Here is a 173,188-nt window from a genome sequence, read left to right as displayed (position 1 = left end):
AGCTGTTAGCCAAAACATGGCGGTGTAGCTCAGTTGGCTAGAGCATACGGTTCATACCCGTAGAGTCGGGGGTTCAAATCCCTCCGCCGCTACCAAACTTGAATTTAATAAACGTATATATAGATTAAAGACACTATCTTTTTAGATGGTGTCTTTTTTAGTATATTCACCTATATAAGTATATAAAGTAACAAATTAAGCTAGAAGAATATATTTAAATCTCTATTTACAGGATAAATATGGAAATAAATAAGTTTTACTGTCTTAATTTTTTGAACGATTATCTCTGTTTATCGACAAAATCTCCTCCTTGAAAGATGTATAATAAGGATAAAATTTACAATTAATGTAATAAAGAGGAGGAATTATTTTGGGAAGTTTAGAATTGCCTATTTATCAAAGAAAGAGTGATTTCACAAATAAAGAGTCCAAGAAGAGTTCTTTTTTTATAACTTTAAATAGTATACCTTATATGAACTTGACTCTATCTTTAATCGCCTTTTTATTTGGACGAGCTACTATTTTAGATGGATTGACACCTTTTGGATTTGTTTATTTTGCTCTGTTTTTATATCAGGTTAAGAAGAAAATAACAGGGGTTTCAAGATTATTATTTATATTTAGTGGAGTGGCAATAGGATATATGGTTCAATTAGAATTTTTGGCTGTTAAATATATTATTAGTATGGTTATACTAGTAATAGCTAGTAATTATTTAGATGACTGCAAGCCATTAAAGTATTCTTTATTAGCAGGTTTGAGTGTTTTTCTATGTCAGATTCCTGAGATAGTACTCAGTTCTTCTACTGCTAATATAATTTTAGTTACCTCTGAAGTTCTTATTATATTTTTAATTACTCTATTATCTTTGAGAATATTACCAGATTTTTTAATTTATTTAGAGAATAAAAGTCAAAAAAATATAATGATTTTGATTTTTGCTATTATAGTAAGTGCTTTATCGATTGGTGGGTTGCCTGTTGAAGAGATTGCTTCTATCAACTTAGTACGGGTAGCTAGTATCTATTTAATTATGATTATAGCTTTAACTGCTGGCACAAGTTTAGCTACTGTAGTTGGGGTATTATTAGGGTTCTTTTATAGTATTTCTCATTTAGATAGTACCCCATTGATAGGTAATTACGCTTTAGCTGCATTAATTGCTGGTAGTTTTAAGAAGCAGAAGAAATTAGGGATAATCTTAGGTTTTATCTTAAGTAATATTATTTATCTTATCTTTATTAATGAAGCAATTTCTATTATGGTCTTATTAAAAGAGGTTTTAATTGCTTCTGGGCTATTGCTAGTAACTCCTAATAGTTTATTACCTGCCTTAAACCTTCTGATTGATGATAAGTATAGAGGCTTGAGATTGGAGGAGAGAAAATTACAGTCCTTTATTTCAAATAGAATGGAAGAGTTTTCAGATATATTTACAGAGTTATCGAGTTCTTTTGTTGAGTTAGGTGTGACTGAACAAGAGGAAGTGAAGAATATAGGCTCTTTTCTAGACTTATTAACTGATAAAGTATGTTCTAAATGCGATTTGTATAACTCTTGCTGGAATAACTCTTTTTATAAGACTTATAATTCTTTATTTGATCTGTTATTAATAGCTGAAAATAGGGGTAAAGTAACAGTAGATGATTTAACAAATATCATGACCATCAGCTGCTCAAGAAAGATAAAATTAGCAACTGCAATTAATGAATTTGTTAAGATGTATGAGCTTAATAATTACTGGAGGTCTAGATTAGAGAGTAGTGAAAGAATCTTATTAGATCAGTTAGTCGGTATGTCTCAAGTAATAGATAAATTATCTAAAGAATTTAAAGTTGAAATTAGAACAGAAGATGAGATAGAGAATAAGATATACTCTATTTTAGAGAATAATGGATTTATGATTAAAGAGGTTCTAGCTACCAACTATAATAATGAGGAGCTAGAGTTTACCATTAGAAAGAATAGCTGTAACGGAGAGAGTACTTGTGCTAAGAAGATGATTCCTTTGCTTAATAGTAAACTTGATTTGAATTTAGAGATGATTTGGAATGAATGTGGTGCAGAGCTTGGTAAAAGAAGCTGTATCTGCCAATTAGCTCCTGGGGCCAATTATCAGTTCAAGTATGGAGTAGCTACTTTAAGTTCTAATCCAGATGTTTCAGGGGACAACTATACCTTCTTTAAACAAAGAAATGGTAAGTTTATCTCTATTTTAAGTGATGGAATGGGGGTTGGAGCTAAGGCGTCTCAAGAAAGCGGAACTGCTGTTAACTTATTGCAGAAGATGTTACAGGCTGGTCTTGATTATGAATCATCATTACATATAGTTAACTCGGCTTTAGGTCTTAGATCTTATGAAGATTCCTTTGCAACTGTTGATCTATTCAACGTTGACCAAGCAACTGGGCAAGCTGAATTTGTAAAGGTAGGGTCAGCTTCTAGTTTTATTAAAAGAGGTTCAGATATTAGTATGATTAAGTCTACTTCCTTACCAATCGGTATTTTGAATAAAGTTGATATAGAACCTAATTCATTACAGTTACAAGATAAGGATTTAATTATTATGATGACCGATGGGGTCTTAGATAGTAACCAGCATCTAACTATTAAAGAAGAATGGGTGCTTAGAATTCTTAAGAATAATCTGATTAATGATCCTCAATCTTTGGCACAATATATTCTTGATAAAGCCCAATCAGAGAATGATAGGCTTAAAGATGATATGACTGTACTTGTAATTAGGGTTGATAAGTGTTAAGATAGAATAAATAATTAAATTAAGCAGGAAATTATATATTTTTGTAGAAATTAAAGGTGTATGGAAGCTTTATTTTGGGATTTGTTTTTTTATAAACAACTTTGGTATCAAATAGCTTTTAGAGGGGATATAGAAGAGATGTCTTTGCTAACTAAAGTAGAATCTACGATAGAGAAATATAAATTAATTAATAATGGGGATAGAATTTTAATAGGGGTATCAGGGGGGCCTGATTCCCTTGCTTTATTACATAGCTTAAAGAGATTAAAGGAAGAATATAATCTATATTTACATATTGCTCACCTAGACCATATGATTAGAGGAGAAGCATCACTAGAGGATGCTAAGTTTATAGAAAATGTAGCAAGAAAATGGGGTATTGCTATTACTAGGAAAGCTTGCGATGTTAAGGCTTATCAAGAAGAAAAGGGATTATCTCTAGAAGATGCAGCCCGTCAAATCAGGTACAGATTCTTTTTTGGGTTAATGGAAGAGCTGGATATTGACAGAATTGCCGTTGGACATAATGCTAATGATCAGGCTGAAACTGTATTAATGAAGTTTCTGCGTGGAGCTGGATTAAAGGGGTTAAGTGGTATCTATCCTAAACACGGAAAGATAATCAGACCATTGATTGAAATTTCTAGAGAAGAGATAGAGGCTTATTGTGAAGAGTATAACTTAAACCCAAGAATTGATAAGAGTAATCTAGAAACTATATATCTTAGAAATAAACTTAGATTAAATTTAATACCTTTATTAATAGAGGAATATAATAATAATCTAGTCTCTACATTAAACAAAACTGCAGATATCTTAAGAGAAGAGGAGAACTTCTTAGGGCAGTATACAATGGGGAAGTTAGCTGAATTAACTATAAATAAGAGTAGTGGTAAATTAACCTTAAATTGCGAAAAATTATTAGAATTAAATTTAGCTATACAAAGAAGAATTATTAGAGAGGGTATTAAATTTTTAAAAGGAAGCTATCAGGATATTTATTATGAACATATCGATTTAGTTCTGGATTTGATTAAAAATTCTGAAACTGGAAGTCGGCTTGATTTGCCCCAAGGAATAATAGTTAGATTGAATTATCATGAGATAATTTTTACGACAGAAGCTATTAATAGCATTAATTATTTTAAGCAGAGGTTATTATTAGGGAGCAAAAGAATTCCCCAAATAGATTTAGAGGTTAAAGCAGAGATTGTTGATAAAATATTCCCTTGGAAGAAGACTCTTAATAATCCCAATATTGCTTGTTTAGATTTTTCTAAAATAGGTGAAGAGTTTTATTTAAGGCAGCGTAAAGATGGAGATCGCTTTTATCCTTTAGGAATGACAGGGAGTAAGAAGGTCAAAGACTTTTTAATTGATGAGAAGGTTCCAATGAATCAAAGGGATAAAGTGCCGGTTTTTACGACCTTGGATGATGAGATTTTCTGGGTAGGTGGACTCAGGGTAGATGATAGATTTAAAATCACAGATAAAACAGAGAAGATTCTAATAATTGAAATTATAAATTAAGGAGGAGTTATAGTGCTAGATGGAATTATTGAAGAGATATTAATTAAAGAAGAAGAGTTAGAAGAGAGGATTGCTCAATTAGGAGAAAAGATAACTAATTATTATAATCAAGATGATGAGATAGTTATGGTCTGTATTTTAAGAGGCGGAGTAATGTTTATGGCTGATTTGGCTCGCCAAATTAAATTACCAGTAATTCTTGATTTTATGGATGTTACCAGTTATGAAGGTGGAACTACTACTACAGGAAATGTTAGAATTATCAAAGATTTAGAAGAGAGTATTGGAGATAAGCATGTCTTAATTGTAGAGGATATTATTGATACTGGTTTAACTTTAAAGCATGTAATTAATATGCTAAAAACTCGTAATCCTAAGAGTATCAAGGTTTGTACTTTATTGGATAAGCCAGAACGTAGAACAGAAAAGCATGTAGAGATAGATTGGAATGGATTTGAGATTCCAAATAAATTTGTAGTAGGTTATGGGTTGGATTATGAAGAAATGTATAGAAATGTACCTTTTATCTTTGTTCCTAAGCCTGAAGTGTATGAAGGTTAGTATATTTTGAAAGGTTTTATAATTAAATTAAGTTATTTAAATTAAAAGAATTTTGAGATTGCTTAGTTTGCTATAACTTCTTTAATATGGTATAATAAATAATTGTGAAATTATATGATTTTATTTTTGTGTGTTTGGGGGAAGGAGGATTAATAGTTGAAGAAATTTTCAAAGAGTATAGGTTTTTATTTGATAATCATAGCAATCGGTGTTTTAATAGCTCAATATATTATTGCGCCTAATCAACCTAGTGAAGAGATTACTTATAGCGAATTTATAAATAAAGTCGAAGCAGGTAAAATTAAGCAGGTTACAATCATAGGTGAAAATGTAATTCAGGGAAGATTAGAAGGTAAAACATTTAAGATAAATATCCCTGGAACTATTGAAAAGGTTGAAGAGATATTAAGGGTTAATGAAGTTGATATTCAGACAAGGCCTGAGCCAGAACCACCTTGGTGGACAGGTGTCTTTGCTTACTTATTACCAACAGTAATTCTAATTGCAGCTTGGATCTTTATCATGAATAAGATGCAAGGTGGGGGCAACAAGATGATGTCCTTTGGTAAGAGTAAGGCAAGGCTACATGACAATGAAAAGAAGAAAGTTACCTTTGATGATGTAGCTAACTATGAAGAGGTTAAAGAAGAGTTAGTTGAGGTTGTAGAATTTTTAAAGAGTCCTGAAAAGTTTAATAAATTAGGTGCTACGATACCAAAGGGGGTATTATTAGTAGGTCCTCCAGGAACAGGTAAGACTTTAATGGCTAGAGCTGTTGCAGGAGAAGCTGGAGTACCTTTCTTTATTATCAGTGGTTCTGATTTTGTGGAGATGTTTGTAGGTGTTGGTGCCTCACGTGTTAGAGATTTATTTGAGCAAGGTAAGAAGAGTGCACCATGTATTATCTTTATTGATGAGTTAGATGCTGTAGGTCGTCAACGTGGAGCAGGTGTAGGTGGAGGTCATGATGAACGTGAACAGACTTTAAACCAATTATTAGTTGAGATGGATGGGTTTGAAGCTAATGAAGGAATTATCTTGATGGCTGCAACCAATAGACCTGATGTGTTAGACCCTGCGTTGTTAAGACCAGGTCGTTTTGACCGTCAAGTCACTGTTGACCGACCAGATTATAAAGGTAGAAGAGGAGTTTTAGAGATACATGTTAAGAATAAGCCCTTAGCTGATGATGTAGATTTAGGTGTATTGGCTCGTAGAACTCCAGGTTTTACTGGTGCTGATATGGAGAATCTAGCTAATGAAGCAGCTATTTTGGCTGCTCGCCGTAATAAAGATAGAATTGGTATGTTAGAGTTTGATGATGCTATTGACCGTGTTATTGCTGGTCCTCAGAAGAAGAGTAAGATTATCAATGATAAGGAAAGAGATATCGTGTCATATCATGAGACTGGTCATGCTTTATTAGGAGAATTATTAGAGCATGCTGATCCAACTCATAAAGTTACTATTATTCCTCGTGGTAGAGCAGGTGGATTTACTATCAACTTGCCAACAGAGGATAAAAGCTTTATCACCAAATCTGAGTTATTAGACAAGGTTACTATGTTATTAGGAGGAAGAGTATCTGAAGAGGTATTTCTTGATGATATTAGTACTGGTGCTCAAAATGATTTAGAACGTTCTACTAAGATTATTAGAAATATGATTACCGATTATGGAATGAGTGAAAAGCTTGGTCCTTTAACTTTAGGGCAAAAGCATAATGAGCAGGTATTCTTAGGTAGAGATATTTCACGTAGCCGAAATTACAGTGAAGAGGTTGCTTCACAGATTGATAAAGAGGCTAGAGAGTTGGTAGAAAAGTGTTATGAGATGGCTAAAACTATCTTAACAGAGAATAGAGACATGGTTGAAGATATGGTAGCTGAGTTAAAAGAGCAAGAAACATTAAATAGAAGAGAGATTAAAGCGATTATTAGTAAATATAAGCCTGGTTTTTATGATGATCTTAAAGAAGATTATTGGGATTTAGAAGATAAAGATAATAATGAAGAAGAATAAATTTTAGCCGCTAGCAATTAATTGCTAGCGGTTTTTTTAAGGAAATTATAGTCTGAAGTCTATTGGTAAGTTAGTTTGAGCTTAAGTTTGAGTAAAATATTAAAACTTAAGCTAAGTTGCTATTAGGCGATTATGTGTTTTTTAATTATTCTTGACTAATAAAAAAGGTATGTGTTATAATCAATTCAAAAGAGAGTCATAAGACTGGCGGATAATTATGGATATAACCATAGTGGATTATGACATATATATGGATTAGCCGACCGCCTGGGCAGATAGTAAGAAAAGACTATTTGCTCGGGCGGTCTTTTTGTGTTTGCTAAGTGTAGATTCAAGTATAAATCTATTAAAAGTGGTTTTAAAGGATAAATAGCCAAAAATAATGAAATATTAAAAGTAATGATAATTTAAAAGGAGGAGATAAAAATGAGTTATAAGTCTGATATTGAAATTGCGCAAGAGGCTAAGATGTTACATATTAAAGAGATAGCTGCCAAGCTGGGGTTAAGTGAAGAGGATATTGAATTATATGGTGATTATAAAGCAAAGATTAAGTTAGAGACTTATCAGAGGTTGATGGAGCAAGAAAAGACAGCTAAGTTAATCTTGACTACGGCAATTAATCCAACTCCAGCAGGAGAAGGGAAATCAACTACTACTGTAGGGTTAGGTCAGGCTTTAAATAAGATAGGAAAGAATACTGCTATCGCATTACGTGAACCCTCTTTAGGACCATGTATGGGAATCAAAGGCGGGGCAGCGGGTGGAGGTTATGCACAAGTTGTACCTATGGAGGATATCAATCTACACTTTACAGGTGATATTCATGCTATTGGAATAGCTCATAATCTACTGTCAGCAGCGATTGACAATCATATTAAACAAGGAAATGAATTGAATTTAGACCCAACTAAAATTAACTTTAAGCGGGTAGTAGATATGAATGATCGTGCCTTAAGAGAGGTAGTAGTAGGTCTTGGAGGAACAGTCAATGGTCAACCACGTCAAGATGGCTATATGATTACAGTAGCGTCTGAGGTAATGGCTATCTTATGTTTAGCTGAGGGAATATTAGATTTAAAAGAGAGATTGGGCAAGATGGTTGTAGCTTATAGTTATGATGGAGAAGCTATTACAGCTAAGGATTTAAAGGTAGCTGGTGCAATGGCGGCTTTATTAAAAGATGCAATTAAGCCTAATTTAGTTCAGACTCTAGAGAATACTCCTGCCTTTATTCATGGTGGTCCTTTTGCAAATATAGCACATGGTTGTAATAGTGTTATGGCTACTAAGTTAGCCCTTAAAACTGCTGATTATGTAGTTACAGAGGCTGGATTTGGAGCAGATTTAGGAGCAGAGAAGTTCTTTAATATAAAATGCCGTTTTGCAGATTTAGCTCCTGATGCAGTTGTAGTGGTAGCTACCGCTCGTGCTTTAAAGCTACATGGTGGCGTTAGTAAAGATGAATTAAATGAAGAGAATTTAAGTGCACTAGCAGCAGGATTGGAGAATTTAGAGAAGCACATTGAGAATGTACAGAAGTTTGGAGTGCCTTTAGTTGTAGCTATCAATGAATTCCCAACAGATACAGAGCCGGAATTGAGTTTAATTAAAGAACGTTGTGAAGAACTAGGTGTAGAAGTAGCCTTATCACAAGTTTGGGCTAAAGGTGGAGAAGGTGGAATTAAGTTGGCTGAGAAGGTATTGGAGTTAATTGAGCAGCCAAGTGATTTCAAAGTATTGTATGATGTTGAAGATTCTATCGAAGAGAAGATAGCTAAGATTGCTACTGAAATCTATGGAGCAGCTAAGGTTAACTTTGCAGCTCAAGCTAAGAAGGATATCAAGCAATTAGTTAAGGATGGCTTTGATAAGATGCCAATCTGTATGGCTAAGACTCCTGTTTCACTATCAGATAATCCTGCCTTAAAAGGAAGACCGATGGGCTTTGAAGTAACAGTAAGAAAGATCAATGTATCTGCAGGAGCAGGATTTTTGGTAGCATTAACTGGAAATGTAATGACGATGCCAGGATTGCCTAAGCGACCTGCTGCTGAGAATATAGATATTGACGAGAATGGAAAGATTACAGGGTTATTCTAAAGCAGTGATAGGTGACGAGTAAGTAGTTAAGAGTTAAAAATATTGGTAATTAAATGATATTTTGGGTTGAAAGTGTTAGAGTTAACTAGTATAATAATAACGAGTTTAATTATTATAAGCTCAAAGAACAGTTGAATATTTCGCTTGGATCCCAAGGGACTGAGACGGTTAAGTGGAAATTAGGATAATTATACCTAGTTGTATCTAGTTATGTTTATAAATAGCCCTCTTATCCCCCTTGTGGATACGGGGGCTTCTTCTATTTAGGGGGTAAATTTTTTTGAATAAGAAAAGAATACTTATTATTGGAGCTGGTCTTATTGGAAAGAGTATAGGTTATCTACTAAAAGAGAAGGGGTATAGAATTTTAGTAACCGATCTTTATCTTCTACCCAAGCAGGGGCTAATTTGGTAGGCGAGTATACCCCTAAAATTGTTCAAAGAAGAGAAGAACTTAATTTTTAAAGATAAGCGAGCTAAAAAAGATATTAAATGGGGTGAGAGAATGAGAAGGGATTGTACAACAGTTACAACCTTACAACAGAAGAAAGAATCAGGAGAGAAGATTACAATGTTGACAGCCTATGATTATCCAACAGCCAAGCTGGTTGACAAAGCAGGGGTTGACATTGTCTTGGTTGGTGATTCTTTGGGGATGGTTGTTTTAGGATATGAAAATACCCTAGCGGTTACTCTTGAAGATATGATTCATCATAGTAAAGCCGTAACTAGAGCAACTGAAAGGATCATGGTCGTTACTGATTTACCTTTTATGGCTTATAAGATAGGTGATATCAATCAGACTGTTCAGAATGCTGGTCGTATTATTAAAGAGAGTGGAGCAATGGCGGTGAAGATGGAAGGAGGAAAGGAGATAGTAGAGGAGATTAGAGTGACTATAAATGCTGGTATTCCAGTAATGGGACACTTGGGTCTTACTCCGCAATCTGTCAATCGATTTGGTGGATTTAAAGTGCAGGGTAGAGAAGAAGTAGCTGCCAAGAAATTACTAGAAGATGCCTTAGCTTTAGAAGAAGCTGGTGTTTTTGCTGTAGTGTTAGAGTGTATACCAGCAGAATTAGCAAGAGAAATTACTGAACAATTATCTATACCTACTATTGGTATCGGGGCAGGAAAAGATTGTGATGGTCAGGTATTGGTTAGTCAAGATATGTTAGGAATCTTGTCAGATTTTACCCCTAAATTTGTTAGAAAATATGCTGACTTAAATCAGCAGATGAGTGTCGCTTTTAGAAATTATAAAGAGGAAGTTGAGAGTGGGAGTTTTCCTAATCAGGAGGAGAGCTTTAATTGATGTAGGTTTTTAAGTCTGAAATGAGATTTGAATGTAGTCTTTATATATAGATATTACGACACTTCGGTCGAGTTGACAGTGGTTTACACGAAGAGTTTCGTTCTTTAAACTTGTGGAGACGGTGTACAGTTTACAGTTAAGGTCTTTAAAACCGAAGAAAATTATTGTTTGAACGAAGCAAAAATTGAATTAAAACTTAAAGACAATCAAAATCTTAACTAGAAAGTCTAATATTAATAATAATTAAGACTTTGATTGCTGAGAGAGTGGGCTGCTTTTGCCACGGAGAGTCTTGGTCTATAGACTCGTAGGTATATTTTCTTCTAGACCTTTTGGTGACTTTTAGGGCAATGCTAAAAGTCACTCGGGAAAAAGCTGATAAGCTTTCCCGAAAAATATTTTAATAATATTGCTTACTTTTAAAAAAGTAAAAAGTGTTGCAATATCACCATAAAGTTTCATTTAAAATTACATATTTTTAAGAAGAGTATTTAAGATGGAGTGAGAAGTTGAGTTGTATAACCGCAAAGGAGGATCTATATGGAAATCTTCAAGACTATTTCTGAGATTAGAAAGTATGTTAAGCAAGAGAGAAGAGCAGGCAAGACTATTGGGTTTGTTCCCACGATGGGATACTTACATCAGGGACATTTAACCTTAATGAAAGAAGCCAAAAAGGACAATGATATTGTAATCGTCAGTATCTTTGTTAATCCAACCCAGTTTGGTCCAACAGAAGATTATGAACAGTATCCTCGTAATTTAGAATATGATGCTACTTTGGCTAAAGAAGTAGGGGTAGATATTATCCTTGCTCCAGAGGTTGAAGAAGTTTATTTGAAGGGTGCTGTTACTACAGTTAGAGTAGATGGATTAACTGATAGGCTCTGTGGAGCTTCTAGGGCTGGTCATTTTGATGGGGTTTGTACTATAGTAAGTAAGTTGTTTAACATTGTTAATCCTGATAAGGCTTATTTTGGTCAGAAGGATGCTCAACAGGTTTTGGTTATTAAGAAGATGGTAGCGGATTTAAATTTTGATTTAGAGATAATAACTGTATCTATTGTTAGAGAAGCAGATGGTTTGGCTATGAGTTCAAGAAATAAATATTTAAATCAAAAAGAAAGAGAAGCTGCTCTGGTATTGTATAGGTCTTTGCAACTGGCTGAGCAATTAGTTGCTGCTGGAGAAACTGATGCTAAGCTGATTAAAGAAGAGATAATAAAGTTGATTAATCAAGAACCTTTGGCTAAGATTGATTATGTGGAGATAGTAAATCAGGACAACTTAGAGGATATCAACAAGATTCAGGGTGAAATTTTAATTGCTTTAGCTGTGTATATAGGAGAAACAAGGTTGATCGATAATCTGATGTTAGAGCTCAAGTGCTGATTTGTTTAATTAATGATTTTATGGAGGTATAACTTATGTTGAGAATGATGCATAAATCAAAGATTCATCGGGCAACAGTAACTGATGCCAATTTAAATTATGTAGGGAGTATTACTATCGATGAAGAGTTGATGGAAGCAGCTAATATTTTTCCTAATGAGAGAGTACAGGTTGTAAATAATAATAATGGTGAACGATTAGAGACCTATGTTATTGCGGGCAAGAGAGGTTCAGGAGTTATCTGCCTGAATGGAGCAGCAGCTAGAAAGGCTCAAAGAGGGGATGCTGTAATTATAATCTCCTATGCTCTAATGGATGAGAGTGAAGCTAGAGAATTAAGCCCTAAGGTTGTGTTAGTAAATGAAGATAATCAGATTGTTTCTTAGTCTGATTAGGGATTGATACAAAAGATAGATATTATGACGCTTTTTTATTAGCTACTTCTTCAGGGCTAAAAACCAGCCCTTTGTGATAAATCCGCTGCTGGCTTCTAGCCTTTAGCTTTTAAGGTCTTAGCTAATAACCAGTAGCTATAAGCTAGTAGCAAAACTGTCGCAATATACCCATTGTGCGATAAGTATCAATTTACAATGAGTGGAATTATCAGATATTAATCATTAAAAATTAAGGAGGAATACTAATGAAGTTTACAGTAAGACAATTAACGATAACTGGAATACTAGGAGGAATATCCTTATTACTAGGCTCAACGCCATTAGGCTTTATCCCAGTCCCTACTCCAGCAGGAGCAGCGACTATTATGCATATTCCAGTTATTATTGGAGCGATTATGGAAGGACCTTTAGTAGGAGGATCTGTGGGCTTAATATTTGGCTTATTCAGTTTTTTACGTGGTGGTGCAGCATTATTTTCAGACCCGATAATAGCTATTCTTCCAAGAGTATTGATTGGTGTATTTGCTGCATATGGTTATAGGGCTGTTAAGAATAATCTAATGGGAACAAGTATAGCGGCTATAGTTGGTACTTTAACCAATACTATTGGTGTATTATCCTTAGGAGTAGTCAGAGGTTATTTACCTAACTGGGAGACAGCAGCTACTATTGCTGTTACTCATGGGATTCCAGAGGTTATAATTGCAGTGTTGATTACTGTAGCTATTGCCAAGGGAATACAAAAATCTCGTTTAGTGGCTTAAGACTAACAATTTAATAGTGGATATCAAGAGGAGGAAGATAGTTCCTTCTCTTTTTCTATTTAAAGTGAAAAATTATTAATCAAAATAATTGTTTTATGGTATTCTAATAAAAAGGAGGTAGGAGAATGAGCAAGTTTTATACCAGTAAAAACAATAATTATGGCAAAGAGATTAATTATGAAGAAGTTACTAATTTATTCAATAGTTTAATTTCTGCTAAAGGATATGGAGTTTTATTAGATTGTGTTGTTCCTCAAATCCGTAATGCTACCTATCCCCATGGGATTTCTAAGCCGATACCTTTCTTAAAAGCAGTAAACTTAGAGCATAAATTAATGTTGGTGATGGTAGAATATAAACTTTATGTACCAGGGGCTGAAAATGACCAAGAGTTGGCTCTGGAAATAAATAAAGCTGATTTTCGGGTTTTCAAAAAAGAAGATGAGATTAATTTTTTATATCATGATGATAAGGTAATTGAAATTAAATTACATAATTCCTTTGATTTTTCTTATGATTTAGATGATGAAGAGGTTCTTCCTACATTATTATTTATTGATTGGGTTAGTAGTCCATTTATTTGATATTATCAATGATTTATGGAGTGTGATTTAGGAAGGATTAAGTTGAGTTTAAGGTTGAGTAGATTTAAGAGCATAAAGTAGATAGTAGATTAAACTTAACCTTAAACTTAGATCAAACTGATATAAATATAATTATTCTCAGAAAAGCTGTTAAATAGCCATTATTAGTAGATTATTGACTATAAATTTATAGTTTAACTTTTGAAAATTATTCTATCTGTGTTATAATTAATTAAATAAGAGTACGGTTACAATATAATAGTTATTTATAGGTTTGGAGGAGAAAAAATGTTAGAAAAAGATTATAATTTAATTATTGAGCAGTTGGTAGAATGGATTAGAGATAGGGTAACAGAGGCAGGATGTAGTGGAGCTGTAGTTGGCTTAAGTGGTGGTATTGACTCAGCAGTAACGGCTACCTTATGTAAGAAGGCTTTTCCAGATAATACTTTAGGTCTGATTATGCCTTGTTATAGTAATCCACAAGATGCTTTGGATGCTAAGGCGGTAGCTGAAAAATTTGATATTCCTTATAAGGTAGTTGAGCTAGGCTCTACCTTCGATCAGTTACTAGAATCAATTGAAGGTAAGGCTGATGTAGAGAAGAGCATGGCTGTTGCTAATATTAAACCTAGACTGAGAATGACTACCCTCTATTATCATGCTAGTATCAATAATAGTTTGGTAGTAGGTACTGATAATAGAAGTGAGTTGAAGGTTGGTTACTTTACCAAGTTTGGTGATGGTGGTATTGATATCGCACCTTTAGGTAATTTAGTTAAATTAGAGGTTAGAGAAGTAGCTAGACTTTTAGGAATTCCAGAGCAGATTATTAGCAAAGCTCCATCGGCTGGACTATGGGGTGGACAGACTGATGAATCTGAAATGGGGATTAGTTATGAAGAATTGGATAAGTATATCTTAACAGGGGAAGCAGAACCTAGAGTTAAAGAAGTTGTTGATGATTTGGCTGCTAAGAATGCCCATAAGCTAAAGAGTATACCTATTCCTTCATTTTAAATAATACATATTGATTTTTATAGGAGTGAACAAAATGTTCACTCCTATTTTCTTTTCATATTATGATAAATATGTTATAATATTTTCATATTATAAAAATGGAGGTTTAAAGATGGCCCAGGCATTAGTTCAATCAGTGGATAGAGCATTAAGGATCTTAGAATTGTTAATTGAAGAGAATCAATCGATGAATTTAAGTGAGATTAGTGAAGAGGTAGATTTGAATATTAGTACTGTACATAGGCTGTTAAATACATTAATATATAGGGGTTTTGTTGCAAAAGAAGAGACTGGTAGGTATAAGTTGGGGGTGCGTATCTTTGAGATTGTGAGTTTATTAGAGGATTCTTTAGATTTGAAGGCTATAGTTCGTCCTTATCTAAATGAGATTGTAGATGAATGTAATGAAACTGCTAACCTCGTTATTTTAGACCGAGGTGAGGTTGTGTATATTGATCAAGTTGAATCAACTAATTTGGTCAGAATGTTTGCTAATATTGGAAGCAAGGGGCCTGCTCATTCTTTGGGAGCAGGAAAGGTCTTATTGGCCCATTTAGATGAAAGGGAGTTAGATAAGATGTTAAAGGGGATGGAATTGACCCAGTTTACCTCTGAGACCCTCACCGAGGTTGAAGAGTTGAAAGAGAATTTAAAGCAGATTAAAGTACAGGGTTATGCCATTGATTTTGAGGAGATGGAAGAAGGGGTTAGGTGTGTAGCAGCACCTATTAAGAATGGTGATGGAGAAGTAATAGCAGCTATCAGTGTCTCTGGTCCAAACATTAGAATTACTGATAAGTTTCTATATAATAAATTAATTCCATTAGTAACAAGTAAGGCTATAGAGATTTCCAAAAATATCGGCAGCATAAGAGTTAAAGGCTAATTGTATAATACTTTGTATATGGAGGAAAATTAAATGGTAAGAAAAGAAATATTGATTTTTGAACATGAAAAGGGATTGCATGCTAGAGTGGCGGCTTTAATAGTTCGTGAATCTATTCAACTTCAGAATAAATACAAAGATAAATTATTTATAGGTAGAAATGAAGATGATCTTCTTCCAGCAACGAGCTTGATTTCGGTTATTTCTAGTAATATAAAGTATGGAGATAAGATGGTATTAGTCAGCAAAGGTGATAATGCTGATAAGTCTATAGTTAAATTTGCAGATTTTTTAAAAGGTAAGTTCGATTTGGAGGATAAACAGACAAGGGATGAGATTGATCAGGTTCTTCAAGAGACTACTTTAACTATGGATAAGGTCTTTAATAATATTGCTAATGGTGTAATTGTTGTCGACCAAGAAGGGATAATCACTAGTTTCAACCCTGCTGCTGAAAAAATTATAGGATTATCGGCCAATAGGGTAATTGGTGAAGATATAAATTCTGTTATCTATAACTCTAAGCTCAAAGAGATAATTAAATCTGGTCAAGCTGAGCTAGGTAAGAGGCAAGAGATTAATAATGCTACTATTGTTACCAATAGAAATCCGATATTCTCCAATGGCAATATTATAGGAGCAATTGCTGTCTTTCAGGATATTTCCACTTTAGAAAGGTTATCAGGAGAATTAAAAGAGGTAAGGGCATTAAAAGAGAGGCTTCATTTAATTTTAGAATCGGTACAGGATGGGATTTGTGTTGTAAATAAGGAAGGAGCTATCGAATATCTAAATTCAACCTATGCTAAGATGTTAGATATAGATATAGATAGTGTAGTTGGTCAGAAGTTAGAAGAGATTAATCAGGACAAGGCTTATCAGCAGGTCTTAGAGACTGGTGAGAGTATAACAGGTGTTGTAACAGAGAAGGATAAGGATCTAGTTATTATCTTTAACATTTATCCAATACAGGTTGATGGAGAGATTGAAGGGGCTGTTTTAGTAGCAAAGAAGAAGATAGAGATAGAGAAGTTGGCTGATCGTTTAAAAGAACTATCTGCTAAAGCAGAATATTTGGAGCAGGAATTGAAGAGAGAAAGGGAGCTAGATTCTTCTTTTGAAAGGATCATTGGAAGAAGTGGAGTTTTAAAGGATTCTTTAGTTAGAGCATCTAAAGCGGCTGAGACGACATCGACAGTTTTAATTAGAGGTGAAAGTGGCACTGGCAAGGAGTTGGTTGCTGAAGCGATTCACTATGCTAGCAATAGAAAGGAGAAACCTTTTATCAGAGTTAATTGTGCAGCTATTCCTTCTAATCTGATAGAGAGTGAACTTTTTGGACATGAAAAGGGATCCTTTACTGGTGCTATTAATAAAAAGATTGGTAAATTCGAACTTGCTGATGGTGGTACTATCTTTTTAGATGAGATTGGGGAATTATCTGTTGGATTACAGGTTAAATTATTAAGAGTATTACAGGAGAGAGAATTTGAAAGGGTTGGAGGAATAGAGAGAGTCTCTGTTGATATCAGGGTGATTACAGCTACCAATCGAAATTTAGAAGAGATGATTCAAGAAAATAATTTCAGAGAAGATTTATATTACCGTTTAAATGTCATACCTATTATCCTACCGCCATTAAGGGAGAGAAAGGATGACATTCCTCTGCTGGTTAATCATTTTTTAGATAAACTATCGGAAAGGCTAAATAAGAGAGTTGATACTATTTCCCAAGAGTCTTTAGAAATATTAACTAACTATTCCTGGCCTGGTAATGTTAGGGAGTTGCAGAATATAGTTGAAAGGGGAATTAATTTTACCGATAGTCAGGAGATTACTATTGATGATTTACCTGATTATATAAGAAATAATTATAATAATCAAAGGTCTTTAATCAATCTTACTTCTGCCGGTGAAATAGCTAGTATAGAAGAATATGAACGAGAAATTATTAAGAGAGCTTTGGATAAATATAAGAGTTTTAATGCTACTGGTAAAGTTTTAGGAGTTACTCATAAAACGGTAGCTGCTAAAGCTAGAAAGTATGGGTTGGTCAAGGATTAGTTGGTAAAAAAGAACGGAAGGTTGGTAAAAAGTATCAACTAAATCATTTTATTAGATCGAGAAAAATTATATACTTTGATTTTAGAACATTTTTAAGATGTTATTTGCTTATTTATGATCTTTGGTATTTATTATTTATAAATATATAGCTTTCTCTAATCAATTCTCAAATATACTCTTTTTTATATCTTTTTTCAAACAAATAGATCTATTTTTAGTACTTTGGCATGAAACTTGCATTAAATAATTAGTGTATGACCATAAATATAATTTTGTTAAAATTTTTAAATTTAAAATATAAATTATTTGGAGGTATTGAAATGGTAGAGAAAAAAGTTGTAATTAAAAATGAGACAGGTATTCATGCACGTCCAGCATCTATGATTGTTCAATTAGCTAATAAGTATGGTGCTGAGGTTACTCTTGGAAAAGATGGAAATGAAGTTAATGCTAAAAGTATCATGGGAATTATGAGTTTAGGTGTTAGTAAGAGTACTGAGGTTACTGTCAAAGCAGAAGGCGAAGATGCTCAAGACGCAGTTAATGCATTGGTTGAGTTATTAGAAAGTGGTTTTGGAGAATAAGAAAGGGGCTGACAGTAATGAGTAAAGAGCTAATGGGGACAGCAGCTTCTCCAGGAATAGCAATTGGTAAGGTTTTAATCTTAGAAGAGGAGAACCTTGATTATCAAAAGAAGACAATTGAAGATGTAGAAGGTGAAAAAGCAAGGTTACATGATGCCTTGGAAAGTTCTAAAGAACAATTACAGGTTATTAAAGATAAAGTTGAAAGAGAGATGGGAAATGATAAAGCTGAGATCTTCCAAGCCCATTTATTGGTATTAGCAGATCCAGAATTGATTTCGGCTGTTGAAAATAAAATTGAGAATGAAAAGATAAATGCAGAGGCAGCTTTAGATGCTACTGTAGAGCAGTTTGCTACTTTATTTGCAAACATGGATAATGATTATATGAAGGAAAGAGCAAGTGATATCCGTGATGTAGGAAGTAGAATTTTAAAGAATTTATTAGGGATAGATAGTGTAAATTTAGCTGCTTTAGATGATGAGGTAGTATTAATTGCTGATGATTTGACTCCTTCTGATACGGCTCAAGTTAATAAAGATAAGGTTTTAGGTTTTGCTACAAAAATTGGAGGTAGAACTTCTCATACTGCAATTATGGCACGCTCTTTAGAGTTACCTGCTGTGGTTGGAGTAAGTGAGATTTTAGATATAGTAGAAAATGGAGACCAAATTATCGTTGATGGGGTAGATGGTAATATTATCATTAATCCTAGCGATGATCAATTGGCTTCATATAATAATAAAGCTAAAGAGTATGAGCAGAGAAAGGCTAGATTGGCTGAGCTTAAAGATTTAGCTGGAGAGACTAAAGATGGACATAGAGTCGAGTTAGTAGCTAACATAGGGACTCCTAAAGATGTTAAAGGTGCTCTAACTAATGGTGCTGAAGGTATTGGACTATTCCGTAGTGAGTTCTTATATATGGACAGAGACTCTTTTCCTACTGAGGAAGAGCAATTTGAGGCTTATAAAGAGGTAGCTGAGAAGATGGAAGGTCCAGTTGTAATCAGAACTTTGGATATCGGTGGGGATAAGGAGTTATCATACTTAGACTTACCTGAAGAGATGAATCCATTCCTTGGTTATAGAGCTATTAGAATCTGCTTAGATAGAACAGATATCTTCAAAACTCAATTAAGAGCTATTTTAAGAGCTAGTGCCTATGGAGAAGTGAAGATTATGTATCCAATGATTTCGGCATTAGAGCAATTAAGAGCATCTAACGAGATTTTGGAAGAAGTTAAAGTAGAGTTGAAGTCTGAAAATATCGATTTTAATGAAAATCTTGAGGTTGGAATGATGATTGAGATTCCAGCAGCAGCAATGATAGCTGATATCTTAGCTAAAGAGACAGATTTCTTTAGTATTGGTACTAATGATTTAATTCAATATACAACTGCTACTGATAGAATGAATGAGAATATTTCCCATCTATATCAACCATTCCATCCAGCATTACTACGTTTAATCAAACGTGTTGTAGAAGCAGCTCATGCTGAAGGTAATTGGGCAGGAATGTGTGGAGAGATGGCAGGAGATAAGAGATTAGCACCTTACCTTCTAGGAGTAGGATTAGATGAATTTAGTATGAGTGCAGTTTCTATTCCAGAGGTTAAAGATCAGATTAGAAATATGACTTTAGAAGAAGCTAAAGAGATTGCTCAAAAAGCATTGACCTTCTCAACTGCTGAGGAAGTTGAAGCTTTTTTAAGTAATATATAAACATACAATTTTAGAATTACTCCTCAAAAAGCAACTGTGCAGGCAGTTGCTTTTTTATAATTATTTTGTATATTCTATTTAATCACGATATAATGATAGGTAATAACTTATAATAAGAAGGTGACCATTATGTTTTTAAGGTTATTATTACTATTTACTATAGTTCCTATGGTTGAATTATCAATATTGATTAATTTAGGTGGGTATATAGGTCCCTTGCCTACATTAGCTTTAGTGGCTTTAACTGGAGTAATAGGTGTCAGTTTAGCTCGTCAGCAAGGATTTATGATAATAACTAAGATTAAAAGTTCACTAGATAGGGGAAAATTGCCTGCTGATAGTTTAATTGAAGGGCTGTTAATCCTAATTGGAGGAGTAATGCTATTAACTCCAGGGCTATTGACTGATATCAGTGGTTTTATGCTGATTATACCCATTACTAGAAACATGATTAGTGATATAGTGAAGAGTAAATTTAAGGTGCATATTAATCAGCGTCATAGCTCTTTTAGTCAGCAGCATAAGGGGAGTAATTACTCTGAGGTTAAACATCAAGAAGATGATGAATGGGAAGATTTATCTGATTCAATAGATGTAGATTATGAAGAGGTAGATTAGAAGAAGCTGGTATAATACCAGCTTCTTTAAATTTCAAATTGTTCCATTAATTCTGTTAAATGTTGAGCCATATCAGCTAATTCATGGGAAGAATTATTGATATTTTGAGACATAGATTGAATTTCCATAATAGAATTACTAACATTAGTGCTCTTTTTAGTCAGCTCTTCAGTAGAGCTGGAAGAACTCTGTATAGAAGAAGAGGTCTGTTTAATAGAGTCTTGAATCTCCTTAAAGGATTCTCCTGCTTTTTCAATAAGTTGATTACCTAGCTCTACTTTTTTAGAAATATTAATAATTGAGTCTAAACTTTTTTGAGAATTCTGCTGTGTCTCCTTAATTAGTTTAGAGATTTTATCTGTAGCTTCACTAGTATTTTCAGCTAAATCCCTAATTTCATCGGCTACAACTGAAAAGCCTTGTCCAGCCTCTCCAGCGCGAGCAGCCTCAATTGCGGCATTTAAAGCTAATAAATTAGTCTGTTCGGCTATGTTTGTGATAAAATCAATTATCTTACCAATCTCTTTAGAGTTTTTATCTAAATTTTGGATAAGCTCTACACTATAGTTGATAGAATGATTAATTTCATTAATTTGTTTAATAGCATCTTTTAAATTATCATTTCCTGTTTCAGTTTGAGAGGTAGCAAGCTCTGATAATGAGGAAATTTCCTGACTATTTATTGAAATTGATTCAATATTATTGATTATATTGGTAATTGTATCTACAGATTTATCGGTGATATAATTCTCTTCTGCAGTGGCTGATGATAACTCTTCACTATAAGCCGATAACTCTTCAATTAATTCTGAAACCTTTTTAATTAGATGTCTGATCTTCTTATTACTTTCATTAAAGGTTACACTTAATTCCTCTAACTCATCATGGCTATTAATATTTAACTTGTGATTAAAGTTACCTTTAGCCATCTCATTCAATCCATTTAGTATTTTTTTAACAAATTTAGATAAATAATTGGAGAACCTAGCAGAGATAAAGGTAGATACTACTATTACCAAGATTAATGATATTATTAATATTTTTATAATATTTGATTTAAATTGATCTATTTTTCCATTCTGTTTATCTAGATATTTACTAATGATTGATTCATAATCTCCACTTCCAATCCAATAATCTGTACCTTCAATTGGAGAGACATAGAAGAATTTCTTTTCCAATTCTCCTGTTTTTGGATGTTCCCAGAGTGAAACAACATAGTTACCGCCTTCTTTAGCGGCTTCAACCAAATCTTTGATAACATATTGATCTGTTCCATCAGCTCTTTTTCTAGTTAAATTCAACAAATTTTTTCCTACTAAGGACTGATTAGCGCCATGACCTACAACTTTTCCCTTATAATCATACATATAGAAGTATCCTGCTTCTCCAAATTGGACTGCTTCTGAGATTTTTCTCATTTCTTTTAATAATTCTTCTTCAGACATCTTATTCTTATTCTCATTATAAAACTTACTTAGACTTTGAGCGATGGTTTCAACTGCAAATTTGCTCCCTTGTTTTTCCTTTTCTAAAACTACATTTTTGAATAAGTCTTTATCGTTTTGAGTCAACTGACTAATTTGATAATAAACTATTCCCCCTACAAAGCCGATTGTTAGCAGAAAGGTTAGTACCATAGTGAGTAAAATTTTAGTTTTTAAATTTAGCTTTTGATAGATCATCATATATTAAGTCCCCCCCTATTCTTAAATTATAGAAATTTTTATTATTGTATGTAATATTTTCACCATTATTATAAAAAAACCTTTTATTTCAAAGGATAAATTTAAATAAAATACAAAAAAATAAAAATGAATAGCTGAGATATATTTCAGCTATTCGGTGGGTTTAGATAAAAGAGTCTTAGATCTTATTGTTTAGATTTTTTAGTATCAGATTTGTTTATTACTAACTCCTCTGATACTTCCCAATTAGTGGCTGGTTTTAAAGATTTTATGGACATATTTCTTTGCCTTGTATTCTCTTTTTTATTCAGCTTTTCAATTCCTAATAGCTTTATAAGAGATATCTCTTCATTGGATTTGATTAAAGAATATACTTTTATAAATATATAAGATAGGCTATAGAAAGCTACAAGTAACAATCCTGCTATAAGTCCTGAGCCTTGTCCTGGAACTAAAGGCATGCTAACTATAATTGCTATTAAGAAAAATAGTGCAAATAGAGAGGTAGTAGGATATCCTCTAAGTTGACAATTTCCTGATGGTGGGCATCCCTTATTCTTTCTAAATTTATAATGGGTAGCCATTATAATGACATAGACAAAGAGTAAAGAAAAGCCTCCTGAGCTTACTAAAAATACATAAATTTCACTAGGGAGTATATAAGCTAAGCCTACACCTGCAAGCATACTTATTCCAGAGAATATTATCCCGCGAAAAGGGATATCGCCTTTATCCTTAAGCCATGAAGGAGCAGAACCCTCCTTAGCAAGAGATCTGACCATTCTCCCTAGCCCAAACATAGCTGCCAGCATTGTCGATAAAATTGCTATAATTAAGATGATATTTATAATATTTGCAACCCAATTAATCCCTACTCTATTTAAAGCAGCAACAAAAGGTCCAACTTCCTCTGTTAGTCCAGCCGTTGGAATCAAAGGAAGCAGTACAACAATAGCCAAAGAGTATAGTCCTACTAACCCTAATACTGTATAGTTAATGGCACGGGGAATGGTAGAGCGAGCATCTTCTGCTTCAGAGGCAGCTAGTCCAATCATTTCAAAACCTGCATAGGTGAACATAACTATTAGCATACTGCCTGCAATCCCTGATATCCCAGTAGGGAGTAATGGTTCAGTGGTTAAAGCACCTAATCCAATAGCTGTTTTATTTGGGACTAATCCCAAGATAAGTGCTATACCTATTAATATAAAGGCTACAATAGCTGATAGTTTGATTAAGGCTAATCCACTTTCTAAAGTTGTTAATATTTTAGCCCCTAAGAGGTTTAAGAATGTTACTCCAATAATGATTAATATAGATGTTAATGATAAGGAGCTTGTTGGTAGCCAAGATTTAATTAATAATGACGCTGCTGTAGCTTCACTGGACATAGCTAGAATCAGACCAGTCCAATAAACCCAGCCTACAACAAATCCCACTAAAGGACCAAACATTTGTTCAGCATATGTTCTAAAAGAGCCAGGTAGTTGTTCTGCAACAGTCATCTCAGAAAGGGCAGTTAGTATAATATAAACTAATACTCCTACCAAAAGATATGAGATTATTATACCAGGTCCAGCTGTTCTAATAGCAATAGCTGATCCTAAAAAGAAGGAACCGCCTACTACAGTTCCAAGGGCCAGCATAGTAAGATGCCAAACTGATAACTCACCTTCTTTAGACATATTAATACCTCCTGTATAAAAATTAGATTATATCCTATAGTATATCCTACTAAGCCTTGATTATTAAAAGGTGATAGAAAGCTATTGATTTATAAAGATAACTATTAATTACTCTTGAATATAAAATGATTGAATAATTAGTTATTTAGATAAAGGTGAAAAAGTGTTTGTATATAAGGCTAATTAATGAGATATAATATTTATTGATAGGTTTCAAGCAAAATAAAATAGCAGTAGATCTTTGATTTTTAAACCCAATTATCTAAGTTTCATTTGCTAATAACTAGAAGATTATTTATTTTAGCCTTAATAGCTAAAAATGTATTAGTTTAGATGATTAAAGTATGAATTTTAAAATGATAATAAAAATTTTTAAAAACATTGACATCAACTTGACATATATTCTCTTGTCTGTTAAGATAGAAAAAAATAAAACAGAATCTAAGGAGGAAGTAGCGATGAGTAACTTTACTAAGGAAGATATTTTGAAAAAAGCTGAGGAGTTAGAAGTTAAGTTTATCAGATTACAGTTTACTGATATTCTAGGAGTAATTAAAAACGTAGCGATTACAGTTAATCAATTAGAAGATGCATTAGATGGTAAAATTATGTTCGATGGTTCATCTATTGATGGTTTTACTAGAATTAATGAATCTGATATGTATTTAAAACCGGATTATGATACATTTACGGTATTTCCATGGAGACCAAAGGATGGTGCAGTAGCAAGATTAATCTGTGATGTATATATGCCAGATGGAACTCCATTTGAAGGAGGACCAAGAAACGTATTAAGAAGAGCTTTAAAAGAGGCTGACGAGATGGGTTATCAAATGTATGTTGGACCAGAACCGGAATTCTTCTTATTTGAAAGAGATGAAGAAGGAGAAGCAACTACTATTACTCATGATCAAGGTGGATACTTTGATTTAGGTCCTATCGATAAAGGTGAAAATACTAGACGTGATATCGTATTGGCTTTGGAACAAATGGGCTTTGAAATGGAAGCTTCTCACCATGAGGTTGCTCCAGGACAACATGAGGTTGACTTCAAATATGAAGATGCCTTAAAGACTGCTGATAATATTGCTACTTTTAAATTTGTAGTTAAGGCTATTGCAAATGAGCATAATTTACATGCTACATTTATGCCAAAGCCAATCTTTGGAGAGAATGGTTCTGGAATGCATATGAATCAATCTTTATTCAAAGATGGAAAGAACGCATTCTATGATGAAAATGATAAGTTAGGTTTAAGTCAAGTGGCTTATTATTACATAGGTGGATTATTAAAGCATGCTAAGGCTATTGCAGCTATTACTAATCCAACTGTTAACTCTTATAAGAGATTGGTACCAGGATATGAAGCTCCAGTTTATTTGGCTTGGTCTGCTTCTAATAGAAGTGCTTTAGTTAGAATTCCAGCTGCTCGTGGAGCAGGAACTAGAGTAGAGATGAGAAACCCTGATCCAGCTGCTAACCCATATCTAGCTACTGCTGTTATGTTAAAAGCAGGATTAGACGGAATTAAGAATCAAATTGAACCACCTAAAGAGGTTCTTGAAGATATCTTTGAAATGACTTCAGCTGAAAGAGAAGCAGCGGATATTGATAATCTTCCAGGTAGTCTTTTTGATGCTATTCAAGAATTATTAGCTGATGATTTAGTTAAAGATGCTTTAGGAGAGCATGTTGTAGAGCATTTTGTAGAGGCTAAAATGATTGAATGGGATGTATATAGAACTCAAGTACATCAATGGGAATTAGATCAATACTTAAACGTATTTTAATCAAATTGATTAAAATAACTAAGATTAAAGCAGATTGCCTAGGCAATCTGCTTTTTCTATTTGAATATATTCACAATTATATCATAAAAATCTTTGATTTTTTATGAGTGTAATGGTGACTACTTTGTAAGTAATCAATAATAAGTACTAATTAACCCTTAAATAATCATTAAATACCTGTTATAATAGATGCAGTAATTAACGAACCGAAAGGGGTTTAAATAATGCAAATTAATTTAGTATTAATAGTAATAACTGTTTTGGGGCTGATTGCTAAGAACAATTCTCTGATTATCTCTGGAATAGTATTATTAGCTGTCAGGTTCCTTAAAGCAGAGCAAGTTTTGAGTATTATTGATAACTATAGTGTTAAAATAGGCATTATTCTAATTATGTTGGGGGTCTTAACTCCTTTGGCAACAGGAGATTTAAAATTGGAAGGGATAACAGAAAATCTATTAAATCCTCTTGCGATTTTAGCTCTAGTTATGGGAGTATTAGTAACTCAATTTACTAGAGAAGGGCTATGGTTGATGGAGAATCAGCCAACTGTAACGGTTAGTTTGGTTTCTGGTGTTATTTTAGGTGTTGCTTTCTTTAAAGGTGTTCCAAGTGGGCCTTTAATTGCTAGTGGGATTACAGCAGTTGTTTATAAGTTGATTTCTTTATTCTTATAAAGGTAGATTGGGGAGTAAATTTATAATAGGGAGTGGAGTTTGATGAAGAAGGTCTTGATTGCTTACTCTAAAGATGAGAAGATGCTTGATATAGTAGACGGCTTGAAGGTAGGTTTTGAAGAGCAAGGGGTTAAAGTAGATAGAGAAGTTATTTCAAAGAATTCAGCTAAAATTTATTTTGGTAGATATGATCTGGTAATGGTCGGTAGTTTTAATTTAGGGCTATTTGGAGGAAAGATAGATTCTAAGATAGATTTATTTTTACAGAATGCTAAGATGACTACTGGACAGGATGTTGTTGCTTTTGTACAAGAAAGATTTTGGGGAAAATCTAAAGCTCTCAAAATTTTAATGAATAAATTAGAATCTTTAGGGTGTGTTGTAAAGGATTTTAGAGAGTTATCAGATAAAGAAGCTGGTCAACGTTATGCAAAAGGATTTAAATTATAGTCTTGAAAAAATTAGGGCTAGAAGGTATAATTAATTATTGTTGTATTATAATATTTTGATAAATGATTGTTATTTATTAAATCTTAATAAATATAGAAAGAGGTTGGTATCTTGCCGCAAGAGGTAAAGATTAGAATTAATAGTTCACAGCTTGAAGGTTTAGATAAGAATGAGATTGCTTTTAAGACAAAAGGTTTACTTTATAATAAAAAGGGGATTTATTACTTAAAATATAAAGAAGATTTGGAAGGCTTAAAGGGTGTCGAAACTACTTTAAAGATTAAAGAAGATGAATTAACTTTAATTAGACAAGGGCAAGTAAGAATGATACAGGAGTTTGTTCTTGATAAGCAGAATAACTTTGATTATCATACACCTTATGGAACTTTAAGTTTTCAGGTTGAGGTAGAGGAATTGAATATAGATGTAGATTTTTTTCAAGGTGTAATTGATCTAAGCTATCAATTATATAATGGAGAAGAGCTGATAAGCAAGAATCAGTTAAATATAATTTATAAGGAGGATTAATATGGCTCTGGTGCAAAAGTTAGAGGAGAGATTGATAACAGAGATAGAGCAGGCGATTAATAATGCAAAAGAGCTGAATATCGAGAAGCTACCTAAGATTAAACTAGAAGTACCACGTGACTCAGCTCATGGTGATTTTGCAACAAACATTGCTATGGTTCTAGCTGGACAAGCTAAGATGGCTCCGCGTCAAATAGCTGAGATAATTAAAGAGAACCTAGCTGATGTAAAATTGATTGAGAAGGTTGAAGTAGCGGGACCAGGTTTTATCAATTTCTTTTTGAGTAATCAATGGTTATATGATGTATTAATAGAGGTTGAGAAACAGGGTGCAGATTATGGTAAGGTTAATGTAGGTCAAGATAAGAGGGTACAAGTAGAGTTTGTAAGTGCTAATCCAACAGGACCCCTTCATGTAGGTCATAGTAGAGGAGCAGTTGTTGGAGATGTAATGGCTAACTTGCTAACTGCTGCTGGCTTTGATGTTATTAAGGAGTACTATATCAATGATGCTGGAAATCAAATGAATCTTTTAGGGAAGTCTGTTGCAATTAGATATCAACAGCTATTGGGAGAAGAGGTTGGATTTCCTGAGGATGCTTATCAAGGTGATTACATAAAGGAGATCGCTCAAACGATTATTGATGAAGAGAATGATAAATACTTAAAAGATGCTCAAGCAGAGAATTATGATTATTTTGGAGAGCGTGCTTATCAGATATTATTAGCTAATATTGAAGATGATTTAGCTAGCTTTGGAATAGAGTTTGATAAGTGGTTCAGTGAGCGGACTTTACATCCAGATGCTATTAATGAAGTTGTTGCAGATTTTAAAGAATCTGGGTTTATTTATGATAAAGATGGGGCATTATGGTTTAACTCTAGTAAATTTGGTGATGATAAGGATAGAGTAGTAATCAAAGAAGATGGTGCTCCTACCTACTTAGCTGCTGATATTGCTTATCATAAGAATAAATATGACCGTGGTTTTGAAGAGGTTATCAATGTTTGGGGTGCAGATCACCACGGATATATTGAGAGAATGAAAGCAGTAGTTGAGGCTTTAGGCTATGATAGAGAGGCTTTACAGGTTATCTTAGTCCAACTTGTAACCCTATTACGTGATGGTGAGCAGGTACCTATGTCAAAGCGTGCTGGTAATTTTGTTACTATGCGTGATGTAATTAAGGAAGTTGGAAAGGATGCTGCTAGGTACTTCTATGTAATGCGTAGTACCGATAGCCATCTAGACTTTGATTTAGAGTTGGCTAAAAAAGAGTCTAGTGATAATCCTGTTTACTATATTCAATATGCTCATGCTAGAATCTGTAGTATCCTAGAGCAACTCAATAATGAGGAGATAGTTTTACCTCAAGCAACTAGCTTAGATTTAAGCCCGTTAACTGATGAGGCTGAGATTGATTTGATTAAGAAGTTAGCAGATTACCCAAATGAGATAGCAAAAAGTGCAGAGAGTAGAGCACCACATCATATAGCCCGTTATGCTTATGATTTGGCTGCTACTTTCCACAAATTCTATAATAAATGTCATGTCTTAATTGAAGACAAAGCTTTGCTGGAAGCAAGGATAGTTCTAGTTTTAGCTACTAAACAGGTATTGCTTAATGTATTAAACTTATTAGGAGTATCAGCTCCAGAAAGCATGTAATATAAAGGCAGTGATGAGTTAGAAGTAACGAGTAATGAGTAAAGGTTAAGAAGGAATAATTTGAATTAAAGTCAATTGATAAAATGATAATTAATGGGTCAAATATCTTTAAAGGCTTTACTCGTCACTGCTCACTTGTTACTTGCTTCTATTTACGAATTTGGTGGAGTTTAGAAGGACAGAATAATATCTAAGGAGGAATAGTTATGAATCAAATGTTAATGGCAACTATAAGTGGATTGATTGTGGGAGCTTTGTTTGGCTTTTTGAACCTACCTATTCCTGCTCCACCAAATTTAGCGGGAGTTTTGGGAATTATAGGAATATATCTAGGGTTTATACTCATTAAGTCTTTTACGTGAAGAAAAAAGGCTAGAAAATTAGGGGTAACTGTCTCTAAATTTTCTAGTCTTTTTATATGGTAGAAGCCAAGATAGACGTCTGACAAATAAGTTGGGTTGCTTGTAAGTGTGAGAAGTAGTGACCTCTTTTATTACTTATTGTTCAGTTTTAGATTAATTGCTCACACTAATATAAAGGAGGAGAATGTATGACAAAGTATATTTTTGTAACTGGAGGAGTTGTATCGTCTTTAGGTAAGGGAATTACTGCAGCATCATTGGGAAGGTTATTAAAAGAGAGAGGTTTAAAGGTTGCTGTACAGAAGCTAGACCCATATATAAATGTTGATCCAGGTACTATGAGTCCTTATCAGCACGGTGAGGTATTTGTTACTGATGATGGAGCAGAAACTGATTTGGATTTAGGCCATTATGAAAGATTTATTGATATAGATGTAAGTCAAAATTCTAATGTTACTACTGGTCAGATCTATTCTACAGTACTTGCAAAAGAGCGTAGAGGGGATTATTTAGGTGGAACAGTTCAGGTTATACCTCATATTACTGATGAGATGAAATCTAGAATCAAGCGTTTAGGTGATGATAAGGAGATTGACGTTGCTTTAGTAGAGATTGGTGGTACTGTAGGAGATATCGAAGGATTACCTTTCTTAGAGGCTATTCGTCAGTGTAAGAGTGATTTTGGTGCTGATAATGTAATGTATGTACATTGTACTTTAGTTCCTTACTTAGCAGCAGCAGGGGAACTTAAGACAAAACCAACTCAACATAGTGTTAAAGAGCTAAGAAGTCTAGGGATTCAGCCTGATGTAATTGTCTGTCGTACAGAACATGAATTACCTAAAGAGGTTAAAGAGAAGATTGCACTGTTTTGTGATATTGATAAAGATGCTGTTATCCAAGCTAAAGATGCTAGTTGTATTTATGAGTTACCATTAATTATGGAAGAAGAAGGATTGGCTAGAATTGCTCTAAAGAAATTAGGACTTCGTTCTAAGGTATCTGAGCCTAATCTATCAGAATGGAAGAAGATTGTTAGTACAATGAAGAATTTTGATAAGAAGACTACTATTGCAATTGTAGGTAAGTATGTAGAGCTACAGGATGCCTATATAAGTATCTCTGAATCATTACAGCATGCAGGTATTAGTAATGATGCAGAGATTGAAATTAAGTGGGTTCATTCAGAGGATATTGAAGAGGGTAATGCCGATAGTCATTTAGCTGATGTAGATGGTATCTTAGTTCCAGGTGGATTTGGAGATAGAGGTGTAGAAGGAAAGATAGAGGCTATTCGTTATGCTCGTGAGAACAAGGTTCCTTTCCTAGGAATCTGTTTAGGTATGCAATGTGCAGTAATTGAATTTGCTCGTAATGTCTGTGGATTAGATAATGCTCATAGTGCTGAGTTTATCGATACAGAGTATCCAGTAATTGATTTGATGCCAGAGCAGAAGGATATTGAAGATATGGGTGGAACAATGAGATTAGGTTTATACCCTTGTAAATTATCCAAGGATTCTATTAGTCGTGACTTATATCAAGAAGAGGTGATTTATGAACGCCATCGCCACAGATATGAGTTTAATAATCAGTTCCGTAAGCAGTTAACTGAAGCGGGATTATTATTATCTGGAGTATCTCCTGATGATAGATTAGTAGAAATCATAGAGGTCCCAGAACATCCTTGGTTTGTAGCAAGCCAGTTCCATCCAGAATTCAAATCTAGACCAAATAGACCCCATCCGTTATTCAAAGGATTTGTAGAAGCTACAATTAAATAATTTTGATTATTAAAAGCGAGAATCTTCTCGCTTTTTTTATTTGAATGCATATTTTTATTATTGCTAATTACTTTTTACTCTTTACTCGTCATTGTCTTATAAATAAATTTATTTTCTTGCGTATATCCATGGAATAATATGTCAATAATATTACTAACAAAAGATATATGGAGGAGATAATTATGAAAAGAGCTATATTAATTTTAATGATATTATTAAATGTTCTTATTTTGAATAATAATGTTGAGGCTAAGGAGATAACTGGAGAGATAATTGCAGTAAATGCAAAGCAAGATACTATATTACTAAAGTGTACTGACAATAGCATCAAAGAGTATAAAGTTAAGTTAAATGCAGAGCTTTCTTTAAACAATAGGAAGGTTTCCTTATTGGCTTTAAGGCCAATTACTCCTGATACATTTCAGTATGCCAAGGTTGATTTAGACAACTCTAAAGAGATAGTAGCAATAGCAAGTTTTTATAGTGTAGTTGATATCAAGGTTAAGGAGATTAATAAAAATTCGATTATTTTGCAGAATTTAAATACTGATGAAGAGGTGACATATACATTAGATTCAGAGGTAGAATTGATACGTAATAATTTTAAGGCTGATTTATCTGAATTAAGAGTTGGTGATAAAGGGATAGCCATCTTTGGTGTTGAGAATAGGCTAAATAAATTGGTTTTATATCATTATGAAGTCAGTGGAATGCTAACAGATATAGACTATCAAAGTCGCAGCATCACTATTAATATAGGTACTAGATTAAAGCCTTCTTTCAAGACTTATACCTTAAATAAAGCTACTAAAATAATCACTACAGCAGGAGAGATTGATTTAGATTCATTAATGGAATATAGCTGGATTAAGTTAGAGATTGGTCAAGATGTAAGGACTGTAGTGGCAAGGAGTATATAAGGAATCTATGAAAGATATTTTAGCATTATTGAATAATATTTTTATTTATATAAAAGGATTTCACTATCTGTGTAGAGAATAATTATCAAGGAAGGAGTGGAAAGGAGGGGGAGCCAATAATGTTACTTCAATGTAATGCTACTCTGGCCTGGAGATGTCCTCTTTGCGGAGAATTAGAATTAAATCAAATCAGTATCTTTGATTTTTCTGGAAAAAATAGATTAGAAATAAAATGCGGTTGTGGATATACTAAACTAGTATTTGGAAAGAGTAGTTCTAAAAAATATTGGTTAGAATATATTTGTGTTGTTTGTGAATCTACCCACAGGGTTTCACTTACCCAGGGGGAATTTTGGGCAAACAGGGTTAAAAAGATTAAATGTTTAGATAATGGAGCCGAACTAGGGTATTTAGGACCTTATGATGATGTCAAGCGATTGGCAGACCAAGAGGAAGAATATTTAAAGTTAATGATAGATAAGCTGGAATTTGAGGATTATTTTAATAATCCTGAAATTATGTTATCTGTCTTAAATGAACTACATGATATTGCAGAAGCTAATGGATTGGTCTGCCAATGTGGAAGTTCAGATATTGATATAGATATGTTACCTCGTGAAATAAGATTAACTTGCAATAGGTGCCATGGTGTAACTAGAATAAGTGCAGAGACTAAAGAGGATTTAGCATTTTTAAGGAAGATAAAGCAGATTAAAATTTTAGAAGGTGTAGTAAGTGCCTTAGAAGGAATAAATTTGTAATAGATTAGAGATGGATTTTAGAAAGAGATATAATTAAGAACAGAAGAAATTGTATTAGTTGGTAGTTAAGGGTGGGTAGTCTGTTGTTAATGGCATTGAGTGATTATTTATTGCTCACAGATTTTATTTCATAGATTACTCACCAAATAATATATTTTGCTATTATTGCGATTTTAATTCTTTAACAGTTTACATACTATTTTATTTAGAAATAGTTTTTTATAAAAGATATTTAATTTGATATATTTTTAATTATTGTTTGACTCTATACTTATTATAAGTCATAATATAAGAGGAGTGTATAATTATAATCAGTATATTAAAAAACTTTACATAAGGCATTTGTTTAGAAGGGCTTGTGATTAATATTACTTAGTAAGGGTAGTGTTCCAAATATTATAGTCATATCGTATCTATAAAATTTATTTTTATACGGGTTACTTCTTCAAAAAATGTCGAAAAAACTGAAACTAAAGAAGGATTTTTGTTCTTCTTTATGGAATAATAAGTATTGAAAATTTTAAGGAGGTTATAAGATTATGGCATTAGTATCAATGACTGACATGTTGAACAAAGCAAAAGAAGAGAAGTATGCAGTAGGACAGTTTAATATCAATAATTTAGAGTGGACTCAAGCTATCTTAGAGGCTTGTGAAGCTAAGAAATCACCTGTTATCTTAGGAGTATCTGAAGGTGCTGGGCGTTACATGGGTGGATTCAAAACCATAGTAAATATGGTAGCAGGTTTATTAGAAGATATGGACATTACTATCCCTGTTGCACTTCACTTAGACCATGGAACAAGCTTTGAAAGCTGTAAAGCAGCAATTGACGCTGGATTTACATCTGTTATGATTGATGCATCTCATCATCCACTTGAAGAGAACATTGCTACTACTAAGAAAGTAGTTGACTATGCACATGCAAATGGTGCATCTGTTGAAGCAGAATTAGGTACTGTAGGTGGAGAAGAAGATGGTATAATTGGAGGCATTAAATATGCTGACCCTCAAGAATGTAAAGAGCTAGTTGAAAAGACTGGTATCGATGCATTAGCGCCAGCATTAGGTTCTGTGCATGGTCCTTATGAGGGAGAACCTGATTTAGGTTTTGATGAAATGGCAGAAATCAGAAGTCTTGCTGATATTCCTCAAGTATTACATGGAGGAACTGGTATTCCAACTGCTGATATTGAAAAAGCAATCAGCTGTGGAACTTGTAAAATTAATGTAAATACTGAATTCCAACAAGCTTGGACAAAGATTGTACGTGAGGTAATCGCAAATGATACAAAAGTATATGACCCACGTAAAATCATTGGACCAGGTAAAGCTGGAATTATTGAAGCTGCTAAAGAGAAAATCGATACTTTTGGTAGTGCTAATAAAGCTTAATTTACAAAAATATATACTATTTTTTCAAAAAGGTGCAGAATTTGTTCTGCCCCTTTTTTCTGTTTAAAAATAATAAAAGTTATACGTCTAATGTATATAATTTTATATTATTTCAATTAGATGGAATTTTATAAATTAATTAATAATTTATCAATAATAAGGGGGATAATAGATAATGCAAAGAGAATTGGCAATTGAATTTGTTAGAGTAACAGAGGCAGCAGCCCTTGCTTCAGCAAGATGGATGGGCAGAGGAGATAAAGACTCTGCAGACCAAGCAGCAGTAGATGCTATGCGAGGAATGTTTGATACTATAGATATAGATGGAGAGGTAGTTATTGGAGAAGGAGAGATTGATGAGGCTCCTATGCTATACATTGGTGAGAAGATTGGAACTAGAGCGGGGGAGGTTCCTAAAGTTGATATAGCAGTAGATCCTTTAGAAGGAACAACTATTATTGCAGAAGGGCGACCTAATGCCTTGTCAGTTTTAGCAGTAGCTTCACATGGATCTCTTTTACATGCTCCAGATATGTATATGGATAAGATTGCTGTAGGTCCAGATGCTAAAGGAGCAATTGATATCGATGCTTCTGTAGAAGAAAATATTAAAGCTGTTGCTAAGGCAAAGGGTAAGGCTATTGAAGATATTACAGTAGTAATTTTAGATAAGCCTCGTCACCGTGTAGAGGATGGATTGATAGAGCAGGTAAGGAGGGTTGGAGCTAGAATTAAGTTAATTAAAGATGGAGATGTAGCTGGTGCTTTAGCTACTGCATTACCTGATACAGGGGTAGATATAATGATGGGGATTGGTGGTGCTCCTGAGGGGGTATTAGCAGCTGCTGGATTAAAATGTATAGGTGGAGATATGCAGGCTAGATTGATTCCTAGAAATGATGAAGAGATAGAGCGGGCTAAGGAGATGGGAATTGATAATGTGAATGAGGCTTTGAGGTTAGAAGACTTGGCTGCTGGTGATGAGATTATCTTTTCAGCTACTGGAGTTACTGATGGTGAGATGCTAAAAGGGGTTAGATTCCAAGAAAATAATGCTATTACTCACTCTTTAGTTATGCGTTCTAAGACAGGAACTATGAGATTGGTTGAAGCAATTCACTGTTTAGACCAAAAGCCTTTACCCTTTGATCAGGAATTTTAATTGACTGATTGATAGATAAAATGATATAATTAATGGTGAATTTCTTAGATAATGAAAAACAGTAACTTATTGACAAATAGGAGGAGTAGAGTTGTTAGAATTATGGATTATCTTTTTAATATCAGCAACAGTCATAATAATTGCTGGAACTAAATTATCAGATTATGGTGATGTTATTGCTGATAAAACAGGATTAGGGCAAGCTTTAGTAGGAAGTATTTTAGTAGCAGGTGCCACATCTTTGCCTGAGGTGGTTAGTAGTGGTACGGCATCTTTTATAGGTGCTCCTGATATTGCAATAGGAAATGTTTTTGGAAGTAATACCTTTAATCTAATGATTCTGGCTTTAGTAGATTTAATACATGGGGCAGGCCCATTTATGCTTAGGGTTCATTCTAAACATATCTTATCTGCATTATTAGGAATGTTATTAGCTGGATTTGCTACTTTGTTTATCTTAGTTAATAAATTAAGTGATTTTCATGTAGAGTTATTTGGAGTAGGTTTAGGTGCTATTGTAATTTTTTTGACTTATATAATTGGAGCACGTTTAATATTCCGTTATGAGAAGAAGAATAGGTTAGAGGATGAGCTTGAAGAAGAGTTAATAGAAGATGGTACATCATTGAAGAAGGCGATAATAGGTTTTGCTGTTGCCGCTATATTTATAATAATTTCTGGTATATATCTATCATCCTCAGCAGATAAAATTGCTAAGATAAGTGGACTTGATGCAACCTTTATGGGTAGTATTTTAGTTGCAGCAGCAACTTCATTGCCTGAAGTAGTTGCTTCTATATCAGCAATTAGAATCAATGCTTATGATATTGCTGTAGGAAATGTTTTTGGAAGTAATATATTTAATATGGTAATCATTTTAGTAGCAGATATATTTTATAAGGAAGGCTCTATATTGTCTGTGGTATCTTTAAACCATACTATAACAGCTACTTTAGGGCTAATATTGAGTGGAATTGCAGTAATTGGTCTCTTTTATCGTTCCAAAAAGACTTTCTTAACGGTAGGTTGGGACTCTATTGCAATAACAGGAGTTTATCTTTTTGGAGTATATTTGCTTTTTAAATTGGGAATTAATTTTTAGAGAGGGAGTTATTCTTAATGAATATTACTGAGTTGGAAGGGAAGACTATAACAGAATTATATGAAATTGCAAAAACTTTAGGAATCACAGGTTACACTAGATTAAAGAAAAAAGAATTAATTTTTGAAATATTGAAGTCTGAAACTGAGAAGGGAGGTTTAATCTTTGCTGAAGGGGTATTAGAGATACTTCCTGATGGATATGGATTTTTAAGACCATCTAAGTATGTTCCTAGTACCGATGATATCTACATATCAGCTTCTCAAATACGGCGTTTTGATTTAAGAAATGGAGACGTAGTCTCTGGACAAGTGCGACAGCCTAAAGAGAATGAGCGTTATTTTGCTTTACTTAGAATAGAGGCTGTTAATTATCAAAATCCTGAATTAGCTCAACAACGACCCCATTTTGAAGATTTAACCCCTTTATATCCACAAAAGAGAATAACTCTAGAGCATGATTCTAGTGAGATTTCTAGTCGTTTAATAGATTTAATAGCTCCAATTGGAATGGGACAACGGGGATTGATTGTTGCTCCACCAAAAGCAGGTAAGACTGTATTATTAAAAAAGATAGCTAATAGTATTACTACTAACTTTCCAGAATCGAAACTGATGATTCTATTAATCGATGAACGACCTGAAGAGGTCACTGATATGCGCCGTTCTGTTGATGCAGAGGTAATCTGCTCTACTTTTGATGAACCACCGCAAAATCATATTAATGTATCAGAACTTGTCTTAGAGAAAGCTAAAAGATTAGTAGAACAGAAGCAGAATGTTATTATTTTATTAGATAGTATAACTAGGCTGGCTAGAGCTTACAATGTAACTATTCCATCAAGTGGTCGTACTTTATCAGGAGGATTAGACCCAACAGCACTTCATAAACCCAAAAGGTTCTTTGGAGCAGCTAGAAATATTGAAGAGGGTGGAAGTTTAACTATCTTGGCTACTGCCTTAGTAGAGACAGGAAGTAGAATGGATGATGTGATTTATGAAGAATTTAAAGGTACAGGAAATATGGAGCTACATTTAAGTCGTAATTTAGCACAGAAGAGGTTATTTCCTGCAATCGATGTTAATCTTTCGGGTACTAGAAAGGAAGAGCTATTATTATCAGAGGCAGAACTTGATACAATGTGGAAGATAAGACGGAATATGAATAATAATCCGACTGAGATTATTGATTCCTTCATCAAACAATTAAAAGCAAGTAAAAATAATAAGGCAATGTTAAAGTCTCTACAGAAGATATTTTAAATCTTAGATTTGTGATAACTTGTAGTTCTAAATTATAGCTACTTGAGATAATTTTAGAGGTGAAAAAATGAAGAAAATTTTAATTGTTATCAGCCTATTTTTGCTGATAGCACCACTACCAGATGTTGAAGCAAGGACGAACTTAGACTTAAATTCTGACAGGGTCAATAAGCAATTAACTTTTTTTAGATACAAGGTAAAGGTAGGAGATACGCTTTGGAAGATAAGTAAGAAGTTTAATGTTGATTTATCTCTTCTTCTAAATCTTAATCCTGATCTTGCTAATAAAAATATGATTGTAGTTGGACAGAAATTAAAAGTCCCCCGTGGTAACGTTATCATTCATAGGATAAAAGCAGGAGAGACAATTTGGAGTATTGCCCAGGCACATAATACTAGTAGCTATGAGTTGGTTAAAGCCAATAATCTCAAACATCCTAATTTGATTAAAGTTGGCGATTTATTAATTGTCCCAATTGACAAGTCTAGAGATAAGGGTTATTCTGCTAAAGGGGCCTATTACTCAAAGGAAAGTAGTACCAATAAGAGATTAGGATTTATCTGGCCAACAAAATATAGAAGAATTACTTCTCCCTTTGGTAGACGGTGGGGAAGAATGCATAAGGGTATAGACATTGCTGCTCCAAGGGGGTCTTTAGTTAGAGCTGCTAAAAGTGGAGTGGTCACACAAAGTAGATATCTTTCAGGATATGGTAAAGCAATCTATATTGACCATGGTAATGGAATTTCCACCCGTTATGCTCATAATTCTAGATTATTAGTAAGAGCAGGAGAGAAAGTTTATCAAGGGCAGATAATTGCTTATTCTGGTAGTACTGGTCGTAGTACAGGACCTCATTTACACTTTGAAATTAGAATCAAAGATAAAGCTATAAATCCATTGACTTATTTAGATTAGGTTGCAATAGTTTTTTAACTATGTTATAATGTAAAAGTTGAAATATTGACCGAGTACTTATTAAGATGGCAAAGGAAAGAGGTGAGCAAAATGAAAAAAGAAATCCATCCAGAATATACAGATGCAACTATAACATGTGCTTGTGGGGAAGTTTTTGAAACTAAAACTACAACAGGTGACATGAAGGTGGAGATTTGTTCCAACTGTCATCCATTCTATACAGGTAAGCAGAAGACATCTGCTAAAGGTGGAAGAATCGCAAGATTCAAAGAGAAATATGGAATTGGCGAATAATAAAGGTAGCAGGGCTAAATGCTCTGCTATTTTTTATATTCAATGTAATTAGTTTATATGGAGTGATAAATGTAAAGTGAGTTCTTAGTTCATATTTACTGTACCCTTTGTTGAGAATCTGCTAATTAGCCATAAGCATAGTTTATATAGTTGACTAATAATTATAATCCCTTATTTATTCTAACTTTTAAATCATGTAATAAAGTGATAGAATTATATTTAGAAGATAAAAAATTCAGTATAGGGGGGAAATAGATGTCTAAAACTCAATATGGTGGTCAGGCTGTTATTGAAGGTGTTATGATGAGAGGTAAAAGCCATGTAGCTATAGCAGTCCGTAAAGAAGATGGACAGATAGTCTTAGATAGAAGAAAGCTGAAAGTACTAAGTGATAAATTTAAATTTTTAAAATGGCCTATCATTAGAGGGGTAGTAGCCTTATTCCAATCATTAATTTTAGGTCTACAGGCTTTAACCTTTTCTGCAAATCAGTTCAGTGAAGAGGAAGAAGAGTTAACATTTTGGGAATTAATAAGTTCTATGGGGGTTTCTTTTGGTCTGGCAATAGGACTTTTTGTGGCATTACCGGCACTATTGGTATCTTTTTTAGAGAATAATATTACTTCGGTTTTATTATTGAATTTAAGTGAAGGTATTATTAAGATTTCTTTCTTTTTGATATATATAGTAGCTATATCTAGGTTAGAGGATATTAAGAGGGTCTTTCAATATCATGGAGCAGAGCATAAAGTCATCCATAATTATGAATCCAAGTTGCCTTTAACACCAGAGAATGCCCAAAAATTCTCTACTCTTCATCCAAGATGTGGAACTAACTTCTTACTAATTGTAATGATGATGAGTGTACTATTGTTCTCATTTTTTGGAAAACCGACTTTAGTCAATAGAATTTTAATTCATATTGCTTTATTACCAGTTGTGGCTGGTCTCTCTTATGAATTGATTAAACAGGCAGGAAAGAAGAAGGTAAATAGATTATTTAAATTAGTAGCTCTACCTGGTCTATATCTACAAAAATTAACTACTAAGGAACCATCTTTAGAGCAGTTAGAAGTAGCTATTAAATCTTTAGAGACAGTATTAGAGGAAGAACGGGAAGTGGTTTAGACTTAAGTTTTGCGATAAAAGAAGATATTTTAGGAAGTATTAGAATAGGGGAATATTAAGACAGTAATGAGTGATGAGTAACAAGTGACGAGAGGAGATTTTTACTCGTTACCCGTCACTCGTCACTCATTACTAAAGTGTCTTAATATCTATCTATTGTTCTACTTCACTTCGATAAGATTTGTGGTATAATAAGATAGAATTATTGTGGAAATGTATTGAGGAGGTTTATTAATGAAGAATTGGATTGACAAATTAGAAGGTGTTGTGAAGCGTTATAAAGAGATAGAAAAGTTATTAAGCGATCCAGAGGTTATTAATGACCAAGAAAAGTTCCAGAAGTTATCTATGGAATATGCTGATTTAAGAGATATAGTTGGAAAATATAAGGAATATAAAGAGTTAGAGGAAAATGTAGAAGAGGCAGAAGAGGTTTTAGAGATTGCTGATGATGAAGAGATGATTGAATTGGCTAAGATGCAGTTAGATGAAGCACAGCCAAAGATGGAAAAATTAGAAGAAAAATTACCATTAATGTTAATTCCTAAAGATCCTAATGATGATAAGAACGTTATTGTTGAGATACGTGGTGGTGCTGGTGGTGATGAGGCAAATATCTTTGCTGGTGACTTATACAGAATGTATAGCCGTTATGCTGAGAGGGCAGGCTGGAAGACTGAAGTAATGAGCTCTAGTCCCTCTGAAATGGGAGGCTATAAAGAGATTGTATTTATGATTGAAGGTAAGGGAGCTTATAGCCGTTTAAAGTATGAGAGTGGAGTTCACAGAGTACAAAGAGTACCTAATACAGAGTCTAGTGGTCGTATCCATACATCAACTTCTACAGTTGCGGTATTGCCTGAAGCAGAAGAAGTTGATATTGAGATCAATGCCAATGACCTAAAGATTGATACTTATCGCTCTAGTGGTCCAGGTGGTCAGAGTGTTAATACTACCGACTCTGCTGTTAGAATTACCCATTTACCTACGGGGTTAGTAGTATCCTGTCAAGATGAAAAATCTCAACATAAGAATAGAGATAAGGCAATGAGAATTCTTAGAGCAAGGTTGCAGGAAAAGATAGAAGCAGAGCAACAAGCTGAAGTTGCTGAAGCAAGAAAGAGCCAAGTCGGTACTGGTGATAGAAGTGAAAGAATTAGAACATACAACTTCCCACAAGGAAGGGTGACTGATCATCGAATTAATCTAACAATGCATCAATTAGATGCTATCCTAGATGGTGATTTAAATGAGGTAATTGAAGCCTTAACTACAGCAGACCAAATAGAGAAATTGAAGCTGGTGGACTAAGTTGGAACTTCTAACGGTTAAGGAGATACTTGATAGAACTGTTAAACATTTTCAAAATTATGAAATTGCTAGTGCTCGTTTAGATGCTGAGATTTTATTATCAGAGGTATTGGATATGGAGAGAATAAATCTCTATGTCAATTTTGATAAGCCTTTGACTAAAGGGGAAGTAGATAAATATCGTCAGTTTGTAATTGCGCGTAGTAAAGGTACCCCTGTTGCTTATATTATTGCTAAGCAAGAGTTTATGTCTTTAAATTTTAAGGTTACTGAGGCTACCTTGATTCCACGACCAGAGACAGAGCATTTGGTGGAGGTTATTTTAGATAAGATTAAAGCTGTAGGCTTAGATAGAGTTAAGGTTGTTGATGTAGGAACAGGAAGTGGAGCAATTATAGTTAGTTTGACTAAGCTAGCAGAAAAAGAGATAGAAGCGATAGCGGTTGATATATCTGCTGATGCTTTAGATGTGGCTAAAGAGAATGCTGATAATTATGAACTCTTAGATAAGATAGATTTTAGATTAGGTAGTTTATTAGAACCTGTTAGTGAAATGGTAGATATTATAGTCTCTAACCCACCCTATATCCCTACGTCTGATATAAAGGATTTACAGAGGGAAGTCAAAAATGAACCAATAACAGCTCTAGATGGTGGGCAGGATGGATTAGATTTTTATCGAGAGATTATTAATCAATCATTAACTAAGTTGAATACAGGTGGATTGATTGCTTTTGAAATAGGGATTAATCAAGCTGATGATGTAGCATCTTTATTAGAGAATAATAACTTTGATAATATAAAGATAATTAAAGATTATGCTGGAATCGAGAGAGTGGTTTTAGCTACTAAGGAGTAGATCTCAATTTTGAGGTCTACTTTTTTTATCCTTAAGACTACAAATTTTAAATTAATTTAATCTATTCAATATAAAAAGAAGGATAATATTCAGGCGTGAAGAAATAAAATACTTAGATAACAAAAAAAGTAATAAAAGAAAATAAAATCAATTTATAGTAATATAGTCAATAATTATTCTGTTATTTATAGTAAAGATTGAAGTAAACTTTTGATTTATACTGTCTTGCTTAATATATGGAATATAATATCTATATTTTAAACTATAAACTTTCAAATTTATCCTTATTCAAGGGTATTTTTTCGAAAAAACCACCGGAAATACCTAATAGTGACCTATTATTCTAATATAATAATTGAGTATATTAGTTTTTTATTTAATGTTATATCTATTAGAGACTTAGGAAAACGATTTCCAAAGTAGTTCGGTTCAATAATTATAATTTTCACAAAAGTCAAATATTTACATGTGTTATAAGAGATATAAATTTTTATAAGGAGGTGATTAAATTGATTGTTGATAATTAAATTAGAGGCTCTAGGTAAAGCGAAAGACATAGTGGAATAAGGCTTATAAATATATTAAGGAGGAAATTATTTTGAAGAATAATTTAGGGGAAAAATTAAAATCAGTTGGTACTATTTTCTTGTTGGTTTTTTGTATAACCAGTTTTTTTGGAGGATGGACTTCATCAAAAGTTTTGGCTGCAGAAAGTACTTTAGAGATTCAAGAAAATGAAACTGGTTTTGTAGAAGTCGATGGTTCTATTGAATCAGAACATTCTAGTTATACAGGTAATGGTTATGCCAATACTCTAAATTACCTTGGAAGTTATATAGAATGGGTGATTAATGTACCTTCTGCTGGTAGTTATGAACTTCAGTGGAGATTTGCTAATGGTGGTTCAGCTAACCGTGCAGCTGAAGTCTTAGTTAATGATAGTAAGCAGATTTCTGATATTGATTTTTCAGCAACAGGGGGTTGGTCTAGTTGGTCAACAACTTCTTTGGTAAGTGTAAATCTCCAGGCTGGGGATAATAGTATTCGATTAGTTGCTAAAACTGATGATGGTTTAGCTAATATTGATTGGATTGAGATTACTGGAAATCAACCATCAGCAGGTAACGGTGACCAAGCTTCTATTGAACTAGAAGAAGGGGACATATTACTTGCGCCCAATGATTCTATGACATTACAGGAAGCAATTGAATCAATTCAAGCAGGCAATACTATCTATTTAGAGGATGGTACTTACGCTCTTTCACAGACAGTTATTATAGCAGAGGGCAATGATGGAGCCTCTGGTGCTAGAAAGAAGATAGTTGCTTATAACAATGCAACGCCTGTTCTAGATTTTTCAGCTATGGCAGAAGATTCATCTAATCGTGGTATTGTTCTTTCTGGTGATTACTGGCACATTAAAGGTGTTATTATCCAAAATGCCGGTGATAACGGGATGTTACTTGCTGGTAATAATAATATAATAGAAGAGTGTGTTTTTAGATATAATAGAGATTCAGGTCTTCAAGTTAGCAGAATTAATAGTAATTATGATGATATTAGTGAATGGCCATCGAATAATTTGATTCTTAACTCTGAATCCCATGATAATGCTGATAGTGATCATGAAGATGCTGATGGATTTGCACCTAAATTAACAGTTGGAGAAGGTAATATATTCCGAGGATGCGTATCACATCATAATATTGATGATGGTTGGGATTTATATGCTAAGTCGGCAACAGGTCCAATTGGGGTAGTAACAATAGAAGATTGTATTGCTCATGATAATGGATTGTTGAGTGATGGTAATACATCAGGAAATGGAGATAAGAATGGCTTTAAACTCGGTAGTTCTGGTATCTATGTGAACCACATTGTTCGTCGTAGCATTGCTTTTAATAATGGGAAGCATGGTTTTACAGATAATGGGAACACCGGTAGTATTAAGTTTATAAATAATACTGCTTATAATAATGGTGATCATAATTTCCATACGCGTGATGGTGCTAGCCATGTATTTATCAATAATATTTCTTTTGCTGGAGGGCATAATGATAGAATAGTAGGAGATATCTCTGCTCCAAATGCGCTTACAGAAGACGATATTTATTGGTATTATACAGCAGATGAATCGGACTTTATCACATTAACACCTGGTATAGATTCTGATCCTACTAGTAATGGATTTCTACATCTTAAGTCTGGTAGTGATTTGATTGATGTAGGTGTTTTAGCAGATGGTATTGAATATAATGGTTCAGCTCCAGATTTAGGTGCAATTGAATCAGATTAATTATTCATTGTAGCATATTATTAATGAATTTAGCTGAGGAATTCTAGCCTATATCAATAGGCAAGGATTTCTCAGCTTTTTTATTTAAGATGATAGGTATAAAGAGCTTTTTTGAGATTAGTAGGAGCAATGGTGAAGTTGTATTAAGAGTTTACTTTTGAACTTATAGCCAACAACAGGAGGTCAGCAAATCAAAATTATATTCTCCTTATATAAGATTAGTCAAAGCAGTTTCCTTAATTCTTAAGAAGAGAGCTAGAATAAATATAGTTGGGATTATACTTCCTTTGAATAAAATTAAATTTAGTAGGTAATAGTAACTATAATCTAATCCCTCTTAACAAATCTTTAGAAATATTATATACTATAATAAAAACTGAGCTCCAGTTTTTATACTATTAGCAATTAGTGTTGAGTGTAGATTGATCCAAAAAGATTCGGTCTTTGCTTCACTTATACTGACAATTGTAGTATTAATAGAAGTATGAAAGAGGGTATATTATAATGAGAAGCATTAAAGGAACTAAGGTGTTCTCAGAAAAAGAGATTAAAGATGCAACAGAATTATTAAGAGCAGGAGAGTTAGTGGCGTTTCCTACTGAAACAGTATATGGTTTAGGGGCTAATGCTCTTGATGAAAGAGCAGTAAAATCGATTTTTACTGCTAAAGGAAGGCCATCGGATAATCCTTTGATTATACATATTGGAGAAGAGAAGGATATAGAGAATTTAATAAGTGAAGGAGTACCTCAACTTGCTAAAAAATTAATGGATAAGTTTTGGCCAGGTCCTTTAACTCTTATTCTACCAAAATCACAGAAAGTGCCAGAGGTTACTACAGGAGGCTTGAATACAGTAGCGGTTAGAATGCCAGATCACCCGATAGCGCTGAAGTTAATCAAGGAGACAGGATTACCTTTAGCAGCACCGAGTGCTAATTTATCGGGAAAACCCAGTCCTACTTTGGCTGAACATGTGATTGAGGATTTGGCTGGTAGAGTTGCTGGGATTATAGATGGTGGTCAGACTGGTCTTGGGGTAGAATCGACAGTAGTTGATTTATCTAGAGAAGTACCTATCCTGCTAAGACCTGGTGGAGTAACTTATGAAGAACTATTAGCAGAGTTAGGTCAAGTGCAGATAGATCCTGTAGTTAAGAGTAAATTTGCAAATGAATCTAAAGCAGCAATCTCTCCAGGAATGAAGTATAGACATTATGCCCCCCAAGCAGAGGTCATATTAATTGAAGGCAAAGAGGATAAAATTAAGGATAAGATTAAAAAATTAATCAATGCAAATGAAGATAAGAAGATTGGAGTAATGGTAAGTAAAGAACTAGAAGATTATTACTCAGGTGTTAATGTCAAAATCATGGGGAGTAAAGATAACCTAATAGAGATTAGTCAGAGTATCTTCAAGTTATTAAGAGAGTTTGATGAAGAGGGAATTGAGAGAATTTTGATAGAGGGTCTAGAGTTGAAAGGTTTAGGTTTAGCGATTATGAATAGATTGAGAAAGTCGGCTGCCTATCAGATTATTGAAGTCTGATTATTGATAGGTCATTATAGCTTATAGTATTTAGTACTATTAAAATTTAGATATAACTTCTTTCCTATTAGAATATATATATAATGTTTTAAATTATATATCGTCTGCTTAATGGGGAGGGTTATAGTGAATATTATAGAGGTAGTTGCTTTGGGAGTGGCTTTAGGAACAGATGCTTTTTCTGTTTCTGTAGCTATTGGTACCAAAAGATTGAGATTACTATTATTATTAAAATTTAGTCTGATTATAGGTATATTTCATGTTATTATGCCTTTAGTAGGGGTAGAATTAGGGCTCTTTTTACATAATCTTTTTGGTAATTATTATTTTGAGGGTACAATAGATAAGATTACTACAACTATCGGTTCTGGGGTATTGATGATTTTAGGTATGATAATGATTTATGAGAATTTTAAAAGTGATCAAGTCGATAGCAACTTTGATCTATATGGCTGGTCTTTAATTATCGTGGCTTTAAGTGTCAGTATTGATGCCTTATCTGTTGGATTTAGTTTAGGTATGTTGGATGCCAATATAGTTTTTAGTTGTATGATTTTAGGTTTTATTGCTACTGTGATGGTTATCTGTGGTTTGACTTTAGGAGATAAGATAGGTAGTTTAGTCAGTGGTAATGCTGAAGTCTTAGGAGGAGTTGCCTTGATTTTATTAGGAATCCACTTTTTATTATCTTAGGTTAAATTTATTAATTAACAGGGAGGTGATCTTTTGAAGAAGACTATTTTATTGGTATGTACTGGAAATACCTGTAGAAGCAGTATGGCAGAAGCACTACTTAGGGACTTATTAACTAGGTATGGCAAGGGCAATTATAAGATTAAATCAGCAGGTATCTCTGCCTTTGAAGGTGGAGATGCAGCTTATCAGGCAATTAGGGTTATGAAAGAGGAAGGAATAGATTTAAGTAATCACCAAACTACACTATTGTCACAGCAATTAATAGAAGAATCCGATTTAATCTTAACAATGACTCAAAGGCATAAACTGGTTATTTTAGATGATTATCCTGATTCTAGAGAGAAGGTCTATACATTAAAGGAATATGCAGCTAGGGTTGAGGATATTGAGAATGAGACCAAACAGATAGAAGAGCTACACCAGATAATAGATAAGAAGAGAGAAGAATTTATCTTAGAGTATCAAGATGAGATCGAAGAGCTAGAAGATAAAAGAGAAGAGTTGCTTAGTGAACTTGAGGGGATAGAAGGAAGGATTGCTGAATTAGAGGATGAGTTAAACCAGAGGGTTTTAGCTGAAAAGAGGGAGTTGGCTAGATTAAAAGAGAGGATAGGGAATTTAGATATCTCTGACCCTTTTGGACAACCTATCTCAATTTATAGAGATTGTGCTCAGGAGATTAAGGCTGAATTGGAGAAGATTGTCGAAAATCTAGAATAATAAGCAGGATAATACTATGAATTAGAGAATAGTTATTAGAGAGTTAACAGCTAAGAGTTCATAACTGGAGGTATAGAAATGAAGATTGCATTAGGTAGTGATCACGGAGGAATAAATTTAAAGAGTAAGATTAAAGAGTTATTAGATGAAAAGGGAATAGAGTACCATGATTTTGGCCCAGATAGTACTGATTCTGTAGATTATCCTGATTTTGCTAAAGAAGTAGCTTATAGTGTAACTAATGGAGAATATGATAGAGGTATTTTAATCTGTGGTACTGGAATTGGTATGTCAATTGCAGCAAACAAGGTAAAAGGAATTAGAGCTGCTTTATGCCATGATGTATTCTCGGCTAAGGCAACTAGATTACATAATAATTCTAATATCTTAACTATGGGAGAGAGAGTTGTTGGTAGTGAGTTAGCTTTAGAGATTGCTAGAACTTGGTTAGATACTGGGTTTGAAGGTGAGAGGCACCAAAGAAGGATTGATAAGATTAGTCAATTAGAGGATTAGAGGAGAGTGATCTAATGAAGAATTTAATGAAGATTGACCCTGAATTATTTGAAGTAATCAAAAAAGAAGAGAGTAGGCAGAAGGGGAATTTGGAGTTAATTGCTTCAGAGAACTTCGTTAGTGAAGCAGTTTTAGAAGCTATGGGGACGGTATTGACTAACAAGTATGCTGAAGGATATCCAGATAAGAGATATTATGGTGGATGTGAGTATGTTGATATCGCTGAAAAGCTAGCTATTGAGCGAGCAAAAGAATTATTTGGAGCAGAACATGCTAATGTACAACCCCATTCAGGTTCTCAAGCCAATGCAGCTGTCTATTTTGCTCTGTTAGAACCGGGAGATACTGTACTGGGAATGGACTTAACTCATGGTGGTCATCTAACCCATGGTAGTCCTGTTAATATGTCAGGTAATTACTATAACTTTGTGCCATATGGAGTAAACCAAGATAATGAAAGAATCGATTATGATTTATTAAGAGAATTGGCACTAGAAAATAAGCCTAAGATGATTGTAACTGGTGCAAGTGCTTACTCAAGGGAGATAGATTTTAAGAAGTTTAGAGAGATAGCTGATGAGGTAGGGGCTTATTTGATGGTCGATATGGCTCATATTGCAGGATTGATAGCAGCAGGATTACACCAAAATCCAGTAGAGCATGCCCAGATAGTAACTACTACTACCCATAAGACTTTACGTGGACCTCGTGGTGGGATGATCTTATGTAAAGAGGAGTTTGCCAAGCAGATTGATAAAGCAATCTTTCCTGGGATTCAAGGTGGTCCTTTGATGCATATTATTGCAGCTAAAGCTGTCTGCTTTAAAGAGGCATTAAGTGATGAGTTTAAAGAGTATCAAAAGCAGGTTGTAAAGAATGCTAAGGTTTTAGCTAAAGCCTTAAGCCAAGAGTTTAGGATAGTCTCTGATGGTACAGATAACCATTTAATGTTAGTAGACTTAACAGAGCATGATATTACTGGAAAGAAAGCAGAGCATACATTAGATGAGGTAAATATCACTGTGAATAAGAATACTATTCCTTTTGAAACCAGAAGCCCTTTTGTGACAAGTGGAATTCGTATAGGAACTCCATCTTTAACAACTAGAGGGATGAAGGAAGAAGAGATGAAGAAAGTAGCTAAGATGATAACTAAATTATTATTAAATATTGATAATGAAGAGATTAAAGCCGAAGTAAGAAGAGAAGTCGAGGAGTTGGTTGAAGAATATCCATTATTACATCAAAAATAGGAGGAAATTTTAATGAGTAAAGTACATATTATTGATCACCCATTAATTCAACACAAATTGACACACTTAAGGAAAGAAGAGACTGGACCAAAGGAGTTTAGAGAGTTAGCTAATGAGATTGCAACTTTAATGGCTTATGAAGTAACTAGAGATTTACCTTTGGAAGATGTTAAAATTAAAACTCCAGTTATGGAGACAACAGCCAAGGTGATAGCTGGAAAGAAATTGGCTGTTGTACCTATCTTAAGAGCAGGCTTAGGAATGGTAGATGGTATGTTCAATCTAATCCCAGCAGCTAAAGTTGGGCATATTGGGTTGTATCGTGATCCTGAGACTTTAGAGCCAGTTGAATACTACTGCAAGATGCCAACTGATATTGAATCAAGGGAGTTGATTGTAGTTGACCCAATGTTAGCAACAGGAGGATCAGCAGCTGCAGCAATTCAATTTGTTAAGGATAGAGGTGCTGAAAGTATTAAGTTTATGTGTTTAGTAGCGGCTCCAGAGGGTGTTAAAAAGCTACAGGAAGCACATCCAGATGTAGAGATTTATACTGCTGCTTTAGATGATAGATTAAATGATCATGCTTATATTGAGCCTGGTTTAGGAGATGCAGGAGATAGATTATTTGGAACTAAGTAATAAAAACAGGGCTTTTGCCCTGTTTTTATTAGTTTAAGCTTAAGTATTAGCATTAGGGATAAAAGTTTATAATTATTTTGATTTGTTTAAATTTAGACTTAATAAAGAAAGGGGTTATTTTTATGCGTCCATCATGGGATAATTATTTTATGGAGATGACTGAAGTTGTAGCAAAGCGGTCTACTTGTTTAAGACGAAAGGTAGGAGCATTAATTGTTAAAGATAAGCGTGTGCTCGCTACAGGGTATAATGGAGCCCCTAGTGGTTTAAAGCATTGTGCAGAGACAGGATGTTTACGTGAGCAGAATAATGTACCATCAGGAGAGCGTCATGAGCTATGTCGAGGCTTGCATGCAGAACAGAATGCGATCATTCAGGCTGCCTTACATGGAAGCTCGATTAATGAGGCAACTTTATACTGTACCCACCAGCCTTGTATCCTCTGTACAAAAATGATTATTAATGCAGGAATCAAGCAAGTGGTATTTAAGGGAGCCTATCCAGATAAATTGGCTTTAGAGATGATGAAGGAAGCAGGAATTAAAATAGAAGAGATTAAATAGTTTTCCATAAATTTATAATTGAAAATTAGGTTAAAATTTCATAAAATAAGGTTAGACTTGATTAATAGCAAAAGTTTTAGGCTTAATTTTAGAGGGGCATAATTTATTATGCTCCTCTATTAATGTTAATTATTTTCATTAAAAAATAAATTTAAATTAGAGAGGGGTGGATAATATGTTCATTTATCCATTACTAGTAGCATTATTAATTAGCTATTTAATGGTTCCTCAAGTAAAGCGTTTAGCCTTTAGCTTAGGAGCAGTAGATAAGCCTAACAAGCGTAGAATCAATGTTAAGCCTATTCCTAGTTTGGGAGGGATTGCTATCTATTTGGGCGTATTATTCGCCTTAATCTTGACAGGATTCAGCTCTGAATTTTTAGGGATTATCGCTGGAGGAACTTTAATTGTTATTTTAGGTATTTTAGATGACTTGTATGAGTTATCTGCATTTGTTAAATTATTGGGTCAGATTGTAGCAGGATTAGTACTAATTGGATTTGGAACTAGAATTGAATTTATCAGCAATCCTTTTGGTGGTATCTATTATTTGGGATTGTTAGGAGTACCAATGACATTAATCTGGATTGTAGGTGTGATGAATACTATCAATTTAATTGATGGGATGGATGGTTTAGCAGGAGGAGTGACAGTGATTGCTACAGCAACATTAGCTATCTTTGCATATCAGCAAGGGCAAGTATTGACTGTTATCCTGGCTCTATCAGTTATTGGAGCTACTTTAGGATTTCTAAAGTATAATTTCAATCCTGCTGAAATCTTTATGGGTGATACAGGAAGTATGTTCTTAGGTTTTATGTTAGGAGCGATCTCAATAGTAGGTACCTTAAAGAGTGTAACTGCTATAACATTATTGATTCCTATATTAGTTTTAGGTGTTCCTATCTTGGATACTTTATTTGCTATTTTACGCCGTAAATTAAGTGGACAGCCTATCTTTAAAGCCGATAAAGGGCACTTACACCATAAATTATTAGAATTGGGATTAAGCCAAATTCAAGCTGTTACAATAATTTATTTAATCAGTATCTTTTTAGCTATGATTGCGATTGGTGTTAGTGAGGCAGATTTAAATCAATTGATATTCTTAACTGCTAGCTCTGTAGGATTTATTTTACTAGGAGCTATTAAATTAGGGATATTTAATGTAAAATCTAACTATATAAATGACATCAATTTAAGCAATTAAGCAAAATTAAAGCATAGGATTAATAATTTAATATAATTTCTAGTCAAAAATCTAGGTATTTAGATAAATACCTAGATTTTTTTGTGATTCATTCTCTATAATACCCATAGATGAAATATTTTATTGAATAAGTATCTTATTATAAAAAAACTTGACATTTATGATATAATTTTTTATAATAAGATAATAAAACTGACTAGTCAGTTTTATTATCTTATAGTTTATTTTTGTATTAGTTATAAGTGAATAATAGAGATTCAACTAGTTAATATAAGGATACTCATGTCAAGTAATTGTTAAAGTAGTGCTAAGTCTTAGTTGCTAATATTTATTAAAGTAGGTTCGTTTTATATGACAATTTTAAGTAAAGTTTACTTACTTAAAGAAACTTTACAATATTATATTTTTGTAGTATAATGAGAAATGAATTAAAAAGTGCCTAATCTATAAAGAGCGGGGGAACCATTTTTGGGGTGAATCTAACGATAAATTTAAGTGTGAGGTTAAGTAAATGTTAAGTGTTTGTAACTTATCTTTGTCCTTAATCTTAAATTTTTTATTTAGTAGGGTATCCTCTACCCGAATCCGACAGCTAACCTCGTAGGCATATGAAAAGAGGGGCATACTTCTCCACAGGTATTACTATATGTTCCTGTGGTTTTATGTATATTTAGAGATATATTGTGTAAACTAGAAAGGGATAATTTTGATTTTTACATACTCATTATTAAGTACATAGGAGAATTGTAATGAAAGAAAATATAGGTATTCTTAAAGCTTTAGCCTTATTATCTCAAGTAGGTATCAGTATTATAATACCTATAATTATTTGTGTTTGGTTTGGTAATAAATTAGATCAATGGCTAGGTACTAATGCTATTTTTTTAATCATCTTTACTATTTTAGGTGTTATAACTGGATTTAGAAGTGCTTATAGATTACTTATGTCTACTGAGAAGGATAGGAAGGGATAAGTTGTGAAGGAATTAAGAAAAACTGAGTTTTTTGTGATAAAATACACTATTATATTGAATCTGTTTTTAGCGGTAATATCATTGATTTTTTTTGACAAAAGAACTGCTTTTGGATTATTAGTAGGATCGGTAATGGGGATTGTTAACTTTCATTTATTAGCTATTTCTCTACAAAAATCAGTAAGCTTTACACCTACTAAAGCCCAAGCATATATGGTGGTACAATACATATTTAGATATATACTCTGGTTTACTGTTTTTTATATAGCTTTAAAAAGACCAGATGTCAATTTGTTGACAACAATTATTGGTATGTTAACTATCAAGTTTGTTATTTTAGTAAGTAATATCTTTAAGGTTTTTCCACAGAATCAAGAGTTAACTAGAAAGGAGGGGAGTTAATTAGATGGGATTTATCAATAATTTGATTGATAAGATGTTTCTTGAAGACGTAAACCCTGAGGCTTTTGCTCCTAAAGTATATGAAGTTGCTGGTCTTCCAATTAAATCTACTGTTATAACCACTTGGGTAATCATGGCTATTTTAGCTATATTCGCTTGGTTATCAACTAGAAACTTAAAAGAGAAGCCAAAAGCTTTGAGTTTACAGAATTTTGCTGAATTTATAGTTGATTCAATTCAAGGTTTAGTAGATAGTGCAATGGGCTCTGGAAAACAGAAGTATGTCCCTTATATAGGTACATTAATATTGTTTCTAGCCTTTGCTAATCTAATAGGCATTGTTCCAGGTAGAGACTTATTCAATTTATACACACCAACAGCAGATTTAAATACTACTTTTGCTTTAGCATTAATTACATTCATTGCTGTTCATGTCTCTGGAATTAGAGCCAAAGGTATTGGTGGTTACATAAAAGATTATTTTGAACCAATGCCCTTTTTAGTCCCATTAAACATAATTGGAGCAATAGCAGACCCAGTATCTTTATCCTTCCGTCTATTTGGTAATATGTTAGGTGGAGTAGTAATTATGGGATTGCTATATAGTGTAGTTGGTATACTTATTCCAGGTATAGCAAGCCTTTACTTCGATGTTTTTGCTGGTGTATTGCAGGCTTTTATCTTTACAATGTTGACAATGACTTATATTGCAACAGAAGTTGACTAATCTCTCCATAGTTTAAGAAAGGAGGGTTTCATTTGGAAGAGATATCTAATCTAGTAGTCTTTTTATTAGAATGGTTAGATCAGTTTGATGCTAAGACTTTAGTATCTGCAGCAGCAGTATTGGCAGCTGGTTTTGCTATGATAGCAGGAATTGGTCCAGGTGTAGGTCAAGGATATGCTGCAGGAAAGGGTGCTGAGGCAGTAGGTAAGAATCAAAAGAACACTAGTAATATTACATTAGTAATGTTATTAGGAGCAGCTGTTGCAGAGACTTCTGGTATCTTCTCTTTGGTAGTAGCTTTGATTTTACTTTATGCCAATCCATTAGTAGGAATGGAAGGAGTTGCTATTGTTATAGCGGCATCTGTATTGGGAGCTGGTTTATCTATGATAGCAGGAATTGGTCCAGGTATAGGTCAAGGATATGCTGCAGGAAAAGGTGCTGAACGTGTTGGTCAAAGACCTAAATATCAAAGTGTTATTGTTAGAACAATGTTATTAGGTCAAGCAGTTGGTCAAACAACTGGTATTTATGCATTGGTAGTTGCTTTAATATTGTTATTTGCCAATCCATTAATTGGTTAATTATAAAATAAATATTATAAAGGAGGATATTAATTATGGATGGATTATCTTTAATTAAAGCTGCATCTGCTATTGGAGCAGGATTAGCTATGATAGCAGGAATTGGAGCAGGAATTGGACAGGGATATGCTGCAGGAAAGGGTGCTGAAGCAGTAGGTAAGCAACCTGAAGCTCAAGGTGATATTGTTAGAACTATGTTATTAGGTGCTGCAGTTGCAGAGACAACTGGTATTTATGGCTTGGTAATTGCTTTAATCTTATTATTTGCTAACCCACTATTTGGATAAGAATATTTGAAGATGAATAAATATTTATTCATCTTCCTTTAATTATTTTGGAGATTTATTTTTTGTTACATAGTGGTCGTGAAAGGGGGTAACAATAATTGATTTCTTTAGATTTAACTACATTTGTTCTTCAACTAATTAACTTTATGGTATTATATTTTGTGTTAAAACGCTTCTTATTCGGACCAATAACTAATCTTATGAATGATCGTTCTGAAAAAATTTCAGACCAGATAGATCAGGCTATTGAGCGTGAAAATGAAGCAGAACAGTTAAAAGCTGAATATCAACAAAGGTTACAAGATGCTAAGGCTGAAGCTCAAGATATAATTGAAGATAGTCGTCGTAGAGCTCAGAGAAATAAAGAAGATCTTATTAATGAAGCAAAATCTGAAGCTAACCAGAAGATTGAAAGAGCAGAGCAAGAGATTTCTCGTGCTAAACAACAAGCTGTTGAAAGCTTAAAGGATGAAGTGACAAATATTTCAATCCAAATGACTAAGCAATTATTAGAGAAATCTATTAATACAGAATTACAAGAGAAGACAATTGAAAGCTATATTGAAGGAATAGATAAAGATAAGTTGGGTGAGCTAGGATGTTAAGAAACCAAATTGCTGAAAGATATGCTCAAGCTTTATTTGATTTGGCAATGGAAGAGAAAGCTTTAGAAGAGACTCAAACTCAATTTCATGGAATTGTTGGTGCCATTGATAGCAATGATGAACTTAAGCAATTACTTAGCCATCCTAAGCTTAGTAATGGTCAAAAGAAAGAAACATTAACAAAGGTATTTGAAAAAAACTTATCAAATTATCTAATGAACTTTATCAAAATATTGGTAGATAAGGGTAGAGTAGATTATCTACAAGCAATCTATCAACAATTTAAGAAATTAGTTGATATTCAAGAAGGTCGATTAGAAGTTCAAGTTATTTCACCAATTGAATTATCAGCAAAATATCAAGATAAATTAAAGTTAAAATTAGAAGATACCACTAAAAAAGAGGTTGCCTTAAAATTAAAGGTTCAACCAGAGTTATTAGGTGGATTGGTTTTAAAGATTGGTGATAAGATAATTGATGGAAGTTTATTAAATCATCTTAAAAAGCTTGAAAATAAATTAAAAGGTTTAGAAGTAAGCAAGTTAGGGGTGAAAATAGATGAATCTTAGACCTGAAGAGATTAGTTCTATAATTAAAGAACAGATAAAAAATTATAATGTAGAACTAGAAGTAAAAGGTGTAGGAACTGTACTTAATGTTGGTGACGGAATTGCCAGAATCCATGGTTTAGAAGATGCTATGGCTGGTGAATTATTAGAATTTGATAGTGGTGTTTATGGAATGGCACTTAACTTAGAAGAGGATAGTATAGGTTGCGTTATCTTAGGTGATGAGTCTAAGATTGAAGAGGGCGATACTGTTAATAGAACTAATAAAATTGTTGAGGTTCCTATTGGTCAAGAGTTAAAGGGGCGTGTTGTTAATGCCTTAGGTGAACCTATTGATGGTAAAGGACCAATTAATAGTAATGAAACTAGACCAATTGAGTCTGAAGCACCTGGAATAGTAGATCGTCAACCAGTAAAACAGCCATTACAAACAGGTATTAAGGCAATTGACTCTATGGTACCTATTGGTAAGGGACAACGTGAATTGATTATCGGTGACCGTCAGACTGGTAAGACAGCTATCGGAATTGATACAATTATTAACCAAAAAGGTAAAGATGTAGCGTGTATCTATGTAGCAATTGGACAGAAATCTTCTACAGTTGCTCAAATTGTAAACAAATTAGAGGAAGCAGGTGCCATGGAATATACAACAGTAGTGTCAGCTTCTGCTAGTGAGCCTGCTTCATTACAATACTTAGCTCCTTATGCTGGTTGTACTATTGGAGAAGGGTTTATGTATGAAGGAGAAGACGTACTAGTTGTTTATGATGATTTATCTAAGCATGCTGTTGCTTATCGTGAGATGTCATTACTTTTAAGAAGACCACCAGGACGCGAAGCTTATCCAGGGGATGTATTCTACTTACATTCTAGATTATTAGAGCGTGCTGCTAAGTTAAATGATGAGTTAGGTGCTGGTTCTTTAACAGCTCTACCTATCATTGAAACACAAGCAGGAGATATTTCGGCATATATCCCTACAAATGTAATCTCTATTACAGATGGGCAGATATTCTTAGAAAGTGAATTGTTCTTCTCTGGTGTTAGACCAGCGGTTAATGTAGGATTATCTGTATCTCGTGTAGGTGGTAATGCACAGATTAAAGCGATGAAATCTGTTGCAGGAACATTAAAATTAGATATGTCTCAATATCGTGAATTAGAAGCCTTTGCTCAATTTGGTTCTGATTTAGATGAATCTACTCAGAAGAAATTATCTCGTGGAGAGAGAATAGTAGAGGTATTAAAACAGGATGAAACTAGTCCATTAGAAGTAGAAGATCAAGTTATTATTATTTATGCTGTAACTAAAGGATATTTAGATGATATTCCTGTTGAAGATATCACAAGATTTGAGAGAGAGTTTATTAAGTTTATGCAGGCTACTCACCCAGAAGTTGGAGAAGCTATTGTAGAAAGTGGTAAACTAGAAGAGGATACAGAAGAGAATTTAAAAGCTGCAATTAAAGAATTTAAAGATACTTTTGCTACTAGCAAAGATAGAGCTACTGCTTAATTAATCTTCTTTTGCTAGGAAAGTGAGGTGATTTAACGATGGCAAGTATGCGGGATATTAAGCGGCAGATTACTAGTGTTGAGAGTACTAAAAAGATAACTAGAGCTATGAAGATGGTTGCTGCTGCTAAGTTGAGAAAATCCCAAGAAAGAGCAGAAAATGCTAAGCCTTTTTTTGATAAAACTAAGGAAACTTTAGCTGATATTACAGCTAGAATAGATGATGATTTACATCCTCTCCTTGAGAAGCGTGATGTGAAGAAGGTAGGGTATGTATTTATTACTGGTGACCGCGGATTATGTGGTGCGTACAATAGTCGTGTGATTAAAGAGGTTGAAAAAGGTTTAAAAGAGACTGAAAAAGAGACTGAAAAAGAGACTGCTTTAATAACTATTGGTAAAAAAGGAAGGGATTACTTTAAGAATAAAGCAGAGATTATCTCTGAATATATTGAAATTGAAGATAGTCCTGGTTTCTCTACAGCCACCAACATATCTAATGAACTGGTAGAGCTATATACAGAAGGTATTTTAGATGAAGTTCATTTAGTTTATACTGAATTTAATTCTGTAGTTAGTCAGAAAGTAGAGAGATTACAACTATTACCGATTGAGCCACCAGAATCAGCAGAGGTCAATGACTCGGAAGAAAGCTATCTTTATGACCCATCAGCAGAAGAGGTTCTATCTGCTGTATTGCCACAGTATTTAAAGAATGTTATCTTTGGTGCATTAATACAGTCAAAAGCTAGTGAGTTTGCTTCTCGAATGACAGCAATGGACTCAGCTACTGATAATGCTGAAGATATGATTGATAAACTCAAGTTATCTTATAACCGTGCTCGTCAAGCGGCGATTACTCAAGAATTATCAGAGATTGTTGGAGGGGCAGAAGCACTAGAATAGTGGGTCAGGACTGAAGTTAAAGGAGGTATTAGAATGAGTGGAGAAAATAACTCACCTCAAAATATTGGTCGAGTGGTAGAAGTTATCGGTCCAGTAGTTGAGGTTGAATTTAGTAATGAACAGTTACCTGAAATCAATGGTGCGATAAAGATTGTAGATAAAGAACATGATAGAGAAGTAGTTATTGAGGTTATGCACCAAGTTGGTGATAACCGTGTAAAAGGTGTATCTATGAGCTCTACTGATGGATTAAAAAGGGGGATGGAGGCTATCGATTTAGGTGGTCCTATCTCTGTACCAGTTGGGGAAGAGTGTCTAGGTCGTATCTTTAATGTATTAGGTGAAGCAGTTGATAAAGCTGGAGAGGTAAAGACTGAGAAGCGTCTTCCAATACATAGAGAAGCACCAAGTTATGAAGAACAAGATACATCAACTGAGATTTTTGAAACAGGAATTAAGGTTATTGACCTGTTAGCACCTTATTCTAGAGGTGGTAAGGTAGGTCTGTTTGGTGGTGCAGGTGTAGGTAAAACAGTATTAATTCAGGAGTTGATTAATAATATCGCTACTGAGCATGGTGGTTTCTCTGTATTTACCGGTGTAGGTGAGCGTACTCGTGAAGGTAATGACTTATGGTTAGAATTCCAAGAAGCAGATATATTAGACAAGGTAGCCTTAGTTTATGGACAGATGAATGAGCCACCTGGAGCAAGAATGAGAGTTGGACTAACTGGATTAACGATGGCTGAATACTTCCGTGATGAAGCTGGTAAGGATGTATTATTATTTATAGATAATATCTTCCGTTTTGTGCAAGCTGGTTCTGAGGTATCGGCATTATTAGGAAGAATGCCATCAGCGGTAGGTTATCAACCAACTCTAGCGACAGATGTTGGAGAGTTACAAGAGAGAATTACATCTACTAAGAAAGGGTCTATCACTTCGGTACAGGCAGTGTATGTACCTGCTGATGACTTAACAGACCCTGCTCCAGCAACTACTTTTGCTCACTTGGATGCAACTACAGTACTATCAAGACAGATTGCTGAAAAAGGTATCTATCCAGCAGTGGATCCATTGGATTCTACTTCTACCATCCTAAGTCCAAGTACTGTAGGAGAAGACCATTACAATGTTGCACGTCGAGTTCAGGAGACTTTACAGAAATATAAAGACTTACAAGATATCATTGCAATCTTGGGTATGGATGAATTATCTGAAGATGATAAATTGGTTGTATCCCGTGCTCGTAAGATTGAACGTTTCTTATCACAGCCATTCTCTGTAGCAGAGCAGTTTACTGGTATGCCAGGTAAGTATGTACCAGTAAATGAAACTGTACGTGGTTTCAAAGAGATTTTAGAAGGTAAGCATGATGACTTACCAGAAGAAGCTTTTCTTTTTGTCGGTACAATAGATGAAGCTATAGAAAAGGCTGAAAAAGCAAAAGGTCGTGATTAATCATGTCCACAGTGAAACTTAGTATCATTACACCAGAAAAGGTGGTCTATGATGGAGAAGCATCTATGGTAACTGTAAGGACTATAGATGGTGATAGAGGATTTTTAGCAGAACATCAACCTCTAGTTACAGGTCTAGATATCGGTCAGATTAAAATTAAGAATAATGACCAGGAAAGGATACTAGCATCTAGTACAGGTTATATTGAGGTAAGACCTGAAGAGATTAGTATCTTGGTTGATACTGCTGAATATTCTGATGAGATTGATGTGGACCGAGCCAAATCTGCTAAAGAAAGAGCGGAAAAGCGATTGTCTAAAGATAATAGCTCAATTAATTCTAAAAGGGCTGAAATCGCTTTAAAGAAGGCTATGAATAGATTAAAAGTCAGTAAGGGCAAAAACTTTGAGTAAGAGAGTAAAATCTCTTGCTCTTTTTTTATTTAAGTGGTAAATTATACTGTAAGAGATTTGATAAAACTTTATAATTAAATTTGAATATATTGTTATAGATATTGTGATACTTTGAGACTAAGTCTAAGATTAAATTTAAGTTTGATTAAATAATAGAACATTAGAATAATTTCTTACTTATACTTAGATTTAATCTTAATATTTAATAAGTGTCACTCATACAGTGTTATATTTAAGTTTTATTCCAAAGTTGTATGATTATAATATCAATACTTACGGAATAATGATAAATGAAAAAAAGAAATTCAACGGGGTGAAGTCATGAGTGAAGATAAAGATATTCAGCAAGAGGCTATAATGGAAAATCAGGGTAAAAGTGACTTAGAACAGAGGGTTAGTGCCGGAATTAATGGTGGCTTTGAGCTAAAAAAAGGTGAGAAGAATAGATTTTTAGGTGAGTTTAGAGAAAGGGTTTTAAAGGCGTTAACCTTTGAACAGGTCGAAGAACCAGGAACATATCCAGAAGTTTTAGAAGCTATTAAGAATAATGAAGCAAAGAAGCTGATAATTAATCGAAAGGTAGATATGGATAGAGCCAAGGATTATATTAGATTAGCTAGAGAACATGATTTATCCTTTAAAAAAGTAGATTCACCTGATTTCAAAGGTGATATAGGTCTAGTTGTGGTAAGTGACCATGCTGTTAATCAGAGTGATATTATTATTAAGGATAGAGTAACTAGTTTGAAAGAACAAGGGCTACCAATAGAACTTATTAATGCTACAGGGGAGAAGGTATGTGAAGAGTGCTACCAGATGATTAAGGAAAAAGCACCAGAAGAATTGGAAAATTATCGAAAAATGAACTGGTTAGATAAGATTATAGGAAAAAAATGTCCTGCTAATCATTAATTACTTAATCAAATTTTATTATTAAAGAAGGAACTTAAGTAAAGAACCAAGAAGATAATTATTGATTTGTGATAAATTTAATTAGGAGGAATAGGATGAGTTTTCTAATAGTAGATAGAGTAAATAGACTAGAAGGTAGGCTCAGTATTAGTGGTGCCAAAAATGCTGCCTTACCAATCGTTATGGCGGCATTAATAGGAGAAGGAGAAAGTATTTTAGAGAATATTCCTAATTTAAGAGATATAAATAACTTAATTAAGATATTAAATTCTTTGGGAGCTAAGACTGAGTATAGTAATAATAGACTAAAGATTAATACAGATACTATTAATCGTCTAGATATTCCTTATGATTTGGCAAGGAAGATGCGTGCTTCTTATTATGTTCTTGGTGCATTATTGGCGCGTTGTGGACAGGCTGCTACTTCATTGCCAGGTGGTTGCGAGATAGGAAGTAGACCTATTGATTTACATCTTAAGGGTTTTAAAGCATTAGGTGCTAAGGTAAATATAGAGCATGGTGTAGTAGAAGTTAAGGCAGATAAATTAATTGGAGCTAAGATTTATTTGGATTATCCTAGTGTAGGTGCTACATCAAATATTATGATGGCAGCGGTTAAGGCAGAAGGGCAGACTATCATTGAAAATGCTGCTAGAGAACCAGAGATTATAGATTTAGCCAATTATTTAAATGTAATGGGAGCTAAAATTAAAGGTGCTGGGACAGATATTATCAAGATTGAGGGTGCTGATAAATTAGAAGGAAGGGAATATACTATTATTCCTGATCGAATTGAAGCAGGAACTTATATGATGGCGGCTGCTATCATAGAAAGTGATTTGTATATAGACAATGTACTGGTAGAGCATGTCAAGCCATTGATTGCTAAATTAAGAGAGATGGGAGTTATAGTAAAGGAAGATGTCAATAGTGTTAGAATAATATCAGAAGGTAAATTAAAGGCTGTTGATATGAAGACTTTACCTTATCCTGGATTTCCTACAGATATGCAAGCACAGTTTATGGCTTTGTTGACCCAAGCTGAGGGAGCTAGTATGGTAATAGAGACCGTCTTTGAGAATAGGTTTGGTCATGTTGATGAATTAAAGAGGATGGGAGCAGATATCAAGATAGATGGTAGGTCTGCTATTGTTAAAAAATCGAATTTGACAGGAGCTAAAGTTAAGGCAACTGACTTAAGAGCGGGAGCTGCTTTAATTATAGCAGGATTGGTAGCAGAAGGGGAGACTGAGATTGGAGATATATACCATATTGAGCGTGGATATGAAAATATATTAGGTAAGCTAAGTAGTATTGGTGTAAATATTAGAAAAGTTGATTGTTGAAGTTTAACTTAATAGTATTAAAAAAGCAACCATAAATTTATGGTTGCTTTTTTAGATGGAAGATATGAGTTGGTATTCTCTAAAGCTATTAAGCAAAGTATAATTAGTTAACTGTAAATTAATTCTATAATATCCTAATACTCTTCTTACATAAATATTAGTAATTAGCTTATTAGGAGGAGGGGGATTGAAAAGAGTAATAGTGTTTATTGTGATTTTAAATTTAATATCTATAATTATTATACCAAGTGGTATTATGATATCTTTGAATATATTCAAGTCTAATCAATATAAAATAGATATCTATAATATTAATACAGAAGAGTATATGAACTTAGATTTAGATGAGTATCTTAAAGGGGTAGTTGCTGCTGAGATGCCAGCCGGATTTGAGATAGAGGCCTTAAAGGCTCAAGCTGTAGCAGCTAGAACTTATACTTTAAAAAAATTAAAGTCCAATAATTTAACTACCAATAGTAATCGTGACCAGGCTTGGCTGTCTAAAGAGGAGTTAAAGAAGAGGTGGGGGAATAGATATATCTTCTATTGGGCAAAAATATCAGCAGCAGTTGAAGAGACTAAAGGTTTGGTATTAATGTATGACAATAAATTGATTAGTGCAGTATATCATTCAAGTAGTGGGGATTATACAGAAGATGCAGTAGCTGTCTGGGGTAATTCTGTACCTTATTTGAAGAGTGTACCTAGTAATTATGAGCAGTTATCACCTTATTATAGTAAAGATAAGTTTTATTCTATTAAGGATGTTTGCCGCGTCTTAGATGTTCAAAGAAGTGATATAAATAATATTGAGATAATAGAGAGGAGTTCTAGCAAGAGGGTTTTAAAATTAAAGATAGGAAGCAGGGTATTTACTGGAAGAGAATTAAGGCAAAAATTAGGATTACCATCAACCAACTTTATTATTAAAAAAGAAGGTGAATTTCTAAAGTTTAAAACCTCTGGATATGGTCATGGGGTAGGTATGAGCCAGTATGGTGCTAATGGCATGGCTAAGAATCGATATAATTTTAAAGAGATATTATCACATTACTATCCACACACACAACTAAAAATATTCTGGTAATTTATTAATCATATGTATAAAGAACTCACTTCTGGATACCATAACTTTGGAGGTGAGTTTAATGAGTAAAAAATTTGAAAAATGGCCCTTTTCTGTTATTTTGGACAAAAAGAAGAGTAAATTGAAGGATCAGATTAAAGGCTTAAAGTCCTGGAAGTGGGTTTATCTATTTGTAATTATCTTTTTTATGGTCTTAGGAGGTATTTATGCTTTCTATCAGCAAAATTATTTCTCCTTAACAGAGGAGCCCCACTTTGAAAGAACAAGTAGTAGTGAGAAGGAAAAGAGTGTAGAGATAATAAATACTGAAGATGACTTAGATAATTATAAGTTAAATAGGCAAGAGATTGTTATCCCTTCAACTCTAAATCAGACTAAAAAAAGTAGTGTTCAAAGCGAAGAAGATGTTCCTGCTATCAAGGTTACAGCTAAAGCAGCAAATGTTAAAGCTTTTGGTAATTTAATTAGACCTATTGATAGTGAGATTAGCTTATCTTGGAATGAACCCTATAAAGATAGAGTTCTAGATGCTTGGAAATTTAATGGTGGGGTAGATTTTAAAGCAGAAATAGGTACTAAAATTAAAGCAGTCCAAGCTGGGATAGTAGAGGATGTTATTAAAGATGATTATCAAGGAACAACTGTTATCATTAAACACAATGATACTTTCAAAACCCTATATGGAAATCTACAGAGTTCTTACTTAGAAGAAGGGGAGAAAATCAATACAGGCCAAGCACTAGGGGAAGTAGGAGATAGTGGATTAACTGATGAGAGTAAGCTTCACTTTGAAGTAATCAAAGTAGAGGGTGGGGAAGAAAATAGAATCTCTCCGTTACAATATTTAAAATAATTTACTTTTTTTAGAATATTTGTCCTCCTTAATATCATATGTATATATTAAGATTTGAACTTTTAAGGAGGACAAGTTAATGAAAGATTATATTTATCGTCGAGTAATGGAAGTTAGTGAGTATATAATTGAAACTAAAGCAACAGTAAGACAGGCTGCAAAAGTATTTGGAGTCAGTAAAAGTACAATTCATAAGGATATTACTGAGAGATTGGATAAGATTAATCCTCAATTGGCTAATGAAATCAAAGAAATTTTAGAGTATAATAAATCGGAAAGACATTTTAGAGGTGGAGAGGCCACTAGAAAAAAATACTTAAAAGAGAAAATTTCTAACTAATACAGAGAGGTTGGTAATCATACCAATCTCTTTTTTTTTAAAATTAAATTAATATAAAGGATTTTTGCTTTAAATGTATAATTCATTAAATAAGGTTAATCGAGAAAGGGGGGCTTTATGTGATTAGAGGTCTATACACAGCTACAGCAGGTATGGAGAATGCTTTAATAAAGAACAACACTATTTCTAACAATCTAGCTAATATCAACACAACGGGATATAAGAAGCAGACAACAATTGAAAAATCTTTTTCTAATAAACTATTAAATAAAATTTATAATAATGTCACTACTATAGGAAAAGTCGGTACTGGAGTAGGAGTAGATAGAATATCTAATGATTTTGATGAAGGTGCTTTTACAGAGACTGAAAATACTTTTGATTGGGCAATAAAAGGTGATGGTTTCTTTGCAGTTCAGACTCCACAAGGAATTAGATATACCCGTAATGGTAACTTCACAGTAAATAATCAAGGACAAGTTGTTACTCAAAATGGACATTTAGTTATGGGAGAAGGTGGTATATTACAGATTCCTAGTGGTACTAAAGTCAATATAGATGCCAATAACTTAGTAGTTGATGGAAGAGTCTTAGGTAGAATTCAAATTGTAAGCTTTGCAAATAAATCAGGCTTAATTAAAGAAGGCGATACCTTATTTAGGAGAGGACCAGAAGTTGGTGGTACCTTTAGAGCTACAGGAGAGGTAGTACAGGGGTATTTAGAAGATTCTAATGTCAATGCTATTCAAGAGATGGTTAGAATGATCGACAATAGTAGATTATATGAGGCTGATCAGAAGGTAATTCAAGCTCATAATGATACTTTAGGTAAAGCTGTCAATGATGTAGGTAAGGTATAATAACTATTAGTCGAGATATTAAAAATTATTTTTGAATTAAGGTTAAAAAAAATATATTAAATTATTATTAAGGAGTGGGTAAGAAGATGCTTAGATCATTATGGAGTGCCTCATCAGGAATGAGAGCTCAACAGCTCAATATGGATACAATTTCTAACAATTTAGCAAATGTTAATACTAGTGGATTTAAAAAATCTAGAGTAAGTTTTCAAGATTTAATGTATCAAACTTTACGCCAAGCGGGAACACCAAATAGTCAGGGTTCACAAGTACCTACATCTATAGAGATTGGTCATGGTGTCCGTCCAGCAGCTACTCAAAAGTTATTTGGACAAGGACCATTACAATCTACAGAAAATCCCTTAGATTTAGCTATAGAAGGAAATGGCTTTTTTCAGGTGAGTTTGCCAGATGGAAGTACTGGCTATACCAGAGATGGTTCTTTTAAATTAGATAGTAATGGTCAAGTAGTAACTTCTGATGGTTATCTATTACAGCCTGTAATTACTATTCCAGCCAATGCTAAAGAGATTATGATCAATGAAGAGGGGATGGTTTCATTTCTAGAACCAGGGAATGATGAACCTCAGGATGCTGGACAGATCGAATTGGTTAATTTTTCAAATCCAGCTGGACTAACAAGTATGGGACAGAATATCTTTAAACCAACTGCTGCTTCAGGTCAGGCTATGCTTGGGATACCAGCTCAAGATGGTTATGGTTCTATTGCTCAAAGATTTTTAGAGGGTTCAAATGTTAAGGTTGTAGAAGAGATGGTAGATATGATTGCTGCGCAACGGGCTTATGAAATTAATTCTAAAGCCATTAAAGCATCTGATGAGATGCTTCAACAAGCTAACTCACTAAGAAGATAGGGGTTAAATAATGAGAAATAGGATAAGGATTTTAAGCTTGTGCTTATTACTTTTGATAATGACTACAGGTGCTTTAGCTGCTAATAATGGGATAGTTATCCCTAATAGTGTTAGGGTCAGGGGAGTAGATATTAAATTAAGTGATATTGCCTCTATAGATGGAGATGCTACCTTTAAAAATAAGGTAAAGAATATTATTTTAGGACAAGCACCTCTACCTGGATATCAGAGAATTGTTTATCGAGATGAGGTAATTTATGCTCTAAAGGCCTTAAAGATTAATTTAACTCAGTTAAACTTAAATATTCCCTATCAGTTTACTGTTATATCTGATTATAGACAGCTATCTATTGATAAGCTAATTGATTTAGGCAAGGATTATATCTATGATTCTTTACCCTATAATCAAAAAGAACTTGAGGTGGATGTAATAAATCCTCCTCAAGACGTAATGGTTCCTTATGGGGATTTGAGATTAGAGATAGGTGAATTTTATCAGAGGAATTTAGTAGGTACTAGTACTATTCCTGTTGAAATAATAATCGATGATAGGGTTTATAGAAGGGTCTATATACAGTATAAAGTAGGTATTTTACAGAAGGTCTTTGTTGCAAAAGAACAGATTCAAAAAGGTCAATTTGTTAGTAAAGATTTATTTGAAATAAAGAAGAGACTGATTAATACATTAAATCACCAATTTGTTGATGTTAATGCCGATTTAAAGGGCAAGAAAATGAAGATATCTTTAGATATTGGAAGACCTTTATTAAAGAGTATGGTGGAGATGCCACCATTGGTAGAGAGATGGAAAGAGATAACTATTGTTGCTAGAGTTGGTGGTGTCGAGGTGACTACTGTAGGTAAGTCCCTACAAGAGGGGAATATTGGAGATATGATTAAAGTTCAGAACATAAATAGTAGAAAGACAATCAAGGCTAAGGTTATTGCTAAGAATACAGTAGAGGTTTTGATTAATTAAAGAGGAGTGAAATGATGTTTAAACGGGGATGGTTAGTTAAAGGTATATTAGTTATGTTATTAAGTTCTTTGCTCCTACTAAATAATAATGTTCAAGCTAACTCTTTATGGAATGATAATTCTGAATCATTATTTACAGATGATAAAGCAAATGAAGTTGGAGATCTATTAACTATAATTATTCAAGAAAGTACTACTGCCAGTCAACAAGCAAGTACTGATGCTTCTCAGAGTAGTCAGGCTAATGTAGGTGCTGGAACTGGTATCTTAAACTTTATCAGAGCTTTTGGTGTCAATCAAAGTGATACTAATAGTGCTACTGGTACAACAAGTCGTAGTGGTAGTTTAGATACTAAGATAACGGTACAGATTGTAGAAGTCTTACCTAATGGTAACTTCAAGATTAGTGGTAAAAAACATATTACTATAAATAATGAAAAGCAAGAAGTAGAGATGACAGGGATTGTTAGACCAACTGATATTACAGCTGATAATACAATTGATTCAACTTATGTTGCTGATGTTACTATTAACTACCAAGGTAAAGGAGCAATTGGTGACAAGCAAAAACCAGGTATTATCAATCGGATTTTAGATTGGTTCTTCTAGGGAGAGGGGATAAGATGGAGAAGATAAAAAGCTTTTTTTATATAATATTAATTATATGTTTTCTTAGTGGTTCTGTTTTAGCCCTAACTCCTGACCAGGAAAGTCTTAATGACCCACTAGTAAGGATTAAGGATATTACTAGAATTAAAGGGGTTAGGGATAATCAATTACTAGGTTATGGTTTAGTAGTTGGGCTAAATGGAACTGGTGATGGTAATAATAGTCAATTCACAGTACAGTCAGTAGCCAATATGTTAAGGAATTTTGGAGTAATAGTAGATCCTGAAGAATTAGGTATGGATAACGTTGCAGCAGTTATGGTAACAGCTAAATTACCTCCTTTTGTTCATGAAGGAAGTGAGATTGATGTTACCTTATCTTCTATTGGGGATGCTGATAGTTTACAAGGTGGAACCTTATTAATGACTCCATTATATGGACCAGCAGGTAATGAAGTCTATGCAGTAGCACAAGGTTCTGTCTCTATTGGTGGTTTTAATGAAGGTGGAGGCGGAAATCAAGTAAGGCAGAATCATACAACAGTAGGTAGAGTTCCTAATGGTGCTTTGATTGAAAAGGAAGTTCCTATGAGCTTTACAAGCAATGAGCATGTTACTTTGGTTTTAGCTAACCCTAATTTTGCTACTGCACAAAGAATTTCTGATGTAATTAATGGAACCTTTGGCTACACACCACAAGGTGGCTATTATGCTCAAGCTATTGATGCTGGTCAAGTTGAGATCAAGGTGCCTAATTATTATGAGAATAAAGTCGTTAACTTCATCTCTAGACTTGAGCAATTGGAGGTTAGACCAGATACAGAGGCCAAAGTCGTTATTAATGAGAGAACAGGAACAATTGTTATGGGTCATAATGTCCGCTTATCAAAGGTGTCAGTAGCCCATGGTAATTTAACAGTAACGATTGCAACTCAAGAGAATGTAAGTCAGCCTGATCCATTTACAGATGGTCAAACTGAGGTTACTGAAGAGACTGATATTGATGTATCAGAAGAAAATAGTAGGTTGATGGTCTTACCAAAGGGATCAAGTATTGCTGATGTAGTTAAGGGGTTGAATGCTGTAGGTGCAAGCCCTAGAGATATTATTGCTATTTTGCAAGCAATTAAACAATCTGGTGCATTACATGCAGAATTAGAAATTATGTAAGGTTGTGATTATCTATGAAAATAAATTCTGATTTCTCTATCAATCAATTGCAGATAAAGCAGAATAACCTAACTGATGCAGAGAATAAATTTAAGAATCTATTAGCTAAAAAAACAAATGAGTCTGAGAAAGAAAATAAAGAAACAGAAGAAGACAAAGAGCTAAAAAAGGTCAGCCAAGAATTTGAGGCTATCTTTGTAAATATGATGTTTAAGCAGATGAGAAGCTCTGTCTTTAAATCAGGTTTATTAGATGGTGGAATGAGTAGAGAGATTTTTGAAGATATGTACTATAATGAAGTCTCCAAATCTGCTGCGGAAAGTAATGAATTAGGAATAGCAGAGGTGATTTATCAGCAACTAAGTAATAAATCATGACTAATAGCTATATTTATATAAATATAGGTGAAACTAGATAGTAAGGTACTGGTCTTATAAGAAGGGATGGGATTTTATTGCGAATAACCTTAAAGGTAATTGCTATATTGCTACTATGTATTGCTTTATCAAATATAGCTATAGCTAAAACAGAGATCATGTCGTTATCAGAGGTTAGATCTGGGATGAAGGGTACAGGAAGAACAGTATTAAAAGGTAACAAAATTGAAGAATTTGATGTAGAGGTTGTTAGTGTACTAACAGATCAGCCTGGTCAGGATTTAATTTTAGTCAAGACAAGTGGGGATGTAATCGATAGGACTGGTGGGATTGCTTCGGGAATGAGCGGAAGTCCAGTTTATATCGATGGGAAATTAATTGGGGCAGTAGGTTATGGATGGCAATTAGCTGACCATAAGATTGGTATGGTAACCCCAATAGAAAGTATGTTAGATATTTTTGAGTTGGATAAAAAGATAGAGAGTGAAGACGTTATAAATTTAAAAGAGCCAATTAAAATAGGTGACAGAGAATATAAGAGAATATACTTTAGTGAAGATTCTCAAGAAGTAGTCGATAAGGATACTATGTTAGCTACTGCTGTGTCTACTCCCTTGATGGTTAGTGGAATTAAAGGAAGAGCTAAAGATAGATTAGCTGAAAGTTTAGATGATTATAAGCTAGTCCCTGTTAATGGAGGAGGACTATCACCATCAGTAGAAGACACTGATTTAGAGCCAGGAAGTGCTGTGGCTGTACAATTGGTTAGGGGAGATATTAATGTATCGGCTATTGGAACGGTCACTTATCGCGAAGGGAATAAGATTTTGGCCTTTGGACATCCTTTTTTGTCTAAAGGTAGTGTGAACTATCTATTATCTTCAGCTTATATCCATCAGATGGTAACTAGTATCAAGATGCCTTTTAAGCTTGGTTCACCAGGAGAGCTTAAGGGAATTATTACTCAAGATAGAACTGCTGGTATAGCAGGTAAGGTGAATGAATTTCCTAATGTTGTTCCTTTGGAAGTTAATGTTTTTGATCATAATTTGAATAAAAAAGAGAAATATAATTTACAAATAGTACAGAACGAAGATTTAATAGAGGGCTTGGCTTCTTCGGCAGTATTACAAGCAATTGATAGTACCATAGATCGAACAGGTGAAGGAACGGCCAAAGTAAGTATAGAAATTTTGGGTAATAAATTACCTGATAATATTATTAATTTAGAGAATTTATACTATAGTCCTAATGATATTGCGGCGACATCTTTAAGTGATTTTCTACAATCTCTAAGTCTAATTCTTCATAATCCTTTCACAAAGGTCAATTTAGCCAATATTAAATTTAATGTTGATATCGAGAAAAGGGCTAAGGTTGCTTTGATAGAAGAGATTAAATTAGATAAAGAGAAGGTAGCGCCTGGTGAAGAGGTAGAAGCTGAGATAACATTAAGACCTTACCGTGATAATTTAATAACTAAAAAGGTTAAATTAGAGATACCAGATGATATTAAAGCAGGAAAATTTGAGGTACATGTCTTCAGTGGGCAAGAAGCTAATTTGAATCGCTTTACACCACAAGAAGAAGAAAAGAGCTCAAAATCTAATCTTGTTAAAAGTTTAGATGAACTGATAGAGGTTTATCAAAAGCATAATAAGAATAATCAATTTGTAATTGAGTTAAGACCTTCATACACACCACCAAGCAATAGCCATTTAGAGAACTCTGAAGAGAAGGCTAAAGATGAAGAGGTTCAAGAAGCAGAAGACGTTAAAGAAAAATCCTTCGAGTTTGTAGAGAAAGCTGTTGAGACAGATTATGTGTTAGAAGGGACATTAATGGAAAAAATAGAAGTTATAACTAAAGAAGAAACTGAATAATTGCTAAAAAAGCTCCTCGATTAGAGGAGTTTTTTTAATATGGTAAGATGTTTTAGCTATATCAATAAATAACTGGCAGATTCTATTGCAAGAGTTATTAAAATGTAATATTATTAAATTAGTTTGGATTAGACTGGAGGAAGATAATAATGAAGTTGAAGATTTTGCAGTCTAACAAGGTAAAGGTTATAATGTTGGCGATCTTATTCTTTGTATTGTCAACTTCATTATATCTGTTATATACCAATAGTAATCTGTTATCTGATAAGGTGAAGCTTAAAGTTATAAATCTTTTAGATAAGAAATTAGAACTGGATACAAAAATTGAAGATATAAAAATTAAAGGAATAAATAAGATTGTAATTGAGGGGGTTATTATTAAGGGCGATGATGCTAGTAAGTTATTAGAGGTTGAAGAGATAGAGATTAGTTATAGTATTAAAGACCTTATCTTTAAACCCTTCAATCCTTTAAAGAGTATTACAGCCCTGAGAATTATTCATCCTGATATTATGATTGCAAAGAAAGAAGAGTGGAATTTCAGTTCTTTAACTGATCAATTTGCTTCTGCAGATAATACAGAGAAGAATAGCAGCTTAGGACTTGATTTTCCTATTTATATTGAGCAAGGGGAGCTTGAATATAATACTCCTCAATTGCAGGATAGCTTGACCAGGATTTCTGGACAAGTATATTTAGCTGAAGAGATTAAATTTAACTTAAAAGCTAGATTAAATTCCATATCAGAAGAAGATTTAGAGCTACAAGGGAGATTAGCAGGTGATAATTATCAAGGAGAGCTTACTTTTGATAGGGTCAAGCTATCTAGGATAAAAGATAAACTGGATATTTCACAATTAGCAGATACCAGCTTAAGTGGTGATATAACAGGTAAGGCCGAGATTAAAGGGGTGTTAGGTAATGTCCCTAATTATTTTGTTACTTTATATTTAAATAATGGAGCTATCTCTAAGGATAAAATTGATCTAACAGAGATAGAAGGTTATTTTGGAATTAATAAGTATGGGATTAAGGTCAATAGATTAGCTGCTAAGTATAAAGATTTTCCAATTGAAGTGGCTGGTGAAGTCTTTAATTGGAAGAATTCTCAGCTAAACTTAGAATATGATTTAACTGATATCCCATTAGAAGAGTTGGCAGAATTATTACCCTATAATAATGATCTAGAAGTAGAGGGTAATGCGAAGGTTTCAGGTATTGTTAAAGGAGAGCTGATAAATCCTAGTATAACTGCTAAGGTTACGATGGATAAATTATCAATTAATGGTTCTGCTTTGACTGAATTTAATAGTGAATTTTATTACAAGGATAAGGTAATTAATTTAGAGCAATTAAGCTTTAAATATGGAAAGGGTAGTATTGATGGGAGAGGAACCATAGCTGTAGATGAAGGGCTAAACTATATTTTATCTACTGATATTAATGATATAGAGTTATCTGATTTGGAGAAGCTTTTTGATTATCAATTAGATGGGTCAGGTATTATTAATGCTAATGCTATGGTCTCAGGTGCAGGCTTTGATAAGGAGCAATTAAATATTCTAGGTAATATCACTTTAAGAGACGGCTCTGTTAAAGAATATCTCATAAATAGCTTAGAAAGTAATTTCTGGTTGACTGAGGGTAAATTATTCTTAAACCATACAGAGTTGATCTCAAATGATACTAAAGTTAACCTAGAAGGACTGGTTACTTTGGATGGGAAGCTAAATTTATCTTTAAGAGGGAATAATATCAACTTAAAGGAATTAAATAAGTTTCATCAGGTAAAAGAGTTAGCTGGAATTATTGATTTAAGTGGTGAGGTAAGAGGAACAGTTACAAAACCTGATTTTAAAGGTAAGTTTATGATTAATAGCCTAAGCTATGATAGCTATAATATAGGTAGTGTCTTTGGTGATTTAGGTTTTAATGATGATAAATTGAGGTTAGAAGATGTTCGATTGCTCACCTTAGCAAGTGAGATATCAGGAAGTATAGACTTTACAGACAATACCTCTAATATCATTTTAGATACAAAAGAGGTTGGAGTAGAGAGGATATTAGATATTTTAAACCTTGACGTACCTTTTTCAGGTACTGCTAAAGGTAGGACTATAATTGAATCTATTTATCCACACTTTGCTTTAAAGGGAGAAGTATCATTAAGTGATGGTAGGATTTATGGTCAGAACTTTGATACTGCTACTTTAGATTATGCTTATAGTGATGGTAAGTTTATTATTGATAAGCTAGAGACTAAATATAATGACTCTATTTTAGTGACTGATGGAAATTATATAAATAATCATTTGGAAATCAATTTTATCAGTGATAAACTTAACTTAGAGGATATAAATTATTATGATTTAAAAGAGATTGGTATAACAGGAGATGGTGAAATAAGAGGTAGGGTATATGGAGATCTTTCTGATTTAAAGGTAATAGCTAAGGTTGAGAGTAGCAATATTAAGGTTAGTGATGCTAATTTAGGTGACGTTTCAGCAAAGATTAGTTATAAAGATCAACATCTATATCTAACAGATTTATTATTAGAGAGTTTAGATAATGTGTATAAGATGAGTGGAAGCTTGGATATGGAAGAGAAAAAGATTGATAGTATATTGCTAAGTGTTGAACAAGGGGATATTAGTTATTTAAATAAATTTATACCTTATGATTTAAACTTGCCTTATAAGTTTGTAGGTCAAGTTAGAGCATCAGGCTCTATTAAAGAGCCAGTATTTAATTTAGATTTATCTGTATCTGATAACAATAATGTAGGTTATTTAGATATAAAAGGAGATTATATAGTTAATAATGATGTTGATATTGAATTATTAGCTAAAGAGTTTGACTTTTCTCCAATTAATAGTTTAGGATTAATCCCTTACCAACTAGAAGGTAAGATTAACTTGACAGGTCAGCTTACTGGAACTTTAGATAAATTGAGTCTTAACTCTAATATTAAGGTAACTGATGGTAAGGTCAATCAATTTTCTTATGAACAACTTCTTGGTCAAGTTAATTTAATAGATGGTAACAGGATTAGTCTAAATCAGACTTTACAGATTAAAGGAAATAATGTAGTAAGGGCTGAAGGTGAGATTCCATTGAATTCAACTGAGCAGATCAATTTTGATTTAAGTCTAAAAGAAGGAAATCTAAGTCTATTACCCTTAGCATTATCTGATATTAAATCAGCAACTGGCAAGGGAAGGGCTGATATACACTTATCAGGTAATTGGAAAGCACCTAAATTCACTGGTAGTGCAGAGGTTGTTTCTGGTAATATCTCTTATCCAGAGGTATTAGATAGAGATATAAGTAACCTATCTGGAAAGGTTGATTTGACTGGTGATAAGATTATCATTAAGGGGGTTAAAGGTGATTATGGCGAAGGAAGCTTTGATATTAAAGGTGATATAGCTCTAGATGGTATTAAACCATCAGATTATAATATTAAGTTCTCTGGAAATAATATAGCCTTTGAACATGGATTTGTAAAAGCAGTGGGTAATGGAGATATATCAATTACAAGTTCTTTTGCTAAGCCTTTAATCAAAGGATCATTATTAGTTCATGATAGTCATATTGATTTAGGCTTTGATTGGCCAACTTCTAAGAAGGAGAATCAAGAACCATTAGTTCAACCAAGCTTTGATTTAGAGCTTATTCCAGGAAAGAATGTAAGGGTAGGTAATGACAATATAGATATTTTAATCCAATCTGGGAATTTGAATTTAAGAAATGGAGAGCAAGGATTAGAGCTAATTGGTAGATTGGAATCTACCAATGGTCAAGTCAGTTATTATAATACAGATTTTGAACTAGAGAAAGGTACTGCTAGTTTTAATAAATATGACTTGATTCCTAATCTCCAAGTAAGAGCTACTACAGAGGTTGAAGCTACTCCAGAGATAAAGGCTAGAACTGGATTTAATAATGTTAAAATCTATCTAGATTTAAATGGAATGGCTACTCAGATGGAGCCTGATCTTTACTCTAAGCCAGATTTGGCACAGGAAGAAATAATTCTTTTATTGACTAGCCAAGGAGGAATTGGGAGTTTCTTAGAGAAAGACTATGAGGGAGCGTTAAAAACTGAAATGTGGAGACTTATTGATGAGAATCTCCAGCTAGAATTAATCTCCAAATTAGAAAAATCTTTTGAGAAGTCTTTAGATTTAGATCAATTTAGAATTAAATCGGTTTTAAGTGGTGATGTGAGAATCCAATTATCTAAGTTTCTTACAGATAATTTAATGTTAAAATATGAACATGTTTTTGGCATAGAAGAAGAGCACACTTATGGTTTTGAATATCATTTTCCTTTAGGATTCGATACTTTAAGAATTAATGGTCAGTATGATAGTGAAGAAGAATATCAATTAGGATTAGAAGCAAGTTTTAATTTCTAAAGATTTTAGTGGGTTTCATTTATTAAAGAGATTATTGTATTATAACTCTTATAGCTATGAAACTCGCTGATTTTCTGATTAATTAATTATTTATGATAAAATTAAAGCAAGGGGGAGTTTCTTATGTATAAAAAGATAGGAGTAATAACCTTATCTTTAATCATGATAATATTAAACAGTGGTTTATTGATGGCAGAAACTATAGATAATAAGAATGTTATTACTGCCATTAAAGTAGTAGGTAATAAAGAGATTAAAGATGAAGAGATTTTGGAGAAGGTGACTACAAAGGTTGGTGATGAGATATCTAATCAACAATTACAAGAAGATATGAAGGCTATCTTTGATTTGGGATATTTCTTTGATATACAGGTTTCTTTTAAAAATCATGAAGGTGGAGTAATGTTAATCTTTGAGGTGATTGAAAATCCAAAGTTATCTCAGATAAAGATTGATGGAAACACTAAAATTTCTACTGAGAAGTTAAAAGAGATCATTGGAATTAGATCAGGTCAACTGTTAAATTTAAATGAATTAGAAAATGCTAAGCAAGAGATTGAAAAGTACTATCGAGAAGAAGGATATATTTTGGCTAAAGTTGTAGATTTAACAATTAAAGAAAAAGACCAATTATATATTACTATAAATGAAGGTAGACTTAATAATATAGTTATTAATACTGATGGTCAAACTAAGGAGTATATTATTAGAAGAGAGCTCTCTATTGAAGAGGGGCAAGTCTTTAATATTGATCAGGTTTGGAAGGATTTAAGAAGTATTTATAATTTGGGCTTCTTTGAGGAAGTAAAGCCTGATTATCAAGCAGTTGAGGGTGATCATCAAGCTGTTGATTTAGTAATCAACCTTAAAGAAGGAAAGACTGGTACCTTTAGTATTGGTGGTGGATATAGCTCAGCATCTGGATTGACAGGTCTGATTGATTTAAAGAAGGATAATCTTTTTGGTCGTGGACAGAGTGTTAAGTTAAATTGGGAATTTGGTGGTAGTACAAATACCTATGAGGTAGGTTTTTATCAACCTTGGGTATTTGGGACAGAAAACAGCCTTAACTTTAACTTATATAATACTGTTAGAGAAGATAAAAATGATAATGATGTTAAAGAAAAGGGTGGTAGTATCACAATAGGAAGAACTATTGCTCTAGATACAAAGGCATACTTGAAGTATAATTATGAGGATAGTGAATATTTAGAAGAAATTGATGATACTGGAGAGTTCTATGAGGTTGATGAAAATATCCGAAGTTTAACTTTAAAGACAATTCGTGATACTAGAGATAACTTCTTAACTCCTAAAAATGGAGGGCGCCAAGAGTTATCTATTGAGGGTGCTGGGAATATTTTAGGAGGAGATGCAGATTTCGCTAAGTATTATACTGATATTCGTAAGTATATTCCTTCTGGAGAGGATAATAACTGGGCTTTCCGTCTAAAGCTAGGAGGAAGTAATGGCGATTTACCTGAAACTAGAGAATTTTATTTAAGAGAGAGCTTATTAGATGGGGTAAGAGGTTATTCTTATGACCATTATAAAGATCAAGACGGATTTGAAGGAGATTCTATCTTCTTGACTAATTTAGAATATAGAATCGGTATTGCAGAGAGTATAACTGGAGTAGTCTTTGCTGATGCAGGAAGAACCTTTGATGACAATCAATTTAGTCTAAATGATATTAAATATTCTACTGGAGTTGGAGTTAGATTTAATACTCCAATCGGTCAATTAGGCTTAGATTATGGTTATGCTCCAGAAGGGGATGACGGTGATAAGAGTAGCTTTAGTTTTAGAATAGGTAGTATATTCTAGAAAGGGGATATGTTTATGAAGAAGAATTTAATTTTTGGTCTATTAATATTTGCTATATTAGGTGTTATAATTATGATCGATAATCCAGTAGGTGCTCAAAATGATAAAGCCACACAGATTGCCTATGTGGATATGCAACAGCTCTTTGCTAATCATCCAGATAAAGCTGCTTCAGAAGAGAAGTTGAATGAAGAAGCAAAGCGATTACAGAAGGAATTAGAAGAAGAAGCTAAGAATATGACCAAAGAAGAGAGACAAGAAGTATTAGAGAAGTACCAACAACAGCTTAATACTTTGGAAAGAGATTTAGTGGCTGAAGTAATGAAGGATATCAATGACAGAATAATAAAGATAGCTAAAGATAAGGGTATTACTGTAGTGGTTGAAAAGCCAGTAGTTATTTATGGTGGTTATGATTTGACTGATGAGGTCTTAGCAAGCTTAACAGCTACTGAAAAGACTGAAGATAATACAGAAGAATAATAGAGTAAACAAGAAACTATAATATATATTATAGTTTCTTGTTTACTCGTTAACTTTAAATATAATATTTAGAAAGTAGGTGTTTTAGGTGTCTCGACAGAACTTGAGAAATGCTGGACTAACTTTTTTAATGGTTTTAGTATGCTTAGCTGTTTTGGCTGGTCAGGCTGTTGAAGGCGAGAGACCTAAAGGCTCAGCTCAATCTGATATAGGATTGGTGAATATGGATAAATTAACTCAAGGACATCCATTAACTGAGCAGATTAATCAATTAACAAAGCAAATTGCTAACTATCAAGCAACTTTGAATAATGAGAATGAAAATCTAGAAAATTTAAAAACAGATACAGAAGATTATTTAGGAGATTTCAACTCTCAATTGAATAAGAGACTAGAATTAATTAAAGATAATTCCATGAAAGAAATAGCCAATAAAAGGGAAGAACTAAATAATAAGTTAAAGAGTTACCATCAACAACTTAATACTGATCTTTCTAATAAATTAATGGCTAAAAAGGAATCTTTAGAGAAGAAATTACAAGGCGAAATTTCTTCTCTAAATGATAGTTATCAGAAAGAATTGGATAAGCATAAGGAAGCTTTAAACCAAGAATATAATGATAGAATCATTAATTTAAGATTAAAGTTAAAGTTCAATAGCTTATCTGAAGCAGAGCACAATCAATATTCAGCAGAATTAGAAGAGCTAATGGCAGAGAAGAATAATAAATTAGCAGAGAAAGAAAATTATTATAATGAAAGGTTAAAGAAGGTTGTGCAAGAGAAAGAGTTGGAGTTTGCAAATGAGATTAAAGAATATCAAAAGAAGCTAAAAGAAGAGGCTGAAAAGAAGTATAAGCAAAGAGAAGAAGCGATAAGAGCAGAGTTAGCTGATTATTTAAGTACTATCGAAGATAATTTGGAGAATGACTTAAAAGAAAGAGAAGAGCTATTAAGAGAAGATATGGAGCAAAATTTAGTCTCAGCTGAGAATAGATTAATCTCTAAAGTACAGAATAAGATTAATCATTTAAAAGATGAACTAGATAGTTTGGAAGAAAATAAAGAAGAATTGATGGAAAAGCGTTCTAAGGATATTGATAAAATTATTAAAGAGGTTGCTAAAAGCAATAAGGTTAGATTGGTTATAGCAGATTCTTTACAAAATGTAGATGGAACTGACATAACAGATAAAGTATTAGAAGAGATAAAACTGGGGAGGTGAAGTGATTGAAGAAGATAGTTCTAGCTTCTAGCCTTCTATTGATGGTTATGCTTTTAATAACAGCTTGTGCTCAAGAGCCTGAGGTAAAGATAGAAAAGGAATTGGTAAAATTAAAGGTTGGGATCATTGACCAAGATAGAGTTTGGACTGAAAGTGCAAAGGCTAAGCAATATCAACAAGAGCTAAATGCTAAGATTGAAGAGGTTCAACAGAGATATCAAAAGGAGATAGAGGGTTTAAGCCAGGAAGAACAGGTAAATAAATATCAAGAAACTTATCAAGAGATCAATGATTTAAGGGATGAATTAAAAGAGAAGTTTCAAAATGAAGTTAAAGTTGTAATAGAAGAAATTATTAAAGAGCAAGAAATAGATGTCGTCTTGAATAAACAAGATGTTAAGCATGGTGGGATTGATCTCACTGATAAGGTAATTAAAAATTTAGAATAAAACTATAATATCAGTCCTTTTTCTCTTAGGGCTGATATTATTTTTACATAAATATTTTTGTAGTCTAGCAGAAATCGAGTTATAATAAACTTATATCAACAAAGATATAAATTGAGCCAAAAATCATAGTAAAGATTATTTTTATAGATGCTTTGTTTAGGAGGGGCATATGATGAAGAGAACTTTAAGAGAGATTGCAAAATTAGTTAAAGGAAGAGTTATTGGAGATGAAGATATAGAGATAGATGGGGTTGGAGGGGCAGAGAATGCCAATTCTACTGATATAACCTTTGCTTTAAATGAAGAGTTTCTCCAATTAGCTCAACAGAAGGCGGGGGCAATTTTTGTAGTAGAGAGCTTGGCTGTTCAGAGGAGTTCTAAGCCTTTAATTATTGTTGATAACCCCAGATTGGCTTTTGCAAAAGTTGCTAAGTTATTTGCTTTTAAGCCTTACTATCACCCTGGGATAAGTAAAAATGCTTATATCGACGATAATGCTGATATAGGAGAGAATGTATCTATTCATGCAGGTGTGACAGTGGAGTCAGGGGCAAAGGTTGGTGATAATGTAGTTTTAGCTCATGGTGTATATATAGGCCATAATGTTATTATTGGTCAAGATAGTATCATCCATCCCAATGTGGTGGTAGAGTATGATTCCCAAATAGGAAAGGGGGTTGAGATTCACCCTAATACTGTAATTGGTTCTGAAGGTTATGGATTTGAACCAGCTAATGATGGTTATGTGAAGATTCCTCAATTTGGTAATGTGGTTATAGAGGATGATGTAGAGATTGGTTCCAATGTTACTATAGATAGGGCAGCAACAGCATCTACGATTGTGGGAAAAGGGACTAAGATAGATAATTTAGTTCATATAGCCCATAATGTAGAGATTGGTTCTGATTGCTTAATAGTAGCCCAAGTTGGCATTGCAGGAAGTGCTAAGATTGGAAATAGGGTAACTTTAGCAGGTAAGAGTGGTGTAGTAGGGCACTTGACTGTAGGTGATAATACTACATTAATCTCCAATAGTGTTATTACCAATGATGTCCCGCCAAACTCTGTTATTTCAGGATATCCAGCCCATGACCATCGCTTGGAGAGAAGGATTAAGGTGGCGCGGAAGAAATTACCTGATTTACTTAAAAAGGTTAGAAAATTGGAAGAAGATATTAAGAGTTTAGAAGAAAAATTAGAAGAGGAGAGATAAGGTTGAAAAGAATAGGATTATTAACTTTAGTAGTAATGGTTTCTTTGATGGCGACTCCTATAGCTAATGCTAGCACCTTTGGTGTTAATGGATTGGTGACTGTTCCAACAGCTAATATGCTTGATTCTACTGAATTAAATCTGACTTACCAGCATATTGGAGATGGTGATTTAATATTAGGTAGCTATGGGCTGAAAGATGGTTTAGAGATAGGTGGAGCAGCTCAGTGGCCTAATGGACTTGATGATGATGGTGAAAATTATCTGTTAGTTAAGGTGAATGTGCTAAAAGAAGATGCTAATTATATGCCAGAGATGTCTTTAGGAATAGTTGACCGAAATCTCTATTTAGTTGCTAGTAAATCAACTGATTTTTACGGGATTAGGGCTCACTTAGGGGTAGCTGATAAGGATATGATTAAAGATAGGGTCTTTGTAGGGATAAATAAGGTCTTAAATCCAGTCACTATTTCTAGTGGAGATGGCTCCTTTAATGTACCTACAACTACAGTAGCACTTGAATATAATGATGGGTTTAATTTAGGTGCAAATTTTGATTTTGGTTCAGGAATCTCTGCTAATTTAGGGGTATTGGACTTTGATGACTTTATTTTTGGAATCAATTTTAAAAATAAATTTTAGTCTTGAAAGCCTTTAACCTTTGGTTGAAGGCTTTTTGTCTTTCCCTAATTTGCTAAAAGGGGATATAGGTATTTGTCGGGAATAATATATTATATGATTGCCTTTAGATATAATTGGAGATGGATTTAATAGGGATATTGCGACAGCTCGATATTAGGTGGATAGATGGTTTGGTAGGTGGGTTAAACCTAACTACTTAACCCCTAACTACCCAATTACCAAAGAACAAAGTGTCGCACTGTCTCTATATAACCTTATATTTAAATTTGATTCTAAAGATGACAGAATATTGAGCTTTTACAACTGACTTATGAAATTTACTGCTGAGAATAGGAGAGAAGATATTGATGAGATCATATTGCAGAGAGATAATCTTATTAATCTTGTTATTGTTATCATTAGTTATTGCTGGGTGTAGTGATTCTACAGATTTAGGTGATGATTATGGTTATATTAGAGGGCATATCACTCTAGCCAATACCCCAATAGAGTCTGTAGCTACTCAATCTTCAGTTGAAAAGTCTAAGAATAATATCAAAGGATTAAGAGGGAGCACTCAAAAGAATAATTATGTTGCAGATGAGATTATAGTCTCTTTTAGTAAGTCAGCAGACATTAAGAAGATATTAAAGAAATATAGATTGAGTGTAAAGAAGAGTATCAAGAGGTTAGGTACTAAGACCTTAATTGGAGTGGGAGAAAGGGATATTAATGCCTTAATAAAAGAGCTTAATAATGAGCCAGAAGTTGCTTATGCAGAGTTGAATAGAATAGTTAGCATTATGGGAATAGGAGTTAATGACCCCGATTATAGTAATCAACAATGGAATTACTCAGCAATTAGTCTCCCTAAAGCTTGGGAGATTAGTACTGGTAGTACAGAGGTGACAGTAGCGGTAATCGACACAGGGATTGATTTAGACCATCCTGATTTACAGGGACAGTTAGATTTAGAGAATAGTATCAATATTCTTAATTCAGATCCTGAAAAGGGTATAATTGATACTAATAGCGATGATGATAATGGTCATGGGACTCATGTAGCTGGAATTATTGGAGCTACCACCAATAATCAAGAGGGGATAGCAGGAATCAATTGGAAAGTAAGTATTATACCTATAAAGGTTTTAGATTATTATGGAAACGGAAGTATTGATAATATAGCAGCTGGTATTGAATGGGCAGTAGACCATGGGGTTGATATGATTAATTTAAGTGTTGGTGGAGATTTTGATTCTCAGATATTGAAAGACGCTATAGATTATGCTCATGACAAAGAGGTAACTGTTATTGCTGCTTCAGGTAATGACGGGGAGGAGGATTACTTACGTTATCCTGCCGCTTATGAAAATACAATTGCTGTAGGTTCAATAGACTCTTCCTTAGACTTATCCAAGTTTTCTAATTATGGATTAGAACTGGATTTTGTGGCTCCAGGAGGAGGGATTTATTCAACTGTTCCAAATGGAAATTATTACGATAAGTATACTGATACAAGTTCTTCGGGCTATTATGCAATTTTTAGTGGTACTTCTATGGCTACTCCCCATGTAACAGGTGTAGCTGCTCTGCTTTTGGCTCAGGCTAGAGCAGAAGGGAATAATTTGACCCCAGAGCAATTAAAAGAAGAGCTGAGGTTAACTGCACAGGATCTAGGGGATAAAGGCAGAGATGATCAGTTTGGCTATGGTTTAATCAATGCCCATGCTGCTCTAGCCGATGCTAGGATTACTAAAGCTAAGGTCTTCACAGGTGAAGAAATTGATTATCTCAATTATCAAATCAAATTAAAGAGTGATATAATAAATGTAAGTGAAAATGGTACCTATGAATTAAAGAATAATGATGAAGGAAATTACTATGTATACTGTTGGATAGATTTAGATCAAGAAGGAGAAGAGGGTTATAATAAGATAGATAAAGGAGATTATTTTGCTAAAACTTCAAGCCTACTAGGTTCAGGAAATAATACTAATTTAGAGCTTAACTTAATTACTGAAGCTGATTTTAAAGAATTAAAGGTTATTGATTAGTTTGGGATTAAGAAAATTTATTGGGTAGGGTTATTTCTCTTTATTGGACTTTAGAGAGAGTAGCCTTATTTTTATTAAAGATATAGTGTCTTAAAAGGATTCTTTTAAATAAATTAGTACTTGTTGATTTTTACCTATTAACAAGAGAAGGTAAAAGTCGAAGTCATATCTAATATATATAATAAGTTTTCATTTTTTTCTTTAATAAAGTTAAAATTTTGAAAAAATTATGAATAATTAAAGGTATAAGGAGAATCAATGTATGAGTAGGTTTAGAATTACTTTAGTAGATAGATATCTGATCAGTGAATTTTTAAAGCCTTTTATCTTCTTTATCTTTGCTTTAACTATTATTATGATTAGTAGTTTCTTATTTGAATTAACAGATTTGATAATCATTAAGAAGGTTCCAATAGATGTAGTATTAAAGCTATTGCTATATAAATTACCTGATGTGATGGTACAGAGTTTTTCTATCTCTGTCTTATTCTCTACACTATTATCTATGAGCCAATTTGTAAAGAATAACGAATTTACGGCTTTAAGAATGGGAGGAATCTCTTTACACCGTTTAATCTTTCCTGTGTTGATAATTGGTCTGTTAGTCAGTGGCTTAACCTTCTTTATCAACGAAAAGGTCGTTCCTTGGACCAATCATGAGGCTGAGAATATAGTTAGAAGAACTATTTTACAAAAAGGTTTACCTAACCTACAGGAAGGTGTATTCTTTAAGATAGATGATAGGTATTTTTATATCGATGATATCGAGGAGAGTACTGGTAATTTAAATAATATTATACTCTATGAGCTCGATAAAGAGGATAAGTTTCCTTTAATTATTACTGCTAATAAAGGTATATTTAGGGATAAAATCTGGAACTTAAAGCAAGGGGTTATGCATGAATTTGATGAGGAAGGAAATCTAGTGGGGCAATCTGATTTTAACGAACTTAAATTGAATATAAATGAAAAAATCAAGGACTTTTATGGTGAGCAAAGGACTACTTCAGAGATGAGCCGAGAGCAGTTGAAGAAGGATATTAGAATCTTTCAGGATAGTGGTATCAGTGTTAATTCATTACTGGTAGACTATCATCTTAAGTTATCAAAGGTATTTGCCAGTGTGATCTTCATCTTAATTGGAATACCATTAAGTATTAAATCAAGTAAAGGGAAGGCCTTTGGATTAATAATAAGTATAGTCATTATCTTTAGCTATTATATTTCTATATCCTTCTGCCGTTCTTTAGGGAGAAATCAGATATTAACTCCTTTAATCGCTGCTTGGTTGCCCAACCTCGTCTTTGGAATAGTGGGAACATATTTAATATTAAAGGAAGAGTATTTTAAACTAAAAGGATAGATATTAAGACAGTAATTAGTAATGAGTAAGAAGTGATGAGAAAAAATTAATTGTTAGCAATAACTTATCATTCGTCACTAAAAGGCTTTAGCTCTAAGATAGAGGTGGATAGATATGAAGATAATAAAGATAGTTGATAAATATTTAATTGCAGAATTTGTTAAACCTTTTCTCTTTATGGTCTTTGCTCTGACTGTAATTATGATCAGTAGCTTTTTATTTGAGTTAACTGACTTTATAATAATTAAAAAGATACCTAGTAGTGTGGTAGCAAATCTATTATTATATAGAGTACCCCAAGTAATGGTAGATAGTCTATCGATGGCGGTTTTATTCTCTACTATCTTATCTTTAAGTCGTTTGGTTAAAGATAGTGAGTTTACGGCATTGAGAATGGCTGGAATCAACTTTTGGAGATTACTTATTCCACTATTAATTTTAGGACTTTTAATTAGTGGGCTGACATATATAATGAATGAAGAGCTAGTCCCATGGTCTAATACTAAATATCATAATATTATCAAGTATTCTATCCATAAAAAAGATGACCCTAGACTCCATAAGAATGTATTCTTTAAGTGGGAGAATAGATATTTCTATCTTGGAGAGGTCAATGACCAGAATAAGCAGATAAATAAAGTGGTGGTCTATGAACAACTAGAAGAAAGCAATAAATTAACTACCTCAATAGAAGGATATGTTGATGGAAGCCGTTTATACTTAAAGGATGCTATTGTTTATAGTCTAGGAGAAGATAATTATAGTCAAGAGATGAATAAATTTGCTCATCTTGAATTTAATATCGGTAAGGATGTAAAAGAGTTCTATGGTGAAGAGAAGAAGAGTAATGAGATGAATAGAGCTGAGTTAGAAGAAAGAATTGAATTATTTAAGGCTAGTGGTAAGGATATAAGTAAATTATTAGTAGAATATCACTTAAACCTATCAGAGGCTCTAGTATCTCTAATCTTTGTTCTAATTGGAGCACCATTGAGTATTAAATCTAATAAGGGGCGTATCTTTGGTATTATAGCCAGTTTAATTATTATTTTTGTCTATTATGTGATTCAATCAATTAGCCGTTCTTTGGGGTTAAATGGTATATTACCTCCCTTTTTGGCAGCATGGTTACCAAACATCATTTTTGCGGTAATAGGACTTATACTAATCTTAAAAGAAGATTATATCAATATTAGATAAGAGGGAGTGAGGAGAATCAAACTAAATATCCTAAAAGTTGTATTAATAGTTATAGTTGTCGTTTTGTTTACTCCTCATTCTTTTGCAGAAAGTAATAAGGGTAAGCTTACAGCTGATAGAGTCCAGTATTATCGTGAACAAGAACTAATAATAGCTACAGGGCATGCCAAGCTAGTAGTTGATGATGTAGAGATCAGTTCTAGTAGTATGGAGATAGATTTAAAGTCTAATATGTTAAATGCAGAGGGAAAAGTGCATCTTAAGAATGAGGATGGGGAATTTGATAGCAAAGAGCTAGAGTATAACATTAAGACTAAGGAAGGAATATTTATTGAATCTGAGGGAATTATTGTAACTGAAGAGTCTCAAGACCCAATCTATGTAAAAAGTGCTAAGACAGAGTATAGTAATGACCAGACAAAGATTGTAGACAGTGAATTTACGACTTGTGATCTGGAAGAACCCCATTATCATATGAGTTCAACAAGTACTGTTATCTATCCCGGGGACAAGCTGATAGCTTACAATGTTGTACTATGGGAGTTCAATGGAAAAGTACCTATTCTTTATTTTCCAATTGTAGTATATTCCTTTAAAGATAAAAAACCAATGGAGGTTGAGGTTGGTAATAATAAGGATAGAGGATGGTTTATTAAGACTACTCATCATTACTATCTCAACTCCCATTATGATAACCCTGTATTAAATATGTTAGCTGGAGATTTTGGACAGTATTATATTGATGGCTATAGTAAGTCAGGTTTTGCTGGAGGTTTTAAGCATGCTTATCGTACCTTAGAAGATGACCATGCTTATCTCTATTTTTATCTAGACCAAGATAAACAAAGATCTGAGCAGAGCCCTTGGATTACTATGGAGCTTAATCGTGAACAGAAATTTAATGGTGGTAGGGATAAGAGAGAACAGAACTTAGAGTACAGAAATTATTATAATAGTTCTTGGACAAGAAGAGAACAGGGTCTTTATTTAGATTATGATTTTGACCAAGATTTAGCTTTAGAAAATTGGGATACTAGGGTTGGATTGGATTATAATAAAGATAAGACCCATGATAATAGAATCATCTTAAACTCATATTTTGATAAATTAAGAAATAAGAGTACTGATGATTATATAGGTCTTGATGTATATTATGACCTAGATGATAAAGAGAGTGGTAGGTTTGATTCTGAAGCTGATATTAACTTTGACTATCAGCATAAATTTTTATCAGAAGAGAAGTCAGATGATACTTTAAAGATAGATTTAGATTATAATCGAGAAAAGGATAGGTATCAGGGAGAAGATGAAATTAAGAATGAATATGGCTCTAATTTCAATTATAGAGGATACATTAAGCGTAAAGAGAATATAAGGGATGATTATTATAATATAGACTTGAGTTATGATAGAATTGATAGAAGCAATTGGACTAGCTATTATGCCTACAATGATAGATTACAAAAATATCAAATTGACCTTAAACAATATAAGAGATACTTTACTAATACTTTATATTTAGATTATGATCTTGATTATAAATATTATCAATATGTGGATTATGATGATAGTCAAAGAGATGGAGATGCTTTTGAGTATCTCACTACCTTGAAGCTTGCTGAAAATAAAAGGATTTATGAGTGGTTTATTGAAACAGAATTGAAAGAAGGAGATATTAGAGAGCCTTCAAGGAGTAATAATATAAATGATAGCTTAACCGAGACAGAACACTATAACCTCCCTAAGGCTGAATTCACACTTAAGCCTGGTCGAATTTGGGATGCTAAGATACTAGATCCTTTGGAAGTCAGTGCTGGAGGCGTAAGGAGATATTATTACAAATGGAAGGATGACCCATATCCTATTAAAGAGCATGGATATTATAAGCTGGATTATAGTGATTATTGGAGGATTAATAATAGTAATAGATTGAGATATAAAGAGCAATTACAGCAAGATATTTATAGTACTAACCAACAACGCTTTAGTTATGATAGCCAGTTGGTATTACAGACAAATTTCTTAAAAAATTGGGAGAATAGGCTAGAGCATAATTATCGGATGACTCAAGGCGAGGTAATGGAAGGTTTTGAAGAGGCAGAAGAGGATGAACATAATATAGAGTGGGAGTTGGATTGGAGAAAGAATCAAAGTAGATTTAAAGTTGAGACAGGATATGATTTGTTGGCTGAAGCAGGAGAAGAGTATGATCCTTTAAAGGTTACCTTCGATTATCTATTGAATGATAATTATACAATTAAGAACAATATCAGATATGATTTAAATGAGATGCGTTTTGATAAGATTGATACATCTATAATTGTAGATTATCTTAATTTTGATTATCAATTGGATTTATATTATTATTATGATAAAGTTGATGACAAGTTAAATGGAAAATGGGATACTGAGTTAGATTGGACATTTGGTGAGAAAGATTGGGAATGGACAATTAAGCTAGAAGGCAGTTATGATTTTGAAGATGGAGAGTATGATAAAGCCAACTTCAGTGTTGAAAAGATGTTACATTGTAGAAGGGTAATATTCAGTTATGATTATATGGAAGAGGAGATTGCTTTTAAATATCAAATCTTATCATTTCCAAACCATGCTTTTGGAATTAAATCTGAAAAAGGGCAGGTATCAGTTGGTGATGGTAATTTAGGAGGGGTTTTAGATGAAGAAAATTAAAATAATATTAGCTATATTATTTATAAGTTTAACCTTTGCTAGTCTATCTTTCTTTTATTCTAATGAGAGTCAAGAGGAAGATGATACTTCCCCTAATTATCAATATCAAATAGATAGTCCCCGGGTTATTACCTATAATAATGGGGATAAGCGCTGGGATATTACTGCTAATCAAATCCTGATTCCAAAAGATGAAGATAAAAAGAAGGAGACTGAAGTTATTTTAAAGGATATTCAAAAAGGAGAATTATTTAATAAGGGAGAGGTTGAATATACCTTAGATGCTGAGGAGATAGTCTATTTTAAAGGAAGTAAGGATATAAAGCTAAAGGGGAATATTAGATTAGATAAGGTAGATGGTGAAGAGATTAGAACTGAAAAGTTAGACTGGCTTGATAAGAGAAAGGAATTTGTTACTGATAATGATGTCAAGGTTACCCTTGATGATGGAGAGCTATTTGCTAAAAAGATGAGAATGGATGTAGAGAATGATATCATAGACTTTTCTGGTAATGTAGAGATGGAGTTTGAGCTTAAAGGGGTTGGCTCTGATGAGGATTAAACTGGTTATATTGCTTTCTCTGATGCTCCTTTTTTCTGTTACAATAAATGCTGAAGAAGCAAAAGAAGGGGTAGAAAAGAGCGAAAGAGCCAAGCTAAAAGCTGATAGATTGAGATATAAGAAGGATGAGAATCTATATATAGGTAATGGTAATATCAGATTGGACTATGATGGAAATCTGATTACATCCAATAAATTGAGATTAGAGCGTGATGATAATATAGCTTATTTTAGCGAAGATGTTTATTTACAGCGAGAATCAGGTGATAAAATTAAAAGTGATAAGTTAGAATTTGATATAGATAATGATATTTTAGTAGCAGAAGATGATGTAAAGCTTGATTCTAAAAAGGATAATAAGCCTTTAAAGCTAAGTAGTGAGTATTTGAAGGTCTGGACTGAAAATGATAACATGGAGGCAAAACAGAACGTGTTTGTTCTCTATGATGGTCAAGAGATTCAAGGAGAGAGTCTAAATTATGATGGGCAGAAAGATGAGATGTTAGTTAAAGAAGATGTGGAGCTAAAGGAGGACGGACAGTGGCTTAAGAGTGATAAAATTATTATCTATATTAAAAAGGGAGATTTTGATGCTACTGGAAATGTTCAAATGGAATTTGACATATAATAACAAGCAAAGATATAGTAGGGAGCATACTCTACTATATTTTTTTAGATTTATACAAAATTTTTGAGTTTATCTTCTTTTTTTGCTATAATATTTAAGGATGTAGTTATACAATAGAGAGAGATTATGACACTTTTTTATTAGCTACTCCTTCAGGGCTAAAAACAAGCCCTTTGTGATAAATCCGTTGCTGGCTTCTAGCCTTTAGCTTTTAAGGTCTTAGCTAATAACCAGTAGCTATAAGCTAGTAGCAAAACTGTCGCAATATACCCATAAAGAGATACTATTTATGCCTAAATTTAATTAATAAAACATGTCATTTCAATAATTTTAATAATATAGAGTTATTAGGAGAAACTAATATGATAGTAGATAGATGCAAACTTGTCTTTTTAGTAAAGACAAAATGATAGAATAGGAGTGAATATAATGTTTCTCCTAAACTCTGATTTTAGAAAGGATATTTTGCTTCTTTTGGTCGTGACAATCTTTTTGGTCTCTTTAACCTCGATTATAATCGGATATTTAGCAGATTACTATTTTGGTGATACTATCAGTGGTCTATTAGGAGAATATGGTGAATATGACCTTGCTTTAATTTTGGACAAAGAGGCTAAAGAGAGGGCTAGTGAAGAGATAGAGGATATTATTGAGAATAATTTTCCTGGTTCAGAGCTTATTTTAGGTGTTGAGGTAGTAGGAAAGACAAACTTTTTTATTAAGTTGGCTTCTAAATATAGAAATAGAGATATTTACATAAAAATTGGTGATTATTTTGAGAATGTTTCAGGACTTAATAGTGTATCTATTATGACAGAACCTCGAATAACTATTAGAGGTTTAAATAGAGAGGTTAGAGATTTAATTGAGGATCAGGTTGATGGTTTAGCAGGGGTTGACTTTAGCTTTCCAGATGGCGATAAATTGGAGATTATTATCAAGAAAGCAGAGTTAATAGAGTCTGTGACTAAAAAGGTTCAAAATGTATTAAATCAGTATCAAGTGCTTTCAATTCGATTTCCAATCACTCAAAATGAGGATGAGATTCTAGAATTGAGTGATGAACTGGTCAGAGAGCTTAATAAGAGCCATCCTAATTTGATTGAAAATATTACTACAACAGGTGTAAGTGACTTAGATGCCTTGGTCAAGACTATGACTGAGATGAAGAGATTCTTAGAAGGATATGCTACTAAGGTCACGATTGCTCTTCAAGAAGGGATAGAGGCTGAAGAGGGTCAGAGGTTTATAGTTCCAGCCAAGGGAGATAGGCAGGTGATCTTAAGGGTTACAGCAGCAAAGAATCAAGTAGCTAGGGCTGTTGTTGAAAAAGGTGATAGTAGAGAGATACTGACTAATGAAGCTTATTTCTTTAAGGATGATCAATTAGGAGATTTGGTAGGAGAGATTCAAGTTGACAATCCTAGACAAGAGTTGGCCTATGCAGTCAGCGAAACTACTAAATTATTGCCTAGATTGGACTCTATCTTCCAAACAGCTACTGGCACAGTCACCAATTTAATTAATACCCTAGCAGTCTTTAAAGATTTAGAAGACTCTATCTTTGAGCTTCAGGGGTTGAACCAGCAGTTAAAGGTCTACAAAAAGGATATAGATAAGATAGAACTTGATAGTTTACGAGATGCTGTTAGTCGATTAGATAAGGTTTTAACCCGTTTGGTTAAAATAGTTAGAGAGCTAAACTTTTTTAAGGAGATACTTCAAGATATTAATTTTAAATTAAAAGCAGTGGCTGAGAGTGTCAGTCAGAGAACTGATGATATTTCAGCAAGCAATCTATATCGAGCAGATATAATTGAACTAGAAAAGACTATTCTTGATTTTTCAAATAGATTAGATACTAATACTACTAAGATTATACGTTATATTAATCAATATAATCCTATCTTAGAAGAGTTAGTTAAATGGCAAGAGGATGTGAGAGGGTTCAATAATTTTATTAATAAGGTTGCCGAAATTGATAGAGAAAGCTTAAAGGATACTTTGGGTAATATTACTGATAGAGATCTGGTCTATAAGGTTGGTGAGCTAAATAGCCAGAGCTTGCAGCAGGATATTGTCGGTTTAAGAGAAGACCTTGCTGAATTAAAAAAAATAGATTTAGCAAGTATTATTAAAGAAATAGAATATATAGACAACTCTTTACCAAAACTAAAGGATGAGGAGATCACAGATAGCATCGATTTAATTGATAAACATATTCAGGGGCAGGTTATTCCAGGAACTCAAATAACACTATTATTACCTAGTCAAGGAGTTAAATTGAATCAGCTTAAGAATGAGATTAAGAACTATATCTCTAATCAGATTACTATTTATAGCTCTCAAGCAGGTTTGATTAGCCCTGATTTGCGGGGTCAAATCTCTCAAATATTAGGAGAAGTTAAGGGTTTATTGACTGCCTTTACAGCAATCATTTTAACTTTAACCTCCTTGATTTTTGACCATACCTTAATCATTAATTCCATTAAAATACATGGGGGAAGCTTTGATAGGAAATGGTATTCTGATGAGGCTAATTATTATGGTTTTATAGTTGGTGCTTTGACTTTAGGTACTGTCTTTTATTTAAGTCAAGCAAGGATTCCCTATGTACCAAGCTATACTAGCTTCTTATTTGGAGGGGTTTTAGGGATCTTTACTGTCAATAAAGCTGAGGTTATGAATAAGATATCTGATGAAGAATTTAGAGCAGGGCAGGCTTTGGGGTTTACTTATGGTGAGATTATGAGAGAGATTATAGTTCCTTCAGGTAAGCCTGGTATATTGAAGTTTTTAAACAGGAAGAAGACTTATTTTTAATTAGTGTTGGTGTCAGCTTGAGTTTACTTATAGTCAGTAAACTTTAGAATCAAATTCAAACGGGTCTTTATGGATATTATGACATTTTAAGTCTAAGATTAAGTAAGCTATAAAGTTATTATTTTAATCATTTACTTAAACTCAGACTAATCAATCGGGAGGTAGAATGTTAGAAGTTAAAGGTTTGATTAAAAGATATGGTCATAAAGAGGTTTTAAAAGGGGTTAATTTTAAAATCAATCAAGGAGAGACTGTAGCTATTATGGGACCTAGTGGATGTGGTAAGTCAACTACCATCCGCTGTTTAAACCGTCTGACAGAGCCTGATGATGGAAAGGTTATTTTTAAAGGATTATCCATTATGGAGCTGCCTGAGGATAGATTGTTAAATTGGCGTAAAGAGGTTGGTTTTGTCTTTCAGAAATTTAATTTAATTGATAGGTTAACGGTTTTAGAGAATGTAATGTTACCTTTGATTAAGAGTGGTCTTAAAGCAGAAGACTTAAAAGAGAGGGCCATCTTATCTTTAAAGAAGGTTAGAATGGAAGATGAGATAGATAGCTACCCAAATGAATTGAGTGGGGGACAAAAACAGAGAATTGGTATTGCTAGAGCTTTAATAGTTGAACCAAGTCTGATGCTATTAGATGAGCCTACAGCTTCTTTAGATCCGATTTTAGTTAAAGAGGTACTAGAAGTGATTGAGGATTTAACAAGAAAGAAGGATAAGATAGTTATTATTGTAACCCATGAGGTATCCTTTGCATTAAAGGTTGCCGATATAATCTTATTGATGAATAATGGAGTAGTAGTAGAGCGGGGTACTCCTGAGGATATATTTGAAAATCCAATTTCAGAGGTTGGGAGAAGATATAAAGAATTGTTAGATTATTATTAGGTTTTAGTCTAGGTTTAAGATTTAATGGTTAAATTTTGTTCTTAGAGTTAAACTTAATTTAGATTTGATTTATTGCTATGCAGGATGTTTTTGTTGTTTGTTGAACTAATATAAGGTTAAAGGAGGTAAGAGTTTGGATAGGAAGCAACATACAATAAAGAAAGAGTTTACTTATACAGGTATTGGACTCCATACTGGCAAGAATGTTACTATTAATTGTAAATCTTTAGGTGTTAACCAGGGTATCAGATTTAGACGGATAGATTTGGAAGGTTGTCCAGAGATAAAGGCTGGTATTGACAATGTAGTATCAACACAGCGTTGTACAACTATTGGTAAAAGCAGTTGGGATGTTAATACTATTGAGCATTTGATGTCGGCATTAAATGCATTAAAGATAGACAATTTATTAATTGAAATTGATGCAAATGAGCTTCCAGTTACTGATGGGAGTGCCAAAATTTTTTATGAGCTAATAAAAGAAGCAGGAGTTCAAAAGCAGAAGGAAGATAAAGAGGTTTATAAAATTGATCAAGCAATCTATGTCAAAGAAGGAGATCAGGCTTTGATAGTGTTACCTGATGATAATTTAAAGATAAGTTATACCTTTGTCAGTAACCATCCTTCTTTGCAAGACCAATTTGCCGAATTCACTATTGATGAGAATACTTATTATAATGAAATAGCTGCTGCTAGAACCTTTGGCTTTTCCCATGAGATTGAGAGATTACAGGAGTCTGGTTTAGCATTAGGAGGCAGTTTAGACAATGCTATTTTAGTTGGGGAAGATGGTCCAATTAATGAATTGAGATTTAATAATGAATTTGCAAGGCATAAGATTCTAGATATTTTGGGAGATATCAAATTAGCACCAGAATTTAAAGGTCATATTATTGGAATTAGATCTGGTCATAGGTTAAATTCTATCTTGTCTAGAAAGCTTAAAGAGAGATTATTGAAATAGGAGGAATGAAAATGTTAGATATCAATGAAATTCAGAAAATTTTACCACATCGGTATCCATTCTTATTGGTGGATAGAATCTTAGAGGTTCAGCCAGGAAAGAAGGTTGTAGGCTTAAAGAATGTAACTGCAAATGAACAATTTTTTAATGGGCATTTTCCAGGCCATCCAATTATGCCAGGAGTACTGATAATAGAAGCAATGGCTCAAGTTGCAGGGGTAGGCTTATTAACTACAGTAGATAACCCTGAGGAGAAAGTACCATATTTTGCACGTATTGAAGATGCACGGTTTAAGCACCCAGTTAAGCCAGGAGATCAATTGATCTTTGAAGTTGAAGTAGTTAAATTAAGACGAGGAATTGGTAAGGTCGCGGCTAAGGCTTTAGTAGATGGAGAAATAGTAACAGAGGCAACTTTAACTTGTGCGATACAAGACAAATAAAAGGACAAAGGGGGGGACCAGATGGAAAAGACAAAGGATAATAAGGTGGTACATTTGAATAAGAAAATTCATAAGACAGCAGTCGTTCATCCAGGTGCTAAAATAGGAGAAGGTGTGGAAATCGGTCCCTATGCTATCATTGGGGAAAATGTTGAGATTGGTGATAAGACTAAAATTGAGCCCCATGTAGTCATTCAAGGGTGGACTAAAATAGGTAAGAATAATAAGATTTTTAATGGTGCATCTATTGGTCAAGAACCACAGGATTTAAAGTTCCATGGTGAGAAGAGTTTTCTAGAGATTGGAGATAATAATACAATTCGTGAATTTGCTACTATACACCGTGGTACTGAAGAGGGTGGAGGTTTGACTAAGATTGGTGATAATAATTTAATCATGGCATATTGCCATGTTGCCCATGATTGCCAATTAGGTGATAGAATTATCATGTCCAATGCTGTTACTTTAGCAGGACATGTTATTGTAGAAGATTCAGCAGTGCTTGGTGGTTTGGCTGGAGTACATCAATTTGCTAGAGTTGGAAAGATGTCTATGATAGGGGCAGCCTCTAAAGTGGTTAAAGATGTTCCGCCATATGTATTGGTAGATGGACATCCTGCTTGTGCTAAGGGGATTAATATTGTAGGATTAAGAAGAAATGGTATCAGTCCTGAGTTGAGAACACAGATTAAGGATGCTTATAAGTTGTTATATAGATCAAATTTAAATATCTCTCAAGCAATTGAGAAGATGGATCAAGAACTAGATAGTAATCCTTTAATCGAACATTTCTTAAGGTTCTTAAGAAATGCTCAACGAGGAATTTGTAAATAATATAATGATAAGTTATGAGTGATAGGTAATAATTATTTAAGAGTTTACTTATCACTCATACTTGTTAATAGTTACTGTCATTCAACTTAATTTTATATTCTATTCTAAAGTTGGGTGATTATATTGGGAGGTTGATTATGGCTAGAATAGGTTTACTAGCAGGCAATGGCAATTTACCTGTTAAATTTGCTTATGCTGCAGTGGCAGCAGGAAATGAAGTTATTGCTATTACTCTCACTCCAGAAGCAGAGGTTGATGAACTAAAGAATGTAGCAACTAAGGTCTATCAGATTAGTGCTGGGCAATTGGATAAAATCATAAATATTCTCAAAGAAGAAGGAATTTGTGAGGTTATAATGTTAGGTAAAGTAACTAAAGAGCTACTTTATCAAGGGATAGAACTAGATCAGAGATTTATGCTCTTACTTAGTAATCTAAAAGAGAAGAATGATGATTCAATTATGCTAGCAATTGTTAAGGAGCTAGAGTCTGCTGGAATTAAAATCAGTGATCAGACTAAGTATATAACAGAACTATTACCAAATAAAGGTCTCTTAACAGCACTTAAGCCTGATGCTACAACATTAGCTGATATGGAGTATGGATTTAAGATGGCAAAGGAGATAGGTCGTTTAGATATTGGACAGACTGTTGTTGTCAAGGATAATGCCATTATGGCTGTAGAGGCTATCGAAGGAACTGATCAAGCTATTTTAAGAGGTGGTAAGCTAGGGCGAGGTGAAGTGGTCGTAGCAAAGGTAAGTAAACCTCAGCAAGACTTTAGATTTGATATTCCTGCTGTTGGCTTAGATACTCTGGAGAAGCTGATTGAAGTTAAGGCTAAAGGGTTAGTGATTGAAGCCAAAAAGACCTTTATTGTCGATCAAGAAGAGTTTATTAAGAGGGCAAATCAAGCAGGAATTACAATTATGGCAATGAGTAAAGAATAAATTTTTATTTTTAATTATTAACTATCAATTGTTAATTGATTTATAAGGTGGGTGATTAAATGCCAAAGATAATGGTAATAGCTGGTGAAGTATCTGGTGATATGCACGCAGCTAAGGTAATCAAAGAGATGAAGAAGCTTCATTCTAACCTTGAGTTTATTGGAATTGGCGGTCGACGTATGGAGTCAGAAGGTGTAGAATTAATTTATGATCCTACCAAATTAAGTACTATTGGTTTTATTGAGGCAATTAAGCATTTAAAGTTAGCCTATAAAATTTTGAATAAATTAGATAAAGCTATGAAAGAAGAGAAGCCAGATGTGATCTTATTAGTAGATTACTCTGGCTTTAATATGAAAGTGGCTAAAATAGCCCATAAACACAGAATTCCTGCTGTTAATTATTTTGCACCTTCTGCTTGGGTTTGGGGCAAAGGAAGAGCCAAAACGATGGCTAAACGCCAAGTAAAGATTGCGTCGGTCTTTCCTATGGAAGAGAAGGTGTACCGTCAAGCTGGTGCAGATGTTGAGTTTGTGGGTCACCCTATTTTAGACTTGGTGGAGCCTGAACTGTCTAAAGATAAATTTCAAGAGTCTTATGATATCAATTCTGATAATAGGATTATAGGGTTATTACCAGGAAGTCGTCAACAGGAAATAGAAGGATTATTAACTCCTATGTTAGAAGCAGCTCAAGAGATTAAGAAGAGTTATGAAAATATTCAATTTCTACTTCCCTTAGCAGATAGTATATCTAGAGAAGATATTAAAGAGAGAATAGAAAGCTATAATCTTGATATTAATTTAATTGCTGGTCATTCTTATGAGGTAATGGAGATAGCGGATTTATTATTAGTAGCTTCTGGAACAGCAACTTTGGAGGCAACCTGTTTTCAAACTCCAATGGTGATTGTCTATAAAACATCTAAGACCACATATTGGTTAGGAAAGCTGTTGGTTAAGTTGCCTTATATAGGTCTGCCTAATATCATTGCTGAGGATGAGATAGTACCAGAGCTGTTACAAGATGAAGTAACTGGTCAGCGAATAGCTAAAGAAGCAATTGCTATACTAAATTCACCAAAAAGAGTAGAGAGAATTAAAGCAGAGTTAAGAGATGTTGTAGTAAAACTAGGAGAAAGCGGAGCAACCAAACGAGTGGCTAGTTTGGTGCTAAGCACAGGGGGTATTATTTAAATGGAATTAGCTAAACGTGTACTTAGATATTTAAAGCCCTATAAAGGTAGAATAGTTTTAGCTGTTATTTCTATGATTTTAAATGCTGGTTTAAGTATTCTGTTTTTTGACAGATTTCAGGATTTAATCGATACAATGATTCAAGGACTAACTACTGGAGAAACAACCTTAGTGCAGTTGAATTGGATTATTATTGGTATATTCTTTATATTTCTTTTTAGAGGTATCTTCCAATATGGAGAGAAGTATTTTACTGCTTATGTCTCTCAAAATGCTGTCAAAGATTTAAGAAATAATCTATATCAACATTTACAAAGTCTTTCTTTAGATTTTTACACTAAAAATAAGACTGGAGAGATTATGTCCCGTACAACTAATGATGTTGGCAAGCTAGAAGGAGCTATAGCTTCAGGAGCTATTGGGATATTTAGCCAAATGTTCACTTTGCTTGGAGGTATAGGAAAGCTATTATATGATAATTGGAGCTTAACTTTAATATCCTTCTTTTTGTTTCCAGTGATTGGCTATGTAATTGATGTTTTTAATAAAAGAATTAGAAAGGTAAGTAAGAGAGCCCAAGTTAAAATAGGTAATCTCTCTGATGTTTTACAAGAGACTATTAGTGGAATTAGAGTAGTAAAATCTTTTGGAAGAGAAGAATATGAGTATGACCGTTTTGAAGAAGAGAACTATGCTAATTTTAGAGCTAATTTGAAAAACTCTCAATTAAAAGCTACATTAACACCAGTTACAGAGTTTTTGGCTGCAATGTCCTTTATTGTTGTATTATGGTATGGAGGGCGTCAGGTAATAGCAGCAAAGATGACACCTGGAGAATTGGTTGGTTTCTTCTCACTATTAATGTACATTACAAATCCTTTAAAGAGTATTACTAGGTTATCAGGAACTATTCAAGGTGCTTTAGCAGCTGCTGAAAGAATCTTTGAAATTATTGATATTCAACCAACGATTAAGGATAAAGTAGGAGCTAGAGAATTAACTGAAGTTGACGGGTATATCCACTTTAAAGACTTAGTCTTTAGTTATAATAATGATGAATTGGCTTTGGATAAAATCAATTTAAAGGCAAAGCCTGGACAAGTAATTGCCCTAGTAGGCTCTAGTGGAGCAGGAAAATCTACTTTAGTCAATATGATACCACGTTTTTATGATCCAGATAGTGGAGAGATAACTATTGACGGGGTAGATATAAGGGATATTACTATTAAATCATTAAGGGATAAGATAGGAATTGTTCCTCAGGAGACTGTTCTGTTTAGTGGAACAATTGCTGATAATATCCTCTATGGTCGCTTAGATGCCAGTGAGGAAGAGATTATTAAGGCTGCTAAGGCTGCCAATGCCCATGATTTTATTGAAGCATTTCCTGAGGGTTATGAGTCAGAGATAGGTGAGCGTGGTGCAGGGCTATCTGGAGGTCAAAAGCAGAGAATTGCTATAGCAAGGGCTATTTTAAAGGATCCAAGTATTTTGATTTTAGATGAGGCTACTTCAGCCTTGGATACAGAATCAGAGGCTCTAGTCCAAGATGCTTTAGATAGACTGATGAAGAACAGAACAACCTTTGTTATTGCTCATAGGCTATCTACTATTTTAGATGCTGATAAGATTGTTGTAATGGAGAGAGGAAAAGTAGTAGAGATGGGAAGCCATGAGGAATTGTTAGCAAAAGATGGACTTTATAAGAAGCTATACGAAATACAGTTCAATAAGTAGGTGATGCTATGAAAGAGGGATTGAAGTATGAATTAATTCCTCAATTTGCTTATCTTTTAGAGAGAATTACTAGTGGTACTTTAAAGGTAGAAGTAAAGAATGAAGATAGACTTTTAAAAGCAAAGAAATCGGGCAAGTCTGTTATTTTAGCCTTTTGGCATGGACAGTTATGGTTTCCTGCTTACTATCTTAAGAATCGTGGTTATGTAGGTTTAGCCAGTCAAAGTAGAGATGGAGAGTATATTAGTAGAGTATTCAAGAAGATGGGTTGGGAGATGGTAAGAGGCTCAACTTCTAAGGGTGGAGCACGTTCTCTTTTAAGGTTAATAAAGAAACTAAAATCAGGAAAGAATATAGCCATTACACCTGATGGACCTAGAGGTCCAAGGCATCAAGCTCAAGCAGGGATTGTTTATTTGGCGCAGAAGAGTAACAGTGTTATAATTCCAGGTGGGGTTGCTTTTTCTAAGGAGAAGGTCTTTGATAGCTGGGATAGATTTCAACTGCCTCTACCTTTCTCCAAGGCATCTTTGGTTTTTGGAGATAATATTGAGGTTAAAGAGGATTTGGTTGAGAATGGGCTAGAAGAGTATAGAAAATCTGTTGAAGATGGCTTAAATAGTGCAGTAGAGACTGCAAAGAATATGTTAGGTGAAATGATATGAAAATAGAAGAGTACTTGTTAGATGTGATTAATGGTAAAGAAACTGGACTTATAGCTAAAATAATCTTAATAATATTAACTTTATTATCATTTTTATACAAGGTAATAATAACTTTAAGAAAGTTAATGTATAGTTGGGGAATAAAAAAACAAAAGAGTTTATCAGCTAAGGTCATTAGTGTGGGCAATATAACTGTGGGCGGTACTGGGAAGACACCAGTAGTTCAACTGTTGGCTAAGACTTTAACGGAGAAAGGTCATAAAGTTGTTGTTTTAAATCGAGGTTATAAGGCTAATTTTTCTGATAAGGTCGGCTTAGTCTCTAATGGCACAGAGATTTTAATGGATGCTGACCAAGCTGGTGATGAAGCTTATATGTTAGCAAGTAGCTTAACAGGGATACCAGTTATTATTGGTTCAGAAAGAAGTCAGACTGGAGAATTTGCTTGCCAAGAGTTTAACCCAGATTTTATTATTTTAGATGATGCCTTTCAGCATTTACAGGTTGCTAGAGATTATGATTTAGTGGTAATTGATGCTACTAATCCCTTTGGCAATGAACATCTGTTACCAAGAGGGTTATTAAGAGAGCCCTTAAGTTCTTTAAAGAGAGCCCACGTCTTCTTTTTAACTAAAGTAGATCAGATTGGGGAGACTAGACTAAGAGATATTAAAAAAAGGCTCATTGAGATTAATCCTGCAGCTATGATAATCACTACTAAGCATAATCCAACCTATTTGCGTAGAATAAATAGTAATCAGCAGAATGAAATTAATTTGACTGGTGAAAAGACTTTAGCAGTCTCTGGTATAGGCAATCCTAAAGCCTTTGAACAGACCTTGCGTGGTTTGGGAGCAGAGCTAGTTGATAAGATAAGATTTGCTGATCACCATACTTATACTCATAAGGAGATATTAGAGATATATACCTTGGCCAGTGAAAAGAATGTTGATAGAATAATTACTACTGAAAAGGATGCTGTTAGTATTAATGATGACTTATTAGAGGAGATTGGATTAGAGATGATATCCTTTGAGGTATTGGGAATAGAGATAGGAATTATTGATTCAAGTTATAAGTTTGATGAGCTGATTGATAGATTGGAGGTAGCAAAATGAGAGTAACAGCAATTATACCAGCACGTTATGCATCGACTAGATTGCCAGGTAAGCCCCTTAAAGATATCTGTGGCAAACCTATGATTCAAAGAGTATATGAGCAGGTTAAGCTCTCTAGTACGTTAGATAGAGTGATTGTAGCAACTGATGATAAGAGAATTTATGATGCAGTCAAAGCCTTTGATGGAGAGGTAGCTATGACTTCAGCAGAGCATAAGACTGGGACTGACCGTTTAGCTGAAGTAGCTAAGGGGCTATCTTCTGAGATAATAGTTAATGTCCAAGGTGATGAGCCTTTAATCAGTCCTGAAATGATTGATCAAGCAGTTAGACCATTATTAGAAGATCATACTATTAAGATGGGAACTCTAAAGCAGAGGATAGATTCTAAAGAAGAGTTAGAGAGCCCTCATGTAGTTAAAGTAGTAACAGATCGAGATGATTTTGCCCTTTATTTTTCAAGGTCTCTAATTCCTTATCCTAGAACTGATGTTGATATTAGATATTATAAGCATATTGGACTCTATGTTTATCGTAAAGAATTTTTACTAAACTATGCCAAGATGGAAACAACAACTTTAGAGCTAAAAGAGTCTTTAGAACAGCTAAGGGCTTTGGAGAATGGTTATAAAATCAAGGTTGTAGAGACAGAACACCAAGCAATTGGTGTAGATACTGAGAAAGATTTGGAGAGAGTTAGAGCAATGTACAATGACCAATGAGCAATTTACAATTAAAATCTATGTTTGAAATTGTAAATTGTTAATTGTAAATTATAATTTGGGGGTATTAACATGGTTAAAGAGGTTGTATTAAATGATAAAGTAATCTTTGGTAATAATCGTCCTTTTGTCTTATTGGCAGGACCTTGTGTTATTGAGGGTGAAGAGAGGGTACTTAGAATTGCTGAGAAGGTAAAGGAGATTACAGAGAGATTAGAGATTCCTTATGTTTTTAAGAGTTCTTATGATAAAGCAAATCGTTCTTCAATTGAATCCTTTAGAGGACCAGGCTTAGAAAAAGGATTAAAGATATTACAGAAGGTTAAGGATAAGTTTGATTTACCAGTTATCTCTGATATACATACTATAGGTCAAGCAGAGTCTGCTGCAGAGGTCTTAGATATTATGCAGATTCCAGCATTCTTATCTAGACAGACAGATCTAGTGGTAGCAGCAGGTAAGACTGGTCGAGTAATCAATGTCAAGAAAGGACAATTTTTAGCACCTTGGGATATTGAGCAGGTAGTCAAGAAGATTGAAAGTACTGGCAATGAAAAGATTCTATTAACAGAGCGAGGAGTAAGCTTTGGTTATAATAATTTGGTTGTAGATATGCGTTCCTTCCCGATTATGAGAGATACAGGATATCCAGTAGTCTTTGATGCAACTCATAGTGTACAATTACCTGGAGGAGCAGGAGACTCTTCAGCAGGAGAGAGGAAATTTGTTCCTTACTTAACTAGAGCAGCAGTAGGAGCAGGAGTAGATGCATTGTTTATGGAGGTACATGATGAGCCTTCTAAAGCCTTATGTGATGGACCTAATATGGTCAGTTTAGAAGATTTAGAAGAGCTTTTAATCAAAGCAAAAGCAATTGATGAGATAGTTAAAGACATTTAATAGATAATTTTTAATGGCGAGGTTACCTCGCCTTAACTTATTGATTATAGAAAAAAGGGGTGCTTTCAATGGATATAAACAATCTAGATATAACAGAGATAAAAAGTCAGGCCATAGAGGTCTTAGAGATTGAAGCGGCATCAATTTTAAATTTAAAGAGATCTGTTAATGGAGAGTTTATAGAGGTAGTCAAGGAAATCTTAAAATGTAGTGGAAGAGTAATTATGACTGGGATGGGCAAATCAGGGTTTATTGCTAAAAAGTTAGCAGCAACTTTATCAAGTACAGGAACTCCCTCCTTCTTCTTACACCCTGCTGAAGCTATACATGGTGATTTAGGGATGGTGACTAGTCAGGATATAGTAATTGCTCTATCTAATAGTGGAGAGACAGAAGAGGTTATTAGAATTTTACCTGTTATTAAACGAATTGGAGCAAAGCTAGTCGCTATGACTGGTGGAAGAATCTCTACTTTAGCAGAGACTGCCAATTATATCTTAGATACAGGTGTAGAAGAGGAGGCATGCCCTTTGAATTTGGCACCAACGGCTAGTACTACGGCAACACTAGCCTTGGGAGATGCTTTAGCAATCTCTTTACTATGGGCAAGAGACTTTCAGCCTGAAGACTTTGCACTTTACCATCCAGGTGGAAGCCTTGGTAAGAAGTTATTATTAACAGTAAATGATGTTTTACATATTAGAGAGAGAAATCCTATTGTCAATCAAGAAGCAACATTAAAAGAGACCTTATTTATGATGACCTCATCTAGAATGGGGGCTGCTAATATTGTTGATAGTCAAGGAAAATTGGTAGGTATTATTACAGATGGTGATATAAGACGCCAGCTAGAAGAGTCCTTTAATCTATTAGATAAGACTGCTAAAGAGATTATGAGTAAGAGCCCATCAACAATTACTAAAGATAAACTAGCCGCTGAAGCCTTAAAACTGATGCAAGAGAGAGAAATCAGTGATTTACCAATAGTTGATAATGATTATAAGCCTGTAGGATTACTTAACTTCCAAGACTTATTAAAAGCTGGGGTACTTTAATAATTTACAATGTACAATTAAAAAATGAGGCAAGTAAATTTTGTCATTCTCTGTGTTTGATTGACAAATGATATATATACCCTTTAAAATTAATATAGGGCAAGATATAATTTAAATTGATAGTCTGATAATAGTATAATAAAGGTATAGGGGATGGTTAGAGTGGACTCAGTTTTAAAAGAGAAGGCTAACAAGGTAAAATTATTTATTACTGATGTAGATGGTGTGTTGACTGATGGTAGAATTATTTTAGGAAATAATGGAGAAGAGCTTAAATTTTTTCATGTTCATGATGGAAAAGGGATTCAACTGGCTCATGAAGCTGGTATCAAAACTGCTATTATTACAGGAAGAGAGTCAAAGTTGGTAGAACGTAGGGCTGAAGAATTGAGTATTAAAGAGGTCCATCAAAATATCAAAGATAAGATTAAGGTCTTTAATAATGTGTTGGATAAGTACAATGTAATAGAAGAAGAGGTTGCTTATATTGGTGATGATGTCAATGATTTGGATATTTTGGAGAGAGTCGGTTTATCCTTTACTCCAGCCAATGGTGTCAAGAAGGTAAAGGAAGTAGTTGATTATATTACAACTAAAGAGGGTGGACAAGGAGCTGTAAGAGAAGCAATAGAGTTAATTTTAGAATATCAAGATGAATAATGTCTGTTAAGAGGTGTCTATTATGAAGGATAGGTTCTTTTATTGGCTTTTTAAGTCATTTAAATCAATGATTAACCTGATACCTAGGAAGGTTAATCATTTTTTTGCTAAGTCATTTGGTAATTTATTATATTATATTGTAAAAGACCGTAGAGAGTTGGCTGTTAAAAACATTAAACTATCTTTAGGTTATTCTAGAGAAGAGGCTGAAAATTTAGCTAGATTGGTCTTTCAGGATGTGGCTATTAAATTTGTAGAAACTATTGCTTTCGAAAATTGGACTGATAATGATTTTAATAATAAGATTGAGGTTAATGGGTTAGAATATCTAGAAAAAGCCTATGAAAAGAACAAAGGTGTTATTATATTTACTGGTCACATAGGAAATTGGGATTTATTGGGTCTCTATTTAGCTTGGCTAGGTTATCCTATAAATGGAATTGCTCGGATGTTTAAAAATCCCTACATTAATAAAGAGATTCTAAAGATTAGAAAAAGTAGAGGGGGAAAGGTCTTTGATAAGAGAGGTAAAGGGGTTAGAGGGGCTTTTAAATCCTTATTAAAAAAAGAGCTACTCTTAATTTTAGGGGATCAAGATGCCCATTCTAAAGGAACCTTTGTAAAGTTTTTAAATAGACCTGCCTCTACACCTACAGGACCAGTGGTTTTTGCTCAAAAGACTGGAGCAATAATTCTTCCTGCTTATATGGTTAGGCAAGGGGAGAGTTATCGTTTGATTATAGAAGAAGGGCTTGAAGTTGCCAAGAATGCCAGTGAAGATGAGCTAAAGGAGAAATTACAAGAGCTGGCTCACTCGTTAGGAAATCAGGTAAGGGATTATCCTAATCAGTGGCTATGGCTACATCGTAGGTGGAAGACAAAGGACGAGGGGGCTTTATAGTGAAGAAGTTAAGTAAAAAGTATCTTGTAGTTGCTTTTTTAATCTTAATAATTCCTTTAATTATCTTTGCTACAAATAACTACTCTCAAAAGCCAGAGGTCAAAATTTCACCTAAGTCTTTACAGGAAGAACAAGAAGCTGAGCCTCGTCTGGAATTAGAAGAATCATCTATAACCTTATATAGTGAAGATGGTATTACTAGATGGGAGTTGGGGGCAGAATCAATCCAACAATTTGAACTGGGAAATCAAATTACATTAAATCAAATTCAAGCTAAGGTTTATGAGGAAGAAAAGGAAGTAATCAATATTATAGCTGATAAAGGTAAGGTGGATATAGAAACAGGTTTTATTGGATTAGAGGGTCCTATAACCATTAAGAGTCAAGAAAAGCTACTCAAAGCCGATAATCTAAATTGGAATAGTGCCAAAAATGAGTTGATAGGACTAGGTCATGTGTTAATTGAACAACCTGGATTAAAGGTTAGAGGTGAGCGATTTATAAGTCAGGTTGATTTAAAGAAACTAGAGATATTAGGGAATGTAAAAGTTATTTCTCAAGAAATGGGTGAAGGTAATGAAGAATAAATCCTTGATTTTAAGTTTATTTATATTGACCTTATTGTTTACATCAGTTAATCTATTGGCTCAAGAAGAAGAGACTATATTAATGGCAGATAAATTGATAGTTGATGATATGAACTCTGAGATTATTGCTACAGGAAATGTTGTATTAGATAGAGATAATTTAAAGCTAACTTCTAATAAGTTGACTGCAAATCAAAACTTAGGTGAAATAAAGGCTACAGGGGAAGTTGTTATTCAACAAGAGGGAAGTAAGCTAACTGGTCAAGAGTTAACACTAAATAATAAATCTAAGCAAGGGGTATTAACTGGTAATCCTAAGATGGAAAATGAGGGAGCTACTATAACTGGCAATAGATTCGAATTTAATTTGGATACTAATAAATTATTCGTCTATGGTGGAGCCCATATTGTAGATGAAAGTCAAGATTTAATAGCAGATGCAGAAGAGATGGAGTATAATGATGTATCTCAAGAGGTGATATTAACTGGTAATGTTTATGCAAAACGTGGAACACAGACAGTGAATGCTGAAGAGGTAATCATTAATTTAAAGACTAGAAAGATGATTGCTAAAGGGAAGACAAAATTTGTTATTCCTAGTGATGAGAAGGGTGATTGATGATGGCAATTAAGGCTGAAAATTTGATTAAGACGTATAATAAGAGAGATGTAGTAAAGGGTGTAAGCTTTGAGGTTAACAAAGGTGAAATTGTAGGAATTCTAGGTCCCAATGGTGCTGGTAAGACAACTACCTTTTATATGGTTGTAGGCTTAGTAAGCCCTAATCAAGGGAATATTACTTTAAATAGTAATGATATTACCCCGTTACCGATGCATAAACGTGCTAGAAAGGGGATTGGTTATCTGGCTCAAGAGGCATCGGTCTTTAGAAAGCTGACAGTAGAACAGAATATTATGGCTATCTTAGAGATGATAGATCGTCAAGAGGATAATCATGAGATTTTAGAGTCTTTACTAAAAGAGTTTGATATTGCCCATATCCGTAAACAGAAAGGCTATATGTTATCTGGTGGTGAAAGAAGGAGAGTAGAGATTGCCCGAGCTTTAGCAACAGACCCTGAGTATATCTTATTAGATGAGCCTTTTGCTGGAGTAGATCCAATTGCTGTTAGTGATATTCAAGGTATTGTCTCTCACTTAAAGAATAGAGGGTTGGGGGTACTCATTACTGACCATAGTGTTAGGGAAACATTGGCAATCACCGATAGAGCATACATTATGCATCAGGGGAAGATACTATTATCAGGTACTTCTGAAGAGATTGCTAATAGTGAAACGGCTAAGAAGTTCTATTTAGGTGAAACATTTAGTATGTGAGGTGGCAGTAAATGAAGATTATTTATCGATATTTATTGGTTGAGTTGATTCAACCATTTCTTTTTGGGGTCTTTGCTTTTACGAGTATCTTCGTTGGGACAGATGTACTGATTAGCTTAGCTAAGATGATGTCTCAATATGGAGTTCCATTGTTAACAATAGTAAAGCTATTCTTTTTAAGTTTGCCACAGGTAATTGTATTAACCTTTCCTATGTCTATGTTATTGGCTACTTTATTATCCTTTGGGCGTTTATCAGGTGATAGTGAGGTTATAGCTTTAAAGGCAGGAGGAATTAGCTTTATTAAGATAGTTACCCCAGTATTGATAGTTGGATTATTGATAAGTGGACTTACTATCTTTTTTGATAATAGTTTAGTACCAGCCAGTCTAAATACCTATGAAGAGATTGTTTGGAAGCTCAAGCATGGTACAGTTAGACCTAAGACTCAAAAAAATTTAGTAATATCTCCAGTTGATAGTCAAACAGGCAAGTTGGACTATATCTTAACAGCTGATAAGTATGATGGTAATACTCAGATGTTAGAGGGAGTAACCTGGCAAGATTATGAGGATGGAAAGCTAGTTACTAGTATTCAAGCCAAGAAAGCAGAGTGGTTAGAAGAAGAGTGGGTATTTATAGATGGGACTATTTATACAATTACTGATAATGGACAAGTACCTCAGACTACCTTTAAAAGATTCAATATGAAGAGTAATTTGGATAGAACTCCAACTCAAATTACTCGTAATCAGAAGGAGCCTGAAGAAATGACCCTATCAGAGTTGAGTGAGCATATAGAACTTATGGAAGAAGAAGGGCGAGATGTTAAAGAGTTGAAGGTGGTTTATCATCAAAGGTATGCAGTTCCTTTTGCTTGTTTTATCTTTGCCTTGGTAGGAGCACCCCTAGGTTTACAGCCTAATCGTTCAGGCTCTTCTATCGGATTAGGATTGAGTATTATAGTTATCTTTATCTATTATACGCTTATGACTATTGGTTCTTCTATGGGTGAAGGTGGAAGTATAGCACCTTGGCTAGGAGCTTGGATTCAGAATATAATCTTTACTATAGTAGGAGTTGGATTGATGTATAAAGCATCCAGATAAATAATAGTGTACAGTTTACAATGTACAGTTGACAGTTAAAATATCAAAAACTTTACGTCTGTTTATTTTTAGGGTTTAAGTGGTTTTAAACTTAACTGTATACTGTAAACTGCCCTTAGAAAGGGGATATAGTATGTATGGGATTAAGTTACTATTGTCTCTAATTATTGTAGCAGGAATTATAGCTTATGTTGGTGATAAGATTGGAATGAAGATAGGAAAGAAGAGGTTATCCCTTTTTGGGTTGCGCCCTAAGCATACTTCAATAGTGATTACTGTAGGTACAGGTATCTTGATTGCTCTAGCTTCCTTAGTACTCTTAATGGGAGCCTCAAAGGATGTACGAATGGCATTATTTGATATGGAAGCAATGCTAGAACGTTTATCTGTCTTAAATCAGAGTTTAGCATCTAAAAATAACGAGTTATTAGATTTACGAAGGGATATTGACAAGAAGGTCAATGATTTGCTTATCTTGGAAGAGGATAAAGATAATTTAGAAGCAGATTTAACTAAGGTAAAGCAGGAGTATCAAATTGTCCAAGAGAGCAAGCTAGAGTTAGAAGATAAAGTGGAAGAATTGAATCTGCAAAAAAGCTCTTTGACAGAGCAGGTTGATAACTTAGCTTATAATATCAGTCTATTTGGTAGAAGGTACTTATCGTCATTGACTGGAGATATTATTTACCAAAAAGGTGAGATTATAATTGAAGAGGTAATAAATTTAGAAGAAGGCTTAAATAAGGCAGAGGATAAGGTCAATAAGCTCTTAGAGCAAGCAGATGTACTGGCTAGACAAGCAGGTATTGAAGTTAGAGGAAAGGAAGGGAGTATTACGTATAATAACCAAGAACTCAATGGATTATATGAGATTTTAAAAGATAAGAAAGATAGAGTTATCTTAAGGTTAGTAACTGCTAAGAATACCTTTAAAGATGAAGCTTTAGCTATTAATTTTGATATTTATGAAGATTATAAAGTCTATCAGCAAGGAGAACCTATCTTGGTAGGTGAAGTACAATCTACTGATAATTTATCCTCTATTGAAAGAGATTTAGATTTCTTGTTAGAGAATTTAAAGAGAGAAGTTATTAGTGATGGACTTTTAGTTGATTCCAAAGGTGAAGTAGGAAAAATTAGTCCAATTACCCTTTATCCTATAATTGATAGACTTTTAATGGAGAATAAATCTAGCAAGATTCAAGTCATAGCACTTAATGATATTTGGCGTAATGATAAGTTAAAAGATAATATAGAATTTAAGATACTAGGTGATGATAATGATAATTGGAATTGACCCAGGAAAGGATAAATGTGGTTTAGCCGTGATAGATAAAGATTTGAATGTTAGATTTAAGGCGGTTATAAAGAGCAATAGCCTCATAGATAAATTAAAGGTATTAAAGGATGATTATCAGCTTCAAGTTGTCGTTTTAGGAAATGGGACTAAAAGTGATGATATAGCTACTAATTTAAAGGGAGTCTTTAAGAAGATTTATATTATTGATGAATCTCACTCTACTTTAGAAGCTAGAGAGTACTATTGGAAGGAGAATCCTCGGCGAGGGTGGAGAAGGTTACTGCCTACTTCAATGCAAACGCCTCCAGAGCCTGTTGATGACTATGTAGCTATTATATTGGTTTTGAGATATTTGAATAAAATGTCAAAAAGGAACTAGGTATTTTTACCTAGTTCCTTTTTTCTTATTTAAATTTAATCTAGATATATAGTAGCGTTTAGGTATATTGCGACAATTTCGGAGTTAGGTGGGTAGGTAGTTGGATGGTTAGATTTTTCCTAACTATCTACCCCCAAACTACCTAACTACCAAAGTAAAAAGTGTCGTAATATCTCTCTATTATCTAAATTTTATTAACTAAAAAGAAAATAGTCTGATAATTCAAAATATAACAAAAAAATCTAGGTTATAATTAGTATTAAAATAAAATAATCTCACTTTAGGTATAATGTATTAAATTATATATAATTTAATACATTATAATAAAAATACTAACTATTTATAAAATTAACTAATTATTTATTTTAATTTATTTTTTTTAATAAAAAACAGAATAAAATAAAGGAGTTTGGTTGATTGCATAGAATTAAGTTAATAGAAAAATTTTATTATATCAAGGCAAAGAAGGAGGTGAACCCCGATAAGCCGCAAATTGAGTTTAAAATGATAATTTATTGAAAAAGCTAGAAAACAATTATTATAAGAACATAAGGGGGAAAATAATAATGAAAAAGATTTCTTTATTACTTACGTTTGCTTTAGTTATGGCTTTAGCTGTACCAGCATTTGCAGTTGTAGATAATGTGAAGATTACTGGAGAGGTTGAGACTGTTTTTGAGATTGGTCATTATGGTGAAAATGTAGATAAAACTGCTGAATTATGGGCTGATGGTGATGCTTTAGATATTGATTTACCTGTAGTAGGAGATAACAAAGATTCTGATGATTTTCCTGCTGAAAGGGCATTTTACCAAACAATTGGTCTAAATATTACAGGAAATGTTGAGAATATCAACTTTGACTTAGCTGTTGATACTATCACTAATAGTTTTGCTGAGGCTACTCGTGTACCTTATAGCAATACTGGTTATGATTTAGGTGAAGGTGATGATACAAATCAATTCAAAATGGATACTGCTTTATTAACAGTAACTAAGGGTGTTTCTACACTTAAAGCAGGAGATTTTGCTGATTATGATGTTGATTCTTATTTCATTGATGAAGAAGATATGGAAGGTGTAGAGGTAAGTACAACTATTGCTGATTATGATGTTAGAGCTTTTGTAGTAGGTGAAGATGGTGACAAAGGTGATGACTACTATGGTGTAAGTGCTACTAAGAACTTTGCTAATGGTAGCTATACTGGAAAGCTATATCATGCAAGAGCAGAGGAAAAGCTTACTGATTTAGCTGTAGCTGCTACTTATGATGTAAATGAGTTATTTACTGTTAATGGTGAAGTAGTATTTAACAGTTCAAAAGATCAAGCTGACGAGACAGAAAGTGATTCTCTAATCAACTTAGGTGCTAAGTACAAAGCTACTGATGTAGTAACTGTACGTGGTGAATTTGAAACTGTTGGGGATAAATTTAAAGCTGCTCCTCAAGCTGATCTTGAAGAAGATAATGACTACACTAAATTTAATCTTGGTAGTGACTTTGCATTAAATGCTAATAATACTCTAAAAGCTGACTATACTGTAGTAGATTATGCTGATAATTCTGAAAAGAAAAATACTATTGAGCTAGCTTTAGACAATACTACTGGAGCATTTACTAACACTGCTTCTGTAGAATTTACTACTAATGATAATTACAAAGAAAACACTGATGTAACTGTTCTTACTTTAGGAACTGAGTATGCTATGAGTGATATTTCTACTGTAAATGCTAAATTAGTAAATAAATCAACTGATAAAGCTCATGATGATGGAGATTTAAGCTATACTTATTTAGTAGCTGGTTTAAATCAAAAATTATCTGATAATATTAGCTGGAATACAGAAGCTCAATTCATTACTGGTGAAAAGAACAATGTAGATGGAAAAGGTAATTCTGTAAAAACTAAATTAACTGTTAGTTTCTAATTTAATTCTATTAAGATTAAACCCTCTAGGGAATCCCTAGGGGGTTTTTTATTTTAGGAGGTTAAGTAATAATAGTTCAATAAAATTAATATAAATAAAGAAATAATAAAATTTTATTTCAGATTTTATTATCTATAAATTTTTGTTTGAAATAAATGTACAAATATACATATTTATACATAAAAGCCTCTACAAAAAATTTAATATTAAATAATGATCTTTGGATTAATTTAATATTATTTGATTAAGATTGTAACCTTAGGTTTTCTTAGAGAGATATATTTAATTATTCTTTTTAATGAAATATTTGACATGGTTAAATTATTATTGTATTATAATTATATAAGTCAATTTTAAGAGGCAATATAACTTATTTTTAAGTGAAGGTAATTAAAATTTTACTATATAAAAGGTGTTTTAATAACCAGACTTTAAAATTGTAAAGTTTTAATTACTTTAATAATTTTAGAGCCCAAGAAGGAGGTGAAATCCCTATAGGCCAACGAGTTTTTTGTAGTATAATTTTAGAAAGTTATTAAAATTTAAATAGCTTTAAATAACTTTTATAAGAACATAAGGGGGAAAAACAACAATGAAAAAGATTTCTTTATTACTTACGTGTGCTGTAGTACTATCTTTAGCTGCACCAGCATTTGCAGCTGTAGATAATGTGAAGATTACTGGAGAGGTTGAAACTGTTTTTGAAATTGGTAACTATGGTGGAGATTCTGATGAGGTAACTGGTTACTTATGGGCTGACGATGATGTTTTAGATTTAGATTACGATGCTAATGATGATTCTGACAAAGATGATGATGATATGCCTGCTGAGAAAGCATTCTATCAAAATATTGATTTCAATATCGCAGGAAATGTTGACAGCATCAACTTTAATTTAGCAGTAGATACTATTGCTAATACTTTTGCTGACACTACTGGTGCTTTTGGTCACCAAGCTGAAGGTGATGAGCAAAATATTGAAATGGATACTGCTTTATTAACACTTAGTAATGGTTTTGCTACATTGAAAGCAGGAGATTTAGAGGACTATAATGCTTCTAAATACTTCATTTATGATGATGAAGATATGGAAGGTGTAGAAGTAACTACAGCTGTTTCTGATTATGCTGTTAAGGCTTTTGTATTAGGTGAAGATGATGAAAATGGTAATGATTATTATGGTGTAACTGCTACTAGAAACTTTACTAATGGTAGCTTTACTGGAAAGTTATATCATGCAAGAGCAGCTAAAAAAGTAACTGATGTAGCTGGAGCGCTTACTTATGATGTAAATGAGTTATTTACTGTTAATGGTGAAGTTGTATTCAACAGATCAGAAGATCAAGCTGACGAGACAGAAAATGATTCTTTATTCAACTTAGGTGCTAAGTACAAAGCTACTGATGTAGTAACTGTACGTGGTATGTTTGAAACTGTTGGAGAAGATTTTGAAGCTCCTTTAAATGACTTAGAAGAAGATGATGCTTATTATGATTTATTTAATATTGGTGCTGACTTTGCAGTAAATGCGAACAATACTTTGAAAGCTGATTATACTGTAGTAGATCATGCAGATAAATCTGAAAAGAAAAATAGTATTGAACTAGGTTGGGACAATGTAAATGGAGCATTTACTAATACTGCTAGTGTAGAATTTACTACTAATGATGATTATGCAGATAATACTGATGTAACTGTATTTGCAATAGGAACTGAGTATGCTATGAGTGATATTACTACTTTAACTGGTAAATTAGTTAACCAATCTGCTGATGATGATTATGACTTTACTTATCTAGCAGCTGGTTTAAACCAAAAGATTTCTGATAATATCAGCTGGGATACAGAAGCTAAGTTCATCACTGGAAATAATGAAGATGAAACTCTTGATGGAGAAGGTAACTCTCTAAAAACTAAATTAGTAGTTAGCTTCTAATCAAATCTATACAGATTACTTAAACCTCTGGGATACTTTTATCCTAGGGGTTTTTTCTTTTTTGAGTTTTTAAATAATTGAATATGTGTATACTGCGATATTTTTATTTTTAAAATCTTATCTATCAATTATCAACTTTACACTATACATTGGATTTTATCCATATACTTACCAGAAGGGTTTATAACTATCCCCTAGAATATAAATATTATATGAAGATAAATGACAATTAATTACTTAAATTTAAAAAGAATGGATAAACCTTCTTAGAGGATTTGAGCAGGGACTATTGAATAAGTATATTTAGACGGAGATGATTTGAAAAAGAAAATAAATTTCATACTTTTACCACTTGCTATTAAATCCATTTATGTTATAATTAACTTGTAAAGGTTGATGATATTTGATCTTTTTAAGTGATAAACAATTTATTCTATGAAATTATTTTAGAGATTGATTGTTGAAAAATCACTAAATTACTAATCACTATTTTCCAACAATGAGTTTCTAAGATTAAGAGACTTTGAGTCTCAAATATATTTTTTACCCTCTGATGTCGAATTTTGTCGAAAAGAGGTTTTGTAATTATCAACTGTACATTATGTATTGTCAATTTTTCTTAGCCTGTGTTTAAGCTTTATCATCTTAGATCAACTTATTCTGCTCAAGAAAGGAGGTGTCCCCCGTAGAGCCTTCAGTTGAAGATGATGAACTTAACAAGGATACTTTAGTAGAAGACTAACATAATCAAGGGAGTAAGGAAGAGCTGAGGAAACACGGCCACTCAACTTCGGAACTACCCCTAAGTTATGTAGTAGAAGCTAAGCTATCCAATATATTCTAAGCAAAATACTACTAAACAGACTAAAAAACAACCTAGGGGGAATATTAATAATGAAAAAATTAATCACAAGCTTTTTAACATTAGCCTTATTATTTACAATGTCAGTACCAGCAATAGCAAATCCATTCAATGATGTACCTGAAGGACATTGGGCTTATGATGCTATTCAAAAAGCTGCTCAAGCAGGATTATTAGAAGGATATGGGGATGGAACTTATAAAGCTTCTCAAGATTTAACTCGTTATGAAGTTGCTGCTTTAACAGCTAGAGTATTAGAAAAAGTGGAAACTAAAGATAATGAAGTAAGTGCAGAAGCTGTAGAAGCAATTACAGCATTAGCACAAGAATTTGATGCTGAATTAGCTCAAATTAATGAAAAATTAGCTAACTCATCTGCTGTAACTATCTCTGGTAAGACTGGAGTAGAGTACAAAGATGTAGAGCTTGAAGGAAATGGTGTTAAGCCAGGAGAAGATGGAAAATCAGTTGTTTACAAAGATCCATTTACAAAGGACTTAGATGATGATGATAATGATTATGTAGATGCAACTGACTATGATGATGATGATATGATTACTGCTGAAGATTACTTCAAGCAATTTGCTGACTTAAATGTAAATATTGAAAAGGATGGAGTAATTGCTGACTTAAATATGTTAGCAGTTGGAAATTACTTTGGAAACTTTGGCAATGATGAGGATGGAATGAATGAAGCTAATGTAGAATTAGATGAAATTTCTGGTTCTATTACTACAGAAGATTTTGTTGCTACAATTGGTGATGAGCAAGGTCTAGAATGGAAAAACTACCTATACTTCAATGATGATGATATTGATGGTGTAGTATTTAATTCAGGAAATTCTCAAATCGCATTAGGTCAACGTGGTGATACAAGAGATATCGCTGTAAAACAAGATAACTTATTAAACTTACCTGTAAATCTATTTGTTGGTGTTAGAGATAATGCTGAGAGAAATGTAGTTGCAGGTCTTGATACAGCCTTTAACTTAGCTGGTGTAGACTTCACAGGAGACTTAGCATTTAGTGATAAGGATATGAATGAAAGAGTAGCAAGATTAGGTGCAAGTAAAGACTTAGGATTCATTAAATTAGAAGGTAATGTTGAATCTACTGAAAACTTCACAGGTATTCAAGTAGATACAGATGAAGATGATGGATTTGAAAGTACTAAGAAAGGTTTTGATCTAAAAGCTACTAAGAATATAGATAAAGTAGAAGTATCTGCATTATATGAAAACTACGAATATGCAACAGAAGATGAAGAAGAGATTACTTTAGCAGCTCAAGTAACTGAAGATAATCCTTATACAATTTATGGTGTAAATGTCTTTGGTGAATATGAATATGCAGTAAAATCTGAAGAAGAAATCAGATATGTAGAAGCTAATAAAGAATTAGGAAACATTACTGTAGCAGGTATCTATGATTATGATAATACAGATAACTTAGCTGATAAGGTATTAAGTGTAGGATATGGTACAGAGTTTGATGTAGCAGGAATCAAATTAGCACCAACTGCTCAATTAGCAGCTATCTATGATATCGATAATAACCAAGCAATCAATAAAGAAGCTGGAATCGATGCATCTTACCAAGTTAATGACAAGTTAAATGTAACTGGTGGATTTGCATGGGCAGACAAAGAAGATAGAGTAGATGATGGAATGGAAGGAGAATTCACTACTGCTAAGGCAGGATTAGGATATAAGGTAACAGACTCTGCTTCAGCAACAATCAACTTCGAGAGAGCTGATTATGTAAATGCTGTAGATACTAATGAAGACTTTAGTGTAAATAGCATTAGTGGTGGAGTAAGTGTTAACTTCTAATTGTACCTTCAATCTAAAGCCTCTGGATTGTCCAGGGGCTTTTTTTAAATAGTATAACCTCAATATTTTTATGGGAGCATAACATATAATTTAATATTGAGGAGGTTTTGAGGTAATGTTAATTTTCAGTGGCAGAAATCTTTTTATGATAGAATTATCGGAAATGAAGGAGAATTAGATAAAATTAGGGAATATATTATTAATAATCCATTAGATTGGTTTTTAAAGGATGGTAACCAAAGAACTTAAAGGAGGTATTTTAGATGAAGAAGTTGTTTATTGTCTGTCTAGCTTTAGTAATTTTGGCTTTGCATACTCCCTTGGCTATGGCAGAAACAGTCAAAATAGATACTAAGATGGTAGAGGTTGACGAGAGTGAAATGATAAAGTTGGCAAGTCAGGAGAAGTTTGATGATTTAACTACTGTCATGAAAAAATTAGTTCAACTCCATATATCTACTGAAGAAGAGGTAGTAGAGCTAGAGCAGATTAGTATCGTTGACTTTGAATATGGAGAGGGTGCTAAGATAAGGATTTATTATCAAATTGATTAGTCTTTTAATAAAGCCAAGCGACTAATCGCTTGGCTTTATTAAGTTATTTAGGAGATTTAAACTAAAATTTATCTGTTATATCATAAAGAGAGATGGCTTAGTGTATTAAATTACATACAATATGTTTTTTAATTATTTTGTTATTTGGTCCAAAATAAGTTTTAAATAATAATAAAAAGAATAGAAACTATTTAGAAGATTAACAGGAAAAAGGGGTATGATTAGAGAATAGTATATTATAGAATTATTATGCTTAAAAAAGGAGGTAGATTAGATGAGTAGATATAGAGATAAATTATTTATCGGTATTTTATTAGTAATTACTTTTATTATTATCTTTACAGGAACTAGTTTTGCTTATAGTTTAACTGTTAATTCTGATCATGGCACTGTAACTAAAAATCCAAATCAAGCTGATTATCCTGATGGAAGCAGTGTAGAGTTAACAGTTAATCCTGAGACAGCTTATGAATTTGCTCATTGGGAAGATAATTTAGGTAATGTTTTAGGTTATCAAAATCCTATAAACATAATTATGGATGGCAATAAGACTATTACTGCAGTTTATTCTGAGAAATATACTTTGACTAGAAGTACTGATTATGGAGAGATAGAGGTGACAGGTTCTTATCCCAACTTACATTTGAAGGCTGCACCTAATCCAGGTTATGAATTTGATCATTGGACAGGTGATGTTGCTTTTGATATCAATTCTCAAGAAGGTGATATCCTTATGGATAGTGATAAATCTGTAGGGGCAACGTTTGTTCAAGGGAAAATAACTGACTTTGAGATTGGTCCAAGGCATATTGTAAAAGAGGTAGATGTTAGAGAATTTGAATTTAGACCTGAAGCTAGGTTAGAAGGTTATAACAATGATGTAACTATACTTTTTGAATTCAGTGCTGATGCCCCAAATATTTATGTTATTAATACCAGTAATGATTTACTTGAGGCTGATGCTAATAGTAGTACTGATATAGACTATGATGAGACTAATGGAAAGGTCGTATTTAAGAATGCTTTTTTCAGTGATATGCCGATTAATAATACGTATGAGGTTAGACTTGGTAGCCAGCAAGGACCAGTATTATCAACCTTTACAATCAAGTCTTCCTATGCATCTCCTAGAATTGATGTAAGGGTTAAAAATCATTCTCAATATGGAATTCTCGATCCAGACAAGGTGTATTACTTAAAAGATAAATCAGATTTAATAGTAGATGTTACTGCTCAATCAGGTATTGCTGATCAACGATTTATTAGATCAAGTCAAGATACTGAACCTGATACTTTAAATAGGTCTATCAGTTTAGATACTACTTGGAGAACTATTAATGATCGAACTGATATCAGTAGTGTATTGAATCAAAGAATAACAAAGACAAATTGGCAAATAGATGATGTTAGTCCTTTTGCAGAAGAATTAACTAATTTACCAGCTGGTAGTGAAATTAATGTTATAGCTGTAAGGATGAAGGCATCTGCTTTTGGTGCAGAGACTCCAACAGACCATACCTATTATTTTGCTTTAGATGTTGATGATAATCCTGAAATAGTTAGTGTAAATCCTGGTGTATCCTTTAAAGAAATACTAAATCAAACTACTGATGCTCAAAAAATTGAGATAGTTAAAGATACTAGTTCAGAGTATTCTCAACCAGAGATTAAGATTTCTTTTAATGAAAAATATTCAGGCTTTGAGGGTGAGCTTGTATCAGCTGAAGATTTGATTGAAGCTAGAGGGGTTAAGGTCAATGATAATATGACTATAGATAATATAGTAAATGACTATCTCCATGAAACCGATAATCAATTTGATCAAACGGTAGATGTACATTTTAGAGTAATTGACTATAATTCAGATACAAAGACCGTTACTATATTCCCTTATGGAACTTTAAAAGAGGGTAAATATGTTGTTAGGGTTACTGCTACTGACATATCAGGAAATGTAAATGATACTGATACTCTTACCCCTGGGATCACTGGTTTTACCTTTATGTTAGAGGTTAATGAAAATAGACCAATAATTAACAATATAACTTTGAAGGATAATAAGGACAAGCAGGTTGATAAGGTGATTAGTACTAATGGAGGTAAATTGTACTTTGATGTTCATAACTCTGAAGAAGTAAGATACCAAATTAGGTCAGGTGCTGATGTAGGAAAGCAGTGGACTTATAGGTATAAAAAAGGTTTAGATAAAAAGACCGATTATATAGAAGAAGATTTGGTTAATTTGATACCATCTCTTGAAGATGAAACCTATGAGGTAATAATTATAGCTGATGATATTGAAATAAGTTCAGACTTGATTAGTGAGATTCAAGGTATAAATTTAGATAGCACAAATGATGATATAGAAGGTGATATTAAGACCCAACTTGAGAATGCAGGTATAACTATAGATGATCAGCGAACTCAAATTAAAGCCTTTAGATTTAAAGTCGATGGAACTGCTCCCCAGATTATAAGTAAGATACAATACTATAATGATAAGACATCGACCTTAGAAGATACAAGTAATGGTACCTTTGGTGACATGCCTGTATTAGAACCACAGTTCCAGCTTATTATCAGTGATATATCTAATATAAATGATTTTAAACAAATTGAGTTTGTAAAAGCAGGTGAGATTGGAGGGGTAGCTGGTGAATTACTTAATTCATTAATTCCTCTAACTGTGAATACAATTCCAGCTAATATATCAGCTACAATGCAGACTGAGATCAAAGATGAGATAGCTCAGGATAAAAAGGTTTATCTTATTAAATTTAGACCTAAATCTTCATTAGCTAATGATACTGAATATGATTTAAATATAAGGCTACAAGACGAATGGGGAAATGAATCAGATGAAATAAAATTCCCAAGTTTATTTCACATTATAAATGAAATGAATGTGGAATTTAATATTAGTGAGGGAGAGACATTAAGTGTCAATGAAGCTTCTACAATAAGAATTGATTTTGCAGAGGATAATAAGGTTAAGCTTACAAGTTTAACAGTAAATATTGATGAAAAAACCATAATTAAAGGTGGGGATCAAGTAGTTGAGACTAAAAAGGATTATTATATTAAAATAATTACTACTGATCAAGATGGTAGTGAGGTTTTAAGTAGAGTTATTATCTTTGCTAAAACTCCACTCTCTAGTGGGTCAACAAGTGGAATGCTCCATACAATAACAGTTTTAGCAGAGGATAAATATGGTGAGCTTCCAGCTAAGAAGTTATCCTTTACAGTAACGCCTAGAAAAGGTTTTGGTTTTGGACGCTTATTGATTTATTAAGGTAGTATGGGACAAAGGAGGGGTACTAATGAAAAAGCTATCTATATTAATCTTATTAATTATGCTAGCTATGAGCTTATCTGGATGCTTGGTTTCGGACAAGTCCACTAAATCAACAAAGGAGGATGGTGAAATTTCAGCAGCAGTAGCTGATAAGATTGAAGCTTTTTTCCGTTATAATGAATTTGACAGTCCTAGAGATGATTGGGCTACAGAAGAGGGTGAGGTTGCTTGGGATCCAGAGAATGATTGGACTGTAGAAGATATTATGTTATTATTTAATAGCAACCATGGTGAAAATTATGAGATAGTTACTCTTCGTGAAGATGGTATTAGTTATGGAAAGTCATTTGATAAATTAGAAGACGAGCTGGTAGAGATGGGGTCTATCTTTATCAGACAACCAGGCGTTTATCATCTAGGGGTATATTATCTAATCAGTGAAAAATCTAAAAGTGATATAGAGTATCAATATAAGCATTATTATAATATTGATTTAGATTTAGAGACTAGTTTATTGTTGAAGGATGGAGTGCAGTCGAAAAATTTGAGAATAATTCCAGAGGGGCAAAATTCCGCTAAAGCTATAGCATATTTTTTGGTCTATGAAAAGAATGAAGAGATAGACCCTATGGTTACAGATTATGGAATAATCACCTTTACATTTACTAGAACTGATGGAGAATGGTTGATTGATCGTTTAGTGATTGATTATAAAGATGTAGATGATGCTCCTGAAGATCAGATTGAAGATATTCCAGATTGGGTACAGGCTGCAAGTGATATCTAGACTGAATTTAATATTAGTTTTAGTAATATTGTCAGTAATTAATTATAGTTGCAATCTGAGAGCAGAGAGTAATAGTTATTATATGTTAAAGCTAGATATAGGTGAATATAATAGTAACATCTCTGAGTATATCAGCCTTGATTATAGTCAAACTATCAATGATTATGACCTTGAATTTGAAATGGATTTGGACAAGAGCTACTTTTTTACAGAAGGAATAGTTACAGATGAAACAGATTGGGACTACAATAACTATCTCTTTAATGTAATACAGGGTAATAATAAATTAAGCTTAGGTATGACTTCAGTCCCTTCTTTTTCTAAATTTTTATATGGAGGAGATTTGTTAGGAGCCTATCTTAAAAAAGATAATTATCAAATCTGGTATGGAAGTAGTAGTAATAGTCAAGGGTTTAGGGTTGATAGCAATCAAGAAATGGGAATGATTTGGCGAAATGATGGTAGAAAAGTAGGCTATTTAATTGATGATGAATCTGGAGATAAGAATCATTATTTAAGTTATGCTGATAGATATACTTTAAATAATATAGATCTCTATTTAGAGTCTATTGTAGGGCAGAATAGTAGAGATGACCTGTTAGGAGAAGCATTCTCTTTAAGCTTAGACTCTTATTTATCAGATATTAATTATAATATTAATTTAGATTATCAATCAGCTGATTTTGAAGCACTTAAATCTAGATTTGATTCAGGAAATGGGAAATATAATATTAGTTTAGAAGGATATAAGAGTTTAGGGAGATATTTATTAAGGAGTAATTTGGGGTATGGAGAGAATAATCTATCAAGAAGAAGTAGCTGGATTACTAAAGATTTTGATTGGGGATTTGATATTGATTATTATGGAGATATTAATGGAGTATATGGTTTAAGTGGTAGCTATAAGAGAAGTAATGAATATAGAACTGCTACAATGCTTAATACTTTTGTAGAGGATAAAGCTGAGTTGGCTTTTAGTTATGAAGGTAATCAATGGAGCTATAATTTATCTCTAAGTCAGAACAAGGATAGTTATTTAGCTAGTGGGTTTGAACTAATAGATAAAGAAGCTAAAATATCTATTAACTATGACCCTGATAGTAACTATTGGTTAACCTTTGATTATAATATCAACGAGAAAAGTTATAGTAATTTAAGAAGATATTATAGTTTGAAGCTAAATTATCAACGAAGTTTTTTCAATAATCTAGATTATGATTCAACTTTAGAATTAGAGGATAAATATGGTTTGAAACTCAACTTACAGCAGACGCTGTTTTATGAATTTAATGAGAGCCATAGTTTTGAAGTAGGGCTTAATTTAAAGCAGTATCTAGAGTCAAGTAAGTATTTATATAAGAGCTTAATTTTAAAATATAAATTGAGTTTTTAAGCTAAATTAATAATCTTTTATTTTATAAATCTACTTGGGTAGTATATACTGCCTAAGTAGATTTTTTCTTTTTTATAATAAATTTAAGATAAGTTCCAGCTATTACTTGGAGCAAATAGCCTTTAAAACTTGAATTTTACTAAGGAGTTTAGTAAGATAGACTTATGCGTATAATTAATACTAAATCTAATCATTAGAGAATTTACTAGTTGTATAAATATAAATTATTTGCTTTTATAATTAACAATGAGTACTTATTGTTAATTATTGCTAGAAAGGGTGAAAGACCTTGAAGAAAGTATTATCTTATGTATTACTAATATTAGTCTTATGTGCACCAGTTGTACAAGCTAATGAACAGGTTCCAATTACAGTAGATGCTGAGGGATTTGTGATATTAGATGAGGAGTCGCAAATGATTCAAGCTGAAGATAATGTAGTCATTCAAATGGGAGAAGATTATATTAAAGCAGATAAGGTTGAAGTTGATTTAACAGCTAAAACTATTAAAGCTTCAGGTAATATTCTCTTGGTTCAAGAAGGCAGAGAAGTCTCTGGAGATGCTTTAGAGTATGATTACATTAGTGAAGAAGGAAAGTTTTATAATGCTAAGGCTGCAGAAGAGAATATTAAATTTAAGGGAAAGGTAATTAACATCTTAAAGGATGAGATGGTGATGGAGGATACAGATTTAATTCCTGGTTACCATGATTATGATGATTACCATTATAAATTAACAGCTGAGAAAATTGATGTATATCCTGATGGTAAAGTTGTGGCTAAAGGGGTTTATCTATGGATAAAGGGTAAGAGGATCCTTCCTCTACCTACCTTTACTACTACATTAAGTTCAGACCCAACAGAACAGAGAAAGTATGCTATTCCTGAGCCTAAATTAGGATATAATAGGGATAATGGAGCTTATCTCGAAGTTAATTATGATCATTATGTTGATGAAAAGTTAGAGGGATTTGTTCATTTTAAGGCTACAAGTAAGAAAGGAAATCAATTAGATTTAGATTATGATTATGCACCAAGTGAGAACTTTCAGTTTAAGCCTGATTTAAGTTATGATCAAGAGATAGGATTAGATGGTAGTGTCAATTTGATAAATAAGATTGGTGGAGTTACTAGTAATCTTAGCTATAATGCTTATATTGAAGATGATGAGGATGACCCAGATTATAAGGATAAAGAGTGGTTAGCAAGGTGGGATTTGACTACTGATATTTTTGGAGTTAAATCTGGATTGCACCTAAGAAGGGATGAGGATGACCCCGAGACTGGAAAAGAGATTACCTTCGATAAGAGTTGGTCAGATTATTATTGGCAGTTACGTGCTGGAGCAGATAATGAATACGACTATAAACCACAGTTTTCTTTGGGGATTAAGAATAAGGATTTAGGAAATGGAACTTTACTCTCTACAGATCTTAGAATAGCTAATATCTATGAGCGAGATACTGATGTTGAGACTTCTAGAAGAGGGTTTGATTTAAGATTAAGAGATAGCCAAGTTGGGGTAAGTGATAATACTAACCTCTATTGGAATGGAGGTCTATCTGCATCTGAATATGGAACAGGTGATGACTTCCAAACCTATGATTTCAATCTAGGTATTGATCAAAAGGTGGCTTTTCTCGATTTTAATCTAGATTATCAGTATTATAATGAATTTGGACAGACTCCTTTTGAATTTGATTTATTGACAGATGAGGATGAAAAGATTGGAGAGAGAAATTATATTACTGCAAGTATTGGAAGTGATTTAGAGTTAAATGATGATTTAGATCTTGAATGGAATGCCTTAGTTCGTAAGAGTAATTATGAAGGTGGAGATGATTATAATTATTATCAATTCAATACGAAAACCTCTTATCAAATTAATGAGTATAATAGTATCGCTTTAGGATATAACTATGTAGGAACTGTAGGAGAAACACCTATTGAGGATGAAGAGGTTGAAAGAGATGACTTATATAATGAGGTTAGTGTAAGTTATAACTTTCAAACAAATCAATTGGAATTCCCTTATTGGGATGTAGAAATAGAGGCAGGGTATGACTTTATTGAAGATGAGTTATCTACTTTGAAATATTCTCTGACTAGAGAGTTTGATTGCTTCAATACTGGAATTGAATATGATCAATTAGAAAAGGATATTCGTTTGAATCTTGAATTGAAGTTTTAATAGAGAATTAGATAGATTAAGTGGTGGGAATCTTCTCATCACTTAATTTGTTTTTAATAAAATGCTTATTTAAGGAAAAAACTATATATTGGTGGAATTAATTTCTCATATTACTTAGCTGATATTGAAGAGATAATAACTTTATTATATAATTAAAAAGAATGACCTTATATTAACGCACTATCCTAATTGAAGTTTAATATAAAAGTTCTCTTTTGAATTACTCAACTATATAAGAAATGATAAATATTGGTTTAACAACCAACTTTGTGATTAACAATAATTTAAGATTTTAATTAAAACATAAAAATTAAATATTAGAAAACACTTTGAAACCACGAATTATCACGAATATACACAGATAAGAGAATTAAAGATAATAATTAATATTTTAAAATTTTTTAATGCTTTAGATCTTTTATTAGTGCTAATTAGTGTCCATTAGTGGTAAAAATAAGGTTTTAAAAGTTGCTTTAACAAAATTCGCGGAAGAAGCATTTTTAGTTTAATCTGTTAATGTCTAATTCGTATGATTCGCTTTAATTCGTTGCTAAATTAATTTGAATTATTTTTCATGTTTTATATAGTAAAGAAAAATCTTATTTTTCTATTAGTACAAGGTGTAATTTTAGTAGTTATTTCAATAAAAAGGAGTTTAAGTATGTCACTAGCTTATTTTATTTATAATCTTTTAGTACTTATTATTTTATTATTATATTCTCCTGTATTAATTTATAGAATTGTAACTAATAAAGAAGATATATCTTCTTTATTAGAGAGATTTGGTTTTTTGTCAAAGAAAAGAATAAATAATTTTAGAGATGAACAGGTTATTTGGGTTCATGCTGCTTCAGTGGGGGAAGCAGGTGCTGCTAGCCCTGTTGTAGCTGAGTTAAAACAGAGGTTTCCTGAATATAAAATTATCTTTTCTACTATGACCAATACTGGAAGAGATATGGCAAAAAAAATTATCAAAGAAGCAGATGATTTTATTTATATCCCCTTTGACTTTTTTATGATAGTAAATAAGGTGGTAAAAGCAATCAACCCTGAACTTGTGTTGATTATGGAGACCGAGCTATGGCCTAATCTAATAAGATATAGTAAAAAGCAAGGTGCTAAGGTGATGCTTGTCAGTGGAAGAATAAGTGACAGTAGCTTTAAGCAATATAAGTATCTAGGCTCTTTACTAAAAGATATGTTTAAGCAGATAGATATTTTAAGTATGCAATCTAAAAAGGATATGAATAGAATTATAGAGTTAGGAGCAGATAAAGTTAAAGTCTGTAATAATGGTAATACTAAATTTGACCAAGAATATGGTAAAGTTAACTCTGAAGTTAAAGAAGCTATTTATCAAGAGTTTAAGCTTGACTCCAAGCAGCCTATTATCGTTGCTGGCAGTACCCATGATAATGAAGAGGAACAACTAATTCCTCTATACAAGGAGTTAAAGACAAAGTTTGGCGATTTAATTCTATTATTAGTGCCTCGTTATATTGAGCGGGTCGAAGAGATAGAAAGTCTCTATAAGCAGGAGGGTATCAATACCATTAGAAGAAGTAGAATAAAAGAGAGGGATTCAGCTAGAGAATCAGTTATCTTAGTGGACACTATTGGAGAGTTAGCCAAGCTATATGGTATTGCAGATTTAGTATTTGTAGGAGGAAGTTTGATTGAACGGGGGGGTCATAATATATTAGAGCCAGCTTCCCAAGGGAAACTAGTCTTTTTTGGACCACATATGTTCAATTTTAAAGACAGTACTAAACTACTATTAGAGAATAGGGTAGGTATTCAAGTTTCCAATGTAGCAGAGTTAATTGAGCAGATGGAATATTACCTTAGTAATCCTGATATTTTAGAAGAACAAAGTAGACAAGCTATAGAGATGATTAATGATAATCAAGGAGCTTCTTGGCGTAATGTTGAGTTAGCAAGTAGATTATTAGCTAGAAGAAAGGAATTAAGTAAATGAAGATACTATTGATTAGGTTAAGCGCTATTGGAGATGTAATTCATGCTCTACCAGTTGCCAAAGCTACTAGAGAGAGATATCCCGATGCAGAAATCACTTGGATTGTAGAGGATAAAGCCAAGGATTTGCTGATAGGTAATCCAAATATAGATAATATCATTATATTACCAAAAGAAGAATGGAAGAAGGAGTTTAGGAATCAAAAGTGGTCGACCTTAAAGAAGGCACAAAACTTTTTTAAGAAACTAAAAAGACAGCAATTTGATATAGCTTTAGATGTACATGGGTTATTTAAGAGTGCTTTAACAGCCTATTTGAGTGGAGCTAAAAGAAAAGTTGGTCCTGCTAATGGAAGAGAAGGTTCTACTCTTTTTTATCAACAGAAGGTTAAACTACCTACAGCAGAGATTCACCAGATAGATAGAAACCTTCAGATAGCCCATGGAATAGATGTAAAGGCTGATACTGTAGCCTTTGATATAACTCTTTTGCCTGAAGAAGAGAAAAGGGTTGCTCAGCTGTTAGAAGAGTTCAGTATAAATGATAGAAAAAGATTGGTCACTATTAATCCCTATACTAGCTGGAGTTCTAAAAATTGGTTGGACCAGCGTTGGGCAGAAGTAGCTGATAATTTAATCAGAGATTTAAATTGTGAAGTTATCTTTACTGGTAGTCCTGCTGATAGAGCTGGAGTCATTAAGATTATAGATTTAATGGAGGAAAGAGCACATAATTTAGCTGGTAGAACTGACCTTAAAGAGCTTGCAGGGATCTATGATAAAGCAGATTTATTTATTGGTTGTGATACTGGACCGATGCATTTAGCAGTAGCAATGGCAACCCCTGTAATTGCTCTATTTGGTCCCACAAACCCCATAACTCATGGTCCTTATGGAGAGAATAATATCGTGCTTAGCAGTGAGAGTAAATGTAAATGTTGTTGGAAGAGGGTCTGCCAGCATAATAAGGAATGTATGAAGGCTATAAGTGTAGACCAGCTGCTAAAGGCTGTTAATCTGATGTTAAGGAGTGGGTCTTAATGAATGACAATATAAGTAATGCCAACAGAATTCTGATAATAGACCTCTTATATCTAGGAGATTTAATCTTTGTTACTCCTTTTATTAGAAATTTAAGAGAGAAATTCCCCACAGCACAGATAGATATGGTAGTTAATTCTAACTTTTTTGATATTATGGAGGAGAATTCCTATTTGGATCAGGTCTATGCTTATAATAAGAACTGGAGTATAAAAAAAAGCTGGAAATTTGCTAGAAGGTTAAGTCAGAACAATTATGAATTAGGTCTTAACCTCCATGGTAATTGGAGAACAGCTCTATTGTTGAAAGTAATTAATCCAGCTTATACTATTGGTTTTGGTGGTAAAGGAAGGGGTATTTGGCTTAATCAAGAACTGCTTCCTGCTAAAAACATGCATATGGTAGATGTTTACCTTAACTTTTTAGCAGAGATAGGATTTGAAAGCATAGATAATCAAGGGGTAGAGTTAGAGATTAATCAAGAAGCCAGTAAGAATATGTTAAATTTCTTACAGGAGCATGATATAAAGGATAAGGATAGAGTAGTAGGGCTTAATACAGGAGGTAGCTGGCCGACTAAGCAATGGACTAAAGAGGGCTTTGCTCAGCTAGGAGATAGATTAGAAGAAGAGTTACAAGCTAAAGTTATATTCTTTGGTGGACCTGGAGATGTAGAGAGGGTAAATGAGATAGTTGCTATGATGAAAACTAAACCAATTATTGCTACTGGAAAGACTACTTTAAAAGAATTAGCTGCTTTAGCAGCAAGGTGTAATTTATTTATCAGTGGTGATACTGGACCAGTCCATGTGGCAGCAGCAGTTGGAATACCGACAATAGCCTTATTTGGTCCTTCCGATGAGCAGAAGTATCGTCCCTATGGTGAGAAGCATAAGGTTATAGAGAATGGTATTGACTGTCGCCCCTGTGGACACCACCATTGTCCTTTAGAGCATCATAAGTGTTTAGAGGAGATTAGTGCTGATGATGTATTGAGAGCAGTGATGAGTAAACAGTGAACAGTAAGAAGTAAGTAGCAATAATGCAAAATATAATAAACTTTAATAAAGAAACTCAAACTATTACTATCAACCTAAATCAAATCAGAGAGAAGGTTATAGTAATAATGAAGCAATTAAATGTACTCCAGATTCATTCAGCTAAAGTACTAGGAGGAGGAGAGATACACTTATATCAATTACTAAGAGAGTTATCTAAAAGGGGTCATAATCTTACTTTGGCAATTAAAGAAGATCTAATTACTAAGTTCTCTTACTTGGATATTGATATTAGATTTCTTCCATTAAAGAATGCTTTAGATTTTATTTCAATTTTTAAGTTGGTTAGGATTATTAAAGAGAAGCAAATAGATATTATTCATGCCCACCGTGGCAAGGATTATTGGTTAGCTATTATTGCTGCTACTATTGCTAAAAGAGCTAAAGTTGTTATTACTAGACATATTTTAAAACCATTAGGAAAGACTTATCTTCATCATCATTTATATAAGAAAGTAAGTAAAATTATTGTTGTATCTAATGAAGTTAGAGAAATCTTAATTAGGGAAAATAAAATTTCTTTAGAGAAGCTAGAATTGATTTATAATGGTGTTGATCTTAGTGATTTCAACTATAATAAATTCTATAATAATAATTTAAAGCAAGAGTTTAATATTGATAGCAATGATATAGTAGTAGGAGCGATTGGTAGACTAGGAGATAATAAAAACCAAGAGTTTATCCTAGAAATAGCTGCTAAATTAAAAAATCAGATATCAAATATTAAGTATTTAATTGTAGGTCAAGATAATAGTCCAGATAAGTCTTATAAAAATAGTCTAGAAGAAATGATTAAACAATTTAATTTAACAGATCAAGTTTATTTAACAGGTTTTCGTGAAGATATTCCAGCAATAATAGATATTTTAGATATACTAATCATCCCATCTAAAAAGGAGGCTTTTGGGATAGTAGCTATTGAGGCTATGGCGATGAAGAAAGTAGTTGTAGCTACAAAGGTAGGTGGACTAAAGGAGATTATTGAAGATGGGAAGACTGGTTTTTTGTTGCCTTTAGAAGTGGAAGATTTCTCTGAGAAGCTTAAACAACTGGTTGAAAATTCTAATTTAAGAATTGAGATGGGAGAAGCGGGATATAATCGAGTCCTAAATAAGTACACAATAGAAACTATGATAAATAAGACTGAAGAGGTATATTATGATATGTTATCTAAAGACTAATAATAGGGGTTAAAAACTATTTTAATATTTATCTTGAGTTTTATTATTATCTTAAAAAAAGGAGGGGGTATAGTGGATAATCTTGGGGCATTAATCTTGACTTATAATGAAGAAGATAATATTGAAGAATGTTTAGAAACCCTTAATTGGATTAATGATATAGTTGTGATAGATTCCTATAGTAATGATAATACTGTTGAGTTAGCTAAAAAATATACCCAGCAGGTCTATCAAAGAAAGTTTGATGATTTTGCTTCACAACGTAACTTTGGATTGGAGCAGATAGAAGCGGAATGGGTCTTAGTAGTAGATGCTGATGAGAGGGTTACTCCAGCTTTGAAAGATGAGATTCTAAATAGGTTAAATAGCCCACAAGCAGAAGGTTACAAAATTCCTAGAAAAAATTATTTTTTAGGTAAGTGGATTAAATATTGTGGATGGTATCCAGATTATACTCTCCGATTATTTAAAGCTCATAATAGATATAGCGGTTTAGTCCATGAAGGTGTCAAGGTGGAAGGCAGAGTGGATAAGTTAAATAATGCTCTGATTCATTATACTTATCGTGATTTGAAGCATTACTTAAGTAAGATTAATCATTATACCACCCTTGATGCTGAGAAAAAATATAAAGCTAGTAAGAAGATAGGAATAGCTTATATTATCTTAAGACCTATAGTAGAGTTTATTAAGAAGTTTATTTTGAAAAAAGGTTTTTTATTGGGAATGCAAGGATTTATATTATCTGTTCTATCATCTTATTATCAGTTTTTAAAGTATATTAAACTTTGGGAGAAGAATCAACTTAAATTAGGGAGAGAAAAATGATGAAAAAGATACTTTTTTTAAATACTTGTATGGCTTGGGGAGGAGGAGAAAAATGGACCTTCGAAACAGCTATTGAACTTCATAAAAGGGGATATGAAGTGACTATTGCCAGTATTCCAGAAAGTGAATTGTATCAGCGTGTTGAAAAAGAAGGTGTAACGACTAAGAAAGTTTTAGTCAAAGGGAGTTTATCGGTGTTAAATTTAGCTAAACTATTTTCTTTTGTCAATTATTTAAAGAAGGAGAAGATAGATGTTATATTTTTAAATCTTTCTCAAGATTTAAAATTTGGTGCCTTAGCAGGGAAGTTAGCAGGAGTAGATAAAATTATTTATAGAAGAGGTAGCGCAATTCCTATTAAAGATAGATTTTATACTAAATTTCTATTAAAGGATTGTGTGACAGATATAATAGCTAATTCAAAATCAACTAAAGAGACGATATTGAGAAATACGTCACACTGGCTTGATGAAGATAAGATAGAGATTATTTATAATGGGGTTAAGTTGGATAAAATCAGAAATATTAAAAGAAGTAATATAAGAGAAGAGTTTGGAATTGATGAAGATATGACTTTGATTGCTAATGTTGGCAGGTTAAATATTCAAAAGGGGCATAAATATTTAATTGAGGCAGTAGATTTGATAAGATCAGAGATAGAAAGCTTTAGGGTTTTAATAGTTGGAAAAGGTGAGTTAGAAGAAGAATTAAAAGAAAAAGTAAAAAACCTAGATTTAGAAAAACATATTATCTTTACTGGCTTTAGAACCGATATCTATAATATTATGTCTCAAATCGATTTCTTATTGCACACTGCTTTGTGGGAAGGTTTTGGTTTTGTTATTGCAGAAGCTATGGCTGTTGGAAAAGCAGTAGTTAGTACTGATGTTAGTAATATATCTGAAATTATAGTAGATAATAAGACAGGATATTTAGCTGAAAGTAAAAACCCTATGGATATTGCTAAAAAGATATTGAAAATGATTAATAATCAGAATAGAGATGAAATGGGTCAATTGGCTAAGCAGGTAATAGAAAAAGAATTTAACTTTGTTGATAAAGTTAATAAATTGGAGAATCTTTATTTCGATAAAAATTAAAATACTATTATTAGTAAGAGGTGAAAGTGGTGTCTCTAAAATTAGAAATAGGAAATAAAGTTGACTATATTCGAGAAGAGACTAGTAATGATAATCAGTTATTATGGATTAATGAGGGTTTTGAAAATAGAGATTTTAGGAGATTTATTGAAGAGATTGAAATTCAAAAGGATGGAGAAAAGATATATGATGTTCGTAATGCTCTAATTCATTTTCAAGCTGATGATATTCCTGGAATTAATGAAGATATTATAATAAAGAAATTCAATTTGACTAGGAGGTATGATAAGCTAAGATTCTGTTTTTTAGACTCTAAAGCAGTTAGATCCCTTAAGTTGGCTTTAGCTTTAGAAGAAGTTGGTCTAAGAACTCCTAAGCCCATTGCATTATTAGAGAGAAGAGGTAGATTTAATAAGATAATTTATAGTTACTTTATTACTGAATATATTGATTATGATTATAACCTATTAGATATTTTAAAAGATGATAATCATCCTTTAAGAAATAAAGTTAAAGATTGGTTGCCTCAGATTGCTAAAGATATTAAGGGGATGCATGATGCAGGTATAGTCCACAATGATTTACATGCGGGAAATATTTTAGTTAAGGATATAGATAAAAGTCCTAAATTTTATTATATAGATTTAAATCGTGGTAGAATAAAGAATAACTTAGATATTAAGAGTAGAATGAAAGACTTAGCTAGATTTAAACTAACAGAAGATGAACAAAGAATATTTATGAAATATTATGCTCCACAAGAATATCAAAGAATCTTATCATTAATGATTAAGCATAGAGATAAGAGAAAGAAATTCCTATATTGGAAGAGACAGATTAAGCAGTTATTTAAGAAATAGTATAATTATTTAGGGAGGATAAAAGATGAAGATTAGTGGTTTTTCTATGGTAAGGAATGCAACCAAGTTATATTATCCAATTAAAGAGGCTATAGAATCTATTTTACCTATTTGTGATGAATTTATAATAGCGGTAGGTAAAGGAGATGAAGATGATTATACTAGAGAGAGAATAGAAAGTATAAAAAGTGATAAGATAAAGATTATTGATACAGTTTGGGATGAAAAAGATTTTAAGGGTGGAAGAGTAAATGCTATCCAAACTAATATTGCTTTAAATGAATGTAGTGGGGATTGGTGTTTTTATTTACAGGCTGATGAAGTTGTACATGAAAAGTATTTAGCAGTTATTAAAGATAGATGCCTCGAGCTATTAGATGATGATGAAGTAGAAGCCTTAGTCTTTGATTATCGTCATTTTTGGGGTGATTATGAACATTATCATAAGAGCCATGGCTGGTATAAGAGAGAGGTACGGATGATTAAAAACAATCTAAGCATTAAGTCTCATAATAGTGCCCAAGGCTTTAGAAAAAATGGTAGACCAGTTAGGGCTGCTCATGCAAATGCTGAAATATTTCATTATGGATGGGTAAGACCACCACACTATATGCAAAGTAAGAAAAAGGCACTAGATAGTGTTCATTGGGGTAAAAAGAGAGCAGAAGAATATTATAATCAAGCAGCTGATGAGTTTGATTATGGACCACTGAATAGATTGCCTGTATACAAAGGGACTCATCCTAAAGTAATGGAACAATGGATTTCTAGAATGGACTGGAAGTATAAATTACAATATAGTGGAGACCCTGATTCAAGACGAGAATTGCATAAACACGAAAAGAAGAAGACAAGAATGATTACAGCAATGGAGCAATGGCTAGAAAGAAGGTTTGGGGGTAAAATATATCTAAGTGGGCATAGAAATTATAAGTTGTTAGGGAATAAGTAGTTTTTTAGGAGATGGGTCAAATATGATTAATAGCTCAGTTGATTTATCAATTATTATCAGTATTTATAAAAAAAATAATTACTTAGAATTGGTATTAGAATCTTTAAAGCAACAAACATGTAAAAATTTTGAGGTTATTATTGCAGAGGACAATGATGAAGAGGAATTAAAAAAATTTATAAAGCAAAAGAGGAAAATATATAATTTTAATATAAAACATGTTTACCAAGAAGACAAAGGATTTAGAAAAAGTAGGATATTAAATGAAGCTATAAAAAAAGCTGAATCTAATTTCTTAATATTTATTGATAGCGATTGTATTTTACATAAAAAGTTCTTAGAAGAGTATACTAAAAGGAAATCTAATAATATTTGTTTGTTTAGTAGAAGAGTTTTATTGGATTCTAAATTAACTAATGTTCTATTAGAAGAAAAAAACATAAATTATCTATCTTTTATGAAAATATTACTTTCTAAGAGTAGTCATATAGAAGAGGGTTTATACTTTCCTTTTGATTTTAATTTGATCAAACGTAAAACTGTAATGATAGGTTCAAATTTTGGTGTTTCAAAGGATATTATTTATAAAGTTAACGGCTTTGATGAGGATTATGAGGATTACGGATTTGAAGATACTGACCTTCAGTGGAGATTAGAAAAGATAGGTGTTGAATTTAAATCATTAAGAAATAAAGCAATACAATATCACCTATTTCATGGTAGGAATGGTCAAAAAGAAGCCTTCAATAAGAATAAAAAGATATATAAGAAAAAGAAAGAAAAAGGAGATGTGTTTTGTCAAAATGGACTTATAAAGAAATAATAAATTAAAGGAGATTTTATGGAAAAAACTTTTAACCATATAATTATTCTAGGGTTTTTAATATATTTAACGGGAACTTTTATATCATTAGCAATAATGAATTTAGGTTTAGGGGTATCATTGTTAGCTTGGGTAATAAAAAAGGTTATAAATAAAGAAGTTAAAATAAATCAAACACCTTATGATAGATATATAATTTTATTTTTGATTGCTTTACTCTTCTCTTTTGTTGATAGTTTAAATCTTGTTAATAGTCTAGACTATCTTCAAAGATTCTTGATTCCGATTATATTATTCTATCTGCTTGTTGATGTAAATCCAAGTTTAAAGGTTATTAGAACTTTGTTGGTAATTTTATTTGCTGCAATATTATTCTCATTAGGTCAGTCTTTATTACAATTTTATTCAGGGGTAGCTAGGGTTCATGGAAATATTTTTGTAATGGAATTTGCTAGTATACTAAGCTTTTTTCTCTTATATTTGATTAGTTATATTTGTTGGGGTAGAATTTCTTTAATTCCTAGAATAATATTAGGTTTGTTAAGTATTATTGGGATATCATCCTTGATTTTTACCCAAACTAGAGGGGTTTGGTTGGCCTTTCTAGCTAGTTTAGTTTTAATAATTTTTATTAAAAATAAAAGTTATTTATTATATTTTTTAATTTTAGTCTTAATTTTTGTAGCAGTAGCCCCTCAGATTATACCTAACCAATATATTAACCGTTTTATTAGTATCTTTGATTTTAAAGAGAATAAAAGTAACGTAACTCGCTTAAATTTATGGCGTGGTGCTTTGTTGATTTATCGTGATCATTGGGTTAATGGTATAGGACTAAATAATTTTAGTGAGGTTATCATTAAAGAACCATATTATCAAGAACCCATGGTATCAACAGCTCATGCTCATAATAATTTTTTGCAATTAGCTGCTGAAACAGGAACTATAGGTCTGATATCTTTTATTTTGTTATTTGGATTTATACTAAAAGATTTATATGTTAATTATAAGTTAGAAAGAAATTATAATTTAAAGCTATTTTTCTTGGCTAGTTTAGGGACAATAATAAGCTACTTAGCCCATGGTTTAACAGAGTATAATCTAGAAGATAGATTTGTAGGAAGGTTAATTTGGTTTATTATAGCTATTAATCTTATTTTGGGGCAAAGTAAGGAGAATAATAACCAAGGGAGAGGTTGATTTGAATATTTTTTATGTATTTGGGAGCCCTTGGCCAAGTCAAGGGGCGGGAATAAGTTTCTGTACTTTTACTTGTTATGGATTGGCAAAAGCCAGTACAGATTATAATATAAGGTTATTAGTAACTAAAAACACTGAAAAAGATTTTAACGAGGTATTAGAAGAATACTTTGATTTAGAACCTATTAAAAACTTTAAGATTGAATTTATAAGTAATCATGGACTACTAGATAGAGTAACTAAATTCTATCTTGAGTCATTTAATAGGATAAGAAGATTAGCTAAAGAAGGAAAGGTAGAAGCAGTGATAACAAGAAAGGTTGGTTTTCTTCCTTATTTATATTTATTAAAGAGATTATACAATATAAAAGTATTTTTTGAAGTTCATGATTTTTATTTTGATTTAAAGCTAAAAGGAGAAAGAAGTAATATTAAGAAAAGTCTATTTGAAAGATGGTTTTTACCTAAAGTTGACGGTGTTGTTTGTCACCAAAGTCAATTGATAAAATTATATAAGAGATATATGCCAGATCAGAATTATTGTTTAGCTAGAACTGGCATTAAGGAAGTAATTAAGAATCCTAATTTATGGAAAAATAAATATTTAGGTTATGTGGGCTCATTAGATAAGAGAAAGAGAGTAGAGGATATCTTTCAGGCTTTAAATAAAATTAGTGATGATAGTCTAAAGTTATTAATTATCGGGGGTAAAAGTCAGAAAGTAATAGATAAATACCTAGCTTTAGCTAAATGTTTAGGGATCGAAGATAGAGTGGAGGTTACAGGTTGGATTAGTAGAAACGATTTGGAGAAGAGGTTAAAAGAGATTAAAATAGGCATTACACCTCTTGCAGATACTTTTTTTAATAGGTATTTAACCTCCCCAATGAAGATTTTTAATTATTTTTCCCATGGTATTCCAGTGATTTCAACTGACCTCCCAGCACCTAGAGAAATTATTACAGAAAAAGGTGGCATATTTTATGAAAATGGTGATATAGATGGTTTGGTAGAGGCAATTAATCAGCTTAATTTATCTAAAGAGATTTTTGATAGCTACTCAAATTACATAATAGAGAAGTCTGAAGAATTGCTCTGGGAAAAAAGAGGAGAAAAAATCATAGAGTTTATCAAAAATTTCTAAAATCTATTAAAGTTTTGGATTGGTTAATATTTTGATTTTAATAAGATTATTTTTATAAAAAATTGGATTATAATTTAATAATATACTATTACATGTTATAATAGTATTGGTTGATTTGGATGTATATTGTAATTAGAGTAAATTGTACTTTGCTAATTAAGCAGGAATTTATAATTAAATTATTGAATTATAATAAACAAGAATTAATTTTTAAATATTAATTAGAGATTGCAATATTAAATTATCTTATAGGAGGTTTATGATGCGTAGATTATTATGCTTTTTAATCGCATTTGTATTCGTTATTACTATTATGCCACAGGAAATAATAGCATCAGAGTATAAGCTGACTGTTGATGATCAGCTTTATATTTCTGTTTGGGGTCATGAGGACTTAAAACAGGAGGTAAGTGTTGGTCCTGACGGGAATATCTCATTTCCATTAATAGGTGATCTTAAAGCAGAGGGATTAACTCTTACTCAACTGACTGATATAATTATTAAAGATTTAAAGGAGTATGTTAAGATTGAACCTTCTTATGTTAATGTAGTTTTGAAAAGCTATAGAAAGGTTAGAGTAATGGTCTTAGGTCAAGTTGATAAACCAGGAACTTATCAATTAGAACCACAAAGTAGGGTTTTGGAGTTGATTTCTCTTGCTGGTGGTCTAAATGAGACTGCTGATTTAAATAATGCCAAGTTGACTCGAGGTGAAGAGACTCTAGCTATTAATTTGAAGAATTTACTTTCTGGGAAGAGTACAGAGATGAATTATCTCTTAGAAGAGGGGGATGTTCTTTATATAGGAGATGAGTCTATTGAGGTTAATATCGTAGGGGAGATTAGTAGTCCAGGAAGGTATAAATTAAAGCAAGGAGCTACTATCAATGATTTGATTGCTCAGGCAGGCGGAGTAACTACAGATGCTTCTAATCAGGTTAAGTATGTATCAGAAGGGGTAAAAGAAGAGTTGAATTTAGATAAGATAGTTGCTTTTGATACAAATAGTAATAAGTTATTAACAGATGGTGATAGTGTATATATTGAGAAGGGAAAATATAGCTTAAGAAAATCGTCCTTTTGGACTAATCTTTTCTTCTTTGTGGGAGGACTAAATGGAATAAAGGATCTAACAGAATAATTTTATAACCTAGTTATATAAAATTTAAGTAATTATAGTAGTTGGGAGGAGAAAGATGGAACAGTTTGAGCAAGATATGATAGAGATAGATTTACGTGAGTATTTTAATATAATCTGGTACCGTAAGTGGTTTATTATCGGTGCAATGATAGTTGCTCTATTAGCAAGTTATTTTATCAGTATCAACATGACTAAGATATATCAATCCTCTACTCTAGTAATGGTCAAAGAGGATAATGGTATGGAGAATCTATTCAGTGATCAGTTATCCCTAGGGATGGGGAAGAATGATAAGGTAGGTACTTATACCGAAATTCTAAAGAGTAGAAGAATTTTAAACAAGGTTATTGAAAAATTAGATTTGAGAAGTATAGAGACAGGTGAATTAATCTCAACTAAAGAATTAAGAGAAGTAGTTTCTATTGCTGGTGGAGAAAATAATTTAATTACTATCACAGTAAACTATTCAGATGCAGAGATGGCTAAACGGATAGCAAATACTCTGATAGAAGAGTTTAGAGAAGAGAATCGAGAGATGAATAGTGTTGAATTAAAGGGAGCAGAGAGTTTCATCAGTACTCAATTGGAAAATACTGAAAGAAGATTGGCTGAATTAGAAAATCAATTGTTATCATATAAAGAGAAACATGGGGTTATTCTCCCTTCAGAGCAAGGAAAGGTTACTTTAGAGAGATTAACTGAGGTAGAAACTGCTAAGGCAAAAGCAGAAGTGGAATTAAAAGAGAGTAGAGTCAGTTTGACTGATGTAAATAAGAAGCTAGCTGAAGAGGATAAAGAGATTATATCTACTAAGGTTATAACTGATAATCCAATAGTCAAGAATTATCAGCAGCAATTGGCTAATTTGGAGGTTGAGCTTGCGGGATTAAGAGAATCATATACTGATAAACACCCTAAAGTATTAGAATTATTAAAGCAGAAAGAAGAGATTAAAGCTCGCTTAGAAGAAGCGGTAACTGAAGTAGTTAGCTCTAGAACTAAGACGATTAACCCACTTTATAGTTCTCTAAGAAATAAGATGATTAGCTTACAGACTAATATCATTGCTACAGAGAGTCAGCTGCAGACCTATCAAGTGCAGATTCAAGAGATAAAAGAAGAGTTAAGTGCTTTACCAGAAAAGGAGCTTGCTTTAGCTAGACTACAAAGAGAGAGTAAAGTAACTGAAAGCATCTATACTATGCTGCGTCAGAAGAAAGAAGAGACACAGATCCAAGAGGCGATGAAGACTTCTGATATCACAGTGGTGGATCCGGCGATTGCTAGTGAACTTCCCATTAAACCTAATGTTAAGTTAAATATGGTGATTGCTATGATGTTGGCAATATTTATGGCGGTTGGAGTAATCTTCTTAATTGAATATCTAGATACCACAATCAAGGATGAAAGTGACGTAGAGCGCTTGACAGGATTGCCTGTATTGGGGATGACTCCTCACTTAGATATGATAGATCATTCTCAAGGCTATGGGAGGGGAGAATAAGATGTTTAATATATTTAAAAAGAAGACGCAAAAAGATAGTCGAAGCCTGTTAAAGACCCGTAATAATGAATTGATAGTTAAGCATAATCCCAAGTCCCCTGCTTCTGAAGCTTATCGGTTTATCAGAACCAATATTAGCTTCTTAAGCCCTGATAATCCTTTAACTAAGATAGCAATAACTAGTAGTGGACCCAGTGAAGGGAAGTCCTTAACTATTGCTAATCTGGCTATTTCTATGGCACAGAATGGAAAGAAGGTCATTATTATAGACGCAGATATGCGTAAGCCGATGCAGCATAAATTCTATGACCTACCAAACTTTGAAGGTTTGAGTAACATCTTGACCAATGAGATTGACTTTGAGGATGGCTTACGAGAGACAGGAATCGATGGCTTACAGCTTATAACCACAGGAACAATTCCTCCTAATCCTGCTGAATTATTAAATTCTAAGCGTATGGAAGAAATAATTAAAAGAGCAGATAAGGAAGCTGATATGGTCTTTATAGATACACCTCCTGTGATTGCAGTAACTGATGCTGCAGTCTTATCTAATAAAGTAGATGGGGTAATATTGATAGTAGCTTCTCATCAAACCGAAGAATCGATGATAGTTAGAGCTAAGGAGCAACTTGATAAGGTTAATGCTAATATTATTGGAACTATAATTACCAAGTATCCTGTAAATAGCAGGGGAGGATATTACGATTACTATTACTATTACGGAAACAGTTTTAAAGGATAGAGAATAAATAATAAAAAATAAAGGATAAATAATAAAAGTAGAATTAAGAAATCATTGAATTATGATTGTATCTTTTATTTGTTTACTATATAACTATTTTTTATCAATTATTTTCCGATATTCATTATTCAATATGATTTATTATTTTCAAGGAGGTGTTATTGTGATTGATATCCACACTCATATTCTGCCAGGTGTAGATGATGGTGCTAAAGAGTTAAATGAGTCATTAGAAATTGCTCGTGAAGCAGAGCGACAAGGAGTTACTACTATTGTAGCTACTCCTCATTATATGGAAGAAGGATACGGAATTAGCCCTAGTGAAACTAAGCAGCAAGTAGCAGAGCTGCAAGCAGAGATTGAGAGAGCTGGGATAGATGTCAGAGTCTTATCAGGAGCAGAGGTTTATATTATGCCTAATTTAGCCAAAAGGGTTAAAGAGGGAATGGTAACGACTATTAACGACAGTAGTTATATTTTAATAGAGTTTCCCATGACTAAAATACCTGATTATACTGATGACCTACTTTATGATTTGAAGGTGATGGGATACACTCCAATTATTGCACACCCTGAACGGTATAAAGAGATACAGACAGATCCTAATCGACTATATTATTGGATAAAGAGTGGTGTTTTAGCACAGCTTAATGCAGGGAGTTTATTGGGAGCCTTTGGTTCTAAAGTAAAAGAGACAGCAGAGCTTTTGGTAGACCTTAATATGGTACAATTAATCGCTTCTGATCTTCATTCTAATACTAGGAGAAGGGAATGTTTAGAGGATGGCTTTACTAAATTAGAAGGGAGGATTGCTCATAGAGCTGAGCTTTATCTTCAGAATGCTGAGGCGGTTATAAATAATGATAATGTTAGAGTCAATGGTTTATGCAAATACGAGAAGAGAAGAGGATTTTTTGATAGATTAAAGAGAAAGTTGAGTTTTGGTTGATGATAATTACTATATATTACATTTATTTCATAGATATTCTTATTTTTTTATTTTTATTCAAAATAACTTGAAAATAATCCGTTATTTGTTATAATAATAACAGTTAATTCATTTTTTTACAAGTAAAAAATTTAATAATAAAGCAATTTATTCTTGGTAAAATACGTTAGATAATAGGTAAATTGTGTTTGCTAGTTATTTCTTAGTTAATTTTACAAATTGATTTTTTGATAGCTTATATAAGTTTTGGTATTATAAGATTGAGGGGGGCTAAGTGTGAGGAGTTATTTTTTTATGTTTTTGTCTAGTTTGGCTATGTCTTTGTTACTAACACCGTTAGTTAAGAGGTTAGCTTATAAAGTAGGGGCAGTAGATCATCCTAATCACAGGAAGGTTCATAGTAATGTTATGCCTAGATTAGGAGGATTGGCTATATATATATCTTTTATTACGAGTTCTTTTATTTTCTTAGATTTTAATTCGAATTTCAAGGGTATATTATTGGGGTCTGCTATCATAATTATTGTGGGAATAATAGATGATATAATTGGTGTAAAGGCAAAGATTAAGTTAGTAGGTCAAATTTTAGCAACAATTCCTCTCTTAGCTTATGGATTACAGATTAACTTTGCAAGTGATATTATTTTAATAAAGGTTTTTGGGACAATATTAACGGTGTTTTGGGTTGTAGGATTAATCAATGCAGTTAATTTAATAGATGGATTAGATGGTTTAGCAGGAGGGGTATCTTTAATTGGGGTTTTATCTCTTGCTATGGTAAGTTTAATACAAGGGAATTTATTAGATGTGAGTTTGTCCGTTCTCTTAGCTGGTGCAATCTTAGGATTTTTAAAGTATAATTTCAATCCTGCTGAGATATTTATGGGAGATACAGGTAGCATGTTTTTAGGGTATGCTGCAGCCAGTATTTCTTTGCTTACAATAGGTAATAGTACAGAATTAGTTACTTACTTGATTCCAATATTGGCATTAGGTGTACCAATTTTTGATACAAATTTTGCTTTTTCAAGGCGGTTAATTAATGGAAAGCATCCTTTTACTCCAGATAAAGAACATATTCATCATAGATTTATTAATTTTGGATTAAATCAAAAACAGACAGTATTGACTATTTATTTAATTTCATTGGTTTTTGGCTTAACATCTATTTTATTGGCTAGATACAATAGTTTAACTAATCTATTGTTGATCTTTTCAATCTTAATGTTACTCTTCTTATGGTTAAAAGAGTTTGGAATTATTAGACTTGGCAATAGTTTAAAAGCAGAGCCAATTGAAATTCTTGGTGAAATTAGATATAAATTAGTTGAGTTAGAGAAGGTATTTGATGATGAGCTGGAATTAGCAGGTTTTCATAAGGAGATAGGTCAGTTAGAAGAACTTGTGGCTAAAGTCCCTAGTTTTGTTTATAGTCAGACTTTTAATGAGTTAGCAGCTACTAAAGAGCAAAGAACATATAAAACTTTAAGAGATAGGGTTTATTGGCTAATTGAAATTATCGACTATATTGTTGATAATTATCAGTATAATAAAGAGAATTTGAATTATATCTTTGATAATGAAAAGAGTAATTTGTTGAATATCAATTATAATCTTAAGGTTTAAAAGATAGTTTACAATGTACAATTAAATTCAAAGAATAAAGAGCTAAAATAAAAAAATTTTAGCCACGAATTAACACGGATTCACACGAATAAAGGACAAAAGATTGTTAAGGTTTTGAATCAGAATTTAATCAGCGTCCTGATATATAGAACATGAAAAAGAATTTAAATTAATTTAGCAACGCCCTGAGGTAATTTATCCGAAGAAGTACTCTTGGGGTGCGAATTAATGCGAATCACACGAATTAGGATATTAATAGATTAAATTAAAGATTTAAAAACTCTTGATTTTAATTCGCGTCAATTCGTGAGATTCGTTGCAAAAAATCATTTGAGCTTGTTGTATTACTATAACTGTTAATATGAAATCTTTATCGGTTTCTATATAGATTTTCAATAAATAAAAAATCAAAAGAATATTGGACAGGTTTGCACAGACTAAAAATAGACGAATAAGTTGGTTTTTATATTTAGACAATACAAAGAATAGATTAGGATAAATAAAGGGGTTGGCTAGTAATGAGTGAGCAAATATTAGTTCAAATATTAGATGAAATTAAGAATATTAATCAAAGGTTGGGTTCATTAGAAAATAGATTTGATGGATTAGAAAATAGATTGAATTCAATGGAAGAAAAGTTTAATATGATGGATAGTAGACAGAATGAAATGTATCAGATTTTGCGAGGTCTTGAAGAAAATAAAGAGGTTAATAAGGCTAAGGTTGATAAGATAGAGGTTGATTTAGAGGAACTCAAAAATCATGAGCATACTATAATTTTAAAGGCTGCTCCGGAGAAGAGAGATTCCGCAAATAATTAGTGGTTGGAAACTGTTTTACTATAAAACGAAAAAAGTAGTGATTGAAGCTTTAAAGTTGACGGTTGATTGTTAACAGTTGACAGTTAAAAAGATAGTTAAGTATAAAAGTGTTCCTTCTGGAAATTATAGCTAATATGAATATGAATTTTTAGGAGGAGATTTTGAAGTGAGTAAAGAAAATAGCATTGTATATAATAGGGCTTTTGATTTTTCAGTAAGAATAGTGAAATTATATAAGTATTTATGTGATGAGAAAAGAGAGTATGATTTAGCTAGACAGATATTAAGATCTGGTACAAGTATTGGTGCTAATATTAGAGAAGGGATTGAAGGTCAGAGTCGAAGAGACTTTATTGCTAAACTTTCAATTTCTTTAAAAGAAGCTGGAGAGACAGAATATTGGTTAGATTTGTTTGAGGCTACTGAAATTTTAGAAGAAAAATTTGTTACTTCTATGATAAGTGATGTTAAAGTATTAATTAAGATGTTAAATAATATTTTAAAAACCACTAAGCAAACCATCAATTAGTTGACAGCTTATAAAGATGGTTGATAGTTGAAGGTTAACAGTTTACAGTTAAAACCTATAAAACTTATAGAACAAAAGAATTAAAATTTTGGTTGCAAAATTGATTTTTATGTACTTATTATTGGTTTAGATTCTTTTGAACTTAACTGTCAACCGTCAACTGTTAACTGTAAACTAAAAATAAAGAAGGTTGCAGAATATTAGGAGTTCATAATAAGAATAGGAGGAAGCATAGTGATCACACCATTAATCATGGCTGGTGGAGTTGGAAGTAGATTCTGGCCATTAAGTCGTAAGGACAGACCGAAGCAATTTCTTAACCTAGTAGATAAGGACCGGAGTATGATTCAAGCTACAGTAGATAGAATCGGTAAGCTAACTGCTCATGATAATATCTTCATTGCTACTAGCCAAGAGTATGTAGAGAAGATGCAGGAGCATCTACCAGAGATTCCAGTGGAGAACCTGACAGTAGAGCCGATGCGTAGAAATACTGCAGCTTGTATTGGATTGGCTGCTCTTTATATAGAGAGAAAGGACCCAGAGGGAGTAATGGTTGTTTTACCTTCTGATCATCTGATTATAGATGAAGAGAGATTTCTAGATACTGTACAAGCTGCTGTTGAGGTAGCTGAAAGAAAAGATAACCTAGTTACAATTGGGATTGAACCAAGCCATCCTGAAACTGGATATGGCTATATTAATTATGAGAATAAAGTTAATGAGATTAATGGACATGAAGTTTTTGAAGTAAAAGCTTTTACAGAGAAGCCCAATCGAGAGCAAGCAGAACGCTTTTTAGAAGTAGGAACCTATCTCTGGAATAGTGGGATGTTTGTCTGGAAGGTCTCTACTATCCGTAAGATGTTTGAACTTCATATGCCTCAGTTACATCAAGGATTAGAAAGAATGAAAGCAGCAATTGGAACAGTTCAGGAGGTAGAAATTCTCAAGGATGAATTTGAGAAATTAGCTGATATTTCGATAGATTATGGTATAATGGAGAAGGCAGAGGATATTTATGTGATTCCAGGCTCCTTTGGTTGGGATGATATTGGTAGCTGGCCTGCTCTAGAACGTGTAGAGAAGAGGGACAAGCATGGTAATGTAATTCGTGGACATCATATCGGGATTGATACTAAGAATACTATTGTTCATGGTAATGGTAAAATTATTACTACTGTGGGATTAGATGATATAGTGATTGTTGATACTGAGGATGCTATTTTGATCTGTGATAAGAAGCGGGCACAGGAGGTTAAGGAGATTAGGAATTTGCTTAAGAGTAAGGGGTTAGAAGATTGTCTTTAAAAAGGAATGTTTAAAGTAAATTTATGATTATTTATAAGTTACAATTTAATAATAGAAAGGTATGTAAAAATAAAAATTAAATGGTTCTTCCACGACTTTTGTGAAAATAATTTAAAATCAAAAGAATTATTAGACGCAGATTTACGCAGACAAAAGCGGACTAAAAAATAAGAAATGAAATAATAAAAGGTTTTAAATCAGATCTTAGTCAGATTTTAGTCTGCGTCAAAAAAGATTTTGATTTATATCTTTTATAAAAATTATTAGTTCAACTTATATAAAATAGGCATTAATCACAAAGTTCGTTGTTGAACCAATTAAATTAATGAAAGGATTGTTTAAGAAACAGAAAAGCTTTCTAAATATCTATAAACTAAGAAATAAAAGCAAAAGGTTTGAGTAGTAAAAGAAAATCAAGTGATAAGGAATAGATAAATATTTATCTATTAAGAGAGTGGTGATATATTGAATCATTTGCATATTATGGCTTGTGACCGTAAATTTTTAATTCCTTATATTAAATTTATAAACAATAATTTTAATGAAAAAGAACATTATTTTTTTATTATTAGTAATATTAGTAAAGAAGAAATTAACTTTTTCAGTGAAGAGAATTTTTTTATACTAGAAAACAAAATTCAAATTTTTAAACTTCTTAAAATAGTATACAAAGCTAAGTCAATTTATTTACATGGTCTATTTAATAAATGGATAGTGATATTTTTATTTTTACAACCATGGTTATTAAAAAAGTGTAATTGGATAATGTGGGGTGGAGATTTATATTACTATAAAAATAGAGATAAAACATTAAAAAGTAATATATATGAGGTTATAAGGAAGAATTTAATAAAAAAGTTAGGCAATATAACTTCTTTAGTTCCTGATGATTATAAAGTAGCCCAAAAAGTATATAATATGAAAGCTAAATATAATTATGGCATGTATATAAATCCTATAAAAAAAAGTTATTTAGACCAGCTATTAGACAATAATTCTATACGGGAAAAAAAAAGTTTATATATACAGATAGGTAATTCTGCTGATATAACTAATAATCATTTTGAGATTTTAGATATGTTAGAAAAATTTAAAGATGAAAATATAAAAATTTTTGCACCACTCTCCTATGGTGATCAAAAATATGCTAAGCGAGTGAAAGAATATGGAGAATTAAGATTTAAAAATAAATTTATTGGTATGATGGAATTTTTACCTGCCAATGAGTATTCTAACTATTTATCACAGATTGATATTGCAATATTTAATCATAAAAGGCAACAAGGTTTAGGAAACATATATGCGTTATTATATCTTGGCACAAAAGTTTATATAAGAAATGATGTAAGCACATGGAGCTATTTAAATAATAGGTTAGATTTTGATATATATAATACTTTAGATATAAAGAACATTAATTATGATAAATTCAAAAAAAATGATAAGAAAGAATATAATCAAAAAAAAGCTGTGATTTTTTTTGATGAAAATTATATAAAAAAGGTTTGGGAAAAAATTTTTAATAAAAAAGGTGATTTCAATGAATAGTTTTTATACAAGAGAAGAATTGGAACAGGTGGGATTTAAGTCTTTAGGGAGTAATGTTTTAATAAGTAGAAAAGCAAGTATATATACCCCTGATCAAATCAGTATAGGGAATAATGTAAGAATTGATGATTTTAGTATATTAAGTGGTGAATTAACTATAGGTAACTATATTCATGTTGCAGCCTTTTGTGGATTATTTGGAAAGTATGGGATTGAATTAAAAGATTTTTCTGGATTATCATCTAGAGTAACTATATATAGCGCTACAGATGATTATTCTGGAAGAACTTTAACAAATCCAATGATTCCTAAAGAATATAAAAAAATAAAAGCTGGAAAAGTAGTTTTAGAAAAACATACAATAGTTGGTGCGAGTAGCATTATATTGCCAAAAGTAGTTGTAAGAGAAGGGACTTCTATTGGAGCAATGAGTTTAGTTAATAAAAGCACAGAAGAATGGAAAGTATATTTTGGAATTCCTGCTAAAATTTTAAAATCTAGAAAAAAGAATTTATTAGATTTAGAAAAAACTTTTTTAAATAGTCAAGGTGATATTAATGAAGAAATTTAAGGAACCTATATTTGTAACAAAATCTTTTTTACCGCCAATAGAAGATTATAAAAAAGAAATAAAGAAGATATGGGATAGCAACTGGCTAACTAATAATGGGCCATTGCACAATGAATTTAAAAAAAAGGTTAGTGAGTATTTAAAAGTTAAAAATTCCACATTATTTGTTAATGGGCATTTAGCTTTAGATATAGCAATAAAGTCATTGAATTTAAAGGGAGAAGTTATAACTACCCCCTTTACTTTTGCATCTACAACACATGCTATAAAAATGAATGGATTAAAGCCAGTGTTTTGTGATATAGAGTTAGTTTCTTACAATATTGATGTGACAAAAATAGAGAAATTAATAACAGAACAAACTTCTGCAATAATTCCTGTACACGTGTTTGGGAATCCTTGTAATGTAAAAAAAATAAGAAAAATAGCACAAAAATATAATTTGAAGGTTATATATGATGCAGCTCATACATTTGGGGTTGAGATAGATGGAAAAGGAGTAGGTAATTTTGGAGATGTTTCTATGTTTAGTTTGCATGCTACCAAAGTTTTTCATTCTATTGAGGGGGGAATTTTAACTTATAATAATAATAACTATAAAGAGAAGTTTGATTTATTTAAAAATTTTGGTATAACAGGTCCTGAAAAGGTAGAAGTTGTTGGATTAAATGCTAAGATGAATGAATTCCAAGCTGCAATGGGAATAGTTAATCTAAAATATATTGATGATGAAATAGAAAAAAGAAAAAAAATAGCTTATGAGTATAGGAAATTATTAAAAGATATTAAAGGTATAAAAGTATTAGAAGATATAGAAGGAGTAAAGCATAATTATTCTTATTTTCCTATTTTAATTAATGAAAATGAATTTGGGATAAATCGAGATGAGTTGTTTGACAAATTAAATGAGTATAATATTTTTCCGCGGAAATACTTTTACCCTTTATGTAATGAATATGATTGTTATAGGGATGATTATAACATTAAAGAAACTCCTAATGCTAAATATGTAGCAGATAGAATAATTACTTTACCAATGTATTCACAGTTAAGCATAGATAATATAGAAAAAATTGTTGATATAATTAAAGGAATAAAAAATGAATAAAAATAGTTTGCTAAATAAATTTTTATCATTTTCAGTTGGAGATTGGTTAGGGGCTGTAATTGGTTTTATAAGTACTCCAATTATTACAAGATTGCTTTCCCCTGATGAATTTGGAAAAGCTTCAATGTTTATTCTAGCTGCTAATATTATTTCTATTCTTGTAATTTTTGGAACAGATCAGACGTTTGTTAGATTTTTTTATGAAGAAGATGAGGAAGATAGGGGCTTACTTTTGCTTAATACCCTTAAGTTGCCTTTTGTTCTATATATTGTTATAGCTATAGTAATGGTTATATTTGCAGACAAGATATCATTAATGTTATTTAATGAGGTAAATAGGTGGATAATTTATATCCTGATTTCTGTAATATTTTTTCAGTTTTTAAATCGATTTGCATCTTTATTAATTAGAATGCAACAAAAAGGATTATTGTTTTCTATATTAAAACTCCTAATAAAATTAGTCAATTTAATTTCTATAATAATATTTGCATATATTCTTAAGAGAAATTATAAGATAATGGTTTATTCTCATACAACAACATTTATAATAGTGACTATTGTAGCCATAATATTAGGGCGTAAATATTGGGTTTTTACTGAATATAGTAATAGAGATTTAAAGAATGGTTTTAAACAAATAGTTAAATATAGTTATCCCTTGTTTTTCACCTCTCTTATTATCTGGTTGTTCCAATCTTTTGATAGAATTGCTATTAAATATTGGGGCAATTTTTCAGAATTGGGATTATATGCAGCTGCTTTCAAGATTGTAGCTATTTTAAATATAATTCAATCTTCTTTTACAACATTTTGGACACCTGTTAGTTTAGAGACATATGAGAATGACCCTGAAAATAAAGCTTTTTTTAGAAAGATATATAATTTAATTTCATTAACTATGTTTATGATTGCAGTAGTAACTATAATGGTCAAAGATATTGTTATATACTTGTTAGGTTTAGAATATGCAGATGCAGCAATGATTATGCCTTTTCTAATATTTATACCTATAATGTATACTATTTCGGAAACAACTGTAATAGGTATTAATTTTGCAAAAAAGCCAAAGTGGCATATTCTAATAGCTGTTATTTCTTGTCTAACCAATTTAACAGGAAATTGGTTGTTAGTACCTAGTTTTGGAGCAAAGGGCGCTGCTATTTCTACTGGAATATCATATATAGTTTTCTTTACCTTAAGAACTAATATATCACTTAAGTATTATAAAGTAGATTATAAATTAAATAAGTCGTATTTCATATTATTTTTATTAGTTTTATATGCATTTCATTCAAGTTTTTATAACTGGAATATTATAAACTTAATTATTGGAATAATGATTTCAATAATTATATTAGCATTAAATTATAGCTTTATTAAAAGGGGTTTTTTAAATAGATTTATTTAAATTTTATAAGAGATTATTTTATAAAAAACCAATAATTTTAATAAAAAGGATGAATAATTTTGAAAAAGGTATATATTTTACATGAATATGGAGAGCCTAGACATTTTAAAGCAGTTGATTATTTAAAAGAAAAAGGTAAATTAGATGAGATAATTTATTTAGAATTTAATGTAATAAAAGCCTTTATGAAAGGGATAATAAAATTTGAGATTAATAAGTCTTTAAGAGCTATTAGAAATTTGATTTTAATTATTAAGCTTTTATTCCTGAGAAATCAAAATATTATACTAGGAATGGCTCCTTATGATAAATTTATCTTTATAGCAAATATTTTAGCTAATAAACATGATATATTTTACTTTACTTCTTGGCCATATTGGGGGAGAAATAAACAACCTAAAAATTATTTAATTGGGAATAAAATTATTTATAAACAGTGGGAAAGGTTTTTACAAAAAGTAAAAAAAGTCACTGTGACAAAAAAAGCAGGGGAAGAATTAAAGAGGAATGGTTTTGGTAATTTTATTTATAATATTCCTCATTGTGTTGAAGTTGAGAGATTTTATCCTAGGAATGATTTTTTGGAATTTAACAAGAAGGAGTTAAAAGTATTATATGTTGGAAGATTAGTAGAAGAAAAAGGATTACAATATATAAAAGAAGTTATATATTTACTTTCTAAAGAAGACTTTGAATTTAATATAGTTGGAGATGGACCAGATAAGGATATATTAGATGAGGTTTTTTTATTATCTAATGTAAATTATTTTGGTAAAGTGAAAGATAAAAATAAATTAGCAAGAATTTTTAGAAATAACGACATGTTGATATTACCTTCATATGAGATAGATATTTGGGAAGAGTTATTTGGTATTGTTATTATTGAAGCAATGGCCAGTGGTTTAACTGTTATCAGTACGGATTGTATTGGGCCTAAAGAAATTATAGATAATAATATAAATGGATTTTTAATACCTCAAAAAAATTCAGTTATATTAAAAGAACGACTTGAAAAGGTATATAATAATCGAGATTTATTAAATCATTTGAAAAAAAATGCTTTTGAAAAAGCTATGAAAGAGTACAAAGTAGAGGTTTGTGCTCATGAGTGGGAAAAAGCATTAGGGATTAATAAGTAGTAAAGGGAGGATACTAGATGGAACAGCCATTGATATATATTATAATTTTAAATTATAATGGTTGGCAAGATACAATTGAATGTTTAGAATCACTGCAGCAAATAACATATAGTAATTATAAAGTAGTAATAGTTGATAACAATTCTACTGACAAATCTATATTTAAAATTAAAGACTGGTGTAATGGAATTCTTGAAATTAATAGTGAATTTATTAATTATAATAAAAGATTAAAGCCAGTAAATTATATAGAATATGATAAGTTAGCTGCCGAAAATGGTGGTGAAGAAAGCAAAGAGAAACAAATAGAGAAAATTGATTCTCATAGAAAACTAGTTATTATAAATTCAGGAAAAAATTTAGGTTTTGCTGGTGGAAATAATATAGGAATTAACTATGCTTTAAAAAATAATGCTGATTATATTATGTTATTAAATAATGATACAGTAGTTGATAATAAATTTGTAGAACCATTAATTGATAGTTTTAAAAATGAAACTAAGATTGGAATAGTTGGGGGTAAAATATATTATTATGATAATTCCCAAGAAATTGCTTTTGCTGGAGGGAAAATGAGTTTAATTAAAGGAAGTGGTTATCATTTTCATGATAATAGATTTAAGAATTCTACTGAAGTAAGTTTTTTAACAGGGTGCTTATGGTTGATTAATTCAAATATTTTTAAAGAAATTGGATTGATAGATGAAAACTATTTTTTATATTTAGAGGATACTGATTTTTGTTATCAAGTTCAAAAAGCTGGATATAAGCTAATCTATAATCCAGATAGTGTTATTTATCATAAAGAAGGTAAAACTACAGGAAAATTATCATCTTTGTCTTTATATTACTCTAGTAGAAATAGACCTTATTTCGTTCATAAAAATACTGATAATTTTTTTATAATTGTTTTATTTTGGTTATTTTATATTTCTACTAGAATTTTCAGGATTATTAACTATGGTAAAAAAAGAAAATATATTATTAAAGGAATATTTGATTTTTTTAAAGGACATAAAAAATATCAAAAAATATCAAAAAATATATAGTAATATTTGTTGAGGTGATTAGATGATAATATATTTCTCTATACTAACATTGGGATGTATAGCAGGTTATTTTGATGTATTTAAAAATTTAAGAAAATATAGAAAATTAATTTTATATGCTATAATAATTATATTAACTATTTTTGTAGCATCAAGGTCAAATACTCCTGATTATTTAAATTATAAAAAAGCGTTTACAGAAGTATCAACTAATATTAGTGATGTATTTATAGAAGCAAAGAAAACTAATATGGAAGTGGGATATATTTTTTTAAATATAATATTTAAAAATATTATTAATAATTTTGAGTTATTTTCTTTTTTTATAGCTTTTATCACTATTTTTTTGACTTTTAAAGCATATGAAAAACTTTCTATTTACCCTTTAATAAGCATACTAATTTATATTTCTTATTTATTTTTATTACAACCTATGACTCAAATTAGAAATGCATTGGCACTGTCAATAATATTAAATGCTTTGGTATATGTAGAAAAAAAGCAATTATTGAAGTATATTTTAATGGTTTTTTTTGCTTCTTTATTTCATATTAGTTCTATTATATTTTTACCAGTATTCTTTTTTAATAAAATAAAATTAAATAAAGAAGTAAGTTATATAATTTTTTTTAGTTTAATTATTCTATTGTTGAGCTCTAATTTTAATATTTTAATATTAAAGTTTGCTAAAATATTACCAAGAGAAAATATAATTTCAAGGAAAATTATATATTACTATTATAGTCAATCCTATGGGTCTGGGCTAGAAGGATTTTCTGTAAGGGTATTACTAAGTATGTTTATTTTATTTTTGACTATATTTTTTGAAGGAATATTAAGAAAAAAATTAAAATATTACAACCTTATTCTTATTTTGTTGTTTGGGTCCTTTTTTTTCAGGTTATATAGTAGTCATTTTAGTATTATGTTGAGATTAGCAAATGTTTTTGGGGTTATTGAACCAATAATTTTACCTTCTTTTTTACTTTTATTTAAAAATAGATTTTTAAAATTAATTTATATAATGTTATTAGATGCATATTGTTTTTTCTCAATGTTTTCAGTTTTAAAAGCAGACCCTAGATTTTTAGAATATAAAAATATTTTATTTTAAACCAAATATCAAAATAGTATCTTAATGTTTGGTTTATTTAACTACTAGGAATAATTATCATATCTAGATATCTTAGCTTTATGTTAATATTTTAGACATGAAAATTAAATGAATTAACTAGCTATTTGTGATTAATTTTCCATGTTGTTTGGGAGTTATATACTCAATATTTATAGTAAATATATCATGATTTAATAAATTCAAATATATTTAAACTAGTTTCTTTAATAAATTATAGGCTATATAATTGACTTCTTCTTTTTTCAAAGCAAAATGAAATAATTTTATGAATGCATTATTATCAGTAATTACTTTATTATTAAATGATTGTATTAGTTGTAATCTTATTACTTTATTTGGTTTTTTATAAAATATTTTGTTATTAAAAATAAAGGAGAATTAATATGAGAATATTAATAGATGATGGTTTGACTTTATCTAAAAAGAAGTTAACAGGTATAGGTTGGCATACTAAAGTTTTAATTGAAAACTTAAAAAGAAGTGGATGTGAAATTGACATTCCATCGTATGGTAAGTTTTTTTTTAGATTACCCTCTATATTTAAAAGAGTGGCTTACATTTTTTATTTTTCTAGAAAAGAATTACACAGAAAGGATATAGATTGCATTCACTATACAAATTTTTATGTTCCTAAGAAAAAAACAAAAATTAAGAAAATTACAACAATTCATGATTTTACAGTGTTTAATTTTCCAGAAACTTTATCAAAATTTTATAGATATTATGCAAGAGTATCTATTGAAAATGCTATAAATTATTCTGATGCAATAATTGTACCATCAAAGAGTATAGAAGTCGAGTTAAAAAGAAGGTTTAATATAGCTGATAACAAAATTAATGTTATATTTCAGGAAGTAAGAGAAAGTTTTTTCGAAAAAAGACAGAAGTTATTAAAAGCAAATGTTCAAAAAAATAAAAAGGAAAATTTCTTTTTATATGTAGGTGTTTTAGAAAGAAGAAAAAATATAAAATTTCTATGTAAAGCTTTTGATAAGTTTCAAAAACAAGACAATAAAGATACTAAGTTATATTTAGTTGGAAAAAAAGGTCTTGGCTATGAAGAAATCAAGAAATATATAGATAAGAACGATAATATAATATATAAATCATATGTAAGTGATGAAGAATTATTATCTTTATATAAAAATGCTATGGCTTTTGTTTTTACATCTTTGTATGAAGGGTTCGGGAAACCAATAGTAGAATCAATGTTTTTTAATATTCCCATAATAGCATCAAATATTCCAACAAATGTTGAACTTAATAGAAGGCATGGAAGTAAGATGTATATGTTTGAGTTAGATGATATAAATGAATTATGTAGTAAGATGGAGGAAGTATATAATTTAGATATAGGTGATGTTCAATATTCAAATTTAGAACTTTATCATCCTAAAGAAATTGCGAAAAGACATAAGCTATTATATAAAAGAGTATTAAAAGGTTAGGATGATTATTATGAAAAAAATATTAGTTATTACGTCTAGAGTTCCATACCCTCCAGTTGGCGGGGATAAATTATTATTTTATAATCAATTAAAATTTTTGTCAAAGAATTATGATGTGGATCTATTATTTATTAATGAAGGAAGTGAAGATTTTAGATCATTAGATCATCTTAAACAGTTATGTAATCAGGTTGTTGATTTTAATTATGATAGATTAAAATTTAAAATTAATACAATAAAAGGATTATTTTCAAAAACACCTTTGCAAATTCATTATTATTACTTTAAAGAAGTGCAAAAATGGATTGATGATAATTATAATAATTATGATTTAATATATAATTTTCATATTAGAACAGCAGAATATATTAAAGAACTAGATATTCCTAAAGTTATCAATTTAGTAGATGCTATTTCACTAAATTATAAAAGGGCAATAAATAGGGCTAAAGGTCTATGGAATATTATTTATAGAACGGAAATTGATAGGGTTTTAAATTATGAATTAGAGTGTATAAATAAATTTAATAAATCAATTTTGGTTTCTAGTTATGATAAGGAATATTTAGTTAAACAGGGAGCTAACCAAGAAAGGATTAAAATAATACCAGTTTCAGTTAATGATAATTTACTAAATTTAAATAGTCAGCAAGAAAAAGAAAGAATTGTCTTTTTAGGGAAGATGAATTATCAACCTAATATAGATGCAGTAAAATATTTTACTAAAGAAGTATTTCCTAAAATTAAAGAGCAAATCAAGGAAGTTGAATTTTATATAGTTGGTGCTTATCCAACAAAAGAAATTGAGAGTCTATCTAATATAAATGGGGTTACAGTTACAGGTTTTGTAGATGATCCATATATTTATTTGCAAGAAGCTAAAGTTATTATTGCCCCTATGATTTCGGGGGCTGGAATTCAGAATAAAGTTTTAGAAGGAATGGCTGTTGGTAAACCTGTAGTTACTACTAGTATAGGAATTCAAGGTATTATGGCACAAAATAAGGAAAATATTTTTGTAACGGATAATTCTGGTGAAATGGCTTCTTTAATAAATAATCTTTTAAATGATAAGAATTTAAGGATTAGTATAGGTAATAATGCAAGAGATTTTATAAAAGATAATTATACTATAGATAGTATAGGGAAAGAATTAAAAGACCAAATTGAAGGTTTAATTTCTAATAGTTAATAATTTAATTTTTGAGGAGGCTAACAATGAAAGGCATAATCTTAGCAGGTGGAAGCGGAACTAGACTTTATCCATTAACAAAAGCATTATCAAAGCAGAGCTTACCAATCTATGATAAACCGATGATTTATTATCCATTATCAGTATTAATGCTATCAGGAATTAGAGAGATATTAATTATCTCTACTCCTAGAGATTTACCAGTTTACGAGGAAATGTTAGGAGATGGTAGCCAAATAGGTCTTGAACTATCATATAAAGTACAGGATAAGCCAAGAGGATTGGCAGATGCATTCATCGTTGGGGAAGAATTTATCGGTGATGAGAATGTGGCTTTAATCTTAGGAGATAATGTATTCTATGGTCAGAATTTTAGCCAAATGTTACAGAGAGCTGCTTCCTTAGAAGAAGGGGCAACTATCTTTGGTTATTATGTTAAAGATCCTAGTAGCTTTGGAGTTGTAGAGTTTGATGAAGATGGTAAAGTGTTATCATTAGAAGAGAAACCGGATAAGCCTAAATCACATTATGCAGTACCAGGACTTTATTTTTATGACAATACAGTAGTAGAGAAGGCTAAGAATTTAGAGCCTTCACCTAGAGGAGAGCTAGAGATCACAGATATCAATCGACTCTATCTAGATGAAGGTAGTCTGATGGTAGAACACTTTGGGCGAGGGATGGCATGGTTAGATACAGGAACCCATGATGGATTATTGAATGCTGCTAATTTTGTAGAGGCAGTTCAGAAGAGGCAGGGGCTTTATGTGGCTTGTATAGAAGAGATTGCTTATAGGCTAGGATATATTAGTGATGATGAATTGCGGGAATTGGCTAAGCCGCTGATGAAGACAGAATATGGGAAGTATCTTGTATCAATTATAGAAGAATAAGATAGATAATTAACCACAGAGTCACAGAGGAAAGGAGTTAACACAGAGAAGTAAGTAAAATTAATAATAAAACTCTGTGAATCCTCAGTGTACTCTGTGTCTTGGTGGTAGACTTTAAATTATAAAGAATAGAAAGATAACCACAGAGTCACAGAGAAAAGGAGTTAACATAGAGAAGTAAGTAAAATTAATAATAAAACTCTGTGAATACTTAGTGTACTCTGTGTCTTGGTGGTAGACTTTAAATTATAAAGAATAGAAAGATAACCACAGAGTCACAGAGGAAAGGAGTTAACACAGAGAATTAAGTAAAATTAATAATAAAGCTCTGTGAATACTTAGTGTACTCTGTGTCTTGGTGGTAGACTTTAAATTATAAAGAATAGAAAGATAACCACAGAGTCACAGAGGAAAGGAGTTAACACAGAGAAATAAGTAAAATTAATAATAAAACTCTGTGAATACTCAGTGTACTCCGTGCCTCTGTGGTAAATTATTTTATTGGTTATTATAATTCAAAGTTTGGGAATAATAACCACAAAGTCATAGAGAAATGGAGGATTTATTTAGGTGAATCAAAATGAGATAACTTCTAAAATAATAGGAGCTGCTATTGAAGTGCATAAAAGCTTAGGACCAGGTTTATTAGAGAAAACATATGAAGAATGTTTATGTATAGAGTTAGAAGAGAGCGGATTAGACTATGAAAAGCAATTATTATTACCTATTAGATATAGAGATAAAGAATTAAGAGATGCTTATAGAATAGATCTAAAAGCAGGTTATTGTTGAATTAAAAGCTGTAGAAACGCTGGCAAATATTCATAAAGCTCAATTATTAACATATATGAAGTTATCAAATAAAAGTTTGGGATTATTAATAAATTTTAATGTTGATTTATTAAGAAATGGAATCAAGAGATTAATTTTATAATTAAAAGAATGGGAACATTAACTACAGAGTCACAGAGGTAAGGAATCAACACAGAGAAAGAAAAATTAATAATTAAAAACGTTATGGATACTCAGTGTAGTATGTTTTTCGGTGGTAGGATATTTTATTATTGAAAAGCAAAGCTAACCACAGAGTAACGGGTTAATACAGAAAAAAATAAAAATTGTTAGTAAAACTCTGTGAAAACTCAGTGTTCTCTGTGTCTCAGTGGTAAAGTAGTTCAGATATTACTGAAATTAGTATAATAATATTTTAATGGAGGTTTAAAATGGGGAAGTTTAAAAAGATAGAAACTCCAATTAAAGATTTATACATAATTGAACCAACTGTCTTTGGTGATCACCGTGGATTTTTTATGGAAAGTTACAACAAGAAAGAGTTTGTTGAGATAGGTCTTGAGATGGATTTTGTTCAAGATAATCATTCTAAGTCTAAGAAAGGTACATTGCGTGGGTTGCATTTTCAAACTAAGTATTCCCAAGGAAAACTTGTTAGAGCTATCAAAGGGACTGTCTATGATGTGGCTGTCGATTTAAGAGAAGGGTCAGAGACTTATGGAGAGTATTTTGGAATTATTCTTTCGGAAGAGAATAAGAAGATGTTTTATATTCCAGAAGGGTTTGCCCATGGATTTGTAGCTGTAACAGATGAAGCAGAGTTTATGTATAAGACTACTAACTATTATCATCCAGAATATGATGCGGGGATTATTTGGAATGATAAAGATATAGCGATAGATTGGCCTTTGGAGGAGTATAATATTAAAGAAGAAGATTTATTGTTATCTGATAAAGATAAGAAATTACCGAAATTAAGAGATATAGAGAATTAACCACAGAGTCACAGAGTAAAGGAGTTAGCACAGAGAAAAGAAATAAAACTCTGTGAATTCTCAGTGTTCTTAGTGCCTCAGTGGTTAAATTTTTTATGTATAAGGAGGCTGTTATGATATTTTTAACTGGTGCCAATGGTCAGTTAGGCCAAGATTTTCAGAAACTTTTTAATCAGCTGGGAGAAGAATATATAGCTACAGATTATATTGCAGACAATGGTTGTATATCATTGGATATTACTGACTATCAGGTAGTGAAGAAATTTGTAGCAGGTAAAGAGATTGATATCATTATCAACTGTGCTGCCTATAATAATGTAGATAAGGCTGAGGAAGAAGAGGATAAGGCTTTTGCATTGAACTGTGATGCTCCTAAGAAGCTAGCGGAGATTGCTAAGGAGAAGGGAGCAACTTTTGTAACTTATTCTACAGATTTTGTATTTGACGGAACAAAAAATTGTCCTTATAAAGAAGAAGATAAGATAAATCCCCTTTCTATATATGGTAAGTCAAAGGCTCAAGGAGAGCAAGCAGTGTTAGGTGCCTATGATAAATCATTTGTGATCAGAACCTCTTGGGTATTTGGTATAGGTAATAATAATTTTAATAAATCTATTATAAATTGGTCTAAAAGTAGAGATGAACTTAATATAGTAGATGATCAGGTTTCTGTTCCAACTTATTCATGGGATTTAGCGGTTTATTCTTGGGATTTAATTCAAACAGGTAAGTATGGATTATACCATCTCTCAAATAGTGGAGAGGCGAGTAAGTATGAGCAAGCTAAGTATGTTTTAGAAAGTATAGCTTGGAAAGGAAAGTTAGGTAGGGCTAAAACAGTCGACTTTAATCTTCCTGCTAAAAGGGCTGAATATAGTAAGCTAGATAGTTCAAAAGCGGAAGAGGTTATTGGAAGAAAGATGCCTGATTGGAAAGATGGGATTGATAGATTTCTGAAAGAATTGACTGATAATGGAGAATTATAATAAAAAGATAACCACAGAGTCACAGAGAGAAGGAGTTAACACAGAGAAATAAATAAAATTAAAAATAAAAACTCAGTGACTACTCAGTGTACTCTGTGTCTCAGTGGTAGATTTTACGTATTGTTAAATTATAAAAATTAAAGATTAACCATAGAGGCACATAATAATGGAGTTAACACAGGGAAAATATTTAAAATTAATAATAAATCTCTGTGTAATCTCAGTTTACTCTGTGACTCTGTGGTAAAATTTAAAGAAATCAGGAGGTTTATATGAAAACATATTTAGTAACTGGTGCTGCTGGATTTATCGGTGCCAACTTTACAAAATACATGTTAAAGAAGTATGAGGATATTAAGATTGTTATTCTAGATAAGCTGACTTATGCTGGGAATTTAGGTACGATTAAGGACGAAATTAAAGATGATAGAGTTGAGTTTGTAAAAGGTGATATTAAAAATAGAGAATTAGTTGATAACATCTTTTATAGAAACAATATAGATTATGTTGTTAACTTTGCAGCTGAATCTCATGTAGATAGATCGATTGAAAATCCTCAAATCTTTCTAGAAACTAATATTCTTGGAACACAGAATTTATTAGATGTAGCTAAAGCACATTGGATGCTAGGAAAAGATGAAGGTGGATATCCGATTTATAAAGATGGAGTAAAATATTTACAAGTTTCCACAGATGAAGTTTATGGTTCATTATCAAAAGATTATGAAGAAGCGATAGACCTTCTTTTAGAAGATGAAGAGGTTAAGCAGGTAGTTAAAGATAGAGTTAATTTAAAGACTTATGGTGATAACTTCTTTACAGAAGAAACTCCAATTGACCCAAGAAGTCCATATTCATCTTCAAAGGCAAGTGCTGATATGATTGTGATGGCATATGCAGAAACATATAAAATGCCAGTTAATATTACTCGTTGTAGTAATAACTATGGACCATATCATTTCCCTGAAAAATTAATCCCTCTAATTATTAAAAATATTCTTTCAGGTAAGAAATTGCCTGTTTATGGTGATGGGAAAAATGTAAGGGATTGGTTATATGTAGAAGACCATGCTAAGGCTATTGATATGGTTGTAAACAATGGTAGATTAGGTGAAGTATATAATGTAGGTGGTTTCAATGAAGAGCAAAATATTAATATCGTAAAACTTACTATAGATACAATTGCTAAGATTATGAAAGAAGAGCCAGAATACTCAAAAGTATTAAAGACAGATTTAGAAAATATTAATTATGATTTAATTATTTTTGTTAAGGATCGTCTTGGGCATGATATGAGATATGCTATTGATCCTACAAAGATAGCGACAGAACTTGGTTGGTATCCAGAAACTAATTTTGAAGATGGTATAGAAAAGACTATTAGATGGTATCTAGATAATCAAGAATGGGTAGAAGAAGTAGCGAGTGGAGATTATCAAAAGTATTATAAACAAATGTACGAAAACTAAAAGCAGTAAGAGGTGAGAAGTGATTCTATTCACTACTTACTTCTTACTTTTGATTATTTAAAGGAGTGAACATACATGAAAATAGCAGTAGCAGGAACAGGCTATGTAGGGCTATCCAATGCAGTTCTTTTAGCTCAGCATAATGAGGTAGTAGCCTTAGATATCATACAAGAAAAGGTAGATTTAATCAACAATAAAAAATCACCAATAGCAGACCAAGAGATAGAAGAATATCTGGCTACTAAAGAGTTAAACTTAATAGCAACTTTAGATAAGGAAAAAGCTTATAAAGATGCAGAATTTATTATAATTGCTACCCCAACCGATTATGATACAGAAACAAATTACTTTAATACTAAGACCGTAGAAGGGGTTATCGAAGATGTCCTAGAGATAAATCCTGAGGCTACAATGGTCATTAAATCTACAATCCCAGTAGGTTATACTAAGTCTATTAAAGAAAAATATGACACTGAAAATATTATCTTTTCACCGGAGTTTTTAAGAGAAGGAAAAGCCTTATATGATAACTTATATCCGTCTCGTATAGTAGTAGGAGAACAGTCTCAGCGAGCAGAACGCTTTGCAGAGTTATTGGCTGAAGGTGCTATTAAAGAGGAGATTCCAGTTTTATTTACAGATTCTACAGAAGCAGAAGCGATTAAGTTGTTTGCTAATACCTATTTGGCATTGAGAGTCTCATACTTTAATGAGTTAGATACCTATGCAGAATCAAAGGGGTTAGATACTAAACAGATTATTGAAGGTGTTTGCCTTGATCCTCGAATTGGTGGACATTACAATAATCCTTCCTTTGGCTATGGGGGATATTGCTTACCTAAGGATACGAAGCAGCTTAGAGCAAACTATGCTGATGTACCGAATAATATCATTCATGCTATAGTTGATGCAAATAGTACTAGAAAAGATCACATTGCGGAGATGATACTGAAGAAAGATCCTGAGGTAGTGGGAGTTTATAGGCTAATAATGAAATCAGGTTCTGATAATTTTAGAGCTTCAGCTATACAAGGGGTTATGGAGCGAATTAAGGCTAAGGGGATAGAAGTAGTTATCTATGAGCCGACTTTAGAAGAGGAGGAGTTCTTCCATTCAAAAGTAGTTAGAGATTTAGAAGAGTTTAAAGAGATATCAGATGTGATAGTTGCTAATCGAATGAATCAAGAGCTAGAAGATGTAGAGGAGAAGGTATATACAAGGGATTTATATCGGAGAGACTAAAGAGTAGTTGATAATGTATAGTTGATAGTGGACAGTTAAAATCAAGAAATAGAAGAGTGAGTTGAGATGAGAGTTGCGAGTTTTTACTTGTAGCTCTTATTTTTATTATTAAACTAAAAGAAGAAAATAAAAAATTAGCAGCGAATTAAAATGAATCACACGAATTAAAGATTAAAAGACTAAAGTAAGATTTTAAAAGGTTTTGACCTAAATTCACATCTATTCGTGTAATTTGTTGCAAAAGATATCTTTAAGATTTTTATTTGAAAATCTTCCCTCATAAAAGTATGATTTATTGGTAAAATATAGATGATGGGAGGAATGTACTGTGAGTAAGATAATACATAAAGATTTATCCTATAGAATAGTTGGCTTAGCAATGGAAGTCTATAACGAGTTAGGTTATGGATTCCTAGAAAAAAGTTAGAGTATGAAAGATTAGTTAATATGATGAATTAGTTAGTAAGTTTTAATATTCTTATATAAATTTTTTGTTCTTAATTCGCGTTTATTGGCGTAATTCGTTGCTAAAATTATTTTTTGCCTTATACTATATAGAAATCGATAAAGATTTCATATTATAAACAACTTAAAGTCAAAAGAATATTAGACGCAGATTAACACAGCCCCCTGAAGGAAACGACCTCTGTTGACTGAGGAAGTACTCTTGGGGTGATAAAAACGGATTGAGATAAAAGATTATTAAGATTTTAAATCAGAACTTAATCAGATTTTAATCAGTGTCAAAAAAAGCATTTTAAGAATTCAAATTCTTTTTCGTGTTATATATATAAACTGTGTTAAGTAACTTATTGATAAAAGAAAAGCAGTGGGTTATAATAAGACTAACATAAGGAAGAATATGGAGGTTGAAATTATGAAAGAATTCAATGTAACAGGAACCTGCATTCCAGATAAACATTATATGGTAGATATATCGAATAAACTAGCTCAGATAGAGAAACTGGTAGAAAAGGGAAGATACTTTACAATTAATAGACCTAGACAGTATGGAAAGACTACAACTATCTATTTACTTGGGAGAAGATTGACTAAAAGGGGCTATTTAGTAATCAGTATCAGTTTTGAAGGGATGAGTAGTAAAGTTTTTAACTCCGAAGAGAGCTTTATAAAGAGTTTTTTGAGGGAAATTAAAAGAAACTTGAAGTTTAAAAAAGAAATTGATTTACTAAAGGTATTGGATAATGATGAGATAGAGAACATAGGTGAACTTAGCTATTTGCTAACTGATTTAATATTAGAGAGTAATAAAAAAATAGTATTAATGATAGATGAAGTAGATAAAAGTAGTAATAATCAGTTATTTTTAGATTTTTTAGGTATGCTGAGAAATAAATTTTTAATGGCACAAAGAGGAGAGGATTATACATTTCATAGTATTATTTTAGCAGGAGTTTATGATGTTAAGAATCTAAAACTTAAATTAAGGCCAGATGATGAACAGAAGTATAATAGCCCTTGGAATATAGCAGTAGAATTTGATGTAGAGATGAGCTTTAACTCAGTAGAGATAGCTACAATGTTAGAAGAGTATCAAGAAGATCAGAATATTAAGCTAAATGTAGAAGAAATTGCTCAAAAGATATATTATTATACTTCAGGACATCCTTACTTAGTCAGTAAACTAGCAAAAACAGTTGATGAATCACTAAAAGAACAAAATTGGATGGAAGCTAATCTAATAAAAGCAATTAAAATACTATTGAATGAGCAAAATACAAATTTTAAAAGTCTGATTAAGAATATAGAAAATGATAACGATTTATATCAACTTATTTATAAAATAATTATGGATGGTGAAAGAATAACTTATAATTTAGATAATCCTATCATTCAATTAGGGGAATTATATGGTATTCTAAAAAACAATAATGGAATAGTGAAAGTTCACAATAGAATTTACGAACAGAGAATATATAACTATATGAGTTCAAAAATAGAAACTAACCTCAATAAGATAAGTTATAATTTTAGAGAAAATTTTATTAGAGCAGATGGCTATTTATATTTCAAGAAAATATTAAAGAAATTTCAACTCTTCATCAAAGAGCAGTATAGTGATAAAGATCAAGAATTTTTAGAAAGAAATGGACGATTAATCTTTCTTGCTTTTATTAAGCCGATTATTAATGGTAAAGGCTTTGACTTTAAAGAAGTTCAGACCTCCCAAGAGAAGAGATTAGATGTAGTAATTACTTATCTTGATAAAAAATATATAGTAGAGTTAAAGATTTGGCGAGGAGAGAAATATCATCAAGAAGGATTAATTCAATTAGTAGATTATCTGGATAAACAGAGTGTAGAAAAGGGATATCTAATAAGCTTTAATTTTAACAAAAATAAAGAATATAAAGAAGAAATGGTTAAAAAGAATGGTAAAGAGATATTTGCTATCTGGGTATAAATTAAATTTACAGCTTACAGTGTATGGTTTACAGTTAAGAACTTGAAAATCAAAAGAAAATATTAGGCACAGGCTTACACAGACAAGCGATGCGAGAGTTACAGGTTTTTACTTGTAGCTCTTATTTTTATTAGAGAAGAAAGATTAAAAAGATAAAAGAATAGTTTAGCTACGAATTGTACGAATTAAACACAAATAGAAAGCAGAACCTAGTTTTTTGTTTGAAATGGTTTTAAATTGATTTGTGAAGATTAGTGGCTGAAAAAATTTTATTAGTTCTTAATAATTGCTTCTTAAATTTGTGAGTATCTGCACTTGAATAATCCCTTAATATTTTATCATCTTTCTCCATATACTAAAGCTAAAATTACAGTATTATGGAGGTATTTATGAACAAGCTTAAGGTTATGTCTATCTTTGGTACTCGCCCAGAAGCAATTAAAATGGCGCCTGTGATCAAAGAGCTAGAGAAGAGAGAAGAGATAGAATCGGTTGTGACAGTAACGGCTCAGCACCGAGAGATGTTAGATCAAGTGTTGACTTTATTTAATATTAGAGCGGATTATGATTTAGATATTATGAAGGCAGGTCAGAGTTTATCTGAGATTACTGCTAGAATATTAAAGGGCTTAGAGGAGATTATTATCAAAGAGAAACCTGATTTAGTCTTAGTCCATGGTGATACTACTACTAGCTTTGTGGCAGCTTTAGCAAGCTTTTATCAGCAAGTATCAATTGCACATATAGAAGCAGGCTTACGGAGTTATGATAGATATTCTCCTTACCCTGAGGAAGTTAATCGCCATTTGATAGGGGGATTGGCTAATTTTCATTTTGCCCCTACTTATGGTGCTAAGGAGAATCTACTAAGAGAGAATATTAGTGAAGAGAATATATATATTAGTGGCAATACCGTGATTGATTCTTTACTGAGTGTTGTGGATGAAGGCTATAGCTTTGATAATAAGCAATTGAATCAGATTGATTTTAACAATAAGAAGGTGATTCTTTTAACGACTCACCGCAGAGAGAATTTAACTGGTGGGCTTAGAAATATCTTTAATGCAGTTTATGATTTAACTTTAGCTAATCCTGAATTAGAGTTTATCTTTCCTATGCACCTTAATCCTAGAGTGAGAGAGGTAGCTAATGATATTTTGGGTGGTTTAGAAAGGGTACATTTGATAGAACCCTTGTCCTATAAAGAATTTGCTAATTTGATGGCAAAGGTCTATCTAATTATGACTGACTCTGGAGGCATCCAAGAAGAGGCACCAAGTTTGGGGAAACCAGTCTTGGTATTACGGGATACTACCGAAAGACCAGAAGCAATAGCAGCAGGTACCGTTAAGCTAATTGGGACAGAAAAGGATACGATTAACTATGTAGTCAATAGCTTAATTAATAATGAAGAAAAGTATAGCCAAATGGCTAGTGCCATTAATCCTTATGGAGATGGGTTGGCTAGTAGAAGAATTATGGAGATGATTCTGTATTACTTTGGCTATAGCAATGAAAAAATAGAAGAATTTATTGGTGAAGAAGAGAGGATTTTGGAGATGAATCTTTAATTAATATAGTGAGTAGTTGAAAATTGGTAATTAGTTATGATTAATTAAATTAAAATTATGATACTGACTATTGTAAGTATGAAGATATAGATAATGACAGTTTAAAGTAGAATCTAAGACTAAAGTTCAAAAGCTAAAGATTAGCAACGAATTAACACGAATCTTACAAATTAAAGAGTAAAGGATTAATTAATATTTTAAATCAATTGGTCTCATTTGCGTAGATTCGTGAGATTCGTTGCTGAAAGTTATTGTTTAAATTTTTGGTTAAGAAGTTAAATGTATTAAATTAGTAGAATATTTAAATTCTATTCTAGAATTGTTTATCTATATTAACTGTTAACTATAAACTAAAAATAAGGAGTGAGTTGATGAAAGTAAGAAAAGCAGTAATTCCAGCAGCAGGTTTAGGAACTAGATTTTTACCAGCTACCAAGGCACAGCCTAAGGAGATGCTACCGATAGTAGATAAACCTACTATTCAGTATATTGTCGAAGAAGCAGTGGAATCTGGAATTGAGGACTTGATAATTATAACTGGAAAGCATAAGCGTGCTATCGAAGACCATTTTGATAGAAATCTAGAGTTAGAGATGGCTTTAGAGGCTAAGGGAAAGAAGGAGTTATTAGAGACTGTTAGGGATATCTCAGATTTGATTAATGTTCATTATGTAAGACAAAAAGAGACTAAAGGATTAGGACATGCTATTTTATGTGCTAAAACCTTTATAGGTAATGAACCTTTTGCAGTTTTATTAGGTGATGATATTGTCAATGCTGATAAGCCTGTAACCAAACAATTGATTGAAGAGTTTGAAGAGAAAGAGTCTACTATTATTGGAGTACAGGAAGTACCTAATAATTTGGTACATAAGTATGGAATTGTAGATTACTCAGAACAATATGATGATCTCTATAAAGTTAGAGCATTAGTGGAGAAGCCTAATTTAGAGGATGCACCTTCTAATATTGCAATTTTAGGAAGATATATCATTACACCAGAAATATTCAACATATTAGAGAATACTCCACCAGGTAAAGGTAATGAGATTCAATTAACCGATGCCTTACAGAGTCTGATGAATAAAGAAGAGGTTTATGCAAAGGTCTTTAGTGGAAAGAGATATGATATAGGAAATAAATTAGGATTTTTAGAGGCTACTATTGAATTTGCTATGGGGCGTGATGACATTAAGGATGAGTTTAAAGAGTATTTGAATCGGTTCATCCAAGAGAATAAAGATATATCAGGGTAAGGTTAATCAAAGAAATCAGCTTTTAGCTGATTTCTTTTTAGTTTAAGTATAAGCCTGAGCCTAAATCTTAAGTATAAGTATTAAGAACAAGCAAAAGTATAGGAATAGGTATGAGTATTAAATTGATATGTTTGGGAAGGATATTCTAATTATTTATATTAGAAATCAAAGGAGAATTAAAAATGTATCAATTTTTTACTGATTTACCAGTTTGGAAGGTAGCAAATGATATTTCAGTAGAAGTGTTTAAGATATCCTCTCTTTTACCAACGCAAGAAGACTATGGTTTAACCTCACAAATCAGAAGATCTAGTAACTCTATAGGAGCTAATATTGCTGAAGGATTTGGAAGAAAGCATAAAAAGGATAAGATGAATTTTTATATCTATTCAAGAGGTTCCGCTTATGAAACTATTCATCATTTAATATATGGTTCTAAGGTAGGATATTTTGAAGAACAGAAGGTAAAGAATTTAATTAGAAAGTTAGAGGAACTAATTTATGAAATTAACAAGGTTATAAAAACAGTTGAAAGTTGGAAATCTAAATCTTAAACTTATACTCTGCCTCCTGTTACCAATAATTATTCATTGTTTTACTAGGCTGAGCACGTTATAATAAGAGTACAAACACCTAAAAAGAACTGGAAATGAAAGGTGTGGTAGTATGTGGATTAAATTAGAAGAAAAGCATTTTAAAGTCATAGCAATAGGGATAATCTTATTATCACTAATAAGTTCTGGAATATTTGCTTATTATAATCATCCAAGTCAGCAAGAGACTAAAAAAACTCAGGATGCTCAAGCTGACTATGATTTAGAGAAATTGTTGGATGAAGCAAAAGCCTTATACTACCAGGGAGAGTATAAGGCGAGTATAGATAAGTATAAGCAAATTTTAGACTATGAAGATAATAAGATTGCAAGAAAAAATTTAGCATCAGTTTATGAAACTTTAGGTGAATATAATTTAGCTGTTGAAGAATATGAGGCACTATTAGAGAAAGAAGAAGATGTTGAGAGTAGATTGGATTTGGCTATTGCTTATTATAATTTAGATAAAATTGGTAAGTCTAAAATTGAGTTGGAGAAGATATTGAATTCAGAATCAGAAGATGAATTTATTTTAAGAGATACTAACTATTATTTGAGCCTAATGTCCTTTAAAGAAAAAGATTATCAGCAAGCAGAAGAATATGTTAAAGTTGCTTTAGAATATGATAAGTTTGCGTTAGGATACTATCAACTAGGAGAGATAAATTTTGTTCAAGAAAGCTATAGTATTGCTATAGATAATTACAGGAAAGCACTAATAACTGACGGAAGTCTCAAGGGTGTAAATAGAATGATTGCATTATCTTATTTGAATTTAGGTCAGGATAGAGATGCAGTTATGTATTTAAAAAGAGCAAATAAAGAGAATTCCAGTGATAAAGTAATTCAAGAGAATTTAGAGCGAATAAAAGAAGCTCATCCTGAATATTTTGATGATAAAGATTTAACATTACCAGAAGAGCGGAAGAGAGAGATTCCAAAAGAAGTCACTTTTAAGGAGATAGAACCTATTGAAAGCCCAGGAAGAGAGTTGAAAATAGGAATTACTGAAGATGAAGAAGAGGTTTATTTTAGAGTAGGTAGTGACTTTGTTATTAAAGAAGGAGAAAAGATTATTTTAGAGGGTAAAAAATCAGAGCTTATCAAAGCTACTATAAGGGATGGCAAGTACTATCTAGTAGCAGGTGAAAAAGAAATAGAATTTAGTAATTCTATTCAAGTAAGACCTAAGGAGTATGCTCCAGTACTAGTCCATAATATAATTTATGGTAGAGGTTATTATTGGGGAGGGATTGAAGACCGTCAATATCGTGGATCATTAGAGTTAATTCCTCAAGAGAATGGGATTACTGTAGTTAACTTAGTTCACATGGAGGAATATCTCATGGGGGTTATCCCTTCTGAGATGTCGGCTTTATGGCCTAGAGAGGCTCTAAAGACCCAATCGGTAGCTGCTAGAAGTTATACACTAGCTAATTTAGGTAAGCACTCTGATGATGGATATGACTTATGTTCTGACGTTCACTGTGCTGCCTATCGAGGAATTGCCCGTGAACATCCTAACTCTAACCAAGCTGTATTAGAGACAGCAGGTGAAGTGATGACTTATAATGGCAAGGCAGTTAATGCAGTTTATAGTGCCAACTCTGGAGGATATACTGAGAATAGTGAAGATGTCTGGAGATTTGAAATAGGTTATTTAAGAGCAGTATCTACTGAAAAAGAAGATTCTAGATTTCCTTTAAGCCCTGTAGAATTAAAGGAATGGTTAAGAGAGTCACCAGATTCCTATTCTAAAGCATTCCAATATACTAAGGAGAGCCATTACCGCTGGCAACGTAATCTATCAATAGAGTATCTAGAAAATAGCTTAGATATTAAAGAGATTAAGAAGATTGTGCCTACCTATAGAGGGAAAGCAGGGAGTGTTAAATCTCTATTAGTAGTGGGTGCAGAGGAAGAGAAGGAGTTCACCTATAACTTACGTTCTAAATTTGGTGGTTTACGGAGCAATCGTTTCTGGATTCAACCACAATATCGTGATGGTAAGCTAGTTAGCTTCCTATTTTACGGTGGTGGTTGGGGACACAGTGTTGGTATGGACCAAGTTGCAGTAGCAGCAATGGCAGATGATAACTATCAATATTTAGATATATTAAAGCATTTCTATACTGATATTACAATTGAAGATAGATATTAGAGAGAGCCAAAAAGACTACTTTTTTAAGTAGTCTTTTTGCTATTTATGGGTAAATAAGTATATCAATAAAGTTTATTAACTATAGATATGCAACCATTAAGTGAAATTTAATGGGTATATTGTGATACTTTTCACTTTAAAAAGTTAGTAAAATCATTAAAATATTTTTCGGGAAAGCTTATCAGCTTTTTTCCCGAGTGACTTTTACCATTGACGCAAAAGTCACCAAAAGGTCTAGAAAAAAATTCAACTCACTCAGCAATCAAAATAATGAACATTATCACTTATTAGACTCTCTAAATTAAAATTTCATAATACTCTAGATCCTAGCTCAATTTTTGCTTCGTTCAAACAGAAATTTTTTCGGATTAAAAACCTTAAAATCCGTTTAATTGTCAATTGTACATTGTTAATTGTAAATTTAAAAGTGTCGTAATATCTCTATATAGCGTCATACTTAAATATCACTATAAGGTCAGATGACTATGTTCTCTGATTTTCTATATCTAAGAAAAATATAGAGGAATTATTAGATTTTTATAGAATTTATAAATTATAATTAAAGAGTTTCTTTTTTTAAGGGAAAATTTTATTGACAGAGAGGAGTTTATAGGATGACCCCTAAGATTAATTTTCAGAAATATCTAAAAATTTATCCAGAGACATCGGGCTTGTATCCTGAAAAGTTAAAGGATATTGGCAAGAGGTATCACCAGAAAGGCTACTTAAGTAAAGATGAACTATATCAATTGGCCCATCTCAACTCTACAAGAAGCTCCTATCATGTACATAGGAATCCAGTAGGGCGAGTGGAGAAGATTACAGAGATTGCTTATAAGATTGATGATGAATTTGCCCAAGTTATACTATTTAATAGTTTGAAGGGGGTTGGTACACCAACTGCTTCTGCTATTTTGACCAGTTTAAATGATAAAGAGCATTGTGTCATCGATACTAGAGTATGGGCAACCCTCTATCGAATGGGATATTTTGATAAAGAGAAGGAACAATTTAACCCTGATGATTATTTAGCTATTATGAAGATAGTCAGAGAATTAGCTCAAGAAGAAGGGATGACGACTGCTGAGATTGGCTATGCTCTTTTTGCTTATGATGTTGTCCATAGAGAAGGTAATTTACATTGATTTAATATAATTTAAGAGGAAAGATCTAAGGCTTGTGTCGAATAATATTAAGTAATACTTTAAAAAGGGGTGAAATTATGGAAAAGAAGCAGATATTAACTTTAATGATGGTTATTATACTCTCTTCTTTAGTTTTATCAGGCTGTTCTGAAAACAGTCGTGGTACTTTTGGTCCAGCTTGGGATGTTGCTTATAAAGTACCGATAACTAACAATGAGGGTAAGACAGCAAAAGAGCTAGTAGAAGATAATGAGGATATTGTTAATAATAATGGATTAATACAATACTCAAAGACAGAAGAGATGGATATTATTGATGTGGGAGGGAAGCTGACTGAGGTTGCTTTGCCTAGCGTTAATAAGACAGTAGCTTTGCCTTTAATTCAATTAGATAATGTAATTAATAATAATCAGGATATCACTATACCTGCTGGAGTAAGTTCTGATAGTGGGATAACAAGTACTATCATTATTGATGAATTTGATAGTATTGACTTCTCAAGTAATAGTGAAGATGAGAGTAATAATCCAATAAATCGGATGGGGATTATGATTACTGCTCCAAATGGTTTTGATATTGATTCAGTAACTTTAACCTTTAAAGATGGTTCAACTCTCTTAGGAGATGTAAGCTTTACTAATATTACTCAAGGAACAAGCAGTGTTCAAAAATTTATTGATCTAACTAATAGTAGTATAACTGGTGATTTAACAGTAGAGCTTAGTAATCTTAGTACTTCTGGTGTCTTAAATAATGATGGTGCCATGAATTTAGCTTATAGTATCGATAACGCAGAGATTAGTAAGGTAGTAAACTATACTAATTTAGCTGCTACTGAGGTCACCCAATCTACAAATGTAGCATCTGTAGAGGCTGGTTTGGAAGCAGTAGCTTTTAATAGTGGAAATCTTGATTTAACTATTCTT

The 173,188-nt window shown here is 32.4% G+C and carries 152 protein-coding genes, 1 tRNA gene, 1 pseudogene and 2 riboswitches (1 of these 156 only partly in view); of the genes and pseudogenes, 152 read left to right on the top strand and 2 right to left on the bottom strand.

Going from position 1 to position 173,188, the window contains the following annotated elements; genetic code table 11:
- Positions 1-18 precede the first annotated feature (18 nt).
- From BX659_RS01505 to BX659_RS01425, 18 genes are all read left to right on the top strand, one after another.
- Positions 19-95, top strand: a tRNA-Met gene (locus tag BX659_RS01505).
- A 275-nt stretch (positions 96-370) separates the two neighbouring features.
- Positions 371-2,761, top strand: coding sequence for a stage II sporulation protein E (gene spoIIE / locus BX659_RS01500; RefSeq protein ID WP_097017335.1), 2,391 nt, complete (start codon positions 371-373; stop codon positions 2,759-2,761).
- A 60-nt stretch (positions 2,762-2,821) separates the two neighbouring features.
- Positions 2,822-4,291 carry a tRNA lysidine(34) synthetase TilS gene (gene tilS, locus BX659_RS01495; protein ID WP_253250698.1) on the top strand — a complete coding sequence of 490 codons (1,470 nt, stop codon included), beginning with the start codon at positions 2,822-2,824 and terminating at the stop codon, positions 4,289-4,291.
- Between the two features lie 12 nt (positions 4,292-4,303).
- Positions 4,304-4,852 carry a hypoxanthine phosphoribosyltransferase gene (gene hpt, locus BX659_RS01490; RefSeq protein WP_097017336.1) on the top strand — a complete coding sequence of 183 codons (549 nt, stop codon included), beginning with the start codon at positions 4,304-4,306 and terminating at the stop codon, positions 4,850-4,852.
- Between the two features lie 156 nt (positions 4,853-5,008).
- On the top strand, positions 5,009-6,874 hold the full coding sequence (ftsH, locus tag BX659_RS01485; RefSeq protein ID WP_097017337.1) for an ATP-dependent zinc metalloprotease FtsH: 1,866 nt from the start codon (positions 5,009-5,011) through the stop codon (positions 6,872-6,874).
- 190 nt (positions 6,875-7,064) lie between these two features.
- A riboswitch (ZMP/ZTP riboswitch) is annotated at positions 7,065-7,154 on the top strand.
- Between the two features lie 146 nt (positions 7,155-7,300).
- On the top strand, positions 7,301-8,977 hold the full coding sequence (locus BX659_RS01480) for a formate--tetrahydrofolate ligase (RefSeq protein WP_097017338.1): 1,677 nt from the start codon (positions 7,301-7,303) through the stop codon (positions 8,975-8,977).
- 280 nt (positions 8,978-9,257) lie between these two features.
- On the top strand, positions 9,258-9,392 hold the full coding sequence (locus tag BX659_RS19340; protein WP_258176081.1) for a hypothetical protein: 135 nt from the start codon (positions 9,258-9,260) through the stop codon (positions 9,390-9,392).
- Positions 9,393-9,482: 90 nt separating this feature from the next.
- Entirely contained in the window at positions 9,483-10,292 is an 810-nt protein-coding gene (panB, locus tag BX659_RS01475; RefSeq protein ID WP_097017453.1) for a 3-methyl-2-oxobutanoate hydroxymethyltransferase, read from the top strand.
- A 540-nt stretch (positions 10,293-10,832) separates the two neighbouring features.
- Positions 10,833-11,684 carry a pantoate--beta-alanine ligase gene (gene panC, locus BX659_RS01470; RefSeq protein ID WP_097017339.1) on the top strand — a complete coding sequence of 284 codons (852 nt, stop codon included), beginning with the start codon at positions 10,833-10,835 and terminating at the stop codon, positions 11,682-11,684.
- Positions 11,685-11,719: 35 nt separating this feature from the next.
- Positions 11,720-12,070, top strand: a complete 351-nt coding sequence (panD, locus tag BX659_RS01465) for an aspartate 1-decarboxylase (protein WP_097017340.1) — start codon at positions 11,720-11,722, stop codon at positions 12,068-12,070.
- A gap of 254 nt (positions 12,071-12,324) precedes the next feature.
- The gene (locus BX659_RS01460) at positions 12,325-12,843 is read left to right on the top strand and encodes an ECF transporter S component (protein ID WP_097017341.1); all 519 of its coding nucleotides are present in this window, start codon (positions 12,325-12,327) and stop codon (positions 12,841-12,843) included.
- A gap of 125 nt (positions 12,844-12,968) precedes the next feature.
- On the top strand, positions 12,969-13,427 hold the full coding sequence (locus BX659_RS01455) for a hypothetical protein (protein WP_097017342.1): 459 nt from the start codon (positions 12,969-12,971) through the stop codon (positions 13,425-13,427).
- Positions 13,428-13,715: 288 nt separating this feature from the next.
- A complete protein-coding gene (locus tag BX659_RS01450) occupies positions 13,716-14,447 on the top strand; it encodes an NAD+ synthase (RefSeq protein ID WP_097017343.1) in 732 nt (243 codons plus the stop codon).
- Between the two features lie 112 nt (positions 14,448-14,559).
- On the top strand, positions 14,560-15,333 hold the full coding sequence (locus BX659_RS01445) for an IclR family transcriptional regulator (protein ID WP_097017344.1): 774 nt from the start codon (positions 14,560-14,562) through the stop codon (positions 15,331-15,333).
- Positions 15,334-15,366: 33 nt separating this feature from the next.
- Positions 15,367-17,397 carry a sigma 54-interacting transcriptional regulator gene (locus BX659_RS01440; RefSeq protein ID WP_097017345.1) on the top strand — a complete coding sequence of 677 codons (2,031 nt, stop codon included), beginning with the start codon at positions 15,367-15,369 and terminating at the stop codon, positions 17,395-17,397.
- 320 nt (positions 17,398-17,717) lie between these two features.
- Positions 17,718-17,981 carry an HPr family phosphocarrier protein gene (locus BX659_RS01435; protein ID WP_097017346.1) on the top strand — a complete coding sequence of 88 codons (264 nt, stop codon included), beginning with the start codon at positions 17,718-17,720 and terminating at the stop codon, positions 17,979-17,981.
- Between the two features lie 17 nt (positions 17,982-17,998).
- Entirely contained in the window at positions 17,999-19,705 is a 1,707-nt protein-coding gene (ptsP, locus tag BX659_RS01430) for a phosphoenolpyruvate--protein phosphotransferase (RefSeq protein WP_097017347.1), read from the top strand.
- 129 nt (positions 19,706-19,834) lie between these two features.
- Positions 19,835-20,323 carry an FxsA family protein gene (locus tag BX659_RS01425; RefSeq protein WP_097017348.1) on the top strand — a complete coding sequence of 163 codons (489 nt, stop codon included), beginning with the start codon at positions 19,835-19,837 and terminating at the stop codon, positions 20,321-20,323.
- 26 nt (positions 20,324-20,349) lie between these two features.
- Here the strand turns inward: BX659_RS01425 and BX659_RS01420 are convergent, their stop codons facing one another.
- Positions 20,350-22,011 (bottom strand): methyl-accepting chemotaxis protein, encoded by a 1,662-nt coding sequence (locus BX659_RS01420; protein WP_097017349.1) that lies wholly within the window; start codon positions 22,009-22,011, stop codon positions 20,350-20,352.
- Positions 22,012-22,196: 185 nt separating this feature from the next.
- Positions 22,197-23,696 carry an amino acid permease gene (locus BX659_RS01415; RefSeq protein WP_097017350.1) on the bottom strand — a complete coding sequence of 500 codons (1,500 nt, stop codon included), beginning with the start codon at positions 23,694-23,696 and terminating at the stop codon, positions 22,197-22,199.
- 458 nt (positions 23,697-24,154) lie between these two features.
- On the opposite strand from BX659_RS01415, the gene glnA reads away from it, so the two are divergent.
- From glnA to BX659_RS00745, 134 genes and pseudogenes are all read left to right on the top strand, one after another.
- The gene (gene glnA / locus BX659_RS01410) at positions 24,155-25,486 is read left to right on the top strand and encodes a type I glutamate--ammonia ligase (protein WP_097017351.1); all 1,332 of its coding nucleotides are present in this window, start codon (positions 24,155-24,157) and stop codon (positions 25,484-25,486) included.
- A gap of 224 nt (positions 25,487-25,710) precedes the next feature.
- A complete protein-coding gene (locus BX659_RS01405) occupies positions 25,711-26,163 on the top strand; it encodes a DUF441 domain-containing protein (protein WP_097017352.1) in 453 nt (150 codons plus the stop codon).
- A gap of 42 nt (positions 26,164-26,205) precedes the next feature.
- Positions 26,206-26,613, top strand: a complete 408-nt coding sequence (locus BX659_RS01400; RefSeq protein WP_097017353.1) for a hypothetical protein — start codon at positions 26,206-26,208, stop codon at positions 26,611-26,613.
- A 111-nt stretch (positions 26,614-26,724) separates the two neighbouring features.
- Positions 26,725-27,141: a DUF1934 domain-containing protein gene (locus BX659_RS01395; RefSeq protein ID WP_097017354.1), complete on the top strand. Its 417-nt coding sequence runs from the start codon at positions 26,725-26,727 to the stop codon at positions 27,139-27,141.
- 1 nt (position 27,142) lies between these two features.
- A complete protein-coding gene (argS, locus tag BX659_RS01390; RefSeq protein WP_097017355.1) occupies positions 27,143-28,810 on the top strand; it encodes an arginine--tRNA ligase in 1,668 nt (555 codons plus the stop codon).
- Positions 28,811-29,016: 206 nt separating this feature from the next.
- Positions 29,017-29,172: a XapX domain-containing protein gene (locus BX659_RS01385; RefSeq protein ID WP_097017356.1), complete on the top strand. Its 156-nt coding sequence runs from the start codon at positions 29,017-29,019 to the stop codon at positions 29,170-29,172.
- Positions 29,173-29,360: 188 nt separating this feature from the next.
- Complete coding sequence (locus tag BX659_RS01380) at positions 29,361-30,956, top strand: CTP synthase (RefSeq protein ID WP_097017357.1); 1,596 nt, start codon at positions 29,361-29,363, stop codon at positions 30,954-30,956.
- A gap of 182 nt (positions 30,957-31,138) precedes the next feature.
- Positions 31,139-31,876, top strand: coding sequence for a hypothetical protein (locus BX659_RS01375; protein ID WP_097017358.1), 738 nt, complete (start codon positions 31,139-31,141; stop codon positions 31,874-31,876).
- Between the two features lie 119 nt (positions 31,877-31,995).
- On the top strand, positions 31,996-32,637 hold the full coding sequence (locus BX659_RS01370; protein WP_097017359.1) for a hypothetical protein: 642 nt from the start codon (positions 31,996-31,998) through the stop codon (positions 32,635-32,637).
- A 539-nt stretch (positions 32,638-33,176) separates the two neighbouring features.
- Positions 33,177-34,031 carry a class II fructose-1,6-bisphosphate aldolase gene (gene fba, locus BX659_RS01365; protein ID WP_097017360.1) on the top strand — a complete coding sequence of 285 codons (855 nt, stop codon included), beginning with the start codon at positions 33,177-33,179 and terminating at the stop codon, positions 34,029-34,031.
- Positions 34,032-34,206: 175 nt separating this feature from the next.
- On the top strand, positions 34,207-35,193 hold the full coding sequence (gene glpX, locus BX659_RS01360) for a class II fructose-bisphosphatase (protein WP_097017361.1): 987 nt from the start codon (positions 34,207-34,209) through the stop codon (positions 35,191-35,193).
- Positions 35,194-35,284: 91 nt separating this feature from the next.
- Positions 35,285-36,295: a sodium:calcium antiporter gene (locus BX659_RS01355; RefSeq protein WP_097017362.1), complete on the top strand. Its 1,011-nt coding sequence runs from the start codon at positions 35,285-35,287 to the stop codon at positions 36,293-36,295.
- A 17-nt stretch (positions 36,296-36,312) separates the two neighbouring features.
- The gene (rho, locus tag BX659_RS01350) at positions 36,313-37,557 is read left to right on the top strand and encodes a transcription termination factor Rho (protein WP_097017363.1); all 1,245 of its coding nucleotides are present in this window, start codon (positions 36,313-36,315) and stop codon (positions 37,555-37,557) included.
- A 67-nt stretch (positions 37,558-37,624) separates the two neighbouring features.
- Positions 37,625-38,476 (top strand): peptidoglycan DD-metalloendopeptidase family protein, encoded by an 852-nt coding sequence (locus BX659_RS01345; protein WP_097017364.1) that lies wholly within the window; start codon positions 37,625-37,627, stop codon positions 38,474-38,476.
- A gap of 90 nt (positions 38,477-38,566) precedes the next feature.
- A complete protein-coding gene (gene rpmE, locus BX659_RS01340; protein WP_068719578.1) occupies positions 38,567-38,770 on the top strand; it encodes a 50S ribosomal protein L31 in 204 nt (67 codons plus the stop codon).
- Between the two features lie 255 nt (positions 38,771-39,025).
- Complete coding sequence (locus BX659_RS01335; protein WP_097017365.1) at positions 39,026-39,898, top strand: DUF1385 domain-containing protein; 873 nt, start codon at positions 39,026-39,028, stop codon at positions 39,896-39,898.
- A 234-nt stretch (positions 39,899-40,132) separates the two neighbouring features.
- On the top strand, positions 40,133-41,209 hold the full coding sequence (prfA, locus tag BX659_RS01330; protein ID WP_097017366.1) for a peptide chain release factor 1: 1,077 nt from the start codon (positions 40,133-40,135) through the stop codon (positions 41,207-41,209).
- A gap of 1 nt (position 41,210) precedes the next feature.
- Entirely contained in the window at positions 41,211-42,068 is an 858-nt protein-coding gene (gene prmC / locus BX659_RS01325; RefSeq protein WP_097017367.1) for a peptide chain release factor N(5)-glutamine methyltransferase, read from the top strand.
- A 598-nt stretch (positions 42,069-42,666) separates the two neighbouring features.
- Entirely contained in the window at positions 42,667-44,364 is a 1,698-nt protein-coding gene (locus tag BX659_RS01320; protein ID WP_097017368.1) for a carbohydrate-binding protein, read from the top strand.
- A gap of 504 nt (positions 44,365-44,868) precedes the next feature.
- Complete coding sequence (locus tag BX659_RS01315) at positions 44,869-45,912, top strand: L-threonylcarbamoyladenylate synthase (RefSeq protein WP_097017369.1); 1,044 nt, start codon at positions 44,869-44,871, stop codon at positions 45,910-45,912.
- A gap of 126 nt (positions 45,913-46,038) precedes the next feature.
- Entirely contained in the window at positions 46,039-46,605 is a 567-nt protein-coding gene (locus BX659_RS01310; RefSeq protein ID WP_097017370.1) for a manganese efflux pump MntP, read from the top strand.
- Between the two features lie 33 nt (positions 46,606-46,638).
- The gene (locus tag BX659_RS01305) at positions 46,639-47,328 is read left to right on the top strand and encodes a low molecular weight protein arginine phosphatase (RefSeq protein WP_097017371.1); all 690 of its coding nucleotides are present in this window, start codon (positions 46,639-46,641) and stop codon (positions 47,326-47,328) included.
- Positions 47,329-47,406: 78 nt separating this feature from the next.
- Positions 47,407-47,844: a ribose 5-phosphate isomerase B gene (gene rpiB / locus BX659_RS01300; RefSeq protein WP_097017372.1), complete on the top strand. Its 438-nt coding sequence runs from the start codon at positions 47,407-47,409 to the stop codon at positions 47,842-47,844.
- A 14-nt stretch (positions 47,845-47,858) separates the two neighbouring features.
- Positions 47,859-49,097, top strand: coding sequence for a serine hydroxymethyltransferase (glyA, locus tag BX659_RS01295; RefSeq protein ID WP_097017373.1), 1,239 nt, complete (start codon positions 47,859-47,861; stop codon positions 49,095-49,097).
- A 12-nt stretch (positions 49,098-49,109) separates the two neighbouring features.
- On the top strand, positions 49,110-49,739 hold the full coding sequence (upp, locus tag BX659_RS01290) for a uracil phosphoribosyltransferase (RefSeq protein ID WP_097017374.1): 630 nt from the start codon (positions 49,110-49,112) through the stop codon (positions 49,737-49,739).
- Between the two features lie 122 nt (positions 49,740-49,861).
- A complete protein-coding gene (locus tag BX659_RS01285; RefSeq protein ID WP_097017375.1) occupies positions 49,862-50,302 on the top strand; it encodes a deoxycytidylate deaminase in 441 nt (146 codons plus the stop codon).
- Positions 50,303-50,477: 175 nt separating this feature from the next.
- Positions 50,478-51,512, top strand: a complete 1,035-nt coding sequence (locus BX659_RS01280; protein WP_097017376.1) for a glycosyltransferase family 4 protein — start codon at positions 50,478-50,480, stop codon at positions 51,510-51,512.
- 426 nt (positions 51,513-51,938) lie between these two features.
- A riboswitch (cyclic di-AMP (ydaO/yuaA leader) is annotated at positions 51,939-52,135 on the top strand.
- Between the two features lie 126 nt (positions 52,136-52,261).
- The gene (locus tag BX659_RS01275) at positions 52,262-52,486 is read left to right on the top strand and encodes an AtpZ/AtpI family protein (protein WP_097017377.1); all 225 of its coding nucleotides are present in this window, start codon (positions 52,262-52,264) and stop codon (positions 52,484-52,486) included.
- Positions 52,487-52,489: 3 nt separating this feature from the next.
- Positions 52,490-52,888 (top strand): ATP synthase subunit I, encoded by a 399-nt coding sequence (locus tag BX659_RS01270; RefSeq protein ID WP_097017378.1) that lies wholly within the window; start codon positions 52,490-52,492, stop codon positions 52,886-52,888.
- A gap of 4 nt (positions 52,889-52,892) precedes the next feature.
- A complete protein-coding gene (atpB, locus tag BX659_RS01265; RefSeq protein WP_097017379.1) occupies positions 52,893-53,615 on the top strand; it encodes a F0F1 ATP synthase subunit A in 723 nt (240 codons plus the stop codon).
- Positions 53,616-53,647: 32 nt separating this feature from the next.
- Positions 53,648-54,199, top strand: coding sequence for an ATP synthase F0 subunit C (atpE, locus tag BX659_RS01260; protein ID WP_097017380.1), 552 nt, complete (start codon positions 53,648-53,650; stop codon positions 54,197-54,199).
- Positions 54,200-54,234: 35 nt separating this feature from the next.
- Positions 54,235-54,486: an ATP synthase F0 subunit C gene (gene atpE / locus BX659_RS01255; RefSeq protein ID WP_068719561.1), complete on the top strand. Its 252-nt coding sequence runs from the start codon at positions 54,235-54,237 to the stop codon at positions 54,484-54,486.
- A 98-nt stretch (positions 54,487-54,584) separates the two neighbouring features.
- Positions 54,585-55,091, top strand: a complete 507-nt coding sequence (gene atpF, locus BX659_RS01250) for a F0F1 ATP synthase subunit B (RefSeq protein WP_097017381.1) — start codon at positions 54,585-54,587, stop codon at positions 55,089-55,091.
- Entirely contained in the window at positions 55,085-55,660 is a 576-nt protein-coding gene (atpH, locus tag BX659_RS01245) for an ATP synthase F1 subunit delta (protein ID WP_097017382.1), read from the top strand. The genes atpF and atpH overlap by 7 nt, the downstream gene beginning before the upstream one ends.
- Positions 55,650-57,179, top strand: a complete 1,530-nt coding sequence (gene atpA, locus BX659_RS01240) for a F0F1 ATP synthase subunit alpha (RefSeq protein ID WP_097017383.1) — start codon at positions 55,650-55,652, stop codon at positions 57,177-57,179. The genes atpH and atpA overlap by 11 nt, the downstream gene beginning before the upstream one ends.
- 38 nt (positions 57,180-57,217) lie before the next feature.
- Positions 57,218-58,084, top strand: a complete 867-nt coding sequence (gene atpG / locus BX659_RS01235) for an ATP synthase F1 subunit gamma (RefSeq protein WP_097017384.1) — start codon at positions 57,218-57,220, stop codon at positions 58,082-58,084.
- 33 nt (positions 58,085-58,117) lie between these two features.
- Positions 58,118-59,545 (top strand): F0F1 ATP synthase subunit beta, encoded by a 1,428-nt coding sequence (gene atpD / locus BX659_RS01230; RefSeq protein WP_097017385.1) that lies wholly within the window; start codon positions 58,118-58,120, stop codon positions 59,543-59,545.
- Positions 59,546-59,547: 2 nt separating this feature from the next.
- Positions 59,548-59,958 carry a F0F1 ATP synthase subunit epsilon gene (locus tag BX659_RS01225; protein WP_097017386.1) on the top strand — a complete coding sequence of 137 codons (411 nt, stop codon included), beginning with the start codon at positions 59,548-59,550 and terminating at the stop codon, positions 59,956-59,958.
- Positions 59,959-60,279: 321 nt separating this feature from the next.
- Positions 60,280-60,870: a YueI family protein gene (locus tag BX659_RS01220; RefSeq protein WP_097017387.1), complete on the top strand. Its 591-nt coding sequence runs from the start codon at positions 60,280-60,282 to the stop codon at positions 60,868-60,870.
- Positions 60,871-60,965: 95 nt separating this feature from the next.
- Complete coding sequence (murA, locus tag BX659_RS01215) at positions 60,966-62,216, top strand: UDP-N-acetylglucosamine 1-carboxyvinyltransferase (RefSeq protein WP_097017388.1); 1,251 nt, start codon at positions 60,966-60,968, stop codon at positions 62,214-62,216.
- Positions 62,217-62,403: 187 nt separating this feature from the next.
- The gene (gene spoIID / locus BX659_RS01210) at positions 62,404-63,303 is read left to right on the top strand and encodes a stage II sporulation protein D (RefSeq protein WP_097017389.1); all 900 of its coding nucleotides are present in this window, start codon (positions 62,404-62,406) and stop codon (positions 63,301-63,303) included.
- Between the two features lie 61 nt (positions 63,304-63,364).
- Complete coding sequence (locus tag BX659_RS01205) at positions 63,365-64,156, top strand: M23 family metallopeptidase (protein ID WP_097017390.1); 792 nt, start codon at positions 63,365-63,367, stop codon at positions 64,154-64,156.
- A gap of 79 nt (positions 64,157-64,235) precedes the next feature.
- Positions 64,236-64,496, top strand: a complete 261-nt coding sequence (gene spoIIID / locus BX659_RS01200) for a sporulation transcriptional regulator SpoIIID (protein ID WP_097017391.1) — start codon at positions 64,236-64,238, stop codon at positions 64,494-64,496.
- 119 nt (positions 64,497-64,615) lie between these two features.
- Complete coding sequence (locus BX659_RS01195; protein WP_097017392.1) at positions 64,616-65,356, top strand: flagellar hook-basal body protein; 741 nt, start codon at positions 64,616-64,618, stop codon at positions 65,354-65,356.
- Positions 65,357-65,442: 86 nt separating this feature from the next.
- Positions 65,443-66,231, top strand: a complete 789-nt coding sequence (gene flgG / locus BX659_RS01190) for a flagellar basal-body rod protein FlgG (protein ID WP_097017393.1) — start codon at positions 65,443-65,445, stop codon at positions 66,229-66,231.
- A gap of 10 nt (positions 66,232-66,241) precedes the next feature.
- Positions 66,242-67,210, top strand: coding sequence for a flagellar basal body P-ring formation chaperone FlgA (flgA, locus tag BX659_RS01185; RefSeq protein WP_097017394.1), 969 nt, complete (start codon positions 66,242-66,244; stop codon positions 67,208-67,210).
- A gap of 53 nt (positions 67,211-67,263) precedes the next feature.
- Positions 67,264-67,818, top strand: a complete 555-nt coding sequence (locus BX659_RS01180; protein ID WP_258176079.1) for a flagellar basal body L-ring protein FlgH — start codon at positions 67,264-67,266, stop codon at positions 67,816-67,818.
- Between the two features lie 14 nt (positions 67,819-67,832).
- A complete protein-coding gene (locus BX659_RS01175; protein WP_097017396.1) occupies positions 67,833-68,987 on the top strand; it encodes a flagellar basal body P-ring protein FlgI in 1,155 nt (384 codons plus the stop codon).
- A gap of 14 nt (positions 68,988-69,001) precedes the next feature.
- Positions 69,002-69,364: a rod-binding protein gene (locus BX659_RS01170; protein ID WP_097017397.1), complete on the top strand. Its 363-nt coding sequence runs from the start codon at positions 69,002-69,004 to the stop codon at positions 69,362-69,364.
- A gap of 77 nt (positions 69,365-69,441) precedes the next feature.
- Positions 69,442-71,247, top strand: coding sequence for a SpoIVB peptidase S55 domain-containing protein (locus tag BX659_RS01165; protein ID WP_097017398.1), 1,806 nt, complete (start codon positions 69,442-69,444; stop codon positions 71,245-71,247).
- A gap of 149 nt (positions 71,248-71,396) precedes the next feature.
- Positions 71,397-75,668 (top strand): translocation/assembly module TamB domain-containing protein, encoded by a 4,272-nt coding sequence (locus BX659_RS01160; protein ID WP_097017399.1) that lies wholly within the window; start codon positions 71,397-71,399, stop codon positions 75,666-75,668.
- A gap of 123 nt (positions 75,669-75,791) precedes the next feature.
- Positions 75,792-77,495, top strand: coding sequence for a BamA/OMP85 family outer membrane protein (locus tag BX659_RS01155; protein ID WP_097017400.1), 1,704 nt, complete (start codon positions 75,792-75,794; stop codon positions 77,493-77,495).
- A 15-nt stretch (positions 77,496-77,510) separates the two neighbouring features.
- Positions 77,511-77,978 carry an OmpH family outer membrane protein gene (locus BX659_RS01150; RefSeq protein ID WP_097017401.1) on the top strand — a complete coding sequence of 156 codons (468 nt, stop codon included), beginning with the start codon at positions 77,511-77,513 and terminating at the stop codon, positions 77,976-77,978.
- 88 nt (positions 77,979-78,066) lie between these two features.
- Positions 78,067-79,203: a hypothetical protein gene (locus tag BX659_RS01145; RefSeq protein WP_143786655.1), complete on the top strand. Its 1,137-nt coding sequence runs from the start codon at positions 78,067-78,069 to the stop codon at positions 79,201-79,203.
- 5 nt (positions 79,204-79,208) lie between these two features.
- Entirely contained in the window at positions 79,209-79,652 is a 444-nt protein-coding gene (locus tag BX659_RS01140) for an OmpH family outer membrane protein (RefSeq protein WP_097017403.1), read from the top strand.
- A gap of 172 nt (positions 79,653-79,824) precedes the next feature.
- On the top strand, positions 79,825-80,865 hold the full coding sequence (gene lpxD, locus BX659_RS01135; RefSeq protein ID WP_097017404.1) for a UDP-3-O-(3-hydroxymyristoyl)glucosamine N-acyltransferase: 1,041 nt from the start codon (positions 79,825-79,827) through the stop codon (positions 80,863-80,865).
- 2 nt (positions 80,866-80,867) lie between these two features.
- Positions 80,868-81,506, top strand: coding sequence for a YjbH domain-containing protein (locus BX659_RS01130; protein WP_106231552.1), 639 nt, complete (start codon positions 80,868-80,870; stop codon positions 81,504-81,506).
- A gap of 347 nt (positions 81,507-81,853) precedes the next feature.
- Positions 81,854-83,539 carry a S8 family peptidase gene (locus BX659_RS01125; RefSeq protein WP_106231550.1) on the top strand — a complete coding sequence of 562 codons (1,686 nt, stop codon included), beginning with the start codon at positions 81,854-81,856 and terminating at the stop codon, positions 83,537-83,539.
- Between the two features lie 262 nt (positions 83,540-83,801).
- Positions 83,802-84,902 carry an LptF/LptG family permease gene (locus BX659_RS01120; protein ID WP_097017407.1) on the top strand — a complete coding sequence of 367 codons (1,101 nt, stop codon included), beginning with the start codon at positions 83,802-83,804 and terminating at the stop codon, positions 84,900-84,902.
- Between the two features lie 114 nt (positions 84,903-85,016).
- Positions 85,017-86,102, top strand: coding sequence for an LptF/LptG family permease (locus tag BX659_RS01115; protein WP_097017408.1), 1,086 nt, complete (start codon positions 85,017-85,019; stop codon positions 86,100-86,102).
- A 6-nt stretch (positions 86,103-86,108) separates the two neighbouring features.
- Positions 86,109-88,793: an LPS-assembly protein LptD gene (locus BX659_RS01110; protein ID WP_106231549.1), complete on the top strand. Its 2,685-nt coding sequence runs from the start codon at positions 86,109-86,111 to the stop codon at positions 88,791-88,793.
- Positions 88,780-89,355 carry an LPS export ABC transporter periplasmic protein LptC gene (lptC, locus tag BX659_RS01105; RefSeq protein ID WP_097017410.1) on the top strand — a complete coding sequence of 192 codons (576 nt, stop codon included), beginning with the start codon at positions 88,780-88,782 and terminating at the stop codon, positions 89,353-89,355. Before BX659_RS01110 ends, lptC (BX659_RS01105) begins: the two co-directional genes overlap by 14 nt.
- Positions 89,345-89,983 carry an LptA/OstA family protein gene (locus BX659_RS01100; RefSeq protein ID WP_097017411.1) on the top strand — a complete coding sequence of 213 codons (639 nt, stop codon included), beginning with the start codon at positions 89,345-89,347 and terminating at the stop codon, positions 89,981-89,983. The genes lptC (BX659_RS01105) and BX659_RS01100 overlap by 11 nt, the downstream gene beginning before the upstream one ends.
- Before the next feature lie 429 nt (positions 89,984-90,412).
- A complete protein-coding gene (locus BX659_RS01095) occupies positions 90,413-92,806 on the top strand; it encodes a hypothetical protein (RefSeq protein ID WP_106231547.1) in 2,394 nt (797 codons plus the stop codon).
- A 166-nt stretch (positions 92,807-92,972) separates the two neighbouring features.
- Positions 92,973-93,704 (top strand): amino acid ABC transporter ATP-binding protein, encoded by a 732-nt coding sequence (locus BX659_RS01090; RefSeq protein ID WP_106231546.1) that lies wholly within the window; start codon positions 92,973-92,975, stop codon positions 93,702-93,704.
- A 133-nt stretch (positions 93,705-93,837) separates the two neighbouring features.
- Positions 93,838-94,668, top strand: coding sequence for a UDP-3-O-acyl-N-acetylglucosamine deacetylase (gene lpxC, locus BX659_RS01085; protein ID WP_106231544.1), 831 nt, complete (start codon positions 93,838-93,840; stop codon positions 94,666-94,668).
- 11 nt (positions 94,669-94,679) lie between these two features.
- The gene (fabZ, locus tag BX659_RS01080; RefSeq protein ID WP_097017415.1) at positions 94,680-95,111 is read left to right on the top strand and encodes a 3-hydroxyacyl-ACP dehydratase FabZ; all 432 of its coding nucleotides are present in this window, start codon (positions 94,680-94,682) and stop codon (positions 95,109-95,111) included.
- A gap of 21 nt (positions 95,112-95,132) precedes the next feature.
- Positions 95,133-95,945 carry an acyl-ACP--UDP-N-acetylglucosamine O-acyltransferase gene (gene lpxA / locus BX659_RS01075; protein WP_097017416.1) on the top strand — a complete coding sequence of 271 codons (813 nt, stop codon included), beginning with the start codon at positions 95,133-95,135 and terminating at the stop codon, positions 95,943-95,945.
- Between the two features lie 137 nt (positions 95,946-96,082).
- A complete protein-coding gene (locus BX659_RS01070; RefSeq protein WP_097017417.1) occupies positions 96,083-96,895 on the top strand; it encodes an LpxI family protein in 813 nt (270 codons plus the stop codon).
- 59 nt (positions 96,896-96,954) lie between these two features.
- Positions 96,955-98,091: a lipid-A-disaccharide synthase gene (lpxB, locus tag BX659_RS01065; protein ID WP_097017418.1), complete on the top strand. Its 1,137-nt coding sequence runs from the start codon at positions 96,955-96,957 to the stop codon at positions 98,089-98,091.
- Positions 98,092-99,828, top strand: coding sequence for a lipid A export permease/ATP-binding protein MsbA (msbA, locus tag BX659_RS01060; protein WP_097017419.1), 1,737 nt, complete (start codon positions 98,092-98,094; stop codon positions 99,826-99,828). It abuts the gene before it with no gap.
- 8 nt (positions 99,829-99,836) lie between these two features.
- Positions 99,837-100,493 (top strand): lysophospholipid acyltransferase family protein, encoded by a 657-nt coding sequence (locus BX659_RS01055; protein ID WP_106231543.1) that lies wholly within the window; start codon positions 99,837-99,839, stop codon positions 100,491-100,493.
- Positions 100,490-101,611, top strand: coding sequence for a tetraacyldisaccharide 4'-kinase (gene lpxK / locus BX659_RS01050; protein ID WP_097017421.1), 1,122 nt, complete (start codon positions 100,490-100,492; stop codon positions 101,609-101,611). Before BX659_RS01055 ends, lpxK begins: the two co-directional genes overlap by 4 nt.
- Complete coding sequence (gene kdsB / locus BX659_RS01045; RefSeq protein WP_097017422.1) at positions 101,608-102,333, top strand: 3-deoxy-manno-octulosonate cytidylyltransferase; 726 nt, start codon at positions 101,608-101,610, stop codon at positions 102,331-102,333. The genes lpxK and kdsB overlap by 4 nt, the downstream gene beginning before the upstream one ends.
- Positions 102,334-102,405: 72 nt before the next feature.
- Positions 102,406-103,233 carry a 3-deoxy-8-phosphooctulonate synthase gene (kdsA, locus tag BX659_RS01040; RefSeq protein WP_106231541.1) on the top strand — a complete coding sequence of 276 codons (828 nt, stop codon included), beginning with the start codon at positions 102,406-102,408 and terminating at the stop codon, positions 103,231-103,233.
- Between the two features lie 68 nt (positions 103,234-103,301).
- On the top strand, positions 103,302-104,288 hold the full coding sequence (locus tag BX659_RS01035; protein WP_097017424.1) for a KpsF/GutQ family sugar-phosphate isomerase: 987 nt from the start codon (positions 103,302-103,304) through the stop codon (positions 104,286-104,288).
- 153 nt (positions 104,289-104,441) lie between these two features.
- Positions 104,442-104,948 (top strand): KdsC family phosphatase, encoded by a 507-nt coding sequence (locus tag BX659_RS01030; protein WP_097017425.1) that lies wholly within the window; start codon positions 104,442-104,444, stop codon positions 104,946-104,948.
- Positions 104,949-104,970: 22 nt separating this feature from the next.
- Complete coding sequence (locus BX659_RS01025; protein ID WP_097017426.1) at positions 104,971-105,849, top strand: lysophospholipid acyltransferase family protein; 879 nt, start codon at positions 104,971-104,973, stop codon at positions 105,847-105,849.
- A complete protein-coding gene (gene lptC / locus BX659_RS01020; RefSeq protein ID WP_253250700.1) occupies positions 105,849-106,436 on the top strand; it encodes an LPS export ABC transporter periplasmic protein LptC in 588 nt (195 codons plus the stop codon). Before BX659_RS01025 ends, lptC (BX659_RS01020) begins: the two co-directional genes overlap by 1 nt.
- Positions 106,426-107,055 (top strand): LptA/OstA family protein, encoded by a 630-nt coding sequence (locus tag BX659_RS01015; RefSeq protein ID WP_097017427.1) that lies wholly within the window; start codon positions 106,426-106,428, stop codon positions 107,053-107,055. The genes lptC (BX659_RS01020) and BX659_RS01015 overlap by 11 nt, the downstream gene beginning before the upstream one ends.
- A 2-nt stretch (positions 107,056-107,057) precedes the next feature.
- On the top strand, positions 107,058-107,774 hold the full coding sequence (gene lptB / locus BX659_RS01010) for an LPS export ABC transporter ATP-binding protein (protein WP_172431859.1): 717 nt from the start codon (positions 107,058-107,060) through the stop codon (positions 107,772-107,774).
- Between the two features lie 11 nt (positions 107,775-107,785).
- Positions 107,786-108,883: an LptF/LptG family permease gene (locus tag BX659_RS01005; RefSeq protein ID WP_097017429.1), complete on the top strand. Its 1,098-nt coding sequence runs from the start codon at positions 107,786-107,788 to the stop codon at positions 108,881-108,883.
- 133 nt (positions 108,884-109,016) lie between these two features.
- Positions 109,017-110,180 carry a DUF3084 domain-containing protein gene (locus BX659_RS01000; RefSeq protein ID WP_097017430.1) on the top strand — a complete coding sequence of 388 codons (1,164 nt, stop codon included), beginning with the start codon at positions 109,017-109,019 and terminating at the stop codon, positions 110,178-110,180.
- Complete coding sequence (locus BX659_RS00995) at positions 110,164-110,562, top strand: Holliday junction resolvase RuvX (protein WP_106231539.1); 399 nt, start codon at positions 110,164-110,166, stop codon at positions 110,560-110,562. Before BX659_RS01000 ends, BX659_RS00995 begins: the two co-directional genes overlap by 17 nt.
- A gap of 566 nt (positions 110,563-111,128) precedes the next feature.
- Entirely contained in the window at positions 111,129-112,490 is a 1,362-nt protein-coding gene (locus tag BX659_RS00990; protein ID WP_106231537.1) for a hypothetical protein, read from the top strand.
- Positions 112,491-113,082: 592 nt separating this feature from the next.
- Positions 113,083-114,426, top strand: coding sequence for a hypothetical protein (locus BX659_RS00985; protein ID WP_106231535.1), 1,344 nt, complete (start codon positions 113,083-113,085; stop codon positions 114,424-114,426).
- Positions 114,427-115,320: 894 nt separating this feature from the next.
- The gene (locus BX659_RS00980; protein WP_106231534.1) at positions 115,321-117,120 is read left to right on the top strand and encodes an outer membrane protein; all 1,800 of its coding nucleotides are present in this window, start codon (positions 115,321-115,323) and stop codon (positions 117,118-117,120) included.
- A 263-nt stretch (positions 117,121-117,383) separates the two neighbouring features.
- Entirely contained in the window at positions 117,384-117,674 is a 291-nt protein-coding gene (locus BX659_RS00975) for a hypothetical protein (protein WP_106231532.1), read from the top strand.
- 274 nt (positions 117,675-117,948) lie between these two features.
- Positions 117,949-120,969, top strand: coding sequence for an InlB B-repeat-containing protein (locus BX659_RS00970; RefSeq protein WP_106231531.1), 3,021 nt, complete (start codon positions 117,949-117,951; stop codon positions 120,967-120,969).
- A 28-nt stretch (positions 120,970-120,997) separates the two neighbouring features.
- A complete protein-coding gene (locus BX659_RS00965) occupies positions 120,998-121,759 on the top strand; it encodes a hypothetical protein (protein ID WP_106231529.1) in 762 nt (253 codons plus the stop codon).
- Between the two features lie 82 nt (positions 121,760-121,841).
- Complete coding sequence (locus BX659_RS00960) at positions 121,842-123,152, top strand: hypothetical protein (protein WP_106231528.1); 1,311 nt, start codon at positions 121,842-121,844, stop codon at positions 123,150-123,152.
- A 289-nt stretch (positions 123,153-123,441) separates the two neighbouring features.
- Positions 123,442-125,343 carry an LptA/OstA family protein gene (locus BX659_RS00955; RefSeq protein WP_106231526.1) on the top strand — a complete coding sequence of 634 codons (1,902 nt, stop codon included), beginning with the start codon at positions 123,442-123,444 and terminating at the stop codon, positions 125,341-125,343.
- A gap of 661 nt (positions 125,344-126,004) precedes the next feature.
- Entirely contained in the window at positions 126,005-127,321 is a 1,317-nt protein-coding gene (locus tag BX659_RS00950) for a 3-deoxy-D-manno-octulosonic acid transferase (protein ID WP_106231524.1), read from the top strand.
- Positions 127,318-128,361, top strand: a complete 1,044-nt coding sequence (waaC, locus tag BX659_RS00945) for a lipopolysaccharide heptosyltransferase I (RefSeq protein ID WP_097017441.1) — start codon at positions 127,318-127,320, stop codon at positions 128,359-128,361. Before BX659_RS00950 ends, waaC begins: the two co-directional genes overlap by 4 nt.
- Positions 128,361-129,380: a lipopolysaccharide heptosyltransferase II gene (gene waaF, locus BX659_RS00940; RefSeq protein WP_097017442.1), complete on the top strand. Its 1,020-nt coding sequence runs from the start codon at positions 128,361-128,363 to the stop codon at positions 129,378-129,380. The genes waaC and waaF overlap by 1 nt, the downstream gene beginning before the upstream one ends.
- 23 nt (positions 129,381-129,403) lie before the next feature.
- On the top strand, positions 129,404-130,600 hold the full coding sequence (locus BX659_RS00935; RefSeq protein ID WP_253250701.1) for a glycosyltransferase family 4 protein: 1,197 nt from the start codon (positions 129,404-129,406) through the stop codon (positions 130,598-130,600).
- A gap of 72 nt (positions 130,601-130,672) precedes the next feature.
- Positions 130,673-131,428, top strand: coding sequence for a glycosyltransferase family 2 protein (locus BX659_RS00930; RefSeq protein WP_097017443.1), 756 nt, complete (start codon positions 130,673-130,675; stop codon positions 131,426-131,428).
- Complete coding sequence (locus tag BX659_RS00925; RefSeq protein WP_097017444.1) at positions 131,428-132,528, top strand: glycosyltransferase; 1,101 nt, start codon at positions 131,428-131,430, stop codon at positions 132,526-132,528. Before BX659_RS00930 ends, BX659_RS00925 begins: the two co-directional genes overlap by 1 nt.
- A 29-nt stretch (positions 132,529-132,557) precedes the next feature.
- Positions 132,558-133,388, top strand: coding sequence for a lipopolysaccharide kinase InaA family protein (locus BX659_RS00920; RefSeq protein ID WP_097017445.1), 831 nt, complete (start codon positions 132,558-132,560; stop codon positions 133,386-133,388).
- A 25-nt stretch (positions 133,389-133,413) separates the two neighbouring features.
- Positions 133,414-134,340 carry a hypothetical protein gene (locus BX659_RS00915; protein WP_097017446.1) on the top strand — a complete coding sequence of 309 codons (927 nt, stop codon included), beginning with the start codon at positions 133,414-133,416 and terminating at the stop codon, positions 134,338-134,340.
- A 22-nt stretch (positions 134,341-134,362) separates the two neighbouring features.
- Entirely contained in the window at positions 134,363-135,163 is an 801-nt protein-coding gene (locus BX659_RS00910) for a glycosyltransferase (protein ID WP_097017447.1), read from the top strand.
- Positions 135,164-135,259: 96 nt separating this feature from the next.
- Positions 135,260-136,363 (top strand): O-antigen ligase family protein, encoded by a 1,104-nt coding sequence (locus BX659_RS00905; protein ID WP_181186400.1) that lies wholly within the window; start codon positions 135,260-135,262, stop codon positions 136,361-136,363.
- Between the two features lies 1 nt (position 136,364).
- Complete coding sequence (locus BX659_RS00900; protein ID WP_097017449.1) at positions 136,365-137,507, top strand: glycosyltransferase; 1,143 nt, start codon at positions 136,365-136,367, stop codon at positions 137,505-137,507.
- Positions 137,508-137,769: 262 nt separating this feature from the next.
- Positions 137,770-138,648: an SLBB domain-containing protein gene (locus tag BX659_RS00895; protein ID WP_181186399.1), complete on the top strand. Its 879-nt coding sequence runs from the start codon at positions 137,770-137,772 to the stop codon at positions 138,646-138,648.
- 55 nt (positions 138,649-138,703) lie between these two features.
- Positions 138,704-140,152: a GumC family protein gene (locus BX659_RS00890; RefSeq protein WP_106231521.1), complete on the top strand. Its 1,449-nt coding sequence runs from the start codon at positions 138,704-138,706 to the stop codon at positions 140,150-140,152.
- A 1-nt stretch (position 140,153) separates the two neighbouring features.
- Positions 140,154-140,897 (top strand): CpsD/CapB family tyrosine-protein kinase, encoded by a 744-nt coding sequence (locus BX659_RS00885; protein ID WP_106231519.1) that lies wholly within the window; start codon positions 140,154-140,156, stop codon positions 140,895-140,897.
- A gap of 163 nt (positions 140,898-141,060) precedes the next feature.
- Entirely contained in the window at positions 141,061-141,846 is a 786-nt protein-coding gene (locus BX659_RS00880) for a tyrosine-protein phosphatase (RefSeq protein ID WP_097016485.1), read from the top strand.
- A gap of 276 nt (positions 141,847-142,122) precedes the next feature.
- Positions 142,123-143,472, top strand: coding sequence for an MraY family glycosyltransferase (locus tag BX659_RS00875; RefSeq protein WP_097016486.1), 1,350 nt, complete (start codon positions 142,123-142,125; stop codon positions 143,470-143,472).
- A 518-nt stretch (positions 143,473-143,990) separates the two neighbouring features.
- Positions 143,991-144,293: a hypothetical protein gene (locus tag BX659_RS00870; protein WP_097016487.1), complete on the top strand. Its 303-nt coding sequence runs from the start codon at positions 143,991-143,993 to the stop codon at positions 144,291-144,293.
- Positions 144,294-144,459: 166 nt separating this feature from the next.
- Complete coding sequence (locus BX659_RS00865; RefSeq protein ID WP_097016488.1) at positions 144,460-144,822, top strand: four helix bundle protein; 363 nt, start codon at positions 144,460-144,462, stop codon at positions 144,820-144,822.
- A 234-nt stretch (positions 144,823-145,056) separates the two neighbouring features.
- Complete coding sequence (locus BX659_RS00860; RefSeq protein WP_106231517.1) at positions 145,057-146,133, top strand: mannose-1-phosphate guanylyltransferase; 1,077 nt, start codon at positions 145,057-145,059, stop codon at positions 146,131-146,133.
- 483 nt (positions 146,134-146,616) lie between these two features.
- Positions 146,617-147,681: a TDP-N-acetylfucosamine:lipid II N-acetylfucosaminyltransferase gene (locus BX659_RS00855; RefSeq protein WP_181186398.1), complete on the top strand. Its 1,065-nt coding sequence runs from the start codon at positions 146,617-146,619 to the stop codon at positions 147,679-147,681.
- Complete coding sequence (locus tag BX659_RS00850) at positions 147,674-148,252, top strand: acyltransferase (protein ID WP_106231514.1); 579 nt, start codon at positions 147,674-147,676, stop codon at positions 148,250-148,252. The genes BX659_RS00855 and BX659_RS00850 overlap by 8 nt, the downstream gene beginning before the upstream one ends.
- Positions 148,239-149,360, top strand: coding sequence for a DegT/DnrJ/EryC1/StrS family aminotransferase (locus BX659_RS00845; RefSeq protein WP_106231513.1), 1,122 nt, complete (start codon positions 148,239-148,241; stop codon positions 149,358-149,360). Before BX659_RS00850 ends, BX659_RS00845 begins: the two co-directional genes overlap by 14 nt.
- On the top strand, positions 149,353-150,771 hold the full coding sequence (locus tag BX659_RS00840; RefSeq protein ID WP_106231511.1) for a lipopolysaccharide biosynthesis protein: 1,419 nt from the start codon (positions 149,353-149,355) through the stop codon (positions 150,769-150,771). Before BX659_RS00845 ends, BX659_RS00840 begins: the two co-directional genes overlap by 8 nt.
- A gap of 59 nt (positions 150,772-150,830) precedes the next feature.
- Entirely contained in the window at positions 150,831-151,910 is a 1,080-nt protein-coding gene (locus BX659_RS00835; RefSeq protein WP_106231510.1) for a glycosyltransferase family 4 protein, read from the top strand.
- 17 nt (positions 151,911-151,927) lie between these two features.
- On the top strand, positions 151,928-152,959 hold the full coding sequence (locus BX659_RS00830) for a glycosyltransferase family 2 protein (protein WP_106231508.1): 1,032 nt from the start codon (positions 151,928-151,930) through the stop codon (positions 152,957-152,959).
- A 49-nt stretch (positions 152,960-153,008) separates the two neighbouring features.
- A complete protein-coding gene (locus tag BX659_RS00825; protein WP_181186397.1) occupies positions 153,009-154,073 on the top strand; it encodes an EpsG family protein in 1,065 nt (354 codons plus the stop codon).
- Between the two features lie 404 nt (positions 154,074-154,477).
- Positions 154,478-155,542 (top strand): glycosyltransferase family 4 protein, encoded by a 1,065-nt coding sequence (locus BX659_RS00820; protein ID WP_106231505.1) that lies wholly within the window; start codon positions 154,478-154,480, stop codon positions 155,540-155,542.
- A gap of 10 nt (positions 155,543-155,552) precedes the next feature.
- On the top strand, positions 155,553-156,734 hold the full coding sequence (locus BX659_RS00815) for a glycosyltransferase (protein ID WP_181186396.1): 1,182 nt from the start codon (positions 155,553-155,555) through the stop codon (positions 156,732-156,734).
- Positions 156,735-156,760: 26 nt separating this feature from the next.
- Positions 156,761-157,627 (top strand): glucose-1-phosphate thymidylyltransferase RfbA, encoded by an 867-nt coding sequence (gene rfbA, locus BX659_RS00810; RefSeq protein WP_106231502.1) that lies wholly within the window; start codon positions 156,761-156,763, stop codon positions 157,625-157,627.
- A gap of 570 nt (positions 157,628-158,197) precedes the next feature.
- A pseudogene (locus BX659_RS19625) lies at positions 158,198-158,561 on the top strand (GxxExxY protein).
- Positions 158,562-158,850: 289 nt separating this feature from the next.
- Complete coding sequence (gene rfbC, locus BX659_RS00800; RefSeq protein ID WP_106231500.1) at positions 158,851-159,414, top strand: dTDP-4-dehydrorhamnose 3,5-epimerase; 564 nt, start codon at positions 158,851-158,853, stop codon at positions 159,412-159,414.
- 113 nt (positions 159,415-159,527) lie between these two features.
- Complete coding sequence (gene rfbD / locus BX659_RS00795) at positions 159,528-160,400, top strand: dTDP-4-dehydrorhamnose reductase (RefSeq protein WP_106231499.1); 873 nt, start codon at positions 159,528-159,530, stop codon at positions 160,398-160,400.
- Between the two features lie 272 nt (positions 160,401-160,672).
- The gene (locus BX659_RS00790; RefSeq protein WP_106231497.1) at positions 160,673-161,869 is read left to right on the top strand and encodes a dTDP-glucose 4,6-dehydratase; all 1,197 of its coding nucleotides are present in this window, start codon (positions 160,673-160,675) and stop codon (positions 161,867-161,869) included.
- 75 nt (positions 161,870-161,944) lie between these two features.
- A complete protein-coding gene (locus BX659_RS00785; RefSeq protein ID WP_106231495.1) occupies positions 161,945-163,111 on the top strand; it encodes a nucleotide sugar dehydrogenase in 1,167 nt (388 codons plus the stop codon).
- A gap of 328 nt (positions 163,112-163,439) precedes the next feature.
- The gene (locus tag BX659_RS00780) at positions 163,440-163,538 is read left to right on the top strand and encodes a GxxExxY protein (RefSeq protein ID WP_143786646.1); all 99 of its coding nucleotides are present in this window, start codon (positions 163,440-163,442) and stop codon (positions 163,536-163,538) included.
- 447 nt (positions 163,539-163,985) lie between these two features.
- Positions 163,986-165,536, top strand: a complete 1,551-nt coding sequence (locus tag BX659_RS00775) for an AAA-like domain-containing protein (protein WP_097016647.1) — start codon at positions 163,986-163,988, stop codon at positions 165,534-165,536.
- A gap of 389 nt (positions 165,537-165,925) precedes the next feature.
- Positions 165,926-167,107 carry a non-hydrolyzing UDP-N-acetylglucosamine 2-epimerase gene (gene wecB, locus BX659_RS00770; protein WP_097016511.1) on the top strand — a complete coding sequence of 394 codons (1,182 nt, stop codon included), beginning with the start codon at positions 165,926-165,928 and terminating at the stop codon, positions 167,105-167,107.
- A 371-nt stretch (positions 167,108-167,478) separates the two neighbouring features.
- Positions 167,479-168,363: a UTP--glucose-1-phosphate uridylyltransferase GalU gene (gene galU, locus BX659_RS00765; RefSeq protein WP_097016512.1), complete on the top strand. Its 885-nt coding sequence runs from the start codon at positions 167,479-167,481 to the stop codon at positions 168,361-168,363.
- Between the two features lie 182 nt (positions 168,364-168,545).
- Entirely contained in the window at positions 168,546-168,917 is a 372-nt protein-coding gene (locus tag BX659_RS00760) for a four helix bundle protein (RefSeq protein WP_097016513.1), read from the top strand.
- A gap of 112 nt (positions 168,918-169,029) precedes the next feature.
- Positions 169,030-171,117 carry a SpoIID/LytB domain-containing protein gene (locus BX659_RS00755; RefSeq protein ID WP_097016514.1) on the top strand — a complete coding sequence of 696 codons (2,088 nt, stop codon included), beginning with the start codon at positions 169,030-169,032 and terminating at the stop codon, positions 171,115-171,117.
- A gap of 614 nt (positions 171,118-171,731) precedes the next feature.
- Positions 171,732-172,262 carry a hypothetical protein gene (locus BX659_RS00750; RefSeq protein ID WP_097016515.1) on the top strand — a complete coding sequence of 177 codons (531 nt, stop codon included), beginning with the start codon at positions 171,732-171,734 and terminating at the stop codon, positions 172,260-172,262.
- A 77-nt stretch (positions 172,263-172,339) separates the two neighbouring features.
- A protein-coding gene (locus tag BX659_RS00745) for a hypothetical protein (RefSeq protein ID WP_097016516.1) crosses the window boundary here: on the top strand, positions 172,340-173,188 show its start. It continues 1,182 nt past the right edge of the window; 849 of the gene's 2,031 nt are visible here — the first part of the coding sequence; the start codon lies at positions 172,340-172,342; the stop codon falls past the right edge of the window.

It is taken from the genome of Orenia metallireducens, from assembly GCF_003001995.1.
GTDB classification, from domain to species: domain Bacteria; phylum Bacillota; class Halanaerobiia; order Halobacteroidales; family Halobacteroidaceae; genus Orenia; species Orenia metallireducens_B.
This window is presented reverse-complemented; position numbering and strand designations above follow the sequence as displayed.

Bases quoted from the DNA above. Each gene is read 5' to 3' on its own strand.
- BX659_RS01440 (WP_097017345.1), top strand. From the start codon at position 15,367: ATGGTAAGAAAAGAAATATTGATTTTTGAACATGAAAAGGGATTGCAT.
- BX659_RS00935 (WP_253250701.1), top strand. From the start codon at position 129,404: ATGCAAAATATAATAAACTTTAATAAAGAAACTCAAACTATTACTATC.
- panC (WP_097017339.1), top strand. From the start codon at position 10,833: ATGGAAATCTTCAAGACTATTTCTGAGATTAGAAAGTATGTTAAGCAA.
- BX659_RS00885 (WP_106231519.1), top strand. From the start codon at position 140,154: ATGTTTAATATATTTAAAAAGAAGACGCAAAAAGATAGTCGAAGCCTG.
- BX659_RS01445 (WP_097017344.1), top strand. From the start codon at position 14,560: ATGGCCCAGGCATTAGTTCAATCAGTGGATAGAGCATTAAGGATCTTA.
- lptB (WP_172431859.1), top strand. From the start codon at position 107,058: ATGGCAATTAAGGCTGAAAATTTGATTAAGACGTATAATAAGAGAGAT.
- glnA (WP_097017351.1), top strand. From the start codon at position 24,155: ATGAGTAACTTTACTAAGGAAGATATTTTGAAAAAAGCTGAGGAGTTA.
- BX659_RS01315 (WP_097017369.1), top strand. From the start codon at position 44,869: ATGAGAAGCATTAAAGGAACTAAGGTGTTCTCAGAAAAAGAGATTAAA.
- argS (WP_097017355.1), top strand. From the start codon at position 27,143: ATGGCTCTGGTGCAAAAGTTAGAGGAGAGATTGATAACAGAGATAGAG.
- BX659_RS01170 (WP_097017397.1), top strand. From the start codon at position 69,002: ATGAAAATAAATTCTGATTTCTCTATCAATCAATTGCAGATAAAGCAG.
- BX659_RS01420 (WP_097017349.1), bottom strand. From the start codon at position 22,011: ATGATGATCTATCAAAAGCTAAATTTAAAAACTAAAATTTTACTCACT.
- waaF (WP_097017442.1), top strand. From the start codon at position 128,361: ATGAATGACAATATAAGTAATGCCAACAGAATTCTGATAATAGACCTC.
- BX659_RS01400 (WP_097017353.1), top strand. From the start codon at position 26,206: ATGAAGAAGGTCTTGATTGCTTACTCTAAAGATGAGAAGATGCTTGAT.
- waaC (WP_097017441.1), top strand. From the start codon at position 127,318: ATGAAGATACTATTGATTAGGTTAAGCGCTATTGGAGATGTAATTCAT.
- BX659_RS00965 (WP_106231529.1), top strand. From the start codon at position 120,998: ATGAAAAAGCTATCTATATTAATCTTATTAATTATGCTAGCTATGAGC.
- BX659_RS01375 (WP_097017358.1), top strand. From the start codon at position 31,139: ATGAAAAGAGCTATATTAATTTTAATGATATTATTAAATGTTCTTATT.
- BX659_RS00855 (WP_181186398.1), top strand. From the start codon at position 146,617: ATGGCTTGTGACCGTAAATTTTTAATTCCTTATATTAAATTTATAAAC.
- fba (WP_097017360.1), top strand. From the start codon at position 33,177: ATGGCATTAGTATCAATGACTGACATGTTGAACAAAGCAAAAGAAGAG.
- BX659_RS01380 (WP_097017357.1), top strand. From the start codon at position 29,361: ATGACAAAGTATATTTTTGTAACTGGAGGAGTTGTATCGTCTTTAGGT.
- BX659_RS00985 (WP_106231535.1), top strand. From the start codon at position 113,083: ATGAAAAAGATTTCTTTATTACTTACGTGTGCTGTAGTACTATCTTTA.
- BX659_RS01115 (WP_097017408.1), top strand. From the start codon at position 85,017: ATGAAGATAATAAAGATAGTTGATAAATATTTAATTGCAGAATTTGTT.
- rho (WP_097017363.1), top strand. From the start codon at position 36,313: ATGAATATTACTGAGTTGGAAGGGAAGACTATAACAGAATTATATGAA.
- BX659_RS01450 (WP_097017343.1), top strand. From the start codon at position 13,716: ATGTTAGAAAAAGATTATAATTTAATTATTGAGCAGTTGGTAGAATGG.
- BX659_RS00870 (WP_097016487.1), top strand. From the start codon at position 143,991: ATGAGTGAGCAAATATTAGTTCAAATATTAGATGAAATTAAGAATATT.
- wecB (WP_097016511.1), top strand. From the start codon at position 165,926: ATGAACAAGCTTAAGGTTATGTCTATCTTTGGTACTCGCCCAGAAGCA.
- BX659_RS01220 (WP_097017387.1), top strand. From the start codon at position 60,280: ATGAGTGAAGATAAAGATATTCAGCAAGAGGCTATAATGGAAAATCAG.
- BX659_RS01035 (WP_097017424.1), top strand. From the start codon at position 103,302: ATGGATATAAACAATCTAGATATAACAGAGATAAAAAGTCAGGCCATA.
- BX659_RS01275 (WP_097017377.1), top strand. From the start codon at position 52,262: ATGAAAGAAAATATAGGTATTCTTAAAGCTTTAGCCTTATTATCTCAA.
- BX659_RS00905 (WP_181186400.1), top strand. From the start codon at position 135,260: ATGAATTTAGGTTTAGGGGTATCATTGTTAGCTTGGGTAATAAAAAAG.
- msbA (WP_097017419.1), top strand. From the start codon at position 98,092: ATGGAATTAGCTAAACGTGTACTTAGATATTTAAAGCCCTATAAAGGT.
- lpxK (WP_097017421.1), top strand. From the start codon at position 100,490: ATGAAAATAGAAGAGTACTTGTTAGATGTGATTAATGGTAAAGAAACT.
- BX659_RS00830 (WP_106231508.1), top strand. From the start codon at position 151,928: ATGGAACAGCCATTGATATATATTATAATTTTAAATTATAATGGTTGG.
- rfbA (WP_106231502.1), top strand. From the start codon at position 156,761: ATGAAAGGCATAATCTTAGCAGGTGGAAGCGGAACTAGACTTTATCCA.
- BX659_RS01090 (WP_106231546.1), top strand. From the start codon at position 92,973: ATGTTAGAAGTTAAAGGTTTGATTAAAAGATATGGTCATAAAGAGGTT.
- BX659_RS01205 (WP_097017390.1), top strand. From the start codon at position 63,365: ATGAGTAAAAAATTTGAAAAATGGCCCTTTTCTGTTATTTTGGACAAA.
- spoIIID (WP_097017391.1), top strand. From the start codon at position 64,236: ATGAAAGATTATATTTATCGTCGAGTAATGGAAGTTAGTGAGTATATA.
- BX659_RS00755 (WP_097016514.1), top strand. From the start codon at position 169,030: ATGTGGATTAAATTAGAAGAAAAGCATTTTAAAGTCATAGCAATAGGG.
- BX659_RS01100 (WP_097017411.1), top strand. From the start codon at position 89,345: ATGAGGATTAAACTGGTTATATTGCTTTCTCTGATGCTCCTTTTTTCT.
- BX659_RS00820 (WP_106231505.1), top strand. From the start codon at position 154,478: ATGAGAATATTAATAGATGATGGTTTGACTTTATCTAAAAAGAAGTTA.
- BX659_RS01280 (WP_097017376.1), top strand. From the start codon at position 50,478: ATGTTCATTTATCCATTACTAGTAGCATTATTAATTAGCTATTTAATG.
- BX659_RS00960 (WP_106231528.1), top strand. From the start codon at position 121,842: ATGTTAAAGCTAGATATAGGTGAATATAATAGTAACATCTCTGAGTAT.
- BX659_RS01005 (WP_097017429.1), top strand. From the start codon at position 107,786: ATGAAGATTATTTATCGATATTTATTGGTTGAGTTGATTCAACCATTT.
- BX659_RS01055 (WP_106231543.1), top strand. From the start codon at position 99,837: ATGAAAGAGGGATTGAAGTATGAATTAATTCCTCAATTTGCTTATCTT.
- kdsA (WP_106231541.1), top strand. From the start codon at position 102,406: ATGGTTAAAGAGGTTGTATTAAATGATAAAGTAATCTTTGGTAATAAT.
- prfA (WP_097017366.1), top strand. From the start codon at position 40,133: ATGAAGAATTGGATTGACAAATTAGAAGGTGTTGTGAAGCGTTATAAA.
- BX659_RS01125 (WP_106231550.1), top strand. From the start codon at position 81,854: ATGAGATCATATTGCAGAGAGATAATCTTATTAATCTTGTTATTGTTA.
- rpiB (WP_097017372.1), top strand. From the start codon at position 47,407: ATGAAGATTGCATTAGGTAGTGATCACGGAGGAATAAATTTAAAGAGT.
- BX659_RS01425 (WP_097017348.1), top strand. From the start codon at position 19,835: ATGTTTTTAAGGTTATTATTACTATTTACTATAGTTCCTATGGTTGAA.
- atpB (WP_097017379.1), top strand. From the start codon at position 52,893: ATGGGATTTATCAATAATTTGATTGATAAGATGTTTCTTGAAGACGTA.
- tilS (WP_253250698.1), top strand. From the start codon at position 2,822: ATGGAAGCTTTATTTTGGGATTTGTTTTTTTATAAACAACTTTGGTAT.
- rfbC (WP_106231500.1), top strand. From the start codon at position 158,851: ATGGGGAAGTTTAAAAAGATAGAAACTCCAATTAAAGATTTATACATA.
- BX659_RS00925 (WP_097017444.1), top strand. From the start codon at position 131,428: ATGAAAAAGATACTTTTTTTAAATACTTGTATGGCTTGGGGAGGAGGA.
- BX659_RS01015 (WP_097017427.1), top strand. From the start codon at position 106,426: ATGAAGAATAAATCCTTGATTTTAAGTTTATTTATATTGACCTTATTG.
- BX659_RS00995 (WP_106231539.1), top strand. From the start codon at position 110,164: ATGATAATTGGAATTGACCCAGGAAAGGATAAATGTGGTTTAGCCGTG.
- panD (WP_097017340.1), top strand. From the start codon at position 11,720: ATGTTGAGAATGATGCATAAATCAAAGATTCATCGGGCAACAGTAACT.
- BX659_RS00910 (WP_097017447.1), top strand. From the start codon at position 134,363: ATGATTAATAGCTCAGTTGATTTATCAATTATTATCAGTATTTATAAA.
- BX659_RS00785 (WP_106231495.1), top strand. From the start codon at position 161,945: ATGAAAATAGCAGTAGCAGGAACAGGCTATGTAGGGCTATCCAATGCA.
- BX659_RS01070 (WP_097017417.1), top strand. From the start codon at position 96,083: ATGGCTAGAATAGGTTTACTAGCAGGCAATGGCAATTTACCTGTTAAA.
- BX659_RS01225 (WP_097017386.1), top strand. From the start codon at position 59,548: ATGTCCACAGTGAAACTTAGTATCATTACACCAGAAAAGGTGGTCTAT.
- BX659_RS01150 (WP_097017401.1), top strand. From the start codon at position 77,511: ATGAAGAAGAATTTAATTTTTGGTCTATTAATATTTGCTATATTAGGT.
- BX659_RS00915 (WP_097017446.1), top strand. From the start codon at position 133,414: ATGAAGATTAGTGGTTTTTCTATGGTAAGGAATGCAACCAAGTTATAT.
- BX659_RS01025 (WP_097017426.1), top strand. From the start codon at position 104,971: ATGAAGGATAGGTTCTTTTATTGGCTTTTTAAGTCATTTAAATCAATG.
- BX659_RS01455 (WP_097017342.1), top strand. From the start codon at position 12,969: ATGAGCAAGTTTTATACCAGTAAAAACAATAATTATGGCAAAGAGATT.
- upp (WP_097017374.1), top strand. From the start codon at position 49,110: ATGAGTAAAGTACATATTATTGATCACCCATTAATTCAACACAAATTG.
- lpxB (WP_097017418.1), top strand. From the start codon at position 96,955: ATGCCAAAGATAATGGTAATAGCTGGTGAAGTATCTGGTGATATGCAC.
- BX659_RS01180 (WP_258176079.1), top strand. From the start codon at position 67,264: ATGTTATTAAGTTCTTTGCTCCTACTAAATAATAATGTTCAAGCTAAC.
- glpX (WP_097017361.1), top strand. From the start codon at position 34,207: ATGCAAAGAGAATTGGCAATTGAATTTGTTAGAGTAACAGAGGCAGCA.
- BX659_RS01155 (WP_097017400.1), top strand. From the start codon at position 75,792: ATGTATAAAAAGATAGGAGTAATAACCTTATCTTTAATCATGATAATA.
- BX659_RS00970 (WP_106231531.1), top strand. From the start codon at position 117,949: ATGAGTAGATATAGAGATAAATTATTTATCGGTATTTTATTAGTAATT.
- galU (WP_097016512.1), top strand. From the start codon at position 167,479: ATGAAAGTAAGAAAAGCAGTAATTCCAGCAGCAGGTTTAGGAACTAGA.
- lpxA (WP_097017416.1), top strand. From the start codon at position 95,133: ATGGAAAAGACAAAGGATAATAAGGTGGTACATTTGAATAAGAAAATT.
- BX659_RS00990 (WP_106231537.1), top strand. From the start codon at position 111,129: ATGAAAAAGATTTCTTTATTACTTACGTTTGCTTTAGTTATGGCTTTA.
- BX659_RS00950 (WP_106231524.1), top strand. From the start codon at position 126,005: ATGTCACTAGCTTATTTTATTTATAATCTTTTAGTACTTATTATTTTA.
- atpA (WP_097017383.1), top strand. From the start codon at position 55,650: ATGAATCTTAGACCTGAAGAGATTAGTTCTATAATTAAAGAACAGATA.
- BX659_RS01385 (WP_097017356.1), top strand. From the start codon at position 29,017: ATGAATCAAATGTTAATGGCAACTATAAGTGGATTGATTGTGGGAGCT.
- ptsP (WP_097017347.1), top strand. From the start codon at position 17,999: ATGAGTAAAGAGCTAATGGGGACAGCAGCTTCTCCAGGAATAGCAATT.
- BX659_RS00890 (WP_106231521.1), top strand. From the start codon at position 138,704: ATGGAACAGTTTGAGCAAGATATGATAGAGATAGATTTACGTGAGTAT.
- BX659_RS01460 (WP_097017341.1), top strand. From the start codon at position 12,325: ATGAAGTTTACAGTAAGACAATTAACGATAACTGGAATACTAGGAGGA.
- BX659_RS01095 (WP_106231547.1), top strand. From the start codon at position 90,413: ATGTTTCTCCTAAACTCTGATTTTAGAAAGGATATTTTGCTTCTTTTG.
- BX659_RS01030 (WP_097017425.1), top strand. From the start codon at position 104,442: ATGGTTAGAGTGGACTCAGTTTTAAAAGAGAAGGCTAACAAGGTAAAA.
- BX659_RS01415 (WP_097017350.1), bottom strand. From the start codon at position 23,696: ATGTCTAAAGAAGGTGAGTTATCAGTTTGGCATCTTACTATGCTGGCC.
- BX659_RS01160 (WP_097017399.1), top strand. From the start codon at position 71,397: ATGAAGTTGAAGATTTTGCAGTCTAACAAGGTAAAGGTTATAATGTTG.
- fabZ (WP_097017415.1), top strand. From the start codon at position 94,680: ATGTTAGATATCAATGAAATTCAGAAAATTTTACCACATCGGTATCCA.
- BX659_RS01335 (WP_097017365.1), top strand. From the start codon at position 39,026: ATGTCTAAAACTCAATATGGTGGTCAGGCTGTTATTGAAGGTGTTATG.
- BX659_RS00895 (WP_181186399.1), top strand. From the start codon at position 137,770: ATGCGTAGATTATTATGCTTTTTAATCGCATTTGTATTCGTTATTACT.
- BX659_RS01000 (WP_097017430.1), top strand. From the start codon at position 109,017: ATGTATGGGATTAAGTTACTATTGTCTCTAATTATTGTAGCAGGAATT.
- murA (WP_097017388.1), top strand. From the start codon at position 60,966: ATGAGTTTTCTAATAGTAGATAGAGTAAATAGACTAGAAGGTAGGCTC.
- panB (WP_097017453.1), top strand. From the start codon at position 9,483: ATGAGAAGGGATTGTACAACAGTTACAACCTTACAACAGAAGAAAGAA.
- BX659_RS00845 (WP_106231513.1), top strand. From the start codon at position 148,239: ATGAAGAAATTTAAGGAACCTATATTTGTAACAAAATCTTTTTTACCG.
- lptC (WP_097017410.1), top strand. From the start codon at position 88,780: ATGAAGAAAATTAAAATAATATTAGCTATATTATTTATAAGTTTAACC.
- BX659_RS00815 (WP_181186396.1), top strand. From the start codon at position 155,553: ATGAAAAAAATATTAGTTATTACGTCTAGAGTTCCATACCCTCCAGTT.
- atpD (WP_097017385.1), top strand. From the start codon at position 58,118: ATGAGTGGAGAAAATAACTCACCTCAAAATATTGGTCGAGTGGTAGAA.
- glyA (WP_097017373.1), top strand. From the start codon at position 47,859: ATGAAGAATTTAATGAAGATTGACCCTGAATTATTTGAAGTAATCAAA.
- kdsB (WP_097017422.1), top strand. From the start codon at position 101,608: ATGAGAGTAACAGCAATTATACCAGCACGTTATGCATCGACTAGATTG.
- BX659_RS00975 (WP_106231532.1), top strand. From the start codon at position 117,384: ATGAAGAAGTTGTTTATTGTCTGTCTAGCTTTAGTAATTTTGGCTTTG.
- BX659_RS01370 (WP_097017359.1), top strand. From the start codon at position 31,996: ATGTTACTTCAATGTAATGCTACTCTGGCCTGGAGATGTCCTCTTTGC.
- atpH (WP_097017382.1), top strand. From the start codon at position 55,085: ATGTTAAGAAACCAAATTGCTGAAAGATATGCTCAAGCTTTATTTGAT.
- BX659_RS01405 (WP_097017352.1), top strand. From the start codon at position 25,711: ATGCAAATTAATTTAGTATTAATAGTAATAACTGTTTTGGGGCTGATT.
- flgA (WP_097017394.1), top strand. From the start codon at position 66,242: ATGAGAAATAGGATAAGGATTTTAAGCTTGTGCTTATTACTTTTGATA.
- BX659_RS01175 (WP_097017396.1), top strand. From the start codon at position 67,833: ATGGAGAAGATAAAAAGCTTTTTTTATATAATATTAATTATATGTTTT.
- BX659_RS00750 (WP_097016515.1), top strand. From the start codon at position 171,732: ATGACCCCTAAGATTAATTTTCAGAAATATCTAAAAATTTATCCAGAG.
- atpE (WP_068719561.1), top strand. From the start codon at position 54,235: ATGGATGGATTATCTTTAATTAAAGCTGCATCTGCTATTGGAGCAGGA.
- BX659_RS00980 (WP_106231534.1), top strand. From the start codon at position 115,321: ATGAAAAAATTAATCACAAGCTTTTTAACATTAGCCTTATTATTTACA.
- BX659_RS00760 (WP_097016513.1), top strand. From the start codon at position 168,546: ATGTATCAATTTTTTACTGATTTACCAGTTTGGAAGGTAGCAAATGAT.
- BX659_RS01435 (WP_097017346.1), top strand. From the start codon at position 17,718: ATGGTAGAGAAAAAAGTTGTAATTAAAAATGAGACAGGTATTCATGCA.
- flgG (WP_097017393.1), top strand. From the start codon at position 65,443: ATGCTTAGATCATTATGGAGTGCCTCATCAGGAATGAGAGCTCAACAG.
- BX659_RS00840 (WP_106231511.1), top strand. From the start codon at position 149,353: ATGAATAAAAATAGTTTGCTAAATAAATTTTTATCATTTTCAGTTGGA.
- BX659_RS01345 (WP_097017364.1), top strand. From the start codon at position 37,625: ATGAAGAAAATTTTAATTGTTATCAGCCTATTTTTGCTGATAGCACCA.
- rpmE (WP_068719578.1), top strand. From the start codon at position 38,567: ATGAAAAAAGAAATCCATCCAGAATATACAGATGCAACTATAACATGT.
- BX659_RS01120 (WP_097017407.1), top strand. From the start codon at position 83,802: ATGAGTAGGTTTAGAATTACTTTAGTAGATAGATATCTGATCAGTGAA.
- BX659_RS01480 (WP_097017338.1), top strand. From the start codon at position 7,301: ATGAGTTATAAGTCTGATATTGAAATTGCGCAAGAGGCTAAGATGTTA.
- BX659_RS01285 (WP_097017375.1), top strand. From the start codon at position 49,862: ATGCGTCCATCATGGGATAATTATTTTATGGAGATGACTGAAGTTGTA.
- lpxD (WP_097017404.1), top strand. From the start codon at position 79,825: ATGAAGAGAACTTTAAGAGAGATTGCAAAATTAGTTAAAGGAAGAGTT.
- BX659_RS00790 (WP_106231497.1), top strand. From the start codon at position 160,673: ATGAAAACATATTTAGTAACTGGTGCTGCTGGATTTATCGGTGCCAAC.
- atpG (WP_097017384.1), top strand. From the start codon at position 57,218: ATGGCAAGTATGCGGGATATTAAGCGGCAGATTACTAGTGTTGAGAGT.
- rfbD (WP_106231499.1), top strand. From the start codon at position 159,528: ATGATATTTTTAACTGGTGCCAATGGTCAGTTAGGCCAAGATTTTCAG.
- BX659_RS00850 (WP_106231514.1), top strand. From the start codon at position 147,674: ATGAATAGTTTTTATACAAGAGAAGAATTGGAACAGGTGGGATTTAAG.